At 70.5% G+C, this 225,092-nt stretch carries 194 protein-coding genes, 2 tRNA genes and 1 other RNA gene (2 of these 197 cut by a window edge); 108 read left to right on the forward strand and 89 right to left on the reverse strand.

What is annotated here, in order from left to right; genetic code table 11:
* Positions 1–1,455, reverse strand: the 5' portion of a protein-coding gene (gene gyrA, locus HLB44_RS13175) for a DNA gyrase subunit A (RefSeq protein ID WP_173123138.1). Its footprint begins 1,182 nt before the window's first position; only the first 1,455 of its 2,637 coding nucleotides appear in the window; the start codon lies at positions 1,453–1,455; its stop codon lies beyond the left edge, outside the window.
* A gap of 275 nt (positions 1,456–1,730) precedes the next feature.
* Between gyrA and ompA the strand changes: the two genes are divergently transcribed.
* The 7 genes from ompA to HLB44_RS13210 all read left to right on the forward strand — a co-directional run bounded on the left by ompA (position 1,731) and on the right by HLB44_RS13210 (position 8,412).
* Positions 1,731–2,417, forward strand: coding sequence for an outer membrane protein OmpA (gene ompA, locus HLB44_RS13180; RefSeq protein ID WP_173124229.1), 687 nt, complete (start codon positions 1,731–1,733; stop codon positions 2,415–2,417).
* Positions 2,418–2,520: 103 nt separating this feature from the next.
* Complete coding sequence (gene ubiG / locus HLB44_RS13185; RefSeq protein WP_173123140.1) at positions 2,521–3,222, forward strand: bifunctional 2-polyprenyl-6-hydroxyphenol methylase/3-demethylubiquinol 3-O-methyltransferase UbiG; 702 nt, start codon at positions 2,521–2,523, stop codon at positions 3,220–3,222.
* Between the two features lie 5 nt (positions 3,223–3,227).
* Positions 3,228–3,890, forward strand: coding sequence for a phosphoglycolate phosphatase (gph, locus tag HLB44_RS13190; protein WP_173124231.1), 663 nt, complete (start codon positions 3,228–3,230; stop codon positions 3,888–3,890).
* Between the two features lie 15 nt (positions 3,891–3,905).
* Positions 3,906–4,283: a transfer-messenger RNA gene (gene ssrA / locus HLB44_RS13195) on the forward strand.
* Positions 4,284–4,491: 208 nt separating this feature from the next.
* Positions 4,492–6,324, forward strand: a complete 1,833-nt coding sequence (locus HLB44_RS13200; RefSeq protein WP_173123142.1) for a GspE/PulE family protein — start codon at positions 4,492–4,494, stop codon at positions 6,322–6,324.
* 102 nt (positions 6,325–6,426) lie between these two features.
* Positions 6,427–6,891, forward strand: a complete 465-nt coding sequence (locus HLB44_RS13205) for a tripartite tricarboxylate transporter TctB family protein (protein ID WP_173123144.1) — start codon at positions 6,427–6,429, stop codon at positions 6,889–6,891.
* 12 nt (positions 6,892–6,903) lie between these two features.
* On the forward strand, positions 6,904–8,412 hold the full coding sequence (locus HLB44_RS13210) for a tripartite tricarboxylate transporter permease (RefSeq protein ID WP_173123146.1): 1,509 nt from the start codon (positions 6,904–6,906) through the stop codon (positions 8,410–8,412).
* A 76-nt stretch (positions 8,413–8,488) separates the two neighbouring features.
* On the opposite strand, the gene HLB44_RS13215 is transcribed toward HLB44_RS13210, so the two are convergent.
* Positions 8,489–10,870, reverse strand: coding sequence for a response regulator (locus HLB44_RS13215; RefSeq protein ID WP_173123148.1), 2,382 nt, complete (start codon positions 10,868–10,870; stop codon positions 8,489–8,491).
* A gap of 132 nt (positions 10,871–11,002) precedes the next feature.
* On the opposite strand from HLB44_RS13215, the gene HLB44_RS13220 reads away from it, so the two are divergent.
* From HLB44_RS13220 to HLB44_RS13245, 6 genes are all read left to right on the forward strand, one after another.
* Positions 11,003–11,917 (forward strand): DMT family transporter, encoded by a 915-nt coding sequence (locus tag HLB44_RS13220; protein ID WP_173123150.1) that lies wholly within the window; start codon positions 11,003–11,005, stop codon positions 11,915–11,917.
* A 20-nt stretch (positions 11,918–11,937) separates the two neighbouring features.
* Positions 11,938–12,726 (forward strand): SDR family oxidoreductase, encoded by a 789-nt coding sequence (locus HLB44_RS13225; RefSeq protein ID WP_173123152.1) that lies wholly within the window; start codon positions 11,938–11,940, stop codon positions 12,724–12,726.
* A gap of 108 nt (positions 12,727–12,834) precedes the next feature.
* Positions 12,835–13,995, forward strand: coding sequence for a tetratricopeptide repeat protein (locus HLB44_RS13230; protein ID WP_173123154.1), 1,161 nt, complete (start codon positions 12,835–12,837; stop codon positions 13,993–13,995).
* A 43-nt stretch (positions 13,996–14,038) separates the two neighbouring features.
* Positions 14,039–14,887, forward strand: a complete 849-nt coding sequence (asd, locus tag HLB44_RS13235) for an archaetidylserine decarboxylase (protein ID WP_173123156.1) — start codon at positions 14,039–14,041, stop codon at positions 14,885–14,887.
* A 179-nt stretch (positions 14,888–15,066) separates the two neighbouring features.
* Positions 15,067–15,705, forward strand: a complete 639-nt coding sequence (locus HLB44_RS13240) for a glutathione S-transferase family protein (RefSeq protein WP_173123158.1) — start codon at positions 15,067–15,069, stop codon at positions 15,703–15,705.
* A gap of 130 nt (positions 15,706–15,835) precedes the next feature.
* Positions 15,836–17,680 (forward strand): AfsR/SARP family transcriptional regulator, encoded by a 1,845-nt coding sequence (locus HLB44_RS13245; RefSeq protein ID WP_173123160.1) that lies wholly within the window; start codon positions 15,836–15,838, stop codon positions 17,678–17,680.
* Positions 17,681–17,731: 51 nt separating this feature from the next.
* On the opposite strand, the gene HLB44_RS13250 is transcribed toward HLB44_RS13245, so the two are convergent.
* Positions 17,732–18,349 carry a histidine phosphatase family protein gene (locus HLB44_RS13250; RefSeq protein WP_173123162.1) on the reverse strand — a complete coding sequence of 206 codons (618 nt, stop codon included), beginning with the start codon at positions 18,347–18,349 and terminating at the stop codon, positions 17,732–17,734.
* A gap of 106 nt (positions 18,350–18,455) precedes the next feature.
* A complete protein-coding gene (locus HLB44_RS13255; protein WP_173123164.1) occupies positions 18,456–19,223 on the reverse strand; it encodes an SDR family oxidoreductase in 768 nt (255 codons plus the stop codon).
* Positions 19,224–19,365: 142 nt separating this feature from the next.
* On the opposite strand from HLB44_RS13255, the gene HLB44_RS13260 reads away from it, so the two are divergent.
* Positions 19,366–20,349, forward strand: coding sequence for a quinone oxidoreductase family protein (locus HLB44_RS13260; RefSeq protein ID WP_173123166.1), 984 nt, complete (start codon positions 19,366–19,368; stop codon positions 20,347–20,349).
* 19 nt (positions 20,350–20,368) lie between these two features.
* On the opposite strand, the gene HLB44_RS37865 is transcribed toward HLB44_RS13260, so the two are convergent.
* Together HLB44_RS37865 and lspA are read right to left on the reverse strand one after the other, a co-directional pair.
* Positions 20,369–21,856, reverse strand: coding sequence for an ATP-binding protein (locus tag HLB44_RS37865; RefSeq protein ID WP_173123168.1), 1,488 nt, complete (start codon positions 21,854–21,856; stop codon positions 20,369–20,371).
* Between the two features lie 59 nt (positions 21,857–21,915).
* The gene (lspA, locus tag HLB44_RS13270) at positions 21,916–22,428 is read right to left on the reverse strand and encodes a signal peptidase II (RefSeq protein ID WP_173123170.1); all 513 of its coding nucleotides are present in this window, start codon (positions 22,426–22,428) and stop codon (positions 21,916–21,918) included.
* 156 nt (positions 22,429–22,584) lie between these two features.
* On the opposite strand from lspA, the gene HLB44_RS13275 reads away from it, so the two are divergent.
* Positions 22,585–23,253, forward strand: a complete 669-nt coding sequence (locus HLB44_RS13275) for a hypothetical protein (RefSeq protein ID WP_173123172.1) — start codon at positions 22,585–22,587, stop codon at positions 23,251–23,253.
* A gap of 147 nt (positions 23,254–23,400) precedes the next feature.
* On the opposite strand, the gene ileS is transcribed toward HLB44_RS13275, so the two are convergent.
* Positions 23,401–26,262 carry an isoleucine--tRNA ligase gene (ileS, locus tag HLB44_RS13280; RefSeq protein ID WP_173123174.1) on the reverse strand — a complete coding sequence of 954 codons (2,862 nt, stop codon included), beginning with the start codon at positions 26,260–26,262 and terminating at the stop codon, positions 23,401–23,403.
* A gap of 166 nt (positions 26,263–26,428) precedes the next feature.
* Here ileS and HLB44_RS13285 point away from each other — a divergent pair, with 166 nt between their 5' ends.
* On the forward strand, positions 26,429–27,274 hold the full coding sequence (locus HLB44_RS13285; protein WP_173123176.1) for a MipA/OmpV family protein: 846 nt from the start codon (positions 26,429–26,431) through the stop codon (positions 27,272–27,274).
* Positions 27,275–27,297: 23 nt separating this feature from the next.
* Here the strand turns inward: HLB44_RS13285 and HLB44_RS13290 are convergent, their stop codons facing one another.
* A complete protein-coding gene (locus HLB44_RS13290; RefSeq protein ID WP_173123178.1) occupies positions 27,298–27,942 on the reverse strand; it encodes a TetR/AcrR family transcriptional regulator in 645 nt (214 codons plus the stop codon).
* A 103-nt stretch (positions 27,943–28,045) separates the two neighbouring features.
* Between HLB44_RS13290 and HLB44_RS13295 the strand changes: the two genes are divergently transcribed.
* Positions 28,046–28,459, forward strand: coding sequence for a VOC family protein (locus tag HLB44_RS13295; RefSeq protein ID WP_173123180.1), 414 nt, complete (start codon positions 28,046–28,048; stop codon positions 28,457–28,459).
* Here the strand turns inward: HLB44_RS13295 and HLB44_RS13300 are convergent.
* The 6 genes from HLB44_RS13300 to HLB44_RS13325 all read right to left on the reverse strand — a co-directional run bounded on the left by HLB44_RS13300 (position 28,431) and on the right by HLB44_RS13325 (position 33,221).
* Entirely contained in the window at positions 28,431–29,414 is a 984-nt protein-coding gene (locus HLB44_RS13300; RefSeq protein WP_173123182.1) for a bifunctional riboflavin kinase/FAD synthetase, read from the reverse strand. The genes HLB44_RS13295 and HLB44_RS13300 overlap by 29 nt on opposite strands.
* Before the next feature lie 105 nt (positions 29,415–29,519).
* On the reverse strand, positions 29,520–30,245 hold the full coding sequence (locus tag HLB44_RS13305; RefSeq protein WP_173123184.1) for a pseudouridine synthase: 726 nt from the start codon (positions 30,243–30,245) through the stop codon (positions 29,520–29,522).
* The gene (locus HLB44_RS13310; protein WP_173123186.1) at positions 30,245–31,612 is read right to left on the reverse strand and encodes an alpha/beta fold hydrolase; all 1,368 of its coding nucleotides are present in this window, start codon (positions 31,610–31,612) and stop codon (positions 30,245–30,247) included. Before HLB44_RS13310 ends, HLB44_RS13305 begins: the two co-directional genes overlap by 1 nt.
* Before the next feature lie 25 nt (positions 31,613–31,637).
* On the reverse strand, positions 31,638–32,618 hold the full coding sequence (locus HLB44_RS13315; RefSeq protein ID WP_173123188.1) for a P1 family peptidase: 981 nt from the start codon (positions 32,616–32,618) through the stop codon (positions 31,638–31,640).
* Between the two features lie 36 nt (positions 32,619–32,654).
* A complete protein-coding gene (locus HLB44_RS13320; protein ID WP_173123190.1) occupies positions 32,655–33,035 on the reverse strand; it encodes a tautomerase family protein in 381 nt (126 codons plus the stop codon).
* 12 nt (positions 33,036–33,047) lie between these two features.
* Positions 33,048–33,221 carry a hypothetical protein gene (locus HLB44_RS13325; protein WP_173123192.1) on the reverse strand — a complete coding sequence of 58 codons (174 nt, stop codon included), beginning with the start codon at positions 33,219–33,221 and terminating at the stop codon, positions 33,048–33,050.
* A gap of 127 nt (positions 33,222–33,348) precedes the next feature.
* Between HLB44_RS13325 and HLB44_RS13330 the strand changes: the two genes are divergently transcribed.
* A complete protein-coding gene (locus HLB44_RS13330) occupies positions 33,349–34,248 on the forward strand; it encodes a LysR family transcriptional regulator (protein WP_173123194.1) in 900 nt (299 codons plus the stop codon).
* A 22-nt stretch (positions 34,249–34,270) separates the two neighbouring features.
* On the opposite strand, the gene HLB44_RS13335 is transcribed toward HLB44_RS13330, so the two are convergent.
* Positions 34,271–35,386, reverse strand: a complete 1,116-nt coding sequence (locus HLB44_RS13335) for an acyl-CoA dehydrogenase family protein (protein ID WP_173123196.1) — start codon at positions 35,384–35,386, stop codon at positions 34,271–34,273.
* A 1-nt stretch (position 35,387) separates the two neighbouring features.
* Positions 35,388–36,569, reverse strand: a complete 1,182-nt coding sequence (locus HLB44_RS13340) for an acyl-CoA dehydrogenase family protein (protein WP_173123198.1) — start codon at positions 36,567–36,569, stop codon at positions 35,388–35,390.
* 224 nt (positions 36,570–36,793) lie between these two features.
* On the opposite strand from HLB44_RS13340, the gene HLB44_RS37870 reads away from it, so the two are divergent.
* Complete coding sequence (locus HLB44_RS37870; protein WP_281375164.1) at positions 36,794–38,332, forward strand: methyl-accepting chemotaxis protein; 1,539 nt, start codon at positions 36,794–36,796, stop codon at positions 38,330–38,332.
* Between the two features lie 33 nt (positions 38,333–38,365).
* On the opposite strand, the gene HLB44_RS13350 is transcribed toward HLB44_RS37870, so the two are convergent.
* Positions 38,366–39,013, reverse strand: coding sequence for a retropepsin-like aspartic protease family protein (locus HLB44_RS13350; protein ID WP_246312251.1), 648 nt, complete (start codon positions 39,011–39,013; stop codon positions 38,366–38,368).
* Positions 39,014–39,015: 2 nt separating this feature from the next.
* Positions 39,016–39,516, reverse strand: coding sequence for a YajQ family cyclic di-GMP-binding protein (locus tag HLB44_RS13355; protein WP_173123200.1), 501 nt, complete (start codon positions 39,514–39,516; stop codon positions 39,016–39,018).
* Positions 39,517–39,581: 65 nt separating this feature from the next.
* On the opposite strand from HLB44_RS13355, the gene murB reads away from it, so the two are divergent.
* Positions 39,582–40,631: a UDP-N-acetylmuramate dehydrogenase gene (murB, locus tag HLB44_RS13360; protein WP_173123202.1), complete on the forward strand. Its 1,050-nt coding sequence runs from the start codon at positions 39,582–39,584 to the stop codon at positions 40,629–40,631.
* Positions 40,632–40,639: 8 nt separating this feature from the next.
* Here the strand turns inward: murB and HLB44_RS13365 are convergent, their stop codons facing one another.
* The gene (locus HLB44_RS13365) at positions 40,640–42,862 is read right to left on the reverse strand and encodes an ATP-binding protein (protein ID WP_173123204.1); all 2,223 of its coding nucleotides are present in this window, start codon (positions 42,860–42,862) and stop codon (positions 40,640–40,642) included.
* Positions 42,859–43,377: a putative pterin-binding protein gene (locus HLB44_RS13370; protein WP_173123206.1), complete on the reverse strand. Its 519-nt coding sequence runs from the start codon at positions 43,375–43,377 to the stop codon at positions 42,859–42,861. The genes HLB44_RS13365 and HLB44_RS13370 overlap by 4 nt, the downstream gene beginning before the upstream one ends.
* Positions 43,378–43,525: 148 nt before the next feature.
* On the opposite strand from HLB44_RS13370, the gene HLB44_RS13375 reads away from it, so the two are divergent.
* Positions 43,526–45,487 (forward strand): serine/threonine protein kinase, encoded by a 1,962-nt coding sequence (locus HLB44_RS13375; protein WP_173123208.1) that lies wholly within the window; start codon positions 43,526–43,528, stop codon positions 45,485–45,487.
* Positions 45,488–45,674: 187 nt separating this feature from the next.
* On the forward strand, positions 45,675–47,375 hold the full coding sequence (locus HLB44_RS13380) for a long-chain fatty acid--CoA ligase (protein ID WP_173123210.1): 1,701 nt from the start codon (positions 45,675–45,677) through the stop codon (positions 47,373–47,375).
* Between the two features lie 31 nt (positions 47,376–47,406).
* Here the strand turns inward: HLB44_RS13380 and HLB44_RS13385 are convergent, their stop codons facing one another.
* The 3 genes from HLB44_RS13385 to HLB44_RS13395 form a co-directional block, all read right to left on the reverse strand.
* Complete coding sequence (locus HLB44_RS13385; protein WP_173123212.1) at positions 47,407–47,865, reverse strand: VOC family protein; 459 nt, start codon at positions 47,863–47,865, stop codon at positions 47,407–47,409.
* Positions 47,866–47,943: 78 nt separating this feature from the next.
* Positions 47,944–48,759: a helix-turn-helix domain-containing protein gene (locus HLB44_RS13390; protein WP_173123214.1), complete on the reverse strand. Its 816-nt coding sequence runs from the start codon at positions 48,757–48,759 to the stop codon at positions 47,944–47,946.
* Positions 48,760–48,764: 5 nt separating this feature from the next.
* On the reverse strand, positions 48,765–49,361 hold the full coding sequence (locus tag HLB44_RS13395; protein WP_173123216.1) for a DUF924 family protein: 597 nt from the start codon (positions 49,359–49,361) through the stop codon (positions 48,765–48,767).
* A gap of 82 nt (positions 49,362–49,443) precedes the next feature.
* Between HLB44_RS13395 and HLB44_RS13400 the strand changes: the two genes are divergently transcribed.
* Entirely contained in the window at positions 49,444–50,976 is a 1,533-nt protein-coding gene (locus HLB44_RS13400) for a methyltransferase regulatory domain-containing protein (RefSeq protein ID WP_173123218.1), read from the forward strand.
* 100 nt (positions 50,977–51,076) lie between these two features.
* Positions 51,077–53,974, forward strand: a complete 2,898-nt coding sequence (locus tag HLB44_RS13405; protein WP_173123220.1) for an ATP-binding protein — start codon at positions 51,077–51,079, stop codon at positions 53,972–53,974.
* Here the strand turns inward: HLB44_RS13405 and HLB44_RS13410 are convergent.
* From HLB44_RS13410 to fusA, 5 genes are all read right to left on the reverse strand, one after another.
* The gene (locus tag HLB44_RS13410) at positions 53,961–54,524 is read right to left on the reverse strand and encodes a hypothetical protein (protein WP_173123222.1); all 564 of its coding nucleotides are present in this window, start codon (positions 54,522–54,524) and stop codon (positions 53,961–53,963) included. The two genes, HLB44_RS13405 and HLB44_RS13410, sit on opposite strands and share 14 nt — an antisense overlap.
* A gap of 183 nt (positions 54,525–54,707) precedes the next feature.
* On the reverse strand, positions 54,708–56,819 hold the full coding sequence (locus tag HLB44_RS13415) for a prolyl oligopeptidase family serine peptidase (RefSeq protein WP_173123224.1): 2,112 nt from the start codon (positions 56,817–56,819) through the stop codon (positions 54,708–54,710).
* Positions 56,816–58,942, reverse strand: a complete 2,127-nt coding sequence (locus HLB44_RS13420) for a prolyl oligopeptidase family serine peptidase (protein WP_173123226.1) — start codon at positions 58,940–58,942, stop codon at positions 56,816–56,818. Before HLB44_RS13420 ends, HLB44_RS13415 begins: the two co-directional genes overlap by 4 nt.
* Positions 58,943–59,028: 86 nt before the next feature.
* Positions 59,029–59,589, reverse strand: coding sequence for a YaeQ family protein (locus HLB44_RS13425; RefSeq protein ID WP_173123228.1), 561 nt, complete (start codon positions 59,587–59,589; stop codon positions 59,029–59,031).
* A 23-nt stretch (positions 59,590–59,612) separates the two neighbouring features.
* Positions 59,613–61,673 carry an elongation factor G gene (gene fusA / locus HLB44_RS13430; RefSeq protein WP_173123230.1) on the reverse strand — a complete coding sequence of 687 codons (2,061 nt, stop codon included), beginning with the start codon at positions 61,671–61,673 and terminating at the stop codon, positions 59,613–59,615.
* 246 nt (positions 61,674–61,919) lie between these two features.
* On the opposite strand from fusA, the gene HLB44_RS13435 reads away from it, so the two are divergent.
* Complete coding sequence (locus HLB44_RS13435) at positions 61,920–62,471, forward strand: PEP-CTERM sorting domain-containing protein (protein WP_173123232.1); 552 nt, start codon at positions 61,920–61,922, stop codon at positions 62,469–62,471.
* Position 62,472: 1 nt separating this feature from the next.
* Here the strand turns inward: HLB44_RS13435 and HLB44_RS13440 are convergent, their stop codons facing one another.
* Genes HLB44_RS13440 through HLB44_RS13455 form a run of 4 tightly spaced genes read right to left on the reverse strand, consistent with a single transcriptional unit; the run spans position 62,473 to position 67,144 of the window.
* On the reverse strand, positions 62,473–63,693 hold the full coding sequence (locus HLB44_RS13440; protein WP_173123234.1) for an ABC transporter permease: 1,221 nt from the start codon (positions 63,691–63,693) through the stop codon (positions 62,473–62,475).
* Between the two features lie 12 nt (positions 63,694–63,705).
* Positions 63,706–64,398 (reverse strand): ABC transporter ATP-binding protein, encoded by a 693-nt coding sequence (locus HLB44_RS13445; RefSeq protein WP_173123236.1) that lies wholly within the window; start codon positions 64,396–64,398, stop codon positions 63,706–63,708.
* Positions 64,395–65,708 carry an efflux RND transporter periplasmic adaptor subunit gene (locus HLB44_RS13450; protein ID WP_173123238.1) on the reverse strand — a complete coding sequence of 438 codons (1,314 nt, stop codon included), beginning with the start codon at positions 65,706–65,708 and terminating at the stop codon, positions 64,395–64,397. The genes HLB44_RS13445 and HLB44_RS13450 overlap by 4 nt, the downstream gene beginning before the upstream one ends.
* Positions 65,705–67,144, reverse strand: coding sequence for an efflux transporter outer membrane subunit (locus HLB44_RS13455; RefSeq protein ID WP_343051320.1), 1,440 nt, complete (start codon positions 67,142–67,144; stop codon positions 65,705–65,707). The genes HLB44_RS13450 and HLB44_RS13455 overlap by 4 nt, the downstream gene beginning before the upstream one ends.
* Before the next feature lie 338 nt (positions 67,145–67,482).
* Here HLB44_RS13455 and HLB44_RS13460 point away from each other — a divergent pair, with 338 nt between their 5' ends.
* The 12 genes from HLB44_RS13460 to HLB44_RS13515 all read left to right on the forward strand — a co-directional run bounded on the left by HLB44_RS13460 (position 67,483) and on the right by HLB44_RS13515 (position 79,430).
* Positions 67,483–68,589, forward strand: a complete 1,107-nt coding sequence (locus HLB44_RS13460) for a BMP family ABC transporter substrate-binding protein (protein ID WP_173123242.1) — start codon at positions 67,483–67,485, stop codon at positions 68,587–68,589.
* 37 nt (positions 68,590–68,626) lie between these two features.
* Complete coding sequence (locus HLB44_RS13465) at positions 68,627–69,739, forward strand: ABC transporter permease (RefSeq protein ID WP_173123244.1); 1,113 nt, start codon at positions 68,627–68,629, stop codon at positions 69,737–69,739.
* On the forward strand, positions 69,736–70,656 hold the full coding sequence (locus tag HLB44_RS13470) for an ABC transporter permease subunit (RefSeq protein WP_173123246.1): 921 nt from the start codon (positions 69,736–69,738) through the stop codon (positions 70,654–70,656). Before HLB44_RS13465 ends, HLB44_RS13470 begins: the two co-directional genes overlap by 4 nt.
* Before the next feature lie 244 nt (positions 70,657–70,900).
* Positions 70,901–71,587 carry a biuret amidohydrolase gene (biuH, locus tag HLB44_RS13475; RefSeq protein ID WP_173123248.1) on the forward strand — a complete coding sequence of 229 codons (687 nt, stop codon included), beginning with the start codon at positions 70,901–70,903 and terminating at the stop codon, positions 71,585–71,587.
* Between the two features lie 27 nt (positions 71,588–71,614).
* Positions 71,615–72,601: an ABC transporter substrate-binding protein gene (locus HLB44_RS13480; protein ID WP_246312252.1), complete on the forward strand. Its 987-nt coding sequence runs from the start codon at positions 71,615–71,617 to the stop codon at positions 72,599–72,601.
* Between the two features lie 5 nt (positions 72,602–72,606).
* Entirely contained in the window at positions 72,607–73,371 is a 765-nt protein-coding gene (locus tag HLB44_RS13485) for an ABC transporter permease (RefSeq protein WP_173123252.1), read from the forward strand.
* Positions 73,368–74,198 (forward strand): ABC transporter ATP-binding protein, encoded by an 831-nt coding sequence (locus HLB44_RS13490; protein ID WP_173123254.1) that lies wholly within the window; start codon positions 73,368–73,370, stop codon positions 74,196–74,198. Before HLB44_RS13485 ends, HLB44_RS13490 begins: the two co-directional genes overlap by 4 nt.
* Positions 74,195–75,805, forward strand: a complete 1,611-nt coding sequence (locus tag HLB44_RS13495) for an ABC transporter ATP-binding protein (protein ID WP_173123256.1) — start codon at positions 74,195–74,197, stop codon at positions 75,803–75,805. The genes HLB44_RS13490 and HLB44_RS13495 overlap by 4 nt, the downstream gene beginning before the upstream one ends.
* Positions 75,802–76,485: a cysteine hydrolase family protein gene (locus HLB44_RS13500; RefSeq protein ID WP_173123258.1), complete on the forward strand. Its 684-nt coding sequence runs from the start codon at positions 75,802–75,804 to the stop codon at positions 76,483–76,485. Before HLB44_RS13495 ends, HLB44_RS13500 begins: the two co-directional genes overlap by 4 nt.
* A gap of 5 nt (positions 76,486–76,490) precedes the next feature.
* The gene (gene atzF / locus HLB44_RS13505) at positions 76,491–78,296 is read left to right on the forward strand and encodes an allophanate hydrolase (RefSeq protein ID WP_173123260.1); all 1,806 of its coding nucleotides are present in this window, start codon (positions 76,491–76,493) and stop codon (positions 78,294–78,296) included.
* Complete coding sequence (hpxZ, locus tag HLB44_RS13510; RefSeq protein WP_173123262.1) at positions 78,293–78,688, forward strand: oxalurate catabolism protein HpxZ; 396 nt, start codon at positions 78,293–78,295, stop codon at positions 78,686–78,688. Before atzF ends, hpxZ begins: the two co-directional genes overlap by 4 nt.
* 22 nt (positions 78,689–78,710) lie before the next feature.
* The gene (locus HLB44_RS13515) at positions 78,711–79,430 is read left to right on the forward strand and encodes a GntR family transcriptional regulator (protein ID WP_173123264.1); all 720 of its coding nucleotides are present in this window, start codon (positions 78,711–78,713) and stop codon (positions 79,428–79,430) included.
* Between the two features lie 6 nt (positions 79,431–79,436).
* Here HLB44_RS13515 and HLB44_RS13520 read toward each other — a convergent pair whose 3' ends face one another.
* The 4 genes from HLB44_RS13520 to HLB44_RS13535 form a co-directional block, all read right to left on the reverse strand.
* Positions 79,437–80,987 carry an AMP nucleosidase gene (locus HLB44_RS13520; RefSeq protein ID WP_173123266.1) on the reverse strand — a complete coding sequence of 517 codons (1,551 nt, stop codon included), beginning with the start codon at positions 80,985–80,987 and terminating at the stop codon, positions 79,437–79,439.
* A 54-nt stretch (positions 80,988–81,041) separates the two neighbouring features.
* Positions 81,042–81,911: a KPN_02809 family neutral zinc metallopeptidase gene (gene ypfJ, locus HLB44_RS13525; protein WP_173123268.1), complete on the reverse strand. Its 870-nt coding sequence runs from the start codon at positions 81,909–81,911 to the stop codon at positions 81,042–81,044.
* A 91-nt stretch (positions 81,912–82,002) separates the two neighbouring features.
* On the reverse strand, positions 82,003–83,040 hold the full coding sequence (locus HLB44_RS13530; RefSeq protein WP_173123270.1) for an oxidoreductase: 1,038 nt from the start codon (positions 83,038–83,040) through the stop codon (positions 82,003–82,005).
* Positions 83,037–83,567 carry an SRPBCC family protein gene (locus HLB44_RS13535; RefSeq protein ID WP_173123272.1) on the reverse strand — a complete coding sequence of 177 codons (531 nt, stop codon included), beginning with the start codon at positions 83,565–83,567 and terminating at the stop codon, positions 83,037–83,039. The genes HLB44_RS13530 and HLB44_RS13535 overlap by 4 nt, the downstream gene beginning before the upstream one ends.
* Before the next feature lie 709 nt (positions 83,568–84,276).
* Between HLB44_RS13535 and HLB44_RS13540 the strand changes: the two genes are divergently transcribed.
* Positions 84,277–85,746: a M3 family metallopeptidase gene (locus tag HLB44_RS13540; protein ID WP_425500807.1), complete on the forward strand. Its 1,470-nt coding sequence runs from the start codon at positions 84,277–84,279 to the stop codon at positions 85,744–85,746.
* On the opposite strand, the gene HLB44_RS13545 is transcribed toward HLB44_RS13540, so the two are convergent.
* The 3 genes from HLB44_RS13545 to HLB44_RS13555 form a co-directional block, all read right to left on the reverse strand.
* The gene (locus HLB44_RS13545) at positions 85,747–86,409 is read right to left on the reverse strand and encodes a hypothetical protein (protein WP_173123276.1); all 663 of its coding nucleotides are present in this window, start codon (positions 86,407–86,409) and stop codon (positions 85,747–85,749) included.
* Between the two features lie 108 nt (positions 86,410–86,517).
* A complete protein-coding gene (locus HLB44_RS13550) occupies positions 86,518–89,607 on the reverse strand; it encodes a PAS domain-containing protein (RefSeq protein ID WP_173123278.1) in 3,090 nt (1,029 codons plus the stop codon).
* A gap of 57 nt (positions 89,608–89,664) precedes the next feature.
* The gene (locus HLB44_RS13555; RefSeq protein WP_173123280.1) at positions 89,665–89,877 is read right to left on the reverse strand and encodes a hypothetical protein; all 213 of its coding nucleotides are present in this window, start codon (positions 89,875–89,877) and stop codon (positions 89,665–89,667) included.
* A gap of 81 nt (positions 89,878–89,958) precedes the next feature.
* On the opposite strand from HLB44_RS13555, the gene HLB44_RS13560 reads away from it, so the two are divergent.
* Genes HLB44_RS13560 through HLB44_RS13570 form a run of 3 tightly spaced genes read left to right on the forward strand, consistent with a single transcriptional unit; the run spans position 89,959 to position 93,217 of the window.
* A complete protein-coding gene (locus tag HLB44_RS13560; RefSeq protein WP_173123282.1) occupies positions 89,959–90,726 on the forward strand; it encodes a 2OG-Fe dioxygenase family protein in 768 nt (255 codons plus the stop codon).
* The gene (locus tag HLB44_RS13565; RefSeq protein ID WP_173123284.1) at positions 90,723–91,721 is read left to right on the forward strand and encodes a threo-3-hydroxy-L-aspartate ammonia-lyase; all 999 of its coding nucleotides are present in this window, start codon (positions 90,723–90,725) and stop codon (positions 91,719–91,721) included. The genes HLB44_RS13560 and HLB44_RS13565 overlap by 4 nt, the downstream gene beginning before the upstream one ends.
* Positions 91,718–93,217, forward strand: a complete 1,500-nt coding sequence (locus HLB44_RS13570; protein WP_173123286.1) for a S10 family peptidase — start codon at positions 91,718–91,720, stop codon at positions 93,215–93,217. The genes HLB44_RS13565 and HLB44_RS13570 overlap by 4 nt, the downstream gene beginning before the upstream one ends.
* 221 nt (positions 93,218–93,438) lie before the next feature.
* Here the strand turns inward: HLB44_RS13570 and HLB44_RS13575 are convergent, their stop codons facing one another.
* The 7 genes from HLB44_RS13575 to HLB44_RS13605 are packed head-to-tail and all read right to left on the reverse strand — an operon-like array spanning position 93,439 to position 101,215.
* Positions 93,439–93,942: a cupin domain-containing protein gene (locus HLB44_RS13575; RefSeq protein ID WP_173123288.1), complete on the reverse strand. Its 504-nt coding sequence runs from the start codon at positions 93,940–93,942 to the stop codon at positions 93,439–93,441.
* Positions 93,939–95,024, reverse strand: coding sequence for a GGDEF domain-containing protein (locus tag HLB44_RS13580; RefSeq protein WP_173123290.1), 1,086 nt, complete (start codon positions 95,022–95,024; stop codon positions 93,939–93,941). Before HLB44_RS13580 ends, HLB44_RS13575 begins: the two co-directional genes overlap by 4 nt.
* Positions 95,021–96,286 (reverse strand): MFS transporter, encoded by a 1,266-nt coding sequence (locus tag HLB44_RS13585; RefSeq protein WP_173123292.1) that lies wholly within the window; start codon positions 96,284–96,286, stop codon positions 95,021–95,023. Before HLB44_RS13585 ends, HLB44_RS13580 begins: the two co-directional genes overlap by 4 nt.
* Positions 96,283–98,004 (reverse strand): ABC transporter ATP-binding protein, encoded by a 1,722-nt coding sequence (locus HLB44_RS13590; RefSeq protein WP_246312282.1) that lies wholly within the window; start codon positions 98,002–98,004, stop codon positions 96,283–96,285. Before HLB44_RS13590 ends, HLB44_RS13585 begins: the two co-directional genes overlap by 4 nt.
* A 55-nt stretch (positions 98,005–98,059) precedes the next feature.
* On the reverse strand, positions 98,060–99,802 hold the full coding sequence (locus HLB44_RS13595; protein ID WP_173123296.1) for an ABC transporter ATP-binding protein: 1,743 nt from the start codon (positions 99,800–99,802) through the stop codon (positions 98,060–98,062).
* Complete coding sequence (locus tag HLB44_RS13600; protein ID WP_173123298.1) at positions 99,803–100,558, reverse strand: SDR family NAD(P)-dependent oxidoreductase; 756 nt, start codon at positions 100,556–100,558, stop codon at positions 99,803–99,805.
* Positions 100,559–100,588: 30 nt separating this feature from the next.
* Positions 100,589–101,215 (reverse strand): RluA family pseudouridine synthase, encoded by a 627-nt coding sequence (locus HLB44_RS13605; protein WP_173123300.1) that lies wholly within the window; start codon positions 101,213–101,215, stop codon positions 100,589–100,591.
* A gap of 104 nt (positions 101,216–101,319) precedes the next feature.
* Between HLB44_RS13605 and HLB44_RS13610 the strand changes: the two genes are divergently transcribed.
* From HLB44_RS13610 to HLB44_RS13625, 4 genes are read left to right on the forward strand one after another with little or no spacing between them, the layout of a single operon-like run.
* Positions 101,320–101,799 (forward strand): Spy/CpxP family protein refolding chaperone, encoded by a 480-nt coding sequence (locus tag HLB44_RS13610; RefSeq protein ID WP_173123302.1) that lies wholly within the window; start codon positions 101,320–101,322, stop codon positions 101,797–101,799.
* Entirely contained in the window at positions 101,771–102,253 is a 483-nt protein-coding gene (locus HLB44_RS13615) for a methyltransferase family protein (protein WP_173123304.1), read from the forward strand. The genes HLB44_RS13610 and HLB44_RS13615 overlap by 29 nt, the downstream gene beginning before the upstream one ends.
* A 14-nt stretch (positions 102,254–102,267) precedes the next feature.
* Positions 102,268–102,948, forward strand: coding sequence for a response regulator transcription factor (locus HLB44_RS13620; RefSeq protein ID WP_173123306.1), 681 nt, complete (start codon positions 102,268–102,270; stop codon positions 102,946–102,948).
* On the forward strand, positions 102,945–104,228 hold the full coding sequence (locus HLB44_RS13625) for a HAMP domain-containing sensor histidine kinase (protein WP_173123308.1): 1,284 nt from the start codon (positions 102,945–102,947) through the stop codon (positions 104,226–104,228). The genes HLB44_RS13620 and HLB44_RS13625 overlap by 4 nt, the downstream gene beginning before the upstream one ends.
* Here the strand turns inward: HLB44_RS13625 and HLB44_RS13630 are convergent.
* Complete coding sequence (locus tag HLB44_RS13630; RefSeq protein ID WP_173123310.1) at positions 104,225–105,058, reverse strand: DUF3047 domain-containing protein; 834 nt, start codon at positions 105,056–105,058, stop codon at positions 104,225–104,227. The two genes, HLB44_RS13625 and HLB44_RS13630, sit on opposite strands and share 4 nt — an antisense overlap.
* A 103-nt stretch (positions 105,059–105,161) precedes the next feature.
* Positions 105,162–105,419: a hypothetical protein gene (locus HLB44_RS13635; RefSeq protein ID WP_173123312.1), complete on the reverse strand. Its 258-nt coding sequence runs from the start codon at positions 105,417–105,419 to the stop codon at positions 105,162–105,164.
* Positions 105,420–105,816: 397 nt separating this feature from the next.
* On the opposite strand from HLB44_RS13635, the gene rsgA reads away from it, so the two are divergent.
* Positions 105,817–106,908, forward strand: coding sequence for a ribosome small subunit-dependent GTPase A (gene rsgA, locus HLB44_RS13640; protein WP_173123314.1), 1,092 nt, complete (start codon positions 105,817–105,819; stop codon positions 106,906–106,908).
* Between the two features lie 57 nt (positions 106,909–106,965).
* Complete coding sequence (locus tag HLB44_RS13645) at positions 106,966–108,180, forward strand: GGDEF domain-containing protein (RefSeq protein ID WP_173123316.1); 1,215 nt, start codon at positions 106,966–106,968, stop codon at positions 108,178–108,180.
* Here the strand turns inward: HLB44_RS13645 and HLB44_RS13650 are convergent.
* A complete protein-coding gene (locus HLB44_RS13650; RefSeq protein ID WP_173123318.1) occupies positions 108,174–109,373 on the reverse strand; it encodes a tryptophan--tRNA ligase in 1,200 nt (399 codons plus the stop codon). The two genes, HLB44_RS13645 and HLB44_RS13650, sit on opposite strands and share 7 nt — an antisense overlap.
* A 59-nt stretch (positions 109,374–109,432) precedes the next feature.
* Between HLB44_RS13650 and purN the strand changes: the two genes are divergently transcribed.
* A complete protein-coding gene (gene purN / locus HLB44_RS13655; RefSeq protein WP_173123320.1) occupies positions 109,433–110,065 on the forward strand; it encodes a phosphoribosylglycinamide formyltransferase in 633 nt (210 codons plus the stop codon).
* A 40-nt stretch (positions 110,066–110,105) separates the two neighbouring features.
* Here purN and HLB44_RS13660 read toward each other — a convergent pair whose 3' ends face one another.
* Positions 110,106–110,339 carry a DUF1653 domain-containing protein gene (locus HLB44_RS13660; protein ID WP_173123322.1) on the reverse strand — a complete coding sequence of 78 codons (234 nt, stop codon included), beginning with the start codon at positions 110,337–110,339 and terminating at the stop codon, positions 110,106–110,108.
* A gap of 24 nt (positions 110,340–110,363) precedes the next feature.
* Between HLB44_RS13660 and HLB44_RS13665 the strand changes: the two genes are divergently transcribed.
* Together HLB44_RS13665 and HLB44_RS13670 are read left to right on the forward strand one after the other, a co-directional pair.
* On the forward strand, positions 110,364–111,623 hold the full coding sequence (locus HLB44_RS13665) for an RsmB/NOP family class I SAM-dependent RNA methyltransferase (RefSeq protein WP_173123324.1): 1,260 nt from the start codon (positions 110,364–110,366) through the stop codon (positions 111,621–111,623).
* Between the two features lie 144 nt (positions 111,624–111,767).
* Positions 111,768–112,994 (forward strand): DesA family fatty acid desaturase, encoded by a 1,227-nt coding sequence (locus tag HLB44_RS13670; protein ID WP_173123326.1) that lies wholly within the window; start codon positions 111,768–111,770, stop codon positions 112,992–112,994.
* A gap of 140 nt (positions 112,995–113,134) precedes the next feature.
* Here the strand turns inward: HLB44_RS13670 and rpmG are convergent, their stop codons facing one another.
* From rpmG to trxB, 3 genes are all read right to left on the reverse strand, one after another.
* The gene (gene rpmG / locus HLB44_RS13675) at positions 113,135–113,305 is read right to left on the reverse strand and encodes a 50S ribosomal protein L33 (RefSeq protein ID WP_058087945.1); all 171 of its coding nucleotides are present in this window, start codon (positions 113,303–113,305) and stop codon (positions 113,135–113,137) included.
* 24 nt (positions 113,306–113,329) lie between these two features.
* Positions 113,330–113,563 carry a 50S ribosomal protein L28 gene (gene rpmB, locus HLB44_RS13680; RefSeq protein ID WP_173123328.1) on the reverse strand — a complete coding sequence of 78 codons (234 nt, stop codon included), beginning with the start codon at positions 113,561–113,563 and terminating at the stop codon, positions 113,330–113,332.
* Positions 113,564–113,756: 193 nt separating this feature from the next.
* Positions 113,757–114,713, reverse strand: a complete 957-nt coding sequence (gene trxB, locus HLB44_RS13685) for a thioredoxin-disulfide reductase (RefSeq protein ID WP_173123330.1) — start codon at positions 114,711–114,713, stop codon at positions 113,757–113,759.
* Positions 114,714–114,926: 213 nt separating this feature from the next.
* Between trxB and HLB44_RS13690 the strand changes: the two genes are divergently transcribed.
* From HLB44_RS13690 to lolA, 3 genes are read left to right on the forward strand one after another with little or no spacing between them, the layout of a single operon-like run.
* Positions 114,927–115,598, forward strand: a complete 672-nt coding sequence (locus HLB44_RS13690) for a Crp/Fnr family transcriptional regulator (protein WP_173123332.1) — start codon at positions 114,927–114,929, stop codon at positions 115,596–115,598.
* 58 nt (positions 115,599–115,656) lie between these two features.
* Positions 115,657–118,002: a DNA translocase FtsK gene (locus tag HLB44_RS13695; RefSeq protein ID WP_173123334.1), complete on the forward strand. Its 2,346-nt coding sequence runs from the start codon at positions 115,657–115,659 to the stop codon at positions 118,000–118,002.
* A complete protein-coding gene (gene lolA / locus HLB44_RS13700) occupies positions 117,999–118,607 on the forward strand; it encodes an outer membrane lipoprotein periplasmic chaperone LolA (RefSeq protein ID WP_173123336.1) in 609 nt (202 codons plus the stop codon). The genes HLB44_RS13695 and lolA overlap by 4 nt, the downstream gene beginning before the upstream one ends.
* A gap of 25 nt (positions 118,608–118,632) precedes the next feature.
* Here the strand turns inward: lolA and HLB44_RS13705 are convergent, their stop codons facing one another.
* Complete coding sequence (locus tag HLB44_RS13705; RefSeq protein WP_173123338.1) at positions 118,633–119,172, reverse strand: chemotaxis protein CheW; 540 nt, start codon at positions 119,170–119,172, stop codon at positions 118,633–118,635.
* 119 nt (positions 119,173–119,291) lie between these two features.
* On the opposite strand from HLB44_RS13705, the gene HLB44_RS13710 reads away from it, so the two are divergent.
* The 5 genes from HLB44_RS13710 to HLB44_RS13730 all read left to right on the forward strand — a co-directional run bounded on the left by HLB44_RS13710 (position 119,292) and on the right by HLB44_RS13730 (position 124,460).
* On the forward strand, positions 119,292–120,722 hold the full coding sequence (locus HLB44_RS13710) for a replication-associated recombination protein A (RefSeq protein ID WP_173123340.1): 1,431 nt from the start codon (positions 119,292–119,294) through the stop codon (positions 120,720–120,722).
* 178 nt (positions 120,723–120,900) lie between these two features.
* Positions 120,901–121,824, forward strand: a complete 924-nt coding sequence (locus HLB44_RS13715; protein WP_173123342.1) for a branched-chain amino acid ABC transporter permease — start codon at positions 120,901–120,903, stop codon at positions 121,822–121,824.
* Positions 121,825–121,843: 19 nt separating this feature from the next.
* A complete protein-coding gene (locus HLB44_RS13720) occupies positions 121,844–122,935 on the forward strand; it encodes a branched-chain amino acid ABC transporter permease (protein ID WP_173123344.1) in 1,092 nt (363 codons plus the stop codon).
* 14 nt (positions 122,936–122,949) lie between these two features.
* Entirely contained in the window at positions 122,950–123,726 is a 777-nt protein-coding gene (locus HLB44_RS13725) for an ABC transporter ATP-binding protein (protein ID WP_173123346.1), read from the forward strand.
* Positions 123,727–123,737: 11 nt separating this feature from the next.
* Entirely contained in the window at positions 123,738–124,460 is a 723-nt protein-coding gene (locus HLB44_RS13730) for an ABC transporter ATP-binding protein (RefSeq protein WP_173123348.1), read from the forward strand.
* Between the two features lie 14 nt (positions 124,461–124,474).
* Here the strand turns inward: HLB44_RS13730 and HLB44_RS13735 are convergent, their stop codons facing one another.
* Positions 124,475–126,886 carry a bifunctional diguanylate cyclase/phosphodiesterase gene (locus tag HLB44_RS13735; RefSeq protein ID WP_173123350.1) on the reverse strand — a complete coding sequence of 804 codons (2,412 nt, stop codon included), beginning with the start codon at positions 126,884–126,886 and terminating at the stop codon, positions 124,475–124,477.
* A gap of 70 nt (positions 126,887–126,956) precedes the next feature.
* On the opposite strand from HLB44_RS13735, the gene HLB44_RS13740 reads away from it, so the two are divergent.
* Together HLB44_RS13740 and HLB44_RS13745 are read left to right on the forward strand one after the other, a co-directional pair.
* Positions 126,957–127,853 (forward strand): hypothetical protein, encoded by an 897-nt coding sequence (locus HLB44_RS13740; RefSeq protein WP_246312254.1) that lies wholly within the window; start codon positions 126,957–126,959, stop codon positions 127,851–127,853.
* 115 nt (positions 127,854–127,968) lie between these two features.
* On the forward strand, positions 127,969–129,177 hold the full coding sequence (locus HLB44_RS13745; RefSeq protein WP_173123352.1) for an ABC transporter substrate-binding protein: 1,209 nt from the start codon (positions 127,969–127,971) through the stop codon (positions 129,175–129,177).
* On the opposite strand, the gene HLB44_RS13750 is transcribed toward HLB44_RS13745, so the two are convergent.
* The 3 genes from HLB44_RS13750 to HLB44_RS13760 form a co-directional block, all read right to left on the reverse strand.
* Entirely contained in the window at positions 129,158–130,378 is a 1,221-nt protein-coding gene (locus HLB44_RS13750; protein WP_173123354.1) for an aminotransferase class III-fold pyridoxal phosphate-dependent enzyme, read from the reverse strand. The two genes, HLB44_RS13745 and HLB44_RS13750, sit on opposite strands and share 20 nt — an antisense overlap.
* Positions 130,379–130,589: 211 nt before the next feature.
* The gene (locus HLB44_RS13755; RefSeq protein WP_425500808.1) at positions 130,590–131,573 is read right to left on the reverse strand and encodes a Bug family tripartite tricarboxylate transporter substrate binding protein; all 984 of its coding nucleotides are present in this window, start codon (positions 131,571–131,573) and stop codon (positions 130,590–130,592) included.
* 2 nt (positions 131,574–131,575) lie between these two features.
* Positions 131,576–132,619, reverse strand: a complete 1,044-nt coding sequence (locus HLB44_RS13760) for a CDP-6-deoxy-delta-3,4-glucoseen reductase (RefSeq protein ID WP_173123358.1) — start codon at positions 132,617–132,619, stop codon at positions 131,576–131,578.
* 70 nt (positions 132,620–132,689) lie between these two features.
* Here HLB44_RS13760 and HLB44_RS13765 point away from each other — a divergent pair, with 70 nt between their 5' ends.
* Entirely contained in the window at positions 132,690–133,592 is a 903-nt protein-coding gene (locus HLB44_RS13765) for an SDR family oxidoreductase (protein ID WP_246312255.1), read from the forward strand.
* 1 nt (position 133,593) lies between these two features.
* On the opposite strand, the gene HLB44_RS13770 is transcribed toward HLB44_RS13765, so the two are convergent.
* The 3 genes from HLB44_RS13770 to HLB44_RS13780 form a co-directional block, all read right to left on the reverse strand.
* Entirely contained in the window at positions 133,594–134,640 is a 1,047-nt protein-coding gene (locus HLB44_RS13770; RefSeq protein WP_173123360.1) for a S1C family serine protease, read from the reverse strand.
* A gap of 112 nt (positions 134,641–134,752) precedes the next feature.
* Complete coding sequence (locus tag HLB44_RS13775) at positions 134,753–135,364, reverse strand: rhomboid family intramembrane serine protease (protein WP_173123362.1); 612 nt, start codon at positions 135,362–135,364, stop codon at positions 134,753–134,755.
* A 19-nt stretch (positions 135,365–135,383) separates the two neighbouring features.
* Positions 135,384–135,468: transfer RNA gene (locus HLB44_RS13780), tRNA-Leu, on the reverse strand.
* 102 nt (positions 135,469–135,570) lie between these two features.
* Here HLB44_RS13780 and cysM point away from each other — a divergent pair.
* The 3 genes from cysM to HLB44_RS13795 are packed head-to-tail and all read left to right on the forward strand — an operon-like array spanning position 135,571 to position 137,299.
* Positions 135,571–136,485, forward strand: a complete 915-nt coding sequence (gene cysM, locus HLB44_RS13785) for a cysteine synthase CysM (RefSeq protein WP_173123364.1) — start codon at positions 135,571–135,573, stop codon at positions 136,483–136,485.
* Between the two features lie 11 nt (positions 136,486–136,496).
* A complete protein-coding gene (locus tag HLB44_RS13790; protein WP_173123366.1) occupies positions 136,497–137,039 on the forward strand; it encodes an NUDIX domain-containing protein in 543 nt (180 codons plus the stop codon).
* A gap of 32 nt (positions 137,040–137,071) precedes the next feature.
* Positions 137,072–137,299 carry a sulfurtransferase TusA family protein gene (locus HLB44_RS13795; RefSeq protein ID WP_173123368.1) on the forward strand — a complete coding sequence of 76 codons (228 nt, stop codon included), beginning with the start codon at positions 137,072–137,074 and terminating at the stop codon, positions 137,297–137,299.
* A gap of 19 nt (positions 137,300–137,318) precedes the next feature.
* Here the strand turns inward: HLB44_RS13795 and galU are convergent, their stop codons facing one another.
* Positions 137,319–138,185 carry a UTP--glucose-1-phosphate uridylyltransferase GalU gene (gene galU, locus HLB44_RS13800; RefSeq protein ID WP_173123370.1) on the reverse strand — a complete coding sequence of 289 codons (867 nt, stop codon included), beginning with the start codon at positions 138,183–138,185 and terminating at the stop codon, positions 137,319–137,321.
* A gap of 56 nt (positions 138,186–138,241) precedes the next feature.
* Here galU and HLB44_RS13805 point away from each other — a divergent pair, with 56 nt between their 5' ends.
* Positions 138,242–139,219, forward strand: a complete 978-nt coding sequence (locus HLB44_RS13805) for an NAD(P)-dependent oxidoreductase (protein ID WP_173123372.1) — start codon at positions 138,242–138,244, stop codon at positions 139,217–139,219.
* On the opposite strand, the gene HLB44_RS13810 is transcribed toward HLB44_RS13805, so the two are convergent.
* Entirely contained in the window at positions 139,158–142,010 is a 2,853-nt protein-coding gene (locus HLB44_RS13810; RefSeq protein WP_173123374.1) for a valine--tRNA ligase, read from the reverse strand. The genes HLB44_RS13805 and HLB44_RS13810 overlap by 62 nt on opposite strands.
* 119 nt (positions 142,011–142,129) lie before the next feature.
* Between HLB44_RS13810 and HLB44_RS13815 the strand changes: the two genes are divergently transcribed.
* Entirely contained in the window at positions 142,130–143,470 is a 1,341-nt protein-coding gene (locus HLB44_RS13815; protein WP_173123376.1) for a S41 family peptidase, read from the forward strand.
* A 70-nt stretch (positions 143,471–143,540) separates the two neighbouring features.
* On the opposite strand, the gene HLB44_RS13820 is transcribed toward HLB44_RS13815, so the two are convergent.
* From HLB44_RS13820 to HLB44_RS13840, 5 genes are all read right to left on the reverse strand, one after another.
* The gene (locus tag HLB44_RS13820) at positions 143,541–144,983 is read right to left on the reverse strand and encodes a S41 family peptidase (RefSeq protein WP_173123378.1); all 1,443 of its coding nucleotides are present in this window, start codon (positions 144,981–144,983) and stop codon (positions 143,541–143,543) included.
* A gap of 195 nt (positions 144,984–145,178) precedes the next feature.
* Positions 145,179–145,253 (reverse strand) — tRNA-Arg (locus HLB44_RS13825).
* A gap of 36 nt (positions 145,254–145,289) precedes the next feature.
* Entirely contained in the window at positions 145,290–149,411 is a 4,122-nt protein-coding gene (locus tag HLB44_RS13830; protein ID WP_173123380.1) for a translocation/assembly module TamB domain-containing protein, read from the reverse strand.
* Positions 149,412–149,421: 10 nt separating this feature from the next.
* On the reverse strand, positions 149,422–151,245 hold the full coding sequence (locus tag HLB44_RS13835; RefSeq protein ID WP_173123382.1) for a BamA/TamA family outer membrane protein: 1,824 nt from the start codon (positions 151,243–151,245) through the stop codon (positions 149,422–149,424).
* Positions 151,242–152,414, reverse strand: a complete 1,173-nt coding sequence (locus HLB44_RS13840; protein WP_173123384.1) for a vWA domain-containing protein — start codon at positions 152,412–152,414, stop codon at positions 151,242–151,244. Before HLB44_RS13840 ends, HLB44_RS13835 begins: the two co-directional genes overlap by 4 nt.
* A 152-nt stretch (positions 152,415–152,566) precedes the next feature.
* Between HLB44_RS13840 and HLB44_RS13845 the strand changes: the two genes are divergently transcribed.
* The 5 genes from HLB44_RS13845 (at position 152,567) to HLB44_RS13865 (ending at position 162,000) form a co-directional block, all read left to right on the forward strand.
* On the forward strand, positions 152,567–153,748 hold the full coding sequence (locus HLB44_RS13845; RefSeq protein WP_173123386.1) for a GGDEF domain-containing protein: 1,182 nt from the start codon (positions 152,567–152,569) through the stop codon (positions 153,746–153,748).
* Between the two features lie 414 nt (positions 153,749–154,162).
* A complete protein-coding gene (mdlC, locus tag HLB44_RS13850; protein WP_173123388.1) occupies positions 154,163–155,746 on the forward strand; it encodes a benzoylformate decarboxylase in 1,584 nt (527 codons plus the stop codon).
* Between the two features lie 11 nt (positions 155,747–155,757).
* Positions 155,758–156,729, forward strand: coding sequence for a Bug family tripartite tricarboxylate transporter substrate binding protein (locus HLB44_RS13855; RefSeq protein WP_173123390.1), 972 nt, complete (start codon positions 155,758–155,760; stop codon positions 156,727–156,729).
* A gap of 121 nt (positions 156,730–156,850) precedes the next feature.
* On the forward strand, positions 156,851–160,402 hold the full coding sequence (locus HLB44_RS13860) for a PAS-domain containing protein (RefSeq protein ID WP_173123392.1): 3,552 nt from the start codon (positions 156,851–156,853) through the stop codon (positions 160,400–160,402).
* Entirely contained in the window at positions 160,399–162,000 is a 1,602-nt protein-coding gene (locus HLB44_RS13865; RefSeq protein WP_173123394.1) for a DUF3369 domain-containing protein, read from the forward strand. Before HLB44_RS13860 ends, HLB44_RS13865 begins: the two co-directional genes overlap by 4 nt.
* Before the next feature lie 13 nt (positions 162,001–162,013).
* Here the strand turns inward: HLB44_RS13865 and HLB44_RS13870 are convergent, their stop codons facing one another.
* From HLB44_RS13870 to HLB44_RS13885, 4 genes are all read right to left on the reverse strand, one after another.
* The gene (locus HLB44_RS13870; RefSeq protein ID WP_173123396.1) at positions 162,014–164,017 is read right to left on the reverse strand and encodes a S9 family peptidase; all 2,004 of its coding nucleotides are present in this window, start codon (positions 164,015–164,017) and stop codon (positions 162,014–162,016) included.
* Positions 164,018–164,040: 23 nt separating this feature from the next.
* Positions 164,041–164,643: a GNAT family N-acetyltransferase gene (locus HLB44_RS13875; RefSeq protein ID WP_173123398.1), complete on the reverse strand. Its 603-nt coding sequence runs from the start codon at positions 164,641–164,643 to the stop codon at positions 164,041–164,043.
* 25 nt (positions 164,644–164,668) lie between these two features.
* Positions 164,669–164,887 (reverse strand): hypothetical protein, encoded by a 219-nt coding sequence (locus HLB44_RS13880; protein WP_173123400.1) that lies wholly within the window; start codon positions 164,885–164,887, stop codon positions 164,669–164,671.
* An 82-nt stretch (positions 164,888–164,969) separates the two neighbouring features.
* On the reverse strand, positions 164,970–165,812 hold the full coding sequence (locus tag HLB44_RS13885) for an AAA family ATPase (RefSeq protein WP_173123402.1): 843 nt from the start codon (positions 165,810–165,812) through the stop codon (positions 164,970–164,972).
* 158 nt (positions 165,813–165,970) lie between these two features.
* On the opposite strand from HLB44_RS13885, the gene HLB44_RS13890 reads away from it, so the two are divergent.
* From HLB44_RS13890 to HLB44_RS13900, 3 genes are all read left to right on the forward strand, one after another.
* Positions 165,971–166,654, forward strand: a complete 684-nt coding sequence (locus tag HLB44_RS13890; protein ID WP_173123404.1) for a c-type cytochrome — start codon at positions 165,971–165,973, stop codon at positions 166,652–166,654.
* 113 nt (positions 166,655–166,767) lie between these two features.
* Positions 166,768–168,060, forward strand: a complete 1,293-nt coding sequence (locus HLB44_RS13895) for a cyclic di-GMP phosphodiesterase (protein ID WP_173123406.1) — start codon at positions 166,768–166,770, stop codon at positions 168,058–168,060.
* 117 nt (positions 168,061–168,177) lie between these two features.
* The gene (locus HLB44_RS13900) at positions 168,178–169,776 is read left to right on the forward strand and encodes an ABC transporter substrate-binding protein (protein ID WP_173123408.1); all 1,599 of its coding nucleotides are present in this window, start codon (positions 168,178–168,180) and stop codon (positions 169,774–169,776) included.
* A 48-nt stretch (positions 169,777–169,824) separates the two neighbouring features.
* Here the strand turns inward: HLB44_RS13900 and HLB44_RS13905 are convergent, their stop codons facing one another.
* The gene (locus HLB44_RS13905) at positions 169,825–170,256 is read right to left on the reverse strand and encodes a DUF1841 family protein (protein WP_173123410.1); all 432 of its coding nucleotides are present in this window, start codon (positions 170,254–170,256) and stop codon (positions 169,825–169,827) included.
* Positions 170,257–170,284: 28 nt separating this feature from the next.
* On the opposite strand from HLB44_RS13905, the gene HLB44_RS13910 reads away from it, so the two are divergent.
* Entirely contained in the window at positions 170,285–171,028 is a 744-nt protein-coding gene (locus HLB44_RS13910) for a sulfite exporter TauE/SafE family protein (RefSeq protein ID WP_425500809.1), read from the forward strand.
* Here HLB44_RS13910 and kefC read toward each other — a convergent pair whose 3' ends face one another.
* Together kefC and kefF are read right to left on the reverse strand one after the other, a co-directional pair.
* Entirely contained in the window at positions 171,029–172,867 is a 1,839-nt protein-coding gene (kefC, locus tag HLB44_RS13915) for a glutathione-regulated potassium-efflux system protein KefC (protein WP_173123412.1), read from the reverse strand. It abuts the gene before it with no gap.
* 6 nt (positions 172,868–172,873) lie between these two features.
* Positions 172,874–173,488: a glutathione-regulated potassium-efflux system oxidoreductase KefF gene (gene kefF, locus HLB44_RS13920; protein ID WP_173123414.1), complete on the reverse strand. Its 615-nt coding sequence runs from the start codon at positions 173,486–173,488 to the stop codon at positions 172,874–172,876.
* An 88-nt stretch (positions 173,489–173,576) separates the two neighbouring features.
* On the opposite strand from kefF, the gene HLB44_RS13925 reads away from it, so the two are divergent.
* The 4 genes from HLB44_RS13925 to HLB44_RS13940 are packed head-to-tail and all read left to right on the forward strand — an operon-like array spanning position 173,577 to position 177,216.
* The gene (locus tag HLB44_RS13925; RefSeq protein WP_173123416.1) at positions 173,577–174,194 is read left to right on the forward strand and encodes a ParA family protein; all 618 of its coding nucleotides are present in this window, start codon (positions 173,577–173,579) and stop codon (positions 174,192–174,194) included.
* The gene (locus HLB44_RS13930) at positions 174,191–174,643 is read left to right on the forward strand and encodes a MaoC family dehydratase (RefSeq protein WP_173123418.1); all 453 of its coding nucleotides are present in this window, start codon (positions 174,191–174,193) and stop codon (positions 174,641–174,643) included. The genes HLB44_RS13925 and HLB44_RS13930 overlap by 4 nt, the downstream gene beginning before the upstream one ends.
* Positions 174,644–174,658: 15 nt before the next feature.
* Positions 174,659–175,504, forward strand: coding sequence for a response regulator (locus HLB44_RS13935; RefSeq protein ID WP_173123420.1), 846 nt, complete (start codon positions 174,659–174,661; stop codon positions 175,502–175,504).
* Positions 175,501–177,216, forward strand: a complete 1,716-nt coding sequence (locus HLB44_RS13940) for an alpha/beta hydrolase family protein (RefSeq protein ID WP_173123422.1) — start codon at positions 175,501–175,503, stop codon at positions 177,214–177,216. Before HLB44_RS13935 ends, HLB44_RS13940 begins: the two co-directional genes overlap by 4 nt.
* A 1-nt stretch (position 177,217) precedes the next feature.
* Here the strand turns inward: HLB44_RS13940 and HLB44_RS13945 are convergent, their stop codons facing one another.
* Both HLB44_RS13945 and HLB44_RS13950 read right to left on the reverse strand, forming a co-directional pair.
* Positions 177,218–178,075, reverse strand: coding sequence for a segregation and condensation protein A (locus tag HLB44_RS13945; RefSeq protein WP_173124243.1), 858 nt, complete (start codon positions 178,073–178,075; stop codon positions 177,218–177,220).
* A 25-nt stretch (positions 178,076–178,100) separates the two neighbouring features.
* Entirely contained in the window at positions 178,101–178,304 is a 204-nt protein-coding gene (locus HLB44_RS13950) for a DUF3460 family protein (RefSeq protein WP_173123424.1), read from the reverse strand.
* Positions 178,305–178,537: 233 nt separating this feature from the next.
* Between HLB44_RS13950 and HLB44_RS13955 the strand changes: the two genes are divergently transcribed.
* From HLB44_RS13955 to HLB44_RS13965, 3 genes are read left to right on the forward strand one after another with little or no spacing between them, the layout of a single operon-like run.
* Complete coding sequence (locus tag HLB44_RS13955; protein WP_173123426.1) at positions 178,538–179,392, forward strand: FecR family protein; 855 nt, start codon at positions 178,538–178,540, stop codon at positions 179,390–179,392.
* Between the two features lie 10 nt (positions 179,393–179,402).
* Entirely contained in the window at positions 179,403–180,275 is an 873-nt protein-coding gene (locus tag HLB44_RS13960) for a c-type heme family protein (RefSeq protein ID WP_173123428.1), read from the forward strand.
* Between the two features lie 47 nt (positions 180,276–180,322).
* Positions 180,323–181,765, forward strand: coding sequence for a protein kinase domain-containing protein (locus HLB44_RS13965; protein WP_173123430.1), 1,443 nt, complete (start codon positions 180,323–180,325; stop codon positions 181,763–181,765).
* On the opposite strand, the gene HLB44_RS13970 is transcribed toward HLB44_RS13965, so the two are convergent.
* From HLB44_RS13970 to metG, 3 genes are read right to left on the reverse strand one after another with little or no spacing between them, the layout of a single operon-like run.
* Positions 181,710–183,488 (reverse strand): SulP family inorganic anion transporter, encoded by a 1,779-nt coding sequence (locus HLB44_RS13970; protein WP_173123432.1) that lies wholly within the window; start codon positions 183,486–183,488, stop codon positions 181,710–181,712. The two genes, HLB44_RS13965 and HLB44_RS13970, sit on opposite strands and share 56 nt — an antisense overlap.
* Before the next feature lie 20 nt (positions 183,489–183,508).
* Entirely contained in the window at positions 183,509–184,471 is a 963-nt protein-coding gene (locus HLB44_RS13975; RefSeq protein WP_173123434.1) for a hypothetical protein, read from the reverse strand.
* Positions 184,468–186,540, reverse strand: a complete 2,073-nt coding sequence (gene metG / locus HLB44_RS13980) for a methionine--tRNA ligase (protein WP_173123436.1) — start codon at positions 186,538–186,540, stop codon at positions 184,468–184,470. The genes HLB44_RS13975 and metG overlap by 4 nt, the downstream gene beginning before the upstream one ends.
* Before the next feature lie 72 nt (positions 186,541–186,612).
* Between metG and HLB44_RS13985 the strand changes: the two genes are divergently transcribed.
* Together HLB44_RS13985 and HLB44_RS13990 are read left to right on the forward strand one after the other, a co-directional pair.
* Positions 186,613–187,041 carry a VOC family protein gene (locus HLB44_RS13985; RefSeq protein ID WP_173123438.1) on the forward strand — a complete coding sequence of 143 codons (429 nt, stop codon included), beginning with the start codon at positions 186,613–186,615 and terminating at the stop codon, positions 187,039–187,041.
* A 22-nt stretch (positions 187,042–187,063) separates the two neighbouring features.
* Complete coding sequence (locus HLB44_RS13990; RefSeq protein ID WP_173123440.1) at positions 187,064–188,035, forward strand: Bug family tripartite tricarboxylate transporter substrate binding protein; 972 nt, start codon at positions 187,064–187,066, stop codon at positions 188,033–188,035.
* A 2-nt stretch (positions 188,036–188,037) separates the two neighbouring features.
* Here HLB44_RS13990 and HLB44_RS13995 read toward each other — a convergent pair whose 3' ends face one another.
* Genes HLB44_RS13995 through HLB44_RS14005 form a run of 3 tightly spaced genes read right to left on the reverse strand, consistent with a single transcriptional unit; the run spans position 188,038 to position 191,025 of the window.
* A complete protein-coding gene (locus HLB44_RS13995) occupies positions 188,038–188,397 on the reverse strand; it encodes a VOC family protein (protein WP_173123442.1) in 360 nt (119 codons plus the stop codon).
* Positions 188,366–189,289, reverse strand: coding sequence for an AraC family transcriptional regulator (locus tag HLB44_RS14000; protein WP_173123444.1), 924 nt, complete (start codon positions 189,287–189,289; stop codon positions 188,366–188,368). The genes HLB44_RS13995 and HLB44_RS14000 overlap by 32 nt, the downstream gene beginning before the upstream one ends.
* A complete protein-coding gene (locus HLB44_RS14005; RefSeq protein ID WP_173123446.1) occupies positions 189,286–191,025 on the reverse strand; it encodes a sensor domain-containing protein in 1,740 nt (579 codons plus the stop codon). Before HLB44_RS14005 ends, HLB44_RS14000 begins: the two co-directional genes overlap by 4 nt.
* Before the next feature lie 125 nt (positions 191,026–191,150).
* On the opposite strand from HLB44_RS14005, the gene HLB44_RS14010 reads away from it, so the two are divergent.
* From HLB44_RS14010 to HLB44_RS14020, 3 genes are all read left to right on the forward strand, one after another.
* Positions 191,151–192,131 (forward strand): substrate-binding domain-containing protein, encoded by a 981-nt coding sequence (locus HLB44_RS14010; protein WP_173123448.1) that lies wholly within the window; start codon positions 191,151–191,153, stop codon positions 192,129–192,131.
* Positions 192,132–192,151: 20 nt separating this feature from the next.
* Positions 192,152–194,578, forward strand: coding sequence for a hybrid sensor histidine kinase/response regulator (locus HLB44_RS14015; RefSeq protein WP_173123450.1), 2,427 nt, complete (start codon positions 192,152–192,154; stop codon positions 194,576–194,578).
* A 108-nt stretch (positions 194,579–194,686) separates the two neighbouring features.
* Positions 194,687–194,992, forward strand: coding sequence for a hypothetical protein (locus HLB44_RS14020; RefSeq protein ID WP_173123452.1), 306 nt, complete (start codon positions 194,687–194,689; stop codon positions 194,990–194,992).
* Between the two features lie 106 nt (positions 194,993–195,098).
* Here the strand turns inward: HLB44_RS14020 and HLB44_RS37875 are convergent, their stop codons facing one another.
* From HLB44_RS37875 to HLB44_RS14040, 4 genes are all read right to left on the reverse strand, one after another.
* Complete coding sequence (locus tag HLB44_RS37875; RefSeq protein ID WP_343051324.1) at positions 195,099–196,649, reverse strand: methyl-accepting chemotaxis protein; 1,551 nt, start codon at positions 196,647–196,649, stop codon at positions 195,099–195,101.
* A gap of 183 nt (positions 196,650–196,832) precedes the next feature.
* Positions 196,833–197,705 carry a pirin family protein gene (locus tag HLB44_RS14030; RefSeq protein ID WP_173123456.1) on the reverse strand — a complete coding sequence of 291 codons (873 nt, stop codon included), beginning with the start codon at positions 197,703–197,705 and terminating at the stop codon, positions 196,833–196,835.
* 11 nt (positions 197,706–197,716) lie between these two features.
* Positions 197,717–198,475 carry a sulfite exporter TauE/SafE family protein gene (locus tag HLB44_RS14035; RefSeq protein WP_173123458.1) on the reverse strand — a complete coding sequence of 253 codons (759 nt, stop codon included), beginning with the start codon at positions 198,473–198,475 and terminating at the stop codon, positions 197,717–197,719.
* 19 nt (positions 198,476–198,494) lie between these two features.
* Positions 198,495–198,854: a hypothetical protein gene (locus HLB44_RS14040; RefSeq protein ID WP_173123460.1), complete on the reverse strand. Its 360-nt coding sequence runs from the start codon at positions 198,852–198,854 to the stop codon at positions 198,495–198,497.
* Positions 198,855–198,942: 88 nt separating this feature from the next.
* Between HLB44_RS14040 and HLB44_RS14045 the strand changes: the two genes are divergently transcribed.
* The 17 genes from HLB44_RS14045 (at position 198,943) to HLB44_RS14125 (ending at position 219,086) form a co-directional block, all read left to right on the forward strand.
* Complete coding sequence (locus tag HLB44_RS14045) at positions 198,943–200,004, forward strand: RNA methyltransferase (protein WP_173123462.1); 1,062 nt, start codon at positions 198,943–198,945, stop codon at positions 200,002–200,004.
* Between the two features lie 129 nt (positions 200,005–200,133).
* Positions 200,134–201,132, forward strand: coding sequence for a PstS family phosphate ABC transporter substrate-binding protein (locus HLB44_RS14050; RefSeq protein WP_173123464.1), 999 nt, complete (start codon positions 200,134–200,136; stop codon positions 201,130–201,132).
* A 45-nt stretch (positions 201,133–201,177) separates the two neighbouring features.
* Positions 201,178–202,161 carry a phosphate ABC transporter permease subunit PstC gene (gene pstC / locus HLB44_RS14055; protein WP_246312256.1) on the forward strand — a complete coding sequence of 328 codons (984 nt, stop codon included), beginning with the start codon at positions 201,178–201,180 and terminating at the stop codon, positions 202,159–202,161.
* A 13-nt stretch (positions 202,162–202,174) separates the two neighbouring features.
* A complete protein-coding gene (gene pstA / locus HLB44_RS14060) occupies positions 202,175–203,119 on the forward strand; it encodes a phosphate ABC transporter permease PstA (protein ID WP_173123466.1) in 945 nt (314 codons plus the stop codon).
* Positions 203,120–203,123: 4 nt separating this feature from the next.
* Positions 203,124–203,918, forward strand: coding sequence for a phosphate ABC transporter ATP-binding protein PstB (pstB, locus tag HLB44_RS14065; protein WP_173123468.1), 795 nt, complete (start codon positions 203,124–203,126; stop codon positions 203,916–203,918).
* A gap of 22 nt (positions 203,919–203,940) precedes the next feature.
* The gene (gene phoU / locus HLB44_RS14070; RefSeq protein ID WP_173123470.1) at positions 203,941–204,648 is read left to right on the forward strand and encodes a phosphate signaling complex protein PhoU; all 708 of its coding nucleotides are present in this window, start codon (positions 203,941–203,943) and stop codon (positions 204,646–204,648) included.
* A 2-nt stretch (positions 204,649–204,650) separates the two neighbouring features.
* The gene (gene phoB, locus HLB44_RS14075; protein WP_173123472.1) at positions 204,651–205,349 is read left to right on the forward strand and encodes a phosphate regulon transcriptional regulator PhoB; all 699 of its coding nucleotides are present in this window, start codon (positions 204,651–204,653) and stop codon (positions 205,347–205,349) included.
* 11 nt (positions 205,350–205,360) lie between these two features.
* Positions 205,361–206,707, forward strand: coding sequence for a phosphate regulon sensor histidine kinase PhoR (gene phoR / locus HLB44_RS14080; protein WP_173123474.1), 1,347 nt, complete (start codon positions 205,361–205,363; stop codon positions 206,705–206,707).
* A 78-nt stretch (positions 206,708–206,785) separates the two neighbouring features.
* Positions 206,786–207,643, forward strand: a complete 858-nt coding sequence (locus HLB44_RS14085; RefSeq protein ID WP_173123476.1) for a class I SAM-dependent methyltransferase — start codon at positions 206,786–206,788, stop codon at positions 207,641–207,643.
* 91 nt (positions 207,644–207,734) lie between these two features.
* Positions 207,735–208,778 (forward strand): transglycosylase SLT domain-containing protein, encoded by a 1,044-nt coding sequence (locus HLB44_RS14090; RefSeq protein ID WP_173123478.1) that lies wholly within the window; start codon positions 207,735–207,737, stop codon positions 208,776–208,778.
* 142 nt (positions 208,779–208,920) lie between these two features.
* A complete protein-coding gene (locus HLB44_RS14095) occupies positions 208,921–209,484 on the forward strand; it encodes a chemotaxis protein CheW (protein WP_173123480.1) in 564 nt (187 codons plus the stop codon).
* Positions 209,484–211,028, forward strand: a complete 1,545-nt coding sequence (locus HLB44_RS14100) for a CheR family methyltransferase (RefSeq protein WP_173123482.1) — start codon at positions 209,484–209,486, stop codon at positions 211,026–211,028. The genes HLB44_RS14095 and HLB44_RS14100 overlap by 1 nt, the downstream gene beginning before the upstream one ends.
* Complete coding sequence (locus HLB44_RS14105; protein ID WP_173123484.1) at positions 211,025–211,597, forward strand: chemotaxis protein CheW; 573 nt, start codon at positions 211,025–211,027, stop codon at positions 211,595–211,597. The genes HLB44_RS14100 and HLB44_RS14105 overlap by 4 nt, the downstream gene beginning before the upstream one ends.
* Before the next feature lie 2 nt (positions 211,598–211,599).
* Positions 211,600–213,081, forward strand: coding sequence for a methyl-accepting chemotaxis protein (locus HLB44_RS14110; RefSeq protein ID WP_173123486.1), 1,482 nt, complete (start codon positions 211,600–211,602; stop codon positions 213,079–213,081).
* A 24-nt stretch (positions 213,082–213,105) separates the two neighbouring features.
* A complete protein-coding gene (locus tag HLB44_RS14115) occupies positions 213,106–215,181 on the forward strand; it encodes a hybrid sensor histidine kinase/response regulator (protein WP_173123488.1) in 2,076 nt (691 codons plus the stop codon).
* A complete protein-coding gene (cheB, locus tag HLB44_RS14120; protein WP_173123490.1) occupies positions 215,181–216,230 on the forward strand; it encodes a chemotaxis-specific protein-glutamate methyltransferase CheB in 1,050 nt (349 codons plus the stop codon). Before HLB44_RS14115 ends, cheB begins: the two co-directional genes overlap by 1 nt.
* Positions 216,231–216,263: 33 nt before the next feature.
* On the forward strand, positions 216,264–219,086 hold the full coding sequence (locus HLB44_RS14125) for a response regulator (protein WP_173123492.1): 2,823 nt from the start codon (positions 216,264–216,266) through the stop codon (positions 219,084–219,086).
* Here HLB44_RS14125 and HLB44_RS14130 read toward each other — a convergent pair.
* Complete coding sequence (locus tag HLB44_RS14130; RefSeq protein WP_173123494.1) at positions 219,061–220,263, reverse strand: potassium/proton antiporter; 1,203 nt, start codon at positions 220,261–220,263, stop codon at positions 219,061–219,063. The two genes, HLB44_RS14125 and HLB44_RS14130, sit on opposite strands and share 26 nt — an antisense overlap.
* A gap of 258 nt (positions 220,264–220,521) precedes the next feature.
* Here HLB44_RS14130 and HLB44_RS14135 point away from each other — a divergent pair, with 258 nt between their 5' ends.
* Together HLB44_RS14135 and HLB44_RS14140 are read left to right on the forward strand one after the other, a co-directional pair.
* Entirely contained in the window at positions 220,522–220,737 is a 216-nt protein-coding gene (locus tag HLB44_RS14135; RefSeq protein WP_173123496.1) for a hypothetical protein, read from the forward strand.
* A 38-nt stretch (positions 220,738–220,775) separates the two neighbouring features.
* Entirely contained in the window at positions 220,776–221,381 is a 606-nt protein-coding gene (locus tag HLB44_RS14140) for a hemerythrin domain-containing protein (RefSeq protein ID WP_173123498.1), read from the forward strand.
* Here the strand turns inward: HLB44_RS14140 and HLB44_RS14145 are convergent.
* Positions 221,378–222,475, reverse strand: a complete 1,098-nt coding sequence (locus tag HLB44_RS14145; RefSeq protein WP_173123501.1) for a zinc-binding metallopeptidase family protein — start codon at positions 222,473–222,475, stop codon at positions 221,378–221,380. The two genes, HLB44_RS14140 and HLB44_RS14145, sit on opposite strands and share 4 nt — an antisense overlap.
* Before the next feature lie 202 nt (positions 222,476–222,677).
* Between HLB44_RS14145 and HLB44_RS14150 the strand changes: the two genes are divergently transcribed.
* The gene (locus HLB44_RS14150; protein ID WP_173123503.1) at positions 222,678–223,349 is read left to right on the forward strand and encodes a hypothetical protein; all 672 of its coding nucleotides are present in this window, start codon (positions 222,678–222,680) and stop codon (positions 223,347–223,349) included.
* A gap of 119 nt (positions 223,350–223,468) precedes the next feature.
* Positions 223,469–225,092: the 5' portion of a TOL_0244 family TonB-dependent receptor gene (locus HLB44_RS14155; protein WP_173123505.1), read on the forward strand. Its footprint extends 290 nt past the window's final position; only the first 1,624 of its 1,914 coding nucleotides appear in the window; it begins with the start codon at positions 223,469–223,471; its stop codon lies beyond the right edge, outside the window.

The following is a 225,092-nucleotide window of genomic DNA, read 5'->3' on the forward strand; positions in this document are numbered from 1 at the left end:
GTACTCGCCGATGATCTTGTCCTGCTCGAGCCCGGTCAGGCGCTGCAGGCGCATCTGCAGGATCTCGCCGGCCTGGTCGTCGGACAGGCGGTACAGGCCGTCGGCCTGCAGGCCGTACTGCATCGGCAGGCCTTCGGGCCGGTAGGCGGCGCGGCCGCCAGCGGTGTCGGCCTCGGCGCGGGCCAGCATCTCGCGCACCAGCGACGAGTCCCAGCTCTTGTTCATCAGCGCCGCCTTGGCGACCGGCGGCGTCGGCGAGTTCTTGATGATCGCGATGAACTCGTCGATGTTCGCCAGCGCCACCGCCAGGCCTTCGAGCACGTGGCCGCGCTCGCGCGCCTTGCGCAGCTCGAACACCGTGCGCCGCGTGACGACCTCGCGCCGGTGCTCGAGGAAGATGTCGAGCAGCGTCTTCAGGTTGCACAGCTTCGGCTGGCCGTCGATCAGCGCGACCATGTTGATGCCGAAGGTGTCCTGCAGCTGCGTCTGCTTGTACAGGTTGTTCAGCACCACCTCGGGCACTTCGCCGCGCTTCAACTCGATGACGACGCGCATGCCCGACTTGTCGGACTCGTCCTGGATGTGGCTGATGCCTTCGATCTTCTTCTCGTGCACCAGCTCGGCGATGCGCTCGAGCAGCGTCTTCTTGTTGACCTGGTAAGGAATCTCGTCGACGATGATCGCCTGGCGCTGGCCGCGGTCGATGTCCTCGAAGTGGCACCTGGCCCGCATGATCACCTTGCCGCGGCCGGTGCGGTAACCCTCGCGTACCCCGTTGAGGCCGTAGATGATTCCCGCGGTCGGGAAGTCCGGCGCCGGGATGATCTCCATCACCTCCTCGAGCGTCGCCTGCGGCGCTTTCAACAGATGCAGGCAGGCGTCGACGACCTCGTTGAGGTTGTGCGGGGGGATGTTCGTCGCCATGCCCACGGCGATGCCGGCCGCGCCGTTGACCAGCAGGTTCGGCAGCCGCGTCGGCAGCACGGTAGGCTCCTTCTCGGAGCCGTCGTAGTTGGGCGCGAAGTCGACCGTTTCCTTGTCGATGTCGGCCAGCATCTCGTGGGCGATCTTCGACAGCCGGATCTCGGTGTAGCGCATCGCCGCGGCGTTGTCGCCGTCGACCGAGCCGAAGTTGCCCTGGCCATCGACCAGCATGTGGCGCAGCGAGAAGTCCTGCGCCATGCGCACGATCGTGTCGTAGACCGCGGTGTCGCCGTGCGGGTGGTACTTGCCGATGACGTCGCCGACGATGCGCGCCGACTTCTTGTAGGGTCGGTTCCAGTCGTTGTTCAGCTCGTGCATCGCGAACAGCACGCGCCGGTGCACCGGCTTCAGGCCGTCGCGCGCGTCGGGCAGTGCACGCCCGACGATCACGCTCATCGCATAGTCGAGGTACGAGCGCCGCATCTCCTCTTCGAGGCTGACGGCGAGGGTTTCCTTGGCGAACTGGGTCATCGAGGGGGTGGCGCGAAGGCCGAAGCGAGGGCCGCCGCGGCGGAACGGCCCGTGCGGCAATCGGTGATTCTATGCGGCGGTCAAGCCTGTCGCGGCTGAGCAACATCGGCTTCAGCCATCGGGCCGGGGACGGCCAAAAACGGGCCTCCACGAAATCCTGCTGGCACAATGACTCGGCGGTGGTAAAGGCTCGCCATAACGAGGCTTTGCCGACTTTTCTTGCTTCGGATCTGGACGTTTCGCAGGCTACTGCGGCTTTCCTCGAGAGGAGAATCATGAAGAAACTGAACAAGGTGGCGGTGCTCTTCGCTTCGGCTGCGCTGGCCGCGCCGATGCTGGTGTTCGCTCAGGCCAAGTCGATCGACAACTGGCGCGCGACCGACAACACCACCGTCTGGCGCAACACCGACGGCACGCTGTGCTGGCGCAATACGAACTGGACGCCGGCAACCGCCGCCCCGGGCTGCGATGGCGAGATCAAGCCGCCGCCGCCCGCACCGGTCGCTCCGCCGCCCCCGTCGGCCGTTGCGCCGACCACGCCGGCCTCGCCGCCGCCCGCTGCGCCGCCTGCCGCGCCGCCCGCCGCGCCGCCCGCTCCTGTCAGCGAAAAGGTCACTTTCGCCGCCGATGCGTTCTTCGACTTCGACAAGTCGGTGCTGAAGCCCGAGGCCAAGGCGAAGCTCGATGACCTGGTCAGCAAGACCCAGGGCATCAACCTCGAGGTCATCATCGCCGTCGGCCACACCGACGCGATCGGCTCCGATGCCTACAACCAGAAGCTGTCGGTGAAGCGCTCCGAAGCCGTGAAGGCCTATCTGGTCGGCAAGGGCGTCGAGAAGAACCGCGTCTACACCGAAGGCAAGGGCGAGAAGCAGCCGGTCGCCGACAACAAGACCGACGAAGGCCGCGCGAAGAACCGCCGTACCGAGATCGAGGTCGTCGGTACGCGCACTCGCAAGTAAGCCGGCAGTAGCCGCCGAGCCGGGCCCCCAGCACCGCACGGGGGCCCGCACTGCAAACCCCGCTTCGGCGGGGTTTTTGTTTTCCGCCCCGTTACGATACGGCATGATCAACGCCGATCCCCAGGAGCTCGCCAAGTTCGGCGAGCTGGCCCACCGCTGGTGGGACCCGCAGGGCGAGTTCCGCCCGCTGCACCAGATCAATCCCTTGCGCCTCGACTGGATCGACGCGCAGGCGCCGCTGAAAGGCCGGCGCGTGGCCGACATCGGTTGCGGTGGCGGCATCCTTGCCGAATCGATGGCCGCGCGCGGCGCGACGGTGCTCGGCATCGACCTGTCGGTGAAGCCCTTGCGCGTTGCACAGCTGCATGCGATGGAGGTGGGCGCCGAGAACCTCGAGTACCGCGAGGTCGCGGCCGAAGCGCTGGCCGCCGAACAACCCGCCGGCTTCGACGTGGTCACCTGCATGGAGATGCTCGAACACGTGCCGTCGCCGGAATCGGTCGTGCGGGCCTGCGCGACGCTGGTCAAGCCCGGCGGCTGGGTCTTCTTCTCGACGATCAACCGCAACGCCAAGTCCTTCCTGTTCGCGATCGTCGGCGCCGAGCACCTGTTGAAGCTGCTGCCCAAGGGCACGCACGAATACGCCCGCTTCATCCGGCCGAGCGAGCTGGCGCGCTGGGCGCGCGAGGCCGGGTTGGCGGTCGAGCAGTTCAAGGGCATGGAGTACAACCCCCTGACGCAGCGCTACTGGTTGAGCGGCGACACGTCGGTCAACTACCTCGTCGCCTGCCGGCGCCCGGCATGATGGACATGGCCCACTGCGAGGCGGTGCTGTTCGACCTCGACGGTACGCTCGTCGACAGCGCGCCGGACCTGGCCGGCGCCGCCAACGAGCTGCGCGCCGAGCACGGCCTGCCGCCGCTGCCATTTGAAGCGCTGCGACCGATGGTCGGCAGCGGCGCGCGCGGGATGGTCGGCGCGGCGTTCGGTGTCGCGCCCGGCGACGCCCGCTTCGAGGACCTGCGCGATGCATTCCTGGCCCGCTATGCCGACTGCCTGCTGCAGCGCACGCAGGTCTTTGCCGCGATGGCGCCGGTGCTCGCCGCGCTGGAGGCTTCCGGCCGGCGCTGGGGCATCGTCACCAACAAGGCGATGCGCTTCACCGCGCCGCTGGTCGAGGGGCTGGGCCTGGACCGGCGTGCCGCGGTGCTGATCGCCGGCGACACGACCGCGCATGCCAAGCCGCATCCCGAGCCGCTGCTCGAGGCGGCGCGGCGCCTGGACGTCGATCCGGCGGCGTGCATCTACGTCGGCGACGACCAGCGTGACGTGCAGGCCGGCCGCGCCGCGGGCATGACGACGCTGGTTGCGGCCTGGGGCTACCTCGGCGCCGGCGAGCCGATGGAGCACTGGGGCGCCGACGCGATCCTCGAAGAACCCTCGGCGCTCTTGAAATGGCCGGGTGTGGCCTAAACTACGCACTTCTCAGGGGCCGACCTGGCTTCGACGCGGGTACGGAGTCGGTTCAGGGCATGCCGAGCACCAGAACAGCTCGTAAATCCATCTGGAAACAAAGTAACTGCGAACGATACTTCGTACGCCCTCGCCGCTTAACACCGGTGAGCCTCGCAACGGTTGGCCGATGGGCCGGGGCCGACACCCGCAAGGGTGAAGGCCTGCGAGGTTATTCACATTGGCTGGTGCCGTCCCGCGTCATTCGGGACGGAGCGAGACTCAAGTGACTGGCGGATCCGGTAGCGTGCTGCTGCGCGACCGGGGCCGCGAGACTCAAATCAGACAGCTACGCATGTAGAACTGGCCGGCAAAGGCTTGCGGACGCGGGTTCGATTCCCGCCGGCTCCACCAGATGCAAGAGACAGCGAAGGCCCGCCGATGGCGGGCCTTCGCACGTCCGTGCGAGCTGCGGACGCTCGTTTTCGGCGTTGGCTCGAAAGCGCGCCGCCATGGGCGTTCCGGCCGCGGCTAAGATCGATCGAATGATCTGCCCCCAGCTCACTTCGTTCGCGGCCCCCGAGGGGCGCTCAGTGCCCTTCGGGCGGCCGGGCGGGCACTGATGACCGCACCCGCCGCGCCGCGCCATCGCCCTCCGGCCGCTCCGCCCGCCGCGCCGCTCGCCAGCGCGCCGCGCGGCCGCCTCGACTGGCGCCAGCTGCTCGATTGGCTGCGCGAGGACGGCTGGGTGCAGCCGGCCGATGCCGAGCGGGTGATCAAGCGCTTCGGCGCCGGCGACTCGAGCCTGCCGGCGCTGGTGCGCCTGGGCGGCGCCGGCTTGCAGCGCGGCAACCGCACGCTCGATTGCGAAGCGCTGACCGAATGGCTGGCCGGACGCGCGAAGCTGTCGTACCTGCGCATCGACCCGCTGAAGGTCGACGTCGGCCGCGTCGCCGACGTGATGAGCGTGCAGTACGCCGAGATGCGCAAGGTGCTGCCGGTCAACGTCGGGCTGACGGAGGTGACCATCGCCACCAGCGAGCCTTTCGACACCGGCTGGGTCGCCGAGATCGAATCGCATGCCCGCAAGCGCGTCAAGCTGGTCGTCGCCAACCCCGAGGACATAACGCGTTATACGACCGAGTTCTACGCGCTCGCCAAGTCGGTGCGCCAGGCGCAGAAGACCGGCGAGACCTCGACGACTGCAAGCTTCGAGCAGCTGGTCGAACTGGGCAAGAGCAACAAGCAGCTCGACGCCAACGACCAGGGCGTCGTGCAGGTCGTCGACTGGCTGTGGCAGTACGCGTTCGACCAGCGCGCGAGCGACCTGCACCTCGAGCCGCGGCGCGACATGGGCGTGATCCGCTTCCGCATCGACGGCGTGCTGCACACCGTGTACCAGGTGCCGCTGACAGTGATGAACGCGATGATCGCGCGCATCAAGCTGCTCGGCCGCATGGACGTCGTCGAGAAGCGCCGGCCGCTGGACGGGCGCATCAAGACCAAGCGGCCGGACACCCCCGAGGGCCCGGGCACCGAGGTCGAGATGCGGCTGTCGACCCTGCCCACCGCGTTCGGCGAGAAGATGGTGATGCGCGTGTTCGACCCCGAGACGGTGGTCAAGACGGTCGAGGCGCTCGGCTTCTCGCAGCACGACGGCGAGCGCTGGCAGGCGCTGATCGCGCGGCCGCACGGCATCATCCTCGTCACCGGCCCGACCGGCAGCGGCAAGACGACGACGCTGTACTCGACGTTGAAGTCGCTGGCCACCGACTCGGTCAACGTCTGCACGATCGAGGACCCGATCGAGATGATCGAGCCCTCGTTCAACCAGACCCAGGTGCAGGCGGCGCTCGACATGGGCTTCGCCGAGGGCCTGCGCGCGCTGATGCGCCAGGACCCGGACATCATCATGGTCGGCGAGATCCGCGACCTGGCGACCGCCGAGATGGCGATCCAGGCCGCGCTGACCGGCCACCTCGTCTTCAGCACCTTGCACACCAATGACGCGGCCTCGGCGATCACGCGGCTGGCCGACCTGGGCGTGCCGACCTACCTGATCACCGCCACCGTGATCGGCGTGCTGGCGCAGCGCCTCGCGCGCACGCTGTGCAGCGCCTGCAAGGCGCGTGACGACGGCCTGACGCGCGAGGCGCTCGACGACTTCTCGAAGCCATGGCGGCTGTCTGGCGGCGTGCGCCCGTACAAGCCGGTCGGCTGCCTCGAGTGCCGCAACACCGGCTACCGCGGCCGCGTCGGCTTGTACGAGCTGCTGGCGATCGGCGATGAAGCGCGCCAGGCGATCCACCCGCACCTGGACATCGCCGCGCTGCGCAAGCACGCGCTGAAGGAGGGCATGCGCCCGCTGCGCCTGGCCGGCACGATGAAGGTTGCCGAAGGCGTGACGACGATCGAGGAGGTGCTGCGCGCCACCCCGGGCTGGAACGAAGCCTAGCGGCGATCTCGAATGCATGCGTGGAAACCACACCGCGCATGCAGGGGGCGCTCCCTAGAATCGATCGCACATCCGGGGGTGGTTCCCGAGGAGACAGCGGTCGTGAAAATCAAGAGCCAGAAAGACTTCTGGTCGGGGCTGATGTTCGTAGTCGTGGGCGTCGGTTTCGCCTGGGGCGCGACGAACTACAGCTTCGGCGTCGCGGCCCGGCCCGGCCCCGGCTACTTCCCGTTCGGCCTCGGCGTGCTGCTGACGATCATGGGTGCCTTCATCCTGTTCGAGGCGCTGACGATCGAGACCGATGATGGCGAGCCGATCGGCCCGTGGGCCTGGAAGCCGCTGTTGACGATCATCTTCGCGGTGTGCCTGTTCGGCATCATGCTGCCGCGGCTGGGCATGGCGATCTCGCTGCCGGTGCTGATCCTCATCACCAGCCTGGCCGGCGACGAGTTCCACTGGAAGGACGCGCTGATCAGCATCGTCGTCCTCACCGTGGGATCGTGGCTGATCTTCATCCTGGGCCTGAAGCTGGTGATCCCGCTCTGGCCGACCTTCCTGACCGCCTGAGGATCGAACGCGATGGACCTCCTGCAAAACCTCGCGCTCGGCTTCAGCGTCGCGTTCACCGTCCAGAACCTGCTGTATGCGCTGGGCGGTGCGATCCTCGGCACCCTGATCGGCGTGCTGCCGGGCCTGGGGCCCGTGGCGACGATCGCGATGCTGCTGCCGTCGATCTACGCGCTCGATGCGACGCCGGCGCTGATCATGTTGGCCGGCATCTACTACGGCGCGCAATACGGCGGCTCGACGACCGCGATCCTGATCAACGTGCCGGGTGAATCCAGCTCGGTGGTCACGGCGATCGACGGCTACGCGATGGCCCGCCAGGGCCGAGCGGGCGCCGCGCTCGCCGCGGCGGGGCTGGGCTCGTTCTTTGCCGGCTGCGTCGGCACCATCGTCATCGCCGCGTTCGCGCCGCCGCTGACCGAGCTGGCCTTCAAGTTCGGCCCGGCCGAGTACTTCTCGCTGATGGTGCTGGGCCTGGTCGGTGCGGTCGTGCTGGCCTCGGGCTCGCTGATCAAGGCGATCGCGATGATCGTGCTCGGCCTGCTGATGGGCCAGATCAACACGGACGTCATCTCCGGCGTGCCGCGCTACAGCTTCGACATCCCCGAGCTGACCGACGGCATCGGCTTCGTCGTCATCGCGATGGGCGTCTTCGGCTTCGGCGAGATCGTCGCCAATCTCGGCCGGCCGGCCGAGCACCGCGAGGTCTTCACCAAGGACGTCAAGGGCCTGTGGCCGACCCGCAAGGACTTCCAGCAGGCCTGGCCCGCGGTGCTGCGCGGTACCGCGCTCGGCTCGATCCTCGGCGTGCTGCCGGGCGGCGGCGCGCTGCTGTCGTCGTTCGCCGCCTACACGCTGGAAAAGAAGATCGCCGGTCCCGGCGGCCAGTTCGGCAAGGGTGACATCCGTGGCGTCGCCGGTCCCGAGTCGGCCAACAACGCCGGCGCGCAGACCTCGTTCATTCCGATGCTGACGCTGGGCATCCCGCCGAACGCGGTGATGGCGCTGATGGTCGGCGCGATGACGATCAAGGGCATCCAGCCCGGCCCGCAGGTGATGACCAGCAACCCGCAGCTGTTCTGGGGCCTGATCGCATCGATGTGGATCGGCAACCTGATGCTGGTGGTGTTGAACCTGCCGCTGATCGGCATCTGGATCAAGCTGCTGACGGTGCCCTACCGCTTCCTGTTCCCGGCCATCGTCACCTTCTGCTGCATCGGCACCTACACGCTGAACAACAACAACTTCGACGTCTTCATGACGGCGATCTTCTGCGTCGTCGGTTATGCGTTCTACAAGCTCGGCTGCGAGCCGGCCCCGCTGCTGCTGGGCTTCATCCTCGGGCCGATGATGGAAGAGAACCTGCGCCGGGCGCTGCTGCTGTCGCGCGGCGACTGGTCGACCTTCGCGACCAAGCCGCTGTCGGCCGGCCTGCTGCTCGCCGCGACGCTGCTGATCGTCATCGTGATGCTGCCGTCGATCAAGGCCAAGCGCGAGCAGGCGTTCCAGGACGACGCCTAGCGTTCGATGTGAGCGGCAACGCGCCGCGCTTGTCGCGACCGAGCCGGCCCCGCGGGGCCGGCTTGTTTTTGTCTGCTCAGATCAGTTCGTCGATCGCCGCCAGCAGCTTGGCTGGCTCGACCGGCCGCGTCAGGTAGGCGCGGGCGCCTTCGGAGAACGCGGCGTCGATGCGCGCCGGGCGCGGGTCGTCGGACAGCACGATCACGGGAATGGCGCGCGTGCGCGGGTCCGCCTGCAGCTGGCGCAGCAGCTGCAGGCCGTCGCCGTCGGCGAGCTCGGCATCCAGCACGATCAGGTGCGGCGCCTCGGCGAAGGCCTTCGACAGCCCTAGGCCCAAGCCGTCGGCCAGGCTGAGCTGCGCCAGCGGCCGATCCGCCAGCGCCTGGCGCAGCACCGCGGCATGCGCGGCATCGCGGTGCACGCACAGGATGCGCTGCGCGCTCGCCGGGCGTGCGCCGTGCGAGGCGTTGCGCAGCGGCGGCGGCAAGGTCGGCGGGTTGCTGCCCGACAGGTCCATCACTTCGCCGAGCACGCGTTCGGCATGGCGCCGGCGCAGCTGGTCCGACAGGTCGTGCAGCGCGCAGACCGCGGCGGCGGCGCGGCCGTCGGCATCGCGCAGCACGCGCAGCGTCACCAGCGCCGGCAGCACGCGGCCCGACGGCAGCTTCAGCCGCAGCGTGCGGTGCATCAGCTCGTCGCCGGCCTCGCGCAGCATCATCGCCAGTCCGGCGTCGTGCGGATGCGCTTCGTCGCCGAGCAGTTCGTCGATCGGGCGGCGCTTCAGATCGGCCACCGGCATGCCCAGCACTTCGGCGAACGCGGCATTCGCGCGCTGCACGCGGCCATCGGATTCGAGCAGCGCCAGCCCGGTCTGTGCGGCCTCGAACGCGCCGTCGAGCGCCTGCTCGCCGCGGTGCTGCGCCTGGCGCAGCAGATCGATCTCGCGCCGCAGCTCGCCGGTGCGGCTGCGGGCGTCGGCCTCGATGCGCTCGACGCGGCCGGTGACCTTCAGCAGCAGCAGCGCGAACAGGCCGCAGCCGGCCAGCGCCGGCAGCGCGAACAGCCATACGCCGCCGGGCGTGCGCAACGGCTGGCTGATGCGCATGCTCCAGCGCCGGCCGGCGAAGTCGAAGCTCGCCTCGCGCATGAAGCCCGCGCTGTCACCGGCCGAGGCGGTCTCGCAGCCATTGCCGCCATACAGCCGGCGTCGCTCGGCGCGCGGGTCCTGGTCGTACAGGCACACGCGCAGCGCATCGCTGCGGGCGGCCAGCAGCTGCGTCATCAGCGGGTCGGCCAGCACGGTGGCGAAGACCACCGCGCGGCCGCTGGCGCCGGGCTCCAGCGGCAGCGCCTGGTACAGCACGAAGCCGGGCCGATCGGTGCCCAGCGAGACCACCGGCGAGACCTGCACCGATTCGGCCGTCAGCGTGCGCGCCGCACCCTCGCGCGACAGCAGCGCGGCCGGCAGCGCTTCGGCATCGTTCGACGGCGGGCCGCCGCCGGTGGCGCCGCGGCTGATCAGGTGCCGCACCGCGCTCGGGCCGCTGCCGTCGCCGCGCGGCGTGTCGAGCCAGCCGAGGTGGGCGACCCCGGCGGTGCGCGCGAGCCAGGGCCGGGCCAGCGCGTCGAAGGCCGGTGCGCTGAGCGCCGGCGTCGCGTTGCGCATCGCGCCGTTCACCGCCTGCACCGCCTGGGCCGGCGCATCGAGCAGCGCCTGCGTGCGCGCGAAGACGACATCGGCATCGCGCTCGAAGCGTTGCTGGGCATGCTGGCGCTCGCGCCCCTCGATCCCGGCGAAGGCGCCCAGCAGCAGCAGCGCCAGCAGCGCCAGCGGCAGCGCCACGGTGCGCCGCCGCGCGGCCCAGCGCTGGTGTTGCGGCGCGATGAACGCCAGCAGCACCGGCGTCAGCAGCAGCACGCTGGCGCCATCGGCGGTGGCCCGCACCAGCGCGGCGAACAGCGGCCGCTGCGCCGGCGAGTCGGACCAGGTCAGGTCCAGCATCAGCCGGGCGAAGCCGCCCATCAGCGCGCAGGCCAGCGCCGCGGCGACCAGCCGGCGGATCGCCGGATCGGTGTCCAGCGCCAGGTCGTCGGGACGGCCCGAGCGCCGCAGCAGCAGGCCGCCGAAGGCCGCCTGCGCCAGCAGCGTCAAGGCCTCGGTGACGCCGACCGGGCCGGGCGCCGCGAGCGGCCAGCCGGCCGCGCCGATCGCCGCGCCCGCCGCCAGTGCCGGCAGTGCGCGCCAGCCGATGCGCGCGGTGGCCGCCAGCGCCAGTGCCAGCGCGAACGCCAGCGGTGCGACCAGCACGCCGGAGATGTCGTACACCGGGGTCAGCTGCCACAGCAGCGGCAGCGCGGCAATCAGCAGCAGCGACAGCGCCAGCCGCAGCAGCGGGCGTCCGGTGGGCGCGGCGGCGGTCAGCGCGGTGGGGGTGGAGGAGGTCGTGGAGGAGGGCATGCGCGCAGGCGACGGCGGGGACATCGGAGCCTAGCACCGGCACCGGCCGCGACGCATCGGCGCAAGCCAGCGGATCGGGCGAAACGCCCCCCGTTCGCCGGGGCGGTGCACCGCGCGGTAGAGAATGCACCGATGAGCTCCGTTTCCCTGCCGGCCGGCGCGGCCGCACCGGTGCAGCTGTGGCCCGGGCTGGCCTTGGCGCTCGGCGGCACCATCGCCTTTTCGGGCAAGGCGATCATCGTCAAGCTCGCCTACCGGCACGGCGTCGATGCGGTGGTGCTGCTGATGTACCGCATGCTGTTCGCGCTGCCGCTGTTCATGCTGATCGCCTGGTGGGCCGGTCGCGGCCGGCCGCCGTTGAGCTGGCGCGACCGCGGCGTCGTCGCCGGGCTCGGCTTCAGCGGCTACTACCTCGCCAGCTATCTCGATTTCGAAGGGCTGCAGTACATCAGCGCCAGCCTCGAGCGCCTGATCCTGTACCTCACGCCGACCTTCGTGCTGGTCATCGGCTGGTGGCGCCATGGCCGGCGCATCAGCGTCCGCCAGGGGCTGGCGATGCTGGTCAGCTACCTCGGCGTCGGGCTGGTGTTCGGCCATGAGCTCGGGCTGGACCGGCCGCAGGTGGCGCTCGGCGCCGCGCTGGTGCTGGGCTCGGTGCTCAGCTACGCGCTGTACCTGGTGTTCAGCGGCGAGGTGGTGCAGCGCCTGGGCGCGCTGCGGCTGACCGGCCAGGCCAGCACCATCGCCTGCGGGCTGTGCATCGCGCAGTTCCTGCTGCTGCGGCCGCTGTCGGATGCACTGGTGCCCGCGCCGGTGCTCGGGCTGTCGCTGCTGAATGCGCTGGCCTGCACCGTCACGCCGGTGCTGCTGACGATGCTGGCGATCGAGCGGCTCGGGCCGGCGCTGGTCTCGCAGGCCGGCATGGTCGGGCCGCTCAGCACGATCCTGATGGGCGTTCTGATCCTCGGCGAACCGTTCACCTCGTGGACCGCCGCCGGCACGCTGGGCGTGCTGGCCGGCGTCTGGCTGCTGGCGCGCTGGCGCTGAACTTCTCGAAAGGACATCCGATGGATCTGGGCATTGCAGGCTGCTGGGCGCTGGTGTGCGCCGCGAGCAAGGGTCTCGGCAAGGGCTGCGCGCAGGCGCTGGCCCGCGAGGGCGTGAACCTGGTGATCACCGCGCGCGGCGCTGAGGCGCTGGAAGCCACCGCCGCCGAGCTGCGCGCCATTCACCCGGCGATCGAGGTGCGCACGGTCGCCGGCGACATCACCACGCCCGAAGGCCGCGCCGCCGCGCTGGCTGCGTGCCCGCGCATCGACATCCTGATCAACAACGCCGGCGGACCGCCGCCGGGCGATTTCCGCGACTGGGACCGCGAGACCTGGATCCGCGCGCTCGACGCCAACATGCTGGCGCCGATCGAGCTGATCAAGGCCACCGTCGACGCGATGGCCGAGCGCGGCTTCGGCCGCGTCGTCAACATCACCTCGGGCGCGGTGAAGGCGCCGATCGACACGCTGGGGCTGTCCAACGGTGCGCGCAGCGGCCTGACCGGCTTCATCGCCGGGCTGGCGCGGCAGCCGCGGCTGGCCGGCCGCAACGTGACGATCAACAACCTGCTGCCCGGCGCCTTCGACACCGACCGGCTGCAGTCCGGTTTCCGCAATGCCGCCGCGAAGAGCGGCCGCCCGCTCGACGAGCTGACCGCGATCCGCCGCGAGGCGATTCCGGCGCAGCGCTTCGGCGATGCGGCCGAGTTCGGCCAGTGCTGCGCGTTCCTGTGCAGCCGCCACGCCGGCTACCTGCTCGGGCAGAACCTGCTGGTCGACGGCGGCGCCTATCCGGGCACCTTCTGACGGGCACGTTCTGACGCGGCGACCGATGCGGGTTTGATCGGGGGTCGGCGAAGACCCCGGCGTGCGATATGCCGCGCGCCGCGCCGACGATTGGCCTATGCTCGACGCATGGGACGTTGGGCATTGTGGCTGTTGGCTGCCTTGCTCGCCGCATGCGCGAGCAAGCCGGTCGTGCCGCTGCCGAGCCCGCGCATGCTGTTCAACGATGCGCTGTTCGCGGCCCCCACCGAGCGCATCGACGCCGCCGCGATCTTCCGGCTGACGCCGGCGATGCAGGCCTACTTCGACGACGTGATCGCGCCGATGCAGCATCGCCGCGGCATGCAGCGCGGGCTGATCGATGCGCTGTACAGCAGCGACAAGCTGATGCTGCGGTACGACAACGACTTCACCCGCAGCGCGTCGCAGGCCTTCGAGGCGCGCGCCGGCAACTGCCTGTCGCTGGTGATCATGACGGCCGCCTTCGCCCGGCACGCCGAGATGCCGGTGCGCTACCACAGCGTGCACGTCGACCCGACCTGGGGCCGGCGCGGCGACCTGTATTTCAACTTCGGCCATGTCAACGTCTCGCTCGGTCGCGGGCCGATGCGCAGCGCCGGCGTCGAATTCAACGGCAACGACTGGCTGACGATCGACTTCCTGCCGCAGGCCGACCTGCGCGGCCAGCGCTACGAGCTGATCGAGGAACGCACGCTGCTGGCGATGTACTTCAACAACCGTGCCGCCGAGGCGCTGGCCGCCGGCAAGGTCGACGATGCCTATTGGTGGTCACGCGCGGCGATCGAGAACGACCCGCAGCTGCTGATCGCCTACAACACGCTGGGCGTCGTCTACCGCCGCCACGGCAAGCTCGACGACTCCGAGCGCGTGCTGCGCTTCGCGCATGCGCTGGAACCGCGCAACACCAACGTGCTCGGCAACCTGGCGCAGCTGCTCGCCGAGCGCGGCCAGCGCGAAGAATCGGCCGCGCTGCTGGCGATGCTCGAGCGGCTGCAGCCCGACCCGCCGTTCAAGTACTTCAACGAAGGGCTCGCCGCGATGCAGCGCGGCGACTACCGCGCCGCGCGCAACCTCTTTGAGCGCGAGCTCGCCCGCGACCCCGATTACCACGAGTTCCACTTCTGGCTCGCGCTCGCGCACCTGCAGCTCGGCGACACGTGGAAGGCGCGCAAACACCTGGCCGCCGCGGCGGAAAACAGCGGCTCGCTCGAGGAGCAGGCGCGGTATTCGGCGAAGCTGGAGAAGCTGAAGGCGGCGGCGGTGCACTGAGGATCGGTCGCTACACTGGCGGCCCCGTCGATCCGCAAGCACCGTGTCCGACCGCCTCGCCGTCCTGCCGCAATACCTGCTGCCCAAGCAGGCCCTGACCGTGCTGATGGGCGCGCTCGCGTCGCGGCGCGCCGGTGCGCTGACGACCGCGGTGATCCGCCGCTTCATCGCCCGCTACGGCGTCAACATGGCCGAGGCGGCCGAGGCCGATCCTGCCGCCTATCCGAGCTTCAACGAATTCTTCACCCGGCCGCTTAAAGCCGGTGCGCGGCCGCTGGCGCAGGCGCCGCTGATCTGTCCGGTCGATGGCGCGATCAGCCAGTTCGGCGTCATCGAGCACGACCAGATCTTCCAGGCCAAGGGCCACCGCTATTCAACCGCTGCGCTGGTCGGCGGCGACAAGGCACTCGCGGCGCAGTTCGACCACGGCTGGTTCGCGACGTTGTACCTGAGTCCGAAGGACTACCACCGCATCCACATGCCCTGCGACGGCCGGCTGCGGCGCATGATCCACGTGCCGGGCGCGCTGTTCTCGGTCAACCCGACGACGGCGCGCGGCGTGCCGGGGCTGTTCGCGCGCAACGAGCGCGTGGTCTGCGTCTTCGATGGTCCGCTCGGCCCCTTCGTGCTGGCGCTGGTCGGCGCGACGATCGTCGGCAGCATGGCGACCGTGTGGCACGGCGTTGTCAATCCGCCGCGCAGCGGGCGCCTGCGCGAATGGCACTATGGGGACGGCGAGCCGGTCGCGCTGAAGCAGGGCGACGAGATGGGCCGCTTCCTGCTCGGCTCGACGGTGGTGATGCTGTTCGCCAAGCAGAACCTGCACTTCGATCCGCGCTGGGCGCCGGCCGGCACGGTGCGCGTCGGCGAGCGCATGGCGACGATCGGCTGAAATGTCAGCCCCCAGCTCACTTCGTTCGCGGCCCCCGGGGGGCGCTCAGTCGGCTTGGGAACGGCCCGGCGCCGACTGACGCCGCGCCCGCGCGCGCGTCTCTCTCTTGGATCAGGCATGCGGCTTGCCCGGCAGGCCCCTTGCGTTCGACGTTGGCAAGTATTTCCGGAGCATCGGCGATGGCACTCACCTTGTATGGCTACCAGGGCAGCGGTTCGGCGGCGATTGAGGCCGCGTTGCGGCTGGCCGATGTGCCGTACGAGCTGGTCAACGCGGCCAGCTGGGATCCGGCCTCGGCGCTCGATGAGCTCAAGCGCGTGAACCCGCTGGCGCAGATCCCGACGCTGGTGCTCGACGACGGCACGGTGATGAGCGAGAGCGCGGCGATCCTGATCGAGCTGGGCTTGCGTTACCCGGCGAGCGGCCTGCTGCCGGCCGAGCCGGCGGCGCGCGCGAGCGTGCTGCGCGGGCTGGTCTACATCGCTGCCAACTGCTACGCGACGATCGGCATCATCGACTATCCCGAACGTGCGCTGCCGAGCCCGAGCGAGGACGAGGCCAAGCGCGTCGTGCAGCGCAGCCGCGCGCGGCTGCACGAGCTGTGGGACCGCTTCGCCGACCAGTTCCCGGCGCACCCGTTCCTCGGCCAGGCGGCGCCGAATGCGCTCGACCTGCTGGCCACCGTGGTGTCGAAGTGGTCCGGCTCGCGGCCGCACTTGCGCAGCACGCGGCCGGCCTGGGCGCTGCTGTTCGACAAGGTCGAGCAGCATCCGGCGCTGGCCGCGGTGTTCGAGCGGCACTGGCCGAAGCAGCCGTAGGTCGTTGCGGGACCGCCGATAACGGCAGAACAGCGCGGCGATGACGGCGCGCTGATCTGCCGTTAGGCGCGATGTGAACAAGCCTCTAGACTCCACGGGCATGTCTGGGGATGCCCTTATCGAGCCGCTGATGGCCCGCCTGCTGGCCGGCGAGGCGGGCCTGCGCGGGGACCTTCGCGACGTGCTGGAGACTGCACGGGCGGCCGGCGACGCCGATCGGGCATCGCGCCTCGCAGCGCTGCTGCTGCTGGACACGCTCACCGACTATGCCGACTTCCGCGGCCTGAAGTCGGCGCTGGCGAGCTTCGATCCCGCGCTGGCCGCATCGGGCGATCCGGCCGACCGCCGCCGAGCCGATGCCGTCGTGCTGGGCCGGCCGATGCTCGACCATGCCTGGACCTTCGAAGGCCCCGGGGTGGCCGCCGCCCGCGAGCGCCTGTTCGCGGTGCTGCGCGACGACGCGCAGGTGCCGCCCGATGAGCGCCTGCTGCTGGCCAAGGTGCTGCTGGACCACGACAACCTGGGCGCCAACCGCGTCGAGGAGCATGAGCGTGTGCTGTTGCTGATGCAGCCGGTGTGGCCGCAGGCCAGCCCGCGCTGGCAGGCGGGTTGGTGGACCTTGTCGGCGCTGATGCTGGAGTACGCGGGCCTGCACGACGCGGCGCGGGCGGCCGCGCAGATGCAGCGCGAGCTGGTGGCGCGGCTGGACCTGCCGGAGCTGAACATGCTGCAGGCGGACACCGAGCTGCGCCAGGCGCTGCAGGCCGACGACTTAGCGCGTGCCGACCGCGCGGCGCGCCAGATCGAGCAGCAGCGGCCGCGCGTGCGGCCCGCCCTGGTGCCGCGCGCGCTCAGCGCGCAGGTGGCGCTGCTGCTGCGCCGCGGCGAGTACGAGGAGGCCTTGCTGCGCACGCAGGTGATCCTGGCGATCAGCGCCGATCACGAGGTGCCCGAGCGCGACTGCGGCGCCTACCTGCTGCAACGTGCCTTCGCGCTGCTCGGCCTGGGCCGTGCCGACGAGGCGCTGGCCGAGCTGGACGCGATGCGGCCGGCGCAGCACGGCTCGCAGCGTGAGCTGCTGGAGGCCATCCTCGCGCAGGTGCGGGCGATCCGCGCGCTCGCGGCGCTGGAGGCGCCTGCCGGCCGGGTGCCGGCCGATGCCACCGCTGCGGCGCGGGATACCGCCGCGCATGACGCCGCGCGTGAGGTGGCGCTGCAGGCCGTGCGCCTGACCGCCGCGGCCGGCAACCGGCGCTTCCTGAGCGCCTTTCCGCAGTGGGCCGCGCGACTGATCGCGATTGGGCTCGACGCCGGCGTGGAGACCGAATTCCTCAACCGCGCGGCGCGCCAGCGCCGGCTGCCGCCGCCGGAGCCGGCACGCGAGCACTGGCCGTGGCCGCTGCACGTCAATGTGCTGGGCGGGCTGCGCGTGCGGCGTGACGGCCAGCCGCTCGCCGGCGATGCGGGCAAGGCGCCGCGCAAGCCGCTGGAGCTGCTGGCGCTGCTGGCCGCGCATCCGGCGGGGCTGCCGGCCGAAGCGGTGATCGATGCGCTGTGGCCCTCGCTGGAGGCCGAAGCACCCCGCGCCTCGCTGGACATGGCGTTGTCGCGGCTGCGCAAGTGGCTCGATTGCCCCGAGGCCGTGCGCGTGGCCGACGGCCGCATCGGATTGAACCCGACGCAGGTCTGGATCGACGTGCTGGCGCTCGAAGCCGCTTGCGACGCGGGCGATGCTGCTCGTGCGCTGGCCCTGTACCGCGGCCCGCTGCTGCAGGGCGAGCGCCTGGACGGCGCGCTGGCCCATGCGCGCGATCGGCTGGCGCAGCGCCTGGCGGCGTGCGTGCTGCAGGCGGGCGCCGTGCTGGCGCGGCAGGGTCGTCGCGCGGACGCGCTGGCGCTGGTCGGCCGCGGCCTGGCCGCCGAGCCGAAGGCCGACGGACTGCGCGCCGCGCTGCGCGGCGGGCTGGCGGGTTGACGCTGAGGCTCGGGCAGATGCACCGACGCGCCGGGTCGCGTTCCGTCGGCGTCAGCCTCCGGCCAGTGTGCGCTGCGAACCCCGCATGTCGTCGTCGAGATGCTCGGTGTCGTTGATCCGCAGCACGCGGTGCGGCGGACGCGCGGCGACGATGGTGATCGACGCGTTGGCGATGCCCGTCGGCAGCGCCTGGCCGTTCTCCAGCTGCAGCGGTCCGCGTTGCAGCCATGCGCGCAGCAGCAAGCCGTGGGTGACGACGGCCAGCGGCCCGCCGACGCTGCGGCGCAGCGGCAGCAGCGTGTCGAAGGCGGCGGCTGCGCGCGCTTCGAAGGCGCGCGCCGATTCGCCGCCGGGCGGCGCTTCCTCCATCACGAGCGGATCGAAGCCCAGCTCGTCGTAGCGGCGGCCGCGCAGCACGCCGTAGTTGCGCTCCTGCAGCTGCGGCAGCTCGGTCAGCGGCAGGCCGCAGGCCTTGGCGATCGCGCAGGCCGTCTGGCGCGCGCGCGGCAGGTTGCTGGTGACGATGCCGGCGATGCCGGCTCCCGCCAGCCGCCTGCCCAGCGCCCGCGCCTGCGCCACGCCGCGCGTCGACAGCGGCGTGTCGGCGGGCTGCAGCACGCGACCCGCGTTGTGCGCGGTCTCGCCATGGCGGATCAGCAGCAGGGTCATCGGCAACGCGCGGGGAGCGAAACCGAAGAGGCTAGCGGCGGCCTGCAAGGTCTTCAATTGTGGGAGGACCCGAGAGCGAAATATTTTGTGTTGCAGCGTGGCCGCGCTAGCGCGCCAGCGTGACGCCGCCGTCGACCGTCAGCGTCGTGCCGACGACGTAGTCGCCGGCGCGTGAAGCGAGGTAGATCGCCGCGCCCGCCATGTCGTCGTCGGCGCCGATGCGCTTGGCGGGGATGCGCTGCGCGATCTGATCGCCGTGGTCGCGCGCGTCGCGGTTCATGTCCGACGCAAAGGCGCCGGGCGCGATCGCGCTGACGACGATGTTGTCCTGCACCAACCGCAGCGCCATGCGCCGGGTCAGGTGGATCAGCCCGGCCTTGCTGGCGGCGTACGAGTAGGTCTCCTGCGGGTTGACCGACAGGCCGTCGATCGACGCGATGTTGATGACCTTCGCCGGCTGGCGGGTGGCACCCCCTTTGAGCAGCGCATGCAGCGCCTGCGTCAGGAAGAACGGCGTCTTGACGTTGAGGTCCATCACCTTGTCCCAGCCGGCTTCCGGAAACTCGTCGAAGCCGGCGCCCCAGGCGGCGCCGGCGTTGTTGACGAGGATGTGCAGCGCGTCCTCGCGCGCCGCCAGGTCGGCGACCAGCGCCTGCAGGCCGATGTGCGTGGAAATGTCGTGCGGCAGTGCGATGCACTCACCGAGCGTCGACAGCTCGGCGGCGGCGGCCTGGCAGGCGTCGGCCTTGCGCGCAGTGATGTAGACGCGCGCGGCGCCGGCGCGCAGGAAGCCGGCGGCGATCATGCGGCCGATGCCGCGCGATCCGCCGGTGACGAGGGCGACGCGGCCGGCGAGCGAGAAGAGGTCGGACATGGCAGTCTCCAGTGCGGGAATCTCGGCCCGATCTTCCCCGCCGCGATGGCCGCGCACAGTCGCCAAGGTGCCAGCGCTGGACGCAAGGTGTTGCGACTTCGCATAGGCTCGGCCGCCAACCCCACGAGAAGGAGCAGACACGATGAGCCAGGCGATCCAGATCAAGCAGTTCGGCGGCCCGGAGGTGCTCGAGCTCGTCGACGTCGCGGTCGGCGAACCCGGGCCCGGCGAGATCCGCATCCGCCACCACGCGGTGGGCCTGAACTTCATCGATGTCTACCAGCGCACCGGCCTGTACCCGAACGCGCTGCCGCTGAACCTCGGCATGGAAGGCGCCGGCGTCGTCGAGGCGGTCGGTACGGGTGTCACGCATCTGAAGGCGGGCGACCGCGCGGCCTACGCCAGCAACCCGCCGGGCAGTTATTCGCAGGCCCGCGTGATGCCGGCCAAGTGCGTCGTGCGCCTGCCCGACGACATTCCCTTCGACACCGCCGCGGCGATGATGCTCAAGGGCCTGACGGCGCAGTACCTGCTGAAGAAGACGCAGCCGCAGGGCGGGCTGCAGCCGGGCGACCACGTGCTGTGGCATGCCGCGGCCGGCGGCGTCGGGCTGATCGCCTGCCAGTGGGCGAAGGCGATGGGGCTGCAGCTGATCGCCACCGCCGGCAGCGATGCCAAGTGCGCGCTGGCGCTCGAGCACGGCGCCGCGCACGCGATCAACTACCGCACGCAGACCTTCGTCGACGAGGTCAAGAAAATCACCGGCGGCGCCGGCGTCAAGGTGGTCTACGACTCGGTCGGCAAGGACACCTTCGAGGGCTCGCTCGACGTGCTGCGCCCGTTCGGGCTGCTGGCCAGCTTCGGCAACGCGTCGGGCCCGGTGCCGCCGTTCGCGCCCGGCATCCTCGGGCCGAAGGGCTCGCTGTACGTGACCCGCGCGACGCTGTTCACGCACATCGCCACGCGCGAGGCGACGCAAGCGATGGCCGAGGACCTGTTCGCGGTGGTGCAAAGCGGCGCGGTGAAGATCCGCATCGACCAGCGTTATCCGTTGGCCGAGGTGGCGAAGGCGCACCGCGAGCTGGAAGCGCGCAAGACGACCGGATCGAGCGTCCTGCTACCTTGATATGTGAGCGGCCAACGAATCAGTCGGCCAGGCCGACCGGCACGACGAAGCGGAAGCAGCTGCCCTCGCCGGGCCGGCTGTCGACCTCGATGCGCCCGCCCATCAACTGCACCAGCCGCCGCACGATCGACAGCCCGAGGCCGGTGCCGCCGTAGCGCCGCGTGACGCTCGAGTCGGCCTGCGTGAACGGCTCGAAGACGACGGCCAGCTGCTCCGGCGTCATGCCGATGCCGCTGTCGCGCACGCTGCAGGCCAGCAGCGCGTGCGAGGCATCGGCGGCGAGCTGCTCCACGTGCACGCGCACGCTGCCCTGCTCGGTGAACTTCAGCGCATTGCCGGCCAGGTTCAGCAGGATCTGGCGCCAGCGCGGCGCGTCGGCAAGCACCGCGTCGGGCACGTCGGCAGCGATCGTCCAGTCGAAGGCCAGGCCGCGCTGCATCGCCTGCGCCTGCAGCGGCGCGAGCGCGCCGCGCAGCATGTCGTTGAGCGACACCGGCAGCGGCGCCAGCAGCATCTTGTCGGCCTCGATCTTCGACAGGTCGAGCACGTCGTCGATGATCTGCATCAGCCCCTGCGCCGATTGCAGCGACAGCTCGAGGAAGTGGCGCTGGCGCGGCTCAAGCCGCGTTTCGAGCACCAGCCGCGTCAGGTTCAGCACGCCGTTCATCGGCGTGCGCAGCTCGTGGCTCATGTTGGCGAGGAAGCTGCTCTTGGCGCGGTTGGCGGCCTCGGCGGCATCGCGTGCGGCTTCCAGCGCGGCGAGCGCGGCCTTCAGGTCGCTGATGTCGCGGGCGTTGAACTGCAGCACCGCGCTGCCGGTGACCGGGTCGCGCACCGCGCGCGCATCGATCGCATGCCAGCGTTCACCCTGGCGCGTGCGCAGCAGCGCCTCGCCGGCAAACGCGCCACCTTCGCGCACCGTGTCGACGATGGCCTCGGTCAGCGCAGGCTCGACGAACAGCGCCGCCAGCGTCGGCTCGGCGGAGCCGCTGGCGCCGTCGAGCGGGCCGAAGGCGGCCAGCGCGGCGGGATTGCGCATCAGCGCCGGGCCGCCGTCGATGCGGTGCAGCGCGACGCGCACGGCGGCATGGCGCAGCGCTTCCAGGCCGCGCAGCATGCTCGGGTCGTAGCTCGCGGCCAACGGCTCGGAGGCGAACAGCAGCGCCTGGCGGCCATCGGGCAGGCGCACGCCGCGCGATACCAGCTCGGAGGTCAGCGGTTCGTCGCGCGGGTAGAGCGTCCACGATTCGCGCACCAGCCGGCCCTGCACATGCTGCTGCATGCTGGCCAGCAGCCGCTCGCGCGCGGCCGGCGAGATGTCGGAGTAGTCGCGCGCGGCCAGCTCGTCGCGGCTGACGGCGCGCCAGAACACCAGGCCGGCTTCGTTGGCCCACGGGATCGCCGACCGGTCGGTGTCGAAGACCCACATCGGCAGCTGCAGCCACTCGTAATGGCGCAGGTCCTCGTAGGCGAGCAGCAGCTGCGGCGGCGGGGAGTCGTCGGTCACGCGGCGCGGAATGCGGCTGCGGCGGCGCGTCGGTTTCAAAGGGCGGCCCGGGCAGCGATTCAAGCGCGCCGCACGCGCCGCAGCTCGTCGGCGATCAGGCAGACGGCGCCGAGGGTGATCGCGCTGTCGGCCAGGTTGAAGCTCGGGAAATAGCCGCCCGGGAACATCGGCGCCAGCCAGCCCCAGTGGAACTGCAGGAAGTCGACCACATAGCCGTGCAGCAGCCGGTCGATCACGTTGCCGAGCGCACCGCCGAGGATCATCGACACCGCGAAGCAGAAGAGGGTCTGCTCAGGATGCGTCTTCAACATCCAGACGATGAAGCCCGAGGCCAGGATGCCGAGGGCGACGAAGAACCAGCGCTGCCAGCCGGCGGCATCGGCGAGGAAGGAGAAGGCGGCGCCGGTGTTGTGTGCGCGCACCAGGTTGAAATACGAGGTGACGGTGCGGCTGTCGTGCAGCGCGAACTCGCCGATGACCAGCACCTTGGTGAGCTGGTCCAGCAGGATCACCGCGAGCGCCAGGCCGAGCCAAAGCGCCATCGGGGTAGACGAAGAACGGGAAACTGTCATCTAGGCGTCAGGCTTGTGAGGGGAAATACTGCACGGAAATGGCGTGAACGGGCGCTACTGTAGCGCCGGGGGATCGGAGGACCGGTTGGTCCGACAGCATCCATCCATGCACTCAAGAGGCGCGGCCAGCGCCCTCAAGTTGTTGGGGACCCATCGATGACCACGGCCTGGCTCAGTTTCAGCCTGCGTGTCGCACGCAGTGCACAGGACCTCCACGATGCCTGCGCGGTGCGCGCGGCGGCCTACGGGCACCACCTGCCGCAGCTGCGTGCGGCGCTGGCGCAGCCCGATGCCGTCGACCGCCATCCGGGCACGGTCGTGCTGCTGTGCCGCGACAAGGACAGCGGCCGGCCGATCGGCACCGCGCGAGTGCAGCGCTGCGCGCCGAAGTCGCCGGTGGAGATCGAGCACGACGTGACGCTGCCGGACTGGCTGAGCGAGCGGCCGCGCGCCGAAGTCTCGCGGCTGGCGATCATGCCGGGCGCCGATGCGATGCTGCGGCCGATGCTGATCAAGGCCAGCTTCCTGTTCTGCGCTGCCAACCAGATCCGCTGGATGGTGATCGGCGCGCGCAGCGAAGCGCTGGTGCGCATCTACCGGCGGCTCGGCTTCATCGATGCGTTCGATCACGGTGCTGCGCTGCCGCTGGCCCACGGCGGCGGCCTGCCGCACCACATCCTCGCGCTCGACATCGTCGGCACCGAGCGCAGCTGGTACCAGGGCCAGCACGGCCTGTACACGACGATCTTCGAGACCTTCCATCCGGACGTGCAGCTGTTCGACACGCCCGGCACTGCACAACCCGCCGAGCGCATCGCGGCTTAGGCGCCTGCGGCGCCCAAGCCGCGGCGCGGCAGAACATTCCGCTCCCCCGAGCCCCCTCCGGGAGGGGGCTCCAGCTCGAAGGACAGCTCCCACCGGCCTCCCTCCGAGAGGGAGGTTCCGGTCAGATCGACGAAGGGACTGCGCGGCTCACGCGACTTTGCGGCTCTCGCCGCTGCCGGCCAGGTTGCTGGTGCAGCGGCCGCAGAGGGTCGGCTGCGCGGGGTCGTGGCCGACGTCGTCGCGGTAGTGCCAGCAGCGCTCGCACTTGGTCGCCGTCGACGGCGTGACCTCGACCGCCAGCGCCTCGCCTGCGGCGATCGATGCCGCCGAGGTGATGAAGACGAACTTCAGGTCCTCGCCCAGCGTGGCCAGCAGCGCCTGCGTCTCGGCCGGCGCCGTGACGCGCACGGTGGCCTGCAGCGAGCTGCCGACCGCGCCGGCCGAGCGCACTTCTTCGATCGCCTTGTTGACCGCCTCGCGCACCTCGCGGATGCGGGCCCACTTCTGCAGCAGCGCCTGGTCGGCGGCCAAGCCCGCGTCGAAGGTCCAGTAGGTCTCGGTGAAGATCGTCGTGCCGCCGCCGAACACCTTCCACGCTTCCTCGGCCGTGAAGCTGAGGAAGGGCGCCATCCAGCGCAGCATCGCGTGCGTGATCTGCCACAGCGCGGTCTGCGCGCTGCGCCGCGCCAGGCTCTTCGGCGCGGTGGTGTAGAGGCGATCCTTCAGCACGTCGAGGTAGAACGCGCCCAGGTCCTCGGAGCAGAACACCTGCAGCTTGGCGACCACCGGGTGGAACTCGTAGATGGTGTAGTGCGCCAGCACCTCGGCCTGGAACTGCGCCGCGCGCGCCAGCGCCCAGCGGTCGATCTCCAGCAGCTCGCCCGGCGCGACGGCATCTTTCGCCGGATCGAAGTCGCTGGTATTGGCGAGCAGGAAGCGCAGCGTATTGCGGATGCGGCGGTAGGCATCGACGACGCGGGCGAGGATCTTGTCGTCGCCGGCGATGTCGCCCGAATAGTCGCTGGCCGCGACCCACAGCCGGATGATCTCGGCGCCCAGCTTCTTGCTCACCACCTGCGGCTCGATGCCGTTGCCGAGTGACTTGCTCATCTTGCGGCCCTGGCTGTCGACGGTGAACCCGTGCGTCAGCAGGCCGCGGTAGGGCGCGCGGCCTTCGAGCGCGCAGGCCAGCAGCAGCGACGAGTGGAACCAGCCGCGGTGCTGGTCGTGGCCTTCGAGGTACAGGTCGGCCTCGGGGCCGCTCTCGTGGTAGCCCAGGCTGCCGTGCTGCTCGGCATGCGTGCCGCGCAGCACGTGCCGGAAGGTCGAGCCGGAGTCGAACCAGACCTCGAGGATGTCGCTGCTCTTGGTGTAGTGCGGCGCGTCGTCGGGGCCGAGGATGGCTTCAGCGGTGGCGCGGCTCCAGGCCTCGATGCCGCCCTGCTCGACGATGGCCGCGGCCTGGTCGAGGATCTCCATCGTGCGCGGATGCAGCTCGCCCGTGTCCTTGTGCAGGAAGAAGGGCACCGGCACGCCCCAGCTGCGCTGGCGCGAGATGCACCAGTCGGGCCGGTTGGCGATCATGTCGCGCAGTCGCGCGCGGCCGTTCTCCGGATAGAAGCCGGTCTGGTCGATGGCGTCGAGCGCCATCTGGCGCAGCGTCTTCGGCGCCTTGTCCTTGGTGAAGACGCCCGGGCCTTCATCCATGCGGATGAACCACTGCGCCGCGGCGCGGTAGATCACCGGCGACTTGTGGCGCCAGCAGTGCGGGTAGCTGTGCGTGATCGTCGTCGTGTGCAGCAGCCGACCGGCGTCGCGCAAGGCGTCGAGGATCGCCGGCACCGCCTTCCAGATGTGCTGGCCGCCGAAGAGCGGGAAGTCCGGCGCATAGGCGCCGTTGCCCTGCACCGGATTCAGGATCTCGTCGACCTTCATGCCGTGCGCGACGCAGGACTGGAAGTCGTCGAGGCCATAAGCCGGCGACGAGTGCACGATGCCGGTGCCGTCGTCGGCGGTCGCGTACTCGGCGAGGTACACCGGGCTCGGCCGGTCGTAGCCCGGGTGCACGGCGCCGAGCGGATGGCGGAAAGCGATGCCGCCCAGGTTCTCGCCGGCGGTGACCGCGCGCACCGTGCCGGTCAGGCCGTAACGTTCCAGGCACTTGTCGACCAGCGATTCGGCCAGCACCAGCAGGCCCTTGGGCGTGTCGACGAGCGCGTAGTCGAGGGCCGGATTCAGGTTCAGCGCCTGGTTCGCGGGGATGGTCCACGCGGTCGTGGTCCAGATGACGATGAAGGCGTCCTTGTCGAGCGCCGGCAGGCCGAAGGCGGCGGCCAGCCGCTCCGGCTCGGCGCAGGGGAAGGCGACGTCCAGCGTCTGGCTCTTCTTGTCGGCGTACTCGATCTCGAACTCGGCCAGCGACGAGCCGCAGTCGAAGCACCAGTACACCGGCTTCAAGCCGCGGTAAACGAAGCCGCGCTCGATCACCCGCTTGAAGGCGCGGATCTCGCCGGCCTCGTTGGCGAAGTCCATCGTGCGATAGGGCCGCTCCCACTCGCCGAGCACGCCCAGGCGCTGGAAGTCGGCCATCTGCTGCGCGATCTGCTCGGTGGCGTAGGCGCGGCTCCTGGCCTGCATGTCGTCACGGCTCAGGTTGCGGCCGTGCGCCTTCTCGATCGCGTTCTCGATCGGCAGGCCGTGGCAATCCCAGCCCGGCACGTACTGAGCGTCGAAGCCGGCGAGCTGGCGCGCCCGGACGATCATGTCCTTGAGCACCTTGTTGACGGCGTGACCCATGTGGATCTGGCCGTTGGCATAGGGCGGGCCGTCGTGCAGGATGAACTTCGGCGCGCCGTGGCGCGCATCGCGCAGGCGCTTGTACAGGCCTTCGTCTGCCCAAGCCTTGACCCAGCCGGGCTCACGCTGCGCGAGGTCGCCGCGCATCGGGAACGGGGTGTCGGGCAGGTTCAGCGTCGATCGGTAGTCGGTGGGGGCGGTCGATTCGGTCATGGCGGCTTTCGCGCCGGAGCAGGTGCCGGCGCACGCATCGTTGGAGGAGTCGGAAAGCGCGGCGCCCAGGCGCCGCGTTGGCACTCAGACGAGCGAACGCCGAATTCGATCGCGCGTGGTCTGCCGGCGCGTGGCGGCGTGACCGCGCGGCATCTGGGAGGGGACCATGCACAATGCCATGGTGCCGATTCTAGCCAGCCGCCCCGCAACGCCGGCAGTCGCTGCGTTGCTCGCGGGACTGCTGCTGCCGGGCGCTGCCCGGGCCGATGAAGAGGCCAAGCCGGCGGCCACCTGGGAAGGCGCGATCGGCCTGGTGCTGCGCCATGGGCCGACCTACGCCGGCGCCGAGGACAAGCGCACGCGCATCGCGCCCGGGCTGTTCCTGCGTTACGGCCGCTTCAGCGTCACCACCACCGGCGGCTTCGCGACGCGCTCGCAGGACGAGACGACGCGCGGCGGGCTGGCCGCCGAGCTGGTGCAGCGCGACGACTTCCGCGTCAGCCTGTCGCTGCGCTTTGCCGGCGGCCGCGATCCGGGCAGCGACCCGCTGCTCGCCGGGCTCGACAAGCGCCGCACCACGCTGCGGGGCCGGCTCGGTGTGTCGCGCGATCTCGGCGCGGGCTGGCAATTGCGCGCCGGTTGGAATCCGGACCTGCTCGGCCGCGACGGCGGCAGCTACGTCGACGTCGGCCTGAATCACGGCTGGGCGCTGACCCCCACCGTGCAGGCCAGCGCCGGCATCGGTGCGACCTGGAGCAACGCCCGCTACCTGCAGAGCTATTTCGGCGTCAGCGAAGCGGAGAGTGCGCGCTCGGGCCATCCGGTGTACCGCCCGGGGTCGGGACTGCGCGACGTCGGCGCCAACGTCGGGCTGCGCACCAGCTTCGGCCCGCGCTGGGTCGGTTTCGCGAATGCCGGCGTGTCGCGCCTGGTCGGGCCGGCCGCCGACAGCCCGCTGACGCGCCGCCCGTCGAGCTGGAGCCTGGGTGCCGGTCTGGCCTGGCGATTCTGACGGCGGCACGCCTGGCGCAGGCCCTACAACCCACGTTCGACCATCGACAGCAGGCGTTCGGCCAGGCCATCGAGCATCGGATCGGGCACGCCGCTCAGCGGGCCTTCGATGGTCAGCATCGCCAGGCCATGCACGGCCGACCAGGCCAGGAACTCCGCACCCGGCCGGCGCGCGGGCGGCAGCGCGCCGGCGGCCACCATGCGATCGAGCGCGCTGCACAGCAGCCCGAACGGCCCGAGGCCGCTGTCGCCCGCTGACGTCGGGCCGGCCGGCACGGACGGGTCGAACTGGCGCTTGAACGCGGTCTGGAACAGCCCTGGCTCATCGCGCGCGAAGCGCAGGTAACCCGCGCCGACCGCGCGCAGCGTCGCGTGCGCATAGCGCGCCGAAGTCTTGGGCGCCCCCAGCGCCGCCAGCTCGTGCTCCATCGCGCGCGCGACCATCGCCACCGCGGCCTCGCGCACGGCGGCCAGCAGGTCGTCGCGGCTCGCGAAGTGCCGGTAGGCGGCGTTCGGCACGACGCCGGCGCGGCGCGTGGCCTCGCGCAGCAGCACCGCGGCGGGGCCGCCTTCGCGCGCCAGATCGATGCCGGCTTCGAGCAGCGCGCGCCGCAGGTCGCCATGGCGGTAGGCGCTGCGCGTCGGTGGCGGGGCGCGTCGGGTCGGCATTCGATGAGCGGTGCAGGGCTATGTGGACACTGTCCATTATGTCTGCCATGATTTGTGGACGGTGTACACAAACACCGCGTCACCCACCTCACCGGAGTTCACGATGCACTTTCGTCCGTACCTGAATTTCAACGGCAACGCCGCCGAGGCGATGGCCTTCTACCAGTCGGTGTTCGGCGGCAAGCTGGACCTGATGCGCTTCAAGGACGTGCCCGAGATGCCGACCCCGCCCGAGGCCGGCGAGCGCGTGATGCATGCGCACCTCGACGTCAATGGCCATTCGCTGATGGCCTCGGACACGATGCCGGGCCAGCCCTACAAGGGCATGTCGGACTTCGGCGTCACGCTGGCCTTCGACACGGTGGCCGAGGCCCGGCGCGTCTTCGATGCGCTGGCCGCCGGCGGCAGCGTCGGCATGCCGCTGGAGCCGACCTTCTGGGTCGAGATCTTCGGCATGGTGACCGACCGCTTCGGCACGCCGTGGCTGGTCAACGGCGGAAAGATGGCGTCGAAGTAGACGTCTCGGCCGCGAACCAGGCGCGCGCGTCGGCGGCGTCGCGCGTGATGCCGGCGCGCAGCGCATCGAGCGATGGGTATTTCAGCTCGTCGTGCAGCTTGTGCAGCAGCTCGACCTGCAGCACGCGGCCGTAGCCGGCTTCCGGCGCCAGCGGCCAGTCGAGGCAATGCACCTCGAGCAGCACGCGGCCGGCATCCTCGACGGTCGGGCGCACGCCCAGGCTGGCGACGCCGGCCAGCGGCATGTCGCCCAGGCCCTGCACGCGCACGACGAAGATGCCCATCGCCGCCGGCTTCGGATGCGGAAAGCGCAGGTTCAGCGTGCGAAAGCCGAGCTCGCGGCCGAGCTTGCGGCCGTGCACGACATGGCCGCTGATGCTGTACGGCCGGCCGAGCAGCGACGCGGCGCGTTCCATGTCGCCGGCGGCCAGTGCCTCGCGCACCGCGGACGACGACACGCGCAGCCCGTGCACCTCGTAGCTCAGCATGCGCGCGACGTCGAAGCCTTGGCCGCAGCCTGCCGCATCGAGCATCGCATAGTCGCCGGCGCGGCGCGCGCCGAAGCGGAAGTCGTCGCCGACGAGCACATAACGTGCATGCAGGCCGGCCAGCAGCACGTCGTCGATGAAGGCCTGTGGACTTTGCCCGGCGAACGCCGCGTCGAAGCGCAGCACGACGACCTGGTCGACGCCGCAGCGTTCGAGCTCGCTCAGCTTGTCGCGCAGCGTCGCAATCCTCGCCGGTGCAGATTCCGGCTTGCCCGCCAGCCGGGCGAAGTAGTCGCGCGGATGCGGCTCGAAGGTCATCACGCAGCTCGCGAGATTCCGGTGCCGCGCCTCGTTGGTCAGCAGCGCCAGCATCGCCTGGTGGCCGCGGTGCACGCCGTCGAAGTTGCCGATCGTCAGCGCGCAGGCGCTTGCCAGGCCGGGATGGTGGAAGCCGCGGAAGACTCGCATCGTGCGGATTGTGATCCTCGCGCCGGTCAGTGCCGCCCGGCCGCCCGAAGGCACTGACGCGCCCCCTCGGGGGGCAGCGAACGGAGTGAGCGTGGGGGCCGCATCCTAGCCGGTGATGACCTGCGGGCCGTCGAGCCATTGCCAGCGCCCGGGCGCCAGGTCGGCGGGCAGTTCGAGCGCGCCGAAGCGGCTGCGATGCAGGCCGACCACATGGTTGCCGACCGCCGCGACCATGCGCTTGACCTGGTGGTACTTGCCCTGCACCAGCGTCAGCCGCAACGCGCGCTCGCCGGTGATCTCGCAGCCTTCGGCCAGCACCGGCCGCGGGTCGTCGTCGAGCACGACGCCGGCCAGCAGCTGCGCCACCTGTTTCGGCTCGACGGGCCGGTCGGTGCTGATCTCGTAGACCTTCGGCACCTGCTTCTTCGGGCTCGTCAGGCGGTGGATCAGCGCGCCGTCATCGGTCAGCAGCAGCAGGCCGGTGGTGTCCTGGTCGAGCCGGCCGATCGGCTGCACGCCGCGCTGGCGCAGCGGGGCGGGGAGCAGCAGCAGCACGCTCGGCCAGGCGGAAGGTTTCTGCGAGCACTCGTAGCCGGCGGGCTTGTGCAGCAATACCAGGGCCTTCGCGTGATAGGTCCACGGCTGGCTCTCGACCTCGAACTGGAGCCCTTCGGTCGGAAAGCGCTCGCCCGGGTCGCTGACCACCTTGCCGCCGACGCGCACCAGCCCGGCATCGATCAGGCCGGCGACGATGCGCCGCGTACCGAAGCCCTGCGAGAACAGGATGTCGTCGAGGCGCTGCGTCGCGCCGGCCTTCTTGGTACCCGCCATCAGTGGTGCAGCTCGAACAGCACGACGTGGTTGTCGCGCGCCGGCCAGGCGGTGCCGATCAGCCGCTCGGTGATGTCGCCGCTGCGATAGTCGGCGGTCACCGGCCGGCCCGGCGCGACGCGCAGCTTGAGCTTCGACGAGGACACGCCGGCGACGCCCGGTGGAATGCCGGGTGCCGGCTGCAGCCCGTCGAAGGCGATCTGGTCGCGCGGCAGGCCGAAGTAGCCGCGCGGGCGCGCCAGCGTGACCACCGCCGCGGCGTCCTTGTCGGCATCGGCCAGCCGCTCGGCGCGCAGGTGCACGATGTCCGACGAGCGCAGGAACGGCGAGCGGTAGACGTGCGTCGTCGCCAGCCCGGGCGCGCTGATGACGAATTCGAGCGCCGTTGACGAATCGGTGACCAGCGGTCCCCAGCGGCCATCGGCGTCGACGCTCTTGTCGACCAGCGCGGCGCCGCGCCGTGCGCCGGTGCCGGCATCGACCGCGTAGACCGCGACCTTCGCGCCGGCCAGCGGCAGATTCGTCGGGCCGCCCGGTCCCGGGCCGGAGACCTTGCCGTCGAGGGTGACGCTCTGTTCGGACGTTATCGTCGTGATCGACGGCGCGCGGCCGGTGATGAATTCATGGGCCGCGGCGAAGGCCAACGCGTGATAGCTGACCTCGCGGTGGTCGCGCCCGGGCAGCACGACGTTGGTCGCGCCCTTCAAGGCCGGCCCGTCGAAGGTCACGTTGGTCGGCGTGCCCTTGGCGCCGATCCACACGCCATCGGGCTGCGCGTACTTGTCGTTGTTGTCCGAGCGCACGGTGAGCCAGCGCACGCCGGGCGTGACCTCGTCACCGTTCGGGCCCTTGGGCGCATTCAGCGCGGTGAGGAAAGGCCCGGCGCCGTTGAACTCGTTGCCCGGGCGGAAGCCGGCATGCGCCCATGCGCCGTGGTTCGGCGTGCCGCCGAGGATGGCGTGCGAGACGGTGCGATCGCCGCCGCCGTTCTGGATGTAGTTGCGGATCGCATTGCCGCCGCGCGAATTGCCGATCAGCACGACCTTGTCGGCGCCGGTCGCCTTCAGCACCCGCTGCACTTCGGCGGCCAGGTGGTCGCGTTGCTCGGTGGACGAGCTGCGCCCGGGCTGTTCCTTGGCATCGTCGTCGCGTGCCAGCGGATACGGGAAGTCGACCGCATGCAGACGCGCGCGCGGCCAGCCGTTCGACTCGAAGCGCCACAGCGTCGTCGTCCATAGCGCGGCGGTGGCGCCATCGCCATGCACGAAGACGATCGGCGGCAGCGTGCTCGCGGGCGGCGGGCTCGCCGCACAGGCGGCGAGCAGCGCCGGGATCAACAGCAGCAGGGAACGGCGGGCAAGTCTCATGGGTTCAGTCTCCTCTTGTTGTCTTTCAGGCCAGGCCGAGATCACGCGCGGCCGGCAGCGGCGGGTCATCCAGCCCGTGGGCCGCGCGCACGGCATTGATCACTGCGCGGGCGGTGACTTCGGCGGCCAGCGCGCCCAGCACCGTCAGGTGGCCGGGCCGGCCGCTGGTGCCGGTGGCCAGCGCGAACAGCGTGTCGCCGTCGGTCAGCGTGTGGACCGGGTTGATGCTGCGGGCCAGGCCGTCGTGGGCCATCGAGGCCAGCTTGCTGGCCTGCGCCTTGGTCAGGCGCGCGTCGGTGGCGACGACGCCGATCGTCGTCGCCATGCCGTCGAGCAGGCGTGCGGGCAGCGCGCCGGAGCGGATCGCGGCCATGCTGTCGCGCGGCGTTCGGCCATCGTCGGCGCGCGCGCCGGCGACGATGCGGCCGGTCGCGGGGTCGATCACGTCGCCGATCGCGTTGACGGCGACCAGCGCGGCGACGGTGATCGCGCCGACGCGGATCGACGCGCTGCCGATGCCGCCCTTCATCGCATGCTGGATGCCGAACAGCTTGCCGACCGTCGCGCCCGCGCCGGCGCCGACCGAGCCTTGCGCCGGGGCGGCCGCGCTCGCCGCGGCGCACGCCGCATGCCCGGCGGCCGCGTCGGGGCGGATGCGCGCATCACCGAGCCAGAGGTCGAACAGCACCGCTGCCGGCACGATCGGCACGCGGGCTGGACCCACTTCGATGCCGACGCCGCGCTCCTCGAGCCAGCGCATCACGCCATCAGCAGCGGCCAGGCCGAACGCGCTGCCGCCCGACAACAGCACCGCATGCACGTGTTCGATGACGTTGCGCGGGTCGAGCAGGTCGGTCTCGCGCGTGCCGGGTGCCGCGCCGCGCACGTCGACCCCGCAGGTCGCGCCGGCTTCGCAGAGCACGACGCTGCAGCCCGTCGGCCGCCGCGGATCGGTGAAGTGCCCGACCTTCAGGCCGGCGACGTCGACGAGGCTTCCGGGATGCATGCGGCCAGCTTATCAGCGGCCGCACTCCTCACGCCGTCACGCGTGCAGCAGCCGCCCACCGCCGAAGGACCAGTTCTCCCAGGACGTTTCCTTGAAGCAGACCATCACCTGCTCGGTGTCGATGTCCTGCGCCGCGAGCCGCGTCATCAGGTCCTGCAGCAGACCGCGCTTGACCTTCACGCTGCGGCCGGCCGACCAGAAGATCTCGATCACCGCGAAGTGCTCGCCGCGGTCGCGTTCGAGGTCCGGATAACGTGCATCGAAGCGGAAGTTCTCGGCCGGCAGCTCGATCACGCGCTGGAAGCGGTCGGCCTGCGGCACGCCGGTGGCGACGAGCGCGGCATGCACGGCATCGAGCAGCGCGTTCTTGAAGGCGGGTGCGCGCTGCTCGCGCACGGTGAGGGTGACGAAGGGCATCGAGGGCTCCGGTCAGTGGGCGAGGGTTCGGGCAGCGGCAATCGCCTGGCGCAGCGTCCGGCCGACGGCGGCCCAGAAGCGGTCCTGGGCTTCGTCGCGCAGTTGCGTGGCACGGGCGCGGGCGGCGCGGGACACGGCGTCGCGCCGGTGCGGGGTCAGCAGTTGCAGAGGAGCTTGGGGGTTCATGGCGCTTCCTTGATGGGGTCAGTGCAGCCACTCTAGGCAGCGACCCGATCGCCGGAAACGGCGCCCGGACCAAATCGGTCTTGCATCGCGCGCAACACCGGACCCGCCGCCCCTACGATCCCACCCCATGGACGAGCTCGCTTTCGACGACCTGAAACTCTTCGCGCGCGTCGCCGCGCTCGGCACCTTGTCGGCGGTGGCGCGCGAGCGCGACGTGCCCGTCAGCCAGGTCTCGCGGGCGCTGGCCCGCATCGAGAAGACTTGCGGCGCGCGGCTGGTGCATCGCTCGACCCATGCGCTGGCGCTGACGGCCGAAGGCGAGACCTTCCTCGACTACTGCCACCGGCTGACGACGACGATCGAGTCGCTGGAGGGTGAATTCGCGAGCCAGGCGCGCGAGGCGAGCGGGCTGGTGCGGGTGGCGGCGAGCACGGTGATCGCGCAGTACCTGCTGCTGCCCAGCCTGACCGGACTCGCGGAGCGGCATCCGAAGCTGCGCGTCGAGCTCGAGGTCAGCGATCGCCTGGCCGACATGGCGCGCGAAGGCATCGACATCGCGATCCGCACCTCGAACGCGCTGCAGGACACGATGATCGCGCGCCAGATCGGCGCGCTCGGCCGCGGGCTGTACGCGGCGCCGGCGTATGCCGCGCAGGCCGGGCTGCCGGCGCGTCCGGACGAGCTGCGCCGCCACCGGCTGGTGGCCAACACCGCGGCGCCGCAGCTGAACCACTGGCCGTTCATCGTCGACGGCCGGGCACTGAAGATGCCGGTCGAAGGCGACTGGCGCACCAACGACACAGGGCTCGCGGCGAACATGGTGCTGCAGGGCCTGGGCATCGGCCGGCTGGCGACGCTGGTGGCCGAGCCGCTGGTGCAGCAGCAGCGGCTGGTGCCGGTGCTGGCCGACTACTGCGACCCGCAGCCGGTGCCGATCTACGCGGTGACGGCGAGCGCGCGGCAGCGGCTGCCGAAGATCCGCGCCTGCATCGACTACTTCGCGGAGTGGGTCGGCGGCCGGTCCTGAGCGACCGGCTGCGCCGAGACCGTCAGGCGAACACGCCGGCGGTGTCCTGCATGCGCTCCGACACTTCGCCGAGGTGATGCAGCGTATCGCCGAGCGTCATCTCCAGCACCGTCAGGCGCTTGAAGTAGTGACTGCCGATGTACTCGTCCGTGACGCCGATGCCGCCGTGCATCTGGATGCACTGCTGGCCGACGAAGCGCATGCTGTTGCCCAGCTGCACCTTGGCCTGCGACAGCGCGCGGCGGCGCTGCGGTGCCGGCTCGCCGAGCTTCAGGCTCGCGAAGTAGCTCATCGAGCGGCCCAGCTCGAGCTGCATCTTGACGTCGGCGATGCGGTGGCGCAGGGCCTGGAAGGTGGCCAGCGTCGTGCCGAACTGCTTGCGCGTGTTCATGTACTCGACCGTCAGCGCGACCAGCTTGTCCATCACGCCAACGCCCTCGGCGCAGGCGGCGGCGATGCCGACGTCGGCGGCGAACTCGAGCGCCGCGGCGCCGTCCTTCGTGATCAGCGTCGCGGTGGCATTGGCCAGCTTCAGCTCGCCGGCGCGCGCGCCGTCCTGCGTCGGATAGGCCTTGACCTCGACGCCGGGCGCCGACTTCTCGACCAGGAACAGCGCGATCGCGCCGTCGAGCTGCGCCGGCACGATGAAGGCGTCGGCCTCGTCTGCCGCCGGCACGACGCTCTTCTGGCCGCTGAGTGCGTAGCCGGCGCCTTGGGCCTTGGCTGTCGTCGTGACCTGGTCGAGCCGGTAACGCGCGCCGCGCTCGACCCAGGCCGGGACCACCAGCACTTCGGCGCCGGCGATCTTCGGCAGCCACGCGGCCTGCAGCTCGGGCGAGCCGGCCTGCAGCAGCGCCGGCGCCATCAGCCCGGCGGCGGCATACGGCGCGTTGACGAGCCCGCGGCCGAGCTCTTCCATCACCACCATCGCCTCGACCGGGCCGAAGCTCAGGCCGCCGTGCGCCTCGGGCACCGCCAGGCCGGCCAGGCCCAGCTCGGCGAGCTCGGTGTAGACCTCGCGCGTCTGGCCGCCGGCCTTGGCGATCGCATGGCGGCGCTCGAAGGTGAAGCCCTTGTCGACCCAGCGGGTCACCGCGTCGCGCAGCGAGACCTGGTCGTCGGTGAATTCGAAGTCCATCTCAGGCTCCCAGCACGGTTTGAGCGACGATGTTGCGTTGCACTTCGTTGCTGCCGCCGTAGATCGTCGTCTTGCGCATGTTGAAGTAGGTGCCGGCCAGCGGCGCGCACAGCGCGGCACCGGCGAAGTCGCCCTGCCAGCCGGCTTCCATCGCCTCGTGCACGTAGGGCACGCTGAACGGGCCCGCGGCCAGCATCATCAGCTCGGTGTATCGCTGCTGGATCTCGCTGCCGCGGATCTTCAGCAGGCCGGCGATGTCCAGGCTCGCCTTGCCGCTCTTTTCGGCCGATAGCACGCGCAGCACCATCATTTCCAGCGCGACGACGTCGACCTCGAGCAGCGCGATCTGGTCGCGGAAGCGCTGGTCGTCGTAGAGGCCTTCGGTCTTCGCGGTGCGCTTCAGGCGCTCGAGCTCGCGCTTGGCGCGGTTGACGTCGGCGATGTTGGTGCGTTCGTGCGCCAGCAGGTGCTTGGCGTAGGTCCAGCCCTTGTTCTCCTCGCCGATCAGGTTCTCGGCGGGCACTTCGACGTTGTCGAAGAACACTTCGTTGACCTCGTGCTCGCCGTCCATCGTGATGATCGGCCGCACGGTGATGCCGGGCGACTTCATGTCGATCAGCAGGAACGAGATGCCGGTCTGCGGCTTGCCATCGCTGCTGGTGCGCACGAGGCAGAAGATCCATTCGCCGTACTGGCCGAGCGTGGTCCAGGTCTTCTGGCCGTTGACGATGTACTTGTCGCCGACCCTTTCAGCGCGCGTCTTCAGCGACGCCAGATCCGAGCCCGAGCCGGGCTCGCTGTAGCCCTGGCTCCACCACACCTCGCCCGACGCGATGCCGGGCAGGAAGCGCTTGTGCTGCTCGGCATTGCCGAAGGCCATGATCACCGGCGCCACCATCACCGGCCCGAACGGCACGATGCGCGGCGCGCCGGCCAGCGCGCACTCTTCCTCGAACAGGTGCTTCTGCACCGCGTTCCAGCCCGGGCCGCCGAACTGCTTCGGCCAGCCGTAGCCGAGCCAGCCCTTCTTGCCGAGGATCTTGGCCCAGCGCTGCAGGTCGTCGCGCGACAGGCGCAGCGAGTTCAGCACCTTGTGGCTCAGGTCCTGCGGCAGGCTTTCGGCCACCCATTGGTGGATTTCGTTGCGGAAGGCCAGTTCTTCCGCGGTGAAGTTCAGGTCCATGGCGTCTCCATGCGCAATAGCGTCTCAAGTTTTAGCACGACCGTTCGCTTTCGAGTTGTCCCGATCGAGACAAGCTCCGGGTTTGCATGATGCGCCGCGGCCCGGACGGACGTCGAACTGCACCGCAAAGCACGCTCTAGTTTCCCGACTGCGCGCATCGAGGTCTCCCCACAATGCCAGCTTCGCCGCCCCATGGTGGTTGTCGTACGGAGCGTGTGATCTCGATGAACAGGATCAGTATCAAGGCCCGCCTGGGCCTGCTGGTGGCGGCGCTGCTCGCGCTGCTGGTCGCCTCGGCGGCCTTGACGGTGGTGCGCGTCGAACAGTCGAGCCACACGCTGAGCCAGCTCTACCACGAGCGGCTGATTCCACTGAAGCAGCTGAAGGTCGTCGCCGACGGTTATGCCGTGGGCATCGTCGATGCGGCACACAAGGTGCGCGATGGCGGCATGAGCGCCGACGCCGGATTGAAGGCGATCGCCGAGGCCCGCTCGCAGATCGATGCGCAATGGAAGGCCTTCACCGAGACGCAGCGCAACGCGCAGGAGCGCACGCTGATCGACAAGGGCCGCCCGCTGCTGAGCGCGGCCGATGCCACGGTGAAGCGCCTGGTCGCGCTGGTCAAGGGCGGTGACACCGAGGGCCTGCGCAGCTTCGCCGCCAAGGACATGTACCCGGTGATCGACCCGATCGCCGGCGTCGTCGAGGCGCTGATGCAGGTGCAGCTCGAGGCGGCCGCGGCCGAATACCAGCGCAGCCAGGAGATGGCGCGCGCCGCGCTGTGGCGCACGCTGGTGATCGCCGGCGTGGTCGTGCTGGCGGCTGGGTTGTGGTCGTGGCGCCTGGTGCGTTCGATCGTGCGGCCGCTCGCGGCGGCGGTGAGGGTCGCCGAATCGGTGGCCACCGGCGACCTGCGCCAGCACATCGATGGCAACGCCCGCGACGAGACCGGCCAGTTGCTCGCTGCGCTCAAGCGCATGAACGACAGCCTGGTCGGCATCGTCGGCCAGGTGCGCGCGGGCACCGATTCGATCGCCACCGCGTCCTCGCAGATCGCCACCGGTAATGCGGACCTGAGCCAGCGCACCGAAGAACAGGCGAGCAACCTGCAGCAGACCGCGTCGTCGATGGAAGAACTGACCGCCACCGTGCGCCAAAACGCCGAGACCGCGCGCACCGCGAGCCAGATCGCCGCGCAGGCGGCCGATGCCGCGGCGCAGGGCGGCGCGGTGGTCGGCAAGGTGGTCTCGACGATGGAGGCGATCGACGCCAGCTCGCGCAAGATCGCCGACATCATCGGCGTGATCGACGGCATCGCCTTCCAGACCAACATCCTGGCGCTGAACGCCGCCGTCGAGGCCGCGCGTGCCGGCGAACAAGGCCGCGGCTTCGCGGTCGTCGCCGGCGAGGTGCGGGCGCTGGCCCAGCGCAGCGCGCAGGCGGCGCGCGAGATCAAGACGCTGATCGGCGAGAGCGCGACCAAAGTCGAGTCCGGCACCACGCTGGTCGACGAAGCCGGCCGCACGATGGGCGAGATCGTCGCGCAGGTCAAACGTGTCAACGACCTGATCGACGAGATCAGCCACGCCAGCGCCGAGCAGAGCCAGGGCATCGGCCAGGTCGGCGATGCGGTGGCGCAGCTCGACCGGGTGACGCAGCAGAACGCCGCGCTGGTCGAAGAAAGTGCCGCCGCCGCCGAGAGCCTGAAGGTTCAGGCCGCGCAGGTTGCGCAGGCGATGCAGGTCTTCAGGATCGCCGCTTGACGAGCCCGGCAGTCGCGAGACTGCCTTCACCCGTCAGCGGCGCTCGAGCCGCATGGTGTCGCCGTCGCGGCGCATCGAGAAACGGCTGAGGAAGCTGTTGCCGAGCAGCGTGTAGGGCATCTCGGCCTGCAGCACGACGGCGTCGACGTTGAAGACCTCGACGTCGCCGATGCGCACCGAGGTCAGGTTCACCGAGTACACCGCCACCATGCCGCCGGCCGTGCTGGAGACGCCTCGCTCGCCGCGACGCCAGTCGATGCCAAGGCGGTTCGCTTCGCTGACACTCATCGCCACCACCGTTGCGCCGGTGTCGACCATGAACTGCACCGCCTTGCCGTTGATGCTGCCCTGCGCCATGAAGTGACCGCCGCGGCCGACCGGCAGCACGATCTCGCTGCCGCCGCCCGCAGACCCCCCGCCGCCGCCGACCTTGGCCGGCGCGGCGCCGAGCCGGATCACGCTGCTGCGGCCGGCAACCACCACCTCGGCTTCACCATCGCCGACCCGCGTCAGGGTCACGCCCTTGACGGTGCTGCCCACCGACACGGTGTGCGGCTGGCCGTCGATCAGCAGCAGCGCCTTCGTCGCGCCGAGGCTGCCGGACAGGCTGACGGTCTGCGCCGCGGCCACGAACGGCAGCAGCGCGGCAAGCAGCAGGAGGCCGCGGCGCAGGGCGGGCAAGGCTAGTCTCTGAAGTTGTTGAAGGCCAGCGGCACGTCGGCCACTTCCTTCTTCAGCAGCGCGATCGCCGCCTGCAGGTCGTCGCGCTTGGTGCCGCTCACGCGCACCGTATCGCCCTGGATGGCGGCCTGCACCTTGATCTTGCTCTGCTTGATCAGCGTCTGGATCTTCTTCGCGGTGTCGCTGTCGATGCCTTGCTTGACCGGCACCGTCTGGCGCACCTTGTCGCCGCCCATCTTCTCGAGCTTGGCGCTGAAGTCGAGGAAGCGCACGTCGACGCCGCGCTTGGTCAGCTTGGCCAGCAGCAGGTCCTTGACCTGGCCGATCTGGAAGTCGCTGTCGGCCAGCAACTGCAGCGAGCGGTCCTTGCCCGCTTCGACGCTCTCGATGTGGGCGGAGGAGCCCTTGAAATCGAAGCGCGTGCCGATTTCCTTGTTGCTCTGCTCGACTGCATTGCGCAGTTCGACCAGGTTGGGTTCGAGGACGGTGTCGAAGCTTGGCATGGGGTCGAAATTCTGCCACGCAGGACCGCTGCGGCGACATGCGACCCATCGGTCAAAATCCACCGATGTCCAACCTGCCGCGCAGCCTCGCGATCGAACACGCCGTCAGCCTGCGCGAGCTGAACACCTTCGGCCTGCCGGCGGTGGCCCACACGCTGGTGCGCATCACCGACGATGCCGACGTGCGCCGCATGCTCGGCCATCCGCAGATCGGCCGCGCGCCGAAGCTGATCCTCGGCGGCGGCAGCAACCTGATCCTGACGCGCGATCCGCAGGCGGTGGTGCTGCGCGTCGAAGTGATGGGCCGCCGCCTCGTCGAGGAGCGGCCCGATGCGTGGATCGTCGAGGTCGGCGCCGGCGAGCGCTGGCACGAGACGGTGGCCTGGACGCTGGACCAGGGCTGGCCCGGGCTGGAGAACCTGGCGCTGATTCCCGGCAGCGTCGGCGCCGCGCCGGTGCAGAACATCGGCGCCTACGGCGTCGAGCTGCAGGACCGCTTCGAATCGCTCGATGCGGTGGACCTGGTCACCGGCCGCAGCGTCACGCTGTCCGCAGCGGCCTGCGCCTTCGGCTACCGCGACAGCGTGTTCAAGCAGACCGGCTTCGGCGGGCTGGCAGGCAAGAGCCTGATCACGCGCGTGCGGCTGAAGCTGCCGCGGCCCTGGCAGCCGGTGATCGGCTACCTCGACCTGGAGCGCAAGATCGCTGAAACCGGCGTGCAGGCGCCGGACCCGCGCACGATCTTCGACTGGATCTGCGCGATCCGCCGCGCCAAGCTGCCCGATCCGGCTGAGGTCGGCAATGCCGGCAGCTTCTTCAAGAACCCGGTCGTCAGCCCCGAGCAATGCCGCGACATCATCGCCCGCGATCCGCACATCGTGCATTACGCGATCGATGGCGGCCGCTTCAAGCTGGCCGCCGGCTGGCTGATCGATGCCTGCGGCTGGAAGGGCAAGTCGATCGGCCGCGCCGGCGTCTACGAGAAGCAGGCGCTGGTGCTGGTCAACCGCGGCGGCGCCAGCGGTGCCGAGGTCGTCACGCTGGCGCGGGCGATCCAGGAAAGCGTCTATGGGCGCTTCGGCATCCGGCTGGAGCCGGAGCCGGTGGTCGTCTAGCGAGTCATCTAGCCTGCGACGATGCCTTCGGCGGCACACAGCCGCCGCGTCGCCTGCGCCAGTTCCTCGAAACGCTGCACCGCCAGCGCCAGCTGCGGCGCGCCGAGGGTCGACGCATCGCGGTTCAAGGTCGCCGCGGCTTCGGCCAGTGCCGGCAGGCCCAGGTTCAGCGCCGCGCCCTTGACCGCATGCGCGGCATGGCGCAGCACGTCGGTATCGGCGTCGCGCATGGCCTCGCGCATGCGGCGCGCGGCCTGATCGGCCTGGTCGAAGAATTCGCCGTACAGCGCCGGCGAGCGCTCGGCGCCCATCAGCTCGGTGACGGCGGCCAGCGCGGCATGGTCGATCAGGCCGGATTCGGACACTGCCGGATCCACCACGGCCACAGCGGCGGCCGGCGGCACGGCCGCCGCCGCGCCGGCATGGCGGGCGAACAGCGCGGCCAACGCCTCCAGGCTGACCGGCTTGGTGATCACTTCGTCGATGCCGGCGCGCAGGCAGCGTTCGCGCGTGTCGGCGAAGACGTCGGCGGTCAGCGCGATGATCGGCACCTGCGACCGCGGTGGTCCCAGCGCGCGGATCGCCTCGCTGGCGGTGACGCCGTCCATCACCGGCATGTGCACGTCCATCAGCACCAGGTCGAACGGCTGTTCGCGCAGCGCCTGCACCGCCTCGAGGCCGTTGATCACCTGGTGGCCGTGGTGGCCCAGGCGCTCGAGCAGCGCATCCAGGTACAGGCGGTTGACCGGATGGTCCTCGGCGACCAGCACGCGCAGGCTGCGGCTGTGGTTCTGCTCGGCGGTCGCCTGGGGCGAGGCCGTCGCCGCCGCGGGCAGCAGCGGGCAGCGGAATGCGAACACGCTGCCGGCGCCCGGCGCGCTGCGCACGACGAGCTCGCCGCCCATCAGCCGCGCGAGGTTGCGCGAGATCGCCAGCCCGAGGCCGGTGCCGCCCTGGCGCCGCACGTGCGGATCGTCGGCCCGCGTGAAGCGCTGGAACAGGCGCGCCACCGTCGCCGTGTCCATGCCGATGCCGCTGTCGGCGACCTCGAATTCGAGCTGCGGCTCGCCGTCGGCGCCGCTGCGCGTGCGGCAGCTGAGCACGACGCTGCCGCGCTCGGAGAACTTGATGGCGTTGTTCAGCAGGTTGTAGAGCACCTGCCGGATGCGCGTCGGATCGAGCCGCACGTGGCTCGGCAGGCCGCCGTCCAGGCGCAGCTCCAGCGCCAGGCCCTTGTCGGCCGCCTGCGGCTGCATCAGCGCGCGCACCTCCTGCACCAGGCCGCGCAGCTCGACGTCCTGCGCCTGCAGCGCGAGCGTGCCCGACTCGAGCTTCGCCAGGTCGAGGATGTCGTCGAGCAGGCGCAGCAGGTGTCCGGCCGATTCGTCGGCGGTCTGCAGCCAGGCGGCGGCCTGCGTGGCATCGGCCGGCGCCGGCTGCTTCAGCAAGGCCAGCATGCCGAGCAGGCCGTGCAGCGGCGTGCGCAGCTCGTGGCTCATGTCGGCGAGGAATTCGCTCTTCGCGTGGCTCGCGGCTTCGGCCTCGATGCGTGCGTCGCGCAGCTCGTCGGCCAACGCTTCGAGGTGGCGCCGGCGCTGTTCGAGCTTGCGCATCTGGCGCAGCGCGATCAGCGCGAAGACCAGCACCATCGCCGACAGGAAGGCGGTCAGCCCGAGGCCGATCTGGTTGTGCTGGCGCACCTTGTCCTGGCGTTCGCTGACCTGCGCCGCGACCTGGTGCGAGGCGTCGAGCAGCAACTGGTGGATCGGGTCGCCCAGCGCCAGCAGGTCCGTCAGCAGCGCACGCGAGGCCTGCGGGCTCAGCGGGCCGCGCGGCCGGTCGCTCAGGTACAGGTCGGCGCGCGTGGCAAAGCTGTCGATCCGGCGCAGCACCTGCTCGGAACCCGCAACGTTGCGCAGCAGGCGGTTGGCGCGTTCGGTGCGCAGCAGCGAGGCGCGGCTGAGGAAGATGTCGTAGCGCAGCTGCAGCTGCGCCGGCGTGTCGGCCGGATGGTCGAGGTCCTGGCGCCATTGCTCGCGCAGGCGCAGGTACTCGGTCTCCAGCTGGTACAGGCTCAGCACCAGGTAGTCGTCCTGGTACTGCACCGTCCCGCTCAGCAGCGCGTACTGGCGCACCTGCACGAAGGCCGCCGCCAGCAGCGTCGCCAGCAGCAGCAGCCCGGTGACGCCGAACCACGGCGTCAGCCGCTGCGGCTGCGAATCGGGGCTCACAGCACCTCGATCGATCGGAGCTGCCAGGCGCAGCGCGTGTAGTACAGGGCCTTGCGCAGCGCGGCGTTGCTGTCGAAGGGGTAGATGATGAACAGCGGGCCCTTGTCGCGCACCGACATCGGCTTGTCGTCGAGCAGGCGGGCGAGCAGCACGTCGAAGCGCTGCACGTCGTCGAACGGGATGTCGACGCGGTAGTCGTTCAGCGCCGTCGCGCGCAGCGCCTGGCCCTGGGCCGACGCCGCGGCCAGCACGTCGCGCAGCAGCGGGCCGGTGAACTTGCGCGGCAGGCTGTACCACGGCGTGCGCGTCGTGAAGCTCTGCTGCGGCAGCTTCTCGAGCATCGTCATGTCGAACTCGGCCTGCGGCTCGCCCTGCGCCTGGCGGTTCGGCAGGCGCACGCGACCGGTCACGGTCAGCACCACCGGCCCGTCGGGTGCCTCCAGCGCCTGCGCCGGCGCACTGGCGCCGAGCCAGGGCAGGGCGGCGGCGAAGCTCAGCAAGTGGCGGCGTTGCATCCCGGCGGCGCAGCTTCCAATCGTGGGGGGGCGATATTAACCGTCGACCAGCCAAGGGTTGACCCGGATGACAACTGCGCACGCTTCGCCGCGCATCAGTACTTGGAGGGGGGCGACGCGAGCACTTGCTGCGTTAAGCTGCCGGGTTATGTCTTCGACACTGGGTCCCACCACTTCAGGCGGCCAGGCCAATGCGCTGCCGAAGGGGACTCGCCTGGGTGAATTCGAGATCCGGCGCGTCATCGGCGCGGGGGGGTTCGGCATCGTCTACATGGCGTTCGACCACGGGCTGGAACGCGAGGTGGCGATCAAGGAATACATGCCTTCGTCGCTGGCTTCACGCACCGCGACGCTGCATGTCTCACTGACCTCGCCGTCGAACGAGGAGACCTTCAAGCTCGGTTTGCGCTCCTTCGTCAACGAGGCCAAGCTGCTGGCGCGCTTCGACCACCGCTCGCTGATCAAGGTGCACCGCTTCTGGGAAGACCGCGGCACCGCCTACATGGTGATGCCGCTGCTGCGCGGCCGCACGCTGCGCGAGGCGCGCCGGCTGATGGAGCAGCCGCCGACCGAAGCCTGGCTGCGCGGCGTGCTCGATCCGGTGCTCGGCGCCCTGGAGGTGCTGCACCGCGAGGACGTCTTCCACCGCGACATCGCGCCCGACAACATCCTGATCGGCGACGACGGCGTGCCGATGCTGCTGGACTTCGGCGCCGCGCGCCACGTGATCCACGGCCGCAGCCAGACGCTCACCGCGATCCTCAAGCCCAGCTACGCGCCGATCGAGCAGTACGGCGAGGCGAGCAACCTGCGCCAGGGCGCCTGGACCGACCTCTACGCACTCGGCGCGACGCTGCACTATCTGATCACCGAGTCGCCGCCGGCGCCGGCGACCGTGCGCACGATCAGCGACGACGTGCCGCCGTTGTCGTCGATGCCGCGCCCGGGCATCTCGGACCAGTTCCTGCAGATCGTCGACTGGATGCTGGCGCCGCGCCCGCAGCAGCGGCCTCAATCGGTGGCCGAACTGCGCGAGGTGCTGGCCGGCCGGCGTGGCGTGCCGGTGAACACGATGCCGCCGCCGTCGCCGACCTCCTGGCAGCGCACCGAGCTCTACCACCCGCCGGCGCCGCCGGCCGCGCACCACGAACCGCTGCCGCTGCCGGTCCCCGCGCCCGCGCCGGCCGCACCGCAGCATCCGACGACCCAACGCCGCGTCGATCCGGAGATGCGGCCCGACGCGACCGTCCACCCGCAGACGCGCGCCGCGCCGCCGACCGCGCGACCCGCGCCGTCACCCGCGCCACGGCCCGTCCCTGCACCGGCGCGGGTGCCGCTCGACCAACTCGACTTCGTGCCATCGCGGCCGATGCCGCTGAAAACGCCGGCGCCCGCGCCGCGCGCACCGGTGGCCGGCGGCAGCGATGCGCGCAACCTGCTGCCGTGGCTGGCCGGCGGCGGGGCGGTCGTCGCCGCAGGAGCAGCCCTGGTGTGGTTCCTGAACCGGCCGTCGGCGCCGGTGGTCATCGTCGCGCCGACGCCCGCGGCATCGGCGCCGGTGCCGTCGGCGGCGGCGGCGGTGCCGTCGCCGGTGGCTTCCGCCGTCGTCGAGCCGGCGCCGGCGCCGATCGTCGTCGCACCGCCGGTCCAGCCACCCGCGCCGGCACCGGTCGCCGCGACACCGGCGCCCGCACCGCGCCCGACGCCGCAACCCGCCCCGGCGCCGCGGCCCGGCACGACACCGGCACCGACCGCGCAGTCGCCGGTGGCCCCGAGCCCGGCGATGTCGGTGGCCAGCGCTGCGCTGCGGCCGCTGCCGACCCGTCCGCCGGCGCCCGCGCCGGCCACCGAAAGCAGCACCGGCCGTGTCGCCACGCCCGCCCGTCCCGATCCGACCCCCAGCCCGCCGCCGCCGGCGCGAAGCGAAGCACCCGCCCCGGCACCGACCGCCGCCGCGCGCGATCCGCGCGAGAGCTGCGGCTCGCGCATGCTGATCGCGCTGCACCTGTGCCTGGTGCGCGAATGCGCGAAGCCCGCGTTCCAGGACCATCCGGAATGCGTGCAGGTGCGGGCGATCGAAGAGCGCACGCGCGCGCGCACGTCGCCTTAGCGACAGCTCGTCGATACCGCCTTAGCGACAGCTCGTCGATACCGCCTTAGCGACAGCTCGTCGATACCGCCTTGGCGACAGCTCGTCGACGAGCTGCGTCGCCAGGGTGACAAGTTGCGGGTTCGCCGGGATGCGGCCCGCGTGACGCTCGGCTACACCGGCAGAGGATCCACCTCTTCTGCCGCCGATGAACACGCCTGCAACCCGTCCGCACCACAAGATCTGGCCGTCGCGCCTGCCGCGCGAGCTGGTCCTGCCCGAGACCAGCCTGTGGTTCAACCTCGAGGTCTCGGCGACGCGCTTTCCGCAGCGCGCGGCCTACCGCTTCCTCGGCCGGCCGCTGCTCTACGCCGAGCTGAAGGGCCAGGCCGAGGCGCTGGCCGGCTGGCTGCAGGCGCACGGCGTCGGCAAGGGCGACCGCGTGATCGTCTTCCTGCAGAACTGCCCGCAGTACGCCGTCGCGGTGCACGCGATCCTGCGCGCCGACGCGGTGGTCGTGCCGGTCAACCCGATGAACAAGGCCGACGAGTTCGGCCACTACGTCACCGACTCGGGCGCGCGCATTGCCATCACCAGCGCCGACCTGGCGGGCATCGTCGCCGAGGCCGACAGCCGCCTGCCCGAAGCGCAGCGGCTGCGCCACCTCGTCGCGACGCGTTACGCCGATGCGCTGCCCGAAAGCATCGACCCGGCCGAGCGGCCGAACGACGCGATCCTGCAATGGCTGCAGGCCGACCCGCCGCTGCCCGCCGGCACCTTGCGCTGGAACGAGGTGCTGGCGAGCGGCCACGCGCCCGGTGCGCACACCGCACAGCCCGACGACCTGGCGCTGCTGCCCTACACCTCGGGCACCACCGGCATGCCCAAGGGCTGCATGCACACGCACCGGACGCTGATGCACAACGTGTTCGGCGCCAGCCAGTGGGGCCACTCGGGGCCGGAGACGGTCAGCCTCGGCGTGGTGCCGATGTTCCACATCACCGGCTTCGTCTACGGCGTGCTGAGCTCGCCGGCCGGCGGCGCGACGACGATCATCCTGCCGCGCTGGGACCGCGAGCTCGCCGGGCGCCTGTTCGCGCGCCACCGGGTCACGCACTGGACCTGCATCCCGACGATGATCATCGACCTGATGGCGAGCCCGAACTTCGCGAGCTTCGACCTGTCGAGCCTGCGCTACCTGTCGGGCGGCGGCGCGGCGATGCCGTTCGCGGTCGCCGAGCGGCTGCAGAAGGAATTCGGCATCACCTTCGCCGAGGGCTACGGCCTGACCGAGACCGCCGCGCCGACGCATGCCAACCCGCCCGAGCGCGCGAAGCTGCAATGCCTGGGCATCCCGATCTTCGGCACCGATTCGCGCATCGTCGATCCGGAAACGCTGGCCGAGCTGCCGCCGGGCGAGATCGGCGAGATCGTCACGCACGGGCCGATGGTCTTCAAGGGCTACTGGGGCCATCCGGAGGCGACCCGGGCGGCCTTCATTCAAATCGACGGCAAGCCCTTCTTCCGCACCGGCGACCTCGGCCGCATGGACGAGGAAGGCTACTTCTTCATGACCGACCGGCTGAAGCGGATGATCAACGCCAGCGGTTTCAAGGTCTGGCCGAGCGAGGTCGAGCTGCTGCTGTTCAAGTGCCCGGCGGTGCAGGAGGCCTGCGTGATCTCGGCGCGCGACGCCTACCGCGGCGAAACCGTCAAGGCCGTGGTCGTGCTGCGCGCCGAGGCGCGCGGCACAACCGCCGAGCAGGACATCATCGACTGGGCGCGCGACCACATGGCGGCGTACAAGGTGCCGCGTTTCGTCGAGTTCGTCGACGTGCTGCCGAAGTCGGGCTCGGGCAAGGTGATGTGGCGGCTGCTGCAGGAAAAGGAAGCCGCCGCCGCTTCCTGACGCCAGATATGAGCGGCCGCTGCTGCCGGCGTCAGCTCGCGTTCATCAACGCGTCGTAGCGCCGCTGCATCTCCTCGGTCGACACATCCTCGATGTGATGGCCCAGCAGCCACTGGTGGCCGAAGGGGTCGCGCACGCGGCAGCTGCGTTCGCCGTAGAACTGGTCGGTCGGCGCCATTTCCATCGTCGCGCCGGCGGCGACCAGACGCGCGGCGAGGGCGTCGCAGTCGTCGACGTGCAGGTGGATCGACGCGCCGAGCGTCGTCGCGCCGTCCGGCGCCATCAGGCCGTATTCGGGGTACTCCTCGCTGAGCATCAGCACCACCGGCCCCAACTGCAGCTCGGCATGGCCGATGCGGCCCGACGGCTCGGTCAGCCGCATTTTTTCGACGGCGCCGAAGGCGCGCACGTAGAAGGCGATCGCGTCGGCGGCGCCCTTGACGCGCAGGTACGGAAAGACCTCTTGGATCACCGGCGGTTTCGTGCTCATGGCTTCGACTCCGTGCGTGAGTGGCGATGCGGCCAGCTTAGGCCCTGCGAATGGTGGCGTCTTGAACGTTTTTTCGCTTCAGCGGCAGGCCACGTGGCTCGGGAAGGCCGTCGCGTCGCGGCGGTAATCGCCGGGCGTGAAGCCGGCGAAGCGGCGGAACTCGCGCGCCAGGTGCGCCTGGTCGGAATAACCCGCATCGGACGCGGCCTCCGCCCACGCCGTGTCGGGCTGGGTGTCCTGCAGCAGCGCGTTGAAGCGCAGCAGCGCGCCGTGCAGCTTGGGCGTCAGGCCGACCGCGCGGCGGTAGCGTTCGATGAAGCGGGCCGGCGACAGCCCGCACGCGCTTTGCACCGTGCCGACGCGCGCGCCGCTGGCCAGCTGCGCCACCGCCCAGCCCAGCCAGCGCTCGACGTCGGCCTCGGGGAGAAAGCGTTCGCGCAGCGCGGCTTCGAGCGCGTCGAGCCGCGCCGCCGGCGTGGCGAGCCTGCCGCCCTTCGTCAGGCGGTCCTGCAGCGCGGCGGCGAAACCGGGCCACAGCTCGTCGAGCGCGATGCTGCGGCCGGTGTATTCATCGGCCGGCGCGGCGACGAAGGCGACCAGGCCGCCGGGCCTGAAATGCGCGCCGACCACCGCCAGCGCGCCCGCCGTGTCGCGCAGCGTGGCGCGCTGCTGCGCGCCCTGCAGCACGCCGCCGGCGAGCCAATGGCCGGCCATGTCGTCGCGGCCGGCGAAGCGGTGCAGCGCACCCTGCGTCAGCGGCACGATCAGGTCGGCGCAGCCGGTCGGCAGGTTCCATTCGCGCGCATGCGCCAGGCCCTGCGGCCTGGCGCTGGTCCACAGCATCGAGACGAAGCGGTCGAGCGGTGGCGCCGGCGAGCGGCTGGCGTGGTCCATCGTTCTTAAAAGCCCGAGCCGGGCGTTTTCAGAAACGCCGCTTCCTCGGCCGTGCTGGCGCGGCCGAGCGCGGCATTGCGATGCGGGAAGCGGCCGAAGCGTTCGATGATGTCGTGGTGCGCCTGCGCCCAGCGCAGCAGGCCGTCGAGCTGCGGCTCGTCGCGCTCGAGCGCGGCGAACAGGCGCAGCGCCTCGCGCTGCTGCCCCAGGTCCTCGGCGTGCTCGAACGGCAGGTAGACGAACTGGCGCTGCACGCCGGCGAGCGCGCGGTCGTCGCCGCGGCCGACCATCGCCTGCGCGGCAGCCAGCGCCCGCGCATCGCCGGCGAAGGCGCGCGCGCTGTCGCGAAAGACGTTGCGCGTGAACTGGTCGAGCACGATCACTTCGGCCAGCGCGCCGGCCGGCGTCTGCGCCCAATCGCCGACGTCGCCGCCGAGCGCCGCCTCGATCGTCGCGCCGAAGCGCTCGCGGATCTGCGCATCGAAGGCCGGGTCCTTGCGGAACCAGGCGGCGCGCGTGCGCAGGTGCTCGGGGTCGCCGGGCGGGGCGAACCAGAAGTCCAGCACGGCACCGGGCGGCAGGGCAGGTGATGTTCGATCCATGGCCCGCACTATTGCGCACGGGGCGCCGAATGCCGGGTGCTAACCTCGGTTGGCGCAGGGCTTTATCGCAGAGGACTCCCCCATGAACGACTGGACCGCCGGATACGTTGCCGACATCGGCTACACCTTCGGCTACTACCCCGAGCTGAACCCGCTGCGCATGAAGCTCGCCTTCCTGCACGCCGGGCTGGTGTGCCCCGAAGTGGGCACCGCGTGCGAGCTGGGTTTCGGCCAGGGCATGAGCACCAACCTGCACGCCGCGGCCACCACCGTGCAGTGGCACGGCACCGACTTCAACCCCGCACAGGCGGCGTTCGCGCAGGAGCTGGCTGCGGCCGGCGGCGCGGGCGCGCGGCTCTTCGACGAGTCGTTCGCCGAGTTCGCCAGCCGCACCGACCTGCCGGATTTCGACTTCATCGCGCTGCACGGCATCTGGAGCTGGATCAGCGACGAGAACCGCGCCTGCATCGTCGATTTCGTGCGCCGCAAGCTGAAGGTGGGCGGCGTGCTCTACGTCAGCTACAACACGCTGCCGGGCTGGGCCGCGTTCGCGCCGATGCGACACCTGCTGACGCAGCATGCCGAGATCATCGGCTCCGAAGGGCGCGGCATCGCCAGCCGCATCGACGGCGCGCTGGCCTTTGCCGAAAAGCTGCTCGAGCAGAAGCCGGGTTATGCCATCGCCAATCCGCACATCGGCGAGCGGCTGCAACAGCTGAAGGCCAAGCCCCGCCACTACCTGGCCCACGAGTACTTCAATCGCGACTGGCACCCGATGCACTTCGCGACGATGGTCGACTGGCTCGCGCCCGCGAAGGTGAGCTATGCCTGTCCGGCGCATCTGATCGACCACGTGCCCGAGCTGCAGCTCACCGAGGGCCAGCAGGCCTTCCTGAAGGAGATCCCGGACTTCAACTTCCGCGAATCGGTGCGCGACTTCATGACCCACCAGCAGTTCCGCCGCGACTACTGGGTCAAGGGTCCGCGCATGCTGAGCGCGCTGGGGCGCACCGAGGCGCTGCGCTCGCAGCGGCTGATGCTGACCACGCACCGCCCGCACGTGACGCTCAAAGTGAGCGGCGCCCTCGGCGAGGCCCGGTTGAACGAAGCGCTGTATGGCCCGCTGCTGGACGCGATGGCGGAGCATCAGCCGCGGTCCGTGGCCGAGCTGGAGCGCCTGCCGCAGCTGAAGATGCCGTTCGCCGCGCTGATGCAATGCCTGGTCGTGCTGTGCGGCTCGGGCCATGTCTGGCCGGCGCAGACCGATGCGCAGGCCGATGCCGCGCGACCCGCCACCGACCGGCTGAACCAGGCGCTGCTGCGGCGCAGCCGCGACAACGGCGACATCGCTTTCCTGGCGAGCCCGGTGACCGGCGGTGGCGCTGCCGTCGCCCGCATCCCGCAGCTGTGCCTGCTGGCTCGGCAACAGGGCCTGAAGACCCCCGAGGAATGGGCGCGCTTCGCACTGGAGCTGATGCTGGCGTTGAATCAGCGCGTGGTGAAGGACGGCAAGACGCTGGACCGGCCGGAAGACACCTTCAACGAGCTGGTCGGCCAGGCCCGGATGTTCGCTGAGCAGGACCTGCCGACGCTGCAGGCGCTGCGGATCGCGTAGCACAGTCGGCGTCGGGGTCGGTCGGCCGTGGTCCTCGGCCGGGCGGGACCCCTTCACGGCGATTGACGCCGTCGCGGTCGAGGCACGATTATTGGCCGCCATGACGCTTGACTCCCCGCCCGTACTCGATCCCGAAGCCGGCGTCGCGCTGCTGCTGACCGACATCGTCGACAGCGCCGAAATCACGGCACGCCTCGGTGATGATGGTGCAGCCGCGCTGTGGGCCGCACACGACCGCGTCGCACGTGATCTGCTGCGTGAGTGGCGTGGCCGCGAGATCGACAAGAGCGACGGTTTTCTGATCCTGTTCGCCAGCGTTCGCGAAGCGCTCGGCTATGCCAATGCCTACCACGAGGCGCTGCTCCTTCTCGAGCCGCCGCTGACGGCACGGGCAGGCATTCACTATGGCCAGGTCCGCCTGCGCGAGAATCCGACGATCGACGTCGCGCTCGGCGCTAAACCGCTCGAGGTGGACGGCGCGATCAAGCCTGCTGCTGCGCGCATCATGTCCGCCGCGCGCCCCAGACAGACCTTGCTGTCGCACGCTGCCGGCGCAGCGCTGATGGCGTGCTGCGACCCCCGGCTCGTCTCGCACGGGCACTGGCGCTTCAAAGGGTTCGATGACGTCTTCGAGTTGTTCGAGGCTGCGCAAACAGGCGTTGCGGCCGAGCCGCCGCCCGACGGGGCAAAGGCATGGCGCGTGGTTCGTCGTGGAGAGGTGTGGGAACCGCTGCAAGCCGTGCCGCACAGCCTGCCGGCCGAGCGCGATCGATTCATTGGCCGGACAGGTGAGCTGGCAGGTCTGCGCCAGCGCCTTCGCGGCGGTGCGCGGCTGGTTTCGCTGCTCGGTCCCGGTGGTACAGGGAAGACGCGATTGGCGTTGCGTTTCGGGTGGGAGGCGCTTGGAGACCACCCCGACGGCGTCTGGTTCTGCGATCTGTCCGCAGCGCGGAGCACCGAAGGCATCGTGCACGCAATGGCGCAGGGACTGCGCCTGGCCCTGGCGGGCACCGACCCGCTGCGCCAAGTCGGGGACGCGATCCGCGGACGGCCGCACTGCCTGGTGATCGTTGACAACTTCGAGCAGGTGGCCGAGCACGCGGCGGAAACGCTCGGATGTTGGCTCGAGCAGGCACCGAAAGCGGTGTTTTGCGTCACCACGCGCGAGCGGTTGGGCATCGTCGGCGAGCAGGCATTCGCAGTCCAACCGCTGTCCGTCGAGGAAGGCGTGGTGTTGCTGCGCGAGCGCGGAGCGGCGGCCGGTGCGCAGGCGTTCACCGCGGCGGACGAGGCCGCCTCGCCTGAACTCGTGCGCCTGCTCGACGGGCTGCCGCTGGCCATCGAACTGGCCGCCTCACGGCTGCCAGTGCTTCCGCCCTCGCGCTTGCTGCCGCGCATGGGCGAACGCTTCAGGCTGCTGGTCAGCGCACGAGGTCGTCCAGATCGCCACGCCACCTTGCGCGCGACGCTCGACTGGTCCTGGGATCTGCTGGCAGAGGCCGAACGCATGGCGCTGGCGCAGCTCTCTGTCTTCGAGGGTGGGTTCACGCTCGAAGCTGCCGAGGTAGTCCTCGACCTGACCGGATGCGGCGGCACGCCCTGGGTCGTGGATGTGGTGCAGGCGTTGGTGCAGAAGTCGCTTGTGCGAGTGGTGGGCGAGGGGCGGTTCGACTTGCTACGGGCGGTGCAGGAGTACGCAGCCTGGCGCCTCGGATTGACCGATGCCGGCGTGGCGAGCAGGCTGCGGCATGCACGCCACTTCGGCGCATACGATGAGCGCCGCGCCTGCGCCGGACGGTGCGTCGAGCTCGAAAACCTGATCGCGGCGACTCGGCGGATGATTTGTGTCGGCGAGGCGGCAGCGGCGGCGGCGGTCCTGCTTGCGGCCTGGGCTCCGCTCAAGCTGGTGGGCCCGTTCTCAGTGGCAGTCGGACTAGCCGCCGAGGTTCTCGCGACGCGGGGGATCACGGATGCCGAAAGCGGCGAAGTGCGTGGCGTCGCCGGCAGCGCGAAGTTGCTGCTCGGTGATGTCGAGGCGGCTCGCGGCGACCTCGAAGCCGCGCTTCGATTCGCGCCGGCGGGCAGCCTGGCGCATGCCCGTGCGGCCTGTGTCCTCGGCGAACTCGAGTCCAATGCCGGCCATGCGCGCCGCGCACAGGATCTGCTGTCGAGCGTCCTCGCCGTCGCGCGCGATCTTGGCGACGCAGGTCTGCAATGTCGGGCTATGAACGCGCTCGGCGGATTGGCACTCGAGCAGTCCAGGCTCGACGAGGCAATCCGGTTGTACGAGCAGGCGTTAGCGGTTGCGCGCGTCGCCAACGACCGGCGGTGGGAGGGCGGCGTACTTGGCAACCTCGGCGTCGTTCACGGCAGCCGCGGTGACCTTGTCGTTGCCCTTGAGTGCTTCGATCGGGCACTAGAGTGTGCCCGTGACTCTGGCGATCGTCGGTTCGAAGGCAACGCGCTGTGCAACCTGGGGCTGCTGCTGCTCGACCTCGGGCGAACCGACGATGCGAGGATCCGTTTGGAGGCGGCCCTGGGCTTGTCGCGCACCATGGGCCACGCGAGGCTCGAGGGCACGGTGCTCAGCAACCTGGGCCTGCTGGCCGACAGTGAGGAGCGCTTCGAGTCGGCCGTGTCTCACCATCGGGCGGCCGTCGAATGTGCTGTGCGCCAGACCGATCAGCGGTGTGAGAGGCGCTATCGGGTCTACCTCGGGCGCTCGCTCGCGCACTCAGGCCGGCTCGACGAGGCGCGTGCTTGCCTGCAGGCCGCACTGATGCCGGCGGACGAGTTGCCGGACCCGGTCGGTCATGCGCTGGCGATGTGTTCAATGGCTGAGGTCGAGCTGCGAGCCGGTAGGGTCGAAGCCGCGCAAGAACACCTCGCCACCGCGCGAGCACTCGGGCATGAAGCCGGTGCCGGCGACGGCAGCGAACTCGGGCGCGACCTGCTCCGTCTCGAGACCTTGTTGCGCGAGGCGGTCAGCCCTGGTTGACGATGTATGGGTCGTCGGCCTTGCACTTGTACCTCGTGCCGTCCTTCACGTAGTACACATAGATGTCGTACGCATGCTGGGTGCGAGACGAGTTGTTCTTGGCCTTCCACGTGAAGCGGTGCTTCTTTCCATTGTGGTGGCCGTTGTTGTCGAAATCAGTGTTGTTCTTGATGTCGATGCCGTCCTTCGCCGTTGAGCTGCTCGTCGAATCGAACTCGTAGGTACCCGAGGCGTCTCTGACCTGATTCAGGTACCAGATCACCTTGGTGTTCTTCCAGACGTTCACGTTCTCGTAGAGGTACGCGACCTCGCAGTTCTCGCCCCCCGTCTTGACGACAAGCGGTACCCAGCACTCCGGGTTGCCCTCCTCCTCCGGACAGGTGAGGTCATACGGGACATCGCCGATCCGGTAGAGCCTGATCTTGCCGGCGTCGCCGCTCCGAGCCGCGGCCGTGGCGGACGGCGCCACCGGGGTCGCGCAGCCCGCCAGCCACGCGATGAGCGCACAAGCCATCGCGGCTCGGCATGCAGATTTGACTCTGTCGTTCATTGGTCCTCCTTCGTTCGGCCGGTGCCCCGATCCTGGCTTCGGCGACGCGGCCGGTTATAGCGCCGATCGTCATGCATCGGCATCCCCATTCGTCATGATGGCCCGCGTGCGGCAGTTCTGATCACAGGGTCGATCCTGACGGCCAAGCGACGGAAGTCAGCGTCAGCTGGAGCGCCTACTGCTTCAGCGCCCCAGCTGCCGCCACAGGAAAACGAACTCCAGCGCCAGCAGGTCGGCGCGCTGCGCGTTGTCGGCCGCACCGGCGTGGCCGCCTTCGATGTTCTCGTAGTACAGCGGCGCGTGGCCCTGCTCGACCATGCGCGCGGCCATCTTGCGCGCGTGGCCCGGATGCACGCGGTCGTCGCGCGTCGAGGTGGTGAACAGCACCTTGGGCAGCTTCGCGCCGGCCTTGACGTTCTGGTACGGGCTGTACGGCGCGATCCAGGCCCACTCCTCGGGCTTGTCGGGGTTGCCGTATTCGGCCATCCACGAGGCGCCGGCCAGCAGCTTGTGATAACGCTGCATGTCCAGCAGCGGCACCTTGCAGACCACCGCGCCGAAGAGCTCGGGCCGCTGCAGCATCACCGCGCCGACCAGCAGCCCGCCATTGCTGCCGCCGAGCATGCCCAGGCGCCGCGCGCTGGTCACTTTGGTCGACGCGAGGTCCTCGGCGACTGCGGCGAAGTCGTCGTAGCTCTTCTGCTTGTGGGCCTTGATCGCAGCCTGATGCCAGGCCGGACCGTATTCGCCGCCGCCGCGGATATTGGCAATGACGAACACGCCACCCTTGGCGATCCAGGCGCTGCCATAGGTCGGCAGATAACGCGGCAGTTGAGCGATCTCGAAGCCACCGTAGCCGTACAGCAGCGTCGGGTTGTCGCCGTCGGCCGTCGCGCCCTTGGGCCAGACGACGAAGTAGGGCACGCGCGTGCCGTCCTTCGAGGTTGCGAAGCGCTGCTCGACGCGCGCGCCATCGGCGTCGAAGAAGGCCGGCAGCGCCTTGAGCGGCTGCAGCGCATCACGCGCGGTGTCGGCCAGGTGCAGCGTGTCGGGGGCGAGCAGGCTGCTGTGCGTCAGCCAGTAGGCCTCGGCCAACGGGTCCTGCGCGAGCCACGGGTCGTGCAGGCTGGCGAGCTGCAGCGTGCCGGGGGAGGGCGTCGTGATCTCGCGCCGCTGCCAGCCGTCGGCCGACGGCCGCCAGGCTTCGAGCCGGCCGGCGACGTCTTCGAGCACGTTCAGCAGCAGCTGGCTGCGCGTCGTCGCGTAGCCGGCGAGCGAGCGTTTCGCGCTCGGCTCGAACAGCCGTTCCAGCGTCGCGGGGCCCTTCATCAGCGCGGCGAAGTCGCTGACCAGCAGCGCGCCGCGCGGATGGCCCTGCCAGTCGCTCTTCAGCTCGATCAGCACGCGCTCGCCCCACAGGCGCATGCGGGCGTCGCGCGGAATCGGAATCGCGCTCAGGCTGCCGTCGTCGTTCAGCAGCGAGCGGCGCTGGTCCCAGCGGCTGACGTAGCGTGTCAGCACCGTGCGTGCACGGCCGGTCGAGAAGTCGACCTCGACGTCCGATCCGACGTCATTCGGCTCGGCCTCGAAGACCAGCGCGGCTTCAGCCAGCGGCTTGCCGCGCTGCCAGCGCTTGACCAAACGCGGGTAGCCGGAGCTCGTCAGCGAGCCGGGGCCGAAGTCGGTGGCGACGAACAGCGTGTCGGGGCCGGCCCAGGCGACGTCGGACTTCGCTTCGGCCAAGCTGAAGCCGCCGGCGACGAAGCGGCGCTCGACGGTGTCGAACTCGCGCACGACCTTGGCATCGGCGCCGCCGCGCGACAGGCTGACCAGGCAGCGCTGGTAGCGCGGGCCCAGGCATTGCGCCGCGCCCCAGACCCAGTTCTCCTGCTCGGCCTTGGCCAGCGCATCGAGGTCGAGCACGGTGTCCCAGGCCGGCGCCGCCTTGCGGTATTCGGTGAGCGTCGTGCGGCGCCACAACCCGCGCGGATGCGCGGCGTCGCGCCACAGGTTGTAGAGCCACTCGCCGTGGCGCGTGACTTGCGGAATGCGGGCGGTCGAATCGAGCACCGCGCGCAGCTGATCACGCGTCGCAGCGAAGCCCGGATGGGCTTCGAGCAGTGCGCGCGTCGCCTTGTTCTGGCCGCGCACCCAGTCGAGCGCGCGTTCGCCTTGGACCTCCTCGAGCCACAGGTAGGGATCGGCGGACGGGCCCTGGGCGTGGGCCGTGCCGAGCGTGGCGCCGAGCAGCAGCGCGGCGGCGAGCGCCTTGATCGTCCGGGTCCGCTCGATCATTGCGCCGGCGCCAGTTGCTGCCAGAGGAACGCGAACTCCAGCGCCATCAGGTCGGCCCGCTGCGCGTTGTCGGCAGCACCACCGTGGCCGCCTTCGATGTTCTCGTAGTACAGCGGCGCATGGCCCTGCTCCAGCATGCGCGCGGCCATCTTGCGCGCGTGGCCGGGATGCACGCGGTCGTCGCGCGTCGAGGTCGTGAACAGCACCTTCGGCAGCTTCAAGCCCGGCCGGACGTTCTGGTACGGGCTGTACTTCGAGATGAACGCCCACTCGTCCGCCTTGTCCGGATTGCCGTACTCGGCCATCCACGAGGCGCCCGCCAGCAGCTTGTGATAACGCTGCATGTCGAGCAGCGGCACCTGGCAGACGACGGCCTTGAACAGCTCCGGCCGCTGCAGCATCACCGCGCCGACCAGCAGGCCGCCGTTGCTGCCGCCTTCGATGCCCAGGTGCTGCGGGCTGGTGATCTTCTGCGCGATCAGGTCCTCGGCGACGGCGGCGAAGTCGTCGTAGCTCTTCTGCTTGTTGGCCTTGGTGGCCGCCTGGTGCCAGGCCGGGCCGTATTCGCCGCCACCGCGGATGTTGGCGACGACCAGCACGCCGCCTTGCGTGTACCAGGCGGTGCCGAAGCCTGCCGAGTACCACGGCTGCTGCGACACCTCGAAGCCGCCGTAGCCGTAGAGCAGCGTCGGGTTCCTGCCGTCGGGCTTCGCGCCCGGCGCCCAGACGACGAAGTAGGGCACGCGCGTACCGTCCTTCGACTTGGCAAAGCGCTGCTCGACGCGCACGCCCGTGGCATCGAAGAAGGCCGGCCGGGCCTTCAGCAGCTCACGCTGGTCGCTGCCGGTGCGCGCCAGCATCAACGAATCGGGCGTCAGGAAGTCCGTGTACGTCACGAGGTAGGCCTCGGCCAGCGCATCGTCCTTCAGCAGCGGATCGTGCAGCGTGCTGGCGCCCAGCGTGCCGGGGAAGGGCGCCTGCACCTCGCGGCGCTGCCAGCGGCCATCGGCGCGCCGCCATTCCTCCAGCCGGCCGGCGACGTTGTCCAGCACGTTCAGCAGCAGCGTGCCGCGCGTCGTCGACAGCCCGGCGAGCGAGCGGGTGGCGGTGGGCGTGAACAGCGCCGTGAAGCGGCGCTCGCCCGCCAGGTAGGCCTTGGCGTCGGTGACCAGCAGCGACCCGCTCGGCCAGGTGGTGTCGCCGAGCTTCCAGTCGCTGCGCAGCTGGATCAGCAGCTGGTCGCGCCAGAACGTGAAGTCGCTGTCGCTCGGCCGCTCCAGCCGCGTCGTCCTGCCGTCGGCCAGCAGTGTCAATTCGGTGTTGTAGAAGTCGCTCGCGCGGCCGAACACGGTGCGCTCGAACCCCGGCGTGCGGTCGACGCTGGCGAAGGCGTAGACATCCTTCGGCTGGGCCTCGAACACGGTGACGGCTTCGGCCAGCGGCTGGCCGCGCTTCCAGCGCTTGATGATGCGCGGGTAGCCGGAGTCGGTCATCGAGCCGGGGCCGAAGTCGGTGCCGACGTAGACCGTGTCGGCATCGAGCCATTCGAGCTGCGTCTTCGCCTCGGGCAGCTTGAAGCCGCCGTCGACGAAGCGCTTCGCGCGGGTGTCGAACTCGCGCGCGACCACCGCATCGGCGCCGCCGCGCGACAGGCGCACCAGGCAGCGCTGGTAGTCGGGTCCGAAGCAGTCGGCGCCGGACCAGACCCAGTTCTCGTTCTCGGCCTTGGCCAGCGCGTCGAGGTCGATCACCGTTTCCCAGGCCGGGTCGGGCTTGCGGTACTCGGCGAGCGTGGTGCGGCGCCACAGCCCGCGCTGGTGCGTCGCGTCGCGCCAGAAGTTGTACAGGTGCTCGCCGCGCCGGCTGACGTAGGGAATCTTCTCGCGCGAATCGAGGATCGCGCGGAAGGTGTCGCGCATCGTGCCGAAGCGCGGAAAGGCCTGCAGCAGCGTGCGCGACTGCGCATTGCGCTCGCGCACCCAGGCCAGGGCCTTGTCGCCCTGCACGTCTTCGAGCCAGAGGTAGGGGTCTTCGGGGGTGGCTGGGGCGGTGGTGGCCATCGACAGGGAAGTGGCGCCGGCCAGCAGCAGCGCCGGCAGCAGGGTGCGGATGAGTCGGGGCATGAACGACAACGGCCCTCGTGGGGCCGTGGGGTGAATCAGCGGTGGCTGATGATAGGCGAGCGCGGGGCGCTTTCGCCTTGGGGAATTCAATGCCCCGGACGCCACAGCGGCTGGGGCTGCAGCTCGACCGAACCGAGATCGTTGCTGATCCAGACATGGCCGTCCTGCACCTGGACCTGCAGTTGCATCGAGCGCTGCGCCAGCCCGGCCAGCGCCTGCGCCTGCTCCGGCAGCAGCCGCCAGACCTCGAGGTTGCGCAGCCGCGTCACCTTGGTCTCGATGCCGGCCCACCAGATCGGCGCCGCGCTGCCGTAGGCATAGATCGTCACGCGCTCGGACTTGCCGCAGGCCTTGGCCAGCCGCCGCTCGTCGGGCTGGCCGACCTCGATCCAGTGCACGATCTGGTCGGTCAGGTCCTTCTGCCAGAGGTCGGGCTCGTCGGTGTCCGACAGCCCGCGCGCGAACTGCAGGTTGCCGCGTTGGTCGTCGGGCGGCAGGTGCAGCGCAAAGGCGAGCACGCGCACCATCAGCCGTTCTTCGGTTTCGGAGGGGTGCAGTGCCAGCGTCAGCGCATGTTCGCCGTACACCCCGCGGTCCATGTCGGCGAGGTGCAGGTTGGCTTTGTAGATGGTCGATTTGAGGGCCATAGGCCCGGAATGGTAGCCCCCGTCTACTCCTCGTCCTTGGCCTTGAAGCTGCCCATCAGCTGCTGCTGCACGTTCGGCGGCACCGGCTCGTAGTGCGACAGCGCCAGCGTGTAGCGGCCCTGTCCGCTGGTCATCGCGTTGAGCCGCGACTGATAGCCGGCCAGCTCGGACAGCGGCGCCTGGCCCTTGACGACCATCGTTCCGGCGGCGCCGTTGTGCGTGCCGCTGACCTGGCCGCGCTTGGCCGAGAGGTCGCCGGCGATGTCGCCCATCGCCGAGTCGGGCGCGGTGATCTCGACGTCGACGATCGGCTCCAGCACGATCGGCCGCGCCTCGCGGATCGCCGCCATGAAGGCCTTGCGTCCGGCGGTGACGAAGGCAATTTCCTTGCTGTCGACCGAGTGCGACTTGCCGTCGTAGACGATCACCCGCACGTCGACGACCGGATAACCGGCGATGGCCCCGATGGTCAGCACCTCGCGCACGCCTTTCTCGACCGCCGGGATGAACTGGTAGGGGATCGTGCCGCCCTTGACCTGGTCGAGGAACTCGAAGCCGGTGCCGCGCGGCAGCGGCTCGATCTTCAGGAACACCTCGCCGAACTGGCCGGCGCCGCCGGTCTGCTTCTTGTGGCGGTGGTGGCCCTCGGCGTTCGTGGTCACCGTCTCGCGGTAGGCGATGCGCGGCGGGCGGGTGTCGACCTCGAACTTGTAGACCTCGCGCAGCCGGTCGAGCAGCATGCGCAGGTGCAGCTCGCCGAGGCCGTAGATGATGGTCTCGTTGGTCACCGCCACGTGCTCGATCTTCAGGCACGGGTCCTCGTCGACCAGCTTGCTCATGATCTCCCACATGCGCTGCTCGTCGCCGCGTCTTTTGGGTGATATCGCCAGGCCGTGCACCGGCACCGGGAAGGGCAGCGGCTTGAGGTGGATGTGGTCGTCCTCGGCGGCGTCGTGCAGCACGGCGTCGAAGTGCATCTCGTCGACCTTGGCGATCGCGCAGATGTCGCCCGGCAGCGCGCGCGGCACCTCGACGTGGTCCTTGCCCTGCAGCATGAACAGGTGGCCGACCTTGAACGGCTTGCGGCCATCGCCCACGTACAGCAGGCTGTCCCGGGTGATCGTGCCCTGGTGCACGCGGATCACGCCCATCTTGCCGACGTAGGGGTCGACCGTGACCTTGAAGACATGCGCCAGCACGTGCGCGTTGGGGTCGGGCTGGGCGTGCATCAGCACGGCGTCCGGGCCCTCGCCGTTGAGGAAGTCGGGCGCATTGCCTTCGCCCGGATTCGGCAGCAGCTTGGCGATGACGTCGAGCAGCTCGCCGACGCCCGCGCCGGTGCGCGCCGAGACGAAGCACACGGGGATCAGGTGGCCCTCGCGCAGCGCCTGCTCGAGCGGCGCATGCAGCTCGCTCGCATCGACGTCGCCTTCGTTCAGATAACGGTCGACGAACGCGGCATCGACCTCGACCACCTGCTCGACCAGCGCGCGGTGCGCGGCATCGACCGAGCCGAAATCGCTGTGGCCCTCGCGGTTGTAGAAGCAGTCGACCACCTTGTTGCCGCCGTCGTCCGGCAGGTTCAGCGGCAGGCACTCCTTGCCGAAGGCGGCCTGGATCTGCGCCAGCAGCGCGGCTAGGTCGACGCCCTGCGAATCGATCTTGTTGACGATGATGATGCGGTCGAGCTGGCGCTCGGCGGCGTAGTCCATCATTCGCACCGCCATCGGCTCGACGCCGACCGCGGCATTGATCACCACCGCGGCGGTCTCCACCGCTTCCAGCGCCGGCAGGCTCTGGCCGACGAAGTCCGGCCCGCCGGGGGTGTCGATGAAGTGCAGGCGGATGCCGTCATGCTGCAGGTGCATCACGCTGGCGTTCAGCGAGTGCTGCATGCGGCGTTCGAGCGGGTCCCAGTCACTGACCGTGCTGCCCCGCTCCAGGCTGCCCGGGGCGCCGATCGCGCCCGATTTGTGCAACAACGCCTCCGCGAGGCTGGTCTTTCCTGCGGCGGCGGGTCCGACGAGCGCCAGGGTGCGGATTTCGGCCACCGTGGCGGCGCCGGACGCGAGTGGGCTTGGCATCTGCGTTTCTCCTTTGCGCGCGCCAGACCACCGCCCGGATTGGGCGGGAACCGTGCCGCCTTGAGTGAGGCCCAGCCTATGCCTGTCGGCGGCGCAGCGCAACGGGGGAAACGGCGCCGGCGCGGCTGTCGGGCGATTTGACAGCCGCGCCCACCGCCGCGGCGCAGGCCGTTGATTCCAAAGACGTTTCCATTCGTGGCACGCGATATGCGGCGGCGCCTGCACCTCGTGCAGTAGGAGGTTCCGATGCTGACATCCACGATCCGGCGCTGTGCCGTCGCCGCGGCGCTGGCCTGCGCACCACTGCTGGCAAACGCGGTGGCGCTGTCGTACTACCAGGAGGTCGGCGATGCCGGCGCCATGCCGACACCGCAGTCGGTGACGGGCGGGCCGTACAGCGGCATCCAGGGCATGCTCGGCGGCGCGGACGAAGCCGACGCGTTCCTCTTCTACTTCGCCGGCGGCGCCATCGTCATCGAGGCGAGCTGGGACGACGCGACCACCGACACGCTGTTCCTCGAGCTGTTCGGCGACGCCTGCATGAGCAGTTGCGGTTCGCTGGGCAGCGGCAGCAACTCGCTGACCGTCACCGATCTCGCGGCCGGCAACTACGTGCTCGAGATCGCCACCGGCTTCGCGGCCGACCCGCCGTTCACGATCGAGCTGTTCGACCTGAACCAGCAGCCGCTGATCATCCTGCCGCCGCAGGCCGTGCCGTCGCCATCGACGGCGGCGCTGCTCGGCGCGGCGCTGCTGGCGCTGGGCTGGGCCTCGCGGCGGCGCCGCGCGGCGGACTGATTCACTCGTGCCGCAGCGCCTCGATCGGATCGAGGCGTGCGGCGCGTCGTGCCGGCACGAAGCCGAAGACGACGCCGATGGCGGCCGAGAAGGCGAAGGCGAGCAGGTTGATGCCGGGGTTGAAGAGGTAGGGCACGCGCATCAGCTCGGCGATGCCCCAGGAGGCGACCGTCGCCAGCAGCAGCCCGGCGAGCCCGCCCAGCGCGGCGAGCACCACCGCTTCCACCAGGAACTGCGCCAGCACCTCGCGCTCGAAGGCGCCGATCGCCAGCCGCAGGCCGATCTCGCGCGTGCGCTCGGTGACGCTGACCAGCATGATGTTCATGATGCCGATGCCGCCGACCAGCAGGCTCACCGCGGCCACCGCGCCGAGCAGCGAGGTCAGCAGGCGCGTGGTGCGCGACAGGGTCTCGGCGACCTGCTGCGTGTCGAGGATGTTGAAGTTGTTGTCGTCGCCGCCGTTGAGCTTGCGCTGCTCGCGCAGCAGCTCGGTCAGGCTGGCCTTGAGACGCTCGGCGTTGCTGCCGGCCTTCATCGACACCAGCAGCGTGTTGATGCGGGTCGAGCCGGTGACGCGGCGTTGCACGGTGGTCAGCGGCAGGATGATCGTGTCGTCCTGGTCCATGCCCATGGCCGCCTGACCCTTGCCGGCGAGCAGGCCGATCACGGTGCAGCTGAACTGCCTGATGCGCACCGAGCGGCCCAGCACCTCATCGGGATCCTGCCGGCCGAAGAGCTCGCGCCGCACCGTCGCGCCGAGCACGCACGCCGGCGCGCCCGATTCGAGCTCGGCCGGCTCGAAGGTCCGGCCGGCGGCGAGGCGCCAGTTGTTGGTGATGAAGTACTCGTTGGTCGTGCCGGCCACGCTGGTCGACCAGTTCCTTCCCTCGGCGACGACGGTGACGCCCGCGCGCACCTCGGGGGCGACCGCGGCGACGCCGCCGATCTGGCTGCCGATCGCCTGCACATCGGCGAACCTGAAGGCCGGCGCGCCGGCGCCGCCGCTGCTGCCGGGCCCCATGCGCTGACCCGGCCGCACCATCAGCAGGTTGCTGCCCAGGCTCTCGATCTGCGTCCTCACGGCCTGCGTCGCGCCCTGGCCCACGGTGACCATCGTGACCACCGCGGCGACGCCGATCACGATGCCCAGCGTCGTCAGCACCGAGCGCATCAGGTTGCGGCGGATCGCGCGCAGCGCCTGCAGCAGCGTGTTGCCCCACATGGCGAGGCCCCCTCAGGCGACTGCGGCGCCCGCCGGCGCTTCTTGCGGCACGACTCGACCGTCGTGGAAGCGCACAATGCGGCGGGCATATGCCGCCATGTCGGCATCGTGCGTGACCATCACCACCGTGATGCCCTCGCTGTTCAACCCGCTCAGCAGGGCCATGATCTCGCGGCTGCGTTCGCTGTCGAGGTTGCCGGTCGGCTCGTCGGCCAGCAGCACCGCGGGGCGGGTGACGATCGCGCGGGCGATCGCCACGCGCTGCTGCTGGCCGCCCGAGAGCTCGGCCGGCACGTGGTGCTCCCAGCCGGCCAGGCCGACGCGGCCCAGCGCGTCGCGGGCGAGGGCGTGGCGCTCGCGGCGGCCGCTGCCGCGGTAAAGCAGCGGCAGCTCGACGTTCTCCTGCGCCGTCGTGCGCGCCAGCAGGTGAAAGCCCTGGAACACGAAACCGAGCTGGCGCCGGCGCAGCAGCGCGCGCTGGTCGCGGTCGAGCGCGCCGACCTCGATGCCGTGGAAGCGGTAGCTGCCGGCGGTGGGCGTGTCGAGGCAGCCGATCAGGTTCATCGCCGTGCTCTTGCCGGAACCGCTCGGGCCCATCACGGCGATGAACTCGCCGGCGTCGATCTGCAGGTTCACGCCGCGCAGCGCCTGGAAGGCCGCACTGCCCGAGCCGTAGGTCTTGGTCAGCGCATCGAGCCGGATCATGGCGAGCCGTTGGTCGTCTGGTCGGTGATCACCGGCAGCCCGGCGGCCAGGCCGTCGCCCGAGACCTCGGTCTGGCGGCCGTCGGACAAGCCCCGGTGCACGCGCAGCGCGACCGGCTCGCCGTCGCGCAGCACCCACAGGCGCGCCTCGCTGCCGCCGTTGCGCGGCTCGGCCGTGCCACCGCGCCGGGCCGTCGCGCCGGGTGGGCGCGGCAGCAGCTTGCCGATGATGCCGCCGCCGTCGCGCGCGGCACCGGCCGCGGCGGCCGCGCTGCCGGGCGTGAAGCGCAGCGCGCTGTTGGGCACCAGCCAGACCGCCTGGCGCTCCTGCGCGGCGATCGTCGCGGTGGCGGTCATGCCGGGGCGCAGGCTCAGGTCGGCGTTGGCCACGTCGAGCAGCGTGGTGTAGGTGACGACGTTGTCGGTCGTCGTCGAACCGAAGGCGACTCGCGTCACGGTCGCCGGGTAGCGCCGCCCGGGCTGCGCGGCGACGGTGAAGGCAGCCGACTGGCCGGCGCGCACCTGGCCGACGTCGGCCTCGTCGACGTTGACCGACAGGCGCAAACGCGCCAGGTCCTCGGCCAGCGTGAACAGCGTGACCGCCTGCAGCGACGCGGCCACCGCATAGCCCGGCTCGACCGCGCGGCTGAGCACCACGCCGTCGATCGGCGAGCGGATGGCGGCCTTGCCGAGGTTGGTCTGCGCGGTCGAAGCATTGGCGCGCGCCTGCGTCACCGCCGCCTGCGCCGAGCCCTGGTCGGCCAGCGCGCGGGCCTGCGTCGCGCGGGCCGCATCGAGCTCGGCCTTCGACGGCAGCCTGCCGCCGGACAGGCGCGCCAGCTCGTCGAGGCGGCCGAGCGCGGCACGCGCCTCGGTCACCGTGGCGGCGGACTGGCGCTGGCGCGCCTCGGCGGCGGCGAGGTCGGCGCGTGCGGCGGCGAGCGCGTCCTGCAGCTTCGCGGTGTCGAGCTCGACCAGCAGCTGGCCGCGCTGCACCCGATCGTTGACATCGACCAGCACGCGCGCGACGGTGCCCGACAGCTCGCTGCCGATGGCCACCGAGCGCGTGGGCTGCAGCGTGCCGTTGGCGGTGACGCTGACCGCCAGGTTGCCGCGCGCCAGCGGCGTCGTCACGTAGCGCGGCGCGCGCGCCTGCTGGCGCGAATCGTTCCACCAGCCGATCGCAGCGAGCGCTGCGACCAGCGCCGCGAGCACCAGCCACGGCGTCGTGTGGCGCCACCACGGGCGCTGTGCCTGGTCACCGAGCACCGCATCGAGCGCGACGGCTTCTTCGCGGGTGCTGGGCTTCATGGTCGGCCGTTCGTGTGGGTGAGGGTCGTGGGCAAAGCGGGGGCCTCCCAGCCGCCACCGAGTGCCTTGTAGAGCCGCACCTGGTTCAGCGCGAGCTCGGTGCGCGCGCTGGCCAGCGCATCGTCGGCCGCGAGCGCGCTGCGCTGCGCATCGAGCAGCGGCGTGAAGTCGATCAGACCCGACTGGTAGCGCAGCCGCGCCAGCGACGCGGCGTCGGCGGCCGACGCGGCAGCGCTTTCGAGGCTCGTGACCTGCTCGCGGCCGGCGGCCAGCGCGGCCAGCGTGTTCTCGACGTCCTGCTGCGCGGTGAGCACGGCGGCCTGATAGTCGACGCGGGCGCCGTCGAGTGCCGCCTGCTGGGCTTCGACCTGCGCGTGGCCCGCGCCGCCGTCGAGCGCCGGCCACTGGATCGCGGCGCTCAGGCCGGCGACCAGCGCGGCCGGCTCGCCGAGCGCGGCCAGCTTCAGCGCCTGCAGGCCGAGCCGGCCGGTGATCGAGAAGCGCGGCAGGCGCTCGGCCTCGCGCTGCCTGAGCGTCGCCAGCGCCGCGCTGGCCGAGGCTTCGGCAGCGCGGATGTCGGGCCGGCGCCGCAACAGATCGGCCGGCAAGCCGAGCGCCGGCAGCGGCGGCAGCGCAGGCAGCGCGGCGACGCCGGGCGCCTGTTGCGCGAGGCGCTCGCCCAGCGCCGTCGGTGGCTGGCCGAGCAGCAGCGCCAGGCGGTGCTCCGTCTGCTGCAGCGTCGAGCGCAACGCCGGCAGCCGCGCACGCGTCTGCTCGACGTTGGAGCGCGCCTGCTCGACATCCAGCACCGTCGCCAGGCCGGCGCCGGAGCGCCACTGCGCGACCTGCAGCGATTCGGCCTGCAGCGCGAGGTTGTCCTCGGCCAGGCGGATCTGACGCCGCGTGCCATGCCATTGCAAGTAAGCGAGCGCCACCTCGCCGGCAACGGCAATGCGCGTCGCCGCGAGGTTCATCGCGCTCGACTCGGCCTGCGCAACGGCTGCCGCGACGCCGGCCGCCAGGCCGCCGAAGGCGTCGGGCTCCCAGCTGGCATCGAGGTTCAGCGACAGGCTGGTGCTGTTGCGTTCGTTGCTGCGGTTGCGCCCGGCCGAGCCCGAGCTGCCGACCTGCAGCCGTTGCCCCGCAGCCGCGACATCACGCAACGCGCGGGCCCGCGCCAGGGCGGCTTGCGCGCTGCGCAGGTCGAGGTTGGCGACCAGCGCTTCATCGATCAGCACGCCGAGCAGCGGATCGCCGATGCCGCGCCACCACTGCGCGAGCAGCTGCGCATCGGCCGGCCTTGCCGGGCCATCACCCGGCGCGCGCTGCCAGGCTTCGGCCAGCGGCGGGTGCAGCGCCGACGCTTGATCGCGCTGCGGCGGCGCGGCGCAGCCAGCCGCCAGCGCGCCCAGGATCAGCAGCGCGACAGCGGACACGTGAGGGCGGCGAGGCGTCTTCATTCGTCCTCGGGTCGGTACCGGGACCGGTCGAGCGTACTGCCGGACCGAGCCGAGAAGCACGGCGTCGCGATGCACCAGCGCTGTGCCCGTGATCAGCATCACGGCCCCGCAAGCGTGCGCGCCGCGACACCTTTTCGGTGCGACGAGGGTGATCGCCTGTTGTCTCTCCCCGGCACGCTCCAGGGCAAGCCCGGTGCCCGGGCGATGGCCTGCGATTTGCTTGTATACCGGCTGGAACACCAGTCGGCGTGCCGATGAAGTCCGCCGCTGCTTCCGTCACCGCCCCACGTCACTCACGCAGGAGTCCCATCGCCATGTCGCTGCATCGCTGGAACCGTCGAGACTGGATCAAGAACGCCGGTGCGCTGGCTGCCGCCGGCACCGGGTGGACCGCGCAGGCACAGAAGGCGATCACTGTCGGCTTCATCTACGTCGGTCCGCGCGACGACTACGGCTACAACCAGGCGCATGCCGAGGCCGCTGCGCTGATCAAGAAGCGCGCCGGCGTGAAGGTGATCGAGGAAGAGAACGTTCCCGAGACCAACGCGGTGCAGAAGGCGATGCAGGGCATGGTGGCGCAGGACGGCGCGGCGCTGCTGTTCCCGACCTCGTTCGGCTACTTCGACCCGCACATCCTGACGCTCGCGCCGAAGAACGCCGCCGTGCGCTACGCCCATTGCGGCGGGCTGTGGAACGAGGCCAAGCACCCGAAGAACGTCGGCAGCTTCTTCGGCTACATCGACGAGGCGCAATACCTCAACGGCGTGATCGCCGCGCACCAGACCAAGAGCAGGAAGCTCGGCTTCGTCGCCGCCAAGCCGATCCCGCAGGTGCTGCGCAACATCAACGCCTTCACGATGGGCGCGCGCTCGGTCGATCCATCGATCACGACGACGGTGATCTTCACCGGCGACTGGTCGATGCCGGTGAAGGAGGCGGAGGCGACCAACAGCCTGGCGGACCAGGGTGTCGACGTCTTCACGATGCACGTCGACGGACCGAAGGTGGTGGTGGAGACCGCTGCCAAGCGCGGCAAGTTCGTCTGCGGCTACCACGCCAGCCAGGCCAAGCTCGCGCCGCAGGCCTACCTGACCGGCGCCGAGTGGAACTGGCTCACCGCCTACGCGCAGATCATCGACGCCGCGCAGAGCGGCAAGCCGCATCCGAACTTCGTGCGCGGCGGACTGAAGGACGGCTTCGTCAAGAGCTCGGCCTACGGCGCGATGGTCAGCGAGGGCGCGCGCAAGAACGCCGAAGGCGTGCGCGCGAAGATGATGGCCGGCAGCTTCGACATCTTCAGTGGCGAGATCAAGGACAACACCGGCAAGGTGGTGGTGGCCAAGGGCACGGTGCTGAAGCAGACCGACCTGGTGCTGGAGGGCATGAACTACCTGGTCGAGGGGGTCGTCGGCAAAGTCTGATCGCCAAGACGAGCTGCCCGAGCGAACCGCCCGACCGATGAGCGCCGTTCCACGCTCCTGGCATGCGCCGGCCGAGGCGCTGCTGCTGCCGATCGGCGCCATCGGCGCGGCGCTGCTGCTGTTCGGCGTCTTCGTCTGGTTCGGCGGCGCCAGCCCGGCCGAGGCCTGGGTCATCCTGTTTCGCGGCGCCTTCGGCGATGCCTTCGCCTGGCAGAACACGCTGCAGCGTGCCGCGCCGCTGATGCTGACCGCACTGGCTGTCGCGCTGCCGGCGCGCGCCGGGTTGACGGTGATCGGCGGCGAGGGTGCGCTGGTGCTGGGGGCGCTCGGTTGCGCCGGGCTGCCGACCCTGATCGATCTACCGTCCGATGTGAGCGGCAGCGCGCTGGTGCTGGCGGCGGGCGCGGTGTTCGGCGCGGCCTGGGTCGCGCTTGCCGGCTGGTTGCGCCAGTGGCGCGGCGTCAACGAGACGATTTCCAGCCTGCTGCTCGGCTACATCGCGATCGCGCTGTTCAAGCATGTCGTCGAAGGGCCGCTGCGCGACCCGGCGAGCCTGAACAAGCCGTCGACGCAGCCGCTGGCCGAGGGTCTGCGCATCGGCGCGATCGCGCCGGACTCGGTGCTCGGCGACGTGCACTGGGGACTGCTGATCGGTCTCGTGCTGTGCTTGCTCGCAGGCCTGTGGCTGCGCCACACCGCGGCGGGTTTCGCGCTGCGGGTGGTCGGCGGCAATGCGCGCAGCGCGCGGCTGGTCGGTCTGCCGGCCGACCGGCTGATCGTCGGCGCCTGCGCGGCCGGCGGCGCCTGCGCGGGCCTCGCCGGCGCGGTCGAGGTGGCCGCGGTGCACACCGCGGCGAATGCGTCGGTGATCGCCGGCCTCGGCTACACCGGCATCCTGGTGTCCTTCGTCGCCCGCCACCAGCCGTGGGCGATCCCGCCGGTCGCCCTGCTGTTCGGCGGCTTCGCGGCCGCCGGAAGCCTGCTGCAACGGCGGCTCGGGCTGCCCGATGCGTCGGTGCTGGTGCTGCAGGGCTTCGCCTTCGTCTTCATCCTCGCCGCCGAGGCCTTGCGCGGGCGCCTGTTCGCGCTGCGGATGCCGGCGCTCGGGCGGTTGCGGCTGGCCGCGAACATGGGGCGGGTCGTCCAGTGAGTCTCGATGCCGTGCTCGACCTGACGCTCGCGGTGATCGGCGGCGCGATCCGCGTCGGCACGCCGTTTCTCTTCGTCAGCCTCGGCGAGTGCCTGACCGAGAAGTCCGGCCGCATCGACCTCGGCCTCGAAGGCGTGCTGGTGTTCTCGGCGATGGCCGGCTTCGGCGGCGCATACCTCACCGGTTCACCCTGGCTCGGCGTCTTGCTCGCGGGGGCGAGCGGCGCGGCGCTGGCGCTGCTGCACGGCCTGCTGTGCTCGCTGCCGCGGGTGTCGGACATCGCCACCGGCATCGCGCTGATGCTGCTCGGCGCGGGGCTCGCGTTCTACCTCGGCAAGCCGCTGATCCAGCCGCAGGCGCCGCAGATCCCGTCGATCGCGCTCGGCGCCTGGAGCAGCTCACCCGCGGTGCAGAGCGCGCTGTCGATCAATGCGCTGTTCCCGCTCGGCGTGGCGCTCGCCGCGCTGCTGGCCTGGGGCTTCAAGAACACACGTCCCGGCCTGGTCGTGCGCATGGCCGGCGATTCCAGCGACGCGGCGCGCGCGCTCGGCTACTCGGTCAACGGCGTGCGCATCGCCGCCACCAGCGCCGGCGGTTTCGTCGCCGGCCTGGGCGGCGCGTCGCTGTCGCTGTACTACCCGGGCAGTTGGAACGAGGGCCTGTCGAGCGGGCAGGGGCTGATCGCGGTCGCGCTGGTGATCTTCGCGCGCTGGCAGCCGTGGCGTTGCCTCGGCGCGGCGCTGCTCTTCGGCGGCGCCGGCGCGATCGGCCCGGCGCTGCAGTCGATCGGCATCGGCGGCGGCTACCACCTGTTCAATGCGATGCCGTATGCACTGACCTTGGCGATCCTGGTCGCCACCTGCTCGCCGCGACGGGCTCTGAAGGGCGCGCCGAGTGAGCTGGGGGTGTCCAGATGAGTGGTCTCGGGACGCGAATGTCGGACTCCGGCTCTGTGCGGTCATTGAAGTGCTCTTGGCTTGCGATGGCCGGAGCGGCAAAGCCGGGCGCGGGCTGCGCGGCCCGGGCGAGATGGCAATCGGCCCCCAGGGCCGATCGCGGTCTCCGCCCGGCCAGCGTGCCCGCCGCCGGCTTTGCCGCACAGACAGTCGCACGCGAAGCAAGTGTCCGCAACGCGCCGTCAACTGCCTCTGGACCACTGACATGCCAACGACCATCCGCTCCGAACCCTATGCCTGGCCCTTCGACGGCGACCTGCGCCCGGCCAACACTGCGCTCGTCATCATCGACATGCAGACCGACTTCTGCGGCCATGGCGGCTATGTCGACAAGATGGGCTACGACCTGTCGCTGACGCGCGCGCCGATCGAGCCGATCAAGGCGCTGCTGGCGGTGGCGCGCCAGGTCGGCCTGCACGTGATCCACACCCGCGAAGGGCATCGGCCGGATCTGGCCGACCTGCCGGCGAACAAGCGCTGGCGCTCGCAGCGCATCGGCGCGGGTATCGGAGATGCCGGCCCGTGCGGCCGCATCCTGGTGCGCGGCGAGCCGGGCTGGGACATCATTCCCGAGCTGGCACCGATGGCCGGCGAGCCGGTCATCGACAAGCCGGGCAAGGGCTCGTTCTGCGCCACCGACCTCGAGCTGATTCTGCACACCCGCGGCATCCGCAACCTGATCCTGACCGGCATAACGACCGATGTGTGCGTGCACACGACGATGCGCGAAGCCAACGACCGCGGCTTCGAGTGCGTGATGCTCGGCGATTGCACCGGCGCCACCGACCGCGGCAACCACGAGGCGGCGCTGAAGATGATCCAGATGCAGGGCGGCGTGTTCGGCGCCGTCTCCGAGTCGCGCGCCGTGATCGACGCGCTGCAGGCGCTGTAGCCCCTTTCAACCCCGAGGATGTTTGCGATGAAGCCGTTGTTCCCTTCCCGCCGGACCGTGCTGAAGGCCGGTGCCGCCTCGGCCGCGTTGATCGGCTTGCAGCGCAAGGCGCTGGCCGCCGACGACAAGATCCTGATCGGCTACTGGCCCATCGCATCCGGCCTGCCGCTGTACGCCGGCCTCGAGCGCGGCTTCTTCAAGGATGCCGGGCTGCAGGTGGAGGGCGCCAAGTTCGCCAGCGCCCAGCAGGTGGCCGAGGCGATGATCGCCGGCCGCATCCACGGTTCGGCCAACGGCACCGCCTCCGCCGCGCTGGCGCTGGCCGAGATCACCAGCCCGAACCTGTTCAAGATCATCTGCAGCAACCCGAGCAACCGCACGCTGATCCTCGACGAGTTCGTCGTGCCCAAGGATTCGGCGGTGAAATCGATCGCCGATCTGGCCGGCAAGAAGATCGCCTCGGGCCCCGGCATCCAGAACGTCACGCTGGCGAAAATAATTCTCGAAAAGAACGGCATTGCCAACCCGCAGGTCATCGAGCTGCCGATCGGCCAGCATGTGCCGGCGCTGGCGGCGGGCCAGATCGATGCGGCCTACACGCTCGAGCCCACCGGCACCACCGGCCGGCTGAAGGGCCTGACGCGCGTGCTCGAGCCCGGCGTGATCTCCAAGTACGTGCTGGGCGACCATGACGCGCCCTGGTTCGGCGGCTCGGCCAGCTTGACGACGAGCTTGCTGAAGGACAAACCCGAGCTCGCGAAACGCTACATCGCCGCGTACGCCAAGGCGGTCGACTGGGTGCGCAAGAACCCCGACGCCGCGCGCAAGCACATGGACGGCTTCACCGCGATCGAGGAGGCGCTGGTCAAGGAGGTGCCGCTGGCCGGCTTCACGCTGTACAACGAGTTCAAGGCCAGCGACATCGAGTACTTCCAGAAGTTCTTCGATGTCTTCACCGACCGCAAGATCTTCAACAAGCGGCTCGATGTGAAGTCGCTGATCTACACGGGCTGACTGCGATGAGCCGCTTCCTCGATCGACGTTGGCTGCCCTTGATCGGCCCGCTGCTGCTGTTCGCGCTGTGGCAGCTGATGATCTCGGCGCAGTGGGTCAAGCCGGTGCTGCTGCCGCCCCCCGGCGAGACGCTGGCGCACCTGGTCAGCGTGTTCGCCTCGGGCGCGATCTTTCCCGACCTGTGGGCGACGATCTACCGCACCGTCTGCTCCTTCGGCATTGCGGTGGCCATCGGCGTGCCGCTGGGCGTGATGCTCGGCAGCAGCGAAGGCGCGTACCGCAGCGTCGAGTTCCTGATCGACTTCTTCCGCTCGACGCCGAGCTCGGCGCTGATCCCGCTGTTCCTGCTGATCTTCGGCATCACCGACATCAACAAGATCGCCATCGCCAGCTTCGGCGCCGCGCTGATCGTGCTGTTCAACAGCGCCTACGGCGTGATGCACGCGAAGAAGACGCGGGTGATGGCGGCGCAGATCATGGGCGTGTCGAAGTGGCATGTCTTCAAGGACGTGATGCTGATGGAGAGCCTGGCGCAGACCTTCGTCGGGCTGCGCAGCGCGGTGTCGATGGCGCTGGTGATCGTCATCGTCGCCGAGATGTTCATCGGCAGCGAGAACGGCCTGGGCCACCGCATCATCGATGCGCAGCAGGTGTTCAACGTCAAGGAGATGTACACCTCGATCCTGGTCACCGGCGCGCTCGGCTACCTGCTGAACCTGCTGTTCCTGCTGGCCGACAAGAAGCTGATTCACTGGAGCGGCAAGGCATGAGCGCAGCCCTCCCTGCGGCGGTGCTGCCGCCGTCTTCGACGACCGATTCGATCCTCACGCTGCCGGCCGCGCCGAAGACCCACGTCACCGTGCGCGGCCTGAGCAAGAGCTTCGCCGGCGCGCCGCTGTACACCAACTTCAACTTGGACCTGCCGCGCGGCAAGATCGTCTCGATCTTCGGGCCGAACGGCTGCGGCAAGTCGACCTTGATGAACATGATCGCCGGGCTGGTCAAGCCCGACGCCGGCGAGATCCTGTTCGACGGCAAGAGCCTGAAGGACACGCAGATCGGCTACGTGTTCCAGAACTACCGCGATGCGCTGTTCCCGTGGATCACCGCCTGGGACAACATCGCCTACCCGCTGAAGCGCCAGGGCCTGAAGGCGGCCGACGTGAAGGCGCGCGTCGACGAGCTGGTCAAGCTGTTCGAGATCCGCTTCGACCTGAAGCGCTACCCGTACGAGCTGTCCGGCGGCCAGATGCAGACGGTGTGCATCATGCGGTCGATGGCGACGCGGCCCGAGGTGCTGTTCCTCGACGAGCCGTTCTCGGCGCTCGACTTCGAGATGACGTTGTTCATCCGCGCCAAGCTGCAGGAGGCGCACCTGGCCACCGGCACGACGATGGTCATCGTCTCGCACGACCTCGAGGATGCGGTGTTCCTCGCCGACCGCATCCTGCTGCTGACGCGGCGGCCGACGCGCATCTCGGAACTGGTGAGCTTCGACATGCCGCGGCCGCGGCTGCCCGAAGCGGTGGCGGATCCGGAGTTCGTGCGGGTCAAGGCGCACACGCTGGAAGTGTTCCGGCGGGAGATGGCGGCATGAGCCCGCCGGGCCGCCCCAAGGGCGAATACCGGAGGGCGCAGCCCGAAGGTATTGCAGTCCGCACTGCGCTGACGCTCGAAACCTTCAACCTGACCAAGCGTTTCGGCGCGTTCACGGCGCTCGACAGTGTGTCGCTCACGGTGCGTCCCGGCACCGTGCATGCGCTGCTCGGCGAGAACGGTGCCGGCAAGAGCACGTTGGTCAAGTGCATTGCGGGTTATCACCGACCTGACGACGGCGCGGTGATGCTCGATGCGCGTGAGCACGACATTCGCACGCCGGCGGTCGCGCGCGCACTCGGCATCGGCATGGTCTACCAGCATTTCACCGTCGTGCCTGGCATGACGGTGGCCGAGAACCTGCTGCTCGCGCGCGGCAAGCTGCCGCCGGTGATTCACTGGCGCCTCGCACGCACCGAGCTCGAGCACTTTCTCGCCGGCGCGCCGTTCCGGCTGCCGCTGGACGCGACGCCGCTCGACCTGGCGGCCGGCGAAAAGCAGAAGCTCGAGATCCTCAAGCAGCTGTTCCTGAAGCCGCGCCTCTTGATCCTCGACGAGCCGACCTCGGTGCTGACGCCGCAGGAGGCCGACGAAGTGCTCGGCGCGCTGCGCCGGCGTGCGCATGCCGGCGATTGTTCGGTGGTGCTGATCACGCACAAGTTCCGCGAAGTCACCGAGCATGCCGACGATGTCAGCGTGCTGCGGCGCGGCAAGCTGGTGGCGAGCGGCGCGGTGGCCGACAGCACGCCGCAGGCGCTCGCGCAGGCGATGGTCGGCGAGGGCAAAGCAGTCTCGACACCGCTCGTGCGCGAACAGCGCGATGCCGGCCCGGTGCGGCTGGCGATCGACGGCCTGACGGTGATCGGCGACCGGGGTGAACCTGCTGTGCGCGCCCTGTCGCTGAAGGTGCGCAGCGGCGAGATCGTCGGCATCGCCGGCGTCTCGGGCAACGGCCAGCGCGAGCTGATGCAGGCGCTGGTCGGCCAGCGCCGGCACGACGGTGGCCGGGTGCGCGTGGCCGATCGCGACTTCCATGCCACGCGGCGCGAGAACCGCGCGTTGAAGGTGCGCAGCCTGCCCGAGGAGCCGCTGGCCAATGCCTGCGTCGCCGAGTTGAGCGTCGCGCAGAACCTGGCGCTGCGTGAATTCGACGAGCCGGCCTATGCGCTGCCGCGGGTGCTCGGCGGCTGGGTGCGTTGGTCTGCGCTGCGCCGGCGCGCGCGCGAGTGGATCGCCGAGTACGGCGTCAAGACGCAGGGCGAATCCGCGCCGATGCGCACGCTGTCCGGCGGCAACGTGCAGCGCGCGGTGCTGGCGCGCGAGCTGGCCGGCGAGCCCGAGCTGTTGCTGGTCAGCAATCCCGTGTTCGGCCTCGACTTCGCCGCCGTCGCCGAGATCCACGGCCGCCTGATGGCCGCGCGCAATCGCGGTGCGGCAATCCTGCTGGTCAGCGAGGATCTGGACGAACTGCTCGCGCTGGCCGACCGCATCGTCGTGATCAGCGAGGGCCGCATCGTGCACGACGTTGCGGCCGGCGCGGCCGATCGGCACGAGCTCGGCGCCTTCATGGGCGGCAAGGCGCATGCGCCGCACCGGGAGGCGGCATGACGGTGCTGATCACCCAGGCGCAGCCGTCGCCGTTCCGCTTCGACATCGACCGCACCGCGCTGCTGATCATCGACATGCAGCGCGATTTCATCGAGCCCGGCGGCTTCGGCGCCGCGCTCGGCAACGACGTGACGCGGCTGCAGACCATCGTGCCGACGGTGCAGGCGGTACTCAGCGCGTGGCGCCGCGCCGGCGGCCTCGTCGTGCACACCCGCGAGGGCCATGCGCCGGACCTGTCCGACTGCCCGCCGGCCAAGTTGAAGCGCGGCCGGCCCGGCCGGCGCATCGGCGATGAGGGCCCGATGGGCCGGCTGCTGGTGATCGGCGAGCCCGGCCACGCGATCGTGCCCGCGCTGGCGCCGCTGCCCGGCGAGCCGCTGATCGACAAGCCCGGCAAGGGCGCGTTCTTCGCGACGCCCCTGCAGGACACGCTGCAATCGCGCGCCATCACGCACCTGGTGCTGATGGGCGTGACCACCGAGGTCTGCGTGCAGACGACGATGCGCGAGGCCAACGACCGCGGCTACGACTGCCTGCTGGTCGAGGACGGCACAGCAAGCTATTTCCCGGAGTTCAAGGCGGCCACGCTGGCCATGATCACCGCGCAGGGCGGCATCGTCGGCTGGACGGCTCCGGCTGCCGCGTTGATCGAGGCCCTGATCGAGGCACCACCACGATGACTGCGATGCCCCTCCCGCTGACGCTGGCCGACTGGCGCGCCGCATATGCCGAGCCGGGGGCCTCGCCGCGCGCGCTGCTGGCCCCGGTGCTCGCGCGCCGCCACGGCGACGACCCGGCGTGGATCCTGCGCTGCGACGAAGCCTTCATCGAAACACAGCTGCAGCGGCTGGACGATGCCCTGCAGCGCGGTGCCGCGGCATCGCTGCCGCTCTTCGGCGTGCCCTTCGCGGTCAAGGACAACATCGACGTCGCCGGCCTGCCGACGACCGCCGCCTGCCCGGCATTCGCGCACACGCCGCAGCGCCACGCGACCGTCGTGCAGCGCCTGCTCGATGCGGGCGCGGTGCTGGTCGGCAAGACCAACCTCGACCAGTTCGCCACCGGCCTGGTCGGCACGCGCTCGCCCTACGGCGCCGTGCCGAACAGCGTCGACGCGGCGTACGTCAGCGGCGGTTCGAGCTCGGGCTCGGCGTCGGTGGTCGCGCGCGGGCTGGTGGCGTTTGCGCTGGGTACCGACACAGCCGGCTCCGGCCGGGTGCCGGCCGGCTTCAACAACCTCGTCGGGCTCAAGCCGACGCCCGGTGCGCTGCCGATGGCCGGCGTGCTGCCGGCCTGCCGGACGCTGGACACGGTATCGGTCTTCGCGCTGACAGTGGCCGATGCGGCGCGGGTGACCGCGCTGATCGAAGGCGCCACGGACGAGCCGCGCCACCAGTCGTGGCCGGCGCGCCCGGCCTGGTTCGGCAACGGCCGCGAGCTGCGCATCGGCGTGCCGGCGCAGCCCGGCTGCGATGCTGCGCTGGGGTACGACGCGGCCTTCGAGCAGGCGCTTGAGCAGCTGCGCGCCTGGGGCCTTCAGCCGCAGCCGGTGAACATGCAGCCTTTCTTCGACGTCGCCCGCCTGCTGTACGAAGGCCCCTGGGTGGCCGAGCGCTACACGGTGGTGCGCGAGCTGATCGAACGCAGCCCCGAGGCGATCGACCCGGTCGTGCGCGGCGTGATCGCTGCGGCCCGGGCGCACGATGCCGCGGCCGCGTTCGATGCGCGTTATGCGCTCGAAGCGCTGCGCGCGCAGATCGCGCCGCTGTGGTCGCAGCTCGACGTGCTGATGGTGCCGACCGCGCCGACCTGCCCGACGCTGGCCGCGGTGGCCGCCGAGCCGGTGCGGCGCAACAGCGAGCTCGGCCGCTACACCAATTTCGTCAACCTGCTCGGCCTCGCGGCGCTGGCGCTGCCGAGCGGCTTCACGCCGCGTGGGCTGCCCTTCGGCATCACCTTCATCGCGCCCGGCGGCAGCGATGCGGCGCTGGCGCAGCTCGGTGCGCGCTGGGAAGCGGCGCGCGACCTGCCGCTCGGCGCCGGCCTGCGCGACGCGACAGCGGCCGATCGCCTGCTGTATGCCACGCCGGCCGCCGCGCCGACGCTGCAGCTCGCCGTCGTCGGCGCCCACCTCGAAGGCATGCCGCTGCACGGCCAGCTGAGTGAGCGTGGCTGCCGGCTGATCGAGCGCACGTGCAGCGCGCCGAACTACCGGCTCTATGCGCTGCCGAACACCCAGCCGCCGAAACCCGGCCTCGTGCGCTGCGGCGGGCACGAAGACGGCCAGGCGATCGTGCTCGAGGTCTACGAGATGCCGCTGGACGCTGTCGGCTCTTTCCTCGCGCTGATCCCGCCGCCGCTCGGCCTGGGCTCGGTGCAGCTCGCCGACGGCCGCTGGGTCAAGGGCTTCATCTGCGAGCCGGCGGCGCTGGCCGGTGGCACCGACATCAGCAGCTTCGGCGGCTGGCGCGGCTGGCTGGAGAACCGATGAAACCGGACGCCGTCGATCGGCCCGACGTGGTCGCCGAGATTCAGCGCCTGTTCGCCGACTACGAGCGCGCGCTGATGACGCACGACCTGACCGCGCTCGACGCCTTCTTCTGGGACGACCCGCGCACCACGCGCTACGGCATCGCCGACCGCCAGTGGGGCATCGCGCAGTTGCGCAGCTTCCGTGCCGCCAGCCCGGCACCCCGCTTCACGCGCCGCATCGAGCACCTGCGCATCCGCAGCTTCGGCGCCGATTGCGCTGTCGCGCAGTGCGAGTTCGTGCGCAGCGACTCGGCGCTGCGCGGCTTCCAGAGCCAGACCTGGGTGCGCTTGGACGACGCGGGCTGGAAGATCGTCGCCGCCCATGTCAGCATGATCGGCTTCGAGGAATAGTGCGCTGCGTATCATGGCCGGCATGTCCTTCTCGAGCCTGCCGAAGTCCCTCTCCGGGGCTGCCGCGTCGACCACCGACGAGGCGCCGACACTGGCCGACGCGGCCTACGCGCAGCTCAAGCAGATGATCTTCGACTTCACGTTGATGCCGGGCGACCGCTGCAGCGAAAGTGAGCTCGCGCAGCGCCTGAAGGTCAGCCGCACGCCGCTGCGCCAGGCGCTGCAGCGCCTGGAGCGCGAGGGTTTCCTGCAGGTGATGCCGAAGATCGGCTGGCAGGTGGCGCCGCTGGATTTCGACACCTTCGACGAGCTCTACGACCTGCGCGTGCTGCTCGAATGCCACGCCGCGCACCACCTGGCCGAGGCCGAGGAGCGCCCGGCGCTGCGGGCGCTGGCCGAGGTCTGGCTGGCGCCGCCGGCCGAGCGGCTGGTCGAGGGCGCCGAAGTCGGCCGGCTCGACGAACAGTTCCACATGCTGCTGGTGCAGGGCAGCGGCAACCGCGAGATGGCGCGCGTGCACCGCGAGATCACCGAGCGCATCCGCATCATCCGCCGGCTCGACTTCACGAAGCCGGCGCGCATCGAGGCCACCTACGACGAGCATGCGCGCATCCTGCGCGCGATCACCCGCCGCCGCGCCGACGAGGCGCAGCGCCTGCTGCGAGCGCACATCGAGCAGAGCAAGCTCGAGGTGCGGCACATCACGCTCGACATGCTGTATCGGGCGCGACGGTCCGCCTGAGCAGGGCTACTGGAACGCCACTTCGGCGAAGCTGCGCAGCTTGCGGCTGTGCAGCTGGTCCAGCCGCTGGCGCCGCAGCAGCTCGATCGCCCGCATGCCGATGCGCAGGTGCTGGTCGACGCGCTCGCGGTAGAAGTGGTTGGCCATGCCCGGCAGCTTGATCTCGCCGTGCAGCGGCTTGTCGCTGACGCACAGCAAGGTGCCGTAGGGCACGCGGAAGCGGAAGCCGTTGGCGGCGATCGTTGCGCTTTCCATGTCCAGCGCCACCGCCCGGCTCTGGCTGAAGCGGCGCTCCGGACCCGGATGCGGCAGCAGTTCCCAATTGCGGTTGTCGGTCGACGCGACGGTGCCGGTGCGCAGGATGCGCTTCAACTCGAAGCCGGTCAGCTGCGTGACGTCGGCCACCGCCTGCTCGAGCGCGCGCTGCACTTCGGCCAGCGGCGGGATCGGCACCCACAACGGCAGCTCCTCGTCGAGCACGTGGTCCTCGCGCACGTAGCCGTGGGCCAGCACGTAGTCGCCCAGGTGCTGGGTATTGCGCAGGCCGGCGCAGTGGCCGAGCATCAGCCAGGCGTGCGGCCGCAGCACGGCGATGTGGTCGCTGATGTTCTTCGCGTTCGCCGGGCCGACGCCGATGTTGACCATCGTGATGCCCGAGCGGTCCGGTCGCATCAGGTGATAGGCCGGCATCTGCGGCAGCCGCGGCGGCGGCGCGCCGTGGTCGTCGTCGACCCCTGCGGCCAAGCCGGCGCGGCGCGTGACGACGTTGCCGGGCTCGACGAAGGCGACGTAGCCGTCGCTGTCGAGTGCATGCTCGGGCGTGTCGTCGCCGGGTCCGCCGGAGGTGGAGCCGAGCAGCCCGCCCTGGCCGAGCGGCTTGCCCATCAGCAGGTGGCCCAGGCGCACGAACTCGTCGATGTAGAACTGGTAGTTCGTGAACAGCACGAAGTTCTGGAAGTGCTCGGGCGCGGTGCCGGTGTAGTGGCGCAGCCGGTGCAGCGAATAGTCGACGCGCGGCGCGGTGAACAGCGCCAGCGGCTGCGGATCGCCTGGCCGCAGCTCCTGCGTGCCGTTGGCGATGCCGTCGTCCATCGCCGCCAGGTCCGGCAGGTCGAAGATGTCGCGCATCAGGACCCGCCGTTCCGGCGACAGCGTGCCTTCGAGGTGGTCGTGCTGCGCCAGCGAGAAGTGGATCGGGATCGGCTGGCTCGACAGCCCGACCTCCAGCACGCCACCGTGGTTCTTCAGCAGCAGCTGGAACTGCTCGCGGTAGTAGTCGGCGAACAGGTCCGGCCGTGTCAGCGTGGTCTCGTAGACGCCGGGTCCGGCGACGAAGCCGAAGGACAGCCGCGAGTCGGCGCGCACCACGGTGTGGGTGCGTACGCGAACGAAGGGGTAGCAGGCGCGCACGCGGGTCGGCGGCGTGTGGCCGGTGACGAAGTCCTGCAGTGCCTGGCGCAGGTGCGCAACACCGCTGTGGTAGATCGTCGCGACATGCGCCAGTGCGGCGTCGGCGTCGGTGAAGGTCTGGGTCGTTATCAGCGTCGGTGTCGTCATGGCCCATTTTGCCCGCAACGCCGTGACGCCACGGCGTGCGCGCGGGCGGGGCGATTACTGCGCGGCGCGGAAGGTGTCGCAGCCTTCGAGCTTGCCGCCTTCCATCCCGCGCTTGAACCAGGTGACCCGCTGCGCGCTGCTGCCATGCGTGAAGCGTTCCTGCACGACCTGGCGGCCGGCATTGCGCTGCATCGCGTCGTCGCCGATCTGGGCGGCGGCGTTCAGCCCTTCCTCGACATCGCCGGTCTCCAGGATCTGGCGCGAGCGCTGCGCGTGGTGAGCCCAGAGGCCGGCATAACAGTCGGCCTGCAGCTCGAGCCGCACGCTGAGCTGGTTGCCGGTGCGCTCGTCGCTGCGCTGGCGTGCGCGCTGCACTTGCTCGGAAACGCCGAGCAGGTTTTGCACGTGGTGGCCGATCTCATGCGCGATGACATAGGCCTGCGCGAAGTCGCCCGGTGCGCCGAGGCGCGTGCGCATGGTCTCGTAGAACGACAGGTCGATGTAGACCTTCTCGTCGGCCGGGCAGTAGAACGGCCCCATCGCCGCCTGGCCGCCGCCGCAGGCGGTGACCTCCGATCCGGTGTACAGCCGCAGCTTCGGCTCGCGGTAGGTCTTGCCGATCGCGCTGAACTGCGCACGCCAGACGTCCTCGGTGTCGGCCAGCACCATCGAGACGAAGCGGGCTTTCGGATCGGTGGCCGGCGGGGCCCCGGCCGGCGCCTGCTGCTCGACCACCGGCGAGCCGCCGCCGCTCAGCATGCCCAGGATGGTCAGCGGATTGATGCCGAAGATCCAGCCGGCGACCACGGCGACCGCCACGGTGCCGATCCCGATGCCGCGGCCGCCGATGAAGCGTCCGCCGCCGCCGCCCTGGCCGCGTGCATCCTCGACGTTCTCGCTTTCGCGGTGGCCATCCAGTCGCATCACGGTCTCCTTAAGCCCCCAAGACGCCTTCGGCGTCGGCCCCCCGAGGGGGCGTCGTCGCCTTGGGGCGGCCCGGCGGCGACTTGTTGCTTCAACACGGCAGCTCTCGCCGCGCCGCATCCGCGGCACGACCGAGGTCCTGCAAGGCCAGCACACGGCATGCCTGCTCGGGCGGCACCGGATTCGGGCCGAGGCCGAGCATCGCGTCGCGCATCAAACCATAGTAGTCCCGCCAGCGGCCGGGCTGCGTCGGCCACGGGCGGCACTGCGGTTCACCGCCGTCGGCGCCGGCCACGCACAGCTCGCCGGCGGCCGGCGGTAGCGCTTCAGGCGCCATGCCGGCCTTCAACGCGTCCTCCTGCGGATCGAGCGGCCACGACATCCAGCTGCCGCGTGTGCCATGCAACGCGAAACGCGGCCCCGGCAGCGCGGCCAGCATGCTGGCCGCCAGCGTCACGCGCAGCCCGCCGGCAAAGCGCAGCCGGCACTCGAAGGCGTCGTCGCTGGCGGCGCCGTCGCGCAGCCGCATCAGGTCGGCCGACAAGCCGATCGGCTCGCCGAAGAGTTGCAGCGCCTGGTCGAGCAGGTGCGGTGAGAGATCGGCCCACAGCCCGCCGCCCGCCTCCCCACTCTCGCGCCAGCGCGCGCGCACCTGCGGCCGGAAGCGGTCGAAATGCAGCCGCGCCTCGGTGATGCGGCCGAGCGTGCCGGCGGCCAGCAGCGCCTGCGCGGTGAGGAAGTCGCCGTCGAAGCGCCGGTTGTGGAAGACGCTCAGCACACGAGCGGCCTCGCGTGCCAGCGGCAGCAGCGGCGCCGCCTCGGTGGCATCCAGCGCCATCGGCTTGTCGATCACCACATGGCGGCCGGCCTGCAGCGCCCGGCGCGCCAGCGGGGCATGCGTGGCATTCGGCGATGCGAGCACGATCAGGTCGAGCGGCGCGTCGTCGATCATCGTCTCGGCGCTGCCATGCACGACCACCTCGGCACCGAGCGCCGCATGCACCGTCGCCGCATCGCGGCTGGCGACCGCGGCGAGCCGCAGCCCCGGCGTGGCGCGGATCAGCGGCGCATGCAGCGTGCGGCCGGCGTAACCGAAGCCGACCAGGCCGACGTTCAGCAGTGGGGTCACGGCTTCTCCGCCAGCGCCTTCAGGTTCGCGAGGCCGGCCTCGAAATCCTTGCCGACCATGCTGTCGGCATTCAGCGCGAACCAGCGGAACAGCGGGTTGCTTCCCATGTTGCCGTTCATCGCCCAGGTCACGCGGCTGCCGGCGCCATCGGGCGCAATCTCGATCTCGCCGTTCGACGTGGTGCCGAAGTCGGGGAAGACCAGCTCGTAGGCGACGTGGCGGCCGGGGACGGCCTCGGTGAAGGTCATGCGGCCGTCGCCTTCGCTCTCGCTCTTCCATGACCAGGCCGCGCCGGTGCCCGACGGCGGGCCGCTGTACTCGATCTTCATCTTCGGATCGCGCTGGTTCCACACCGACCAGCGTTTCCATTCGCGCGGATCGGCGATCAGGCCGTAGATCCTGTCGGCCGGCGCCGCGATCATGACGCTGCGCGTGACCTTGAACTGCGGCGACAGGAACATCCCGCCGCCGAACAACACGGCCGCCAGCAGCCCGATCACGATCAGCAGGATCTTGAGGATCTTCATGCGCTATTTCCCTCCGTTCGGCAATGGCGCGCAGTCTCCCGCAGATTCGCGCCGGGGGGCAATGGCATCATTGCCGGCCCCCACCGGGCCTGGCCACGAACCGGGCCCGGAAACCCATGGAGACCCGAACTTGGATGCCGAGACCAATCCGCTGCTGACCGACTGGGACCAGCCCTTCGGACTGCCGCCGTTCGCTCAAGCGCGCGCCGAACACTTCCGACCCGCGCTGGAACGCGCGATGCGCCTGCACAAGTCGGAGCTGGCAGCGATCGCGCAGCAGGCCGCGCCACCCGATTTCGACAATACGATCGCCGCCTTCGACCGCGCTGGCGAGCTGCTCACGCGCATCGAGGCGACGTTCTACAACCTGACCGCGTCGGCCACCACGACAGCGCTGCAGGCAGTGCAGCGCGAGGTGGCCGGGCCGATGGCCGCACACTGGAGCTCGGTGTACCAGGACGCGGCGCTGTTCGCGCGGGTCGATGCCGTGCACGCGCAGCGCGCGGACAGCGGCTCCAATGCCGAGCAACAGCGCCTCGTCGAGCGCTTCCACCTCGACTTCGTGCGCGCCGGCGCGCAGCTCGCGGACGCTCCGCGTGCGCGTTATGCGGCGGTGGTGCAGCGGCTGGCCGAGCTGACGACGGCGTTCGGCCAGAACGTGCTGCACGACGAAGCCAGCTACACGCTGGCGCTGCCCGACGAGGCCTCGATGGCCGGCCTGCCGGCCTTCGTGCGCGCGGCGGCCCGCCAGGCGGCGAGCGAGCGTGGCCTCGACACGCCGGTGGTCACGCTGTCGCGCTCGCTGATCGTGCCCTTCCTGACCTTCTCCGAGCGGCGCGACCTGCGCGAGCAGGCCTGGCGCGCCTGGATCGGCCGCGGCGAGCAGGCCGGCGAGCACGACAATCGGGCGATCGCTTGCGAGATCCTCGCGCTGCGCCGCGAGCAGGCGACCTTGCTCGGCTTTCCGACCTATGCCGACTACGCGCTCAGCGACACGATGGCCCAGACGCGCGAGCGCGTCTGGGCGCTGCTCGACGAAGTCTGGCAGCGCGGCGTCACCGCCTTCGAGGCCGAGCGCGCGCTGCTCGACGAGGCCAAGGCCCAGGCCGGCGTCAACGCGGCGATCGAGCCGTGGGACTGGCGCTACTGGGCCGAGAAGGTGCGCATCACGCGCTTCGCCGTCGACGAGGCCGAGCTGAAGCCGTATTTCGCGCTGCCCAACATGGTGGCCGCGGTGTTCGATTGCGCGCAGCGGCTGTTCGGCCTGCATTTCAAGCGCCGCGACGACCTCACCGCCTACCACGGCGACGTGCTGGCCTATGAAGTGAGCGACAGCGGGAACCGGCCGATCGGCCTCTTCCTGCACGACAACTTCTCGCGCCCTGCCAAGCGCAGCGGCGCATGGATGAGCGCGCTGCGCTGGCAGCACCGCAACGCCGCCAACGGTGCCGAAGCCGTGCGCCCGGTGATCCTCAACAACAACAACTTCGCGAAGGCCGCGCCGGGCGAGGAGACGCTGCTGTCGCTGGACGACGTGCGCACGCTGTTCCACGAGTTCGGCCACGGGCTGCATGGGCTGCTGTCGGACGTCGGCTATGCGCGCCTGTCGGGCACCAAGGTGCTGCGCGACTTCGTCGAGCTGCCGTCGCAGCTGTTCGAGCACTGGGCCCAGGAGCGCGCGGTGTTGAAGCAGCACGCACGCCATGCGGTGACCGGCGCGCCGATTCCCGATGCGTTGATCGAGCGCATCGAGGCCGCGCGCAAGTTCGGCCAGGGCTACGAGACGGTGCGCTACACCGCGAGCGCGATCGTCGACATGGCGGTGCATGAAAGCCGCGAGCCGATCGACGACATCGTCGACTTCGAGCGCCGCGTGCTGGCCGACCGGCGCGCGCCGGCGGCGGCCGGCATGAACCACCGGCTGCCGCACTTCCAGCACCTGTTCGCGGGCGGCTACGCGGCCGGTTACTACGTCTACCTGTGGGCCGAGGTGCTGGACTGCGATGCCTTCGAGGCCTTCGTCGAGGCCGGCGATGCGTTCGATGGCGGCACCGCCGCGCGGCTGAAGCAGTGGATCTACGGCAGCGGCAACAGCGTCGAGCCGGGCGCGGCGTTCCGCGCCTTCCGCGGCCGCGACCCGCAGCTCGAACCGATGCTGCGCGACCGCGGCTTACTGTAGTCAGCGCGGCGAGCGGCGGCGCGTGAGCGCCAATGCGGCCAGCGCCATGCCGGCCAGCAGCCCGGCACTCGGCTCCGGCACGGCCTGCGCGCTGGCCGTCGGTGCGGCTTGCAGCAGCGTCACCGTGGCGCTTTGCGTGAGCGTCTGCGCGCCCGCGAAGGCCAGCGTGTTCAGCGCGATGCCGAGTACGCTGCCGTCGGCCAGCGACAGCTGGAACGGGCTCCAGGCGATGGTCAGATCGAAGTCGCTGTCGGAAACCGAGCCGGTCGTCGCGCTGACCGAGGCCAGCAGCGGCAGCGAGCCGGCGAACGGCGCGCCGAACGTGATGCTGGCCTGCAGGCCGAGCAGGTCGGTTTCGGCGCTGCGGATGCCGCTGTGGGCGTTCGCTTCGCGCAGGCGCACCGTGCCGACGTCGAAGGTCTGCGACGCCCCGACCGTGTCCAGCGCGAAGCTGGCGCCTGCGAAGCCGGTGCTGCTGAACAGCACGTCCAGCAGCGTGCCGGTCGACTCGGCCGCATCGACGCCGTAACCGCTGCCAGCGGCGAAGGAGAAGGAGGGCACGCTGACGAGCACCGGCGCTGCCTGCGCGGGCAATACGGCGCCGAGCGCGAGCAGCGGCGCGAGGATGGCCTTTGACAGACGGGTGGGATACGAGAGCGGCATTCGGGACCTCCGGCCAGATACAAATTGGAACAATGGCCGGCAGTCTAATTGATAAAAGTAATAGAGAACGTGCGGTTGTGCCGAACCGCCGGCTTTCCGGCCCCGGGGTCAGGGAGCGGTTGCCGCGGGCGCCAACAGCAAATCCAGCGCCGCCATGAAGCGCCGGAAGTCCAGCGGCTTGGTCCAGTAGTCGTCGAAGCCTTCGTCGAGCGCGCGCTGGATGTCGTCGGGCATCGCGTTGGCCGACAGCGCGATGCACTTGATGCCGGCCGTCGCCGGGTCGGCGCGCAAGCGGCGCAGCACCTCGTGGCCGTCGATGTCCGGCAGCTGCATGTCGATCAGGACCAGCGCCGGCTGCGTCGCGCGGGCGCGCTGGATGCCGCTCAGGCCGTCGGGCGCGGCGTCGAAATGCAGGTCGCGGCGGCGGCTCAGCAGCTCGCTGACGATCAGCAGGTTGACCGGGTTGTCCTCGATGTACAGCACGCGCCGGCTCGGCGCCGCCGGGGACTGCGTCGTCGCGAAGGGCGCAAAGGCCGAATCGGGCGCCGTGCCGGCCGGCATCTCTGCCTCGTCGAGCACCAGCGCGAAGCAGCTGCCGGCGCCGGCCTCGCTGCGCACCTCGATGCGTCCGCCCATGCGCTGCACCGAGGCCTGCACGATCGCCAGCCCGATGCCGGTGCCGTCGATGCCTTCGGTTTCGCGGCCGAGCCGGTTGAAGGGCTCGAACACCTGCTGCAGCTGCTCGTCGGTCATGCCGCGGCCGCAGTCCTCGACGATGAAGCGCACGCGGTGCGGCTCGGCGGCGGCCGTTTCGGCCTCGATGCGCACCCAGCCGCCCGGGCGGTTGTACTTGATCGCGTTCGACAGCAGGTTGATCAGCACCTGGCGCAGCCGCATCGGGTCGCCGAGCACCGCGCTGTCGAGCGCCTCGCAGTGGATCTCGACGCGCATCGCTGCGGCCAGGGTCTCGACCAGCGGCAGCACCGACTGCACCAGCGAGCGCAGCGGCACCGCGACGCGCTGCAGCGGCCGCTCGCCCGATTCGAGGCTCGACAGGTCGAGCACGTCGTTGATCAGCAGCAGCAGGTGCTTGCCCGCGGCGTGGATGTGCTCGGCGCGGCGCCGCAGCACGGCCTCGTCCTGCGCCGGGCCGTCGGCCAGCAGCAGCTGCGCGAAGCCGAGCACCGCGTTCAGCGGCGTGCGCAGCTCGTGGCTCATGCGCGCGAGGAATTGCGACTTGGCCTGGCTCTCGCGCTGCGCCAGGCGGATCTCGTCCTGCGCCTCGGCGGCGGCGCGCGCGTCGGTGATGTCCCAGTTGATGCCGATGCGGCGCGCCGTGCGGCCGGCGTCGTCGCGCATCGGCACCGAGCGCGACGCCAGCCAGTGCACGCTGCCATCGGGCCAGATCACGCGGAAGGCGTGATTCGACGCGCGGTCCTCGGCGCTCGCCGCGCGCATCTCCGTCACCACCGTCTCGCGGTCGGCCGGATGCAGCCAGGTCAGCGCTTCGGTGCGGCTCACCGGCCGGTCCTCGGGCGCGCGGCCGCGCAGGCGGAACATCTGCTCGTCCCACCAGCCGTGCTCGCCGGCGGCATCGAGCGTCCAGGTGCCGATGCCGGCGCCGCGGGTGGCCAGCGTCACGCGTTCGGCGGCCTCGCGCAGCCGCGCCTCGGCGGCATGGCGCTCGGTGACGTCGAGCATCACGCCGCACAGCGTGGGCCCGCTCGGCCCGCTCTCGTAGGTCATGCGCGAGGCGACGCGGCGCTCGCTGCCGTCGGGCCGCACCACCCGCAGGTCCAGGTCGACCAGGCCGCTCTTGCGCAGCAGCAGCGAACGCAGCGCCTCGCTCGCCGCGGCATGGTCGCCCGGATGCAGATAACGCGCCATGTAATCGGCCAGGTCGGGCGAGACGACGGCCTCGGCGCCGCCGTGCAGCCGCCGCATCTGCTCGTCCCAGTGCACCTCGCCGGAGTCGAGCGACAAGGTCCAGATTGCCACGCCGGCGGCGCCGGTGGCCATCTCGAGCCGGCGCGCCAGCGCCAGCTCGCGGCGCGACTGCTCGAAGCGCTCGTTGATGTCGATCGCCACGCCGACATAGGCGCCGAGCTGCGTCCCGGCATCGGCACGCTGCGCGATGCAGCGCGCGAGCAGATAACGCGTCTGGCCATCGCCGCGCCGCATGCGCACGCCGAACTCCACCGGGCCGTCCTGCGCGCGGGCCTGGCGCAGGCGCGCGCGCAACTCGGCACGGTCCTCGGGCTCGACCAGCCGCAGCAGCGCGCCGGCGGCCAGGCCCTCTTCGGGCGCCGGCCGCGCCAGCAGCGCCCAGCCGCGCTCGTTGGAATACAGCCGGCGCCGCAGCGCGTCATAGCGCCAGATGGCGATGTCGGCGAGTTCCATCGCCAAGCGCAGCTGAGCATGCGTCTCGCCGTAGGACTGCGCGAGCTGGAGCGCCTCGGTGTCGTCCATCAGCACGCCGATCGCGCGCTCGGGCATGCCGTCGGCGCCGGCGCGCACCTCCCACTGCGAGCGCACGTGGCGCAGCCGGCCGTCGGCGGCGCGCAGCCGGTAGCGCATCACGTAGCTGCCGCAGCGCTGCAGCGAGCGCTTGAACTCCGCGGCCAGCGCGGCGCGGTCCTCAGGCACGACGCCCTGCAGCGCGGTGTCGAAGCTCAGCGCCCCTTCGCGCGGATCGAGCCCCCAGAAGCGCCAGACGTGGCGGTCCCAGCGGCCCTCGAGGCTGCGCACGTCGCGCTCCCAGACGCCGATGTGGCCGACATCCTGCGCCATGTCGAGCAGTTCGGTGAGCCGCCGCTGGTCGGCCGCCAGCGCCTGTGTGCGCGCAGCCGGCTGCAGCGTGAAGACCGCGTGGCCGTCGGCGGCGAAGCGCAGGCCGATCTGCGCGTGCAGTGGCTGGCCACGCGCATCACAGCCGCTGAAGTCGACCGGCGCGAAACCCTCGCCGGTGCGAAAGCGCTTGAGCATCCACAGCCGCTGCGCCGGATCGGACGCACTGCCGCACAGCAGCTCGTCGAGCCGACGTCCCTGCCAGGCGGTGGGGTCGGCGAAGCCGGTGAAGCGCACGAAAGCCTGGTTGATCGCCTGCAGCCGGCCCTGGGCATCGACGAGCGCCACGGGCAGGTCGAGCAGCTCATAAGCGGCGATGTCCGGCGGAGCCGGGCGGGACGGCGGCGTCATCGGGGCGCGCAAGGGACCGCCGACGAGCGGCCGTGAGCGGGGGGAGGCCGGCGCAGTCTAAACCGCGGCTTGCGTCGCGGCGCGCAGCCGCAATGCGACCCGGCGCAACGCCGGTTGCGCCGAACCCATCGCCACCTCGCAGCATTGCGCGGCGTACAGCGGATCGTGGGTCAGCCGGTCGAGGTCGACGCTGCGGCCTTCGGCGGCCATCAGCCACTTGAGGTCGACCCAATCGACCAGGAGGCGGGCAGAGGCGTCGATGGAATTCATGGCAGGTGAGAATCAACCTTCCCTCAACGTGGCGTCGCCCCGCGGCGCTGACAAGATGCATCCGTTAGACAGAGGAGTCTCATGACGCTTCCGCCGCCCTTGACAGCGCTCACCGACCTCGATGCGCAACTCGCCGCGAGTGGTTATGCGGTGCTCGACGCCGCGTCGCTGGCGCGGCTGGCCGGTGTGGCCGTGGCCGATTTCGAAGCCTGGCGCGGTTGCTGGGACGCTCTGCCGCCGGATCCGCACCTGCGCGACGGTGGCCGCTACCGGCGCCGGCGCCATGGCTGTTTCGTCGTGACGCCGGGCTCGAGCGGCGCGATCGCGCGGCTGCAGCCGGTGCCGCACCGCGCGCATTGGCAGCCGGTCGAGTACAACGCGCTGCACGGCGGCATCGAGCGCTGGTTCGAGCCGCTCGAGCCGGCGATGAGCGAAGACGCCGCCTGGGCGCGGCTGCTGATCGCACTGGCCGATCGCGCAACGCGGCTGCGCGGCGATGGCGCAGGGGATGCGCCGTGGCACGTCGAAGCGCATCCGTTTCGCATCGACACCACCGACGGCATCGGCCGCCCGACGCCCGAGGGCGCGCACCGCGATGGCGTCGACCTGGTGGCCGTGCTGCTGGTCGGACGTCAGCGTGTGAAGGGCGGCGAGACGCGTGTCTTCGATGCGCGCGGCCCGCAAGGCATGCGCTTCACCTTGACCGAGCCGTGGAGCGTGCTGCTGCTCGACGACGAGCGCGTGGTGCACGAGACGACGCCGATCCAGCCGGCTTCGGCCAACGAGCCGGGGCATCGCGACACGCTGGTGCTGACCTTCCGCCGCGGCGGCTTCCAGGGGCCGGCATGACTTCCCTGGCGATCACGTTTGCCGACGTCGAAGCGGCCGCGCAGCGCCTCGCCGGCGTGGCGCATCGCACGCCGGTGCTGCGGTCACGCACGGCCGACGAACGCAGCGGCGCCGAGCTGTTCTTCAAGGCCGAGCACCTGCAGCGCATGGGTGCATTCAAGTTCCGCGGCGCCTACAACGCGCTGTCGCAGTTCACGCCCGAGCAGCGGCGTGCCGGCGCGCTGGCCTTCAGCTCCGGCAACCATGCGCAGGCGATCGCGCTGTCGGCGCGGCTGCTCGGCATGCCCTCGGTGATCGTGATGCCGCAGGACGCGCCGCCGGTGAAGCTGGCCGCCACGCGCGGCTACCAGGCCGGCCAGCCGGGCAGCGAGGTGATCCTGTACGACCGCTACAGCGAAGACCGCGAGGCGATCGGCCGGCGCATCGCCGAGGAGCGCGGCATGACGCTGATCCCGCCCTACGACCATCCGCACGTGATGGCCGGCCAAGGCACCGCGGCGCTGGAGCTGGTCGACGAGGTCGGCCGGCTCGACAAGCTGGTGGTCTGCGTCGGCGGCGGCGGGCTGATCTCGGGCTGCGCGACGGCCGCGAAGCACCGGCTGCCGGCGATCGAGGTGATCGGCGTCGAACCCGAGGCCGGCAACGACACGCAGCGCAGCTTCGCGCGCGGCGAGATCGTGAAGATCGACGTGCCGCAGACGATCGCCGACGGCGCGCAGACGCAGGCGCCGGGGCGGCTGACCTTCCCGGTGACGCGCGCGCTGGTTTCGCGCATCGTCACGGTCAGCGACGCACAGCTGGTGACCACGATGCGCTTCTTCGCCGAGCGTCTGAAGCAGATCGTCGAGCCCACCGGCTGCCTCGCCGCGGCCGCGGTGCTCGAGGGCGTGCTCGGCGATCTGCGGGGCCAGCGCATCGGCGTAATCCTGTCCGGCGGCAACGTCGACCTGGCGCAGTACGGGCGCCTTCTGCAGAACAACCCGGAGATTGCATGAGCGACAGCGCGACGAACAACAAGAGCGAAGAGGCGGACAAGCGCCAGCGCGAGAAGGTCGAACAACTGCTGGCACGGGCGCCGGCGCTGGGCAGCGGCAGTGTCGTGCTGGCCGATGGCCGGCGCCTCGACTACGGCGTGCGCGCCGCCTTCGTGCCGATCGCGCAAGGCGGCATCGACGCACAGCGCGGCGAGCTGCAGGCGGCTGTCTTCACGATCGCCTACAGCGTCGCGCCGCAGGACGGCCGGCCGCGGCCGGTGTGCTTCGCGTTCAACGGCGGGCCGGGCTCGAGCTCGGTGTGGCTGCATTTCGGCGCGCTGGGCCCGAAGCGGGTGCCGATCAACGACGACGGCACCATGCCGCGCGCGCCGTACACGCTGGTCGACAACCCGCTGACCTGGCTGGAGCACTTCGACCTCGTCTTCATCGACCCGCCGCACACCGGCTACTCGCTGGCGGTCAACGATGCGGCGCGCAAGACGCTGCTGTCCGTCGACGGCGATGTCGACGCGCTGGCCGAGGCGATGCGCGCCTGGCTGGCCAGCAACGGCCGCTTCGGCGCGGCGCTGTACCTGGCCGGCGAGAGTTACGGCACGACGCGCGGCGCGGCGCTGGCCGACAAGATGCTCGACCTCGGCCTGGCCCTCGATGGGGTGATCCTGGTGTCCTGCGCGATGGATCTGCAGACGCTGGTCTTCGCGCCGCGCAACGACCTGCCGTACGCGCTCTTCCTGCCGGCATTCGCCAACGTCGCGCAGTTCCATGGCCGGCTCAAGGGCTCGCTGGCCGAGTCGTCGGAATCCGCGCGCAGCGCCGCCGAGGCCTTCGTCGCCGAGGACTACGTCGGGGCGCTGCACCTGGGCGCTCGGCTCGACGGCCGCGCCCGCGCCCGCATCGAGAAGCGCGTTGCCGAGCTGACCGGGCTGCCGCCGCAGCTGGTGCAGGAGAAGAACCTGCGCATCAGCGAGCAGACCTTCTTCTTCGAGGCGCTGCGCGACGAGGGCCGCATCGTCGGCCGGCTCGAAGCCCGCGTCACCGGTCCGATGGCGGCCAGCCGCACGCGCGACTGGGAATTCGACCCCGGCATCGAGGCCATCGCCGCGCCCTACACGACCGCGGCGCTGGCCTACTACGCCGCGCTCGGCATCCCCACCGAGACGCGTTACGAGGTGCTGTCGCGCGAGGTCAACCTGGGCTGGAAGTGGACCCGCGGCAGCGGCCAGGGCATGCACGAGGCCAACGGCTTCACCTGCACCAGCATCGACCTGGGCCGGGCGCTGCGGCGCAATCCGCACCTGCGGGTATTCGCGGCCAGCGGGCGCTACGACCTGGGCACGCCGTACTCGGCCTCGGACTGGTCGCTGGCGCAACTCGACGTGCCGGCCGAGGTGATGGCGCGCGTGACGCACCGTTACTACGACGCCGGCCACATGTTCTACACCCGGCCGGCCGACCTGCAACAGCTGAAAGCGGACCTCGCGTCCTGGCTCGGCTGAGTTGGCCGGGGTCCGGTTGACATCCAACAAGCCGTTTGCCGTGGAATCCGACACGGGGTCAAAAGTTCCTCTGGTTTTTCACGGATGCACGCCGGGCCGTCACAGCGTAGCCTGCGTTCGCTGCTGTGCCGGAACCGATGCTTCCGGCCCTCCAACAGCGGCGAAAGCGATGAGGAGCATTACCCCTGGTGTGTGACCGCACCGGGGGTCTTTTTTTGGGGCTACAGCAATCGCTGCAGGTCGGGCTGCAGGCGGGCCAGCGCCGCCACCAGCGCGTCATCGTCGCGGCCGAAGCTGAAATCCGCGAACTCGAAGCCCGGCCCGACGGTGGCGCCGACGTAGGCATGCCCGCCGGCCGGCTCGGCCGCCTGCCACCAGTGCGCCGGCACCACGTGGCGCGGGCGCGCGCCGTCGCTTCCGACCGGCGCGAGCAGCGTCAGCTCGATCCGGTCGAGCGTCGGCGGCAAGGTCCACAGGCGCAGGCCGGGGCCTTCGAGCAGGTGCCAGACCTCGTCGGAGGCGACGCGGTGCCAGGCCGAATGCTGGCCCACGGCCAGCAGGAAATCGATGCTGGTCAGCGCGCTGCGCTCGCCGCGGCCGTCGGGCGTCGCCACACGGGTGCCTGCCCGGTGGAATTCGCGGTACCAGCCGCCCTCGGGATGCGGCTGCAGACCCAGTTCTGCGACGAGCTCGTCCGCCCGCCGCTGACCGCCGGCACCGCTCACTGCAGGATCTCGACCCGGTTGCGTCCGTTGCGCTTGGCCTGGTACAGCGCCGCGTCGGCGTTGTGCACCAGCGCGGCCGAGCCGGCGCCGGCCAGCGGCACGCTGGCGGCGACACCGATGCTGACGCTGATCGGATAGCCGCCTTCGACGATCGCAGAGAAGTCGGTGCTGGCGACCGCGCGGCGCATCAGCTCGGCCATCTCGAGCGCGCCGGCGGCGCCGGTGCCCGGCAGCACGACGGCGAATTCCTCGCCGCCGTAGCGCGCCGCCATGTCGCCGGCGCGGCGCACGTTGTCGCGGATGATGCGCCCGACGCGTGCCAGGAAGCCGTCACCCGTCTGGTGGCCGAACAGATCGTTCAGCGCCTTGAAGTGGTCGACGTCGATCATCATCAGCGCCAGCGGCGCGCCGTCGCGCAGCGCGCGGTACCACTCCTTCTGCAGCGTGGCGTCGAACTGGCGCCGGTTCGGCAGGCCGGTCAGCGCATCGGTCGAGGCCAGCGCCGACAGCTCGGCGTTGGCCTGGCCCAGCGCCTCTTCGGCACGCTTGCGCTGCTCGGCATCGCGCAGCGTGACGAGGTAGTCGCCGAGGCCGTTGCCCGGCGGCAGCGACGCGACGCGCGCCTCGACCCAGCGCGTGCTGCCGTCGCGGCGCAGCGCGCGGAACAGCTCCGGCCCGCGGCCGTGCTGCGCGGCCTTCGTGAAATGGCGCGCGATGAACGCGGCCCGCTCCTCGGGCACCACCAGCTCGGCCAGCGTGTGGCCGTGCAGATCCTGCGGCAGGCAGCCGAGCAGCCCGCTGGTCGCGGGCGAGGCATAACGAATCGCCAGATCGGCATCGACGGCGACGATCAGGTCGGTGGAGTGTTCGGCCAGCAGCTTGAAGCGGATGTCGGTGTCGGCCGGGCGCGGCATGATCGCGACGCGGCGCCCATCGTTCAAGGTCAGCGTGTGGCTGCGCAGCGAGCCGTGGCGGTGCAGCTTGTTGCTGATCAGCGCGCGGCCGCCGTGGTCGGTCAGCGCGAAACCCACCCCCTGGCCTTCGAGCAGTTGCGCGAGCGCATGAAAATCTGCCTCGTTCAAGCCGTGGTCCTCCCCCCAGCAAGCGCAGCATCGTCGCGGACCAGGCGGTCGCGCCGGGCAAGGGCGGGGAACAACCGGATCCACGTCAGCACGACCAGCAGCGTGCCGATGCCGCCCGTGACCGCGGATGCTACCGGGCCGAGCCAGGCAGCAACAGCCCCCGACTCGAATTCTCCGAGCTGGTTGCTGGCGCCGATGAACACCGAATTGACCGCGCTGACGCGGCCGCGCATCGCGTCGGGCGTCTCCAGCTGCACCAGCGTGTGGCGGATGACGACGCTGATCATGTCGACGGCGCCCGACACAGCGAGCGCCAGCAACGACAGCCAGAACCAGCGTGACAGCCCGAACGCCACCATCGTGACGCCGTAGGCCGCGACCGCGCCGAGCAGCCAGGTGCCGCAGCGGCGCTCGATCGGCCAGCGCGCCAGCGCCAGCGACATCACCAGCGCGCCGACCGCCGGCGCGCCGCGCAGCAGGCCCAGCCCGGTCGGGCCGACGTGCAGGATGTCCTTGGCGAAGATCGGCAGCAGCGCGGTCGCACCGCCGAGCAGCACTGCGAACAGGTCCAGCGCCACCGCGCCCAGGATCACCTTGCGTTCGACGATGAAATGCAGCCCGGCGAGCATCGAGCGCATCGACATCGGCTCGCGCGCCAGCACGGCCGGCCGCGGATGCAGCGCGGCGATGGCCAGCGCCGACAGCGCGAAGCCCGCTGCCGAGACGCCGTAGACGACCTCGGCGCCGGCGCCATACAGCAGGCCGCCCAAGGCCGGGCCGGCGATGATCGCGCCCTGCAGCGCCGACGACGACAGCGCCAGCGCACGCGGCAGCACCTCGGTGGGCACCAGCTGCGGCAGCAGCGCCTGCGAGGCCGGCATCTGGAACGCCCGCACGCCGCCGAGCAGCATCGACAGCAGCAGCAGGCTGCCGCGCCCGAGCGCGTGCTGCCACGAGCCGATCGCCAGCAGCAGCGCGACACCGAGCTGCACCGCCATCGACGCGGCCAGCACGCGCTTGCGGTCGCTGCGGTCGATCGCGTGGCCGGCCGGCAGCGCCAGCAGCAGCGCCGGCACGAACTGCGCCAGGCCGATCAGCCCGAGGTCCCAGGCACTGCCGGTCAGGTCGTACATCTGCCAGCCGAGCGCGACCATCATCATCTGGCTCGCCGCGGTGGCCGCGAGCCGCGCCGACCAGAAGCGGAAGAAGTCGGGCTGGCGCAGCAGGCTCGGGACGTCCGGTGCCGCGGAGCCTGCGCTCATTGCTCGTCTTCTTCTTCGTCCAGCGCTTCCAGCTGCTGCAGCTGCACCAGCCGCTGGTACAACCCACCGTCGATCGCCATCAGCGCGGCATGCCGGCCGCGCTCGGCCAGCCGCCCGTGGTTCAGCACGACGATCTCGTCGGCGTCGCGGATCGTCGACAGCCGGTGCGCGATCGCCACCACGGTGACGTGGCCGCGCAGCCCGGCCAGCGCCTGCTGCACCACGCCTTCCGTCTCACTGTCGATGTGCGAGGTGGCTTCGTCGAGGAACAGGATCTTCGGCTCGCCGGCCAGCGCGCGGGCGATCGCGATCAGCTGCTTCTCGCCGACCGACAGCCGCGCGCCGCCTTCGCCGAGTGGCGTGTCGTAGCCGCGTTCGAGGCGGCGGATGAAGCCGTCGGCAAACGCGGCGCGCGCGGCGGCTTCGATCTCGGCATCCCCGAGGCCGCGCCCCATGTCGATGTTCTCGCGCGCGCTGGCGGCGAGCAGGAACGGCTCCTGCGGCACCAGGCCGACGGCGCGCCGGAACGCGGCATCGCCGAGCTGGTCGATGGGCTGGCCGTCGATCAGCAGCGCGCCGGGCGTCGCCTCGTAGAAGCGCAGCAGCAGCGACAGCAGCGTGCTCTTGCCGGAGCCGGTGTGGCCGACGATGCCGACGAAGCTGCCGGCGGCGATCTCCAGGTCGATGCCATGCAGCACCGGGCGCCCAGGCAGGTAGGCGAAGTCCAGCTGGCGGATGCTGATCGCGCCGTCGCCGACCTCGCCGTGGTCCTGTGCCGGCAGCGTCTCGGCTTCGTCGAGCAGCGTATTGACGCGCGCCGCGGCGACCATCGCCTGCTGCAGCTGCGAGAACTGCATCGTGATCTGGATCAGCGGTTCCACGACGCGCGAGATGTAGCTGACGAAGGCGTACAGCACGCCGACCTCGAGCGCGCTCAAGCCCGCCCCGCTGCGCTGGCTGAAGACCAGGATCACCGCGCCGAGCATCGCGACGTTGAGGAAATCGAGCGCCGGCCGCAGCAGCCAGGCGTTGGCGCGCAGCTCGTCGTGGCGCGCCGCGTAGTGCGCGGCATTGGTGTCGGCGAACCGGGCGCTAAAAGCCGCGGCCGCGCCGCTGGCCTGGATCACCGCCATGCCGGCGATCGATTCGGCGGCCTGCGCGTTGAGGTCGCTGCGCAGCGCGCGGCTCCTGGTCACCGCCGGCGCCGACAGCCGCTGGTAGAGCCAGACGATGCCGAACACCGCCGGCACCAGCGTCGCCACGATCAGCATCAGCCGCCAGTCGAGCCAGGCCATCATCGCCATCATCCCGGCCAGCGTGATCAGGCTGTCGAGCATCACGAACAGCACCTGCACGTACAGCGTCTTGACGGCTTCCGTGTCGTTGGTGACGCGGCTGACCAGCTGGCCGGTGATCGCGCGGTCGAAGAAGTGCATCGGCAGCCGCAGCACGTGGCCGTAGACCGCTTCGCGGATGCGCTGCACCGAGCGCATCGCCAGGCCGGCCAGGCGCACCAGCTGGCCGTAGCGGATCCCGCTGGCGAGGCAGCCGCTGACCAGCGCACCGCCGAGCAGGCCGGCGATCGCCGGGAGGTCGGCGTTGCGCGGCAGCAGGTAGTGATCGATGAAGGCCTTGCCGAGCGCCGGGCCGGCGGCTTCGAGCGCGGCGGCCAGCACCAGCCACAGCGAGGCGCGTTTCAGCAGCGCGATCTCGGGCATCGCCGAGCGCAGCAGCAGCGCCAGCGCGGCACGGCGCTCGTTCTGCGGCGCCGGGTCATTCGGATTCAAGCGAGGCCTCCAGTTGCTGCACGCGCCATTGCGTCGCGTACCAGCCGCCGTGCTCGACCAGCGCGCGATGGCTGCCGCGCTCGGTGACATGGCCGTGGCGCAGCACCACGATCTGGTCGGCGTCCTGCAGCGTCGACAGGCGGTGGCTGGCGATGATCACCGTGCGGCCGCGGCGCGCCTCGCGCAGCGCGCCGAGGATGCGCGCCTCGGTCTCGGTGTCGACGGCCGACAGCGCATCGTCGAGCAGCAGCAGCGGCGCATCGGCCAGCAATGCACGGGCGATCGCCACCCGCTGGCGCTGGCCGCCGGACAGCGTGACGCCACGCTCGCCGACGGGCGTGTCGTAGCCCTGCGGCAGGTGCACGATGTCGTCGTGCACGGCGGCGGCGCGCGCGGCCTGCTCGATCTCGGCCCGGCTCGCGCCGGGGCGCGCCAGCGCGATGTTCTCGGCCACGCTGGCCGAGAACAGGAAGGCTTCCTGCGGCACCCAGGCGATGCCGGCGCGCAGCGCGTCGAGCGTGTAATCGGCCAGCGGCACGCCGCCCCAGCGCAGGCTGCCGGCCTGTGGATGCCACTGGCGCAGCAGCAGCTTCAGCAGCGTGCTCTTGCCCGCGCCGGTCGGGCCGACCAGGCCGAGCGTCGCGCCCGCGGGCAGGTGCAGCGACACGCCGTCGAGCGCCGGCGCAGCCTGGCCCGGATAGCTGAAGCGGATCTGCTCCGCATCGAGCGCGCCTGGCGTCAGCGCTGCGACCGTGCCGTGGTCGTCGACGGTCAGCGGCTCGTCGAGCACCGGCTGCAGCCGGGCCCAGGCCGCGCGGCCGCGCTCGATGATCGACAGCACCCAGCCGGCCGCGAACATCGGCCAGATCAGCTGCCCGAGGTACATGCCGAAGCTCGTCAGCTGGCCGACCGTCATCTCGCCGTGCCACACCAGCCAGCCGCCGAAGCCGAGCGCGAGCACGACCGCCGCGCTGAGCGTGAAGCCGACGGCCGGCTCGTAGGTCGCTTCCCAGCGCTGCGCCTGGAAGCTGGTGTCGGCGGCGGTCTGCGCCAGCTCGCCGAAGCGCTGCGCGCTGCGCGCCTCGAGGCCGAGCGCGCGCAGCGTGCGCACGCCGGACAGCGTCTCCTGCACCTGGTCATTCAGTGCGCCGAAGGCGGTGAGCGCGCTGCGCGACGCGTCGTGCACATGGCGCGAGATCCACCAGAACGACAAGGCCATCGCCGGGAAGGGCAGCAGCACGACCAGCCCGAGACGCCAGTCGACGCCGAGCGTCATCGTCGCGACAACCAGGATCAGCGTCAGCGTGCCGTCGAAGCCGGCCAGCATCGCCTCGCCGGCGGCCATCTCGACGGCATCGACGTCGTTGGTCGCCAGTGCCATCAGGTCGCCGGTGCGGCGGGTCTGGTAGAAGCGCGGGCCCTGCAGCGCCAGGCGCCGGTACAGCGCGGTGCGCAGCTCGACGCCCATCTTGTAGGCCGCCGAATACAGCTGCAGCCGCCAGGCGACGCGCAGCCCGTAGATCAGCGCGCCGGCGCCGAGCAGCAAGCCGAGCTCGCGCCACAGCGCCGCGCCCGAGAGCTGCCGCGCCACCAGGCCATCGACCATCGCGCCGATCTGCCGCGGCAGCCAGACGATCAAGAGGGCGATGCCGAGCAGCATCAGCCCCGACGCGGCATAGGCGCGCCAGTGGCGGAGCACGAAGCTCCCGACCAGGCGGGACAGCGTCATCTAGCTGCGCAGGTCGGCGATGACTTCGCTGCCGAAGTCGTCGCGCGCGAGGCGCGCCAGCAGCGCTTCGGCGCAGGCATCGGCACTGACCAGCAGGCCGTCGTTCTGCATCTGGACGAAACGTTCGCGCTCCGGAAAGCGCGAGGGGTCCGCGGCGCGCAGCTCGACCTGCATGTCGGTGTCGATGACGCCCGGCGCCATCGCGACGATGCGTGCCGGGTTGCCTTCACCGGCCTGCTCGAGCTGCAGTGCGCGGCTGAAGTGGTCCATGCCGGCCTTGGCTGCGCAGTACGCGGCGCTGCCGGCCATCGCACGGCGGCCGAGGCCGGACGAGATGTTCAATACGCGGCGCTGGCCGCTCCAGTTCGCCGTCACCTCGAGGAAGGTGGCCGACAGCAGCAGCGCCGCTTCGAGGCCGACGCGCAATGCGTTCGACAGGGCAGTCAGCGGGACCTGGCCGAGCGGCGCGCCGCCGCCGATCGCCGCCGCGTTGTTGATCAGCGTCGCGCTGGCGATCGATTGCGCGTCGATGTCGGCGAGCCAGCCGCGCAGCCGCTCGGCCACCGGCAGGGGATTGTTCAGGTCGAGCGGCCATTGCGCGAGCGCGCCGCCTTCGGTTTCCGCGCGCGCCTGCAGCGCGGGGTTGGCATGGCGCGCGATGCCGAGCACGACGTGCTCCGGCTTGAGCAGCCGGCCCACCAGCGCAGCGCCGAGGCCACGCGACGAACCGGTCACGATGTAGAGATGGTGTTGCATGGCGCGGCAGCATACGCCAGCGACTGAGCGTCAGAACGGCACCGGGCTTTGCAGCTCGAGCGGCGTTCCGTCGGCCGGATGGGTCAGGCGCAGGCGGCTCGCATGCAGGAGCAAACGCGGTGCCGCGGCGGCGATGTCGGGCGGCGCATACAGCTCGTCGCCGATCATCGGATGGCCGATCGCCTGCAGGTGCACGCGCAGCTGGTGCGAACGGCCGGTCACCGGCTGCAGCGCGAGCCGCGTGCGGCAGCGTGTGGCGTCGCGCTCGAGCACCTGCCAGCGTGTCAGCGCCGGTTTGCCGCGTTGCGCGTCGACCACCTGGCGCGGCCGGTTCGGCCAATTGGCGCTCAGCGGCAGCGCGATCTCGCCGGCATCGTCGGCGAGCAGGCCGTCGACGATGGCGATGTAGCGCTTGTCGATCCGCCGCTCGGCGAAGGCAATCGACAGCGCGCGCTGCATCGCGGCGCCGCGGCCGAACAGGATCAGCCCCGAGGTCGCCATGTCGAGCCGGTGCACGATCAGCGCATCGGCGTGCTCGGCCTGCAGGCGCGCCGACAGGCAATCGGCATTCGCCGGCCCGCGGCCGGGCACGGCGAGCAGGCCGGCGGGCTTGTCGGCGGCGATCAGCGCAGCGTCGAGGTGGATCAGCGTCAGCATCGGTGAAAAGAAACGATACACGGCGAAACCGCGGCGAAAGGACGCGCCGGCCGCCGGCCGCGACGATGCCAGCCATCTTCAACGGTTCCCGAAAGGACCTCCCCATGCGACGCTGGCTCAAACGAACCCTGATCGGCGCCCTCGGCGCGACCTTCCTCGTCGGCGGCGGACTTGCCGCCTGCTCGCACCACCGCCACAGTCGTGCCCCGATGACCGACGCCGAGATCACCCAGCTGCGCGAGCGGGTGATGGACAAGGCCACCCGCGCCCTCGAGCTGGACGCCACGCAGCAGGCCAAGCTCGGGCTGCTCGCCGATGCGATCAAGGTGCAGCGCAGCGCACTGATGGCCGGCGGCGAGCGCCCGCGCGACACGCTGCAGTCGCTGGTGGCCGGCCCGCAGTTCGACCGCGCGAAGGCGCAGGCCTTCATCGAAGGCAAGACCGGCGCGGTGCGCGAACAATCGCCGGCGCTGATCGCCGCCTTCGGCGACTTCTACGACAGCCTGCGCCCCGAGCAGCAGCAGAAGCTGCGCGACTACATGAGCCGAGGCGGCCATGGCCACCGTCATTTCTGGCGCGGCTGAGCCCACGCGCGGCGCCGGCCTGTGGCCGCCGCATCTCGCCAAGGGCTTGATGCTGGCGGCGCTGCTGATTCACGCCGCCGTCTGGGGCCTCGAGGCGCCGTTCGGCCGCCTGCCGTCGGTCGGCGTTGCGATCGCGGGCGCCGGCGCGGGCTGGGTGCTGTGGGCCTGGTGGTGCCTGCGCCGCGCCGGCACGCCGGTGCTGCCGACGGCAGAGCCGCGGGTGCTGGTCGACGACGGCCCGTACCGCTTCGGCCGCCATCCGATGTACCTCGGCCTCGCGTTCATCATCACCGGCTGCGGCATCGCGCTCGGTTCGCCGCTGCTGGCGCCGGCGGCGGTCGCTTTCCTGCTGATCGTCGACCGGGTGCACATCCCGTTCGAGGAAGCCCGGCTCAAGCGCCGCTTCGGCGGTTGGTACAGTGACTACGCCGCCGACGTGCGGCGCTGGATCTGATCCTCCTCCGCCCCATGCACCGAGTCCTGCTGATCGACGACGACGAGCACCTGGCCGCGCCGCTGGCCGCGTACTTGAAGCGTTTCGACCTCGAGCTCGAATCGGCGCTGCGGCCGAGCGAGGGGCTGGCGCGGCTCGCCCAAGGCGGCATCGACGCGGTGATCCTGGACGTGATGCTGCCGGAGATGGACGGCTTCGCGGTCTGCCGCCACATCCGTCGCGACAGCGAGATCCCGGTGCTGATGCTGACCGCGCGCGGCGATGTCACCGACCGCGTCGTCGGCCTCGAGCTCGGCGCCGACGACTACCTGCCCAAGCCCTTCGAGCCGCGCGAGCTCGCCGCGCGGCTGCAGACCATCCTGCGCCGCATCCGTCCGGCGTCGGCCGCCGACGCGAGCGTGTTGCGCTTCGACGGCCTGCAGATCGACCTCGAGCGGCGCGAGGTGCGGCGCGAGGGCGAGGTGGTCGAGCTGACCGGCACCGAGTTCGAGCTGCTGCTGCTGCTCGCGCGCGAGCCGCACAAGGTCTGGCACCGCGACGACATTCTGAACCGGCTGCGCGGCCGCGATGCCGAGCTGTACACGCGCGCGGTCGACATCCTCGTCAGCCGGCTGCGGCGCAAGCTCGAGCCGCTGGCCTGCATCAAGACGCTGCGCAACGCCGGCTACACCTTCGCGCTGGCCCGCAGCCCATGAAGCGTCGCCTCGGACACTATTACCACCACCACGGCTGGCACAGGCGCTGGCGGCATTCGCTGCGCTGGCGCCTGGTCACGCTGTTCCTGCTGCTGGCGGTGTGCACGACGGTGGTTTTCGTCGGCGGCACGCGGCAGATGTTCAGCAGCGGCTGGCGCCAGCTGGTGCAGCCGCTGTTCCGCGACTACGTTGACCGGCTCGCGAACGAGATCGGTTCGCCGCCGGATCTCGCGCGGGCGCAGGCAATGGTGCAGCGGCTGCCGATCTCGGTGCGCATCGAGGGGCCGGTGGTCAACTGGGCCTCGCATGCGCCGCGCGGCCCGCAGGACACGCCGATCACGGCGATGCTGACGCGCACGACGGCCGACGGCCACGCGATCCGCTTCGGCATCGGCGCCTGGCACAGCGACGAGCGGCCGAAACGCGTCGGCTGGATGATGCTGGCCGGCCTGCTGCTGCTGTTGCTACTGGCCTACGCGTACGTGAGGCGGCTGTTCAAGCCGCTCGACGACATCCGCGCCGGCGCGCTGCGTTACGGCAAGGGCGACTTCAGCCGGCCGATCCCACTGCGCCGCAACGACGAGCTCGGCGATCTCGCGACCCAGGTCAACGGCATGGCCATCGGCCTGCGGCGTCTGCTCGATGGCCAGCGCGGGCTGCTGCTGGCGATCAGCCACGAGCTGCGTTCGCCGCTGACGCGGGCACGGCTGAATGCGGAGCTGGTCGCTGAAGGCGAGTCGCGTGACGCGCTGCTGCGCGATCTGGCGCTGATGCGCGATCTGGTCAGCGACCTGCTGGAAAGCGAGCGGCTGGCCGGCGGCGCGGCGGCGCTGCAGACCGAGCAGCTCGACCTGAACGGCCTGGCGCGTGACCTGGTCGCGCAGCAGTTCGCCGGCCAGGCGATCGAGCTGGTGCTCGACGACACGCTGCCTCTGCTGCTGCTGGACCGTGCGCGGCTGCAGATGCTGCTGCGCAATCTGCTCGACAACGCGCTGCGGCACAACACCGACGCCACGACGCCGGTGCGGCTGTCGACGCAGCTCGACGGGCTGGTCGTGCGCATCGTCGTGCGCGATGCCGGTCCGGGTGTCGACGAGGCGGACCTGCAGCGGCTCGCCCAGCCGTTCTACCGGCCGGATGCGGCGCGCAGCCGCAGTGGCGGCGGCGTCGGGCTCGGGCTCTACCTGTGCCGGCTGGTCGCCAGCTCGCACGGTGGCACGCTGGCGCTGCGCAATACGCAGCCGGGGCTCGAAGTGAGCGTCGAGTTGCCGCTGGGTTAAGTGCGCCCGGGCCGGCGCAGCACAATGTCGCCGTACCAGGCCTGCTGCTCGTGCTTCAGCGCATCGCTGTCTGTCAGCACGCCGACGCTGCTGATCATGCCGGGCGCCTCGCCGTAGACGCGGCGGTAGTCGGCGACGACGTCGCGCTCGTAATGCAGCCAGCGGCCGGCGCGCTGCGCACCGCTCTCGACCGTCAGGTAATGGATGCGCGAGCTGCGGTGGTTGCGCACCACCGATTCCGGCGGCAGCTTGGCGCACCAGACGTACATCAGCGTCGCGAACGGCAGGCGCTGGCCGGTGAAGAGCTCGACCTGGTCGAAGATCAGCCGGTCGCGCAGCGACAGCCGCGCCGGGTCGCCGTCGAAGGCCAGGATGATGCGGGCCGGGGCGTCGTCGTGCTCCGGCACGTCGACGCTGGCCAGCGACGGCACCTGCTGCACGCGCCAGCTGAACTGCAGCCGGGAGTGCTGGTGCGGGTCGATGCGCACGGGGCAGCGCAGTCCGGTCGCGCCGGCCTCTGCACGCGCGTGCAGCACCATGCGGTCGTTGTCGCGCACGACGTTGTAGCGCGTCGGCGGCTTGTCCTTGCGCAGCACGTAAGGCTGCCAGCCGGCCGGCGGCCGCGCCCCGGGGGTGGCGGAAGAGAACGGAGCGATCGAGTCGGGCAGCGCGTCCGGCGTGGCGACCGCACCGGCTTGCGGCAATGGTGCGCCCCGCTGGGCGCAGGCGCCAAGACCGAGCGCACCAAGACCGATGAGTTGACCGAACAGCGCGCGGCGCGCGCCGGGATGCCGATCGGATTCACCGATCGGCGGGTACTGCGGGGGCATGCAACATCCTTGAACTGCTACGGTTGGCGCCGCGGGCGCGGCGTTCACCGATGGACAAGGATGTTATCGGCCGTTGCTGACAGGTCATTGACCTGCCGGCCAATCAGTTGTCGCGGCTCTGCGAGCGGTAGACCGCGGCACGCAGGTCGGCCGCGAACCCGGGGTCCGAGGCTTCGATGCTGCGGGCCCAGGTCAAGACTTCCTCGGCGTTCTGCGGCTCGCTGCGAGCGCGCTTGAGTTGCCACTGGTCGACACGACGCAGGAAGTTGATCAGCGCCGCGGCGGCATTGCCGAACCACAACGCGCCACGCGGAGCCGTCAGGCGGGTGCTGCGGCCAAAGGTCATGGAGGCGGTAGACATGGTGTTGCTCCGAAAAGAACCGAAACCGGGTTGGTTTCGTGTTGCGGCGCAGTATAGGGTTAGTACTTACCGGCTATCTAGGGTTAACACCTAAATCAGGGATGAGCGTGAGGATTTCTCGGATCCGGCCCTGGATTGACGCCGATGTCGCGAGCACCGACACTCGCGGCCTTCTTCAACCCCCAGCCACAGGAGGCCGACGATGACTGCCATGGACATTGCCCCCGCCCCGTCGGCTGCACGCGCGCGTTTCTTCGCCCGCTGAAGAGCCTGTCCGGACACCGTCCGGATCGATCGCCGCGGCCTGGCGCCGCTGCCGCCGACCTCGTTTGCCGAACCCGCCGTGGCTGTTGCCCCGGCGCGGACCCTCATCGAGCATCGAACGGATCGATCCGACATGTTGGAATTTCTCGACTTCGAGGCGCTGCGCGGCATCGGGCTGCGCGCGCCCATCGTCCAGCAGCTGCACACGCTGACGCTGGACCCGACGGCACGCCTGCAGCGCGTCGTCGAACTGCAGCGTGAACACCTGCTGCTGCACGATGGCCATCAAACGCTGCGCGGCCGCCTGGACACCGCGCTGGTCAAGCTGCTGGACAGCGCGCATGACGCGGTGGCGGTCGGCGACTGGGTGCTGGCGCGGCCCGACCCACCGCTGGGCTGGCGCGTCTTCGACCGGCTGACGCCGTTGACGCAGTTGTCACGTCGCACCAACGACGGTCGCGGCAGCCCGCAGCGCCAAGTGCTGGTCAGCAACGTGGATGCCGCACTGCTGGTCATGGGGCTGGACCATGACTTCAACCTCCGGCGGCTCGAACGCTACCTCGCGCTGGTGCGCCTGGCCGGCATCGAGGCCGCGCTGGTGCTGACCAAGGCCGATCTGGTGGAACCGTCGCTGGTCGCGCGGCGCGCCGAGCAGGCGCGCGACTGCGCGCCGTCGAACGTGCCGGTGCTGGCGCTCGACGGCCGCGATCCGGGCGCGACGGCGGCATTGGGTGGGCTGCTCGGCGTGGGGCAGACACTGGTCCTGCTCGGCTCCAGCGGCGCCGGCAAGAGCACGCTGACCAATACGCTGAGCGGCCAGGTGGTCCAGTCGACGGGGCCCGTTCGCGAGGACGACAGCCGCGGCCGCCACACGACGACGACGCGCACGCTGCATCGCACGCCGGCGGGCGCCTGCATCATCGACACGCCAGGCTTGCGCGCGTTGCGGCTCGACGTCGGCGACGAGCAGGAGCTGCAGCAGGTCTTCGGCGACATCGCGCGCTGGGCCGCCTCATGCCGCTTTCGCGATTGCCGGCACCAGGCAGAACCGGGCTGTGCGGTGCGGGTCGAGGTGGCGCCCGAGCGGCTGCGCAACTTCCAGAAGCTGCAGCGCGAAGCGCGGCGCGATTCGCTGACGGCGCTGGAGCGGCGTGAGCAGGTCGCGCAGTGGAAGGCACGCGGTCGTGCCGCGGAGCAACGCCTGCGCGTCAAACGCTCGGGTTAGGGCGGGGCACTGGGCCGGGCGGGCGGCATACTGTGCTGCCGCCCGGCCGCCCGCGCCATGACCTTGCACATCCCGACCCTGATGCTTGCCTTGCTGCTGGGCTTCCTGCTGCTGACGCTGGAGCTCGGCGTGGCGCTGCGCCGGCTGCACAACCGGCCGGAGCTGCGCAGCTGGACGTGGGGCTGCTGGGCGCTGTTCGCCGGCTTCGCGATGCTCGCGGCGCGCGTGGTGGTGCCGGTGTGGCTGTCGATCGTGCTTGGCAACGGCTTGATCTGCCTCGGCATCCTGATGTACACGCGGGCGCTCTACCGCATGTTGCTCGATGCACCGCTGCCGCGTTGGCTGATCGCGGCCTTCGGCACCTCGGTGCTCGGCATCGTCGTGATGCTGTCGTGGCCGATGCACCAGCGCACGGCGATCGTGTCGATGTTCTTCGTCGTGCTGCTGGTGCCCGCGGTGGCAATCGTCGTGCGCCATGGCTGGAGTGCCGAACGCTCGCTGCGCACCGTCGCCGTGACGATGGGCCTGGCTGCGGTGGCGTTGGGGGTGCGCGCGGTGCACGCCTGGCTGAACCCGGGCGACTACACCGACCTGCTGCAGGCCAGCCTCGGCCAGGGGCTGACCTTCCTGATGTCCTTCCTCAGCATCATGGGTGCGGGGTTCGCGTTCGTGCTGGCCGTCTTCGAGCGTGTCGCGCTGCAGATGGAAAAGCTGGCGACGCACGACGGCCTGACCGGCTGCCTGAACCGCAGCACGATCGACGCGATGCTCTCGCACGCGCTCGAACGCGGGCGGCGCGATCGCTCGCCGGTGAGCTTCGTGCTGCTGGACCTGGACCACTTCAAGCTGGTCAACGACCAGCATGGGCACCGCACCGGCGACGCGGTGCTGCGCGCCTTCGCGCGCACGGTGCGCGAGCGCTTGCGCGCCTCCGATGTTTTCGGTCGCACCGGCGGCGAGGAGTTCGGCGTCGTGCTACCGGGCACCGATGCGTCCGGTGCGCGGCGGCTGCTCGAACAGGTGCGTGGCGCCGTCGAGGCGATGCAGGTGCGCGACACGATCGGCCATCCGGTGCGCATCACCGTGTCGGCCGGCCTCGCGGTGGCCGATCCCGCTTCACCGATCTCCGGTGATCGCCTCTACGGCCGTGCCGACCGCGCGCTGTACGAGGCCAAACATGGCGGACGCAACCGCGTCGAGACCTACTCGGGCGCCGAGTCCGGCTTCTTTGCGCAGGAAAAGGCGCCGGCGGGCGCCAAGGTCCCTCAGTAGTTGAGGCCCATCGCGTCGCGCACGTCCTTCATCGTCTGGCGAGCCACCGTGCGTGCCCGCTCGGTGCCCATCTCGACGATCCAGTGCACCTGCTTCGGGTTGGTCAGGTAGGCCTCGGCGCGATCGCGCCACGGCTGCTGTTCCTTCAGCACTGCATCGATCACCGGTTGCTTGCACTCCAGGCAGCCGATGCCGGCGGTGGTGCAGCCCTTGACAACCCAGTCGCGCGTCGGCTCGTCCGAGTAGACCTTGTGGAACTCCCACACCGGGCAGCGCTCGGGGTCACCCTTGTCGGTGCGGCGCACGCGCTGCGGATCGGTCGGCATGCGGCGGATCTTCTGCTCGACCTGCGCCGGCTCTTCGCGCATCGCGATCGTGTTGCCGTAGCTCTTGCTCATCTTCGCGCCGTCCAGGCCGGGCAGCTTGGTGACCTCGGTGTGCAGCGCCTGCGGCTCGGTCAGCACCGAGCGGCCACTGCCCTTCAGGTGGCCGAGCAGCAGCTCGGTGTCCTCGGGGCTCAGGGTCTCGGCCGCCTTGCGAACGATCGCCTCGCCCTTGGCCAGCGCCTCGGTGCTGCCGTCCTGGCCGAAGGCCTTGCGCTGCTTTTCGAAGTAGCGTGCGTCGTCCTTGCCAAGCTTGGCCTGTGCCGCGGCGACGCGGGCGTCGAAGTCGCTGCCGCGGCCGTACAGGTGGTTGAAGCGGCGCGCGACCTCGCGCGTCAGCTCGACGTGCGAGGCCTGGTCCTCGCCCACCGGCACGTAGGTCGCCTTGTAGATCAGGATGTCGGCCGCCTGCAGCAGCGGGTAGCCGAGGAAGCCGTAGGTCGCGAGGTCGCGGTCCTTCAGCTTCTCGATCTGGTCCTTGTAGGTCGGCACGCGCTCGAGCCAGCCGAGCGGCGTGCCCATCGCCAGCAGGGTGAACAGCTCGGCATGCTCGGGCAGGCGGCTCTGGATGAAGATCGTCGCCTTCTCGGGGTCGAGGCCGGCGGCGATCCAGTCGATCACCATGTCGTAGACGTTGCGCTCGATGACCTCGCGGTCCTCGTAGTGCGTCGTCAGCGCGTGCCAGTCGGCGACGAAATAGAAGCAGTCGTAGTCCTGCTGCAGCCGCACCCAGTTCTTCAGCGCACCATGGTAGTGGCCGAGGTGCAGGGCGCCGGTGGGGCGCATGCCGGAGAGTACACGGGGTCGCATGGCGGGGCTACGAAGCGGTCGAGCCGGCGATTCTCTCAGACCGTACACTGCCGCCCCTCATGAAGCGCATCGTCATCCTGATCTCCGGCCGCGGCTCGAACATGGAGGCCATCGTGAAGCGCTGCGCCGCCGAGAGCTGGCCGGCGCAGGTGGTGGCGGTGATCGCCAACCGGCCGGCAGCGAAGGGGCTGGAGTTCGCCGCAGCGCACGGCATAACGACGGCGGTGGTCGATCATCGCCAGCACGGCGTGCGGGCCGACTTCGACGCCGCGCTGGCCGCCTGCATCGACGGCTTCGCGCCCGACCTGATCGTGCTGGCCGGCTTCATGCGCATCCTCGGCGAACCCTTCGTGCAGCGCTACGCCGGGCGCCTGCTGAACATCCATCCGTCGCTGCTGCCGGCGTTTCCTGGCCTGCACACGCATCGCTCGGCGATCGATGCCGGCTGCAAGCTCGCCGGCGCGACGGTGCACTTCGTCACCACGCAGCTCGACCATGGGCCGATCGTCATGCAATCGGTCGTGCCGGTGCGGCCCGAGGACGACGAGGCCGCGTTGTCGGCCCGCGTGCTGGCGACCGAGCACGTGATCTATCCGCTGGCGGTGCGCTGGTTCGTCGAGGATCGCCTGCTGCTCGACGACCGCGGCCGCGTGCGCCACCGCGATGGTGCGTCTCAGCTGCTGATGGGCTGACGGCAGCGGGTCAGTTGCCAAATGGGCTGAAGCTAGCTGGTCAGGTGCCGATCGGCTGAAAGCGGCGCTGCTCGACGCCGTCGATCACCACGTTCTCGAAGAACATCGCATACGGCCGCACCCACAGCGCACCTTCGCCGTACAGCGGCCGGTACAGCACCATCGGCTCCAGCGTCTCGCTGTGGCGCACGACGCCGACCAGTTCATACTCCTTGCCGCTGTAGTGTCGATAACGTCCAACAGGAGCGGCAGGCAGCGGGGGAAGGTCGTCCATCGGGGCGGCTGGGATAATCCGGGCATGCATCCTACCGCCCTGCTGGACCTCGCCACCGAGCTGCTGCGCGCGCTGTCGAAGCTCGACGCACCGGCCGACGGCATCGTTTCGGCCTTCTTCCGCAAGCATCGCAACCTCGGCATCCGTGAACGCCACGCGTTGGCCGAGACCGCCTACGCCGTGCTGCGGCGGCGCCCGCTGTACCAGCACCTGGCGCAAAGCGGCCATGGGGCGCTCGAGCGGCGCCTGGCGATCCTGGCCTGGCAGGGGCAGGACAGCCTGCTGCGCGGCGCCCTGGGGCCCAGCGAGCTGACCTGGCGCAACCAGGTCCAGGCGCTCGACAGCGCGGGTTTCTCCGAAAAACTGCGCCACAACCTGCCCGACTGGCTGTCCGGTGCACTGCGCGCCCAGCTCGGCGACGAGGAATTCTGGGCGCTGGTCACGGCGCTCGACGCGCAGGCGCCATTGGACTTGCGCGTCAACACCTTGAAGCTGCGCCGCGACCAGGCGCAGCAGTCGCTGGCCGATGCCGGCATCGATGCGCAGCCGACACCGCATTCGCCCTGGGGCCTGCGCATTCACGGCAAGCCGGCGCTGAACAAGCTGCCGATCTTCATCGGCGGTGGCGTCGAGGTGCAGGACGAGGGCAGCCAGCTGCTGGTCTCGCTGCTCGATGCCAAGCGCGGCGAGATGGTCGTCGACTTCTGCGCCGGCGCCGGCGGCAAGACGCTGGCGATCGGTGCGGCGATGCGCAGCACCGGCCGGCTGTACGCCTTCGACGTCTCCGGCCACCGTCTCGAAGCGCTGAAGCCGCGGTTGAAGCGCAGCGGGCTGTCGAACGTGCACCCGGCGCAGATTGCCCATGAGCGCGACGATCGCATCAAGCGGCTCGCCGGCAAGATTGACCGAGTGCTGGTCGATGCGCCGTGTTCCGGCCTCGGCACGCTGCGCCGCAACCCGGACCTGAAGTGGCGCCAGTCACCGCAGGCGGTGGCCGAATTGCAGGCCAAGCAGCGCGCGATCCTCGACAGCGCGGCACGCTTGCTGAAGCCGGGCGGCCGGCTGGTCTACGCCACTTGCAGCCTGTTGACCGACGAGAACGAGCAGGTCGCCGGCGCCTTCGCCGAAGGCCACACCGACTTTGTGCCCTTGCAGGCCCGGGAATTGCTGGAACGTGCGCAGGTGGAGGGAGCGGCGGCCTTGGACCAGGGCGGTTACCTGCGCTTGTGGCCGCACCGGCATTCAACCGACGGCTTCTTTGCCGCAGCGTGGGAGCGCCGCTGAACGCTGCGCGGACTGCATGAAATGCGGCCCGCGGGCGAAAAAGCAAGTAATGACGCGGGTTTGCTAGGCAGTTTCCACACCTGGGACTAGCTGCCCCAAGCCTACAATCGCTGATCTGCCCAGGTACGGGCGGCAAGGTTGAATATGACGGTGATGACGACGCTGTGGGATACGCTGATCAGCTGGCTGGCCCATGGTTTGTTGGCCGAGGCCACCTGGTGGCAGATCCTGCTGTTCACGCTGATCACGACGCACATCACGATCTCGGCGGTGACGATCTTCCTGCATCGCGCGCAGTCGCACCGGGCGCTCGAGCTGCATGCGATTCCGTCGCACTTCTTCCGCTTCTGGTTGTGGCTGGGTACCGGCATGGTGACGAAGGAATTCGTCGCCATCCACCGCAAGCACCACGCGAAGTGCGAAACCATCGAAGACCCGCACAGCCCGCAGACCCGCGGCCTGAAGGCGCTGCTGCTGACCGGCGTCGAGCTGTACCGTGCCGAGTCGAAGAACCTGGAAACGATGGCCAAGTTCGGCCATGGTACGCCGGACGACTGGATGGAGCGCAACGTCTACTCGCGCTTCACCTGGCAAGGTGTCGGCCTGCTGCTGATCCTGGACCTGGCCTTGTTCGGCGCCATCGGCCTGACGGTCTGGGCGGTGCAGATGCTGTGGATCCCGGTCTGGGCCACCGGCGTCATCAACGGCATCGGCCACTACTGGGGCTACCGCAACTTCGAAGTGGCCGACGCGTCGACCAACGTGACGCCCTGGGGCATCCTGATCGGCGGCGAAGAGCTGCACAACAACCACCACACCTATCCGACCTCGGCGAAGTTCTCGGTCAAGCCGTTCGAGTTCGACATCGCCTGGGGCTACATCCGCGCGCTGGAGATGATGGGCCTGGCCAAGGTGCGCAAGACGGCGCCGCAACTGAAGCTGGGTGCGATCAAGCCGCAGGCCGACGCCAAGACGCTCGAGGCGATCATCGCCAACCGCTACGAGGTGATGGCCAAGTACGCGAAGGAGCTGCGCACGGCCTGTGCCGTCGAATTGCAGCACCTGAAGGAGCAGGGCGCGAAGAACAGCGTGCGCCTGGCCGACCTGAAGCTCGCCAAGCGCTGGTTGCACCGCGATGACGAGAAGATCCCTGAGGCCGTGCGCTCGCAACTCGCCAGCGCCGTGAGCGACAGCCCGAAGCTGGCCAAGCTGGTCGCGATGCGTGAGGAGCTGCGCCAGCTCTGGACCCGCACCAACGTCTCGGCCGAGCAGCTGGTCGTCGACCTGCAGGCCTGGTGCAAGAAGGCCGAGGCCAGCGGCATCGTCGCGCTCGAGCAGTTCTCGATGAAGCTGCGCGCTGCGCACGCCTGACGACTACGGGCGCTCCGCGCCGACAGCAACGGGCCCCGCGGGGCCCGTTCTTCATGGTGCGTTCGTTGTTGCGTTGGACTTTTTCGCGCCCAACAAAAAGCCCGCCTCGAAGGGCGGGCTCTTGAAGGGAAGACGCCGAATTACTTCAGCTTCACTTCCTTGTACGCCACGTGCTTGCGTGCCTTCGGGTCGAATTTCATGAATTCGAGCTTCTCGGGCGTGGTCTTCTTGTTCTTGCTGGTGGTGTAAAAGTGACCGGTACCCGCGGTGGATTCCAGCTTGATCTTTTCGCGTCCGCCTTTGGCTGCCATGGTGTGCTCCTGGTGTGCCGTTGATTAGAGCGCGCCCTTGGCGCGCAGATCGGCGATGACGCTGTCGATGCCGACCTTGTCGATCAGGCGCAGCGCGGCGCTCGAAATGCGCAAGCGCACCCAGCGGTTCTCGCTCTCGACCCAGAAGCGGCGGTACTGCAGGTTCGGCAACCAGCGACGCTTGGTCTTGTTGTTGGCGTGGGAGACATTGTTTCCCACCATCGGGCCCTTGCCCGTGACTTGACAGACGCGTGCCATGACGCTTCTCCAGACTCTTGACTGTTGCAGGCACGGCAACCAGAGCAGGGGGACTGAGATCGGTGCTGGGCACCAACATCGGCCGCCTGGTGGCTGCCCTTCGAATTATTTCCGGCGCTTGAGTCCCCAAAAGGACCAAGTACCGCTTTCGGCAAAGACCGCGATTATAGCCAGATTTCTCCGGGTGGCTGGCTCAGCCCTGCTGCTCGAGGAAGCGCTGCGCGTCCAGCGCGGCCATGCAGCCGGTACCGGCCGACGTGATCGCCTGCCGGTAGACATGGTCCTGCACGTCGCCGGCGGCGAAGACGCCCGGCACGCTGGTCATCGTCGCGAAACCCGACAGCCCGGACTTCGTCAGGATGTAGCCGTCCTTCATCTCCACCTGACCCTGGAAGATCTCGGTGTTCGGCTGGTGGCCGATGGCGATGAAGCAGCCCTTGAGCGTCAGCTCGCGTGTTGCGCCGCTGCGCGCACTCTTCAGGCGGATGCCGGTGACGCCGCTGGCATCGCCGAGCACCTCGTCCAGCGTTTCGTGGAGCTCGAGCACGATCTTGCCGGCAGCGACCTTCTCGTGCAGCTTGTCGACCAGGATCGCCTCGGCGCGGAACTTGTCGCGGCGATGCACCAGGTGCACCTTGCTGGCGATGTTCGACAGGTACAGCGCTTCTTCGACCGCTGTGTTGCCGCCGCCGACGACGGCCACCGTGTCGCCCTTGTAGAAGAAGCCGTCGCAGGTCGCGCAGCCGCTGACGCCGCGGCCCATGAAGGCCTGCTCGGACGGCAGGCCGAGGTACTTCGCGCTGGCGCCGGTGGCGATCACCAGCGCATCGCAGCTGTACTCGCCGCTGTCGCCCTTCAGGCGGAACGGACGTTGCGACAGGTCGACGTGGTTGATGTGGTCGAACACCATCTCGGTCGCGAAGCGCTCGGCATGCGCCTGGAAGCGCTGCATCAGGTCGGGACCTTGCACGCCCATCACGTCGGCTGGCCAGTTGTCGACATCGGTGGTGGTCATCAGCTGGCCGCCCTGCGCGATGCCGGTCACCAGCACGGGCTTCAGGTTCGCGCGGGCGGCATAGATGGCGGCGCTGTAGCCGGCGGGACCGGAGCCGAGGATCAACACCCGGGCATGCTTGGGGGACGAGCTCATGGAATGTGCAGAGGGTTTGTTGGCGCGCCGCATCGAACAGGGCACGCGAAGAGGCTCAGATTGTCACATGGGGGTCGATCGCTATGCCGAGGGCGCTGTCAATCGGCACAATAGTGAAATCGAACACGAAAGCGGCGACTTGCCGCACGGCTGCGCGCCACACGGGGAGGGCGCGGTCGCCAAACAACTGCGCTCGGAAAAGGGGATCCCGCGATGTCGATGCTGACGAATCTCGACCTGATTCGCCGTGTACCGCTGTTTTCGATGTTGACCAACGAACAAGCCCAGAGCGTTGCCGACAGCGTCGTCAAGCGGCGCTTTCGCCGCGGCGAGCTGGTGGTCGAGCAGGGCCGCAAGAGCAACGCGCTGTTCATCCTGCTCAACGGCCGCGCCCGGGTGCTGACGTCCGATACGCGCGGCCGCGAGGTGATCCTCGCGGTGCTGGAGTCGGGGGACTACGTCGGCGAGATGAGCCTGATCGACAACGAGGCCCATTCGGCGACCGTGCGCTGCGAGATCCAGACCGACATGCTGATCCTCGGCCGCGCCGAGTTCGCGCGCTGCCTGCCGGAGAACTCGACGCTGTCGTACGCGATCCTGCGCGGCCTGGTGCGCCGGCTGCGGCATGCCGATCGGCAGATCGAGTCGCTGGCGCTGCTCGATGTCTACGGCCGCGTCGCGCGCACGCTGCTGGAGATGGCCGAGGACATCAATGGCGTGAAGATGATCCGCGGCAAGGTCTCGCGCCAGGACATGGCCAAGGTCGTCGGCGCCTCGCGCGAGATGGTCAGCCGGGTGATGAAGGACCTCGAGGAGCGCGGCGTCATCGAGACGCAGGAGAACGGCTCGGTGGTGATCAAGGAGCGCGCGCCGCAACCCGAGTGAATCTGGCCCCCAGGACGCCTGCGGCGTTGCGGCATATCGCTGCGCCACAATCCGGCGCATGACCTTTCCGCTCGGTTCCTTGCGCGCCGAAGGCGCGGCCGGCCTCGGCAGTGCCCGCGACGCACGCTCGGGCAGCGCCGCCGGCTCAATGCGCTGGCCGCGCCAGTTCGCGCTGATCGCCGCGGCCGTGATCTGGCTGATCGCGCTGCTGGCGCTGGTGACGCACGACGCGGCCGACCCCGGCTTCTCGACCTCCGGCGGTGGCATCTCGGTGCACAACCGCGCCGGGCTGCTCGGTGCCTGGGCCGCCGACCTGGTGCTCTTCCTGTTCGGTTACTCGGCCTGGTGGCTGATGCTGGTCAGCCTGCGATCCTGGCTGGCCGGGCTCGCGCGCTGGCTGCGCGGCAGCGCCCCCGACCCGACGCTGCCGCCGCGCTGGGTGTTCTGGTGCGGGCTCGGCTTGCTGATGCTGGCCAGCTGCGCGCTCGAATGGACGCGCCTGTACCGCTTCGACGCCGGGTTGCCGGGCGGCCAGGCCGGCGGCGTGCTGGGCATCGTCGCCGGCGGCACCTCGATGAAGTGGCTCGGCTTCGCCGGCTCGGGCGTGTTGTGGATCGCGGTGCTGGTGCTCGGCCTGTCGCTCGCGCTGCGCTTCTCGTGGACACGGGTCGCCGACGGGCTGGGCGCCTGGATCGAAAGCATCGGCGCGCGTCGCAGCGCCGCGCGCGAGCAGCAGGAGGACAAGCGCATCGGCGAGCGCGCGGTCAAGGAACGCGAGAAGGTGGTCGAGGTCGACCGCGCCGAGGTCGAGGACCATGCGCCGATCGTCATCGAGCCGACGATGGTCGAGGTGCCGAAGTCGACGCGTGTCGCGAAGGAGCGCCAGAAGCCGCTCTTCGTCGAGCTGTCGGACACCAAGCTGCCGCAGGTCGACCTGCTCGATGCGGCACCGGGTCGCGTCGAGTCGGTGACGCCCGAGTCGCTCGAGATGACCTCGCGCCTGATCGAGAAGAAGCTGCGCGACTTCGGCGTCGAGGTGCGTGTCGTCGCCGCGTCGCCGGGCCCGGTGATCACGCGCTACGAGATCGAGCCCGCCACCGGCGTCAAGGGCGCGCAGGTCGTGAACCTGGCGAAGGACCTGGCGCGCTCGCTGTCGCTGGTCAGCATCCGCGTCGTCGAGACGATCCCCGGCAAGACGACGATGGCGCTCGAGCTGCCGAACGCCAAGCGGCAGACGATCCGGTTGGCGGAGATCCTCGGCTCGCAGATCTATGCCGACGCCGCGTCGCAGCTGACGATGGGCCTGGGCAAGGACATCATCGGCGCGCCGGTCGTCGCCGACCTGGCGAAGATGCCGCACTGCCTGGTCGCCGGCACGACCGGCTCGGGCAAGTCGGTCGGCATCAACGCGATGATCCTGAGCCTGCTGTACAAGGCCGAGGCGCGCGACGTGCGCCTGATCCTGATCGACCCGAAGATGCTCGAGATGAGCGTCTACGAGGGCATCCCGCACCTGCTGTGCCCCGTGGTCACCGACATGAAGCAGGCCGCCAACGCGCTGAACTGGTGCGTCGGCGAGATGGAGCGGCGCTACAAGCTGATGAGCAAGCTGGGCGTGCGCAACCTGGCCGGCTACAACAAGAAGATTGCCGATGCCGCCGAGCGCGGCGAGAAGCTGCCGAACCCCTTCAGCCTGACGCCGGAGGCGCCCGAGCCGTTGGAGCGCCTGCCCTTCGTCGTCGTCGTGATCGACGAGCTGGCCGACCTGATGATGGTCGTCGGCAAGAAGATCGAGGAGCTGATCGCGCGGCTGGCGCAGAAGGCGCGTGCCGCAGGCATTCACCTGGTGCTGGCGACGCAGCGACCGAGCGTGGACGTCATCACCGGCCTGATCAAGGCCAACATCCCGACGCGGCTGTCGTTCCAGGTGTCCAGCAAGATCGACAGCCGCACGATCCTCGACCAGATGGGTGCTGAGGCGCTGCTCGGCCAGGGCGACATGCTGTACCTGCCGCCCGGCGGCGGCCTGCCGGTGCGCGTGCACGGCGCCTTCGTCTCGGACGACGAGGTGCACCGCGTCGTCGATTACCTGAAGTCGCAGGGCGAGCCGAACTACATCGAAGGCATCCTCGAAGGCGGCACGCTGGATCTGGATCTCGATGGCGGCGCGGGTGGCGGCGGTGGCGGCAACGGCGACGGCGAGTCCGATGCGATGTACGACCAGGCCGTGGCCATCGTGCTGCAGCACAAGAAGGCCTCGATCTCGCTGGTCCAGCGTCACCTGCGCATCGGTTACAACCGCGCCGCGCGGCTGCTGGAACAAATGGAAAAGTCGGGCCTCGTATCGGCCATGGCCACCAACGGCAACCGGGACCTGCTGGTCCCGCGCCGCGACAACGAATGAAATCCCTGATCAGTGGCGCGCTGCTGGCGCTCGCCCTCGGCACGGTGCAGGCCGATGCGCTGGACACGCTGCGCACGTTCACGCGCGACGTGGCCAGCGGCCGCGCCGAATTCACTCAGACCGTCAGCTCGCCGGACGGCGCGAAGAAGAAGACCTCCAGCGGCAGCTTCGAATTCGCGCGGCCCGATCGCTTCCGCTTCGCCTACGCGAAGCCGTTCGAACAGCTGATCGTCTCCGATGGCAAGAAGGTCTGGCTGCACGACCCGGACCTGAACCAGGTCGCGGTGCGGCCGGTGTCGAAGGCGCTCGGCGCGACGCCGGTGGCGCTGCTCGCCGGCGGGGCGATCGAGAAGGATTTCGAGCTCGCGGCGCTGCCGGCCAAGGACGGGCTCGACTGGGTGCAAGCGACGCCGAAGGTCAAGGAAGGCTCGATCCAGGTGCTGCGGATCGGCTTCCAGGGCAAGGCGCTGGCGGCGCTGGAGATCGTCGACGCGTTCGGCCAGCGCTCGCTGATGCAGTTCAAGGACGTGGCGGTGAACCCGAAGATCGCCGACGAGCGCTTCCGCTTCGTCGTGCCCAAGGGCGCCGACGTCATCGAGCAATAGCCGGCCGCGGGGCCGGCCGCGGCGGTCAATGAACCGCGATGTCCATCAGGCCCATTTCGGCGCTGCTGAGCATCTGCTCGATGTCCATCAGGATCAGCATGCGTTCGACATCGCCGGTCTTCACGGTGCCGAGGCCCGTGATGTAGGTCGAGTCGATCTGGCCGTTGAACTCGGGGGCCGGCTTGATCTGGTCGATGCGCAGCTCGAGCACGTCGCTGACCGAGTCGACGACGATGCCGATCGTGCGGCCGGCGATGTTCAGGATGATCACGACAGTGAACGCGTCGTACCGGACGTCGGCGAGCGCGAAGCGCACGCGCATGTCGACGATCGGCACGATCACGCCGCGCAGGTTGACCACGCCCTTCATGAAGCCCGGCGTGTTGGCGATGCGCGTCGGCTGCTCGTAGCCGCGGATCTCCTGCACCTTCAGGATGTCGATGCCGTACTCCTCGGCCCCGAGCTTGAAGGACAGCACTTCGCGCGGCGTTCCGTGCACAGCGGCGGCGCCGACGAGCGCCGGAGAGGCGGCGGACGAGGTTTCGATCGCGGTGCTGGCGCTCATGGCGGGATCCTTCAAAGCTGTTTCAAGACGTGGCGGGCAGTTTGCGATGCGGCGCGGCATCGGGATCCAAGGAACAGACGGCCGGAGGCGGTGCATTTCGCGCTGCCACAATGACCGGCATGACCGCTCAGGAGTCCCTGTTTGGCGCTGACGAGCCGGCGCCAGGTGGCGTCCCAACCGCCCCCGCCGCACCGGCGCCCGACGCGCCGCTGGCCGAACGGCTGCGCCCGCGCACCCTCGACGAGGTGATCGGCCAGGCCCACCTGCTGGGGCCGGGCAAGCCGCTGCGCGTCGCCTTCGAGACCGGGCGCCTGCCGTCGATCATCCTGTGGGGCCCGCCGGGGGTCGGCAAGACGACGCTCGCGCGGCTGATGGCCGGCGCGTCGCAGGCACACTTCATCGTGCTGTCGGCGGTGCTGTCGGGCGTCAAGGACATCCGCGAGGCGGTCGACCAGGCCAAGGCCCGGCGCGCCCAGCCGATCCGGGTCTCCCGGTCGGCTGGCCCCCCTCGGGGGGGCGACGCCGCAGGCGTCTCGGGGGCCACGTCTCAGCAGGGCACCGTGGTCTTCGTCGACGAGGTGCACCGCTTCAACAAGGCGCAGCAGGATGCCTTCCTGCCGCACGTCGAGTCGGGTCTGTTCACCTTCATCGGCGCGACGACCGAGAACCCGTCGTTCGAAGTGAACTCGGCGCTGCTGTCGCGCGCGACGGTGCATGTGCTGAAACCGCTCGAGGCCGATGAGCTGGTGCAGCTGATCGAACGCGCCCGCGCCGCGCTGAACGCAGCGCCGCTGACCGAAGCGGCACGCGATCGCCTGATCGGTTATGCCGACGGCGATGCGCGCCGGCTGCTCAACGCCTACGAGACGCTGATGCACCTGGCCGGCGCCGACCGCACCGAACCGGTCGACGAAGCCCTGCTCGAGCAGGCCCTCGGCGAGATGCTGCGCCGCTACGACAAGGGCGGCGAGCAGTTCTACGACGCGATATCGGCGCTGCACAAGTCGGTTCGCGGCTCGGACCCGGATGCCGCGCTGTACTGGCTGGCGCGCATGCTCGACGGCGGGGTCGATCCGCGTTATGTCGCGCGCCGCGTGATCCGCATGGCCAGCGAGGACATCGGCCTGGCCGACCCGCGCGGGCAGGACCTGGCGCTGCAGGCCGCCGCGATCTACGAGCGCCTGGGCTCGCCCGAAGGCGAGCTGGCGCTGGCGCAGGCCGTGGTCTACCTCGCCATGGCGCCGAAGTCGAATGCGGTCTATCGCGCATGGAACGCGGTGCGCGCCTTCGTCCAGGCCGACGGCACGCGCCCGGTGCCGCTGCACTTGCGCAATGCACCGACCAGGCTGATGAAGGGCCTCGGCTACGGCCGCGACTACCGCTACGCGCACGACGAGGCCGACGGCTTCGCGGCGGGCGAGCGCTACCTGCCCGACGGCATGGCAGCGCAGGTCTTCTACGAGCCGACCGAGCGCGGTCTCGAGCAGCGCATCGGCGAGCGTCTGGCCGAATTCCGCCGCCGCAACGCGCAGGCGAAGAACCCTCGGTAGAGCGCCAGCACAACCGCGGATAGTTCGGCGGACCAGCGGGAATCTCCCCCCGTTTCTCTGGGAGACCCCCTCCTACAATTCCGCGCAGCCTGAAGCCGGCCCTGCCTCGAAGCGGCCGGCTTCTTGCTAAACGCCACAAGATGTCCGCCACTGTCGGCGGCGCGAACGGAGACCGCCGATGGAAACACTGTTGCAGCAGATCATCAACGGTCTGGTGCTGGGCAGCATGTATGCGCTCGTGGCACTGGGCTACACGATGGTCTACGGGATCATCAACCTGATCAACTTCGCACACGGCGAGGTGTTGATGGTCGGCGCCTACACCAGCTGGTCGGTCGTGATGGCGTTGCAGGGCGCGGGGCTGCCGGGCTGGCTGCTGCTGCTGTTGTCGCTGCTGGCGGCGATCGTCATCTGCTCGGTCCTGAACTTCACGATCGAGAAGGTCGCCTACCGGCCGCTGCGCAATGCGCCGCGCCTGGCGCCGCTGATCACCGCGATGGGCATGAGCCTGCTGCTGCAGACGCTGGCGATGATGGTCTGGCAGCCGAGCACCAAGCCCTATCCGATCCTGCTGCCGTCCGAGCCCTTCTTCATCGCCGGCGCGGTGATCAACGTGACGCAGATCCTGATCCTCGCGGTCACGATGATCACGCTGGCCGGCCTGATGTACCTGGTCAACCGCACCAAGCTCGGCCGCGCGATGCGCGCCACCGCAGAGAACCCGCGCGTCGCCGCGCTGATGGGCGTCAAGCCCGACATGGTGATCTCGGCCACCTTCATCATCGGCGCCTCGCTCGCCGCGCTGGCCGGCGTGATGTACGCGGCCAACTACGGTTCGGTGCAGCACACGATGGGCTTCCTGCCGGGGCTGAAGGCCTTCACCGCAGCGGTCTTCGGCGGCATCGGCAACCTGGCCGGTGCGGTGGTCGGTGGCGTGCTGCTCGGGCTGATCGAGTCGCTGGGCGCGGGCTACATCGGTGCGCTGACCGGCGGCGTGCTCGGCAGCCAGTACCAGGACATCTTCGCCTTCATCGTGCTGATCCTCGTGCTCACCGTGCGCCCGCAAGGCCTGCTCGGCGAACGCGTGGCCGATCGCGCCTGAGCCCCGCAGGAGACCACTCATGAAAAACAAGCTCGTCGTCTTCCTGCTCGCGGCCGTCGGCCTGCTGGTGCTGCCGCTGATCGCGCAATACGCCGGCAACTTCTGGGTCCGGATGATCGACTTCGCGCTGCTGTACGTGCTGCTGGCGCTGGGGTTGAACATCGTCGTCGGCTACGCCGGCCTGCTCGACCTCGGCTACGTCGCGTTCTATGCGATCGGCGCGTACCTGTTCGGGCTGATGGCCTCGCCGCACCTGGTGGAGACCTTTCCGGCGATCAAGGAGCTATTCCCGAACGGCCTGCACTCGCCGATCTGGCTCGTCATCCCACTCGGCGCGGTGATCGCCGGCGTCGCGGGCGTCGTGCTGGGCGCGCCGACATTGAAGTTGCGCGGCGACTACCTGGCGATCGTCACGCTCGGCTTCGGCGAGATCATCCGCGTCTTCATGAACAACCTCGACCGCCCGGTGAACATCACCAACGGTCCGAAGGGCCTGCAGCAGATCGACACCACCAAGGTCCCGTTCCTCAACATCGACCTCGGCCGCCCGGGTGAGCTGTTCGGATTCGAGATCTCCGGCGTCACCAAGTACTACTACCTGTTCCTCGCGCTGGTGGTCGTCAGCGTGATCATCTGCTACCGCCTCGAGCGCTCGCGCATCGGCCGCGCCTGGATGGCGATCCGCGAGGACGAGATCGCGGCCAAGGCGATGGGCCTGAACACCCGCAACCTGAAGCTGCTGGCCTTCGGCATGGGCGCGACCTTCGGCGGCGTGTCGGGCGTGATGTTCGCCACCTTCCAGGGCTTCGTGTCGCCCGAGTCGTTCTCGCTGCAGGAGTCGGTGATGATCGTCGCGATGGTCGTGCTCGGCGGCATCGGCCACATCCCCGGCGTCGTGCTCGGCGCGGTGCTGCTGGCCGCGCTGCCCGAGGCACTGCGTTGGGTCGCCGGCGAGCTCGATCTGCAGCGCCTGACCGACGGCCGCCTCGACGCCGCGATCCTGCGCCAGCTGCTGATCGCGCTGGCGATGATCGTGATCATGCTGATGCGCCCGCGCGGGCTGTGGCCCTCGCCAGAACACGGCAAGGCGGCACCGACGCCGACGCGCTGAGGAGGACAACAACAATGAGCCAAGCAGTTCTGAAGGTGGCCAATGTCTCCAAGCGCTTCGGCGGCTTGCAGGCGCTGTCCGAAGTCGGCATCACGATCATGCCGGGCCAGGTCTACGGCCTGATCGGCCCGAACGGTGCCGGCAAGACGACCTTCTTCAACGTCATCACCGGCTTGTACACGCCTGACTCCGGCAGTTTCGAGCTCGGCGGCGCACCGTACGTGCCCACCGCGGTGCACGAGGTTGCGAAGGCGGGCATCGCGCGCACGTTCCAGAACATCCGCCTCTTCGCCGAGATGACGGCGCTGGAGAACGTGATGGTCGGCCGCCACGTGCGTTCGGGCTCCGGCCTGATCGGCGCGATCCTGCGCACCAAGCACTTCCTCGCCGAGGAAGCAGCGATCGCCCGGCGCGCGCAGGAGCTGCTCGACTACGTGGGCATCGGACGTTACTCGGAATACAAGGCGCGCACGCTGAGCTACGGCGACCAGCGCCGGCTCGAGATCGCACGCGCGCTGGCCACCGATCCGAAGCTGATCGCGCTCGACGAGCCGGCCGCCGGCATGAACGCGACCGAGAAGGTCGTGCTGCGCGAGCTGATCGACCGCATCCGCAAGGACGGCCGCACGATCCTGCTGATCGAGCACGACGTGAAGCTGGTGATGGGCCTGTGCGACCGCGTCACGGTGCTCGACTACGGCAAGCAGATCGCCGAAGGCACGCCGTACGACGTGCAACGCGACGAGAAGGTGATCGAGGCCTACCTCGGCGCCGGTCACAAGGCGCATTGAGGACAGCACAGATGGCCAACAACGACAACGTTCTGCTCAAGGTCACCGGCCTGAAAGTGGCCTACGGCGGCATCCAGGCGGTCAAGGGCGCGAGCTTCGAGGTGCGCCAGGGCGAGCTGGTCAGCCTGATCGGCGCCAACGGCGCCGGCAAGACGACGACGCTGAAGGCGATCACCGGCACGCAGCCGGTGGCCTCCGGCACGATCGAGTTCATGGGCCGCAGCATCGCCGGCCAGGGCGCCTGGGACCTGGTCAAGCAGGGCCTGGTGATGGTGCCCGAAGGACGCGGCACCTTCACCCGCATGACGATCGTCGAGAACCTGCAGATGGGCGCCTACGTGCGCAACGACGGCGAGATCGACGCCGACATCGACAAGGTGTTCGGCATCTTCCCGCGCCTGAAGGAGCGCGCCAACCAGCTCGCCGGCACGATGTCCGGCGGCGAGCAGCAGATGCTGGCGATGGGCCGCGCGCTGATGGCGCGGCCGAAGGTGCTGCTGCTCGACGAGCCGTCGATGGGCCTGTCGCCGATCATGGTCGACAAGATCTTCGAGGTCGTCAACGACATCCACAGCCGCGGCACCACGGTGCTGCTGGTCGAGCAGAACGCCAGCCGCGCGCTGCAGCTCGCCAATCGCGGCTACGTGATGGAGTCCGGCGAGGTGACGATGAGCGGCGACGCGAAGGCGCTGCTGAACGATCCGAAGGTTCGGGCCGCGTACTTGGGCGAATAGGATCCCGCCGGCGCCTAGCCGGCATCCACGGCCGCATCGGCGCGCGCCGCGGTCCACGGCGGCTGTTCGAGCAGCGCTGCGAACTGCGCTGCCGGCACCGCCGGGCTGAACAGCCAGCCCTGCACGGCGAAGGCGCCGCGGCTCTTCAGGAACGCCGCTTGGGCGTCGGTCTCGACGCCCTCGGCAACGACCTGCAGCCGCAGCCCCTGCGCCATCGCGATGATCGCGGTGACGATCGCCGTGTCGCCGGCGTCGTCGCCGATGGCCGCGACGAACGCGCGGTCGATCTTCACCACCTTGACCGGGAACCGCTGCAGGTAGGCGAGGCTCGAGTAGCCGGTGCCGAAGTCGTCGATCGCCAGCCGGATGCCCATCGCCGCCAGGCGGCCGAGCAGCGCCAGCGTCTCGTCGCTGCGCGTCAGCAGCACGCCCTCGGTGATCTCCAGCTCCAGCGCTTCGGCCGGCAGCCCGGTCTGCGCCAGCACCGCGGCGACGTGCTCGACGAATCCCGCGCGCAGCAGCTGCCGCGGCGACAGGTTGACCGCGACCGACAGCTCGGGCCGTCCGCAGGCGCGCCAGGCCACCGCATCGCGGCAGGCCGTCTCCAGGATCCAGTCGCCCAGCGGCACGATGAAGCCGGTCTCCTCGGCGATGCGGATGAATTCGTTCGGTGCCACCACCGTGCCGTCGCCCATGCGCCAGCGGATCAGCGCCTCGGCGCCGTAGATGCGGCCGCTCTCGAGGTCGACCTGCGGCTGGTAGTGCATCGCGAACTCGCCGAGCTCCAGGCCCTGGTGCAGCCGCGTGGCGATCTGCAGCCGGCGCTGCGCCGCATCGTTCAGGCTCGCGGTGTAGAACTTGAAGTTGTCGCGCCCCTGTTCCTTCGCGTGGTACATCGCCGCGTCGGCCGCACGCATCAGCGCTTCGGCGTCGGTGCCGTCGTCGGGGTAGACGGCGATGCCGATGCTGCCGGTCATGTGCAGCGCGTCGGCGCCGATCTGGAACGGCGCGCGCAAGGCCCGCAGCAGCTTGTGTCCGATGGCGATGATGTCGGCGCTGTCGTGCAGCGCCGGCAGCGCGACGACGAACTCGTCACCGCCCAGCCGCGCCACGGTGTCGCCCTCGCGCAGGCAATGCTGCAGCCGCTCGGCCACGGCCACCAGCAGGCGGTCGCCGGCACCGTGGCCGAGCGAATCGTTGATGTTCTTGAAGTGGTCGAGATCGACGAACAGCAGCGCCACCTGCGCATCGTTGCGCCGCGCCTGGCTGATCGACTGCTCGATGCGATCGCACAGCAGCGTGCGGTTCGGCAGCCCGGTCAGCGCATCGTGGTGGGCGAGGAAGCGGATGCGCGCGTCGTCGCGCTTGCGCTCGGTGATGTCGGTGGCGATGCAGGCGATGCCGAACACCGCGCCGCTGCTGCCGCGCAGCGGGAACTTCACCGTCAGGTAGGTGCGCTCGTCGCCGTCCACGTCGACCGGCATCTCGTACTCCACTGACTCGTCGGCGGCGACGACGCGCTGGTCGCTGACCTGCAGCATCGCCGCACGATCGGGGAACAGCTCGTGCACCGTGCGCCCGATCAGCTCGCGGCCCTGGCCGAACAGCTCGTCGTAGCGGCGGTTGGCCAGCAGCAGCCGCGACTCGAGGTCACGCACGAAGATGATCGCCGAGGTGTTGTCGATGATCGACTGCATCAGGAAGCGGTGGTGCTCGAAGGCATCGACCAGCCGCGCGCGTTCGGCATCGATCGCGCTGCGGCGCTCGAGCTCCAGCGCCAGCGCGCCGCTCATCTCGTTGAGCGCGGCGGCGACTTCGTCGAGCTCGTCCGGCGCGCGGCCCGGGCGGCGGTCCTCGAGCCGCAACGGCTGGCCGAGGCGGTCGAGGCTCAGCGTGCGCGCATAGGCCGCCATGCGGTCGAGGCGGCGCGTGACCCAGTGGCGCACGACGACCATCAGCAGCCCCGCCAGCAGCAGCGCCTTGGCCAGCTCGCCGAGCGCGATGACCCGCGCCTGGTCGAGCAGGCGCACGTACAAGGCATCGAGCCCGACCACCACCGTCAGCGTGCCGAGCGCGCGCTGGTCCTTGCCGTGGCGCAGCGGGTAGTCGCGGCTGATCTGCGCGCCGGCGGGCCGCTTGCCGACGGCCATCGGCTCCCCGTCGCTCGGGCGCACCTCGACGAACTGCACGTCGCGCGTGCGCAGCAGGCCCGCCAGCTGCAGCCGCAGCTGCTGGTCGTTGAAGTACCACAGGCTCGCCGCCAGGCTGTCGAGCGCGCTCAGGCGCACCTGGTCCAGCTGCGCGTCGATGGCCTGTGCGTCGCGCCGGTACTCGCGGTACAGCTGGAACGCGGTACTGCCCAGAGCCAGCACGGCGCTGGCGACGATGACGAGCAGAAAGAGCCGCAAACCGAGACGGTTCTGCATCGATCTCCCGGGTGGGGGGGTGCCAGCGTGGCGGCGCTACTATCGGCGCGCCATCTTGCCGGAGCCTGACATGCTGAGCCTGCGCCGGATCGTCGCGCATATCGTCGCGCATATGGTCGCGCTTGTGCCGTGCTGCTGCACGGCAGCATTCGCGCAGGTCGTGATCTATCCCCGCAATGTGTCGGCGACCGACAGCCAGTACCAGTACGACTACGAGCTGCTGCGCCTGGCGCTGCAGGCCACGCGCGCGAGCCACGGCGACTACGAGCTCAAGCCGTCGACCGAGCCGATGAACCAGGCCCGCAGCGCCGACGAGATCGCCAAGGGCAGCGGGCTGGTGACGATCTTCGCCCGCTCGACCTCGGTCGAGCACGAGCAGCGGCTGCTGCCGATCCGCATCCCGGTCGACAAGGGGCTGGTCAGCTACCGCCTGTTCGTGATCCGCGCCGACAGCCAGGCCCGGCTCGACGGCGTTCGCACGCTCGGCGAGCTGCAGCGCTTCAGCGTCGGCTCCTTCGTCACCTGGACCGACACGCTGATCCTGCGCCGCGGCGGCTTCGAGGTGGTCACCGGCGACAGCTACGAAGGCCTCTTCCGCATGCTGCTGGCGCGCCGTTTCGAGCTCTTCTCGCGCAGCGTCGACGAAGCGCTGCGCGAGGTCGACGAGCGCCGCGCCGAGCTGCCCGAGCTGGCGGTCGAGAACGGGCTGCTGCTGTACTTTCCGCACACCCGCTACTTCTTCGTCGGCCGCAGCGCCGGCGGCGAGAAGCTCGCGGCGCGCGTGGAAGCCGGGCTCGAGCGCATGATCCGCGACGGCAGCTTCGATGCGCACTTCCTGCGCCACAAGGGCGCGCTGATCGAACGCGCGAACCTGAAGTCGCGCCGGCTGTTCCGCATCGACAACCCGTACCTGTCGCCCGAGACGCCGCTGGCGCGGCGTGAACTCTGGTACGACCCGATGCGCTGAGCGCACTTCACCCCTCGGGACTTTCCCTTGACCGGCCGCTGCTTCAAGGCGGCTTTAAGGTGGCGCCCGCTACCGTGCGCGCCGATGCGCCGTGGTGGTGCGAAGGGTGAGTCTCATGCGGTACCGGGATCTCTGCCTGCGGGCGCTGGCGGCGCTGGCGGTGGCTGTTGCGCCGACACTGGTTCGAGCGCAGGGCGCTGCGCCGCTGCGCATCGGTTTCATCTGCCCGGCCAGCGGCGGCTCGGCCGACTTCGGCACCAGCGCGCGGCTCGGCGCCGAGCTGGCGGTGCAGGAAATCAACGAGGCCGGCGGCTTTCTCGGCCGGCCGGTGCAGCTGGTCGCGCGCGACGACCAGGCCAATCCCGATCGCGGCCGCGCGGTGGCCGAAGAGCTGGTGCTGAAGGAGAAGGTCGAGTTCACGATCGGCTTCTGCAACACCGGCGTGGCGATGAAGTCGCTCGACGTGTTCCAGGACAACAAGCACCTGCTGCTGGTGCCGGTGTCGACCGGCTCGGCGGTGACGGCCAAGTATCCGGCCGCCGAGAGCTTCGTCTTCCGCCTGTCGCCGCGCGACCGGGTGCAGGCGGCGTTCATCGTCAACGACATCGTCGAGCGCCGCAAGCTGACCAAGGTGGCGGTGTTCGCCGATCGCACCGGCTACGGCGAGGGCGGCTTCAAGGACGTCGTCGGCTTTCTCGCCGAGCGCGGCCTGCAGCCGGTGTACACCGCGCGCTTCGACCTCGGCGTGCAGAGCCTTGCCGCCGAGGTGCAGGCGGCCAAGGCGGCGGGCGCCCAGGCGCTGGTCGGCTATTCGGTCGGCCCGGAGCTCGCCGTGCTGGCGCAGGCCCGCCGCGACGCGAAGTACGACGGGCTGATGTACGGCCCGTGGCCGATGTCGTTCCGCACCGTCTGGGACAAGTCCGGCGGCGGGGCCGAGGGTGCGCTGATGGTCCAGTCGATCATCCCGAACCTGGCCAACGAGCGCCGCAGCTCCTTCATCGCGCGCCTGAAGCGCCATGCCGGCAGCCAGAGCGTGGCGTCGCTGATGGCCGCGGCGCAGACCTACGACGCGGTGCACCTGATGCTGCGCGCGCTGTTCCAGACCCGCGGCGACGGCAGCGCCGCGAGCCTGAAGCACGCGCTCGAGAACCTCGACAAGCCCTACGTCGGCGTCGTCACGACCTACGAGCGCCCGTTCTCCAAGGCCGACCACGACGCCTTCACGATGAACATGGTCTGGCTCGGCACCTGGCGCTCGGGCGAGATCCGCTTCCAGTACCCCGAGGACGAGAAGCGCGCCAGCTTCATCCGCCGCAAACAGTGAGCTCGGCCAGCACCTCGTCGAGCATCGCCAGCGCCAGCTCGACCTCGCCGCTGCCGACGTTCAGCGCCGGCATGAAGCGCAGCGTGCCGGGCCGCGCGGCATTCAGCAGCAGGCCGGGGCGCTTCGCATCGGCGCGCTGACGCAGCGCCGCGACGATTGCGGGCGCCGCATCGCCCGGCACATCCAGCGCGCGCAGCAGGCCCTGGCCGCGCACGGCGCCGAGCTGGTGGCGCTTCGACAGCTCGTGCAGCCCCTGCGCCAGCTGCTCGCCGCGCGCCTGCACGGTGGCCCCGAACGCCGGCCGAGCCACCTGCTGCAGGACGGCCAGCCCGACCGCGCAGACCAGCGCATTGCCGTTGTAGGTGCCGCCCTGGTCGCCGGGCGCGAAGCAGCTGGTCGCCTCGCGCGCCAGCAGCGCGCCGATCGGCACGCCGCCGCCCAGGCCCTTGCCGAGCGTGACCACGTCGGGCCGCACGCCATAGGCGCTGTGCAGGAACAGCGGGCCGCAGCGGCCGATGCCGGTCTGCACCTCATCGATCATCAACAGCAGGCCATGCTGGTCGCACAGGCGCCGCAGGCCCTGCACGAAGGCCGGCTCGGCCTCGACCACGCCGGCCTCGCCCTGCACCAGCTCGAGCATCACCGCCACGGTGTGGCCGTCGATCGCCGCCTCCACTGCGGCGAGGTCGTTGTACGGCAGCTTGACGAAGCCCGGCAGCGCCGGCGGAAAGAGGCGATCGAAGCCGGGTTTGCCGCTGGCCGCCATCGTCGCCAGCGTGCGGCCGTGGAAGCTGTTGCCGAAGCTCAGGATCGTGCTCGCGCCGCGGCGGTGCAGCTGGCCCCACTTGCGCGCCAGCTTGATCGCGCCCTCGTTGGCCTCGGCGCCGGAGTTGGTGAAGAACACGCGATCGAGGCATGACAGGCGCGTCAGCTCGGCGGCCAGCGCGATCGCCTGGTCGTTGTAGAAGCCGGGCCCGGTGTGCATCAGCCGGCCGGCCTGGTGCACCAGGGTCTCGGTGATCAGCGCCGGCGCGTGGCCGAGCGCGTTGACCGCCCAGCCCTGCACGAAATCGAGGTAGCGCTGGCCGGTCGAATCCCACAGCCAGCTGCCGAGGCCGCGCACGAACACGGCTTCGGGCCGCTGCGTCACGCGCATCAGTGCATCGGTCGGGTACTGGTCGAAAGCAAGCGTCGCGGTCATTGGTTTTCCTGGTGGTGGGAAGGAAGGAAAACCCGCCGCGGCTCGGCTGAATGACGAAGGCCACGACGGGTGTCGTGGCCTTGGGTCGGCCCCTGGGGCCTGCAGCGCAACGATCCCGCTCAACGATGTCGTCGAGCGCGGCGTCGCAGCGAGAGCAGGGGAGTCGGGGACCTCATGGCGAGACGAAGGCTAACGGCGATGCTGCGCTGCGTCAATCCACTTTCGCGCCGGAAGCCTTGACGACCGGCTCGTAGCGCTTCAGCTCGGCCTGCACGAAGGCGGCGAACTGCTGCGGCGTGCTCGGTGCCGGTTCGGCCATCAGGGTCGCCAGGCGCGCCTTGATGTCGGGCTGGGCCAGCGCGTCGGTGAAGGCCTTGTTCTGCCGCGCCAGCACGTCGGCCGGCAGCTTCGCCGGGCCGAACAGGCCGAACCAGGTGCCGACGTCGAAGTCCTTCAGGCCGAGCGCCGCGCCGCTGGCGGCGATGGTGGGCAGCTCGGGCAGCGCGCTCGAGCGTGCCTTGGTCGTCAGCGCGATCGCGCGCAGCTTGCCGGACTTGACGTTGGCCGACGCCGACGCGAGGTTGTCGAAGTTCAGGTCGACCTGGCCGGCCAAGAGCGCCAGCTGCGCCGGGTTGCCGCCGGCATACGGGATGTGGACCATGAAGACACCGGCCTGGGCCTTGAACATCTCGCCGGCCAGGTGTCCGGCACTGCCGTTGCCGCCGGAGCCGTAGTTCAGCTTGGCGGGGTTGCGCTTGGCGTACGCCACCAGGTCGGCGACGCTGGCGATGTTCAGCCGCGCCGCGGTCTCGGCATTCATCACCAGCACGTTCGGCACCTGCGCGACCAGCGTGATCGGCGTGAAGTCGCGGATCGGGTCGTAGGGCAGCTTGGCGTACAGCCACGGGTTGATCGCATGCGTCGCGACTGCGCCCATCACGATCGTCTGGCCGTCCGGCGCGGCCTTGGCGACGACGTCCGCGCCGAGGTTGCCGCCGGCGCCGGGCCGGTTCTCGACGATCACCGTGCCCAGCGTGTCCTTGACCGCGGCGGCCAGCGCCCGCGCGATGATGTCGAGCGGCCCGCCCGGCGGGTAGGGCACGATCAGGCGGATCGGCCGGGCTTGCGCGAGCACCGGCACGGCGCCGATGGCGAGCGCACCGGCCGCGTACTTCAGATGTTGGCGTCGGCTGATGGTCATGCCGTCGGCCCGTGCTTGTCGGCCTCGGAGGTGAAGGCGTCGGCGTAGAACTCCTCGGCCGGCAGCCGGCAGCGGGCGACGAAGTCGCGCTGCGCGGATTCGACCATCACCGGCGCACCGCAGGCGTAGACCTGGTGTTCGGCGAGATCGGGCAGGTCGTGCATCACCGCCTCGTGAACGAAGCCGGCGCGGCCGCCCCAGCCGTCCTCCGGCCGCGCTTCGGACAGCACCGGCACGTAGCGCAGGCTCGGCAGCGCCTGTGTCGCCTGCTCGGCCCAGTCGTGCAGGTAGAGGTCGCCGCGCTGGCGGCAGCCCCAGTACAGCACCGCCGGCCGCGTGCTGCCGATCTCGATCAGCCGCTCGATGATCGCCTTGATCGGCGCGAAGCCGGTGCCCGAGGCCAGCAGCACGATCGGCTTGGTGGACTCCTCGCGCAGGAAGAAGCTGCCGAACGGGCCCTCCATGCGCAGGATGTCGCGCTCCTTCATCGCCGTGAACACGTGGTCGGTGAACTTGCCGCCCGGCATGTGGCGCAGGTGCAGCTCGATCGCCGGCGGGTTGCCCAGCTGGCTCGGCGCATTGGCCATCGAGTAGCTGCGGCGCGAGCCGTCGCGCAGGATGAATTCGACGTACTGGCCGGCGTGGTACTGGAAGTTCTGGTTCGCCGGCAGCTGCACCTTCAGCACCGCGACATCGGGCGCCTTGCGTTCGATCGCCAGGATGCGGCTGGGCATCTTCAGGATCGGGAACTCGCCGGCGCCCGGCACGCTGCGCGCCTCGATCACGCAGTCGCTTTGCGGCGTGCCGCAGCAGGTCAGCACCATGCCGGCTTCTTCCTCGGCATGCGACAAGGCCTTGGCCTGGTGCGCACCGTGCAGCACGCGGCCTTCGAGCAGGCGGCTCTTGCACGAGCCACAGGCACCGTCGCGGCAGCCGTAGGGCAGGCCGATGCCCTGCCGGATCGCGGCGGCGAGGATCGGTTCGTCGCGCGCCACTTCGAACTGGCGGCCGGCGGGGAGAATGGTCACGCTGAAGGTCATGATCGGGTCGCTGCTACTGCGGCCGCCATTGTGCCCGCCGTGGCTTGCCCGCTTTCCTTAGCCGACCTCGATGAACCTCCCCCTGCATGCGATGCGCCGACCGACCCTGCTGGTAGTCGGTTGCGGCGACGTCGGGCTGCGCGTGCTGCGCCTGCTCGCCGGCCGCTGGCGCCTGCTCGCGCTGACCTCGTCGGCCGCGCGGCGCGATCAACTTCGCGCCGCCGGCGCGCTGCCGCTGGTCGGCGACCTCGACCAGCCGGCGACGCTGGCGCGCCTGGCGGGACTGGCGGATGCGGTGCTGCACCTCGCGCCGCCGGCGAGCGAGGGCGCCGTCGACCGCCGCAGCGCGCAGCTGCTCGCTGCGCTGGCCCGCAGCAGCCGCTTGCGGCGGCTGGTCTATGCCAGCACCAGCGGCGTGTACGGTGACGCCGGTGGTGCCGTGATCGACGAGACACGCGCGCCGCAACCGTCGACCGCCCGCGCCGCACGCCGGGTCGATGCCGAGGCGCGCATGCGGCACTTCGGCCGCGCTTTCGGCGTGACGGTCAGCGTGCTGCGCATTCCCGGCATCTACGCGCCCGGCCGCGTGGGCGGCGATCCGCGTGAGCGGCTGGCGCGCGGCACGCCGGTGCTGCATGCCGAGGACGATGTCTACACTAACCACATCCATGCCGACGACCTGGCGCGCGCCTGCGTCGCGGCGCTGTACCGCGGGCGGCCGCAGCGTTTCGTGCATGCCAGCGACGACACGCGGCTCAAGATGGGCGACTACTTCGACCTGGCGGCCGACTTGGCCGGCGTCGCGCGGCCGCCGCGCATCACGCGTGCCGAGGCCGAGCGCACGCTGTCGCCGGTGCAGATGAGCTTCCTGTCGGAATCGCGCCGACTGACGAACGAGCGGCTGAAGCGCGAGCTGCGGCTCAAGCTGCGCTATCCCACCGTGGCCGAGGGACTCGCCGCGTTGAAAGCCTGACTCAGATCCCGCGCGCGCGCTTCAACGTCTTCATGCGATCGACGCTGAAGACCCGCACCGTCTGCGCTTCGCCGTTGCGCTGGATGTCGAGCACCACCTCGCGCTCCGGCTCGCCGCCGGACCACAGCCGCGTCCACAGCTCTTCGAGCGCATGCACGTCGGCGCCGTCGATGCGCACGATCTTGTCGCCCGCCTGCAGGCCGGCGACATCGGCCGGGCTGTCGTCGTTGATGCGCACGATGCGCACCGCGCCGTCGTGCTCGACGCAGTTGATGCCGATCCATGCGCGCTTGCTCGAGGTGCTGCTGCCGACGCGCAGCAACTCGTCGAAGATCGGCGACAGCAGGTCGATCGGCACGAACATGTTGCCGGGCAGGCGCTCGTCACCACCGGCGGCGTCGGCGACGATCAGCGAGCCGATGCCGACCAGCTCGCCGGCGATGTTGAACAGGCCCGCGCCGCTGTGGTCACGCCGCGGCGGCGTCGTGAACAGCGCGCCGGGGATGTGGTACTCCCAGTAGCCGGAGAACGCGCGGCGCGAGACCAGCCAGGCGGCGCTGACGGCGCCGTCCTCGCCGCCGCTGGCGATCATCAGGCCCTCGCGCGGGTTCAGTGCGCCCGAGCGCCCCAGCGGCACCGCGTCGATGCGCAGCGGCGCCAGCGCCTGCAGCAGGCCGAAGCCGGTTGCCACGTCGTAGCCGATGAAACGCGCGGGAATGGTGCGCGCGTCGTCGGTGACGATCTGCACCTGCTCGGCTTCGAGCACCAGGTAGCCGATCGTCAGCACCAGGCCCTCGCGGCTGATGACGACGCCGGAGCCTTCGCGGACGCGGCCCAGCGTGGCGGCGGAGCGCGCGCCGTCGACGGCGATCGATTGCACACCGACCACCGCGGCCTGCGCCTTCTGCAGCGCGCGCGACGCGGCGCTCATGTCGTCCTGTGCGTCGGCGGCAGCCGCCGCGGGCGGCCACATCAGCACCCACATCGCCAGCCAGGCCAGCAGGATGCTCCATGCGGCGACAGGTACGTGCAGTCGTGGCAGCTTCATCGCGGCGCTCCCGAACCCTGCTGGGTGGACACCGAATGAGCAGGAACCGTTCCCTGCGGGCCGCGACGGCCGAGAACTTTTCACCCCGCGCGTTTGCGGGGGCCGCTTCGGATCAGCGGCGCGTCTTCGGTCGGAACGGCAGGCGGCCGCGCCAGTAGCTGATCATCAGCCAGGCGCCGAGCATGCCGCCCAGGTGCGCGAAGTGCGCGACGCCGCCGCCGCCGAAGAGGCCCAGCAGCAGCTCGAGCGCACCGAACACCGCGACGAAGGTGCGCGCCTTCATCGGGATCGGCGGGATCAGCGGCACGATCACGCGGTTCGGGAACAGCATGCCGAAGGACAGCAGCAGGCCGAACAGCGCCCCCGAGGCGCCGACCGTGTAGCCGCGCCCGGTGCCGAGCAGCATGACCAGGATCTGCACCGTGGCGGCGGCCAGCACGCTGGCGACCAGCATGTGGATGTAGCGCTTGCGGCCCCACAGGTTCTCCAGCTCGCCGCCGAACATCCACAGGCCGAACATGTTGAAGAACAGGTGCATGAAGTCGCCATGCAGGAAGGCATAGCTCAGCGGCTGCCAGGGCAGGAAGCGCCCGCTGGTGATGCCCCACAGCGCGAACCATTGTTCGAGCGCGATGCCGGCGACGCTCGGCAACAGCAGCTGCACGCAGAAGATGGCGGTGCAGATCAGCATGAACGCCTTGGTGACCGGAGGCAGTGGCGGCATCAGCAGCTTTGGGAGGAGTTGGTGCCCTCGGCCAGACTCGAACTGGCACGCCTTGCGGCGGCGGATTTTGAATCCGCTACGTCTACCGATTTCGTCACGAGGGCGGCATCGCGCGCTGAGGTGCGGCGAGGGCGCGGATTATGGCCTGAAACCCCGCGCACCGCCGGCCCGCGACGCTGCGACGACAATCGCCGCCGGAGGTACTGATGTCCGAGCCCAGCTACAAGACGATCGAGGATGTGATTGGCCAAACGCCGATGGTGCGGCTGCAGCGCCTGCCCGGCGCGGCGAATGCCGCGCGCGGCAACGTGATCCTCGGCAAGCTCGAGGGCAACAACCCGGCCGGCTCGGTCAAGGACCGCCCGGCGATGAGCATGATCCGCCGCGCCGAGGAGCGCGGCGACATCCGCCCCGGCGATACGCTGATCGAGGCCACCTCCGGCAACACCGGCATCGCGCTGGCGATGGCCGCGGCGATCCGCGGCTACCGCATGCTGCTGATCATGCCGGAGGACCTGTCGATCGAACGCGCGCAGACGATGAAGGCCTACGGCGCCGAGCTGATCCTTACGCCGCGCTCGGGCGGCATGGAATACGCGCGCGACCTGGCCGAGCAGATGCAGCGCGAAGGCAAGGGCCGCGTGCTCGACCAGTTCGCCAACGCCGACAACCCGCGCGTGCACTACGAGACCACCGGCCCCGAGATCTGGGACGAGACCCAAGGCCGCATCACGCACTTCGTCAGCGCGATGGGCACCACCGGCACGATCACCGGCGTCGGCCGCTACCTGAAGGAGAAGCGCCCGGGCGGCGTGCGCATCGTCGGCGCGCAGCCGGCCGAGGGCTCGCGCATCCCCGGCATCCGCAAGTGGCCCGAGGCCTACCTGCCGCGCATCTACGACCCGGCGCAGGTCGACGAGCTGGTGCTCGTTTCTCAGGCCGATGCGGAGGAGATGGCGCGGCGCCTGGCGCGCGAGGAGGGCCTCTTCGCCGGCATTTCGGCGGCCGGCGCGGCCTGGGTCGCGCTGCAGATCGCGGAGCAGGCCGAGAACGCGACCATCGTCTTCGTCGTCTGCGACCGCGGCGAGCGCTACCTGTCGACCGGCGTGTTCCCGGCCTGAGGGAGCGCGCAGTGAGCTACGACTACCGCTTCTGCCCGCAGTGCGCGACGCCGCTGCAGGCCATCGAACGACTCGAAGACGGCGGCCCGAAGACGCGGCTGCGTTGCGGCGCCTGCGAGTGGACGCACTGGAACAACCCGACGCCGGTGCTGGCCGCGGTGATCGAGTGCGCCGACCGCGAAGGCCGCCTGCTGCTGGCGCGCAACGCCGCCTGGAGCGTGCGCATGTTCGGCCTGATCACCGGCTTCATGGAGGCCGGCGAGACGCCGCAGGACGGCATCACGCGCGAGGTGGCCGAGGAGACCGCGCTCGAAGCGCTGTCGACGACGCTGATCGGTGTCTACGACTTCCAGCGCATGAACCAGGTGATCATTGCCTACCACGTGCTTGCGCGCGGCGAGATCCGGCTGTCGCCCGAGCTCGCCGAGCACAAGCTGTACACGCCGCAGGACGTGCTGTGCTGGCCCGCCGGCACCGGCTATGCCCTGGCCGACTGGCTGCGTTCGCGCGGCCACGAGCCGCGCTTCATGGAGCTGCCGTCGCGGCGCTCCTAGAATCCCGCCCCTTGCAAGGAGATCAGACCACGATGGATGCCCAGAAGGAAATCGACACGCGCGGCCTGAATTGCCCCCTGCCGATCCTGAAGGCCAAGAAGGCATTGGCGGAGATGGGCAGCGGCGACGTGCTGAAGGTGCTGGCGACCGACCCCGGCTCGGTGCGCGACTTCCAGGCCTTCGCCAAGCAGACCGGCAACGAGCTGCTCGAGCAGACCCGCGCCGGCGACGAATTCGTGCACTTCCTGCGCCGGCGTTGAACGCCGGTCGCCTGGACGCTCAGAGCTCGAGGCCGCGCAGGAAGTCGCGGAAGCCGGCGCCGAGCTGCGGATGAGCGAGCGCCATCTCGACGTTGGCCTCCAGGAAGCCTTCCTTGCTGCCGCAGTCGTAGCGCCGGCCCTCGTAGCGGTAGGCAAAGACCTTCTCGCGCCGCAGCAGCGATGCGATGCCGTCGGTCAGTTGCATCTCGCCGCCGACGCCCAGCGGCTGCGCGGCGATCTCGTGAAACACGCCGGGCGTCAGCAGGTAGCGGCCGGCGACGCCCAGGCGCGACGGGGCGGCAGCCGGATCGGGTTTCTCGACAATGCGCTGAATGTCGAGCATGCGCTCGTTGACCGGCGTGCCGGCGACGATGCCGTAGCGCCGCGTGTGTTCGAGCGGCACCTCCTGCACGGCGATGATCGAGGCGCGCCACTCGGCGAACTGCTCGACCATCTGCTTGAGCACCGGCTTGTCGCCGATCATCAGGTCGTCTGCCAGCAGCACGGCGAAGGGCTCGTTGCCGACCAGCCGCTGCCCGCACAGCACCGCATGCCCGAGGCCGAGCGCGGAGGCCTGGCGCACGTAGATGCACTCCATGTCGTTGGGCTTGACGCTGCGAACCACCTCGAGCAATTCGGCCTTGCCCGCCTGTTCGAGGGCTACCTCGAGCTCGAAGGTCATGTCAAAGTGGTCTTCGATCGGCCGCTTGTGCCGCCCGGTCACGAAGATCATTTCGCGCACGCCGGCGGCGTACGCTTCCTCGACGGCATACTGGATCAGCGGTTTGTCGACGACCGGCAGCATCTCCTTGGGCTGCGCCTTGGTCGCCGGCAGGAAACGCGTGCCCAGGCCGGCCACCGGGAAGATCGCCTTCTTGATCAGCATCTGCTTACTAGAATCGGGGCTAGTTGATGAGAACCATTCTGTCACGCGCCTAGCCGATGGATGTCCTGATCGTCGAACCGCTCGACCCCGAGGTCATGCACTGGCTCGTGGCACGCCATGCCGTGCGCTACGCGCCGGATCTGGCGCGTGATCCGCGGGCCTTCCGGCAGGCGCTGTACAACGTGCGCTCGCTGATCATCCCGCCGTCGGTGGCGCTGGATGCCGATGCGCTGCACCACGCGCCGATGCTGCGCGCGGTCGGCCGCTTGTCCGCCGGCGCCGAGAACATCGATGTCGATGCCTGCGCCCGCGCCGGCGTCGAGGTGGTGCGGCCGAGCAACGCCACCGCCGCCGCCGAAGCCGAGTTCATCATCGGCGCGCTGCTGCAGATGCTGCGCCGCGTGCCGGTGGTCAATGCCGAGGGGCTGCTGGTCGGGCGCGAGCTCGGCGGCTCGACGGTCGGGCTGATCGGCATGACGCCGGCGGCGCGGCCGCTGGCGCAGCTGCTCGGCGCCTTCGGTGCGCGGGTGGTCGGCTACGACCCGGCGGTGCACTCCACCGATCCGCTGTGGCACCGCTGGCGCGTCGAGCCGGTGGGGCTGCGCGAATTGCTCGAGGAATGCGAAGCGGTCAGCGTGATGCTGACCTACTTCACCCGCTACCACGGCCTGCTCGGCGAGCGCTTCCTGCCGTTCAGCCGGCCGAACCAGGTGATGGTCTGCATCGCGCCGTCGAGCGTCTTCGACGAAGCGGCGCTCGCCGAGGTGCTGGGCACCGGCCGCATGGCGGCGGCCTGGTTCGACAGCATGGAGCCCGGCATGCTCGAGCCGGGCCGGCCGCTGCACGAGATCGACACGCTGCAGATCACGCCGCGCGTGTCGAGCACGACACGCGAATCGCGTGTGCGCAGCGCCTGGGGCGTCGCGCGCCGCATCGACGAGCTGCTGACAGCGCCGGCTGCGCGGCGCGACTTCAGGTCGACGGATTCTTCAGACGAGCCAATTGATCTTGCAGCCGGCGGAGCGTCTGGCTGATCTCGGTCAGGCGCTGGCGCTTCTGCTCGACGACTGCCGCCGGCGCGCGCGCCACGAAGCTCTCGTTGGCGAGCTGGGTCTCGATGCTCGCCTTCTCGCCTTCGTAGCGGGCGATCTCCTTGGCGATGCGCGCCTTCTCGGCCTCGACGTCGATCTCCACGTGCAGCGCCAGCCGCACGTTGCCTTGCACGGCGACCGGTGACAGCCCGCTGGCCTGCGCGAAGGCCGCCTCGTCGCTGAAGACCTGCAGCTCCGACAGCTTGGCCAGCGCCTTCAGCAGCGGCGCCGCCTGCTCGATGAACGCAGCATCGCCGATCGCGTAGAGCGGCTTGCGGTCGCCGGGCGACAGGTTCATCTCGCTGCGCAGGCTGCGCACGGCGGCCACCAGCGACTTGAGCTTGCCGACCCAGGCGTCTGCAGCGACGTCGACCTTCTCCGGCTGCGCGATCGGGTACGCGGCCATGGCGACGGTGTCGCTTGCCTTGCGTCCGGCCACCGGCGCCACGCTCTCCCACAGCTCCGCGGTGATGAACGGCGCGATCGGATGCAGCAGCCGCAGCACCGTCTCCAGCACGCGGATCAGCGTGCGGCGCGTCGCCCGTTGCGTGGCCTCGTCGCCGGTCTTCGTCGCTTCAGCCAGCTGCACCTTCGCGATCTCGAGGTACCAGTCGCAGTACTCGTCCCAGACGAACTGGTAGATCGCGCCGGCGACGTTGTCGAGCCGGTAGTCGGCGAAGCCCTGCGCCACCGCCATCTCGACGCGCTGCAGCTCGCCGCTGATCCAGCGGTCGGCCTGCGAGAAGCGCATGTAGCCGTGGAAGGGCTGGCCGGGTTCGCATTCGGCCTTGCTGTGCTCCTTCAGGCCGCAGTCCTGGCCCTCGCAATTCATCAGCACGAAGCGCGTCGCGTTCCAGAGCTTGTTGCAGAAATTGCGGTAGCCCTCGCAGCGCTTCGAATCGAAGTTGACGCTGCGGCCGAGCGTGGCCATCGCGGCGAACGTGAAGCGCAGCGCGTCGGCGCCATAACCCGGAATGCCCTCGGGGAATTCCTTCTCGGTCGCCTTGCGCACCTTCGGCGCCGTTTCGGGTTTGCGCAGGCCGGTGGTGCGCTTGTCGAGCAGCGGGGCCAACTCAATGCCGTCGATCAGGTCGACCGGGTCGAGCACGTTGCCCTCGCTCTTGCTCATCTTGTGGCCGTGCGCATCGAGCACCAGGCCGTGGATGTAGACGTCGCGGAACGGCACCTGGCCGGTGAAGTGCTTGGTCATCATGATCATCCGGGCGACCCAGAAGAAGATGATGTCGTAGCCGGTGACGAGCACCGACGAGGGCAGGAACAGGTCCTGCTCGATCGTCTTCTCCGGCCAGCCGAGCGTCGAGAACGGCACCAGCGCCGACGAGTACCAGGTGTCGAGCACATCCTCGTCGCGTGTCAGCGGTCCGCTGTAGCCGGCGGCCTGTGCCTTCCCACGCGCCTCGTCCTCGCTGCGGGCGACGAAGAGCTCACCGCCCGTGCCGTACCAGGCGGGGATGCGATGGCCCCACCAGAGCTGGCGGCTGATGCACCAGTCCTGGATGTTCTTCATCCACTGGTTGTAGGTGTTGACCCATTGCTCGGGCACGAAGCGCACCTCGCCCGAGGCAACGACGTCGATCGCCTTCTGCGCGATGCTCTGGCCGTCGGCGCCGGGCTTGGTCATCGCGACGAACCACTGGTCGGTCAACATCGGCTCGATGACCTGGCCGGTGCGCGCGCAGCGCGGCACCATCAGCTTGTGCTTCTTGGTCTCGGCGAGCAGGCCCTCGGCCTCCAGCTGCTCGACGACCTTCTTGCGCGCGACGAAGCGGTCCAGGCCGCGGTAGGCCTCGGGCACCTCGTCGTTGAGCTTCGCGTCGAGCGTGAAGATCGTGATCATCGGCAGCGCATGGCGCAGGCCGACCTGGTAGTCGTTGGTGTCGTGCGCCGGCGTGACCTTGACGACGCCGGTGCCGAAGGCCTTGTCGACGTACTCGTCGGCGATCACCGGGATCAGCCGCTCGGCGATCGGCAGCTTCACCCGCTGGCCGATCAGGTGGGCGTAGCGCTCGTCCTCGGGATGCACCATCACCGCGGTGTCGCCGAGCATCGTTTCGGGCCGCGTCGTCGCGACGACCAGCGCGCCCGAGCCGTCCTCGAGGGGATAGCGGATGTGCCAGAGGAAGCCGTCTTCCTCCTCGCTCTCGACCTCCAGGTCCGACACCGCCGACTTCAGCACCGGGTCCCAGCTCACCAGCCGCTTGCCGCGGTAGATCAGGCCCTCGTCGAACAAACGCACGAAGGTCTCGGTGACGATGGTCGAGAGCTTCTCGTCCATCGTGAAGTACTCGTGCGACCAACTGACGCTGGTGCCCATGCGACGCATCTGGCGCGTGATGGTTGCGCCGGAGGTCGATTTCCAGTCCCACACCTGTTTCAGGAACGCCTCGCGGCCGAGGTCGTGCCGCGACAGCCCGGCTTCCTGCAGCTGGCGCTCGACGACGATCTGCGTCGCGATGCCGGCGTGGTCGGTGCCCGGCACCCACAGCGTGTTGAAGCCGCGCATCCGGTGGTAGCGCGTCAGCGAGTCCATGATCGTCTGGTTGAACGCATGGCCCATGTGCAGCGTTCCGGTGACGTTCGGCGGCGGCAACTGCACCGCGAACGACGGCTTGGCCCGGTCCAGCGTCGGCGCGTAGACGCCCGACTGTTCCCACAGCGGACCCCAGCGGGCTTCGATGGCGGCGGGTTCGAAGGACTTGGCGAGTGCGGTCATGGCGGGCGACGAATGGACACCGTTCACAGGGGAGACACCTGTCAACGTGGGTAGGCTTCGGGGGGTTGCGATTGTAGGTGTCGCACCGACCCCGAGCTGAACCAGGGAGCCCCGTCTTCATGAGCCGCATTCACCGTTGCGCGGTCGGCCTCGCCGCGCTGCTGTTGCTGGCCGCCTGCGGCGGCGGTGGCAGTGCCATCTACGAGCGCGTCGACGACTGCAGCGACAGCGCCCGCAAGACCGCGCTGCGCGACTACTTCAACGAGTGGTACTTCTGGTACGGCATCAGCCCGCGGCCCGATCCGAACGGCCCGGCGACGGTGTCCGGCTACTTCTCGTCGCTGCTGTACACCGGCGGCAATGCCAGCTTTCCGGCCGACCGCTGGAGCTATTTCGACACCACCGCCAACTTCAACCAGTTCTACGGCGAAGGCCGCGCACTCGGCTACGGGCTCTTCGTCACCGGGCTGGAGGTCGAAGGCCGGCCGGATCTGCCGCTGTACCTGCGCTATGTCGAGCCGCTTTCACCGGCCGGGCTGGCCGGCGCGGTGCGCGGCGACCGCATCCTGTCGATCAACGGCCGGTCGGCGGCGTCGATCATCGCCGCCAACGACTACTCGGTGCTGAGCCCGGCCAGCGCCGGCGTCAACCTGCAGATCGAGCTCGACGGCCCCGTCGGCCACCGCACGCTGACGCTGCAGTCGGCGAGCTACGAGCTGCGGCCGGTGACGCGCGCGCAGATGGTCACGACGCCGCAGGGCCGCGAGGTCGGCTACCTGCACGTCAAGGACATGATCAGCCAGGCGCTGGCGCCGGCCGGCGATGCGATGGCCCATTTCCGCGCCGCCGGCGCGAGCGAGCTGGTGCTCGACCTGCGCTACAACGGCGGCGGGCTGGTCACCGTGTCGCGCGACATCGCGTCGCTGGTCGCCGGCCCGCGCGCATCGGGGCGGACCTACGCGTCGCTGCTGTACAACGACAAGCGCGCGGCCGCCAACAATACGAGTTATCAGTTCACCAACCCGCCACAGGCGCTCGGCCTGGCGCGGGTCTACATCCTCGCCGGCGAGCGCACCTGCTCGGCCAGCGAGCAGCTCGCCATCGGTTTGCGACCCTTCGTCAACGTCGTGCTGGTCGGCGATGCCAGCTGCGGCAAGCCGGTCGGCTTCCTGCCCCACGACGACCGCTGCGGCACCACCTACAGCGTCGTCAATTTCGAATCGGTCAACGCCAGCAACGAAGGCCGCTATTTCAGCGGCCTGCGCCCGACCTGCGCCGTCAACGAGGACTGGACCAAGCCGCTCGGCGCGACCGACGAGCCGCTGCTGGCCACCGCGCTGGCGCATGCCGACGGCCAGGCCTGCACTGCGCCGGCTTTGTCGACGCGCGCGCGGCCGCTGGCGGTGCGCCCGGGCGGGCCGCTCAACGACGGCGAGCGGCCGGCGATGATTCCGCGCTGAACGCGCGGCGCCAAAAGCAAGAGGCCCGCATCGCGGGCCTCTTTCATCGAAGTCGGGCCGCAGCCGCGCTTTACTTCTTGTCGAGATCGACCTCGGCCTTGCGCTCGCTCATCGTCTTGCTGACGGCGACCGGCTTGCCCTTGAGCTGGTTCAGCGCCTGCTGCAGCGGGAAGTCTTCGGCACTGCCGAATTCCGGCAGCGGCTTCGGCGGCTCCTTGGTCTTCGCGACCTGGTCTTCGAGCTTCTTGCGCGCTTCCTCGCGGGCCTTCTCGCGCGCTTCGTCCTTCTTCTCGTCGCCGCCGTTGGCCAGGTGCTTCTCGAGATCGGCCTCGCGCATGCGCAGCGCGGCGAAGACGTTGCCTTCGGAGGTCTCGTCGAGCCAGATGTCGGGCACGATGCCCTTGGCCTGGATCGAGCGGCCCGCCGGCGTGTAGTAGCGCGCGGTGGTGATCTTCAGCGCGGTCTCGGACGACAGCGGACGCACCGTCTGCACCGAGCCCTTGCCGAAGGTCTGTGCGCCCATCACGGTGGCGCGCTTGTGGTCCTGCAGCGCGCCGGCGACGATCTCGCTGGCCGAGGCCGAGCCTTCATTGACCAGCACCACCAGCGGCACGTTCTTCAGCGCGGCCGGCAGCTTCTTCAGCGGGTCCATGCCGCCGCGGCGCAGGTAGCTCTCGGGCGAGGCCTTCAGCGTGGACTTCGAATCGGGCACCTGGCCGTTGGTGGAGACGACGGTGACATCCTTCGGCAGGAAGGCGGCCGAGATCGCCACGGCGCCCTCGAGCAGGCCGCCCGGGTCGTTGCGCAGATCGAGCACCAGGCCTTTCAGGTTCGGCTCGGTCTTGTAGATCTCTTCGAGCTTGCGCGTGAAGTCTTCGACCGTGCGGTCCTGGAACTGGCTGACGCGCACCCAGGCGTAACCCGGCTCGAGCACCTTCGAGCGCACGCTCTGCACGCGGATTTCCTCGCGCACGATGGTGATCGGGAAGCTGCGGTTCTCGGCCTTGCGGAAGATCGTCAGCTGAACCTTGGTGTTCGGCTCGCCGCGCATGCGCTTGACGGCCTGGTCCATCGTCAGGCCCTTGACGGCGGTGTCGTCGATCTTGGTGATCATGTCGCCGCTCTTCAGGCCGGCGCGGTAGGCGGGCGAGCCCTCGATCGGCGAGACCACTTTGACCAGGCCGTCTTCCATGCCGATCTCGATGCCGACGCCGACGAAGCGGCCGGTCGTGCCTTCGCGGAATTCCTTGAAGCTCTTCTTGTCGAAGTACTGCGAATGCGGATCGAGCCCGGCGACCATGCCGCCGATGGCATCCGAGATCAGCTTCTTTTCGTCGACCGGTTCGACGTAGTCGCTCTTGACCATGCCGAACACGGCCGCGAGCTGCTGCAGCTCTTCGAGCGGCAACGGGGCGAGCGAATTTTTGGCGAAAGCCTGGAGCTGAATGGTTGTCAGCGCCCCCGCAACGGCCCCCAACGTGAGGAGACCTGCGACCTTCAATTTGCCACCCATCATGAAACCTGCCTTCGGCCCGCTGCTGCGGGCCATTCATGTCAAGGCCCCGCAAACTGCGAGGCCTTCCGCCAGCGACTGCGATCAGTATATGACCGCTCCCATGGCAGTGACTGCGATTTCTGCTGAAAGTTGCATCGCCTTTTCGGGCGTTCGTGAAATGGGATACGGCTGGCGGGGCAGAGCGGATGCGAGTGGCGCCCCCGACAGGAATCGAACCTGTATCTGAGACTTAGGAGGTCCCCGTTCTATCCATTGAACTACGGCGGCGGCGCTTGGGCGATTCTCACCTGAAACGCGCAGCGTTCAGTTCCAGCGCCAGGCCCAGATCAGGTCGAGCGAGCTCTCGGCGCCCGACTGCGCGCGCAGCGTGAAGCGCTGGGCGATCCGGTAGATCAGCTGCCAACTGCCGGCGGTGGTGTTGACGCTGCGCTCGTAGCCGACGTACCAGCGCCGCGACAGCTGCTTGCCGAGGCTGACGATGGTCTCGCGCACGTCGCCCTCGGTCTGGCGCACCGAGAAGTCGGTCAGTCCGAGCCGGTTGATCAGGTCGTCGGTCGGCGAATTGCCTTCGCCGGCCAGCAGCGCGACGGCGGCGCGCTGCAGCAGCGCGGTGTCGGTGCGGCCCAGGCCGTCCGGCCCGCGGCCGAGCACCAGCCAGGAGAGCTTGTCGTATTCCGGCATCTCCGGTTCGCTGGTCAACCGGATGCGCGGGTTCTGCGCGGTGCCGATGACGCTGACGCCGACCACGACGTCCAGGTTCGGCCGGATCGCCAGCACGTCCAGCCGCGGGTTGTCGACCGCACCGCTGAAGAACAGCTCCCCGCGCGCGATCTCCAGCTTCTGCCCGTAGGCGGCGTAGGTGCCGCCGACGGTTCGCACGCTGCCGTTCAGCGCCAGCCGGCCACCGGGGGCGCTGATCCGCAGGCTGCCGCGCAGGCCGGTGTCCAGGCCGCGGCCGCGCAGCTGCAGCCGTTCACCGAGCTCGATCGCCAGCGCGACCTCGGCGTTGCGCAGCGGCGCCGGCAGCGCGCGGGCCGCGCGTTCGCGCTCGACGGCGCGGGCGGCGGCGCCGGTGGGCACCGTGGCGCCGTTGCGCGTCACCTGCACGTCCTTGTCCAGCGTCGGCGCATCGGCGCGGCTGACGTCGACCAGCCCTTCGTCGACGCCGAAGCGGCCGGTCAGCCGCAGCATCTTCGGATCCAGCCGCAGATCGGCCTGGCCGGTGGTGACGATGCGGCGGTCGATGCGGCCGAGCAGCCGGAAACGTTCGGCAACCAATGCGATCTGCGCCGACGGCTCGGCCCCCAGCGTCGCGCTGCCGGTCAGGGTCAGCCGACCGTCGCCGCCCTTGAAAGCCAGGCGCTTGATCTCGGCGCGCTCGCCTTCGAGCGTGATCGCCAGCTCGCCGTCGCTCAAATTGACGCCTTCGAGCAGGTTGCGCACCGCGAGCTGGCTGCCGCGCATCTCGCCGCGCAGCTCCGGTGCATTGAAGCGCCCGCCGATCGACGCGCTGGTCTGCAGCGTGCCGCCCAGCCGCCAGCCCGGCGGCACCCAGGTGCCCCAGACGCCGAGGTTCGCCACGCGCATCTGCAGCACGCCCTGCAGCGGCGCATCCGCCGCCGGCCACGAGCGCTCCGGTGTCGTGCGCAGCACCTGCGCGCCGGCCATCTCGCCGATGAGGCGCCCGGCCAGGCCCTGCGCGAACTGCCAGACGCCGTCGTGCGCGCTGAACGCCAGCCGCAGGTCGGTCAGGCCCAGCACCTGGGTCTGGCCGAGCTCGTCGGTGACGCCGAGGTCGCCGCCGCCGCGTTCGAGCACGATGTCGGCGTCGAAACGATCGCTGCTGCGGATGTCGACGCGGCCGCCGAGCGTCAGGTTGCCGCTCCAGCCGAATTCCGGCTCCAGTCGCTTCAGCAGCGCCGCGACATCGAAGGTCTCGAGCTCGCCGGAAACGTTCAGCCGGGCGCTGCCTCCGGAGGCCGCGGCGGCGCGCCAGTCGGCCTGGCGCCAGCGCAACGCGGTGTTCAGCAGCTGCACGCGACCGGGCGCGAGCGCCAGCGACAGCAACCGGCCGTTGGCGTCGAAACGCGCATCGCCGCCCAGGTCGGTGGCGGCGATCCAGGGTTCGGTGCTGCCGTTGTCGCGTGAGCCGCCACGCAGCCTCAGCGCCTGCAGCTGCCAGCGATGGCCGCCCGCATCGGCAGACCAGGCGCCGCGCCCTTCGGCATCCAGCCGCGTGCCGCTGCCGGCCGGGCCGAGCAGCGATTCGCTCCAGGCCGGCGGCTTCAGCGGGCTGGCCGCGGACAGGCGCAGCGTGTGCGCGGCGAGGGTGCCGTCGGCCTGCGCGTCGAGCCGCTCGACCTGCTGTGCGCCGTGCTCGATGCCGCGCGCTTTCAACTGCAAGCTCAGCGGCGCCGTGGCCTGCGCGCCGTGGCGCCAGCTCAGGTCGGCCTCGGCGAGCGCCGCGGCGCGGCTCTTGAGTCCGCGCGCACGCAGCTGGCCGCTGCTGGCCAGCGCCGGCCAGCGGCCTTCGCCGCGCAACTCGCCCTGCAGCTGGCCGGCGCTCGGCCACCAGTCGGCGGCGGCCGGGGCCAGCAATGCGGACAGCGGCGCCAGCGCCGCCAGCGCCGGGGCGTCGGCGCGCAGCTGCCAGCGATCGGCGGCCGGGTCGCGCGCCAGGTGCAGCTCGGCCTGCAGCGTGTTGCCGGCGAGATCGATGGTGCCGTCGAAGCGGCTGCCGTCGGCCCGATTCGAGGCCTTCAGCTGGCCGCCGAGCGCCACGCCCGCCAGCCGGCTCGGCGCCAACGCCAGCTCGGCGTCGCCGTCGAGAGCGCGTTGCCAGCGCGCCAGCAGGTCCTTGCCCGCCGGCAGGCCGCGCCACAGGCCGCGCGCCTTCAGCGTGCCGTTCCACAGGTGCGGACCGCGCCGCCAGGCCGAGCCTTCCGCGCCGCGCCACCACGGCAGCGGATCGAACTGGTCGAGCTGCGCATCGGCGGCGAAGCGCCAGCCCGCGCTCTCCTGCTGCGCCTCGCCGCTGAAACGCGCGAGCGCCTTGCCGGCGCGGGCCTCGGCTTCGTCGATCTTCCAGCGCTGGCCGTCGCCGCCGCCGGCGAAGGCCAGGCGCACCGCCTGGCCGGTGCCGTCGAGCGCCTGGCCGTTCAGCGTCGCCTTCACTGCCAGCACCGGCGCGGCGGGCGTGCTGCTGCCCGGCGCCGGCAGGCCGTCGACCTGCAGGGCCAGCGGGCCGCTGATGCGCACCGGCGCGGCACGGCCATCGAGCCGCGCGGGCTGCACGCCGTCGAGCTGCAGGTCGAGCACCAGCCGGCTGTCGGCCCAGCGGCCGCTGCCGCGCAGCGCGCCGGCGCCGTTCTTCGCATCGCCGAGCTGAAGCACGAACTGCTGCAGCTCGATGCGGTCGCGCTGTCGCGGATCGCCGCTCGCCGTGACCACCAGGCCGTGCAGCGGCAGGCCGGCTTCGTCGAATCGGCCGGGCCGGCCATTGGCCAGCTTGATCTGGGCCGCCACCGGCTGGTCGAGGCCGCGGCTGTCGATCACCGCGCTGCCTTCGATCGACGTCGACGGCAGGCGCGGCGACAGCGCGGCCAGGTCGAAGCCTTGCGTCGTCAGCGTCAGCGCGGCGAGCGGCCACGGCGCAAAAGGCGCGATCTGCGCATCGGCCTGCAAGGCCACCGGCTTGGCGCCGGCGCTGGCCTCGCCTTCGAGCGCCAGCTTGACCGCCAGCCGCTCCAATGGTCCGTTAGCACTGCCTTGGGCCCGCCAGGCCCGCCCGCTGATCGACTGCGCCTGCAGCTGCGCCTCGAGCGGCAGCTTGCCGTCGCTGCCGATCTGCAATCGGCCCTGCACACGGGCCGCTTCCCAGTCGACGCCGAAGCGCTCGAGCTTGTGCACGCCGCCGAGGTGGCCGGCGAGGTCGAGCGCCCCTTGCAGCTTCTGCAGCGGCGGCAACTCGTCGATGCGCAGCGTGTCGACGCGCAGCTCGCCCACCTGCAGCGCCAGCGGCAGCCGCAGCGAGGCGGGCACCGTCACCGGCTTGCCCGATGACGGTGCGCTGTCGAACTGCACGCGCTGCGCGGTGGCCCGGCGCACGCTGAGCGCGTAGCGCGACGGCCAGCGGATGCCCTCGAGCCGCAAACCGTCGATGCGCAGCCGGCCCGCGGCGCCGGGCAGCGCCCAGTCGACCCGGTCGATCGTGACATCACCGCCGGCCATCGTGCCGCGCACGCCTTCTACCTTCAGGCCGGGCACGCGGCCGAGCAGCCAGGGCAAGGCCGGCTCGCCGTACCAGGCGAGCGCGATCAGGCCGGCGACGGTGCCCAGCAGCACGCCCAGCAGCAGCAGGCTGGCCCATAACCAGCGGCGCCGGCGGCGGGGCAGGGGGGCGGGCGGCGGGGCGGTGGTGTCCATGGCAGAGCGGTCAGAACGTGATGCCGACGGTCAGGTGCAAGCGGGCCTTGCGCACCTCTTCACCCCAGGCGAGGTCGACCTTCAGCGGCCCGATCGGGCTGCGCCAGCGCACGCCGACGCCATAACCGAGCGCCGGCTTGAACCCCTTCCATTGGTCGGCGGCACGGCCGGCATCGACGAAGACGGCGCCCCACACCGCCGGCAGCTTCTGCGAGATCGGCCGCGCGAGCTCGACGCTGCTGGTCAGCAGCACGTTGCCGCTGAAGATCTTGCCGTCGCGGCGCGGTGCGAGCTCGCGGTGGCCGTAGCCGCGCACCGAGTCGTCGCCGCCGGCGCGAAAACCGAGCTGGTCGGGCACGCGCACCGCGTCGCGCTTGATGACCTCGCCGGCCTCGACGCGGCCGCTGGCGTACCAGTCGGCGCCGAGCGGCCAGTAGGCGGTGAAGCGGCTGTAGACGCGGGCGAACGGGCCGCTCGTGCCGGCATCGCTTTGCGCCTGGCCGGCGCCCAGCTGCAGCGAGAGGCTGTAGCCGCGCGTCGGCAGCAGCACGCTGTCGAGCCGCCGCAGCACGTAGTGCGCGTTGGCGCTGGTGGCGCGCGCGTCGATGATCGTGCCGTCGTTCAGGCTCTGGCGCGAGCGCAGCAGCTCGCCGAAATACAGGCGTTCGAGCCGCGGCGTGTCGGTGGTGCGGCCCAGGCGCAGGCGCTGCGACAGCACGTCGTCGTCGTCGCCGCGCACGCGCTCGATCTGCACGCCGAGCAGGTTGCGGTAGAAGCCCTGGCCGGGGTGGGTGTAGAAATCGCCGTTCCAGCTCTGCGCATCACGGCCCCATTCGAGCTTGTTGTGCGCGCTGACGGCCCAGCCGAAGAGGCGCCGGTGCGTGTGCTCCAGCGAGGTGCGCGGCCCGGTGTTCGCGCTGAAGCCGACGCCGGCGGTGGCCTGCTGCAGCGGCAGCTCGCGCAGCCGCACCAGCACCGGCGTGGCCAGCGCCGTCGCTGCGTCCGGATCGAAGGTCACCGACACGCCCTCGAACAGGCCGCTCTTCTGCAGCCGGTCCTGGTAGTCGAGCAGGCGCGTCTCGGTCAGCGGCGCGCCGGGACCGAAACCGGCCAGGTGGCGCACGGTGGCCTCGTCGTGCTTCGCGAGGCCTTCGATCTGCACCGGGCCGGCGAGGAACAGCGGGCCCGAGTCGAGCGTGACCTGCACCGCGGCGCTGCGCGCGGCGACATCGACATCGGCGCCGCTGTCGGCGACCGTCGCGGCGGCATATCCGGCGCCGCGCAGCCGGGTCGCGAGCCGCAGCTTGGTGTCGCGCCAGTCGGCATTGCGAAACGGCACGCCCACCGCCAGCGGCCCGGCATCCTCGAGCGTGCGCCGCAGCGCGATGGCATCGCGGTCGCCGGCGACGATACGGCGTTCGAGCTCGCCTTCGGTCTGCAGCCGCACGCTGGCGACGCGCACGCGCGGCCCCGGCTGCACCAGCACGCGCACGCGAACCGGCCGGCCCGTGCTGCGCTCGACCTTGATCTGGGGTTCGAAATAGCCCTCGGTCTGCAGCAGCTCGCGCGCCTGCGCCGGCGCGGCGGCGACCAGGCGCGCCCACTCGGTGTCGTCGAGCGACTCGTCGTCGCCGACCTGCGCGAGCCGCGCCAGGTCGAGGTGCTGTTCGAGCAGCGCCTTCAGCGGCGCGGGCGCCTGGACCTCGAGGTGCAGCGGGGGTGGCGGCTTGGCGGGGTCGTCCTTCAGCTTGGGGTCGAGCAGCGCGCAGCCGCTCGTCAGCAGCACCAGGATCAGCGTGGCCGGCAGGCGCCACGCAGCGGCCCTGATGATCACTTGCTCAACAAGCGCATCGCCGATTCGAGGCCGGCGAGCGTCAGCGGAAACATGCGTTGATTTACCAGCTGCTGAATGATCGAGATGCTCTGGCGGTACTGCCAGACGCCCTGCGGCTCGGGATTGATCCAGGCGAATTTCGGGAAGGCGTTGGTCAGCCGCTGCAGCCATTCGGCGCCGGGTTCCTCGTTGTTGTATTCGACGCTGCCGCCGGGCTGCAGCACCTCGTACGGGCTCATCGTCGCGTCGCCGACGAAGACCAGCTTGTAGTCCTTGTTGTACTTGCGGATCACGTCCCAGGTCGGCATCTTCTCGCTGAAGCGGCGCCGGTTGTTCTTCCACATGAAGTCGTAGACGCAGTTGTGGAAGTAATAGAACTCGAGGTGCTTGAACTCGCTCTTCGCCGCCGAGAAGAGCTCCTCGACGCGGTGGATGTGCTCGTCCATCGTGCCGCCGACGTCCATCAGCAGCAGCACCTTGACCTTGTTGTGGCGCTCGGGCACCAGCTTGATGTCGAGCATGCCGGCGTTGGCGGCGGTGCAGTGGATGGTGTCGTCGAGGTCGAGCTCCTCGGCCGCGCCTTCGCGCGCGAAGCGGCGCAGCCGGCGCAGCGCGACCTTGATGTTGCGGGTGCCGAGCTCAAGCGTGTCGTCGTAGTCCTTGTAGGCGCGCTGGTCCCAGACCTTCACCGCGCTCTTGTTGCGACCCTTGTCCTGGCCGATGCGGATGCCCTGCGGGTTCTGGCCGTAGGCGCCGAAGGGGCTGGTGCCGCCGGTGCCGATCCACTTGCTGCCGCCCTCGTGGCGTTCCTTCTGCTCCTCGAAACGCTTCTTCAGCGTCTCCATCAGCTCGTCCCAGCCCATCTTCTCGATCTTGGCGATCTCCTCGGGGCTCAGGTTGAGCTCGAGGTTCTTGCGCAGCCATTCGAGCGGCACTTCCTTGGTGAAGTCGGCCAGCAGCTCGACGCCCTTGAAATAGGCGCTGAAGGCGCGGTCGAACTTGTCGAACAGCGCCTCGTCCTTGACCAGCGTGGTGCGCGCCAGGTAGTAGAACTCGTCGACCGACGGGCCGATCACCTCGGCCTTGATCGCTTCGAGCAGTGTCAGGTACTCCTTGACCGACACCGGTAACTTGGCCGCACGCAGCGTGTAGAAGAAGTTGATCAGCATGGGCGTGGCCTGGAAGGCATTCGGCGGAAGGCACGAGCATAGCGGCAGCGGCGTGCAGCAGTTCACGGCAGGGACGGGCGGGATGGCATGTTCCATGCCGAGTCACTTCTACTTGTCTCAAGTTGTGAGCGGCCACTGTCGAAGAGCCGTCGATGCTGGGAAACGTCGCCCTCACGATGCTCACGCTGCTGCTGCTGCAGGGCGGGCTGGCGGCCGGCTGGTTGATCGCGGCGCGGGCGCTCGATCTGTCGCGCCGCTCGGCGCGGCATTGGAGCGCTTCGGCGCTGATCGGCGCCGCCGCACTGGCGCTGCTGCTGATGCGCGGCTGGGCGCCGGACTGGGCCGCGGTGGTGCTGGGCAATACCCTGAGCGTGGTCGCGCTGCTGGGAATCCGGCGCGGACTGTTGCACTTCCTGCGCCAGCCGCTGCGCGACAAGGAGTGCGCCGCGGTGGTCGGGCTGACGCTGGCGGCGCAGCTCGGCTGCGCGCTGCTGCCCGAGCCTTTCGCCGGGCCGGCGCGGGTGATGGCCGTCTGCGTCGCGATGGCCTGGGTGCTGATGCGTTGCGCGCTGCAGAGCTACCCGGCGCTGAAGCGCGAGTTCGGCGAGCGCCGCGCTTTCCTGCTGGTCTCGCCGCAGGTTGCCGGCGTGGCGTTGTTCCTGCTGCGCGGGCTGATCGGCTTGGTGCCGGGCGGACCGGCGCTGCATGCCTTGCCGGCCGACACGCCGCTGAACATCGCCTCGGCGCTGCTGATCCTGTTGCTGACGCTGCTGCTGCACGGCCACCTGGCGCTGATGGTGCTCATGCGGCTGGTGCGGCGGTTGCGGCACCTGTCGCAGCGCGACGCGTTGACGGGCCTGTACAACCGCGCCGAGTGGAACCGCCAGCTCGAGGCCCAGCACCGCTGGCTCGGCCGCTTCAACGAGCCCTTCGGCGTGCTGATGATCGACATCGATCACTTCAAGAAGATCAACGACACGATGGGCCATGCCGCCGGCGATGCGGTGCTGCTGACCGCCGCGCAGGTGCTGCTGGCCTCGGCGCGGGATGTCGACGTCGTCGGGCGCCTCGGCGGCGAGGAGTTCGGCGTGCTGCTGCCGCGCACCGAGCAGATGGCCGTGCGGCGCGCCGCCGAACGGCTGCGCCAGCTGCTGTGCGATGCCGAGACGACCTGGCGCGGCAAGCAGATCAAGCTGACGGTGTCGATCGGCGCCGCGCTCTGCAACGATGCCGACGAGTCGCCGGCACACGTGCTCGAACGCGCCGACCATGCGCTCTACCAGGCCAAGAACACCGGCCGCAACCGGACGGTGGTCGCTCGTTTGGCAAGCTAGCATCTTGAGCGTCATGGGCCCAGTGCGGTCGTTTGGCGCCGTACCGCGCATGCGCAGACAGAGCGAGCCAAGGACATGGGGTACCCACTGCCGCTCGTGTCCCCCGGTCGCTCCGCTCCCTCCTCCTCTTACCTCGCTGCAGCGGGTACCCCATGTCCTTGGCAACGGCACCGCGGTGGCGTGCGAAGAATCAATTCCAGGGCCGTGCCGGATCAGGACGGCAGGGTGCCCTGTGGAGCGAGGTAAGAGGAGGAGGGAGCGGAGCGACCGGGGGACACGAGCGCAACAGGGCACCCTGGCGGCCTGATCTCGCTGAGTCCGCCCTTGCTGGCAGATGGGCGTCAGCACCAATTCCATCGCAACGCCGGGCTGCCGATACTGCGTCGGTTCCATCTCGACGAAGGAGACACGCCGATGTCCGGTCCCACGGTGCGCGACGCCGTGCTCGCGCTGCTGCGCGCGCACGGCATCACGACGATCTTCGGCAATCCCGGCTCGACCGAGCTGCCGCTGGTGCGGAATTTCCCGCCCGACTTCCGCTATGTGCTCGGGCTGCAGGAGTCGGTCGTCGTCGGGATGGCCGATGGGTTCGCGCAGGCGACGCGCAACGCGGCCTTCGTCAACCTGCATTCGGCCGCCGGCGTCGGCCATGCGATGGGCAACCTGTTCACGGCGCACAAGAACCGCACGCCGCTCGTGGTCACCGCCGGCCAGCAGGCGCGCTCGATGCTGCCCTTCGAGCCCTTCCTGTACTCGGCGCAGGCCACCGAGCTGCCCAAGCCCTACGTCAAGTGGAGCTGCGAGCCGGCGCGCGCCGAGGACGTGCCGCTGGCGCTCGAGCGCGGCTACCACGTCGCGATGCAGGAGCCGCGCGGGCCGGTGCTGGTGTCGATCCCGGCCGACGACTGGGACCGGCCGGCCGCGCCCGTCGTGGTACGCCGCGTCGCGCAGACGACGCGCCCCGATGCGGCGCTGCTCGCGCAGCTGGGTGCGGCGCTCGACGCGTGCACGCGGCCAGTCTTCGTGATCGGCGCGGCGGTCGACCGCGGCGGCGCGTGGGACCCGGTGGTCGCGTTGGCCGAGCGCCACCGGGCACGCGTCTTCGCGGCGCCGATGTCCGGGCGCTGCGGCTTTCCCGAGGACCATGCGCTGTTCGCCGGCTTCCTGCCGCCGCTGCGCGAGCGCATCGTCGAGCTGCTGGCGGGACACGACCTGGTGCTGTCGATCGGGGCACCGGTGTTCACCTACCACGTCGAAGGGTTCGGTCCGCACCTGCCCGAAGCTGCTTCGCTGTGGCTGCTGACCGAGGACCCGACGATCGCCGCCTGGGCGCCGGTGGGCACGGCGCTGGTCGGTGGCCTGCAGCCGGCGCTGGCCGAGCTGCTGGAGCGGCCCGCGCCGCCGCCTCGTGACGCGCCGCCGCTGCGCTCGGCTGCGCCGCACATCGCGCCGCCGCCGCCCGGCGAGCGCCTGTCGGTCGCCTTCGTGCTGCAGACGCTGGCCGCGCTGCGCGATCCCGCGAGCATCGTCGTCGAAGAGGCGCCGAGCGCGCGGACGGTGATGCAGCGCCACCTGCCGTTCACCTGCAGCGAGACCTTCTACACGATGTGCAGCGGCGGCCTCGGCTGGGGGCTGCCGGCGGCGGTCGGCATTGCGCTGGCGCGGCCGCAGGCCAAGGTCATCGCACTGATCGGCGACGGCTCGAGCCTGTACGCGATCCAGGCGCTGTGGAGCGCGGCGCAGTTGCAGCTGCCGATGACCTTCCTGATCCTGAACAACGGGCGTTATGCCGCGCTGCAGGACTTCGCGCCGGTGTTCGGCTTCGCGCGCGACGAGCCGGTGCCCGGCACCGCGCTGCCGGACATCGACTTCGTCGGCCTGGCCCGCGCGCAGGGCTGCGAAGCCCAACGCGTGAAAGACGCGGCCAGCCTGGCCGAGGTGCTGCGCGCGGCGCTGGCCGCACCGCGGCCGACGCTGATCGACATCGAAGTCGCCTGAGGAGACACGCCATGCGCCGCCATCCGACCCGCCGCGAGCTGCTGCTCGCCGCCACCGCCGCGTTCCCGGGCGTCGCCGCCGCGCAGGCCTGGCCGAGCAAGCCGCTGCGAGTCATCGTCAACTTCCCGCCCGGCGGCGCCGCCGACCAGATCGCACGTGTCATCGCGCAGCCGCTGCAGGAAGCGCTGGGCCAGCCGGTGGTGGTCGAGAACCGCGCCGGCTCGGGCGGCAACCTGGGCGGCGATGCGGTCGCCAAGGCCGCGCCCGACGGCTACACGCTGCTGATGAGCTCGGGCGGCATGGTGTCGGTGAACCCGCACATCTATCCGAAGATGTCGTTCAACCCGGCGAAGGACCTGCAGCCGGTGGCCGCGGCGGCGCGCGTGCTGGTGTTCCTGGTCGTCAAGCCGGAGTACCCGGCGCGTGACGCGCGGGCTTTCCTCGCCGATCTGAAGCTTAATCCGGGCAAGCGCAGCTTCGGCTCGCCGGGCAACGGCAGCTCGCCGCACCTGGCGGCCGAGATGATGAAGTCGCAGGCGGGGGTGTTCGCGGTGCACGTGCCGTACCGCGGCGCGGCGCCGGCGCTGACCGACCTGCTCGGCGGGCAGCTCGACTTCCTGTTCGACCCCGGCATCGGATTGCCGCATGTCAAGGCCGGGCGCCTGCGTTTGCTGGCCGTCGGCAGCCTGAAGCGCTCGCCGCTGTTTCCCGACGTGCCGACACTCGACGAGGTCGGCCTGAAGGGCTTCGATGCCGACACGGTGTTCGGCTTCTACGCGCCCGCCGGCACGCCGGCCGAGGTGGTCGCGCGGCTGAACCAGGAGGTCAACCGCATCCTCGGCACGGCCGCGGTCAAGGAGCGCATCGCCGCCCTCGGCGGCGAGCCGGCGCCGATGACGCCGGCGCAGTTCCAGACCAAGGCGGCCGAGGATTCGTTGCGCTTCGGCGCCATCATCAGGGAACGCCGCATCGTCGGCGACTGACCTCCCGTAGCACGCACCCCCCGGCAAGCCCGGTGTTGCGCGGCCGCCGCCCGCGGCGCAGACTGCAACGGCCACGGCGCAGTGCGGCGCCGCCGGCGCCGTGCAACCGAGCTGGAGCCCCATGGGCGGTGTCTTCGTGGCCGCGGTCGGCGCGGCTTACCTGTACCTGCTGTTCGCAGTCGCGCATGCGATCGACCGGCCCGAGCGCCGTGCTGCCAGCGGCGGCGCCGGCGCCGCGTGGATCTACGCGTTGTCGATCGCCGTCTACTGCACCTCGTGGACCTTCTACGGCAGCGTCGGCCGCTCGGCGGCCGACGGCATCGGCTTCCTGCCGATCTACATCGGCCCGATCCTGGTCTTCGTCTTCGGCCAGCCGCTGCTGCGCAAGATCGTGCGCATCGCCAAGGCCCAGCACATCACGACGATCGCCGACTTCATCTCGGCACGCTACGGCAAGGACCAGGCGCTGGCCGGCATCGTCACGGTGATCGCGGTGATCGGCATCACGCCGTACATCTCGCTGCAGCTGAAGGCGGTGTCGTCGAGTTTCGAGATCCTGCGCCGCTATCCGTCGGTCGCAGCGCCGCCGGCGCTGGCGCAGACGCCGCTGCTCGAGGACACCGCGCTCTACGTCGCGCTGCTGATGGCCTTGTTCGTGATCGTCTTCGGCACGCGCCAGGTCGATGCCACCGAACAGCACCGCGGCATGGTCGGGGCGGTCGCGCTGGAGTCGCTGGTCAAGCTGCTGGCCTTCCTGGCGGTCGGGCTGTACGTCACGTTCGGCCTGTTCGGCGGCCTGGAGGAGCTGTTCACGCGCGCCGCCGCGAGCGAGCGGCTGGCGCCGCTGCTGGACTTCGGCGCGGCGCTCGGCAGCGGGCGCTTCTGGGCGCTCACCGGGCTCGCGGCGATGGCGATCATCTGCCTGCCGCGGCAGTTCCAGGTCACGGTGGTCGAGAACACCGACGAGCGCCACCTCGCGCGGGCGCGCTGGACCTTCCCGCTGTACCTGGTGCTGATCAACCTGTTCGTGCTGCCGATCGCACTCGCCGGGCTGCTGAGCTTCGAGCCCGGCCGCGTCAGCGCCGATACCTTCGTGCTGACCCTGCCGATCGCCGGCGAGCAGCGCGTGCTGGCGCTGCTGGCCTTCATCGGCGGTCTGTCGGCGGCCACCGGGATGATCATCGTCGAGACCATCGCGCTGGCGACGATGATCTGCAACGACCTGGTGATGCCGCTGGCGCTGCGCGGCGCGGCGATGCGGGGCGCCGGCGACCTCGGGCCGCGCGTCAAGGCGATCCGCCGCGCGGCGATCGTCTTCGTGCTCCTGCTGGGTTACGCCTACGTGCGCGGCGTCGGCGACTCGTACGCGCTGGTCAGCATCGGTCTGGTGTCCTTCGCCGCCGCCGCGCAGTTCGCGCCGGCGCTGGTGATCGGGCTGTACTGGAAGGACGGCAAGCGCCAGGGCGCGCTGGCCGGCTTGGTCGCCGGGTTCGCAGTCTGGACCTACACCCTGCTGCTGCCATCGTTCGCGCGCTCGGGCTGGCTCGATGCCGGCTTCGTCCAGCAGGGCCTCTTCGGCCTGGCGTGGCTGAAACCGCAGGCGCTGTTCGGACTCGGCGGGCTCGACGAGATCAGCCACAGCCTGCTGTGGAGCATGGCCGCGAACGTCGGCGCCTACGTGCTGGTGTCGCTGCGCGCCGGCACCGACTTGGTCGAACGCGCGCAGGCGCAGGCCTTCGTCGATGTCTTCGCGCACGCCGCACCGGTGCTGCCGCGCAGCTGGTCGGCGCCGGTGACCGAAGGCGAGCTGATGACGCTGGCGAGCCGCTTCGTCGAAGCGCCGCGCGTGCAGCAGGCCTATGCCGGCTTTGCCGCGCAGCGCCGGCGCGCGGCCGATCCGGCGCAGCGCGCGGACGTCGAGACGGTGAACTTCAGCGAGCGGCTGCTGGCCGGCGCGATCGGCTCGGCGCTGGCGCGCGTGGTCGTCGCATCGGCGATTCGCGAGCGTCAGGCGAGCCTCGACGGCGTGATCCAGATGCTGTCCGAGGCCTCGCAGGCGATCCAGACCAATTGGGAGTTGTTGCGCGAGACGATCGAGAACGTCTCGCAGGGCATCAACATGTTCGATGCCGAGCTGCGGCTGGTGGTGTGGAACCAGCGCCTGCTCGAGCTGCTGGACCTGCCGCCGCGCTTCGGCGCCGTGGGCATCCGCTTCGAGGACATCATCCGCTTCAACGCCGAGCGCGGCGAGTACGGCACCGACGATGTCGAGGCTTACGTCGCCGAGCGCGTCGCGCTGATGCACCAGTCGCACGTGTTCGAGCGCGAGCGGCCGAACGGCACGGTGATCGAGGTCCACGGCAAGCCGCTGGCCAATGGCGGCTTCATCTCGACGATCACCGACATCACCGAGCGCAAGCGCGCCGAGCAGGCGCTGCGCCGCGCCTACGACGAGCTGGAGCAGCGCGTCGAGGAGCGCACCGCCGAGCTGCGCGGCAGCCAGGCGCGCTTCCGCGACTTCGCCGAGTCGGCCTCCGACTGGTTCTGGGAAACCGATGCCGAGCTGAAGCTGACCTTCGTCTCCGACCGCTACTACGAGGACACCGGCATGACGCCGGCGCAGGTGATGGGGCGCGACTTCTGGGCGCTGGCCCGCGCCGACGGCGACGGGCAGCGCACGCAGCCCTACCGCAGCGCGGTGCAGCAGCGGCGCGCCTTCCGCGGGCTCGAAGCCTCGGTGAAGAGCCGCGACGGCAGCACGCTGCACCTGCGCATCAGCGGCAAGCCGTTCAACGATGCCGACGGCTGCTTCGCCGGCTACCGCGGCACCACCGCCGACGTCACGCAGCTGGTGCGCGCGCAGGACGAGCTGCTGCACTCGGAACGCCTGGCCGCGCTGGGCTCGCTGGTGGCCGGCGTCGCGCACGAGATCAACACGCCGGTCGGCCTCGGGCTGACGGCGGCGACCTATCTCGAGGAGCAGGTGCGCCAGTTCGAGCAGCTGTATGCCGCCGGCCATGTGCGCCGCGGCGACGTCGACCAGCTGCTGCGCGCCGGCGCCGAGGCCAGCAGCTCGATCGCCAGCAACCTGCGCCGCGCCGCCGAGCTGGTGCGCAGCTTCAAGCTCGTGGCGGTCGACCAGTCGAGCGAGCAGCGGCGCCGCTTCAACCTCGGCGCCTACCTGGAGGACGTGGTGCGCAGCCTGCAGCCGAAACTCAAGCGCACGCCCTTCCGCATCGAGGTGCGCTGCCCGCCGGACATCGAGCTGCTGAGCTATCCCGGCGCCTACTCGCAGGTGCTGACCAACCTGGTGATGAACTCGCTGATCCACGGCTTCGACGGCCGCAGCGCCGGCCGCATCGAGCTCGACGTGACGCAGGCGCCGGGGCAGGTCGTGCTGACCTACCGCGACGACGGCCAGGGCATGCCGGCGGAACACGTGCGGCGCATGTTCGACCCGTTCTTCACGACGCGGCGCGGCCAGGGCGGCAGCGGGCTCGGCCTGCACGTCGTGTACAACGTGATCACGCGGACACTGCATGGCCGCATCGAGGGCCACAGTGCACCGGGTGAAGGCGTCAGCTACCGCATCGAGATTCCGATCGACATCACCGGCGACGACGTCGCGGCCGACCGGCCCGCGACGACCTCCGCCGCAGGAGCGAATCCATGACCATCCGGCATGAACCCACCGGCAGCATGCCGTTCGATGCGACGCAGCCCTTCGTGCCGCTGGACGATGTGCCGGAGCCGGCGCAGCACGGCGGCGCGACGCCGTGGAAGATCATCATCGCCGACGACGACGACGCGGTGCACGGCATCTCGAAGATGGTGCTGCGCGACTTCCGCTTCGAGGGCCGTTACCTGCACTTCCTGAGCGCGCATTCGGGCGAGGCGACGCGCCGGCTGGTGGCCGAGCATCCGGATGCCGCGATCCTGCTGCTCGACGTCGTGATGGAGACCGAGAACGCCGGGCTCGACGTCGTGCGCCACGTGCGCGACGTGCTGCGCAATCCGTTCATCCGCATCATCCTGCGCACCGGCCAGCCGGGCCAGGCGCCGGAGAGCTGGGTCGTCGTCAACTACGACATCAACGACTACAAGGAGAAGACCGAGCTGACGGCGCAGAAGCTGGTGACGACGGTGATCGCCGCGTTGCGCGCCTACCGCGACATCCAGGTCATCGAGCGCAGCCGGCGCGGGCTGGAGCAGATCATCGAGGCCTCGCGCAACCTGTTCGAGCCGCAGTCGCTGGCGCAGTTCTCGAAAGGCGTGCTGCAGCAGCTCACCGCCTTGCTGCACCTGGGCGCCGACAGCGTGCACCTGAAGTCCGCCGGCTTCGCGGCCGAGCGCGAGACCGACACCGAAAACGCCGAATTCCACATCCTCGCGGGCACCGGCGTCTACGAGTCCACCGTCGGCCGCCGCATGGCCGAGGCCGTGCCGGGCGCCGTCGTGCGGCGGCTGCTGCAGGCGCGCGACGCGCGCCAGACGCTGATCGATGCCAATGACTTCGTCGGTTATTTCCGCAGCTCGACGCTGACCGAGAACCTGGTCTACCTGCACACGCGCCGGCTGCTCAACGACGTCGACGCCGACCTGCTGCAGCTGTTCGCCAGCAACGTCGGCATCGCCTTCGACAACGTGCACCTGAACGAGGAGCTGACGAACGCGCAGCTCGAGCTGGTCCACATGCTGTGCGAGCTGATCGAGGCGCGCTCGAGCGACACCGGCCGGCACGTCGTGCGCGTCGGCGAGTTCTCGTGCCGCCTCGGGCAGCTGATCGGGCTGCCCGAGCGCGAATGCCAGCTGCTGCGCCAGGCCGCGCCGATGCACGACCTGGGCAAGATCGCGATCCCCGACGCGATCCTGTGCCAGCCGGGCCGGCTCGATGCGGCGCAGTTCGAGGTCATCAAGACGCACACGACGATCGGCCACCGGCTGCTGGCGCGTTCACGGCGCCCCGCGATGCGCGCGGCCGCGCTGATCGCGCAGCAGCACCACGAGAGCTGGGACGGCGGCGGTTATCCCGACGGCCGGCGCGGCGAGCAGATCCACCTGTACGGCCGCATCGTCGGCCTGGCCGATACCTTCGACGCCCTGGCGAACAAGCGCGTGCACAAGGCGGCCTGGCCGATGCACCAGGTGATGGACTACGTGCAGGGGCAGAGCGGCGCGCGCTTCGACCCGCGCCTGGTGCGCGTGCTGAACGAACACCTCGAGGACTTCGTCCGCATCCAGGAAGACCACCCCGACGCGGCGGCGGCGTAGTCTGAGGCGCCGCTCAGGCGGCCTTCACGCCCGGGTCGTGCTTCTTCAGCCAGTCGAAGAACTCGCCGTACCACAGCCGGCTGTTGCGCGGCTTCAGGATCCAGTGGTTCTCGTCCGGGAACCAGACCAGCCGCGCATCGACGCCGCGTGCCTTCAGCGTGTTGAAGTAGGCCAGGCCCTGCTGGTCCGGCACGCGGTAGTCGAGCGCGCCGTGCATCACCAGCGTCGGCGTGGTCATCGCGCCGGCGAAGGCGTGCGGGCTCTGCGCGTTGATCTTGGCCATGTCCTGCCAGTACCAGGCGCCGAGTTCCTTGGCGTGCCAGGCCCAGGCGTCGTCGGCGAACATCGCCGTCCAGTCGAAGCAGCCGGCGTGGCAGACGTAGGCCGCGTAGCGCCCCGGCTTCACGTGGCCGTTCATCCACGCCACCATGTAGCCGCCGTAGCTGCCGCCGGTGGCGAAGACACGCTTCTTGTCGATGAAGCGCTTCTTCAGCAGCGCGTCGGTGGCCGCCTCGATGTCCTGCAGCTCGAGCTCGCCCCAGCGGTGCGTGATGCTGTCGAGGAAGGCATAGCCGAAGCTCGACGAGCCGTGGTAGTTGACGACCGCGACCACGTAACCCTGCGCGGCGAAGGTCGGGTTGTTCCAGCGGTAGTGCCAGTTGTCGCCCATCGCCGTGTGCGGGCCGCCATGGATCACGTGCAGCAGCGGGTACTTCTTCTTCGCATCGAAGCCGGGCGGGTAGAACAGCCACACCTGCACCTTGTCGCCGAGCGCGCCGATGACCCACGTCTCCTCGTGCGTGCCGAGGTCGAGGCCGGCCAGCAGCGCATCGTTGAAGCGCTCGATGCGCCGCGGCGCAGCGCCCGGCAGGTGCGCGTGCATGCGCGACGGATGGTTCGCGGCATCGGCAATGCTGACCAGCGTGCCGGCCGCCTTGTCGAAGGCGGTGACCCAGCCGCCCTCGACGACGATCTCGGCGCGCTTGTCGGCGAGGTCGAAGCGCCACAGGTGGCGGCGTGCCTGCTGCTCGGTGCAGAACAGCAGTGCCAGGCCGTCCTCTTCCCACAGCAGCGGGCCGTGCACCTCGTGGTCCCATTCGGCGCTGATGATCTCGTGGCCTTCGCCGCGCGACCAGACCGCCAGCTGCCCCGGCATCGTGTGCTTGCGGCCCTGGTGGCTGGCGATGAACGCGATGCGCGTGCCGTCCGGGCTGTAGCGCGGCGCGTTGACGTCCCACTCGGGGTCCTGCACGATCGTCTGCACGCGGCCGCTGCGCAGGTCGACTTCGGCCAGCGCGAGGCGGCCGTCGGTGCGCTTCTCGGGCGCCGGGTCGTAGGCGAAGACCACGCGCCGGCCATCGGGCGAGATGTCGAAGCTCTGGCCATCGGGCTCGCCGCGCACCAGCTCGTAGGGCGTGCCCTCGAACAGGTCGCGCACGCGGCCGGTGGCCAGCTCCATCAGGTGCAGGTGGGCGACGCGGCCCATCGGCACGAAGTGGTCCCAGTAGCGGTAGTAGGCCTCGCTGGTGACGTAGGCCGTCTCCTTGCGTTCCTTGAAGTCCTTCAGCGCCTGCGCCTGGGCCTTGGCACCCTTCAGGCCCGGCCAGACCCAGGAGACGAAGACGATGCGCTCGCCGTCCGGGCACCACTTGAAGGTCTCGACGCCGGTGGCCACCTGGCCGATGCGGCGCGCCTCGCCGCCATCGGGGGCGATGACGTAGAACTGCGCCTCCTCGTCCTTCTTGCCCTGCTGCTCGCGCCGCGCGGTGAAGCCGATGCGCTCGCCGTGCGGCGAGAAGCGCGGCTGGCCGTCCTTGTCGCCGCATTGCGTCAGCGCGCGCGGCGCGCCGCCCAGCGTCGACAGCAGCCACAGCGAGCTCGCGCCCTTGTTGTCCTCCATCGCGTAGCGGCTGACGGCCACCACCGCCTGCGCGCCGTCGGGCGACAGGCTGGGCTGGCCCAGCCGCTCCATCTTCCACAGGTCTTCGACGTCGATCGGCTTCTTCTTGCGGGCCATGCGGTCTCCAGGAATTCTTGTGGTCAACGGGGCTTCGTCAGCTGGTACTCCAGGTGGGCCTTGACTTCAGGCCACTCGCCGGCGGCGAGGCTGTACATCACCGTGTCGCGCACCGTGCCGTCGCGGCGCAGCGCGTGGTGGCGCAGCACGCCGTCCTTGCGCGCGCCCAGGCGCTCGATCGCGCGCTGGCTGGCGAAGTTGTAGTTGTCGGTGCGCCAGCCGACCAGCTGCGCGCCCAGCGTCTCGAAGGCGTGGCTCATCAGCAGCCACTTGGCGGTGGTGTTGACGGCGCTGCGCTGGCGGCTCAGCGCGTACCAGGTGTAGCCGATCTCGAGCCGGTCGAGCGCCGGCACGATGTCGTGGTAACTCGAGCTGCCGATCACTTCGCCGGTTATCGCGTCGAGCACGACGAAGGCGAAGCGGTGGCCGGCCTCGCGCGCCGCGAGCGCGGTCTCGATGTAGGCGCGGGTCTCGTGTGGCGCCGGCACCGAGGTGATGCGCAGCTTCCACAGCTCGCCGTCGGCCGCCGCGGCGGCCAGGCCGGCTTCGTGCTGCAGGCCGAGCGGTTCGAGGCGCACCGGGTCGCGCCACAGCATGACGGGTTCGAGGCGGGCGGGAAAAGCCATCGGCTCGGGATTCCTCTCGTGGATGTCAACGGCGGCGCGCGCGCCAGCGCATCGCCGCCCACTTGCCGGCGCCGCAGCCCAGCATCACGAAGACCACGCCGACCACCGCCCTGGCATCCCAGTCGCCCGGGGCCAGCGCATCGAAGCCGAGCCAGCGGCCGAGCTGCCAGCCGGCCAGTGCGCCGAGCACGAAGCCGACGGCGTCGGACAGGCCTTCAGTCAGCGCTTCGCGCGGGGTAGGCATCAGTGGCGCCCGGCCGTCCGAAGCCACTGAGCGCCCCCTCGGGGGGCCGCGAGCGCGAGCGAGCTTGGGGGCAATTTAGGCATCAGCGGTTGTGGCGCTGCATGAAGACGAGCTTCTCGAACAGCGTCACGTCCTGCTCGTTCTTCAGGAGGGCGCCGACCAGCGGCGGCACGGCGACCTTCTCGTCCTTGCTCTGCAGCGCCTCGAGCGGGATGTCCTCGGCCAGCAGCAGCTTGAGCCAGTCGAGCAGCTCGGAGGTGCTCGGCTTCTTCTTCAGGCCGGGCAGGTTGCGCACGTCGTAGAAGGTCTTCAGCGCGGCGCCGAGCAGCTCCTTCTTCAGCCCCGGGAAGTGCACGTCGACGATGCTCTTCATCGTGTCGGCGTCGGGGAACTTGATGTAGTGGAAGAAGCAGCGGCGCAGGAAGGCGTCGGGCAGCTCCTTCTCGTTGTTCGAGGTGATGAAGACGACCGGCCGGTGCTTCGCCTTGATCAGCTCGCGCGTCTCATAGACGTAGAACTCCATCCGGTCGAGCTCGCGCAGCAGGTCGTTCGGAAACTCGATGTCGGCCTTGTCGATCTCGTCGATCAGCAGCGCCACCGGCTGCTCGGCCAGGAAGGCCTGCCACAGCACGCCCTTGACGATGTAGTGGTGGATGTCCTTGACGCGTTCATCACCGAGCTGGCTGTCGCGCAGCCGGCTCACCGCGTCGTACTCGTACAGGCCTTGCTGGGCTTTCGTCGTGCTCTTGATGTGCCACTGCAGCAGCGGCATGCCGAGCGCGCCGGCGACCTCTTCGGCCAGCATCGTCTTGCCGGTGCCGGGCTCGCCCTTGACGAGCAGCGGCCGCTTCAGCGTGATCGCCGCGTTGACCGCCAGCATCAGGTCTTGCGTGGCGACGTAGGAGTCGGTTCCTTGGAACTTCATGGGGCGTGGCGCCCGGGGCGCCAGGGGGTGGGCAGGGTGCGGGCCAGTATAAGTGCGGCCCCTATAATCGCCGGCTGCACCGAGGGGGACCGGCGCTCACTGCAGCGCGGCGTCCTTTCGCAAGTTCAGCAAGACCAATCTCCGATTCTGGCGACACGATGAAAAAAGCCCTGACCCTGCTTCCGTTGATGTTGGCCCTGGCCGGCGTGTGCACCGTCACCCGGGCCCAGGAGGCGAAGGGCGGGGATGCCGGCCGCGGCGCGCAGAAGGCCGCGATGTGCATCGGCTGCCATGGCATCACCGGCTACCAGGCGAGCTTTCCCGAGGTCTACAAGGTGCCGAAGATCTCCGGCCAGGGCGCGAAGTACCTGAGCGCCGCGCTCGACGCCTACCGCAAGGGTGACCGCAAGCACCCGTCGATGCGCGCGATCGCCGCGTCGCTGACCGACCAGGACATCGCCGACCTCTCGGCCTACTACGAGCAGCACGGCAAGACCGGCGCCGCCGAGCTGCCGGAGGCCAAGCTGCCCGACGCGCTGAAGGACAAGCTCACCGCCTGCATCGCCTGCCACGGCCCGACCTTCAGCAAGCCGCTGGACCCCACCTATCCGCGCCTGGCCGGCCAGCATGCCGACTACCTCTACGCGGCGCTGAAGGGTTATGCCACCGATGGCAATCCGCACATCGGCCGCGCCAACGCGGTGATGCGCGGCCAGCTCGTCGTCGAGGCCGACGGCAAGAAGAAGCTGAACTTCACGAATGACGAGCTGAGGCAGGTCTCGAAGTGGCTCGCCTCGCTGCCCGGCGAGCTGAAGACGGTCGAGCAGTCGCGCCTGCGCTGAAACGGCCCTCCGGTCGAGACGAAGAGCCGCCGCGTGCGGCTCTTTTGATTTGTGCTCGACGCTCTCAAGCCGGGGCTGGCCGCGCCGATAAGCAGCGTAGGACGTCGAAGGGCATGCCCGCCAGCACCTCGCCACTGAAGAAGATTCCGGTCGCTCATTTGCGGGTCGGCATGCACCTGCATGCGCTCGACGGTGCCTGGCTCGACCACCCGTTCTGGCGCAGCCGCTTCGTGATCGACGATCCGGCGACGATCCGCCAGCTGCAGGCGAGCCCCATCCGCGAATGCTGGATCGACACCGCACGCGGGCTCGATGTGGCCGCACCGGCGATGGTCGCCGCCGCGCCACCGGCGCGCGAGCGCACGATCCGCCTGCCGATTCCGCCGCAGCCGACACGACCGCAACCGGTCGATGCCGCCCCGGCATCCGAACCAACCGCAACGCCCCAGCCGCTCGCCGCTGAGCTGCAGCAGGCCGCCGAGATCTGCGATCGCTCGCGCGAGGCCGTCAGCTCGATGTTCCACGAGGCGCGACTGGGCCGCGTGCTCGAGACCGAGCGCTGCCTGCCGCTGGTCGACGAGATCACCCGCTCGGTGTTCCGCAATCCTGCCGCGCTGGTCAGCCTGGCGCGGCTCAAATCGCGCGACGACTACACCTACATGCACTCGGTCGCCGTCTGCGCGCTGATGGTCGCGCTGGCGCGCCAGCTCGGCTTCGACGATCAACGCTGCCGGGTCGCCGGCCTGGCCGGGCTGCTGCACGACCTGGGCAAGGCGCAGCTGCCGCCGCAGATCCTGCTGAAGCCGGACAAGCTGACCGATGCCGAGTACGCGGTGGTGCGCACCCATCCGGAGCGCGGCTTCGAGCTGCTGCGTGAAGCGCGTGGTGCGCCCGAGCCGGCCATCGACGTCTGCCTGCACCACCATGAACGGCCCGATGGCCGCGGCTACCCCCATGCGCTGGCGGGCGACGCGATCTCCGAGCTGGCACGCATGGGCGCGGTCTGCGATGTCTATGACGCGGTGACCTCGAACCGGTCCTACAAGGCCGGCTGGGACCCGGCCGAATCGATCGCCCGCATGGCCTCGTGGAAGGGCCAGTTCGACGACCGCCTGTTCGCCGCCTTCGTCAAGAGCCTGGGCATCTATCCGGTGGGCTCGCTGGTGCGGCTGGAATCGCAGCGCCTGGCGGTGGTGGTCGACCAGAATCCGCTGGCGCTCGTCGCGCCGGTCGTCAAGGTCTTCTTCTCGATCCGCTCGGGGATGCCGATCACGCCGCTGGTGATCGACCTGGCGCGCGCCGGCGGCCACGATCGCATCGTCGAGCGCGAGCCGCCCGAGCGCTGGAAATTCCCGCAGCTCGACGCGCTGTGGGCCGGCGAGAAGGCCGCGCGCCGCGGCCGCTGAAGCCTCAGCCCTCGCTGCCGCTGCGGGTGATTTCGCCGACGGGGTTTCCCCCGTCAGACCCGGCATGGGCCTTGCCTACACTGCCGCCACGTTTCACCCGAAATCGTGGGAAAGATCATGTACCGTCGACTTCAATTCGGGCTGCTCTCCGCGGCAGTCCTCTTCGCCGGGGCCCAGGCCCAGGCACAAACCCTGCGCTGGGCCAGCCAGGGCGACCCGCAGACCATGGACCCGCACTCGCAGAACGAGTCCATGACCAACATGATGAACGGGCAGGTCTACGAAGGCCTGGTCGCGCGCGACAAGAAGCTCAACATCGTGCCCGCGCTGGCCACCGAGTGGCAGCAGACCGCGCCGCTGGTCTGGCGCTTCAAGCTGCGCCCCGGCGTCAAGTTCCATGACGGCTCGCCGTTCAACGCCGACGACGTCGTCTATTCGATCGAGCGCGGCCAGTCGGCGACCTCGCAGATCAACAACTACGCCAAGGCCGTCGGCACGCCGAAGAAGATCGACGACCTGACGGTGGAATTCCACCTCGCCAAGGCGAACCCGATCTTCCTCGAGCACATGGCCGGGCCGCTGTGGATCCTGAGCAAGCCGTGGTCCGAGAAGCACAAGGTCATGCGGCCGCTGGACTTCAAGAACAAGGAAGAGACCTACGCGTCGCTGAACGCCAATGGCACGGGCCCGTACATGCTGGTGAGCCGCCAGCCCGGCATCAAGACGACCTACAAGCGCAACCCGAACTGGTGGCAAAAGCACGAGGGCAACGTGCAGGAGATCGTCTACAGCCAGATCGCCAACGACGCGACGCGGCTGGCCGCGCTGATCTCCGGCGAGATCGACTTCGTGCTCGATCCGGCGCCGCGCGACGTCGCCCGGCTGCGCAACACGCCGGGGGTCAAGGTGATCGACGGTCCGGAGAACCGCATCGTCTTCATCGGCATGGACCAGCACCGCGACGAGCTGCTGCACGGCAGCGTCAAGGGCAAGAACCCGTTCAAGGACATCCGTGTCCGCCAGGCGCTCTATCACGCGATCGACATCGAGACGATGAAGTCGAAGCTGATGAACAACCAGAGCGTGCCGACCGGCGGCCTGACGCCGTCGCCGCTGGGGGCCTACAACGACCCGGCGATCGAAAGCCGCTTCCCGTACGACATGGCCAAGGCCAAGCAGCTGATGGCCGAGGCCGGCTATCCCGACGGCTTCGAGGTCACGCTCGACTGCCCGAACAACCGCTACATCAACGACGAGGAGATCTGCGTTGCGCTGGCCTCGATGTGGGCGCAGCTGAAGGTCAAGGTGCGCGTCAATGGCATGCCGCGTGCCATCTACTTCCCGAAGCTCGAGAAGTTCGACACCAGCATGTACATGCTGGGCTGGGGCGGCGCCGTCACCGACGCGGAAACGACGCTGACGCCGGTGCTGCGCAACAACCTGTCCGATGGCTCGGGCATCGGTTTCTACAACTACGGCCGCTCGAAGAACGACAAGTTCGACGCGATGGCCGCGGCGACCAGCAGCGAGACCGATGCGAAGAAGCGCGAAGGCATGGTCAAGGCCGCGCTGAAGGAATACAAGGACAACGTGCACACGCTGCCGCTGCACCGCCAGATGATCCCCTGGGCGGCGCGCAGCAACGTCAACGTGGTGCACCGCGCCGACAACTGGTTCGAAGTGCACTGGGTCACGATCAACAAGACGACCCCCTGAGCAGCCGCAACGCGCACGCAGAAAGGGCGACCCGCGGGTCGCCCTTTTTCATCCTGTCGCGCGTCGCCGCACGGCGTCGAGGTAGGCGTGCCCGTCCGGCGGCCGGCCGCTGCGCTGCGAGGCCCAGATCATCTCGCCGAGCGCCTCCATCGCCTGGTGCTGCGCCTCGTGCAGCGAGCCCAGTTTCGCGGCCAGCAGCTCGACCGCCTGGCGGATGCCGGCCGGCTGGTCGATGCTGCACTGCTCGCTGATCGACAGGTGCATCGACAGGTGCAGGAACGGGTTGCTGCGGCCGTCCTCGACGCGGTAGTCGGCGGCCAGTGCCGCATCGAGGTCGGCGAGCTCGGCGTGGTATTCCGGATGCTCGGCGATCCAGCCCGTGGCCAGCGTTTCGATCGGCGTCAGCGGCTCACGTGCGCGGTCCTTGCGCCAAGCCTCGCAGAAGAAGCGCCGCACGTCGTGTTGGGAAGGCTGGAACATCCCACAATTGTCCCCTCCCGTGCCAGCCCTGATCACCGACCCGAACTTCTACGCCGTTGCCGTGCCCGCCGTGCTGCTGATGGGCATCAGCAAGAGCGGCTTCGGCGCCGGCTTCGGCGCGCTGGCGGTGCCGCTGATGGCGCTGGCGGTGCCGGTGCCGCAGGCCGCCGCGGTGATGCTGCCGCTGCTGGCGATCATGGACGGCTTCGGCCTGAAGGCCTTGTGGCGCGAGTTCGATCGGCCGCTGCTGAAGCTGCTGCTGCCGGCCGGTCTGCTGGGCACGCTGATCGGCACGCTGTCGTTCGGGCTCTTGCAGCCAAAGACCGTGGCCGGCATCGTCGGCGCGATCACGCTGGTGTTCCTGGCGATCCGCACGTTCTTTCCGCCGCGCGCCGATGCGCCGCCGCCGCCGCGCGCGCTCGGCGTCATGGCGGCCACCGTCTCCGGCTTCACCAGCTTCGTCGCGCACGCGGGCGGCCCGCCGATCGGCTTCTACCTGCTGCCGCTGAAGCTGACGCCGATCCGCTTCACCGCGACGCTGGCGGTGTTCTTCGCGGCGATCAACACCAGCAAGTGGATCCCGTATGCCGCGCTCGGGCTGATCGACGGCACGAACATGCTGACTTCGCTGGTGCTCGCGCCACTGGCGCCCATCGGTGTCTGGGTCGGCGTGCGGCTGGTGCGCGTGATTCCGCAGGCGCTGTTCTACCGACTGTTCAGTGTCGGCATGCTGCTGACCGGACTCAAGCTGCTGTGGGACGGCTTGCGCTGATCACTCTTTCGTTTCCTGCGCGGTGTCGTGCCAGTCGTGGCGCTTGCGCTGCGCGGCGGCCACGCTGCGCTCGCGCGCCCACAGCTGCTCCAGCTGCTGCCGGCCGGCCTTGGCCAGCGCGATCAGCTTCTGCTCGTCGCCCAGGTGCGGTGCCATCTGCTCGACCAGCTCGACGTTGTGGCGCCGGAAACGCAGCGCCATCGTGCGCGCGGTGTGCCGCTGCCAGCCGAGCGACTCGAGCACGCTGCGCCCGCTCATCAGCGCCGAATCGAGCGTCTCCCGTTCGATCAGCGTGACGCCGTGCTGGCGCAGCCGGTAGAAGTGGGTCACGTTGCGCGCCCGCGCGACGATCACCAGCTGCGGAAAGTGCTCGCGCACCAGCTGCGCGACCGCCACGCTCTGCTCGACGTCGTCGATCGCCAGCACGAAGACCCGGGCCTTGTCGGCGCCGGCGGTGCGCAGCAGATCGAGCCGCGTCGCGTCGCCGTAGAACACCTTCCAGCCGAAGCGGCGGATCGTCTCGACCTGGTCGGCATCGTGCTCGAGCACGGTGGCTTCGAGCCCGTTGGCGTAGAGCAGCCGGCCGATCGTCTGCCCGTAGCGGCCGAAGCCGGCAATGATCACCGGCGCATGCTGCGGCTCGGCGAGCTCGGCCAGCGGCGGCCCGTCGCGGCGCGCGGCGAGCCGCGGCGCCAGCCAGCGGTCGGTGGCCACCAGCAGCAGCGGCGTCAGCAGCATCGACAAGGCCACCGCGGCGACCAGGAACGATGCCGGCTCGCCGCCGATCACCTTCGACTGCTGCGCGGTCTGGAAGACGACGAAGCCGAACTCGCCGCCCTGCGCGAGCAGGATGCCGAAGACCGGCCGCTCGGCCAGCACCAGCGGCATCGCCCGCGCGATCAGCGCCAGCACCAGCGCCTTGACCGCCAGGAAGCCCAGCACCACCGCCGCGATCAGCCCGGGATGGCGCAGCACGACGGCAAAATCGATGCTCATGCCCACGGCGATGAAGAACAGGCCCAGCAGCAGTCCCTTGAAGGGCTCGAGGTCGGTCTCCAGCTCGCGCCGGTACTCGCTTTCCGCCAGCAGCACGCCGGCGAGAAAGGCGCCGAGCGCCATCGACAGCCCGACCGACTGCATCAGCGCCGCGGTGGCCACCACCAGCAGCAGCGCGGCGGCGGTGAAGATCTCCGGCGTCTTGCTGCGCGCGATCCAGCGCAGCGCCGGCCGCAGCAGCAAACGCCCGCCGAGGATGATCAGCGCGATGACGCCGAAGGCCTTCGCGGCGCCGAGCCAGTCGATGCCGTCGCCGTCACCGGGCCCGATGGCCAGCAGCGGCACGATGGCCAGGATCGGGATCGCCGCGATGTCCTGCAGCAGCGCGGTCGACAGCACGCCCTGGCCGCCGGCGGTGGCCATCAGGTTGCGCTCGGCGAGCACGCCCAGGCCGATCGCCGTCGACGACATCGCCAGCCCGAGGCCGGCGACGATGGCCAAGCGGCCGTCGATGCCGGCGCCCCAGGCGATCAGCCCGATCAGCGCTGCGCTGCCGAAGAGCTGCGCGCTGCCCCAGCCGAAGATCGGCCGCCGCAGCGCCCAGAGGCGCCGCGGTTCCAGCTCCAGCCCGACCAGGAAGAGCATCAGCACGACGCCGAACTCGGCGAAGTGCAGCATCGATTGCGGATCGGTCACCAGTGCCAGGCCCCAGGGCCCGATGACGATGCCGGCGCCCAGGTAGCCGATGATCGAACCCAGCCCGAGCAACCGCGCCAGCGGCACCGCGAGCACCGCGGCGGCCAGGTAGACCAGGCCGGTGGACAGCCAGTTGCCATGTTCCATGCGGGTTCAGTCCAAGACCGGCCGCGCGTCCGCCGGCACTTCGCGCAGCTCGCAGGCTTCGAGCGTGTCGAGCTCGGGCCAGTCCGGATAACTTCTCAAGCGAGCGGCAAACGTCGCAACGTGATCGGCGATCGTCGGCGCGTCGGCGCGGTGCGCGCCGTGCAGCACGAAGGGCGGCAGGAAGCGCATGCCGGCGAGCGCGGCGGTCTGGTCGTAGGGCGGCATGAAGGAATCGAAGAAGTAGCGGTTGTAGCCGTCGGAACGGTACGACTGCTCGGGCCCGCCGGTGGAGGTCACGAGCCACAGGTCGCGCCCGGCCAGCCGCGTGCCGCCGCGGCCGTAGGCCCAGCCGAATGCGAACACCTCGTCGAGCCACAGCTTCATCAGCGGCGGCATGCCGTACCAGTGGATCGGGTGCAGCCAGATCACGAGTTGCGGTTCGGTGAGCGCGGCCTGCTCGGCAGCGGCGTCGATCAGGTAGTCGGGGTACAGCTCGTAGAGGTCGCGGACCTCGACGGACAAGCCGTCCGTGGCGGCGGCGCGGGCCGCCTCGGCCAGCTGCCGGCTGACGCGGGAGTGTTCGAGCTGAGGGTGGGCGACGAGCACCAGGATGTGGGCCATGGGATGCGGGGAGGGCGGCGATCCCGGGCCTTGTCCGGGGCTCTCGTAACATAGCAGGGAATCCTGAGTGCATCGCGGAGGAGCTTGCATGCCGGTGATCGTGGTCGCCAACCCCAAGGGTGGCGTTGGCAAGAGCACGTTGGCCACCAATGTCGCCGGCTGGCTGGCCCGCCAGGGCCATGCGGTGATGCTCGGCGATGCCGACCGGCAGCAGTCGGCGCGCCAGTGGCTGGACCTGCGGCCCGAGCAGCTGCCGCGCATCGTCGGCTGGGAGATCGATGCCGAGCATCTGGCGCGGCCGCCGAAAGGCACGACGCACGTGGTGCTCGACACGCCCGCCGGCCTGCGCGGCAAGCGGCTCGACGCGGTGATGAAGCTGGCCGACAAGCTGCTCGTGCCGCTGCAGCCGAGCCTGTTCGACATCCAGGCCACGCACGCCTTCCTGAAGGCGCTGGCCGCACATCCGCGCGCGGACTCGATCGCCGTCGGCCTGGTCGGCATGCGCATCAAGGAACACACGCACGCCAACCTGCACCTGCATGAATTCGTCGCCACGCTGCCGTACCCGCTGATCGGCGACGTGCGCGATACCCAGAACTACGTGCACCTCGCCGCACGCGGCCTGTCGCTGTGGGACATCGCGCCCGGCCGCGTCGAGCGCGACCTGGCGCAGTGGCAACCGCTGATCGAATGGATCCAACGATGAACCGCATTCCGACCCTGGCCTCGCTCGCGCAACGCGTCGGCGAACGCATTGCCTCCAGCGACTGGGTGCTGGTCGACCAGGCCCGCATCGACCTGTTCGCGCAGGCCACCGGCGATTTCCAGTGGATCCACGTCGACCGCGAGCGCGCGGCCGCCGGCCCCTTCGGCACGACGATCGCGCATGGCTTCCTGACGCTGTCGCTGATCCCCGAGCTGGCCGACAAGGCGATGCTGATCGAGGACGTGCAGATGGGCGTCAACTACGGCCTGAACCGCGTGCGCTTCACCGCGCCGGTGCCCTCGGGCACGCGGGTGCGGGCGCACTTCACGATGAAGGCCTACGAGCCGATCGACGGTGGCGCGCAGCTGACGATGGAGGTCAGCGTCGAGCGCGAGGGCAGCGACAAGCCGGCCTGCATCGCTGAGGCCGTGTCGCGGCGCTACACCTGAGCCGAGGTTGCAGCCATGAAGGTGCTGTTGATCGACGACCAGGCGCTGATCCTGGCGGCCCTGCAGCGCGTGATCCGCCGCGTCGGCGACGACGTCACGCTGGTCGGCGTCGATGACCTGGCGGCGGCGCGCCAGGTGCTGCGCGGCGATGCCGGCTTCGACCTGGCGCTGCTCGGCCTGGCGCTCGAGCAGCCGAGCGGCTTCGAGCCGCTGGCCGAGCTGCGCCGGCGCCATCCCGAGCTGCCGGTCGTCGTGCTGTCGGACTCCGACCGCATGGCCGACGTGATCCGCGCGATCGACATGGGCGCGATGGGCTTCGTCGGCAAGCGCACCGCCGGCGAGGAGCTGCATGCCGCGCTGGCGATGGTGATGTCGGGCGGCGTCTACATGCCGCCGGTGATGCTCGGGCTGGTGCGGCCGCCGCTGGCCTTCGAAAGCGGTGACACGGTGCCCTCGGTAATGCGGCCGGCCGGCGAGGCGGAGCCCGGCCAGCCGCCGGCGGCCAGCGACACCGAAGCCGGTGTGCCGGTCGAATTGCGTGAGCCGCAGGGCAGCCCGGTGCCGCCGGCCGCCGACCGGCCGATCGAGCTGCCGCGCGGATCGGCCGCGCCGCCGAAGCGCCCGAACTTCGACAGTTTCGGCCTGACGCCGCGCCAGACCGATGTGCTGACGCTGCTGCTCAAGGGCCTGCCGAACAAGCTGATCGCCCGCGAGCTGGGCCTGTCCGTCGACACCGTCAAGGATCATGTCGCCGCGGTGCTGCGGGCGTTGGGCGTCACCTCGCGCACGCAGGCCGTGCTGGCGGTCGGCCAGCTGACGCTCGGCCCCCAGGGGGCCGGCTGGCGGCCGCGCGAGGATTGATCGCGACCTCCGCGCTGGCGGCGCTGAGCTTCGAGCTCGAGCGCGGCGGCGACGGCGAGGCCGGCGACGAGGGCGCCACCGTCTGGCTTTGCGACGCGGCGGCGCTGAACGCCGCAGCGCTCGCGCAGCGCTTCGTCGACGACTGGGCTGCCTGGTATGGGCCGGCGCTGGCGCCGCATGCCGCGGCAATCGCTTCGCTGCTGCATTTCGAGGCGCGCCAGAACGAACCGGAGGCCGGCCAGGTCCAGCTGATGCGTGACGGCCGCCATGCGGTGGTGCGCCTGCCGGGCGCCTGGGCGCTGCCGGTGATCCGCCGTCGTGAGCGCGGCCTGCGCATCGGCGGATGGTCGCCGGACGACCCGCATGACTGGCTCGATGCGGGTTGGCAGGCCTTGCCGGCGGCCTGGCGGCGCAGCCGCGGTGGGCGTGTGCAGCTGGCGCTGCGCATGCGGATGTATTGGGGCGCGCTGGCTGAGCCGGCGCCCGGGCCGGGCGGTGTGTCGTGGCGGCGCTGCCGCGTGCGCGCCGATGCGCTGGCGGTGACGCCGTGGGCGTGGACGGTCGAACGCGGCCGGGCGCTCGCCGTCACGGGCGAGGGCGGGTCGGTCGAGCGCCGGCTGCGCGGCGGAATCGGGCTGATGTTGATCCAGCCGCTGCTGCGCATCGAACGCCCGCAGCCGCCCGCCGGCAGCCGCCTGCGCGCCGGTGGCCAGGCGCTGCTGCACCGCTTCGCCGGCGCTGCCGCGTCACGTGCGCCGGCGTTTTGCGCACGCATCGCCGCCGACGAGGCCTTCTGGAGCGCGGCCCTTCCGGACGGCGCAGGCGATGCCGCGACGCTCGCTGCCGCCGCACGCCGTGGCGCCTGGCTGCGGCCGGCCAGCCGCGCTGCGTTGCGCCACGGCCGCGGCACCATCGAACGTGAGCATGTCGTGCTGCTGCCGGACAGCCCGGGCGGCGTGCGCAGCAGCTTCTCCGCGGCGCTGGCCGCATCGCCGGCGCCCGAAGCCGCGCTGTGGCCCGGATTGCCGGCGCTCGACACGCTGGCCGCCTGGCGTTTCGAGCTCGATGGCGGGCGGCCGCTCGACCACCAGCTGGAAACGCTGGCCAACGCGCTGGACGCGCGCATCGTGGCGCCCACCGGGCCGCTGGCCAAGGGCAGCCGCATCGTCTTCGTCGGCCACGGCACGGGCGGCTGCCTGGCGCGCTTCGCGCTCGAAGCGCTGCGCCAGCGCTGGGCGCGGCGCGGCTGGCGCGTCGAGGCATTGACGCTCGGCAGCCCACACCTGGGCAGCGGCGCCGCCGCCTTCGGCCCGGAGGTCTGGCCGACGCCGGCGCTGCCACCCGGCCAGTCGGACCTGCTGCCCGACGCGGTTCAGGCGCGCGCCGGCGGTGATGCAACCCGGTTGCCGGCCGGCATGTGGCTGTTCGGTGCCGTCTGGGGTCCGCCGGCCGTCGACGACGCCGACGTGCCGGGGCGCGTGATCGACGACCTGCAACAGCCCCCGGCGTCCGGCGATGGCCGCTTCACGCGGCACTCGACGCTGGCCGGCCGCACGCCCCGCGCGCCCGGTGAGCGACCGCCCGACGACGGCACCGTCGTCATCGACGCCTCGCCGGTGCTGCACGACCGCTACCTGGCGTCGCCCGGCGTGCGCCGTCAGGTGCAGCGCGCGCTCGACCACCTGCTCGGCCGCGAAGGCTCGTGGGCCTGACTCAGGCGGGCTGGTACGCCAGCCGCACGTAGATCGGCGCGAAGGCTTCGGCCTGCGTCAGCTCGATCAGGCGCTCGCGCGCCAGCTCGAGCATCGCGATGAAGGTCACCACCATCACCGCCGGGCCGCGCTTCGGATCGAACAGCTCGGGGAACTCGACGTAGCGCCGGCCCTGCAGCGTGCGCAGCACGAGGCTCATGTGCTCGCGCACCGACAGCTGCTCGCGGCTGATCTTGTGGTGCTGCGTCAGCTTCGCGCGCTTGAGGATGTCGAGCCAGGCCGTGCGCAGGTCGTCTAGCTCGACGTCGGGGAAACGCGGCTGCAGGCTCTGCTCGATCGTCACCTGCGCGCGCAGGAAGTCGCGGCCGAGCAGCGGCAGGCGGTCGAGCTTGGCGGCGGCGAGCTTGATGCGCTCGTATTCGAGCAGCCGGCGCACCAGCTCGGCACGCGGGTCCTCGGCCTCGCCGCCATCGTCGACCTTCTTCGGCGGCAGCAGCATGCGCGACTTGATCTCGATCAGCATCGCGGCCATCAGCAGGTATTCGCTGGCCAGCTCGAGGTTGTGTTCGCGGATCTGGTCGACGTACTGCAGGTACTGGCGCGTCACGTCGGCCAGCGGGATGTCGAGGATGTTGAAGTTCTGCTTGCGGATCAGGTACAGCAGCAGGTCGAGCGGGCCTTCGAAGGCTTCGAGGAAGACCTCCAGCGCATCGGGCGGGATGTACAGGTCCTGCGGCAGCCGGAACAGCGGCTCGCCATAGAGGCGCGCCACCGCCACGCCGTCGACCGGCAGGCCATCGGTCGCCGCCGGCGCCACGGGGTCGGCGGCCGGCGCCAGCGCGGACTCGAGGTCGGACACGGTGCGCAAGGGGCGAGGGCCCGCTTTACTTCGTCTTCGTCTGGTAGACGTAGGGCTGCTGCGGCACGTTTGCGTCGCGGTAGTCGGCTTCGGCGCGGCGGTCGATCTGCTTGTCCCACAGCAGCGCGCGGCCGGCGCGCTGCTCGGCTTCGAGCGTCGGCTTGGCGGCCTTCATCTGCTCGATGAACTGCGTGACGTCGGAGGTGTACGGCTTCCAGAAGAGCGGCATGGCAGCGAGCATTTCAGGCGGTGCGGGGAACCCGGCATTCTAGCGACCGGCACCCGACGGCAGCGGGCGCCGGGCCGACAGGTATTTGGTCACTGATGCGAAACACGCGTCCCGCGCTACCATGCGGCCGCCCGCGCCATGCCGCGTGGGCTCGTTGGGCTCTGGAGAGGCGTTTGCACGGCTTCGACACAAGACAGTGGCTGCGGATCGGTGTTCGCCAAGCACGCGCCTGCGTGACGGTGCTGGCACTGGTCGCCGCTGCGCCGCTGCAGGCTGCTGATGCGCCGGCGCTGGTGACGATCGTCGAAGGCGCGGGGCTGGTCATCGAGGGCGCGCGCAGCGTCGCCGCCGCGCCGGGGCTCAAGCTCAACGCCGCGACGATCATCGACACGACGCCCGCGACCGCGCTGCTGCGCATCGAATTCGCCGATGGCAGCCTGCTCGACCTGGGGCCCGACACCCGGGTGATGCTGCAGCCGCCCGGCCTGGCCGGCGGCGGCCCACGCGGGCCGGCCTACTACCTGCTGCAGGGCTGGGCCAAGCACACCAGCGGCGGCGGCGGCAAGGCCGGCGGCCAGCTCGCCTTCGCCGCCGAGGTGCAGCAGCCCTCGGGCGTCACCGTCAGCCGCGTCAGCGGCGAGGCGCTGCAGCTCTTCGTCGAGACCGGCGCGCTGCAGCTGCAGGAGCGGCGGATCAAGCCCGCATCGGCGCTGGCGCTGAAGGCCGGCGAGTTCTACCAGCGCGACGGCGCCGACAAGGGCCAGGTCTCGCCGCGGCCGGCGCCGGGCTTCCTGCAGTCGGTGCCCAAGGGCTTCCGCGATACGATCCCGCCCCGCGCGGCGCAGCTCAAGGGCCGGCCGCCCGAGCCGCAGACGCAACCCTGGCCCGGCTACGCGGCGCTCAAGGCCTGGCTGTCCGCCGAGCCGGTGATCCGGCGCGAGTTCCCGCGCCGCTTCGCGGTGCCGGCGCGCGACGCCGCATTCCGCGATGGCCTGGTCAAGAACCTCGCCTCGCACCCCGAGTGGGAGCCGGTGCTGTTCCCGCCGAAGCCGGCGTCCGCGCCGTCCTCCCCGTCATCCCGTCCGTGAAAACGCTGCCATGAAACTGCTGCTCAAGTTCAACCTGATCTTCGTGCTGGTGATGGCGCTGGGTGTCGGCGTCAGCGGCTACATCAGCCGCGACCTGCTGCAGCGCCACGCGCAGGAAGAGGTGCTCAACAGCGCGCGGCAACTGATGGAGAACGCGCTCGCGGTGCGCAACTACACCGCGACGCAGATCACCAAGCTGCTCGAGACGCAGATGAAGTACGAGTTCCTGCCGCAGTCGGTGCCGAGCTATTCGGCCACCGAGGTGCTGGCGACGCTGCGCACCAAGTACCCCGAGTACGCCTACAAGGAAGCGACGCTGAACCCGACCAATCCGCGCGACCGTGCCGACAGCTGGGAAGTGGACATCGTCAACCAGTTCCGCAACAGCGCCGACCTGAAGGAATTCGTCGGCCAGCGCGACACGCCCTCCGGACGCTCGCTGTACGTGGCGCGGCCGGTGCGCATCACCAACCCGGCCTGCCTGACCTGCCACTCCAGCGTCGATGCGGCACCCAAGACGATGGTCGACAAGTACGGCCCCGCCAACGGCTTCGGCTGGAACCTCAACGAAGTGGTGTCGGCGCAGATCATGTCGGTGCCGATGGAGCTGCCGCTGCGCCGCGCCGAGCAGACCTTCAAGGTCTTCATGGGCTCGCTGGTCGGCGTCTTCGTCGCGGTGGGACTGGTGCTGAACCTGATGATCTGGTTCGTCGTCGTGCGCCCGGTCACGCAACTGTCGGCCCTGGCCGACCGCGTCAGCCAGGGCGACCTCGAAGCGCCCGATTTCGAGAGAAAGAGCCGTGACGAAATCGGCGTGCTGGCCGATTCGTTCGCCCGCATGCGCGCCAGCGTCGTGCAAGCGATGAAGATGCTCGACACCTGAGGCGGGCTATTTCGTCCGTCCGGCATCGAAGCGCGTAAGTCTGCACCGTGAACCACCCCGACCGCCTCGGCAAGTACCAGATCACCGAAGTGCTCGGCCAGGGCGCGATGGGGGTGGTCTACAAGGGGTACGACCCGGACATCAAGCGGGTGGTGGCGCTGAAGACGATCCGCCGCCAGTTCGACGACGGCAGCGAATCGGGCGCCACGATCGCGGCGCGTTTCCGCAACGAGGCGCAGGCCGCCGGCCGGCTGCTGCACCCGGGCATCGTCGGCGTCTACGACTTCGGCGAGGACCAGTCGGTCGCCTTCATCGCGATGGAGTACGTCGAGGGCAATACCCTCGCGCACTACCTGACGAGCCGCATCCGTTTCACCGACGAGGACATCCTGAGCCTGATCGGGCAGTTGCTCGAGGCCCTGCACCACGCCCACGAGCGCGGCGTCTGGCACCGCGACATCAAGCCGGCGAACCTGATCGTGACGCGCGCCGGCAAGCTCAAGGTGGCTGACTTCGGCATCGCCCGCGTCGACGCGGCCGGGCTGACCCAGGCCAACAGCGTGATCGGCACGCCGATGTACATGGCGCCCGAGCAGTTCATCGGCGCGCAGATCGATCACCGCGTCGACATCTACGCCGCCGGCGTCGTGCTGTACCAGCTGATCGCCGGCCGCGCGCCCTTCATCGGCTCGCCCGAGGCACTGATGTACAAGGTGGTGCACGAAGTCGCGCCGCCGCCGTCGCTGATCGAGGACGCCAACCGCAGCGACCGCTTCGACGCCATCGTCTCCACGGCGATGTCCAAGCAGCCGGACAAGCGCTTCGCCAGCGCCGAGGCCTTCCGCACCGCGATCATCGCCGCCGCGGCGATGCCGCTGAGCCCGACCGTCTCCGACGAGACGATCATCAAACTGCCGCTGCGGCCGGCGGGGCTCGCGGTCGTCGGCGCACCGTCGACCGCCGGCTCGGTGACGCACTGGGAGAAATCGGTGCTCGCGCAGGCCGAACATTCGCTGGCCCGCCACGTCGGTCCGCTGGCCAGCGTGCTGGTGCGGCGGGCAGCCAAGGAGTGCCACGACCTGCCGTCGCTCTACGCCAAGCTCGCCGAGCAGGTGACGAACCCGGCCGCGCGCAGCGCCTTCATCAACCTCGGCGCTTCACGCGGCGCGACCGGCGGCGGCAGCACGCCGACCACCTTCGGCCGCACCGCATTCGGCAGCACCGGCGGCTCAGGCGGCCGCACCTTCGGCACGATGGGCTCGGGCAGCCTGGCCACCGTCGCCGCCGATGCGGTGCGCCTGTCCGATCCGGCGCTCGAGCAGGCGCAGAAGCTGCTGGCCGCCCATGTCGGCCCGATCGCCAAGGTGATCGTCAGGAAGGCCGCCGAGAAGACGCGTTATCGCGAGCCGTTCTTCTCGCTGCTGGCCGATTCAGTCAGCGATCCGGCGGCGCGGCAGAAGCTGCTGGCGGAGCTGGCGAAGCTGGTGTAGCCGATGCTGAAGGCGCAACCGGGGCATCGACCTCGGCTTCGCGCCACAGGTCCGCCACCTTCGGCACGATCTGTTCCTGGCCGATCTCGTCGGCGAAGCCCGAGCGCTGGATCAAGCCCAGCGGCTGCTCGTTGACGTTGGCCAGCACCAGCGCAATATCACGACGCTTGAGCGTGCGGTACAGCTGCTGCAGCGCATCGATGCCGGAGGTGTCGATGGAGATCAGCCGGTGCATCTCGAGCACCACCGCGCGCGTGCCGGGCGGCAATTGCTGCGGCAGCGATTCGATCTTGCCGACGGCGCCGAAGAACAGCGAGCCGAACAGCTCGAACACCGCGACGCCCGCCGGCAGGTCGCCGAACTGGCTGTGCTCGGGGTGGCGCTGCACGCGGAACAGCTGGCTCATGCGCCAGATGAAGAAGCCGCAGGCCATCAGCAGGCCGACTTCGACCGCCACCGTCAGGTCGAAGATCACCGTCAGCAAGAAGGTGCCGACCAGCACCACGCGGTACGGCAGCATGAACTGCTTCAAGCGCGCGAACTCGCGCCACTCGCCCATGTTCCAGGCGACGAAGAGCAGGATGCCGGCCAGTGCCGCCAGCGGCACGTGCAGCGCCAGCGGCGCCGCCACCAGCATGATCGCCAGCAGCGTCAGCGCGTGCACGATGCCGGCCACCGGCGTCACCGCGCCGGCGCGCACGTTGGTGACGGTGCGGGCGATCGTGCCGGTGGCCGGGATGCCGCCGAAGAAGGGTGTCACCAGGTTCGCCACGCCTTGCGCCATCAGCTCCTGGTTCGGGTCGTGGCGCGGATGTTCGGGCGCCAGGTTGTCGGCGACGCGCGCGCACAGCAGCGACTCGATCGCCCCGAGCAGCGCGATCGTGAAGCTGGGAATCACCAGCAGGCGCGCCGTTTCCCAGCTGAAGTTCGGCAGCTCGAAGGCCGGCAGCGTCTGCGGAATGCCGCCGAAGCGCGAGCCGATGGTCTCGACCGGCAGCGCGAAGAGCCAGGTCACGAGCGTCGCGCCACCGAGCGCGATGATGGTGCCGGGCAGGCGCGCCGCCGTCGCCCGCATGCGGCCGAGCCGGCCCGGCGGCGGCTGTGCCGGCAGCGCCCAGGCCTTCGGCCACAGCACGACGACGGCCAGGCAGGCGAGCCCGATGATGATGGCCAGCGGATTGATCGTGTGCAGGTGGTGGCCGATCGTGAAGATCTGGCTGAAGAAGTCGGCCGGCATGCGGTCGACGCTCAGGCCGAGCAGGTCCTTCAGCTGCGACAGCCCGATCAGCACCGCGATGCCGTTGGTGAAGCCGATGACGATCGACACCGGGATGTAGCGCACCAGCACGCCGAGCTTCAACCAGCCGATGACGATCAGCAGCACGCCGGCGAGCGAGGTGGCGATCAGCAGGTTGGCCAGGCCATAGCGCTGCACGATCCCGTAGACGATGACGATGAAGGCGCCGGCCGGCCCGCCGATCTGCACCTGCGAGCCGCCGAGCAGCGAGATCAGCAGCCCGGCGATCACCGCGGTGAACAGGCCCTGCTCGGGCTTGACGCCGGAGGCGATGGCGAAGGCCATCGCCAGCGGCAGCGCGACGATGCCCACCGTGATGCCGGCGCCGAGATCGGCGAAGAAGCGGGGCTTCGAGTAACCCGCCAGCGCGTCGACCAGGCGCGGGCGGAAGCGGTGGAATTGCTGGAGGGTGGGTCGCGGCGGCATGCGGGCTCCAGGGGCCGATGCTAGCGCCGCGGATCGGGCGACAGCGGATTCCAGATCGGCGTGAAGCCGAACGGCGGCGCGGCGTCGGGATCGACGTGCACTTTGACCGCATGCATCTTCGGGTCGCCGAAGACCTGCAGCCGCCAGAGGTTGGCGATCGGCTGGCCGCGGTCGTTGAGGAAGGGCTGGTCGGTGATGTAGCGGTGGCTGTCGCCGTGCACCAGCAGCACCGGCAGCGCGGACGCCTCGGCCAGCGGCAGCAGCGTGCGCGTGATGCTGCCGTGAAAACCCGGCCGCACCCCCGGCGGCAGCCGGCTGTCGACGTAGCGAAGCATGTCGCCCTGCGTCGCGAGCACCAGCGCCCGCGCGCGGCGCTGCTGCGCCAGCGTGAAGGCCGCGCGCAGCCAGGCGATGTTGGCCGCGTCGCGCTGCGTGGACTCGCCGCGCAGCGCGGGCATCGCGTGCGCAGCGTTGTTGTCCGGGCCGATGGTGTGGAAGGTGGCGAACAGCACGCCCTGGTGCCACCAGCGCAGGTTCTCGCGCTGGCGCTCGAACTCCGGCATCAGGTCCGACTGGCGTTCGACGGCGATCGGCCGCTGGCCCAGCGACGCGGGCTGGCCGAAGAAGCGCTGCCGCAGCGCGGTCAGCCGCTCCAGCGGGTCGGAGCCGGTGCGTGCGCAATCGGACCAGTCGTTGTCGCCGGGCGTGAAGACCAGCGCGCTGTCGAAGAGCTGGAAGTAGCCGCGCTGGCGCTCGAACAGCTCGTCGCTGCAGGCGGTGACGCCGTCCTTGAAGTCGCCGACGTGGATCGAGAACGGCGGCCGCTCGGCGTTGATCTGCTCGATCAGGCGGCGGTAGGCGGGGCCAGTGATCGCGTCGGCGCCGTAGGGCATGTCGCCGAGCGCGACGAAGTGAAAGGCCGCGGCCGCCGGCGCAGCGGCCGCCGCCAGCACCAGCGCGGCCAGCGCGGCGATGAAGTTCAACGCACGCGCATGCCGGGCGTCGCGCCGGCGTGCGGCTCGAGGATGAAGATCCCCGGCTGCGTCTTCTCGTCGGCGTGGCTGGCCGCCAGCACCATGCCCTGGCTGAGCCCGAACTTCATCTTGCGCGGCGCGAGGTTGGCGACGACCACCGTGTACTTGCCGATCAAGTCCTGCGGCTGGTAGGCGCTCTTGATGCCGGAGAAGACCTGACGCGGTTCGTTCTCGCCGACATCGAGCGTCAGCTTCAGCAGCTTGTCGCTGCCCTCGACCGCCTGCGCGTCGACGATCAGTGCGATGCGCAGGTCGACCTTCGCGAAATCGTCGATGCCGATCTCGGCCGCGATCGCTTCGCCGCCCGGGTGCGCCGGGGCCGCCGGCGGCGCGGCCAGGGCACCGGCCGGCGGCTCGAACAGCGCCTCGAGCTTGGCCGCGTCGACCCGCTGCATCAGGTGCTTGTACTCGCCGATCGCATGGCTGCCGAGCGAGCGTGCGGCGTCGCTGAACTGCATCGACGGCACGCGCAGGAAGCTTTCGACCTTGGCGGCCAGCGCCGGCAGGATCGGCTTCAGATAGATCGTCAGCACGCGGAAGGCCTCGATGCACACCGAGCACACGTCGTGCAGCGCAGTTTCCTGTCCCTGCAGCTTGGCGAGCTCCCACGGCTTGTGCTGGTCGACGTACTCGTTGACGCGGTCGGCCAGCAGCATGATCTCGCGCACCGCCTTGCCGAATTCGCGCTCCTCGTAGAGCTGCTCGACCGTGCCGCGGTGCGCGCGCAGGCCGTCGAGCAGCGCGCGGCCCTCGACGCCGAGGTCGGCCGACAGCCGCCCGCCGAAGCGCTTGGTCAGGAAGCCGGCGGCGCGGCTGGCGATGTTGATGTACTTGCCGATCAGGTCCGAATTGACGCGGGCGACGAAGTCCTCGGGGTTGAAGTCGATGTCCTCGACACGCGCGTTGAGCTTGGCGGCGATGTAGTAGCGCAGCCACTCGGCGTCCAGCCCGAGCTCCAGGTAGCGCAGCGGGCTGATGCCGGTGCCGCGGCTCTTGCTCATCTTCTCGCCGCTGACGGTGATGAAGCCGTGCACGAAGACCCAGTTCGGCACCTTGCGGCCGCTGAAATGCAGCATCGCCGGCCAGAACAAGGTGTGGAAGTAGACGATGTCCTTGCCGATGAAGTGCACCTGCTCGACAGCGGGGTCGGCGAGATACGCGTCCATGTCCTGGCCGCGCTTGTTGAACAGGTTGGCCAGCGAGGCCAGGTAGCCCACCGGCGCATCGAGCCAGACGTAGAAGTACTTGCCCGGCGCATCGGGGATCTCGATGCCGAAGTACGGGGCGTCGCGGCTGATGTCCCAGTCGCTCAAGCCCCCGGTGACGACGCCGTCCGCATCCTCGTTCTTCGTGAACCACTCGCGGATCTTGTTGCCGACCTCGGGCTGCAGCTTGCCGTCCTGCGTCCACTGCTCGAGGAAATTGATGCAGCGCGGGTCGGAGAGGCGGAAGAAGTAGTGCTCGCTGCTCTTGCGCACCGGCGTTGCGCCGGAGAGCGCCGAGAACGGGTTCTTCAGGTCGGTGGGCGCATAGACCGCGCCGCAGTTCTCGCAACTGTCGCCGTACTGGTCCTTGGCGCCGCACTTCGGGCATTCGCCCTTGATGTAGCGGTCGGGCAGGAACATGCCCTTGACCGGATCGAAGAACTGCTCGATCGAGCGCACGTCGATCAGCTCGTTCTTGCGCAGGCCGAGGTAGATCTCGCGCGCCAGGCGGTGGTTCTCGGGCCCGTCGGTCGAGTGCCAGTTGTCGAATCCGATGTGGAAGCCGTCCAGGTACTGCTGCCGGCCGGCGGCGATGTCGGCAACGAAGTGCTGCGGCGTCTTGCCGGCCTTTTCGGCGGCGATCATGATCGGCGCGCCGTGCGCGTCGTCGGCGCAGACGAAGTTGACTTCGGCACCGCGCATGCGCTGGGCCCGCACCCAGGTGTCGGCCTGGATGTATTCCATCATGTGGCCGATGTGGAATGCGGCGTTGGCGTAGGGCAGGGCGGTGGTGACGAAGAGCTTGCGGGTCATGGGCGCATCCCGGGGAAACGAGGGGCGATTTTAGGCGTCGGCCGCGCTCCTCACGCCTAAGATCGGCGGCCTATGCCCATCAAGCTGCTTCGCCTCGACCACCTGGTGCTGCGCGTGATCGATCTCGACACGATGCTGCGTTTCTATTGCGAGGTGCTCGGCTGCAGCGTCGAGAAGCGCCAGGACTCGATCGGCCTGGTGCAGCTGCGCGCCGGCGATTCGCTGATCGACCTGGTCCCGGTCAGCGGCCAGCTCGGCCGCGCCGGTGGCGCCGCACCCGGCCGCGAAGGTCGCAACCTCGACCACTTCTGCCTGCGCATCGAGGCCTTCGACGAGGCGGCGATCCGCGCCGAGCTGGCACGCCATGGCGTCAAGGTCGGCGAGTTCGGTTCGCGCAATGGCGCCGAGGGTGAAGGCCCGTCGATCTACCTCGAGGATCCCGAGGGCAACGTGGTCGAGCTGAAGGGGCCGCCGTGGTCTGCCGAGCGGCTGGGCGACTGATTCACACGACAGGAGACACCCGATGACGAGCCGCCGAACCCTGCTGAAGCTGGCCGCCGGCAGCACTGCGCTGTCGCCGCTGGGCACTGCGCTGGCGCAGGCCTGGCCGGCGGCCAAGCCGATCACGCTGATCGTGCCGTGGCCGCCCGGCGGCTCGACCGACCGGCATCTGCGCGCGCTGTCGGAGATCGCCGGCAAGCACCTCGGCCAGACCATCGTCATCGACAACAAGCCCGGCGCCGGCGGCACGCTCGGGCCGGGTGTGATGGCGCTGACCGCCAAGCCCGACGGCTATACGATCGCGCAGTTCCCGATGGGCATGCTGCGCATCCCGCACATGCAGAAGGTGCAGTGGAATCCGCTCACCGACTTCAGCTTCATCCTCGGCGTCTCGGGCTACACCTTCGGCTTCACCGTCAAGGCCGACTCGCCGTACAAGAGCTTCAACGACTACATCGAGGCCGCGCGCAAGGCCCCGGGCAAGGTCGACTACGGCTCCACCGGCGTTGGCACCTCGCCGCACCTGCTGATGGAAGAGGTCGCCGCCAATGCCAAGGTGCAGCTGACGCACGTGCCGTACAAGGGCAATGCCGACCTGCAGCAGGCGCTGCTCGGCGGCCACGTGCAGGCGCAGAGTGATGCCACCGGCTGGGACAAGTTCGTCGATTCGGGCCAGATGCGGCTGCTGGTCACCTTCGGCGAGCAGCGCACGAAGCGCTGGCCCGAGGTGCCCACCGCCAAGGAGCTGGGCTACGGCGTGGTCGCGTCCTCGCCCTACGGCCTGGTCGCGCCGAAGGGAATGGACCCCGCGGTGCTGAAGGCGCTGCACGACGCCTACAAGAAGGCGCTCGAAGACCCCAAGCACCTGGAAGTGCTGGCGCAGCTGAACCAGGACGTCTGGTACCGCAACGGCGACGAGTACGCCGCCTGGGCGCGCGAGACCTATGCCAAGGACAAGGCGCTGATCGAGCGCCTCGGCCTGGCGGCAAAGTAGTCTCAGGCGCGCACTGCCTCGACGTTGTTGCCGTCCGGATCGATCAGGAAGGCCGCGTAATAGCTCGCAGAGTACTCGGCCCGTGGGCCGGGTGCGCCGTTGTCGCGGCCGCCTTCGCGCAGCCCGGCGGCGTGGAAGGCGTGCACCGCCTCCGGCGTGCCGGCACTGAACGCGACGTGGCAGCCGGTCGGCGGCGCGCTGCTGTTCAGGTGCAGCCAGAGCGCCGGCGCGCCCGGCGGGCCGAAGCCGGCATGGTCGTCGCCGCGCGGGCCCGGCACATGGCCGAGCGGCGCGAGCACCGCCTCGTAGAAACGGCAGCTCGCCGCGAGATCACGGACTCTCAATCCCAGGTGGTCGTACATGGTGTGGGCGTTGACGGGTGGTTGAACACGCCAGCCCATGCTGCAGCGGAGCGTCGAAATCCTCTTGGAAAATCTTGCGGTTCCCGCGTGCCGCCTGGCGGAAGGCGCGCGGCGAGACGCCGGCGGCGCGACGGAAGCTGCGCGTGAAGTTCGACAGGTCGGCGAAGCCGACGTCGTAGGCGATGTCGGTGATCGGCTGCTCGGGCGCCTCGGCCAGCCGCCGTGCCGCGTGGCGCAGCCGCGCGCGCAGCAGGTGCTGGTGCGGCGTGATGCCGAGCACGCGGTTGAATAGGCGCAGGAAGTGGAACGGACTCGTCGCCTGCTCGGCGGCGATGCGCTCGAGGTTCAGCGGCTCGGCGGCATGCGCCTCGATCCACAGCGCGGCCTCGACCGCGCGGCGCCGGTCGCGCGGGTGCGGCGCGTCGGCGCCGGCGATCGATCCGCCGGCCAGCGCCGCGAAGCGCGCGGCGAACAGCAGGCCGACCTCGTCGACGCCGAGGTCGCTGCGCCCCTCGGCCGCGGCCTGGGCCAGCTCGCCGAGCACGACCAGCTCGGGCAGCGGCGGCAGGCTGCCGCTGCGCCAGGCCTCGCCGCGGCCGCCGCCGAGCTCGTCGACGAAGGCCGGTGCCAGGTGGAAAGCCAGGCACTGGTCGCCGCCCGCGTGGTGCTCGTGCGTGCAAGTGAACTCGTCGCCGGGGTGGCCGATCAGCACCGAGCCCGCGACCAGCTCGTGCTGCCGCCCGCGCGTGCGGCAGCCGAAGCTGCCGGCCCGCACGTAGGAGATCGAGGTGTCGAGATGCGCCTCGGTGAATGGCCGGTCTCGCGGGCCGTGCGTGCAGCGGTAGTCGACGATGCGCAGCGCGCGGTTGCCGGCCAGCGCGTCGACGATCATCGCGCCTCGCCGAAGATCCGGAACAGGTTGCGGCCGGCCTCCTTGGCCTGGTACATCGCGGCGTCGGCCTTGTACAGCAGCGCGGCCGCGTCGCTGCCGTCGCCGGGGAACAGCGCGATGCCGACGCTGGCCGAGATGCGCGCGACCTCCGACTCCAGCACGAAGGGCTGCGCCAGCGCCTCGACGACCTTCTGCGCGACCAGCGCCGCATCCTCGCGTCGGCCGAGCGGCGCCAGCACGATCGCGAACTCGTCGCCGGAGAGGCGCCCGACGGTGTCGCCCGCGCGCACGCAGGCCTTCAGCCGGTGCGCCACCTGCACCAGCAGCCGGTCGCCGGCGGCATGGCCGAGCGTGTCGTTGACGGCCTTGAAGTGGTCGAGGTCGACGAACAGCACGCCCAGGCACCAGGCGCTGCGCTGGCCGACCGTCAGCGTCTGCTCGAAGCGATCGAGGAACAGCGTGCGGTTCGGCAGGCCGGTCAGCGCATCGAACTGCGCCAGCAGCGTCAGCCGCTCCTCGGTGCGGCGGCGGTCCATCGCCGTGGCCAGCGTATTGGCCAGGCTCTGCAGGTAGCTGGCGACATCGGGCGTCAGCCGGCGCTGCCCCCGGGTGTAGGCGCCGAGGATGCCGTAGGTGCCGCCGACGCCGGTGATCGGCACGTCGACGCCGCTGTGGATGCCATGCGCGCGCACCAGCGCACAGGGCACGAAGCGCAGGTCGCCGCCGAAATCCTCGACCACCACCGGCGCCACCGCGTCCAGCACGTGGCGGTTGTGCGAGGGCGGCGCCAGCTCGCGGTCGATGCTGCCGACCCAGCCCGGCGCCCAGCCGGTGCCGGCCGTCAGCAGCAGCTGCTGGCCGCCGGGATCGAGCAGGTGCAGCCGGCAGAAGTCGACCTCCAGCCCCTCGCTGACGGCCGCGGCCGCGCGCTCCATCAGCACTTCGACGCCGACGTTGGCCAGCGCGGACTGGCCGAAGGCGGCGATCAGGCTCTGCTGCTGCGCATGGCGGCGGATGATCGCCTCGGTGTGCTTGTTGCGCGTGATGTCGCGCACGACGTTGACGGCGATGCGCCGCCCGGCGATCACCGCGCCGCGGCGGCGGATCTCGATCGGGATGCGCTGGCCGTCGCGGTGCTTGAGCCAGATCTCGGCCCACTGCTCGGTGCTGGCGTCGGTGTCGAGCGCCTGGTACTGGCGGCGCAGCGCATCCATGTCGACGTTGGGCGCCATGTCGGGGATCTGCAGCGCGAGGAATTCCTCGCGCGAGTAGCCGAGCACGCGGCAGCCGGTCTCGTTGACGTCGATGAAGCGCATGGTCTCGCAATCGACCACGTGGATGCCGTCGGCCGTGGCGTCGATCGCCGCGCGGAAGCCGCGCATGTCCTCGTCGCGCTGGCGCTGCGCGGTGATGTCGAGCGCGATGCCGCGGTAGCCTGCGAAGGCGCCGTGTTCGTCGAAGACCGGTTCGCCGCACAGCCGCACCCAGCACGCGCCGCCGTTGGCCCCGCCGCGGCACAGGTCGAGGTCGCGAAAGGCCTGCTGGCGCAGCAGCAACGCCCGGTGCGGCGCCCAATCGGCCGGCGACAGCTTCAGCGCCGGCGCATCGCGGCCGCAGAAGTGCCGCAACTGCAGCTGCGCGTCCAGTTCCCAGTAGCCGCAGCCCGCCTGTTCCGCCAGGTACGCGAGCCGCACGTCGTCCGGCGCTGACACGGCGGACGCAGGGCTTCGGTTCATCGGGCGTGAGGGGTGCGCGAGTCGCAGCAATGTAGCGGGAATCACGCACCGGCACGAGGCGGCTTGACCGATACTCGACGCAAAACAGCGCTCAGGGAGCACCGACGCGCCAAAGGTGTGCACGCATGCGACGCAGACCGCTTCTCCTGATCGTTGTGGCCGCCGCGCTGCCCGGCCTGCACGCCTGTCGCGATGCCTCGGTCGCCCCGGCGGCCGCACCGGCATCGCAGCCCGCCGGCAAACGCCGCATCGCGCTGGTGATGAAGACGCTGACCAGCCCCTTCTTCGTCGAGATGGAGAAGGGCGCACGGCGCGCCGAGGCCGAGCTGGGCATCGAACTGCTGGTCAAGACCGCGGCGCAGGAAACCTCGATCGAGCAGCAGATCGCGATCATCGATCAGCTGACCCGCGCCAAGGTCGACGCCATCGTCATCGCACCGGGCGACTCGTACCGGCTGATCCCGGGGCTGCGCAAGGCGCAGCAGGCCGGCATCGCCATCGTCAACGTCGACAACCGGCTCGATCCGGAGGCCTCGCGCAAGGAGGGCCTGGGCACGGTGCCGTTCATCAGCGTCGACAACCGCAAGGGCGTCTACGGCGCCGCGAAGTACCTCGCCGAAGGGCTGCGCCAGCCGACGCAGGCGGCGATCATCGAGGGCATCCGCAGCGCCTCGAACGCCGAAGACCGCAAGCAGGGCGCGCTGCAGGCCTTCGCCGAGAACAAGCTGGTCTCGGTGGTCGCCAGCGAATCGGCGAACTGGAAGATCGACGATGCCCACGAGGTGGCGCGCAAGCTCTTCACCGAGCATCCGCGCATCAAGCTGCTGGTCTGCGCCAACGACATGATGGCGCTCGGCGCGATCCGCTACCTGCAGCAGGCCAAGATCCGCGGCGTCAAGGTGGCCGGCTACGACGCGCTGGACGAAGCGCGCCAGGCGATGCGCGAAGGCTGGATGGCCGCCAGCGTCGACCAGCAGGCGGCGCAGCAGGGCTTCATGGGCGTGGCCTATGCGGCGCGGCTGCTCAAGGGTGATAAGTTGCCCGCCGACACGCTGCTCGAGACCAAGCTGATCACTGCGAAAGACCTGGCCCCTGCGGCCAAGTAAGGCCCGCTGCAACGCGACGCATGGCACAGCCGACCGACCCGCCGCCGCGTGCCTCGAAACGCCGCTGGTTCGAGCCGCAGCGCAACATTGCCCATCGCTTCATCGCCTACCTGGCGCTGTCGAGCATCCTGCCGCTGCTGCTGCTGGGCTTCGCGTCGTTCGAGATCTCGCGCTCGGCGCTGCGCAGCGAGGCCGAGCGCCACCTGTCGCAGCTGCTGATCGAGCGCAAGCGCTACGTCGACCTGCAGACCGAGCAGACCGAGGACCTGATCGCCAACATCTCCGGCGTCGAGGCGATCAGCACCGGGCTGGCGACGCCTTTCGATCCGGCCGACAACTACGCGCGCCTGTCGATGCAGGCGCGCATGGGCTACATCCTCAACGGCTACGTCAACATCAAGGGGCTGGTGTCGATCGACCTGTTCAGCGAGCGCGGCGCGCAGTACCACGTCGGCGACACGCTGGACGTCGGCCCGCTGCGCCGCGACGTGCTCGACGAGCTGCGCCGCCAGGCCGCGGCGAGCACGCGGCCGGTGCACTGGGTCGGGCTGGTCGACAACGTCAACCGCAACTCGCGCGTGCCGCAGGTCATCACCGCCGCCAAGCTGCTGTATGGCCTGCGGCCGGGCACCGCCGAACAGGTGCCGCTCGGGCTGCTGCTGGTGAACTACAACCCGAACTACCTGCGCGAGCAGTTCGGCGAGGTCGCCGGCGGCGGCGCGGTGCAGCTGGCGCTGCTCGATGGCGCCGGGCGCCTGATGGTGCACCCCGATGTGCGCCGCGTCGGCAGCCTGGTCGATGGGGCGATGAAGGACCAGCTGCAGGGTGATGCCGGCAGCTTCCTGTGGGATCGCAACGGCGCGCCGGCGCTGGTCAGCTTCCGCCGCTCCGAGCCCTCGGGCTGGCCGCTGGTCGGCTTCGTCTCGCTCGAGGCCATCAATGCGCATGCCGGCGCGATCGGCCAGGCCACCGCGCTGGTGGCGCTGCTGTGCCTGGCGGTGGCCGGCATCGCGGCGGTGTCGTACTCGCGGCGCGTCGTCGCGCCGCTGCGGCACATCACCGAGCGCTTCGCGCAACTGCGCGGCGACCGCGCGCTGCCGCAGCAGCACCTGCCGGTGCAGGGCGACGACGACATCGCCGAGCTGTCGCGCGGCTTCAACGCCTTTCTCGATGGCCTGCACGAGCGCGAGCGCGCCGAGCGCGCGCTGCAGGACGCCGACGCCGAGCGCCGCGCGCGTTTGGCAGCGGAGGCCGCCAGCGAGGCCAAGAGCCTGTTCCTGGCGAAGATGAGCCACGACCTGCGCACGCCGCTGAATGCGGTGCTCGGTTATGCGCAGATCTTGAAGCGCGACAAGACGTTGACGGCGCGCCAGGCGATGGGCCTGAACACGATCCAGAGCAGCGGCGAGCACCTGCTGATGCTGATCAACGACATCCTCGACCTGTCGAAGATCGAGGCCGGCAAGCTCGAGCTGCAGCTCGAGGACATCGACCTGGCCGAGTTCCTGCGGCAGATCGGCGACACCATTCGCGTCAAGGCGGAGGAGAAGGGCCTGGCCTTCGAGCTCGCCGCCGCGCCCGACCTGCCGGCCGCGCTGCGCTGCGACCACAAGCGCCTGCGCCAGGTGCTGCTGAACCTGCTCGACAACGCGGTGAAGTTCACCGACAGCGGCCGCGTCAGCCTGCGCGTGCGCCCGCTGGCGGCCGACCCGGTGCAGCCGGCGCTGCCGCCGGGCATCGTGCGCCTGCGCTTCGAGGTCGAGGACAGCGGCGTGGGCATCGCGCCGCAGCAGATCGAGGCCAGCTTCCGGCCCTTCGAGCAGGTCGGCGAGACGCGCCGGCGCGCCGCCGGCACCGGCCTCGGGCTGGCGATCAGCCGCCAGCTGGTGCGCGTGATGGGCGGCGATGTCCAGGTGCGCAGCGTGCCCGGCGCGGGCACCAGTTTCTGGTTCGACCTGCCACTGGCCTTCACCGACGTGCGCCCGCAGCGCGCGCCGCCGCAGCGCGCCGCCACCGGCTACCAGGGCCGGCCGCGGCGCGTGCTGGTGATCGACGATGTCGCGGCCAACCGCGCGCTGGTGCACAGCTTCCTGGTGCCGCTCGGCTTCGAGGTCTTCGAGGCCGACAACGGCCAGGCCGGTGTCGAGAAGGCTCAGTCGCTGCAGCCGGACCTGGTGCTGATGGACATGTTCATGCCGGTGATGGACGGGCTGGAGGCGACGCGGCAGCTGCGCATGACACCGCCCTGCGAGGCGGTGCCGATCATCTCGGTGTCGGCGATCGCTTCCAGCTCGGACCGCTCGCTGAGCCTGGCCGCCGGCGCCGACGCCTTCCTGCCCAAGCCGATCGACTTCGATGCGCTGACCAACGAGGTCGGCCGGCTGCTGAAACTGAGCTGGACCTACGAAGACGTGCCCGCCGCCTGGGAGCGGCCCGGCGCCACCTGATCGGCGATCCTTCTGGGCGGAAATGCGGTGACGGATGACCCGTTTTTAGCGCTTCACCGTGCAGGGCGCAGGACAACAATCTCGCTGGAACCATTCCACGAGCTCGCCATGACCAAGCCGACCGCCAAGGCCATTTCACTCTCGCCGACCGGCAGCCTGCTGACCTCCGTCAGCGCCGGGCTGCTGCTGGGCCGGGTCGTGATGGGCCTGTCGGCGCGCCACCACGGCTCGACCGCCGGGCTGGTCGTGTCGATGATCTTCCTGATCGCCGCGACCGCGTCGGTGACGCTGTTCCTGACCCATGCGCATGCGCAGCGCCGCAGCGCGCAGCCGGCGCCGATCCAGACCTGGCTGGTCGCGCTGGGCGCCGGCATCCTGGCGTCGATCCACGCCGAAAGCCTGTTCCAGGGCTGATCGAACCGGCGGCGCCCGGCGCCGCTGCTGCTTGGTCCCGGAAACGACGATGCGGCCCGCGGGCCGCATTTTTCGTGGGCGCGCCGGCGAACCGGCGCTTGGGCGATCAGACCTGGAAGACGGCGACCGCCTCGGTCAGCTTCTTGGCCTGCTGGCTCAGGCTCTCGGCCGCCGCGGCGCTCTCTTCGACGAGTGCCGCGTTCTGCTGCGTCATGTGGTCGAGCTGATTGACGGCCACGCCGATCTGGCCGATGCCGCCGCTTTGTTCGACGCTCGAGCTGCTGATCTGGGTGATCAGCGAGCTGACGCGCTGCACCTGCGCGACGATGCCTTCCATCGAGCGGCCGGCGTCGCCGACCAGCCGCGAGCCGGCCTCGACCTTGTCGACGCTGGCGCCGATCAGGTCCTTGATCTCGCGTGCGGCCTGCGCGCTGCGCTGGGCCAGGCCGCGTACTTCGGACGCTACCACCGCGAAGCCGCGGCCGTGCTCGCCGGCACGGGCCGCCTCGACGGCGGCGTTCAGCGCCAGGATGTTGGTCTGGAAGGCGATGCCATCGATCACGCCGATGATGTCGGCGATCTTCTTCGAGCTCTCGCTGATCGCGGCCATGGTCGTGATCACGCTGCCGACGACGCTGCCGCCTTCGGTCGCTGCGCCGCAGGCGTTGCCGGCCAGCTCGGTGGCCTCGCGCGCGGTGGCGGCGGTGTTGTGCACGGTGGCGGTGATCTGCTCCATCGCCGCCGCGGTCTGCTGCAGGCTGCTGGCCTGCTCCTCGGTGCGCTGGCTCAGGTCGGCGTTGCCGGTGGCGATCTGCGACGAGCCGGTGGCGATCGAATCGGACGCCGCACGCACCTGGCCGACGATGCCGACCAGGCTCTCATTCATGCGCTTCAGCGCCGCCAGCAGCTGGCCGGTCTCGTCGCGGCGATCGGCAACGATGCGCGAGCGCAGATCGCCGTTGGCGACCACCTCGGCCACGCGCACCGCTTCGTGGATCGGCCGCGTGATCGAGCGGGTGACGGCCCAGCAGCACAGCGTTGCCAGCACGATGCCGGCGAGCGCCAGCCCGATCTGCAGCGCGTTGGCGCGGCTGCGCACGGTGCCGACATCGCTCACCGCGCGGCCGGCGCGCTCCATCGCGCGGGCAGCGACGGCATCGCTGGCCACTTCCATTGCATGCGTGAACTGCTTGGCCTTGCCGATGTCGGCATTGGCCTGCGGCGTGGTCGTCAGCTGGCCGCTCTTGATCTGCGCGACCGTCGCGTCGAAGCCGGCGGCGTAGGCCTTCAGGCTGGCGGTCATCTCGTCGAGTGCCTTGGCATCGTCGCTGCCGAGGTCGAGCGCACGCGCCTTGGCGATCGTCTCGTCGAGCTTGGCGCGCGCGTCGCGCCACTTCTTCAGATAGGCATCGAGCTTGTCCACCTCGGCCAGGTTGATGAAGGCGTCCTTCTCGAAGCGCCGCGCCTGCAGCACCGCGTTCTGGATCGCGGCAGCATGCTGCGCCAGCATCACGTCCTGCGTCAGCACGCGGGCGGTCGTGCCATACAAGGTGTTCAGGCCCCAGAGGCCCGACAGGGCCACCGCGGCGGTCATCAACAGCACACCGCCGAGCACGAGTGCCAGCCGTGCGCCGATGCGCAAGTTCGAAAAGGTCATCATGGGATGGGTCAATCGAGGGTGCGCCCGGGGGCGGGCGCGGTGCTGCAGGAGGGGTGAAGCGGAGGGGGTGAAGCGGAGCGGGAAAAGCAGGACGAGTCGTGTAGGGAACTCTAGTCCGCTGCCGTTCGCGCGAAGCCCGGAACAACGGCGGCTTCGGCGCCTTGTTCAGTGAGCACTACATCAGCGCCGCCACGGCGGCATCGCGATCCGGTCGTGCTCGCCGGGGATCGGATCGAAGGCATCAGCCTGCCAGCGCTCGGCAGCCGCCTCGATCAGGGCGCGCTCGCTGGCGACGAAGTTCCACCACATCGCCGGCGGTTTCGGCAGCGCGGCGCCGCCGATCAGCACGCAGCGCAGCGGCGCATCGGCTTCGAGCAGCGCCGCGCGGCCGGCGTCGAGCACGATCAGTTGCTGCGCCGGCAGCGTGGTGCCGTCGAGCCGCGCCTCGCCGGCCGGCAGGTACAGCGCCAGCTGCTCGGCCAGCGGCGGCAGCTCGACACGCGCGCCGGCGTCCAGCGCGAGGTCGAGGTACAGCGTCGGCGTGGCGGTGCGCACCGGCGAGACCTGGCCGAAAGCCGCGCCGACCAGCACGCGCACGCGCAGCCCCGGCTGCGGCTCGGTTTCGGGAATTGCGGCGGCTTCGACATGCTGGAAGGCCGGCGCGCACTGCTCCTGGTCGGCCGGCAGCCCGACCCACAGCTGCAGCCCGTGCAGGCGCCGGGCGCGGCCGCGCTGGTCGTCGGGCGTGCGCTCGGAGTGCACGATGCCGCGGCCGGCGGTCATCCAGTTCACCGCGCCGGGCGCGATCTCCTGCACCGTGCCCAGGCTGTCGCGGTGCAGCATGCGGCCTTCGAACAGGTAGGTCACCGTCGCCAGGCCGATGTGCGGATGCGGGCCGACGTCGCTGTCGACCTCGGCCGGCAGCTCGACCGGGCCGAAGTGGTCGAAGAAGACGAAGGGGCCGACGCTGCGCTGCGCCGCTGCGGGCAGCAGCCGGCGCACCTGCAGCCCGCCGGCGAGGTCGTGGATGCGGGGTTTCAGCAGCAGCGTCATCAGCGAAGTCCTCACAGCAGTTGCGGCAGCGCCGCGGCCAGCAGCGCGATGCCCGAGACGGTCAGCAGGCCCAGCACGACGCTGCGAAAGGCCTTGTCGCTGATGCCCAGGTAGACCCGCGTGCCGAGCCAGGCCGGCAGCAGCAGCGCCGGCAGCACCAGCGCCAGCTGCGGCCACAGCTCGCGGCCGACCTGGCCGGCGGCCAGGTAGCTGGCCATCGTCAGCGCCAGCATCGCGAGGTTGAAGTTCTGGATCACCGCGCGCTGCTGCTCCTTCGGCAGGTTGCGCAGCGTGCACCACAGCGTCGGCAGCGCGCCGGTGAAGCCGCCCAGCGGGCCCATCAGCCCCCCGGCGACGCCGGCCAGCCCGTCGGCGGCGCGCTGCACGAAGCGGTGGCGGAATTGAATGCGCGGCAGGCGGCCGGCCAGCAGCATCGCCGGGCACCAGATGACCAGCAGCGCACCGACGAAGGCGCGAAACACCGCCGGCTCGAAGCGCGGCAGCAGCCACAGCCCGAGCGGGATGCCGAGCAGCCCACCGGCGATGAAGGGCGCGAGCAGGGGCAGATCGAACCCGCGCCGCACCGTCAGCGCCGCGAACACCTGACCGCTCAGGCCGCCGAAGACCGCCAGCACCGCGGCCGTCTTCGGCGCCAACCCCCAGGCCCAGAACGACATCGCGACCATCGCGAAGCCGAAGCCCGACAGGCCCTGCACGAAGCCCGCGACCGCGGCGCCGGCGACGATCAGCGCGAGCGTGCCGCCGTCCATGGCAGGGCTGGGACAGCGCTCAATGCGGCTTGCGGGGAGGCTTGAAGGACTTGGGGCGGTAGACGTTGCCGTCCCATTCGCCGTCGACCTTGTCGGCGTCATTGCCGTTGCCCTTGCCTTTGCCGGTGCGCTTGCCTTCGCGGGCGCGGCGGATCAGGTCCTCGGCGGTGCGCGCGGCGTCCTGGCGCGCCTTCGGCGAGCTGCGGCGGCCGAAGGCGCGCAGCGTGTGCCAGAGCGACAAGCTGCGGTAGCGCAGCACCGCCCAGCAGCGCCGGCCGAAGGCATCGAGGCGGTCCTGCTGCCGCTCCGGCAGCGCCATGCGCACCAACATCACCAGGCAGGCGATCAGCACCAGGGCGGCAAGCAGCAGTTCGAACACGATCGGGAAACCCGGCAATGGAGCCGTCGATGGTAGCGGCTTGCCTACACTTGCGGCTTGGCGTTTCCCGCGTTTTCATCCTGCCCCCGTGCGTTTAGCCGACCTCCGAGACCACCTGCGCGCGCTGGGCGCGAAGCCCGCGCACGAGCGCCGCGTGCTGCGGCTGTGGGCCAATGCGCTGCCGCAGTCGAGCGGCCGGCGCCGGCCCGAGGACTTCCTGCCGCAGGCGCTGCGCGACGGACTGCCGGCGCTCGAGGCCGAGTGGGCCGGCCTGGCGCGCCTTCAGTCCGAGCATCCGGCCGACGACGGCTCGGCGCGGCTGCTGGTGACGCTGGCCGATGGCCAGACGGTGGAGAGCGTGCTGCTGCCGCGCGACGGGCTGTGCGTGTCGACCCAGCTCGGCTGCGCGGTCGGCTGCCTGTTCTGCATGACCGGCCGCAGCGGCCTGCTGCGCCAGCTCGGCAGCGCCGAGATCGTGGCCCAGGTCGTGCTGGCACGGCGCATGCGGCGGGTGCACAAGGTCGTCTTCATGGGCATGGGCGAGCCGGCGCACAACCTCGACAACGTGCTCGAAGCGATCGAGCTGCTGGGCCAGGAAGGCGGCATCGGCCACAAGAACCTGGTGTTCTCCACCGTCGGCGATCCGCGTGTCTTCGAGCGCCTGCCGTTGGGTGTCGTCAAGCCGGCGCTGGCCCTGTCGCTGCACACGACGAAACCGGAACTGCGCGCAAAGCTGCTGCCGCGCGCGCCGAGCTTCGATCCGGCCGAACTGGTCGAGGCCGGTGAACGCTACGCTCGCGCCACCGGCTATCCGATCCAGTACCAGTGGACGCTGCTGGAGGGCATCAACGATGGCGACGATGAGCTCGACGGCATCGTCCGGCTGCTCGCCGGTAAGTACGGCGTGCTGAACATGATTCCCTACAACCAGGTCGACGGCCTGGACTTCCGCCGGCCGTCGTGGGAACGCGCGGCCGACATCGCGCGCCGGCTGCACCGCCGCGGCGTGCTGACCAAGCTGCGCCACTCGGCCGGGCAGGAGGTCGACGGCGGCTGCGGCCAGCTGCGCGCCCGCGCGCTCGACGGCAGCGCCGCAGTGCGCCCGATCAGCGTGCATCGCAAAGATGTCGGCCCCGTGGCGGCTTCATGACACAACCGTGACAATTCGAGCGTGACGGGGTTCACGCTCCGGCTGTCATATTCGGCAGCCTCAGCTGTCATGAAAGCTTCATCAGCGCTGCCTACAGTGCGCCGGCAACGTCCTTCTCAGGAGCCCGCGATGAAAACCCACTTCACTTCCGCCGTCGTCCTTGCCGCCATGGCCTGGGCGCTGCCGCACGCCGCCGCCAACGCACAAGTCGTCAAGATCGACGGCTCGTCGACCGTGTTCCCGATCACCGAAGGCATTGCCGAGGACTTCCAGAAGGCCAAGAAGAACGCCATCAAGGTCACCGTCGGCATCTCCGGCACCGGTGGCGGCTTCAAGAAGTTCTGCCGCGGCGAGACCGACATCTCCAACGCCTCGCGCCCGATCCTGAAGAAGGAAATGGAAGACTGCAAGGCCGCCGGCATCGAGTATTTCGAGCTGCCGGTCGCGTTCGACGCACTGACCGTCGTGACGAACCCGAAGAACAGCTTCCTGAAGCAGATGACGGTCGAGGAGCTGAAGAAGGTCTGGGAACCGGCTGCGCAAGGCAAGGTGACGCGCTGGAACCAGGTCAACCCGGCCTGGCCGGATGCGCCGATCAAGCTCTTCGGCGCTGGCTCCGATTCGGGCACCTTCGACTACTTCACCGAGGCGATCAACGGCAAGTCCAAGGCCAGCCGCGGCGACTACACCGCCAGCGAAGACGACAACGTGCTGGTGCAGGGCGTCTCGCAGGACGTCAACGCCATCGGCTACTTCGGCTACGCGTATTACGCCGAGAACCAGGCCCGCCTGAAGGCCGTTGCGGTCGCCGACAAGGGCGGCAAGCCGGCCGTGCTGCCGAGCGAGCAGACCGTGCTGAACGGCAGCTACCAGCCGCTGTCGCGCCCGATCTTCATCTACGTCGCCGTCAAGGCGATGGCCAAGCCGGAGGTCAAGGAGTTCGTCGAGTACTACATGAAGGAGACGCCGCGCATCGCCAAGGAAGTGAAGTACGTGCCGCTGCCGGCCAAGGCCTACTCGATCAACCTCGAGCACCTGGCCAAGGGCAAGAAGGGCACGGTCTTCGGCGGCGAAGCCGAAGTCGGCGTGACGATCGACGCGCTGCTGGCGCGCGAAGCGAAGCTCTGAACCCGCGCCCGCGGTAACAAGCTCGAAGCGGCGAAGGAATAGCGCATGGCCCTGACCTCAACCAGCAGCGAGGCCGGCGCCATGCCGTCGCGGGCCGGCGTCGCCGGCTCGACCGGTGCCGCCAAGCTTGCCGAGTACGCGCAAGCCAAGGCGCGCCGGCGTCGCCGCGAGAAGATGATCGAAGCGGTGCTGCTGCTGGCGGCCTGCGTCTCGGTGTTCACGACCGTCGGCATCGTCTACATCCTGGTCAAGGAGTCGCTGGTCTTCTTCGCCCAGGTGCCGCTGTGGACCTTCCTGACCGACCGGCAGTGGACGCCGCTGTTCTCCGACGCACACTTCGGCATCATGGTGCTGATGTCGGGCACGCTGACCAGCTCGGCCGTCGCGCTGTCGATCGCCATTCCGCTCGGCACCGCGATCGCGATCTACCTGTCCGAATTCGCCGGCCACAAGACCCGCGAAACCCTGAAGCCGCTGCTCGAGATGCTGTCGGGCGTGCCGACGATCATCTACGGCTACTTCGCGCTGCTGTTCGTCACGCCGCTGATCCAGATCATCTATCCGGAGCTGCCGGGCTTCAACGTGCTGTCGGCCGGCATCGTGATGGGCATCATGATCATTCCGTACGTCTCGTCGCTGTCCGAGGACGCGATGCGGGCGGTACCCATGAGCCTGCGCGAAGGCTCGTACGCGATGGGCGCGACGCGCTATCAGACGGCCGTGAAGGTCGTCGTGCCGGCGGCGATGTCCGGCATCGCGTCGGCCTACATCCTCGGCATCTCGCGCGCGGTCGGCGAGACGATGATCCTGGCGGTCGCCGCGGGCATGCAGCCGAACCTGACCTTCAACCCGCTCGAGCCGGCGGCGACGATCACCTCCTACATCGTGCAGGTGGCGCTCGGTGACCTGCCGCACGGCAGCATCGGCTACCAGACGATCTTTGCCGCGGGCCTGTCGCTGATGCTGCTGACGCTGTGCTTCAACCTCGGCGGCCACTGGTTGCGGCGCCGCTTCCGCGAGGCCTATTGAGGAGCGGACCATCATGGCCAATGACACTTCATTGAAGCGTGACCGGTCGGCGCAGGAGCTGCGCGCGATCATCCGCCGCCACAAGCGCTGGGACATCCTGTTCGGCCTGCTCGGGCTGCTGGCGCTGTCGATCGGCATCCTGACCCTGGCGGCGCTGTTCGTCGACATGGCGGTGGCCGGCATCCCGCGGCTGTCGGCCGAGTTCTTCACCGAGTTCCCGTCGCGCCGCGCCTCGCAGGCCGGCATCCTGTCGGCCTGGGTCGGCTCGGCGCTGGTGATGGCGGTGACGGCGCTGGTGGCGGTGCCGCTGGGCATCGCCGGCGCCGTCTACCTCGAGGAATACGCGCGCAAGAACTGGTTCACCGATGTCATCGAGATCAACATCACGAACCTCGCGGGCGTGCCCTCGATCATCTACGGCCTGCTCGCGCTCGGCCTGTTCGTCTACACCTTCGGCCTCGGCCAGAGCATCCTGACCGCCGGCCTGACGCTGGCGCTGCTGATCCTGCCGATCGTCATCACGACCACGCGCGAAGCGCTGCGCTCGATTCCGCAGCACGTGCGCGAAGCGGCCTATGCCTGCGGCGCATCGCAGTGGCAGGTCGTCAGCCACCACCTGGTGCCCTACGGCACGCCCGGCATCCTGACCGGCGTGATCATCGGCCTGTCGCGCGCCATCGGCGAGACGGCGCCGATCATCACGATCGGCGCGCTGACCTTCATCGCCTTCCTGCCGCCGGTGCCGTTCCAGGGCGAGCCGCCGGCGGGCATGTTCGACTGGCTGTTCTCGCCGTTCACCGTGATGCCGATCCAGATCTTCAACTGGACCTCGCGGCCCGACCCGGCCTTCCACCAGAACGCCGCCGCGGCGAGCTTCGTACTCGTCTTCATGACGCTGGGCATGAACGCCCTCGCGATCTGGCTCAGGTATCGCCTGCGCAAAAACATCAAGTGGTGACCCCATGCCCTCGACGATCACCTTGCCGACCAAGCCGCCCGCGCTGAAGGCGGAATCCAAGCAGCTGGACTTCTACTACGGGGAGTTCAAGGCGCTGAAGGGCATCTCGATGCCGGTCTTCGAGAACAAGGTCACCGCGCTGATCGGCCCCTCGGGCTGCGGCAAGTCGACCTACCTGCGCTGCTTCAACCGCATGCACGACCTGTACCCGGGTCACCGCTACGACGGGCAGATCTACCTGCATCCGGACGAGGTCGACGTGCTCGACCGGCACGTCGATCCGATCGAAGTGCGCATGCGGATTTCAATGGTTTTTCAGAAGCCGAATCCGTTCCCCAAGTCGATCTACGAGAACGTCGCCTACGGGCTGCGCGTGCGCGGCGAGAAGTCACGCAGCTACATCGACGACAAGGTCGAGGCGGCCCTGAAGGGCGCCGCGCTGTGGAACGAGGCCAAGGACCGGCTCGACGACCTGGCGGTCGCGATGTCCGGCGGCCAGCAGCAGCGGCTGTGCATTGCGCGCGCGCTGGCCACCGATCCCGAGATCATCCTGTTCGACGAGCCGACCTCGGCGCTCGACCCGATCGCCACCGGCTCGATCGAAGAGCTGATCGGCGAGATCAAGCAGAAGGTGACTGTGCTGATCGTCACCCACAACATGCAGCAGGCCGCGCGCGTGTCGGACTACACCGCCTACATGTACCTGGGCGAGCTGATCGAGTTCGGCGAGACGCGCGAGATCTTCATGAAGCCCAAGCGCAAAGAGACCGAGGACTACATCACCGGTCGTTTCGGCTGACCCGGGACGAGCAAGGACCGCCATGACCGACAAGCATCTCTCGACCCAATTCGACGCCGAGCTCAGCGCCATCTCGACCCGCGTGCTCGAGATGGGCGGCCTGGTCGAATCGCAGGTGGCGCAGGCCATCTATGCGCTGACGAACTTCAGCGGCGAGACCTCCAGCCAGGTGCTGGAGCGCGAGGCGCGCGTCAACCAGATGGAGGTCGACATCGATCGCGACCTGTCGTCGATCATCGCGCGGCGCCAGCCGACCGCGCGTGACCTGCGCCTGCTGATCGCGGTCTCCAAGACCATCGGCAATCTCGAGCGCGTCGGCGACGAAGCGGCGCGCATCGCCCGCACCGTGCAGCGCCTGATGAACACCGGCGTCTCCAGCCGCATGCGGCTGCCGGTCGGCGACGTGTCCTTCGAAGCCAACCTGGCGACGACCTCGCTGCGGCGCGCGCTCGATGCCTTCGCGCGGCTGGATGCCGCCGCCGCGCTGGCGGTGATCAAGAGCGACAACGAGATCGACCAGGAGTTCGACGGCCTGCTGCGCAAGCTGGTGACCTACATGATGGAAGACCCGCGCACGATCTCGGCGAGCATCGACCTGGTGTTCGTCGCCAAGGCGATCGAGCGCGTCGGCGACCATGCCAAGAACCTCGCCGAGCAGGTCATCTACATCGTCAAGGGCGCCGACGTGCGGCACACCCCGCTCGAAGGCGTCGAATCGGTGGTGCGCTGAACATGGGCCGCGTGCTGATCGTCGAAGACGAGCCGGCGATCGCCGAGCTGATCGCGCTGCACCTGCGGCACGAAGGCCACGAGGTGCGGCTGGCTGCCGACGCCAACGATGCGGTGGAGCGCGTGCGCGAAACGCTGCCCGACCTGGTGATCCTCGACTGGATGCTGCCGGGCGAATCGGGCGTCGCGCTGGCGCGGCGCTGGCGGGCCGACCTGCGCACGAAAGAGCTGCCGATCATCATGCTGACCGCGCGCTCCGAGGAGCGCGACCTGGTGCAAGGCCTCGATGCCGGCGCCGACGACTACCTGACCAAGCCGTTCAAGCCGAGCGAGCTGATGGCCCGCATCCGCGCGGTGCTGCGGCGCAAGCTGCCCGAGGCGCTCGACGCCGCGGTGTCGGTCGGCGCGCTGTCGCTCGATCCGGCGACGCGGCGCGTGCACTTCGGCCGCGACGAAGTGACGCTCGGCCCCACCGAATTCCGCCTGCTGCGTTTCCTGATGACCTACCCGGAGCGCGTGCACAGCCGCTCGCAACTGCTCGACCGCGTCTGGGGCGACCATGTCTTCATCGAGGAGCGCACGGTCGACGTGCACATCAAGCGGCTGCGCGGCGCACTGGCGCCGGTCGGCTGCTCCGAGCTGATCGAGACCGTGCGTGGCGCCGGCTACCGGCTGAGCCGCACGCAGGCTTCCGCAGTCTGACCGCGGTGCCGATGGATCGACTCCCGCTGCGCACGCTCGGCGCCTGCGCCGCGCTGCTGGTCGGGCTGGTCGTCGGCCCGACGTTCGCCAGCGGCCCCGCCGCCTGGCTGCTCACCTTGAGCGTTACGGCGGCACTGGCGCTGCTGAGCTGGCTGCTGCTGGACTGGTGGTCGCTGCGCAAGCTCGCGCGCTGGGTTGCCGCCGGTGACGGCCGCGACGCGCCGCGCGGCGCGGGTCCGGTCGGCGAGCTCGGTTACCGCATCGAGCGGGCGATGCGTGCGCTCGGCGCCATCACGCAAGCCGAGCAGCGGCGGCTGGCACAGTTCCTCCAAGCGATCGAGGCCTCGCCCAATGGCGTGCTGCTGCTCGACGCGCAGGACCACATCCAGTGGCTGAACCATGTCGCCGCGCAGCACTTCGGCCTCGATGGCCTGCGCGATCGGGAACAGCGCATCACGAACCTGGTGCGCGCGCCCGCCTTCGTCGAGCACCTGCAGTCCGGCGACATCGACGAGCCCGTCAGCTTCCCCAGTCCGCACGGCGAAGCGCTGCTGCAGGTGCTGGTGCGCCGCTACGGCGAGGATTCGAAGCTGGTGCTGTCGCAGGACATCACCGAGCGCGAGCGCAGCGACACGATGCGGCGCGATTTCGTCGCCAACGTCTCGCACGAGATCCGCAGCCCGCTGACGGTGCTGTCCGGCTTCGTCGAGACGCTGTCGACGCTGCCGCTGACCGAAGTCGAGCGCGAGCGCGTGCTGACGCTGATGCGCCAGCAGACCCAGCGCATGCAGAACCTGGTGACCGACCTGCTCGCGCTGGCGCGCATCGAGGGCGCGCCGCGGCCGCCGGCCGATGCCTGGGTCGACGTCGCGGCACTGCTGCAGCACGTCGAGAACGACGCCCGGGCGAGCGACCACGGCCAGCACCAGCTGAGCGTCGATGCCGACGGCGGCGGGGCGGCCGTCAACGGCGACGAGTCCGAGCTCTTCAGTGCGGTGTGGAACCTGTGCAGCAATGCGCTGCGCTACACGCCGGCCGGTGGCAGCGTGCGCGTGGCCTACGTGCGGCGCGCCGACGGCGGCGCCGAATTCAGCGTGTCCGATTCGGGCGTCGGCATCGCCAAGGAACACATCCCGCGGCTGACCGAGCGCTTCTACCGCGTCGATTCGAGCCGCTCGCGCGAGACCGGCGGCACGGGCCTCGGCCTGGCGATCGTCAAGCACGTGGTGCAGCGCCATGGCGGCACGCTGCAGGTCGACAGCCAGCCGGGCAAGGGCTCGACCTTCCGCATCGTGCTGCCGGCGCACCGCGTGCGCGATGCGCAGCCGCTGCCGGCCCCCGCAACCGTGGTGTCGTAGTCCTACGCATTTCATCGGCCGTGTTCGCGCCCTACCGTATGCGCACCGCATGGCGGGCCAGAGGCAGGAGACACAACGATGAGGGCCGATACACCGAGCAGCACCGCGCTGCGCGCCGGCATGGCGCGCGCACGCCACCAGGTGCTCGACCAGGGGCGCGTATTCAACGATCCGCTGGCGCTGCGCATCCTCGGCCGCGAGACGGCCGAGCGCGTGATGACGGAGCCCGAGAACCGGGTGGCGCGCGCGCTGCGCGCGCCCCTGGCCGCGCGCAGCCGCATCGCCGAGGACACCATCCACGAAGCGGTCGCGCGCGGCGCGACGCAGCTCGTCGTGCTCGGCGCCGGCCTCGACACCTTCGCCTATCGCAGCCCCTATCCCGCACCGGCGCTGCGCATGTTCGAGGTCGACCATCCGGCGACGCAGGCCTGGAAGCGCGGGCTGCTCGCCGAGGCGGGAATCGCCGTGCCGCCGGCGCTGCGCTACGTGCCGGTCGATTTCGAGACTGGCGACTTCATGGCCGGCCTGCGCGCGGCCGGCTTCGATCCGCTGCAGCCGGCCGTCTTCACCTGGCTCGGCGTGACCGTCTACCTCACGAAAGACGTGGTGATGGCGACGCTGCGCGCACTGCGCGAGGCCGGCGCGCCGGGCAGCGCCGTGGTCTTCGACTATGTCAGCGAGCCGGGCCGCTGGCAGTGGCACCGCCGCGGCGTGCTGGCGCTGCTGAAGCGCCGTTTCGCGCGCATGGGCGAGCCGTGGCGCTTCTTCGCGCGCGAGGAAGCGCTGGCGCGCGAGCTGCTGGCAATGGGCTACCGCCGCGTCGAGGACCTGCGGCCGAACCAGATCCTCGAGCGGCTCTTCGCCGGCCACGAGGCCGACGTGCCGAAGCGGCGCAGCGGCGCCGAGTTCGGCGGCGTGATGCGGCTGTCGATGTAGGGGGAAGAGCGGCTCGGAGCCGATGTCGCGGCAGTGTTTCACGCTCGTGGGCGTGCAGCGTGGCGGCGCTGGGTTCATGATGCGCGCCGTCATGAGGTCTGCCGTCACTCCGCTGCTCGCCCGTTCGCTGCTCGTCATGGCGCTGGGCGCCTCCGCCGCCGCGGCCACGACCATGCCGGCGCTGGTGCCGCCGGTGCTGACGCTCGAATCGCTGCCGCGCCCGGCCGTGCCGCCGGCCGAGCGTGGGCCGGTGGTGCCCTCGCAGGTGCTGCGCTGGCGCCAGGAGGCGCAGGCGCTGGAGCACGGCGACGGCGGCATCGCGCGTGACCCCGTGCGCGCCGCCCAGCTGTACTGCCGCGCCGCACGTTATGGCGACGCCGAGGCGCAATACAGCCTGGCCTGGATGCTGACCAATTCGCGCGGCATCGAGCGCGACGATGCGCAGGCGGCGCACCTCTTCGCCGCGGCCGCCGAGCAGGGCATCGAGCAGGCGAAGAACATGCTCGCCTCGATGGGCACGCCGCGCGGCGATCCGCCGGCCTGCCTGCGCCCGCCGGACACCGATCCGCCGCCGCTGGCCGCAGCGCCGGTGGCGCCGGCCGCGCGTGCCAGGCTCGGGCAGGCCGGGCAACCCGGGCTCGCGCCGAACGCGCTGGCCTTCCTGCCGCCGCCGGCCAACGCACCCGAGCCGATCGTGCGCTTCGTCAAGCTGGTCGCGCCGGACTACCAGCTGCAGCCGCAGCTGGTGCTGGCGGTGATGGCCACCGAATCGAACTTCGACCCGCTCGCCGTCTCGCCGAAGAACGCGCAGGGCCTGATGCAGCTGATGCCCGACACGGCATCGCGCTTCCAGGTGCGCAAGCTGACCGATCCGGCGCAGAACATCCGCGGCGGCATGGCCTACCTGCGCTGGCTGCTGGCGTATTTCGAGGGCGACCTGGCGCTGGTGCTGGCGGCCTACAACGCCGGCGAGCGCGCCGTCGAGCGCTACCGCGGCGTGCCGCCGTACGCCGAGACGCGGCACTACGTGCGCCGCATCATCGCGTCGCTCGGCGGGGTGCGCTCGCATCCCTTCGATCCGAAGGTGACACCGCCGTCGGACGTGCTGCCGCTGCTGCGCAAGGCGGCGCGTTAACTGCTCCGGCTTGACGCGCTCGGCGACGCCGGTGCAAGCCGAGGTGGCCGACACCTGAACGTACCGGTTGCCCCGGCCCGCCCGCGCTGGCAAGATGCAGTGCACAAGGGCCCCCCAAGGCCCCCTCAGGGAGTCGGCAACGATGGACACGCCAGTGGTCTACGGCGTCGGCATGCAGGATTTGCCGCGCCCCGCGCCGGCGCCCGGCGCTCACGCCGCGGTGCTGGTCTTCGAGGCCGGCGGCTGGCGCTGCGCGCTGCCGCTGGCCTGCCTGCGCGAGACGATGCGCGCGCTGCCGATCGAGGCGCTGGCCGATGCGCCCGCCGGCGTGCTCGGTCTGGCCGTGATCCGCGGTGAGCCGGTACCGGTGGTCGACGTGGCCGCGCTGCTCGGCGCGGCCGGCGCGCTGGCCGGCCGGCTGATCACTATCAGCGTTGCGGAGCGGCCGGTGGCGCTGGCGGTCGATGGCGTGCTGGGCGTGCGCAGCATGCCGCACGCCGCGCTGCATGCGCTGCCGCCGCTGCTGCACGAGGCGGGGTCGCGCACCATCGATGCGATCGCCGCCCTCGATGGCGCGCTGCTGCTCTTGCTCGGGCAGGCGCGGCTGTTGCCCGAGGCGGCGCACGCGCGGGTCGATGCCGCTCGGGCGGACGCGGCGGTCCCGCTGGCCGACGCCGCCCGCGCGGACGCGGGCGCGGCGGCGTGATGGCGGCAGCCCTCGGCCAGGCGCCGCCGGTCGAATCGTTCCGGCAGCTGCTGGCGCAGCGGCTCGGCCTGCAGCTCGACGCGCAGCGCGACGACGCGCTGGCGCTGTTGTTGCAGCGGCGCCTGGCGGCCACCGGGCTGACGCCGGCCGCGTACTTCGAGCGTTTGCAATCCGACTCGGTCGAGGCCCACGCGCTGGCTCCCGACGTCACCGTCGCCGAGACCTACTTCTTCCGCCATGCCGAGCAGTTTGCCGCGCTGCGCGAGCAGCTGCCCGGGCGCGCGCGCGCCGCGGCGGGCGGTTTGCGCCTGCTGTGCGCCGGCTGTGCTTCAGGCGAGGAGGCCTATTCGTTGGCCATCGTCGCCAGCGAGCTGGGCTGCCCGGCGCGCATCGATGCGGTCGACCTCAATCCGGCGCTGATCGAGCACGCGCGGCGCGCCCGCTATGGCGACTGGTCGTTGCGCGAGACGCCGCCGCTGCTGCGCCAGCGCTGGTTCCGCCGCGATGGCGCGCACTGGCAGCTCGACGCCGGCATCCGCGCCGCGGTCCGCTTCGAGGCGCTGAACCTGTGCGGCGAGGCGCCGTGGCCGTGGCCGCCCGGCAGTGTCGACGTGGTGTTCTGCCGCAACCTGCTGATGTACCTGACGCCGGCGGCCGCGCGCACGCTGGTGGCGCGGCTGGCGCAGTTGCTGGTGCCCGGCGGCAGCCTGTTCGTCGGCCACGCCGAAACCCTGCGCGGCCTGTCGGACGGCTTCGTGCTGCGCGAAGCCGCGGGCAGCTTCCACTACCGGCGCCTCGACGGCGCGGCGGCCTCGGCCGTGCCGCAGGCCGCCGCGGCCCGCGGCGCTGCAGAAGCCCGTGCGGTGCCCCGCGCCGCCGCAGAAGCCGGCGCGGCGCCCGGCGCCGATGCCAGCGGCGCCTGGTTCGACCTGATCGCCGGGGCCTCGTCGCGCGTCGATGCCTTGACGCGCCGCGCCGCCGCCGCGGAGCCCGCGACAGCGCCGGCCGGGCAGGCGCGTGACGCGCGGCAGGTCACGCTCACCGCCGCGCGCGCGCTGCTGCAGGCCGAACGCTTCGCCGACGCGCTCGAGCGCCTCGATGCGCTGCCGGCCAACGGTGATGCCGATGCCGAGGCGCTGCTGCTGAGGGCGGTCGCACTGACGCAGTCCGGCGCGCTGGCCGATGCCGAGCGCTGCTGCCAGCGCCTGCTGATGCGGGACGAGCACGCGGCGGCCGCGCGCTACCTGCAGGCGCTGGCTCGCGAAGCGGCCGGCGACGCCGTCGCCGCGGCGCAGGCGGCGCAGGTGGCGGCGCGCCTCGATCCGCGCTTCGCGCTGCCGCGACTGCAGCTCGCGCGGCTGGCGCGCCGGCGCGGCGATGCCCTCGCACAGCGCGAGCAGGGCCGCTGGGCGCTGGAACTGCTGCAACAGGACGATGCGCAGCGCCTGGGCCTGCTGGGCGGCGGCTTCTCGCGCGAGGACCTGCTGGCGCTGGCCCGCCGCGAGCTGGCGGCGGCCGACAAGGCCCCGGGGAGCGGCCAGTGAACGAGCGCATCGATCCCGGATTGCCTGAGCCGCCGCTCGAGCATCGCGCGGCGGCGCTGCGCGAGGCCTTCGACCGCAGCTTCAGCCGCCCGCGCGCGGCGGCGGCGCCGTCGCAGAGCGAGCTGTTGCGCATCCGGCTCGGCGGCGCCGCCTACGCGCTGCGCCTGGCGGAGGTCGCCGGGCTGCACGCCGGCCAAGCGCTGACCCCGCTGCCGGGCGCGGCGCCCGAGCTGGCCGGCCTCACCAGCATCGGCGGGCGGCTGGTCGCCGTCTACCACCTGCGCCGCCTGCTCGGTATCGGGGGCGGCGGCGGGAGTGGCGGTGATGCGCCGCGCTGGTGGGCGCTGGCCGCGGCGCGGCCGCTGGCCCTGGCGTTCGACGGCTTCGACGGATCGGCACGCCTGGCGTCCGACGCGCTGGTCGCTGCCGATGCCGACGGCGGCGCCGCGCCGGCGCATGTGCGCACGCTGGCGCGGCTGGACGGTGCGGGCACGCCCTGGTGCCCGGTGATCGAGTTGACTTCGGTGCTGGCCGCGCTCGACGCGGCGGCGCCGCCCTGGAGGGAATGATCATGATCGGTGGACATTGGACCTTCGCGCAGAAGATCGGCGCCGGCTTCCTGCTGGTGGTCGCGCTGACCGTCGTGCTCGGCGCGCTGGCCGTGCAGTCGCTGCGCGACATGCTGGCCGAGCGCGAGCACCTCTTCACCACGTTCGTGCAGCCGCTGATCGATGCACAGCGCATGACGGCGACCGTCGAGCACAGCGTGGCGTCATCGCGCGGTTATGTGCTGACGCGCGACGAGGACTACGTGCAGCGCGCGCGCCAGTCCCGCAGCGACTACCTGGCGATGCTCGAGCGCACGCGTCGCACCACCGACAGCGCCGAGGAGCAGGCGCTGCTCGATGCGCTCGCCCTGGCCGAGGCCGAACACTGGGCCGGGCTCGAGAAGGTTTTCGCGCTGGTGCGCAGCAACGGCGCCACCGAGGCCATCGTGCGCCTGTTCGACGAGCACGTGCAGCCGCGGCGCGAGCGGCTGCGCCAGCAGGCCAATGCCTTCGTCGCCAAGGAGGAGCGGCTGATGCAGCAGGCGCGCGACCAGTCGCGGGCCGCGGCGGCGGCGTCGATCAACCTGATGGTCGGCGTCGCGGCGGCCGCCGCGGTCATCGCCGCCGTGCTCGCGCTGGTGCTCGGCCGCACGCTGAGCCGCCAGATCGGCTCGGCCGTCAGCCACGTGCAGAGCTCGTCGGTCGAGCTGCAGGCGGCGGCCAACCAGCAAAGCGCCGGCGCCCGCGAGCAGGCGACCGCGGTCAGCGAGATCGGCACCACGGTCAGCGAGCTGTTGGCCAGCTCGCGCCAGATCGCCGAGAGCACGCAGCGCGTGGCGCAGGTCGCCGAAGAGACCGCCGGCGCCGCGCGCGGCGGCGAAGGCCGCGTCGACCAGGCGCACGAGTCGATCGCCGGCATCCGCCGCCAGGTCGACACCATCGTCGGCCACATGCTCGACCTCGGCCGCAAGTCGCAGCAGATCGGCGCCGTGCTGGACATCGTCGCCGAGCTTGCCGAGCAGACCAACATCCTGGCCATCAACGCGACGATCGAGGCCGCCGGCGCCGGCGAGTCCGGCAAGCGCTTCGCCGTCGTCGCCGACGAGATCCGCGCGCTGGCCGACCGCGTCGGCGGCTCGGCCAAGGAGATCCGCGTGCTGGTCGACGACGTGCGCGGCGCGGTCAACACCACGGTGATGGCCACCGAGACCGGCTCGAAGGCAGTGGATGCCGGTTCGCAGCAGTTCGCCGACGTCGCGCTGGCGTTCAAGCAGATCGCGGCGCTGGTGGCCACCACCACCGAGGCCGCGCGCGAGATCGAGCTGTCGACCAAGCAGCAGGCGAGCGCCGTCGAGCAGGTCAACATCGCCATCGGCAGCGTTGCGCAGACCACCCGCGAGACCGAGGCCAGCTCGGGCCAGACGCTGGCCACCGTCTCGCAGCTGGCGAGCCTGTCGAAGGACCTGCTGCGCCTGGTGCGGCCGCAGGCGGTGTTGAGCGCATAACTCGCCAACGACGCGGCCAAGGCGATGCAGCGCGATCCGTACAAGTTCTTCCGCGTCGAGGGGCGCGAGCTGCTCGAACAGCTCGGCCAGGGCGCGCTGGCGCTCGACAAGGGCGGCGCCGGAGCGGCCGTCGTGCCGCGGCTGCTGCGCCTGGCGCACACGCTGAAGGGCGCGGCGCGGGTCGTGCGCCAGGCCGGCATCGCCGAGCGCGCCCACGCGATCGAGGATGCGCTGGCGCCGTGGCGCGAGGCGGCCGGGCGGGTGCCCGGCGACGCGGTGAACGGCCTGCTCGCCGCGGTCGATGCGATCGGCGCGCAGCTGGCGGCGCTTGACGCACCGGCGGCCGCACCCGGTGCCCAGGCCGCCGCCGCACCCGACGCCACCGGGCAGCGCACGCTGCGCGCCGACGTGGCCGAGATCGACACGTTGCGCGACGGCATCGCGCAAGGCCATGCGCAGATCGCTGCGCTGCAGCGCGGCACCGCCGCGGCGCTGCAGGCACGCGGCGCCGCGGCGCGCCTGCTCGACCTGCTCGCCGTGCCGGCGGCGCCGGGCGGGGTGGCAGCCCGCGCGCTCGCCGAACAGCTCGCGACGCTGCTCGGCAGCGGCGCGCGCACGCTGCAGGGCGCCACCGAGCAGCTCGACCGCACGCTGCGCCAGGTCGGCGACGGGGCAGAGCAGCTGCGCCTGGCGCCGGCCGCGGCGCTGTTCGGCGCACTCGAACGCGCCGCGCGCGACGCGGCCGTCGCGCTGGGCAAGCCGCTGCAGTTCGAGGCCCGCGGCGGCGACGTGAGGCTGGACGCCGACCTGTTCGCCGGCGTGCAGCCGGCCCTGGTGCAGCTGGTGCGCAACGCGCTGGCGCACGGCATCGAGGCGCCGGCGCAGCGCGCGGCTTCAGCCAAGCCGGCGGCGGGGCGGGTGACGATCAGCGTCGAGCGCCGCGGCGCGCAGGTGGCGCTGGCCTGCAGCGACGATGGTGCCGGCTTCGACCTCGACGCCGTGCGTCGCGTCGCGCGGCAGCGCGGCCTGCTCGGCAAGGACGGGGAGGGCAGCGAGGGCGGCGAGACCCTCGGCCGCGATGCGCTGCTCGCGCTGCTGCTGCGCGGTGGCGTCAGCACCGCCGGCCGGCTGACCGAGCAGGCCGGCCGCGGCGTCGGGCTGGATGTCGCGCGCGACGCCGTCGAACGTCTCGGCGGGCGCATCGAGCTGCACACCGAGCCCGGCCGCGGCAGCACGGTGACGCTGCTGCTGCCGCTGGCGCTGGCCGCGGTCGACGTGCTGCGCGTCGAGTGCGCCGGCCGCACGCTGCAGATTCCGCTGCGCGCGCTGCGCCGCGTGCGCCGCATCGAGCCGCACGACATCGGCGCCGGCGCGCAGGGCGAGCAGCTCGTCGACGACGAGACGGCGATTCCGTTTGCGCCGCTCGCCGAGCTGCTCGGCTTCGAGGGCGCCGCCGCGGCCGCACCGCCGCGTGCGGCGCCGGGTGCACCCCCGCGTACGGCGCTCGTGATCGACGCCGGCGGCGCGCGCGCGGCGCTCGGCGTCACGCGGCTGGCCGGCGCCATCGTGCGCTGCGTGCTGCAACCGCTGCCGGCGCCGCTGCCGGCCCATCCGCTGATCGCCGGCGCGTCGCTCGATGTCGACGGCCGGCCGCTGCTGGTGCTCGATGCCGAGGGCCTGGTGCAGGCGGCGCTGCGCCGGCAGGCGGCCCCGGCGATGGCGGCGCCGCCGCGCCGCCCGCTGCTGGTCGTCGACGATTCGCTGACCACCCGCATGCTCGAGCAGAGCATCCTCGAATCGGCGGGCTACGACGTGCACACCGCGGCCACCGCGGAGGACGGCCTGGAGCGCGCGCGGCACCAGGCCTATGCGCTGTTCCTCGTCGACGTCGAGATGCCCGGCATGGACGGCTTCGGCTTCATCGAGACCGCGCGTGCCGATCCGCAGCTGCGCCACGTGCCGGCGATGCTCGTCACCTCGCGCGCCTCGGCCGAGGACCGCCGCCGCGGCGCGCAGGTCGGCGCGCAGGCCTACGTCGTCAAGGGCGAGTTCGCGCAGGACGACTTCCTGCGCCACGTGCGCCAGCTGGCGGGGGCGTGATGATTCGCGTCCTGGTGGTCGAGGATTCGCCGACCGTGCGGGCGCGGCTGTGCGAGGTGCTGGCGGCCGATCCCGGGCTGCGGGTGGTCGGCGAAGCCGCCGACGGCCAGCAGGCGATCGCCGCCTGCCAGGCCCTGCAGCCCAACGTGATCACGCTGGACATGATGATGCCCAAAGTGAGCGGCCTGCAAGCGACCGAGTTCATCATGGCGCACTGCCCGACGCCGATCCTGGTGGTCTCGGCCTCCATCAATCGCGGCGAGCTGTTCCGCACCTACGACGCGCTGGCCGCCGGCGCGGTCGACGTGCTCGACAAGCCGCTCGGCACCGAGCCCGATGGCGCGTGGGAGCAGCGTTTCATCGCCGCGGTGAAGATGGTGGCGCGCATCCGCGTCGTCACCCACCTGCGTGGCCGCCTGGCCGGCGCGGCGGTGCCCGGTGGTGCGGCGCTCGTGCCGCCGGCGCCGCTGCCGTACCGCGCGCTGGCGCTGGGCACCTCCACCGGCGGCCCGGGCGCGCTGGTGCAGGTGCTGCGCGCGCTGCCGCCGCCGCTGCCCATGCCGCTGCTGGTGGTGCAGCACCTGGCCGAGCCGTTCGGCGCCGCCTTCGCCGAGTGGCTGGGCGCGCAGTCGCCGCATCCGGTGCGCCATCCGGTCGATGGCGAGCCGCTCGCCGCGGCCGCCGGCGCGGTGGTGGTGGCGCCGCCGGGGCGCCACCTGGCGCTGGTGCACGGCCGGCTGCGCCTGTCGGATGCCGCGCCGCGCCACTCCTGCCGGCCGTCGGTCGACGTGCTGTTCGAGTCGCTCGCCGCCGAGCTGCACGGCGGCTGCGCCGCGGCGCTGCTGACCGGCATGGGCCACGACGGCGCGGCCGGGCTGCTGGCGCTGCGGCGGGCCGGCGCCTGGACCATTGCCCAGGACGAGGCCAGCTCGGTCGTCTGGGGCATGCCGCGCGAGGCCGCCGCGCTGGGTGCGGCGGCCGAGGTGCTGCCGCTGGCGGCGATCGGGCCGGCGCTGGCGGCGCTGCTGCGGCGCCCGCGCTGGCGCTGACGCCGCGCCGTCCTTCACTGCATGGAGCAAACGATGCCGAATCCGAGCGCGCTGATCGTCGACGACAGCCTGACGGTGCGCATGGACCTGGTCGAAGGGTTCGAGGCGGCGGGCTTTCGCGTCACCGGCTGCGCCGACCTGGCGTCGGCGCGCGCCGCGCTGGCCGCGGCGCCCGCCGACGTGGTGGTGCTCGACCTGCTGCTGCCCGATGGCGACGGCATCGAGCTGCTGCGCGAGCTGCGCGCCGACCCCGCGCGCGCAGCGGCCGTGGTGCTGATGCTGTCGAGCGAGGCCGAGGTCGCCGACCGCGTGCGCGGCCTGCGCACCGGCGCCGACGAGTACGTCGGCAAGCCCTACGACCGCCCGGCGGTGGTGGCGCGGGCGCAGCAGCTGCTGCGCTCGCGTCGCGGCGTCGCGGCCGCGCAGCCGCCGGTGCTGCTGATCGACGACAGCGCGACGTTCCGCGAGGCGCTGGCGCAGGCGCTCACCGAGGCCGGCCACGTGGTGGCCACCGCGGCCAGCGGCGAGGAGGGCCTGCGCATGGCCGCCGCGACGCGGCCCGGCGCGCTGATCGTCGACAGCCGGCTGCCCGGTGTCGACGGCACGACGGTGATCCGCCGCGTGCGCCTCGACGCGGCCCTGCGCGACCTGCCCTGCCTGCTGCTGACCGGCTCGGAAGAGCGCAGCGCCGAGCTGCTGGCGCTGGATGCCGGGGCCGATGCCTTCGCCCGCAAGGACGAGCCGCTCGATGTCGTGCTGGCGCGCCTGGCGGCACTGCTGCGCAGCGCGGCGGACAGCCGCGCAGCCCGGGCGCCGGCCCCGCCGGGCGGCTCGCAGCGCGTGCTGGCGGTGGACGACAGCGCGACCTACCGCCAGGAGCTGACGGCGCAGCTGCGCGCGGAAGGGTACGACGTCGTCGCCGCGCGCTCCGGCGAGGAGGCGCTCGAGCTGCTGGCGGTCCAGCCGGTCGACTGCATCCTGATGGACCTGGTGATGCCCGGCCTCGACGGCCGCGAGACCTGCCGCCGCATCAAGGCGGCGCCCGGCGTGCGCGACATCCCGCTGATCATGCTCACCGGGCACGAGGACGGCCGCTCGCTGATCGAAAGCCTGGCCGCCGGCGCCGACGACTACATCCAGAAGTCGGCTGATTTCGTGGTGCTGGCCGCGCGCGTGCGGGCGCAGGTGCGGCGCAAGCAGTTCGAGGACGAGAACCGCCGCATCCGCGAGCAGCTCCTGCACGAGCGCCACGAAGCCGCGCGTGCCCGTGCCGCGCACGAGGCGGCCGAGGCCCGTGCCGCGCTGGCCGACGAACTGGAGCGCGCGACGCAGGCCAAGAGCCAGTTCCTGGCGACGATGAGCCACGAGATCCGCACGCCGTTGAACGCGATCATCGGCATGGCCGGGCTGCTGGCCGATTCGCCGCTGAACCTCGAGCAGCGCGAGTTCGCCAACGTCATCCGCGCCAGCGGCGACCACCTGCTGACGGTGATCAACGACATCCTCGATTTTTCGCAGCTCGAATCGGGCCGGCTGCCGCTGGAGCGCCTGCCCTTCGAGGCGGAGGCGCTGGTCGAGCAGAGCCTCGACCTGGTGGCCGCGCGTGCGCGCGAGAAGGGCATCGAGCTGACCTACGAGCTGGCACCGGGCCTGCCGCGCCGGCTGCTCGGCGATGCCGGCCGGCTGCGCCAGATCCTCGTCAACTACCTGTCGAACGCGGTCAAGTTCTCCGAGCGCGGCGAGGTGGTCGTGCGGCTCGACGGCCAGCGCTGCGCCGACGGCCGGCTGCAGCTGCACGGCGCGGTGCGCGACACCGGCATCGGCATCCCGCGCGAACGCTTCGAGCGGCTGTTCCAGTCGTTCAGCCAGGTCGACGCGTCGACCCGCCGCGAGTACGGCGGCAGCGGGCTCGGCCTGGCGATCTGCAAGCGCCTGGCCGAGCTGATGGACGGGCAGGTCTGGGCCGACAGCGAACCCGGCCGCGGCTCGACCTTCCACTTCAGCGTGCTGCTCGCGCCGCCGCCCGACGAAGCCGCAGCCGACGCAGCGGCCGGCGCTGCGCCGGCGCTGGCCGGGCTGCACGCCTGGATCGTCGACGACAACGACACCAACCGGCAGATCCTGCGCCGGCAGCTCGAACAGTGGGGCCTGGTGGTGCGCGACACCGGCCGGCCCGAGCAGGCGCTGCAATGGGCGCTGCAGGGCGATCGGGCCGACGTCGCGGTGCTCGACTTCCAGATGCCCGGGCTCGACGGCCGGCAGCTGGCGCAGGCGCTGCATCTTCAGCGCGGCGCGGCGCTGAAGCAGGTGCTGCTGACCTCGGGCCGGCCGCTGTCCGACGCCGACGCCCGCGCCGCCGGCCTGCAGGCGCAGCTGTCGAAGCCGGTCAAGCACGCATCGCTGCGCGCCACGCTCGAGGCGCTGCTGCGGCCGGCGCCAGCCGCACCGGCGAGCGCCGTGCTGCCGCCGGCCGTGCCGGGCGCTGCGCTGCACGTGCTGGTGGCCGAGGACAACCCGATCAACGCCCAGGTGCTGGCCTATGTGCTCGACGAGATGGGCCACCGCTTCGAAGTGGTCGCCAGCGGCGGCGAGGCGATCGCCGCGCTGCGACGGCAGCGTTTCGACGTCGTGCTGATGGACGTGCAGATGCCCGGCATGGACGGCATCGAGGCGACGCGGCGCATCCATGCCGAGTGGCCGGCCGGCCAGCGCCCGCCGATCTACGCGCTGACCGCCGGCGTGATGGACCACGAGCAACGCGCCTGCCGCGAGGCCGGCATGGACGGCTTCCTCGTCAAGCCGCTCGAGCGCGACCAGCTCGAGGCGCTGTTCAACCGCCTTTTGAAGACCCGTTGAGCCCCAGGGCCCGCGCCAGCGCGCCGAGCGCCGGCCCCTGCAGCAGCAGCGAGCTGAGCACGACGACGAAGGCGACGTCGAAGAAGCGGTACGCGCCCTCGATGCCGGCCATCACCGGATAGACCGCCAGCACGATCGGCACCGCGCCGCGCAGGCCGACCGCCGCCACCATCAGCTGCTCGCGCCACGGAAAGCGCAGCGGCGCCAGACACAGCACCACCGCCAGCGGCCGCGCGACCAGCATCAGCGCCGCCGCCACGGCGAGCGCCGGACCCGCCAGGCGCAGCAGGTCGTGCGGCGTCACCAGCAGCCCGAGCAGCAGGAAGAGCCCCGCCTGCGCCAGCCAGGTGTAGCCGTCGAGCGCGGGCAGCGCGGCGCGCACGGTGCGCCGCGCGCGCTGCGCCAGCACCAGGCCGAACAGGTAGACGGCAACGAAGGCCGACGCATCGACCAGCCCGGCGAGCGCGAACACCACCAGCCCGGCGGCGGCCAGCAGCAGCGCGGTGAGGCCCTGCCGGTGCTCGTCGAGCGGCAGCCGGTGCAGGCCCCAGGCGAGCAGCAGCCCGGCGCCGAGCCCGATCGCCGCGCCCCAGCCGGCATGGTGGGCAAACAGCGCCAGCAGGTCGGCGCCGCCGCTGTCCGGCGCCTTGATCAGCGCGATCAGCGACAGCACCAGAAAGACCGCCATCGGGTCGTTGAGCCCCGATTCGACCTCGATCGTCGCTGACAGCCGGTGCGGCAGCGCGGCGCGGTCGCCGCCGAGCTGCGCGAACACCGCCGCGGCGTCGGTCGACGCGATCACCGCGCCCAGCAGCAGGCCGTGGCGCCAATCGAGGTCGAGCGCCCACATCGCGGCCGCACCGGCGATCGCGCTGGTCAGCGCAACGCCCACCGTCGCCAGCAGCGAGGCCGGCAACAGCCCGGCGCGCAGCGTCTTCGCCGGCGTGCGCAGCCCGCCGTCCAGCAGGATCAGCGCCAGCGCCAGGTTGCCGACGCCGAAGGCGAGCTTGTAGTCGTCGAAGGGCAGGCCGAGCGGCCCGTCGACGCCGGCCAGCATGCCGACGCACAGGAAGACCAGCAGGTGCGAGAAGCCGAGGCGGCTGGAGTACAGCCCCGCGACGAGCCCCAGGGCCACGAGGCAGCCGCCGATCAGCATCAGCAGGTACAGCGTGGTCATGCGGGGGCTTTCAAGGGGGCTGTCCTTTGCGGCGATCAGGCTGCGGCCATTGTCGGCAGCCGGTGCCGCGCCGACTGTCGGTTTGCAACGCGCCTGGGCGAGGCGCTTGTCCTACAACGCGCCCCCGTGGCTGCCGACAGCGCGCCCCCGCGGCTGCCGACAGCGTGTCGCTGCGGCTGCCGACAGTGCCGGCACGACGGCGGGTGCACAGTTTGCTCATCGACAGATGTCTCCACACCAAGACCAACGGAGCCACAAATGCCCACCCCTCGAACCTCAACCCCCGCGTGTTACCAGCTCTGCTTCCGCTCCCTATCGCAAGAAGGGCGCGGCCTGAGCTTTCCGTGTGACGCCGAGGGGCACATCGCTTTCGACCGCCTGAGCGACCGCGCGCGCAACGACTACTTCTTCGCCCGCGTCTGCATCGGCCACGCCTACGCCAGCCCGACCGTCGAGCCGACGCCGCTGCACTGAGTGCCGCTGCGCTGACCCCTCCGTGGAGATTCACTGCAATGACGCCTTCCTCGATGCCCTTCTCGCCGCCGCCGATCGGCCCCTTGCCCTGGCTGGCGACCTGCGTGGACACCGAGTTCGCGGCCGGTGACAGCGTGCTCGACGTGCTGCTCGCCGGCCAGGCAATGACGCGCTGCCTGATGGCGCGCTACACGCGGCTGCGCGCGCAGGGCCCCTCGGCCGACCCGCTGCGCGCCGGCCTGGCGCGGCGGCTGTGCGCCGAGCTGGCGGTGCAGCTGCAGATCGAGGAAGAACTGTTCTATCCCGAGCTGCGCCAGGTGTTGATCGACAGCGCGCCGGTCGACCAGGCCGAGGTCGAGCACGAGTGCATGCGCGAGCTGTCGACGCGCCTGATGGACATGGCGCCGGACGATCCGATGTTCGATGCGCGGGTGATGGTGCTGGGCGAGTTGCTCGAGCTGCACCTGGCGCGCGAGGCGCAGCAGATCTACCCGATGGCGCTGCGTGCGCCGCTGGACTTCAGCGCCCTCGGCCTGGCGCTGGTGCAGCGCCGCGACGAACTGCTGGCCGACATCGCCGACTCGGCCGGCGGTGAGCGGCTCGAAAACGAAAGCGCCGACCCGGTCGGCGAGCCACCGCGCTAGCTGGCGGCTGGCGCCACGGGCGCCGTGGCCGCCTCGGCCGTCGCGGCGGCCGCCTCGGCCAGCAGCGCCTGCACCGTGGCCATCTTCTGCAGCACCGCATCGGGCATCAGGAACGGATACGCGTCAGCCAGCCCGAGGCTGCGGTTCATCGCGTTGACGAAACGCGCCACCGGCAGCCAGTGGTCCAGCACCACCCGATCGATCGATGCCTGCGCCGTCGCGCGCGGCGGCCGCGTGCTCGCCGCCGGCCCGTCGAGCCGCAGGCCCCAGGCGGCGGCGGTCTGCACCGCGTCGATCACCAGCAACATGTGGGCGCAGGTCTCGGCCCAGTCCTCCCACGGATGGGCGCTGGCATAGGCGCTGACGAAGTGCTCGTTCCAGTCGGCCGGCGGCCCCTCGGCGTGGTAGCGGGCGAGCGCAACGCCATAGTCCACGCGGTCGTCGCCGAAGACGGCGCGAAAGCGCTCCTCGGCGTCGCCTTTGATCCAGCGGTAGTGCAGGTAGTGGCCGACCTCGTGGCGCAGGTGGCCCAGCAGCGTGCGCACCGGTTCGCCGAAGGCCACGCGCGTCGCTTCGCGGTGCACGTCGTCGGCCTCGTCGATGTTGATCGTCACGATGCCGCCGACGTGGCCGGTGATCACCGGCGGGCCTTGCGGCGGCGCGCCGAGCAGGTGGAATTCGAGCCCCTGCGCATCGTCGCTGCCCCGCTTGGGCTCCGGCGCGAGCCCCAGCTCCATCAGCGTGAACAGCAGGCGGCGCTTCGCCGCCTCGATCGCCGCCCAGCGCTGCACATGGCCCTCGACGCCCAGGTCCGGGATCACGGTGCTGAGGCGGCAGCTGCGGCACAGCGTCAACGTTTCGCCCGGCTCGAGCATCCAGTTGCAGACGCCTTTGGCGCGGTTTGCACAGGGGCGGTGGCCGCGCAAGCGCTTGCGGCCCAGCCGCTGCCAGCGCGCTTCACCGGCGGCCGCCGGGTCGAAGGCGCCCATGCGGCGCTCGGCCGGCAGGTAACCGAGCAGCGCACCGCAGCAACCGCAGGCGGTGTTGTCGAAGAACACGGGCTGGCCGCAGCCGCCACAGGAAAAGGGGATCATCGCGAGCCTGGGAGCAGGCGGCGCGCCCGCGAAGCGCCAAAGAGGCGCCAAAGAGGGGGCAAGGGCGCTTGTCACGCCCGGTTGCGACGCGCCGCGGGCGTGGGTGAATTCCGACACACAACATCGACGCGCACCGACACACAGGACGAGCCGCGATGCCTACGATGGACGCATTCCACCCACCATCGCAAGAGGTCCCCTCATGCACTCGCACCCCCCGCTCGCCGTGGCCCTCGGCCGCCATGCGGCACGGGTGCTGGCGCTGACGCTCTTGTCCGGCACGGTGTTCGCGCCGGTGTTTGCCCAGCTTCGTGTCGATCTCGACGGCGCCGCGATGATGGTGATGGAGCCGCTGCCTGAATTCGCGCCCTCCGGCTGGACGCTGCAGCGTTCGCAGTCCAGCAGCCTGGCCTCGAGCACCAGCGCACTGGCCACGCTGGCCGGATGGCCCGCGGTGCAGCCGTCGGGTGCCGTGACGCAGACGATGTTGTGGGCGCGACGCGAGCGGCTCGGCCTGGGTTTCGGCGTCGAGCATCGCTGGGCGCCGGTGGCGAGTCTCGCCAATCCCTTCCCGGCCCCCGCGGCGACGCGCGATGCCGGCATGCTGGTCGGCCTGTCGTGGGCCACCGGCGAGTCGTCGCAGGTGACCTGGGCGACGCCACTGCTGCCGCCGCGCAGCACCGGCCTGGCTTGGGCTGGCGCCGAGAAGTGGCCCGACCGCGAGATGCGCCTCGGGCTCGAATTCCGCAAGCGCGACCCGTATGCGGAGCTGCGCCGCGGCGCGCTGATGAAGTTCGAGGTCAGCCGCGACACGACCGTGTCGGTCAAGCCGCGCCACGGCCGCCTGAGCTTCACGCTCGCCAGCCACTGGTGATCCGGGCGGCGCCCGGGGCCTTCTGACCCGCGGCCTCGACGCCCACGGGTGGACGCCGACGGTCGGGCGGGCTTAACATCGATTTGACACGTGCATCACAAGCACGTCGGCAAGGGAGAATGTTGCGAGTCCGAAACCTCGTCGCGGCGCCTGTCGCGATTGCAGTGCTCGTGTGCGCCGCGCCGGTGCAGGCACGCACCTACAGCGGCAACACACTCGCCGAGCTGTCGCTGGAGCAGCTCGGCAACATCGAGATCACCTCGGTATCGCGGCGGGCGCAGCGCCTGTCCGACGCGCCGACATCGGTCTTCGTCATCACCGCCGACGACATCCGCCGTGCCGGTCCCGCGAGCCTGCCCGAAGTGCTGCGCCTGGCGCCGAACCTGCAAGTCGCGCGCTCGGCGAACCGCAGCTATTCGATCAGCGCGCGTGGCTTCGACAGCGCGCTGTCGAACAAGCTGCTGGTGCTGATCGATGGCCGCTCGATCTACACGCCGCTGTATTCCGGCGTCTTCTGGGACGCGCAGGAGGTGATGCTCGAGGACATCGAGCGCATCGAAGTCATCAGCGGCTCCGGCGCGACGCTGTGGGGCGTCAACGCCGTCAACGGCGTGATCAACATCATCACCCGCTCGGCCGCGCAGCGCGCCGGCACGCTGGCCACCGCCGTTGTCGGCGAACGCCAGCGCCGGCTCGCCGGGCGCAGCGGCGGCAGCTTCGGCGGCAGCGGGCACTACACGGTCTACGGCCTGCACATCGAGCAGGACGGCAACGCCACGGCCGCCGGAGCGCCGGCGCGCGACGCGGCGCGCCATGCGCAGCTCGGCCTGCGCATCGACACGGCGCTGGCCGACGGCGACTTCACGCTGATCGGCGATGTCTCGCGCGGGCGCATCGACCAGCCGCCCGGCAGCGTCGGCGCGCAGGGCACCGAGAAGTCCGGCGCGAACCTGCTGGCGCGCTGGCAGCGGCCGCTGGCCGGCGGCAGCCTGATGCTGCAGGCTTATGCCGAGCACACCCGGCGCACCTCGGTGCCGACGCTGGACGACACGCAGGACATCATCGACCTGCAGCTGCAGCACGCCGCGATGCCGATCGGCGATCACCTGCTGAGCTGGGGGCTGGAGCTGCGCCGCGGGCGCAACCACAGCGGCAACAGCCGCTCGGTGGCCTTCCTGCCGCCGCTGGCCAACCAGACCTGGAACAGCGTCTACCTGCAGGACGAGTTCCAGCTCGGCGCCGAGCTGCAGGTGACGCTCGGCCTGCGCGCCGATCGCAACGACTACACCGGCACCGAAGCGCTGCCGACGGTGCGGCTGGCCTGGCGGCCGGATGCCAACCAGCTGTGGTGGGCCGCGGCCTCGCGCGCGGTGCGCGCGCCGGCGCGACTGGACCGCGATCTCTTCCTTCCGGGGGTGCCGCCCTTCGCGTTGCGCGGCGGGCCCGGCTTCCAGTCCGAAGTGGCCAACGACCTCGAGCTCGGCTGGCGCGGCCAGTTCGGCGTCGATGCGACGCTGTCGGTCACCGCCTTCCGCACGGAGTACAGCCGCCTGCGCGGTGTGCTGCTGGATGCGAGCCGCACCGCAGGCATCATCGGCAACGCCATCGACGGGCGCAGCCATGGCATCGAGGCCTGGGGCAGCTGGCAGCCGCTGCCGAGCTGGCGGCTGCACGCGGGTGGGGCGCTGCTGCGCCAGCGCGCCGAGCTGCGGCCGGGCTTCAACGACAGCCGCAGCGTCGCGA

It is taken from the genome of Pseudaquabacterium terrae, assembly GCF_013266755.1.
Lineage (GTDB): Bacteria > Pseudomonadota > Gammaproteobacteria > Burkholderiales > Burkholderiaceae_C > Pseudaquabacterium > Pseudaquabacterium terrae.

Excerpts from the sequence above, each read along its gene's own strand:
- HLB44_RS14005 (WP_173123446.1), bottom strand. The coding sequence starts at position 191,025 with ATGAACCGAAGCCCTGCGTCCGCCGTGTCAGCGCCGGACGACGTGCGG.
- HLB44_RS13435 (WP_173123232.1), top strand. The coding sequence starts at position 61,920 with ATGCTGACATCCACGATCCGGCGCTGTGCCGTCGCCGCGGCGCTGGCC.
- HLB44_RS14125 (WP_173123492.1), top strand. The coding sequence starts at position 216,264 with ATGCCGAATCCGAGCGCGCTGATCGTCGACGACAGCCTGACGGTGCGC.
- HLB44_RS14130 (WP_173123494.1), bottom strand. The coding sequence starts at position 220,263 with ATGACCACGCTGTACCTGCTGATGCTGATCGGCGGCTGCCTCGTGGCC.
- HLB44_RS37870 (WP_281375164.1), top strand. The coding sequence starts at position 36,794 with ATGAACAGGATCAGTATCAAGGCCCGCCTGGGCCTGCTGGTGGCGGCG.
- metG (WP_173123436.1), bottom strand. The coding sequence starts at position 186,540 with ATGACCCGCAAGCTCTTCGTCACCACCGCCCTGCCCTACGCCAACGCC.
- ubiG (WP_173123140.1), top strand. The coding sequence starts at position 2,521 with ATGATCAACGCCGATCCCCAGGAGCTCGCCAAGTTCGGCGAGCTGGCC.
- HLB44_RS13925 (WP_173123416.1), top strand. The coding sequence starts at position 173,577 with ATGCCGGTGATCGTGGTCGCCAACCCCAAGGGTGGCGTTGGCAAGAGC.
- HLB44_RS13330 (WP_173123194.1), top strand. The coding sequence starts at position 33,349 with ATGGACGAGCTCGCTTTCGACGACCTGAAACTCTTCGCGCGCGTCGCC.
- galU (WP_173123370.1), bottom strand. The coding sequence starts at position 138,185 with ATGCTGATCAAGAAGGCGATCTTCCCGGTGGCCGGCCTGGGCACGCGT.
- lolA (WP_173123336.1), top strand. The coding sequence starts at position 117,999 with ATGAAATCCCTGATCAGTGGCGCGCTGCTGGCGCTCGCCCTCGGCACG.
- HLB44_RS13320 (WP_173123190.1), bottom strand. The coding sequence starts at position 33,035 with ATGCCCTTCGTCACCCTCACCGTGCGCGAGCAGCGCGCACCCGCCTTC.
- HLB44_RS13880 (WP_173123400.1), bottom strand. The coding sequence starts at position 164,887 with ATGCCTACCCCGCGCGAAGCGCTGACTGAAGGCCTGTCCGACGCCGTC.
- phoR (WP_173123474.1), top strand. The coding sequence starts at position 205,361 with ATGGATCGACTCCCGCTGCGCACGCTCGGCGCCTGCGCCGCGCTGCTG.
- HLB44_RS13615 (WP_173123304.1), top strand. The coding sequence starts at position 101,771 with ATGGCCACCGTCATTTCTGGCGCGGCTGAGCCCACGCGCGGCGCCGGC.
- HLB44_RS13625 (WP_173123308.1), top strand. The coding sequence starts at position 102,945 with ATGAAGCGTCGCCTCGGACACTATTACCACCACCACGGCTGGCACAGG.
- HLB44_RS13225 (WP_173123152.1), top strand. The coding sequence starts at position 11,938 with ATGGATCTGGGCATTGCAGGCTGCTGGGCGCTGGTGTGCGCCGCGAGC.
- HLB44_RS13480 (WP_246312252.1), top strand. The coding sequence starts at position 71,615 with ATGAAGCCGTTGTTCCCTTCCCGCCGGACCGTGCTGAAGGCCGGTGCC.
- HLB44_RS13645 (WP_173123316.1), top strand. The coding sequence starts at position 106,966 with ATGACCTTGCACATCCCGACCCTGATGCTTGCCTTGCTGCTGGGCTTC.
- gph (WP_173124231.1), top strand. The coding sequence starts at position 3,228 with ATGGCCCACTGCGAGGCGGTGCTGTTCGACCTCGACGGTACGCTCGTC.
- HLB44_RS13570 (WP_173123286.1), top strand. The coding sequence starts at position 91,718 with ATGAGCGACAGCGCGACGAACAACAAGAGCGAAGAGGCGGACAAGCGC.
- HLB44_RS13875 (WP_173123398.1), bottom strand. The coding sequence starts at position 164,643 with ATGGCTTTTCCCGCCCGCCTCGAACCCGTCATGCTGTGGCGCGACCCG.
- HLB44_RS13765 (WP_246312255.1), top strand. The coding sequence starts at position 132,690 with ATGAACCTCCCCCTGCATGCGATGCGCCGACCGACCCTGCTGGTAGTC.
- HLB44_RS13725 (WP_173123346.1), top strand. The coding sequence starts at position 122,950 with ATGAGCCAAGCAGTTCTGAAGGTGGCCAATGTCTCCAAGCGCTTCGGC.
- HLB44_RS37875 (WP_343051324.1), bottom strand. The coding sequence starts at position 196,649 with ATGACCTTTTCGAACTTGCGCATCGGCGCACGGCTGGCACTCGTGCTC.
- HLB44_RS13865 (WP_173123394.1), top strand. The coding sequence starts at position 160,399 with ATGACCATCCGGCATGAACCCACCGGCAGCATGCCGTTCGATGCGACG.
- HLB44_RS14030 (WP_173123456.1), bottom strand. The coding sequence starts at position 197,705 with ATGACGCTGCTGCTGAAACCCCGCATCCACGACCTCGCCGGCGGGCTG.
- purN (WP_173123320.1), top strand. The coding sequence starts at position 109,433 with ATGAAGCGCATCGTCATCCTGATCTCCGGCCGCGGCTCGAACATGGAG.
- HLB44_RS13735 (WP_173123350.1), bottom strand. The coding sequence starts at position 126,886 with ATGCAGAACCGTCTCGGTTTGCGGCTCTTTCTGCTCGTCATCGTCGCC.
- HLB44_RS13595 (WP_173123296.1), bottom strand. The coding sequence starts at position 99,802 with ATGACGCTGTCCCGCCTGGTCGGGAGCTTCGTGCTCCGCCACTGGCGC.
- HLB44_RS13730 (WP_173123348.1), top strand. The coding sequence starts at position 123,738 with ATGGCCAACAACGACAACGTTCTGCTCAAGGTCACCGGCCTGAAAGTG.
- HLB44_RS13810 (WP_173123374.1), bottom strand. The coding sequence starts at position 142,010 with ATGACCGCACTCGCCAAGTCCTTCGAACCCGCCGCCATCGAAGCCCGC.
- HLB44_RS13795 (WP_173123368.1), top strand. The coding sequence starts at position 137,072 with ATGGATGCCCAGAAGGAAATCGACACGCGCGGCCTGAATTGCCCCCTG.
- HLB44_RS13960 (WP_173123428.1), top strand. The coding sequence starts at position 179,403 with ATGAAACTGCTGCTCAAGTTCAACCTGATCTTCGTGCTGGTGATGGCG.
- HLB44_RS14010 (WP_173123448.1), top strand. The coding sequence starts at position 191,151 with ATGCGACGCAGACCGCTTCTCCTGATCGTTGTGGCCGCCGCGCTGCCC.
- HLB44_RS13900 (WP_173123408.1), top strand. The coding sequence starts at position 168,178 with ATGTACCGTCGACTTCAATTCGGGCTGCTCTCCGCGGCAGTCCTCTTC.
- HLB44_RS13275 (WP_173123172.1), top strand. The coding sequence starts at position 22,585 with ATGACCACGGCCTGGCTCAGTTTCAGCCTGCGTGTCGCACGCAGTGCA.
- HLB44_RS13770 (WP_173123360.1), bottom strand. The coding sequence starts at position 134,640 with ATGAAGCTGCCACGACTGCACGTACCTGTCGCCGCATGGAGCATCCTG.
- HLB44_RS13415 (WP_173123224.1), bottom strand. The coding sequence starts at position 56,819 with ATGATCGAGCGGACCCGGACGATCAAGGCGCTCGCCGCCGCGCTGCTG.
- HLB44_RS14050 (WP_173123464.1), top strand. The coding sequence starts at position 200,134 with ATGAAAACCCACTTCACTTCCGCCGTCGTCCTTGCCGCCATGGCCTGG.
- HLB44_RS13395 (WP_173123216.1), bottom strand. The coding sequence starts at position 49,361 with ATGGATCGAACATCACCTGCCCTGCCGCCCGGTGCCGTGCTGGACTTC.
- HLB44_RS13635 (WP_173123312.1), bottom strand. The coding sequence starts at position 105,419 with ATGTCTACCGCCTCCATGACCTTTGGCCGCAGCACCCGCCTGACGGCT.
- HLB44_RS13240 (WP_173123158.1), top strand. The coding sequence starts at position 15,067 with ATGGCACTCACCTTGTATGGCTACCAGGGCAGCGGTTCGGCGGCGATT.
- HLB44_RS14145 (WP_173123501.1), bottom strand. The coding sequence starts at position 222,475 with ATGATCCCCTTTTCCTGTGGCGGCTGCGGCCAGCCCGTGTTCTTCGAC.
- HLB44_RS13650 (WP_173123318.1), bottom strand. The coding sequence starts at position 109,373 with ATGCGACCCCGTGTACTCTCCGGCATGCGCCCCACCGGCGCCCTGCAC.
- HLB44_RS13385 (WP_173123212.1), bottom strand. The coding sequence starts at position 47,865 with ATGAGCACGAAACCGCCGGTGATCCAAGAGGTCTTTCCGTACCTGCGC.
- HLB44_RS14115 (WP_173123488.1), top strand. The coding sequence starts at position 213,106 with ATGCAGCGCGATCCGTACAAGTTCTTCCGCGTCGAGGGGCGCGAGCTG.
- phoB (WP_173123472.1), top strand. The coding sequence starts at position 204,651 with ATGGGCCGCGTGCTGATCGTCGAAGACGAGCCGGCGATCGCCGAGCTG.
- HLB44_RS13750 (WP_173123354.1), bottom strand. The coding sequence starts at position 130,378 with ATGACCGCGACGCTTGCTTTCGACCAGTACCCGACCGATGCACTGATG.
- HLB44_RS13425 (WP_173123228.1), bottom strand. The coding sequence starts at position 59,589 with ATGGCCCTCAAATCGACCATCTACAAAGCCAACCTGCACCTCGCCGAC.
- HLB44_RS13710 (WP_173123340.1), top strand. The coding sequence starts at position 119,292 with ATGACCGCTCAGGAGTCCCTGTTTGGCGCTGACGAGCCGGCGCCAGGT.
- HLB44_RS13335 (WP_173123196.1), bottom strand. The coding sequence starts at position 35,386 with ATGGACTTCGAATTCACCGACGACCAGGTCTCGCTGCGCGACGCGGTG.
- HLB44_RS13705 (WP_173123338.1), bottom strand. The coding sequence starts at position 119,172 with ATGAGCGCCAGCACCGCGATCGAAACCTCGTCCGCCGCCTCTCCGGCG.
- HLB44_RS13970 (WP_173123432.1), bottom strand. The coding sequence starts at position 183,488 with ATGCCGCCGCGACCCACCCTCCAGCAATTCCACCGCTTCCGCCCGCGC.
- rsgA (WP_173123314.1), top strand. The coding sequence starts at position 105,817 with ATGTTGGAATTTCTCGACTTCGAGGCGCTGCGCGGCATCGGGCTGCGC.
- mdlC (WP_173123388.1), top strand. The coding sequence starts at position 154,163 with ATGTCCGGTCCCACGGTGCGCGACGCCGTGCTCGCGCTGCTGCGCGCG.
- HLB44_RS13550 (WP_173123278.1), bottom strand. The coding sequence starts at position 89,607 with ATGACGCCGCCGTCCCGCCCGGCTCCGCCGGACATCGCCGCTTATGAG.
- HLB44_RS13740 (WP_246312254.1), top strand. The coding sequence starts at position 126,957 with ATGCTGAGCCTGCGCCGGATCGTCGCGCATATCGTCGCGCATATGGTC.
- HLB44_RS13315 (WP_173123188.1), bottom strand. The coding sequence starts at position 32,618 with ATGCATCCCGGAAGCCTCGTCGACGTCGCCGGCCTGAAGGTCGGGCAC.
- HLB44_RS13215 (WP_173123148.1), bottom strand. The coding sequence starts at position 10,870 with ATGCCCTCCTCCACGACCTCCTCCACCCCCACCGCGCTGACCGCCGCC.
- HLB44_RS13220 (WP_173123150.1), top strand. The coding sequence starts at position 11,003 with ATGAGCTCCGTTTCCCTGCCGGCCGGCGCGGCCGCACCGGTGCAGCTG.
- HLB44_RS13450 (WP_173123238.1), bottom strand. The coding sequence starts at position 65,708 with ATGAAGCCCAGCACCCGCGAAGAAGCCGTCGCGCTCGATGCGGTGCTC.
- HLB44_RS13815 (WP_173123376.1), top strand. The coding sequence starts at position 142,130 with ATGAGCCGCATTCACCGTTGCGCGGTCGGCCTCGCCGCGCTGCTGTTG.
- HLB44_RS13600 (WP_173123298.1), bottom strand. The coding sequence starts at position 100,558 with ATGCAACACCATCTCTACATCGTGACCGGTTCGTCGCGTGGCCTCGGC.
- HLB44_RS13250 (WP_173123162.1), bottom strand. The coding sequence starts at position 18,349 with ATGACCCTGCTGCTGATCCGCCATGGCGAGACCGCGCACAACGCGGGT.
- HLB44_RS13620 (WP_173123306.1), top strand. The coding sequence starts at position 102,268 with ATGCACCGAGTCCTGCTGATCGACGACGACGAGCACCTGGCCGCGCCG.
- HLB44_RS13585 (WP_173123292.1), bottom strand. The coding sequence starts at position 96,286 with ATGAGCGCAGGCTCCGCGGCACCGGACGTCCCGAGCCTGCTGCGCCAG.
- atzF (WP_173123260.1), top strand. The coding sequence starts at position 76,491 with ATGCCCCTCCCGCTGACGCTGGCCGACTGGCGCGCCGCATATGCCGAG.
- HLB44_RS13200 (WP_173123142.1), top strand. The coding sequence starts at position 4,492 with ATGACCGCACCCGCCGCGCCGCGCCATCGCCCTCCGGCCGCTCCGCCC.
- rpmB (WP_173123328.1), bottom strand. The coding sequence starts at position 113,563 with ATGGCACGCGTCTGTCAAGTCACGGGCAAGGGCCCGATGGTGGGAAAC.
- HLB44_RS13440 (WP_173123234.1), bottom strand. The coding sequence starts at position 63,693 with ATGTGGGGCAACACGCTGCTGCAGGCGCTGCGCGCGATCCGCCGCAAC.
- HLB44_RS13555 (WP_173123280.1), bottom strand. The coding sequence starts at position 89,877 with ATGAATTCCATCGACGCCTCTGCCCGCCTCCTGGTCGATTGGGTCGAC.
- HLB44_RS13520 (WP_173123266.1), bottom strand. The coding sequence starts at position 80,987 with ATGACGACACCGACGCTGATAACGACCCAGACCTTCACCGACGCCGAC.
- HLB44_RS14090 (WP_173123478.1), top strand. The coding sequence starts at position 207,735 with ATGAGGTCTGCCGTCACTCCGCTGCTCGCCCGTTCGCTGCTCGTCATG.
- HLB44_RS13935 (WP_173123420.1), top strand. The coding sequence starts at position 174,659 with ATGAAGGTGCTGTTGATCGACGACCAGGCGCTGATCCTGGCGGCCCTG.
- HLB44_RS13990 (WP_173123440.1), top strand. The coding sequence starts at position 187,064 with ATGACGAGCCGCCGAACCCTGCTGAAGCTGGCCGCCGGCAGCACTGCG.
- HLB44_RS14015 (WP_173123450.1), top strand. The coding sequence starts at position 192,152 with ATGGCACAGCCGACCGACCCGCCGCCGCGTGCCTCGAAACGCCGCTGG.
- HLB44_RS14135 (WP_173123496.1), top strand. The coding sequence starts at position 220,522 with ATGCCCACCCCTCGAACCTCAACCCCCGCGTGTTACCAGCTCTGCTTC.
- HLB44_RS13610 (WP_173123302.1), top strand. The coding sequence starts at position 101,320 with ATGCGACGCTGGCTCAAACGAACCCTGATCGGCGCCCTCGGCGCGACC.
- HLB44_RS13665 (WP_173123324.1), top strand. The coding sequence starts at position 110,364 with ATGCATCCTACCGCCCTGCTGGACCTCGCCACCGAGCTGCTGCGCGCG.
- HLB44_RS14020 (WP_173123452.1), top strand. The coding sequence starts at position 194,687 with ATGACCAAGCCGACCGCCAAGGCCATTTCACTCTCGCCGACCGGCAGC.
- HLB44_RS13845 (WP_173123386.1), top strand. The coding sequence starts at position 152,567 with ATGCTGGGAAACGTCGCCCTCACGATGCTCACGCTGCTGCTGCTGCAG.
- HLB44_RS13485 (WP_173123252.1), top strand. The coding sequence starts at position 72,607 with ATGAGCCGCTTCCTCGATCGACGTTGGCTGCCCTTGATCGGCCCGCTG.
- HLB44_RS13720 (WP_173123344.1), top strand. The coding sequence starts at position 121,844 with ATGAAAAACAAGCTCGTCGTCTTCCTGCTCGCGGCCGTCGGCCTGCTG.
- HLB44_RS13445 (WP_173123236.1), bottom strand. The coding sequence starts at position 64,398 with ATGATCCGGCTCGATGCGCTGACCAAGACCTACGGCTCGGGCAGTGCG.
- HLB44_RS13840 (WP_173123384.1), bottom strand. The coding sequence starts at position 152,414 with ATGCTGATCAACTTCTTCTACACGCTGCGTGCGGCCAAGTTACCGGTG.
- fusA (WP_173123230.1), bottom strand. The coding sequence starts at position 61,673 with ATGCCAAGCCCACTCGCGTCCGGCGCCGCCACGGTGGCCGAAATCCGC.
- cheB (WP_173123490.1), top strand. The coding sequence starts at position 215,181 with ATGATTCGCGTCCTGGTGGTCGAGGATTCGCCGACCGTGCGGGCGCGG.
- ileS (WP_173123174.1), bottom strand. The coding sequence starts at position 26,262 with ATGACCGAATCGACCGCCCCCACCGACTACCGATCGACGCTGAACCTG.
- HLB44_RS13460 (WP_173123242.1), top strand. The coding sequence starts at position 67,483 with ATGTCGCTGCATCGCTGGAACCGTCGAGACTGGATCAAGAACGCCGGT.
- HLB44_RS13400 (WP_173123218.1), top strand. The coding sequence starts at position 49,444 with ATGAACGACTGGACCGCCGGATACGTTGCCGACATCGGCTACACCTTC.
- HLB44_RS13560 (WP_173123282.1), top strand. The coding sequence starts at position 89,959 with ATGACGCTTCCGCCGCCCTTGACAGCGCTCACCGACCTCGATGCGCAA.
- HLB44_RS14100 (WP_173123482.1), top strand. The coding sequence starts at position 209,484 with ATGGCGGCAGCCCTCGGCCAGGCGCCGCCGGTCGAATCGTTCCGGCAG.
- HLB44_RS14150 (WP_173123503.1), top strand. The coding sequence starts at position 222,678 with ATGCACTCGCACCCCCCGCTCGCCGTGGCCCTCGGCCGCCATGCGGCA.
- HLB44_RS13715 (WP_173123342.1), top strand. The coding sequence starts at position 120,901 with ATGGAAACACTGTTGCAGCAGATCATCAACGGTCTGGTGCTGGGCAGC.
- pstA (WP_173123466.1), top strand. The coding sequence starts at position 202,175 with ATGGCCAATGACACTTCATTGAAGCGTGACCGGTCGGCGCAGGAGCTG.
- HLB44_RS13760 (WP_173123358.1), bottom strand. The coding sequence starts at position 132,619 with ATGACCTTCAGCGTGACCATTCTCCCCGCCGGCCGCCAGTTCGAAGTG.
- HLB44_RS13285 (WP_173123176.1), top strand. The coding sequence starts at position 26,429 with ATGCACAATGCCATGGTGCCGATTCTAGCCAGCCGCCCCGCAACGCCG.
- lspA (WP_173123170.1), bottom strand. The coding sequence starts at position 22,428 with ATGACAGTTTCCCGTTCTTCGTCTACCCCGATGGCGCTTTGGCTCGGC.
- HLB44_RS14140 (WP_173123498.1), top strand. The coding sequence starts at position 220,776 with ATGACGCCTTCCTCGATGCCCTTCTCGCCGCCGCCGATCGGCCCCTTG.
- HLB44_RS13500 (WP_173123258.1), top strand. The coding sequence starts at position 75,802 with ATGACGGTGCTGATCACCCAGGCGCAGCCGTCGCCGTTCCGCTTCGAC.
- kefF (WP_173123414.1), bottom strand. The coding sequence starts at position 173,488 with ATGGCCCACATCCTGGTGCTCGTCGCCCACCCTCAGCTCGAACACTCC.
- ypfJ (WP_173123268.1), bottom strand. The coding sequence starts at position 81,911 with ATGCGACTGGATGGCCACCGCGAAAGCGAGAACGTCGAGGATGCACGC.
- HLB44_RS13420 (WP_173123226.1), bottom strand. The coding sequence starts at position 58,942 with ATGCCCCGACTCATCCGCACCCTGCTGCCGGCGCTGCTGCTGGCCGGC.
- kefC (WP_173123412.1), bottom strand. The coding sequence starts at position 172,867 with ATGGAACATGGCAACTGGCTGTCCACCGGCCTGGTCTACCTGGCCGCC.
- HLB44_RS13805 (WP_173123372.1), top strand. The coding sequence starts at position 138,242 with ATGGATGTCCTGATCGTCGAACCGCTCGACCCCGAGGTCATGCACTGG.
- HLB44_RS13565 (WP_173123284.1), top strand. The coding sequence starts at position 90,723 with ATGACTTCCCTGGCGATCACGTTTGCCGACGTCGAAGCGGCCGCGCAG.
- HLB44_RS13605 (WP_173123300.1), bottom strand. The coding sequence starts at position 101,215 with ATGCTGACGCTGATCCACCTCGACGCTGCGCTGATCGCCGCCGACAAG.
- murB (WP_173123202.1), top strand. The coding sequence starts at position 39,582 with ATGTCCAACCTGCCGCGCAGCCTCGCGATCGAACACGCCGTCAGCCTG.
- HLB44_RS13855 (WP_173123390.1), top strand. The coding sequence starts at position 155,758 with ATGCGCCGCCATCCGACCCGCCGCGAGCTGCTGCTCGCCGCCACCGCC.
- HLB44_RS14085 (WP_173123476.1), top strand. The coding sequence starts at position 206,786 with ATGAGGGCCGATACACCGAGCAGCACCGCGCTGCGCGCCGGCATGGCG.
- HLB44_RS13325 (WP_173123192.1), bottom strand. The coding sequence starts at position 33,221 with ATGAACCCCCAAGCTCCTCTGCAACTGCTGACCCCGCACCGGCGCGAC.
- biuH (WP_173123248.1), top strand. The coding sequence starts at position 70,901 with ATGCCAACGACCATCCGCTCCGAACCCTATGCCTGGCCCTTCGACGGC.
- HLB44_RS13355 (WP_173123200.1), bottom strand. The coding sequence starts at position 39,516 with ATGCCAAGCTTCGACACCGTCCTCGAACCCAACCTGGTCGAACTGCGC.
- HLB44_RS13255 (WP_173123164.1), bottom strand. The coding sequence starts at position 19,223 with ATGTCCGACCTCTTCTCGCTCGCCGGCCGCGTCGCCCTCGTCACCGGC.
- HLB44_RS13540 (WP_425500807.1), top strand. The coding sequence starts at position 84,277 with ATGGCCGGCCTGCCGGCCTTCGTGCGCGCGGCGGCCCGCCAGGCGGCG.
- HLB44_RS13375 (WP_173123208.1), top strand. The coding sequence starts at position 43,526 with ATGTCTTCGACACTGGGTCCCACCACTTCAGGCGGCCAGGCCAATGCG.
- HLB44_RS13490 (WP_173123254.1), top strand. The coding sequence starts at position 73,368 with ATGAGCGCAGCCCTCCCTGCGGCGGTGCTGCCGCCGTCTTCGACGACC.
- HLB44_RS13870 (WP_173123396.1), bottom strand. The coding sequence starts at position 164,017 with ATGGCCCGCAAGAAGAAGCCGATCGACGTCGAAGACCTGTGGAAGATG.
- HLB44_RS13390 (WP_173123214.1), bottom strand. The coding sequence starts at position 48,759 with ATGGACCACGCCAGCCGCTCGCCGGCGCCACCGCTCGACCGCTTCGTC.
- pstC (WP_246312256.1), top strand. The coding sequence starts at position 201,178 with ATGGCCCTGACCTCAACCAGCAGCGAGGCCGGCGCCATGCCGTCGCGG.
- rpmG (WP_058087945.1), bottom strand. The coding sequence starts at position 113,305 with ATGGCAGCCAAAGGCGGACGCGAAAAGATCAAGCTGGAATCCACCGCG.
- HLB44_RS13860 (WP_173123392.1), top strand. The coding sequence starts at position 156,851 with ATGGGCGGTGTCTTCGTGGCCGCGGTCGGCGCGGCTTACCTGTACCTG.
- HLB44_RS14000 (WP_173123444.1), bottom strand. The coding sequence starts at position 189,289 with ATGATCGTCGACGCGCTGGCCGGCAACCGCGCGCTGCGCATCGTCGAC.
- HLB44_RS13745 (WP_173123352.1), top strand. The coding sequence starts at position 127,969 with ATGCGGTACCGGGATCTCTGCCTGCGGGCGCTGGCGGCGCTGGCGGTG.
- HLB44_RS13895 (WP_173123406.1), top strand. The coding sequence starts at position 166,768 with ATGCCCGCCAGCACCTCGCCACTGAAGAAGATTCCGGTCGCTCATTTG.
- HLB44_RS13300 (WP_173123182.1), bottom strand. The coding sequence starts at position 29,414 with ATGCGAGTCTTCCGCGGCTTCCACCATCCCGGCCTGGCAAGCGCCTGC.
- HLB44_RS14110 (WP_173123486.1), top strand. The coding sequence starts at position 211,600 with ATGATCGGTGGACATTGGACCTTCGCGCAGAAGATCGGCGCCGGCTTC.
- HLB44_RS13310 (WP_173123186.1), bottom strand. The coding sequence starts at position 31,612 with ATGAGACTTGCCCGCCGTTCCCTGCTGCTGTTGATCCCGGCGCTGCTC.
- HLB44_RS13295 (WP_173123180.1), top strand. The coding sequence starts at position 28,046 with ATGCACTTTCGTCCGTACCTGAATTTCAACGGCAACGCCGCCGAGGCG.
- HLB44_RS13340 (WP_173123198.1), bottom strand. The coding sequence starts at position 36,569 with ATGGACCTGAACTTCACCGCGGAAGAACTGGCCTTCCGCAACGAAATC.
- HLB44_RS13695 (WP_173123334.1), top strand. The coding sequence starts at position 115,657 with ATGACCTTTCCGCTCGGTTCCTTGCGCGCCGAAGGCGCGGCCGGCCTC.
- HLB44_RS13465 (WP_173123244.1), top strand. The coding sequence starts at position 68,627 with ATGAGCGCCGTTCCACGCTCCTGGCATGCGCCGGCCGAGGCGCTGCTG.
- HLB44_RS13660 (WP_173123322.1), bottom strand. The coding sequence starts at position 110,339 with ATGGACGACCTTCCCCCGCTGCCTGCCGCTCCTGTTGGACGTTATCGA.
- HLB44_RS13405 (WP_173123220.1), top strand. The coding sequence starts at position 51,077 with ATGACGCTTGACTCCCCGCCCGTACTCGATCCCGAAGCCGGCGTCGCG.
- HLB44_RS14035 (WP_173123458.1), bottom strand. The coding sequence starts at position 198,475 with ATGGACGGCGGCACGCTCGCGCTGATCGTCGCCGGCGCCGCGGTCGCG.
- cysM (WP_173123364.1), top strand. The coding sequence starts at position 135,571 with ATGTCCGAGCCCAGCTACAAGACGATCGAGGATGTGATTGGCCAAACG.
- HLB44_RS13885 (WP_173123402.1), bottom strand. The coding sequence starts at position 165,812 with ATGAAGTTCCAAGGAACCGACTCCTACGTCGCCACGCAAGACCTGATG.
- HLB44_RS13380 (WP_173123210.1), top strand. The coding sequence starts at position 45,675 with ATGAACACGCCTGCAACCCGTCCGCACCACAAGATCTGGCCGTCGCGC.
- HLB44_RS14095 (WP_173123480.1), top strand. The coding sequence starts at position 208,921 with ATGGACACGCCAGTGGTCTACGGCGTCGGCATGCAGGATTTGCCGCGC.
- HLB44_RS13260 (WP_173123166.1), top strand. The coding sequence starts at position 19,366 with ATGAGCCAGGCGATCCAGATCAAGCAGTTCGGCGGCCCGGAGGTGCTC.
- HLB44_RS13985 (WP_173123438.1), top strand. The coding sequence starts at position 186,613 with ATGCCCATCAAGCTGCTTCGCCTCGACCACCTGGTGCTGCGCGTGATC.
- HLB44_RS13930 (WP_173123418.1), top strand. The coding sequence starts at position 174,191 with ATGAACCGCATTCCGACCCTGGCCTCGCTCGCGCAACGCGTCGGCGAA.
- HLB44_RS13995 (WP_173123442.1), bottom strand. The coding sequence starts at position 188,397 with ATGTACGACCACCTGGGATTGAGAGTCCGTGATCTCGCGGCGAGCTGC.
- HLB44_RS13245 (WP_173123160.1), top strand. The coding sequence starts at position 15,836 with ATGGCCCGCCTGCTGGCCGGCGAGGCGGGCCTGCGCGGGGACCTTCGC.
- HLB44_RS13590 (WP_246312282.1), bottom strand. The coding sequence starts at position 98,004 with ATGCCCGAGATCGCGCTGCTGAAACGCGCCTCGCTGTGGCTGGTGCTG.
- trxB (WP_173123330.1), bottom strand. The coding sequence starts at position 114,713 with ATGAGCTCGTCCCCCAAGCATGCCCGGGTGTTGATCCTCGGCTCCGGT.
- HLB44_RS13290 (WP_173123178.1), bottom strand. The coding sequence starts at position 27,942 with ATGCCGACCCGACGCGCCCCGCCACCGACGCGCAGCGCCTACCGCCAT.
- HLB44_RS13950 (WP_173123424.1), bottom strand. The coding sequence starts at position 178,304 with ATGCCGCTCTTCTGGAAGCCGTACACCTCCGACGTCACGCAGTTCATC.
- hpxZ (WP_173123262.1), top strand. The coding sequence starts at position 78,293 with ATGAAACCGGACGCCGTCGATCGGCCCGACGTGGTCGCCGAGATTCAG.
- HLB44_RS13495 (WP_173123256.1), top strand. The coding sequence starts at position 74,195 with ATGAGCCCGCCGGGCCGCCCCAAGGGCGAATACCGGAGGGCGCAGCCC.
- HLB44_RS13630 (WP_173123310.1), bottom strand. The coding sequence starts at position 105,058 with ATGCCCCCGCAGTACCCGCCGATCGGTGAATCCGATCGGCATCCCGGC.
- HLB44_RS13535 (WP_173123272.1), bottom strand. The coding sequence starts at position 83,567 with ATGAAGATCCTCAAGATCCTGCTGATCGTGATCGGGCTGCTGGCGGCC.
- HLB44_RS13515 (WP_173123264.1), top strand. The coding sequence starts at position 78,711 with ATGTCCTTCTCGAGCCTGCCGAAGTCCCTCTCCGGGGCTGCCGCGTCG.
- ompA (WP_173124229.1), top strand. The coding sequence starts at position 1,731 with ATGAAGAAACTGAACAAGGTGGCGGTGCTCTTCGCTTCGGCTGCGCTG.
- HLB44_RS13670 (WP_173123326.1), top strand. The coding sequence starts at position 111,768 with ATGACGGTGATGACGACGCTGTGGGATACGCTGATCAGCTGGCTGGCC.
- HLB44_RS13545 (WP_173123276.1), bottom strand. The coding sequence starts at position 86,409 with ATGCCGCTCTCGTATCCCACCCGTCTGTCAAAGGCCATCCTCGCGCCG.
- HLB44_RS13905 (WP_173123410.1), bottom strand. The coding sequence starts at position 170,256 with ATGTTCCAGCCTTCCCAACACGACGTGCGGCGCTTCTTCTGCGAGGCT.
- HLB44_RS13210 (WP_173123146.1), top strand. The coding sequence starts at position 6,904 with ATGGACCTCCTGCAAAACCTCGCGCTCGGCTTCAGCGTCGCGTTCACC.
- HLB44_RS13775 (WP_173123362.1), bottom strand. The coding sequence starts at position 135,364 with ATGCCGCCACTGCCTCCGGTCACCAAGGCGTTCATGCTGATCTGCACC.
- pstB (WP_173123468.1), top strand. The coding sequence starts at position 203,124 with ATGCCCTCGACGATCACCTTGCCGACCAAGCCGCCCGCGCTGAAGGCG.
- HLB44_RS13830 (WP_173123380.1), bottom strand. The coding sequence starts at position 149,411 with ATGGACACCACCGCCCCGCCGCCCGCCCCCCTGCCCCGCCGCCGGCGC.
- HLB44_RS13410 (WP_173123222.1), bottom strand. The coding sequence starts at position 54,524 with ATGAACGACAGAGTCAAATCTGCATGCCGAGCCGCGATGGCTTGTGCG.
- HLB44_RS13230 (WP_173123154.1), top strand. The coding sequence starts at position 12,835 with ATGGGACGTTGGGCATTGTGGCTGTTGGCTGCCTTGCTCGCCGCATGC.
- HLB44_RS13690 (WP_173123332.1), top strand. The coding sequence starts at position 114,927 with ATGTCGATGCTGACGAATCTCGACCTGATTCGCCGTGTACCGCTGTTT.
- HLB44_RS13890 (WP_173123404.1), top strand. The coding sequence starts at position 165,971 with ATGAAAAAAGCCCTGACCCTGCTTCCGTTGATGTTGGCCCTGGCCGGC.
- HLB44_RS13370 (WP_173123206.1), bottom strand. The coding sequence starts at position 43,377 with ATGCAACGCCGCCACTTGCTGAGCTTCGCCGCCGCCCTGCCCTGGCTC.
- HLB44_RS13305 (WP_173123184.1), bottom strand. The coding sequence starts at position 30,245 with ATGGCGGGTACCAAGAAGGCCGGCGCGACGCAGCGCCTCGACGACATC.
- phoU (WP_173123470.1), top strand. The coding sequence starts at position 203,941 with ATGACCGACAAGCATCTCTCGACCCAATTCGACGCCGAGCTCAGCGCC.
- HLB44_RS13820 (WP_173123378.1), bottom strand. The coding sequence starts at position 144,983 with ATGGGTGGCAAATTGAAGGTCGCAGGTCTCCTCACGTTGGGGGCCGTT.